Source organism: Musicola paradisiaca NCPPB 2511 (assembly GCF_000400505.1).
In the GTDB taxonomy this organism is placed as follows: Bacteria; Pseudomonadota; Gammaproteobacteria; order Enterobacterales; family Enterobacteriaceae; genus Musicola; species Musicola paradisiaca.
Genome location: NZ_CM001857.1, coordinates 3,699,076 through 3,916,088, shown reverse-complemented (window position 1 = coordinate 3,916,088; position 217,013 = coordinate 3,699,076). Strand labels below are relative to the sequence as shown.

The following is a 217,013-nucleotide window of genomic DNA, read 5'->3' as shown; positions in this document are numbered from 1 at the left end:
CAGTGCCTTGGCTTCAATCTGACGGATACGTTCACGGGTAACGTCAAACTGCTTGCCCACTTCTTCCAGCGTGTGGTCGGTGTTCATATCGATACCGAAACGCATGCGTAACACCTTCGCTTCGCGAGCCGTCAAACCGGCCAGCACGTCATGGGTGGCAGAACGCAGGCTTTCCGAGGTTGCGGAATCCAGCGGCAGCTCCAGCGTGGTGTCCTCAATGAAATCGCCCAAATGCGAGTCTTCATCGTCGCCAATCGGCGTTTCCATGGAGATCGGCTCTTTGGCGATTTTCAGCACCTTGCGGATCTTGTCTTCCGGCATCAGCATGCGTTCGGCCAGTTCTTCCGGGGTAGGCTCACGGCCCATTTCCTGCAGCATCTGACGGGAAATACGGTTGAGTTTGTTGATGGTCTCAATCATATGCACCGGAATACGTATGGTGCGCGCCTGATCCGCAATGGAACGAGTGATTGCCTGCCGAATCCACCAGGTGGCGTAAGTGGAGAACTTGTAGCCACGACGGTATTCGAACTTATCTACCGCTTTCATCAGGCCAATGTTGCCTTCCTGAATCAAATCCAGGAACTGAAGGCCGCGGTTGGTGTATTTCTTGGCAATCGAAATAACCAGACGCAGGTTGGCTTCCACCATCTCTTTCTTGGCGCGACGCGCTTTGGCTTCACCAATCGACATACGGCGGTTGATGTCTTTCACTTGTTCGATAGTCAGGCCGGTTTCTTCCTCGATCTGTTGCAGTTTCAGCAGGCTGCGTTCAACGTCGTCGGTGACTTCACGCAGTTTTTCAGACCAGGGTTTACCCATCGCCAGCGCAGCTTCGAACCACTTGATGCTAGTTTCGTTGCCGGTGAACATCGTCATGAAGTTTTTCTTCGGCATTTTGCATTGCTCAACGCACAGCTTCATGATCAAACGTTCTTGCGTGCGGACACGATCCATCATGGAGCGCATGCTGTTGACCAGCAGATCGAACTGTTTCGGTACCAGACGGAACTGTTTGAAGACTTCGGACAACTTGTTGATCTCGTCGATCGCGGACTGATGGCTGCGGCCATGCGCCTTAATGCTCAGACGAGTCGCTTCGTATTGTTCACGCAATTCGGTGAATTTTTGGCGGGCCAGCTCCGGATCGATGCTGTTATCGTCATCGCTATCGGAATTGTCGCCGTCTTCTTCTTCGTCTTCTTCTTCGTCTTCAATCTCTTCGCCTTCCAGTTCAGTGCTTTCAGGCGCTGCGGCGGCCAGATCCTCTTCCGCATTGGGATCGACAAAGCCGGTGATGAGATCGGATAGACGGCTTTCGCCGGCTTCAACGCGATCGTACTGATCAAGCAGGTAGGTGATCGCTTCCGGATATTCGGCTACGGAGCACTGTACCTGATTGATGCCGTCTTCGATGCGTTTGGCGATATCGATTTCTCCTTCACGAGTCAGGAGTTCGACGGTCCCCATTTCACGCATATACATACGTACCGGGTCGGTGGTGCGCCCGATTTCAGATTCTACGCTGGATAGCACCTGCGCTGCTGCTTCTGCGGCATCTTCATCGGCGGTGTTCTCAGCCAGCATAAGATCATCGGCATCCGGCGCTTCCTCCATTACCTGGATGCCCATGTCATTAATCATCTGGATGATGTCTTCGATCTGATCGGAGTCGATGATATCTTCCGGCAGATGGTCATTGACCTCAGCATAGGTCAGATAGCCTTGCTCCTTACCACGAGTGACAAGTAGCTTGAGCTGTGACTGCGGGTTTTGCTCCATAAGACGATATCCACACTTCAGAATATTGAGGTTGGTGTTGGTTAGCGTAAAGCACTAACAATAACATTAGGGGTAATTTTCTTATCGCCGTTGCCCCTGAACGGCACTCTGTAGGGCTCGACCCTACTATTTATCGGCAGTTAAGCCTCGGGTAATCAGTTTTTCCTGGTCAGCGCCAACTGCAGTGACCAAAGTTCTTTGCGCTCTTGGGCATTCAGCCCGTGGGTTCTGTCGCGGGCGATCAGCGCTTCCAGCCGTTGTTGCAACAATTGATCGTAAAGCTCTGCCAGACTGATTCTGAATTTTTCTTCGAGCTCTTCTTCTTCGATCATATGGTTCCAAGACGCCAGAGTTTCAAGCTGTCTGCGGTATGGGCTGTCACGATATTTTTCCAGTAACAATCCCATACTCATTCCTGGGCTTTCGCTGCAGGTTTTCACCACATCCAGAAACAGGCTCAGCCCGGGCATTCGGTTTTCTTCAATGCCTTCCAGAGAAAGATCCGGCACTTCTGCCGACAGTCTCGGATGCTGCACTAAAAGTCCTATCAGTATACGCATAGTTGTGACTTTTAGCCGGGGAGGCTGGTAGGACGACGCCTGCTCGGAGATCCTGGGCATCAGTCGATCAAGTTGGCTGTCATCCAACAACCCCAGCTTTTGCCCCAGTTGCTGACGCAGATACAGACGCAGCGTTTCGCCGGGAACCTGACTTATCAACGGCAGCGCCAGCGTACTGAGCTTGGCCCGACCGTCGGGCGTGCTCATATCGACTTGCTGCAACAATGTATCGAACAGAAACGCCGATAGCGGCATAGCCTGTTCGATACGCTGTTCAAATGCCGCTTTTCCCTCTTTACGTACTAGCGTATCCGGATCTTCGCCATCCGGCAGGAACATAAAACGCAACTGCCGACCGTCATCCAGATAGGGAAGCGCCGTCTCCAGCGCACGCCATGCCGCATCGCGACCGGCTCTGTCTCCGTCATAACAACAAACGACCTGGTCTGTGGCGCGGAAGAGTAACTGAATGTGATCAGCCGTGGTCGATGTTCCCAACGATGCCACCGCATAGTCGACGCCAAACTGAGCCAGCGCCACAACATCCATATAGCCTTCTACAACCAGAAGCTTTTTCAGATCCGGATGTTTCTGCTGTGATTCATAAAGGCCGTACAACTGCCGCCCTTTATGGAAAACCTCTGTTTCCGGCGAGTTAAGGTATTTGGGCGTGCCGTCTCCCATAACCCGGCCGCCAAACGCAATGACTCGACCGCGTTTATCACGAATAGGGAACATGACCCGATCGCGGAAACGATCATAGCTGCGACCTTGTTCGTTCGTTACCAGCATGCCTGCATCTGTCAACGTACTGCGGTCTTCACTGCTTCTACCGAAGCGTTTTAGTACGTTGTCCCAACCCGATGGCGTACAGCCAATAGCGAACTGTTTGATGACATCATCGCTCAGACCGCGTTTGTTCAGGTATTCTCTGGCAGCGCGCCCGGCCGGTTGGTCAAGAGTCTGCTGGTAAAACACGCTCAATTGCGCCATGAGTTCATAAAGGCTTTGTCGCTGATGGCGCTCCAGTTGACTTGGCCCGGTTCCCGCTTCGTAAGGCACTTCGAGGCCATGCATGGCCGCCAGTTCTTCAATGCTTTCAACAAATTCCAGACGATCATAATTCATCAGGAAATCAATGGCATTGCCGTGAGCGCCACAGCCAAAGCAGTGATAGAACTGTTTGTCACCATTAACAGTGAATGACGGTGTTTTTTCATGGTGGAACGGACAACACGCATGATAATTCTTGCCCTGCTTTTTCAGCTTCACACGTGCATCGATCAGATCGATGATATCGGTGCGAGCCAGCAGGTCATTAATGAATACGCGCGGAATACGTCCAGCCATAAGCCCCTGTCATAGCTTATAAACGACAATAAGCCGCGCATTCCTTTCGGAAAGCACGGCCTTCGTATGCAACTGCTAAGTCTGCGGATTAATCACGCGGAGGGGAAAACCCCAGAAAATTAATACAGACGAGTGCGGCGTGCGTTTTCTCGAGCCAGCTTCTTGGCATGACGCTTAACAGCAGAAGCTTTTGCGCGTTTACGTTCAGTAGTCGGTTTTTCATAGAACTCACGACGACGAACTTCAGCCAATACACCTGCTTTTTCACAGGAACGCTTGAAGCGACGCAGAGCTACGTCGAACGGCTCGTTTTCACGTACTTTAATTACCGGCATGTGCCTCTCACCTCAATAAATCGGTATGTTGCTGGCCTGTGCCAGCCTTTTCAAAATGGTGCGGAATTCTACTGCAATCGCGTCGCGTTTGTAAAGCCCGTGAACAAACATAAACCATTTTACGGCCTTCCGTGCCTATAATTCACAGGGGGTATGGTAGACTACCCGCCGCCCGACGCAACCGGCGCCAGGCGTACAGCCAGTCAAGAAATGAGAGTAATTACAGTAATGCGCGTATTGGGTATAGAGACTTCCTGCGACGAAACCGGCGTAGCGATTTATGACACGCGGGCAGGCCTGTTGGCTAACCAGCTTTACAGCCAGGTTAAGCTGCATGCGGATTATGGCGGCGTAGTGCCGGAATTGGCGTCACGTGATCATGTTCGTAAGACCGTTCCCCTCATTCAGGCCGCGTTGCGAGACGCCGGTTTAAATAAAGGCGATATTGATGGCGTTGCCTATACTGCCGGGCCCGGTTTGGTTGGGGCTTTGCTGGTTGGTGCTACGGTTGGCCGAGCGCTGGCATTTGCCTGGAATGTGCCGGCCGTGGCCGTTCATCATATGGAAGGCCATCTGTTGGCACCTATGTTGGAAGACAATCCCCCTTATTTCCCTTTTGTCGCGTTGTTGGTTTCCGGCGGGCATACCCAGTTGATTAGCGTAACAGGGGTCGGTAAGTATCTACTGCTGGGGGAGTCTATTGACGACGCGGCAGGCGAAGCATTTGATAAAACGGCCAAACTGTTAGGGTTGGATTATCCCGGCGGGCCCTTGTTATCGAAGATGGCGCAGGCCGGCCAGCATGGACGGTTTGTTTTTCCCCGCCCAATGACGGATCGTCCGGGGTTGGATTTCAGTTTTTCAGGTTTGAAAACGTTTGCCGCCAATACCATTCGTGAAAATGGGAATGACCCGCAAACCCAGGCGGATATCGCGCGAGCGTTTGAAGATGCTGTCGTCGATACGCTGGCGATTAAATGTCGTCGGGCACTGGATGAAACCGGGTTTCGTCGTCTGGTGATCGCCGGAGGCGTCAGCGCTAACCAAACATTACGCCAGAAACTGGCAGAGATGATGAATAAGCGTGGTGGCGAGGTGTTTTATGCTCGTCCTGCGTTTTGTACCGATAACGGTGCAATGATTGCTTATGCTGGCGCAGTACGCCTTCAACAGGGGACGATGAGCGATTTAGGGATAAGCGTCAGGCCTCGTTGGCCGCTGGCTGATTTACCCCCGGTGTGAGAAGCAACATTGTCCATAAATAAGGAAATACTGTGCGGCCCGATGCCGATTTGGCTAAAGGGGAAATTTCCGCTGAGAGCTCGCCGCTGGGAACTTCCCTTGAATTTTCTGCCGGGCCGGCTTGAATGGTACAACACGGATGTTTTTTCAGAGCTCTTGCTCAAACAAAACCAGAATGGCCTCGTAGAGCTGTTTGACACTGAAGCCCTTTGCCGGCGTGGTAAATATAGTATCGTCGCCGGCAATGGTGCCGAGGATCCCTTCAGATTTGCCTAGCGAATCCAGTAAACGAGCAATAAGCTGAGCGGCGCCGGGGCTGGTATGAATAACGACTACCGCATCGTTGTGATCGACATCCAGTACCAGATTTTTCAATGGACTGGTTGTCGTCGGTACCCCCAGCTCTGCGGGCAAGCAATAAACCATTTCCATCTTGGCATTGCGGGTTCTGACCGCACCGAACTTTGTCAGCATGCGGGAAACCTTCGATTGGTTGATATTTTCAAACCCATCGTCCTGCAGCGCTTGCACAATTTCACTTTGAGAACTGAATTTTTCTTCTTTTAGTAACGCTTTGAACGCTTTTACCAAATCTTCTTGTTTTGTTGAATTTCGCATTCGGCACCGGGGTAATTGGATTAATCATTCTCCGCATTATGCATATAAATGAATTTTTATGCAATATTTTTGCCTGTGGAGTCGTATTGCTATGGAACGCCTTTTCATTTTTAAGAGACAAAACATCACGCGATTTGAAGTATTTGGTTCTGTGCTCTCTCTCACAAAAAAGTAAATGAAATGTTATCAAAATGATGTTGTTTAGAGAGTGGTGCATGTTGTAATGCAACAAAATGGTTAACCTGTCGTGGGCTCATGTCGGTGTTCGGCGCCATTACCTGTAACTTTACTTACCTTTCAGTTTTTATACGTATTATTAGTTTATTATTAATTACATAGCGCCCGATCACCGTATGCGTGTTTATCCTCGCCAAAAACAGTTCCACCTGCTTGTCAATTAAATACGCATGGTTATAACTAAATGAATCCACGGTACTTTTAATTAATAAGATAATAAGGAGTTTAGGATGAAAGTTGCAGTTCTAGGAGCCGCAGGCGGTATTGGTCAAGCCCTTGCTCTTCTCCTCAAAACCCAGCTTCCTTCAGGTTCAGAATTGTCGCTCTATGACATTGCTCCCGTGACTCCAGGTGTTGCTGTTGATTTGAGTCATATTCCAACAGCAGTCAACATCAAAGGGTTTTGCGGTGAAGACGCCACCCCGGCGTTGGTAGGCGCGGATATCGTACTGATTTCTGCGGGAGTGGCTCGTAAACCTGGCATGGATCGTTCCGATCTTTTTAATGTAAATGCCGGAATTGTGCGTAACCTGGTAGAGCAGATTGCCCGCACTTGTCCTAAAGCCTGTATCTGTGTCATTACCAACCCTGTTAATTCGACGGTAGCTATTGCCGCTGAGACGCTTAAAAAAGCGGGAGTTTATGACAGAAATAAACTCTTCGGCGTCACGACGCTCGATATTATTCGTTCAAATACTTTTGTTGCTGAGTTGAAGGGAAAGCATCCCCAGGAAATCGATGTGCCTGTTATTGGTGGGCATTCTGGGGTCACTATATTGCCTTTGCTTTCCCAGATTCCCGGCGTCGACCTCTCTGAGCAGGAAGTGGTTGCTTTGACCAAGCGTATTCAGAATGCTGGGACTGAAGTCGTTGAAGCTAAAGCCGGCGGCGGCTCTGCAACATTGTCAATGGGCCAAGCCGCTGCTCGCTTTGGGTTGTCACTGGTTCGCGCTTTGCAAGGCGAAAGCGGTGTTGTCGAATGCGCTTATGTGGAAAGTGACGGCAAGTTTGCTCGTTTCTTTGCTCAGCCATTGTTGCTGGGAAAAGAAGGGATCATGGAGCGTAGAGAGATAGGGGCACTCAGCGCTTATGAACAACAATCTCTGGTCAGCATGCTCGATACATTGAAGCAAGATATCGTGCAGGGTGAAGTGTTCGTCAATAAATAACCTGCCTGTTTGTTTTAAAAAGGCCGGAGATCAACAGTATCTCCGGCCTTTTTATGGGTTTACTGTATCCAGCCGTTAGTGGGGACGAATCAGTTTTTTACGATCGAGTAATTCATTGGTTATATGATCATAGTAACGGCTTGGCCAGATCTCAGCAGGATGGATGCCTAGTGCATCCGCGATCAACCATTCTCCTTTTGGCCACGGTCGGGATAATGCGTTAGCTAATGTTGATGAACTCAACCCGGCCGCCCGAGAAACCGCTGCAAGTGTTGTTCCTTTTTTTCTTAGCGCCGCAATAATATCGGCAGGATGCCAATCATTTTTCCTTGAATTCATAATCCTTCCCTTATTGCTATAAGACGACAGCGTATTAATGGTATAACTAACGTTTCATGGTGAATGGTTTCGTTAACCAGGAATCATTATTTGGAAATAATATAGCATCAATTTCCTGAATATTTCCAATTAATTTCCAAATGGAACTGCGTGTGTAACGAATGGCACTATCGGGATGAAAAGGACATGAAAAAAGAGTGGTTTGCGACCAGCGAATTGGTTGGTGTTGGCGGACTGCCTAAATCAAGGCAAGGATTGAACAAGCGGGCCCGAGAAGATGGTTGGGAAAAACGTCGACGCAAAGGTGTGCAAGGGCGCGGTGTGGAATATTCGATCCACAGTTTGCCACAAACTGTTCAGCAGACGCTGCTTATACAGGAAACATCAGGAGAATATTCGGTGAAATCGTCGGATATGCTATCTGTCTGGATTCAAATTTATCAGCAGCTATCGGTGCCGGAACGTGAAAAACTGATTGCATTTATCATGCGGGAAGGTGTCTCCGCGACGCTAAAACAGCTTGGATTGACCAATTCAAGTGTTGCTTCTTTAATAAAAGATTTTTCTGAATAATACCGCTACCGGACCATTCCGCACACGTTGAGTATGGAGTGGTTCCGCTCCCCCTTACGTAGCTTTACACCCTTTTATTCCATCTGGCGCTGTCGATTAGCCTTGTTCTAACGTGAACTCATTAGATGTTTGGATAAAATTAGTCTATTATGTGGAAACTTAACTCCTATTGTGGTTTGTTTGTTTCTTAATAAATGGAAGGGTATCAAAGGGAGTATTTAGATGAAGAAAGAATGGTTCGCAACGAAGGAATTATTGGGTGTAGCGGGCCTGCCGACAACCCGGCAGGGGGTGAATAAGCAGGCCAATGTGAAAGGATGGGCAAGGCGGAAACTCAAAGGTGTTCAGGGAAAAGGCGTTGAGTATTCACTCTGGAGCTTGCCTGATAACGTCAGACATACTTTGCAGGAAAGCTACCCGGCTTATTCTGTCATGAACGATTCGGAACAATTATCAATTTGGATGGAGACTTTCAATCAGCTGTCAGCCGCTGAGCGTGAGCACCTCATTGACTTGATTCTAAGAGAAGGTGCGATACCTCTACTGGCCTGCCTCAACAGCAGACCGAAGGGAATGATAGAGTAGTAGACACGGCAGAATTAGTAATCACGCTGGACCGCCAGATGTGCCAGGCTTTCCAGCGCGGTTTTGAAATCACTGCGCGGCAGGCATTGTAATGCGGCAATCGCTTTGTCTGCTTCTTCTTCCGCACGTTGACGGGTGTATTCCAACGAACCGCATTCCTGCATGGCTGCCAGCACAGGAATCAATAGGTGACGCCCATTACCTTGTTCGATCGCTTGACGGATCATACGGCGTTGTTCCGGATTGCCGTGATGCATGGCGTGCAGTAGCGGTAGGGTGGGTTTCCCTTCATTCAGATCATCGCCGGTGTTTTTGCCGAGCGTTTTGCCGTCCGCATTATAATCCAGTAAGTCATCAATCAATTGGAATGCGGTTCCCAGATAGCGGCCATAATCCCGTAAAGCGTTTTCGCATGTGGTATCAGCATCAGCCAGAATGGCGGAAGACTGGGCGGCAGCCTCAAATAAGCGCGCGGTTTTACTGTAAATTACGCGCATATAGCTCTCTTCAGTGATGTCTGGATCGTTGCAGTTCATTAATTGCAGCACTTCACCTTCGGCTATGACGTTAACCGCGTCGGACATAACGGCCAGTACGCGCAGAGAAGACAGGCTCGTCATCATTTGAAATGCACGAGTGTAGATAAAATCACCGACCAACACGCTGGCGGCGTTTCCGAATGCGGCGTTAGCGGTAGCTTTACCCCGGCGCATGTCTGACTCATCGACAACGTCATCATGTAAAAGTGTTGCTGTATGGATAAACTCGATCAGCGCTGCGACTGTTATATGTTTATTTCCTTGATAATTCAGTGCTCTGGCTGCAAGTACCGCAATCATGGGGCGGATACGTTTTCCTCCGCCGCTGATAATGTAATGTCCTAATTGATTAATCAGCGCGACATCGGAATTGAGCTGTTCCAGAATGATTTGATTGACGGCGGCCATATCCTGTGCGCTTAACGCTGTAATTTGCTCTAGGTTCATCGTTTTTGCCAGCTAAAGAGTTCAATGTTGCCGTAAATTTGTAGTTTATATCGGCACTAAATAGGGGGTGGTAGCCTTGATTGTACTTGAAAAATGGAGCAGATAAACGGCAGTTAATGGGTTGTATTCTTTTTCTTCACGTTGATGGATTCAAGGCTTGTCATCAGCTGGTTTTTTGCGTAGAATTCGCGCCCTATTGTGAATATTTATAGCGTGCTCTGAATACTGAATAATTCATGTGGGCATGCAGAGAGCGGAGTTTTTTATGTACGCAGTTTTCCAAAGTGGTGGTAAACAACACCGAGTAAGCGAAGGCCAGACTGTTCGCTTGGAAAAGCTGGACATCGCAACTGGTGAAGCTGTTGAGTTTGACCAGGTTCTGATGGTTGCTAATGGTGATGACGTCAAAATCGGTGTTCCCTTCGTGGACGGCGGGAAGATCAAGGCTGAAGTTATTGCTCATGGTCGTGGCGAAAAAGTGAAGATCGTTAAGTTCCGTCGCCGTAAGCATTACCGTAAGCAGGCTGGTCACCGTCAGTGGTTTACTGACGTGAAAATCACCGGCATCAGCGCTTAAGTTTTAGGAGAGCGGATTAATGGCACACAAAAAAGCTGGCGGTTCAACTCGTAACGGCCGTGATTCAGAAAGTAAACGTCTTGGTGTAAAGCGCTTTGGCGGAGAAGCAGTGTTGGCTGGTAGCATTATCATTCGCCAGCGCGGTACTAAGTTCCACGCAGGTAGCAATGTAGGTTGTGGCAAAGACCATACTCTGTTTGCGCTGTCTGACGGTAAAGTTAAGTTCGAAGTTAAAGGCCCTAAAAATCGTAAATATGTCAGCATTGTTGCTGAATAATTGACGATACAGGCTAGAGCTTTAAGCCCTGCAACTTGTTGCAGGGCTTTTTCTATTTCGGGGCATAACAGTAGAACAACTTGGATAAGCCATCATAATGAAACAGAATGCTGGCATCGGATTGAGCCTGGCATTGACCACTGCTGTATGCTGGGGCGCATTGCCAATAGCGATGAAGCAAGTTTTGGCCAACATGGAGCCCTATACCGTAGTTTGGTATCGTTTCGTGATTGCGTCCGTTGGTCTGTGGCTGTTTCTTCGTGCCAAAGGTAATTTGCCGACTGTTAGGTTGTTTAATCATCAGCGTTGGTGGATTTTGCTGTTTATCGCTACTGGAGGACTGTTGGGAAACTTCATGCTGTTCAGCTCATCGCTGCGCTACTTGAGCCCAACAACTTCACAGGTTATCGGTCAGTTATCTCCTGTCGGAATGATGATTGCCAGTGTTTTTATTCTGAAAGAGAGGATGCGTCTAAATCAGGTCATCGGTGTAATCATCTTAATTTCTGGCCTGGTGATGTTTTTTAACTCCAGTTTGGTTGAAATACTTACTCGGCTTACTGATTATACTTTGGGCGTATTACTGGGTATGGCGGCTGCCACAGTCTGGGTATCTTATGGTGTGGCTCAAAAAGTGTTGCTTCGACGGTTATCGTCGCAACAATTGTTGTTTCTGTTATATGCGCTATGCGCTCTCTGTATTACTCCGCTGGCAAAGCCGTGGGCAATTTTTCAATTAAGCAACTGGCAACTGGTTTGTTTGTTGTTTTGCGGAATCAATACGCTGGTCGGATATGGTGCGCTGGCTGAAGCTATGGCACGTTGGCAGGCTGCTCAGGTAAGTGCCATTATTACCCTTACCCCACTATTTACCTTATTTTTCTCAGATATTCTGGCGCTTGTCTGGCCTTCTGTTTTTGCGTCACTTGAGCTGAATCCGCTTGGTTATATAGGGGCGTTTGTTGTTGTAGCTGGGGCCATGTTTTCGGCTATTGGGCACCGTATTATCGGGCGGTAATCGTTTATATATCCAATCGCCCATTTATTTCTGCTGTTTATTTTTAATACAGGTGAAATTTTTACTCCGAGCAGGTACAATCTGCCCCCCTTTATCAGAACAATTCTGATGCATCGGTTTTTTATTGGTCACGTTTTCATTGATGTTGCCAGAAATCAAATAGTTATACCAAAGAGAACCAATAACCATCAGGCAAATCGATCATTCTCTATTGGTTTTTTTCGGAGACAGTTCATGAAGTTTGTAGATGAGGCCACCATTCTTGTCGTGGCTGGTGACGGTGGCAACGGCTGCGTCAGTTTCCGCCGTGAGAAATATATCCCTAATGGCGGGCCGGACGGCGGCGACGGCGGCGACGGCGGCGACGTGTACCTGCTGGCTGATGAGAACCTCAATACCCTGATTGATTACCGTTTCGAGAAATCGTTTCGCGCTGAACGTGGGCAGAATGGTCAGAGCCGTGACTGTACCGGTAAACGTGGCAAGGATATTGTCATCAAAGTTCCGGTAGGCACACGAATTCGTGATAAAGGCACGGACGAGATCCTTGGCGATATGACACGTCATCAGCAGCGTTTGCTAGTCGCCAAGGGGGGCTGGCATGGATTAGGGAATACTCGCTTCAAGTCATCGGTGAATCGTGCTCCGCGTCAAAAGACTAGTGGTACGCCAGGAGAAGAACGAGAGTTATTGCTGGAATTGCTGTTGTTGGCGGATGTCGGCATGCTGGGGTTGCCAAATGCCGGTAAATCTACATTTATCCGGGCTGTCTCCGCTGCCAAGCCGAAAGTGGCTGATTATCCGTTTACGACGCTGGTTCCTAGTCTGGGCGTGGTTCGTATGGATAGCGAGCAAAGTTTTGTTATTGCCGATATTCCCGGATTAATCGAAGGTGCATCCGAAGGCGCCGGTCTGGGGATCCGTTTTCTCCGTCATCTGGAGCGTTGTCGTGTTTTGTTGCACCTGATCGATCTGGCGCCTATGGATGAATCTGATCCGATCCAGAATGCCAAGGTGATCGTGAATGAGTTGCATAGTTATAGCGCAACATTGGCTGAGAAACCTCGCTGGTTGGTATTCAACAAGGTGGATCTACTGGATCACGCTGAAGGCGAAAAGCGGGCTAAAGAGATTGCCAATGCTTTGGGGTGGGAAGGTAAATATTACCTGGTGTCCGCGGCCAATCGCGCAGGCGTGAATGCGCTATGCTGGGATGTCATGAGTTTCCTCAACGCCAATCCCAAAATCATGGAAACGGAAGAGGGAGCTGCAGCATCCCAAAAGGTCGAGTTCATGTGGGATGATTATCATCGTGAGCAACTGGAATCTGCTGACGAGGATATGGAAGAGGATTTGGATGATGACTGGGATGAAGACGATGACGAAGGCGTTGAAATTATCTATCAGCGTTAATACATCGGTTTGACTTCCACATCACCTGCATAGTAGAGATTTGCTTGTTAGTGGTATTCGATCCCCTTATCTAATTGATGGATAAGGGGATTTTTATTTAATAATCAATTGCTCTGGTAAATATCCTTATAGAGATGGGTCTCAAATCTCACCAGAGGGATTCTGCGCTCTTTCTGATCCTCTGGTGGCACGGCATAGCCAGAAAGATATTGTACGAAAGCCAGACGCTGACCGCTTGCGGTTGTAATAAAACCGGCCAGGTTATAGACCCCTTGAAGTGCGCCTGTCTTCGCCGAGACTTTGCCGTCCAAACCTGCTTCATGCAATCCTCCGCGGTAGCGCAGGGTGCCGTCGTAGCCTGCCAGTGGCAGCATTTTGATATAGTTTAGTTCGCTGTCGTGTTGGGCAATATATTGTAGTACCTGCATCATGGTGGCTGGCGCAATCAGGTTGTGACGTGATAAGCCGGAACCGTCTACGATGATGCTGTTATCCAAATTTACTCCAGCCTTTTGTCTCAGTATTTGGCGGACAGCGTCGGCGCCAGCTCGCCATGTACCTGGCACCTTAAACCTTTCGTGTCCTATCGTACGAAAAACAGTATCGGCAATCATGTTGTCTGACTTTTTCAACATAGTTGTCAGTAGGTCATGCAGCGGCTCGGACTGTGTTTGGGTTAATACGGTTCCCACTGTTCCTGGAAGGGTTTGTCGGCGTAGATTACCTGTTACATTTATACCCGCCTGTGCCAGCTCATCTTTGACGATGGCTCCCGCATAGCTGGCGCCATCTTGAATAGCAAATGCCAAAGGTAAAGGATCTGGGCGTTGGGTCAGACAGCCGGTGAGTGTGAAGCGGTTGAGTTCGCCAGGGACGACATCGAGCTCGCAATACTGCGCATCAGGAGAGCCTTTAGCCAGCGTGCGGACTTCGCTGAACATCTGAACCGGATAATAGGACGCCACTCGTATAAAAGCGGTTTCGCCTGCTTTAGGGGCGCTGTAAAGTGAAACAGAGAAGCAGTTTCTGTCGACGATGGCTGCGGCGGGCGGAGCGCTAAAGCATTGCGTCATATCATTCCAGGGCCATCCGGGAGCTTTATCGTGACTGGCAAAAACGGATGTGTCGATGAGGACATCACCCGCGATCTCGCGAAGACCGCGTTTTTTGAGATCCTGGATCATACTGCGGATCTGTTGACGTTTCAGCGTTGGGTCGCCGCTGAAACGAACGATCAGATTACCGCGTAGAACGCTGTTGGTGATCGTGCCGTGGCTTTCCATGGTCGTAATAAAGCGATAGTCTGGCCCCAGTTGCAGCAAGGCCGCCAGAGCGGTAATCACTTTTTGTGTACTGGCCGGCAATGCCATCTGATTGCTGTGATAATCAATGGTCGGTGTAGTTGCCCCGATTTTCTGCACTATCATTGCCAGGTTTGCGCCGTCTGGTAAGTATTTTATATGGTCTTCAACCGTGGCCGCATGGGCGCTTGTATACAGAAGAAAAGAACTGGCAATGCCGATAAGAATCGATGAAAAACGCATAATCTCAGTCAAGTACAGGGTAACGTGTGGTCATACTACGGCGCATCATGGTCTAAAGTAAACGATGACCCCCAGTGAACTCTGGGGTAAAATGCGTATCAAAATGCAAAACAGCCTCTGGCCTGGAAGAAACATTCCGGGCCGGGTTGTTTTTGTTTAAATTGTCAGCAAGCACTGGCATGGAAACACTCTATCGCGGAGGTTGAGTGCGTGAGAGTAACGGTTATTGGGCCGTTCGGATTTTTTTAGAGGTAGTGACGATATGAAGCAATTTCCGATGACATTGCGTGGTGCTGAAAAGTTACGTCAGGAACTTGAGCATTTGAAGACGGTCCGTCGGCCGGAAATCATTGCAGCAATTGCCGAAGCCCGCGAACACGGTGATTTGAAAGAAAATGCGGAATACCACGCTGCTCGTGAGCAGCAAGGATTCTGTGAAGGGCGCATTCAGGAGATTGAGGCCAAACTTTCTAATGCACAGGTCATTGATGTCACCAAAATGTCGGCGACAGGTCGCGTCATTTTTGGTGCGACGGTTACCGTGTTGAACGTGGATAGCGACGAAGAGCAGACTTATCGAATCGTTGGTGACGATGAGGCCGACATCAAGCAGAATCTGATTTCTGTCAATTCCCCCATAGCCCGCGGCTTGATTGGTAAGGAGACGGATGATGTCGTCACCATCTCAACTCCGGGTGGGGCTGTCGAATATGAGATTTTGAAGGTGGAATATCTTTGATGCAAGACGTTGGACTTTGCGCCGGCGGTTTTGTAAAGAATAGAAAAAGGCCGCATGCGGCCTTTTCTCTCGTCCTCAGTCATGGCACTTTGCGACGAAAATGAAACGGGTAGCCCCGGCTGAAAAATGTTATCGTGGCAACACGATTTTTCGGTCGGTTGACGCACGGTAAAGTACCAGCGTGTGGCCGATAACTTGAACATTACTGGCGCCAGTTTCGCGCAGAATGGCATCAATGATAAGCCCTTTGGTTTCGCGGTCTTCAGCAGCAATCTTGACTTTAATCAGCTCATGATGCTCCAGCGCCTGTTCTATTTCGGCCAGTACGCCTTCGGTCAGGCCGTTGTTGCCAAGCATGACAACCGGTTTTAGCGGGTGAGCCAAGCCTTTCAGGTGCTGTTTTTGTTTGTTACTCAGGTTCATTGTCTTTTTTGCTTAGGTTAGGATTGAAAACGGATCATTCTACCGCCATCTGGTAATTATCACCAATCTGACGGTGGTAATTGGTGGTGATCGAGACGTTTCATGTACCGAAAGCGCCTTATTTAAGAATAGTTGGGAAATCGATGGCTAACAAAAAGCGTTCTGCAAGTTCCACCCGCTGGTTGCAGGAACACTTTAGTGACAAATATGTGCAACAGGCGCAGAAAAAAGGGCTTCGCTCTCGCGCATGGTTTAAACTTGATGAATTACAACAGTCTGACAAGCTATTCAAACTTGGGATGACAGTTGTCGACCTAGGGGCTGCTCCCGGCGGATGGTCTCAATATGTGGTCAGTCAGATTGGCGGAAACGGGCGCATTATCGCGTGTGATCTCCTCCCTATGGATCCGATTGTTGGTGTCGATTTCCTTCAGGGAGATTTTCGTGATGAATTGGTGCTGAAAACTCTGCTGGAACGTGTTGGCGATGAAAAGGTTCAGGTTGTGATGTCTGATATGGCGCCCAACATGAGTGGTACTCCTGCAGTAGACATTCCCAGGGCCATGTATTTGGTGGAACTGGCGTTGGGAATGTGCCGGGATGTATTAGCGCCGGGAGGCAGTTTTGTAGTGAAAGTATTTCAGGGTGAAGGTTTCGATGAGTATCTCAGAGAGATTCGCACCCTGTTTACGACAGTGAAGATTCGTAAGCCAGAAGCCTCACGCGCCCGTTCTCGTGAGGTGTACATTGTAGCGACAGGTCGCAAACTGTAGTAACCTGACGCTATTTTTTAACACAGATGTAATATGAGGTTCATCCCTTGAGTGACATGGCGAAAAACCTGATTCTCTGGTTGGTCATTGCGGTGGTGCTGATGTCCGTATTCCAGAGCTTTGGGCCCAGCGAGTCGAATGGCCGTAGGGTGGATTATTCAACCTTTTTAACGGAAGTGAATCAGGATCAGGTCCGTGAAGCACGCATTAACGGACGCGAGATTAATGTTGTCAAAAAAGACAGCAGCCGATACACCACATATATCCCTGTCCAAGATCCCAAGTTGCTGGATAACCTCCTGACCAAAAGTGTGAAAGTGGTTGGTGAACCTCCTGAGGAGCAAAGCTTCCTGGCGACCATCTTCATTTCGTGGTTCCCGATGCTGTTGTTGATTGGCGTTTGGATTTTCTTCATGCGTCAGATGCAGGGCGGTGGTGGTAAAGGGGCTATGTCTTTTGGTAAAAGCAAGGCACGCATGCTTACTGAAGATCAGATAAAGACGACTTTTGCCGATGTTGCTGGATGTGACGAAGCAAAAGAAGAGGTCGCTGAACTGGTTGAGTATTTGCGTGAACCCAGCCGTTTTCAGAAATTAGGCGGTAAGATTCCTAAAGGCATTTTAATGGTTGGTCCTCCTGGGACTGGTAAAACCTTATTGGCTAAGGCCATAGCTGGCGAAGCTAAAGTACCTTTCTTTACTATTTCTGGTTCTGATTTTGTCGAGATGTTCGTTGGTGTCGGTGCTTCCCGTGTTCGAGATATGTTCGAGCAGGCCAAGAAAGCGGCACCCTGCATCATCTTTATCGATGAAATCGATGCTGTCGGTCGTCAACGTGGTGCTGGTCTTGGCGGCGGTCATGATGAACGCGAACAGACGCTGAATCAGATGCTGGTGGAAATGGACGGTTTTGAAGGTAATGAAGGCATTATTGTAATTGCTGCTACTAACCGCCCTGATGTTCTTGACCCGGCGTTGCTCCGGCCGGGCCGATTTGACCGGCAGGTTGTTGTCGGGCTGCCGGATGTACGTGGGCGTGAACAGATTCTTAAAGTCCATATGCGCCGGGTTCCTTTGTCTCCTGACATTGATGCCTCTGTGATTGCACGAGGTACCCCAGGCTTTTCTGGTGCTGATTTGGCGAATCTGGTGAATGAGGCTGCATTGTTTGCTGCACGTGGAAACAAGCGTGTGGTCTCTATGGTTGAGTTCGAAAAGGCGAAAGACAAAATTATGATGGGGGCTGAGCGTCGTTCCATGGTGATGACGGAAGCTCAAAAAGAGTCAACGGCCTACCACGAAGCTGGCCATGCCATCATTGGTCGCCTTGTTCCTGAACATGATCCGGTTCATAAGGTTACAATTATTCCTCGTGGTCGAGCTCTGGGGGTTACGTTCTTCCTGCCGGAAGGCGATGCGATTAGTGCAAGTCGTCAGAAGTTAGAAAGCCAGATTTCCACCTTGTATGGTGGTCGTCTGGCCGAAGAGATCATTTATGGTGTTGAACACGTATCTACCGGCGCATCAAATGATATTAAAGTCGCGACTTCGATTGCACGTAACATGGTGACTCAATGGGGGTTCTCCGAAAAATTGGGGCCGTTATTGTATGCTGAAGAAGAGGGCGAAGTTTTCCTCGGGCGCTCTGTGGCTAAAGCCAAGCATATGTCCGATGAGACAGCTAGGATTATCGATCAGGAAGTTAAATCTTTGATCGATAGAAACTATAGACGGGCTCGTGAGTTGCTGATGGCCAACATGGATATTTTGCATTCCATGAAAGATGCGTTGATGAAATATGAAACCATTGATGCACCTCAGATTGACGACCTCATGGCACGTAAGGATGTTCGTCCGCCTGCTGGTTGGGAAGAACCCGGCTCTACAACTGGTGGCAGCAATTCCTCTGATAACAGCGGAAGCGCCCCGAAAGCATCTTCGTCAGGCGATGAACAACGTCCCTCTGATACGGGAACGGACAACACAATGTCTGGTCCGATTAATGATAAATAAAGTTTCATGACTGCTGAAAAAGAATGAAATTTATGTTGAACCCCGGCTTGCCGGGGTTTTTTACTACCAGGACTGAGTCTTTGTGGTTTTGAGGTAGTGCAGGAGTGTGAGAATGCAACTAAAAGCTCGTGGTGCCGTGCTGGATTTATCTCGTCCCCAGGTCATGGGGATATTGAATGTTACGCCGGATTCTTTTTCCGATGGCGGTAAGCACAATACATTGGATGCAGCCATTCGGCATGCGAACGACATGATTACGGCCGGTGCAGCAATCATTGATATTGGCGGTGAATCTACTCGCCCTGGGGCAGGCGAAGTCAGCGTTGACGATGAACTGGAACGGGTGATCCCGGTAGTTGATGCCTTGTCTCGTCGTTTTGATGTGTGGATTTCGGTTGATACATCGAAGCCCGAAATTATTACTGCCGCTGCCGACGTGGGGGCTCATTTGATCAACGATATCCGGTCACTTCAACTTCCCGGTGCGATAAGTGCAGCGGCTGCGACAGGGCTTCCGATCTGTCTGATGCATATGCAAGGTTTGCCGCAAACCATGCAGCATTCCCCCCAATATGATGATGTGCTTAGCGACGTAGAGGTATTTTTCGAGCATCATATCGCCCAATGCGTAGATGCAGGCATCAAACGGGAACGATTGCTGCTGGATCCTGGATTCGGCTTTGGTAAAGATTTGCAGCATAATTATCGGTTGCTGGCATGCCTGGAACAGTTACATCATTTTGGGTTGCCTTTACTGGTTGGTATGTCCCGCAAATCCATGATTGGACAAGTATTGAATGTTCCTCCAGGGGAGCGGGTTTATGGAAGTATTGCGTGTGCAGTGATTGCCGCGATGAAAGGTGCTCAGATTATTCGCGTCCATGATGTCAAAGCGACCGTAGATGCATTACGTATTGTTGAAGCAACACTATCAGCGAAGGAATAGAAGATAACATTATGAGCTGCCGTAAATATTTTGGTACCGACGGTATTCGTGGCAAAGTCGGCGATACGCCAATTACGCCTGATTTCGTTTTGAAACTTGGTTGGGCGGCAGGGAAAGTGCTGGCTCGTCACGGCTCAAGAAAGATCATTATCGGCAAAGATACCCGCATTTCTGGATATATGCTGGAGTCTGCACTGGAGGCCGGGTTGGCTGCTGCTGGGCTTTCTGCTTCCTTTACTGGTCCTATGCCGACTCCCGCAGTAGCCTATCTGACCCGAACCTTTCGAGCTGAGGCTGGGATTGTGATTTCCGCTTCGCACAATCCGTATTATGACAACGGCATCAAATTTTTTTCTATCGATGGCACTAAATTGCCTGATGAAGTGGAAGAAGCCATTGAAGCTGAAATGGAAAAACCGTTGACTTGCGTTGAGTCGGCTGAGTTGGGGCGAGCCAGCCGTATTGTCGATGCCGCCGGGCGTTATATCGAGTTCTGCAAGAGCACTTTTCCCAACGAGCTGAGTCTGAACAATCTTAAGATTGTCGTCGATTGCGCAAATGGCGCTACTTATCATATTGCTCCCAGCGTATTACGCGAGCTTGGCGCTAAAGTAACAGTCATTGGTTGCGAACCTGATGGTATGAATATCAATCAGCAATGTGGTGCCACGGATGTGGAAAGTCTTCAGGAACGTGTGCTGAGAGATAAAGCCGATGTAGGTCTGGCTTTTGATGGTGATGGTGATCGACTGATCATGGTCGATCATCTGGGGAATAAGGTTGATGGCGACCAGATCCTCTATATCATCGCCCGAGAGGCTTTGCGTCAAGGACAATTGCGTGGCGGTGCGGTTGGAACCTTGATGAGTAATATGGGCCTGGAAGTGGCATTGAAACAGCTGGGAATACCTTTTGCTCGAGCGAAGGTCGGAGACCGATATGTACTTGAACTGATGCAAGAAAAGGGTTGGCGTATGGGGGCGGAGAACTCCGGTCATGTCATTTTGCTGGATAAAACTACTACTGGAGACGGCATTATAGCCGGTCTGCAAGTGCTTACCGCGATGGCCCGTAATCATATGAATCTTCACGATCTATGTAGTGGAATGAAGCTGTTTCCTCAGATCTTGGTCAACATAAGATTTTCTGGCGAGCATGATCCGCTGGAACATGAGTCGGTAAAACGTATTACTCAGGATGTTGAAACCCAACTAGGTAATAAAGGGCGTGTACTATTGCGCAAGTCGGGTACGGAGCCGTTGATTAGAGTCATGGTGGAAGGTGAGGATGAAGTCCAGGTAACTGAAATGGCCCATCGTATAGCCGAGGCTGTCAAATCGGCGGGATAGCAAGTTTCACGCCGGCGGGGATGTTCGACCTTTCCTCGCCGAAAAGGGTGTGCTGGGGAATTAAGACAATATAATCATGTGGATAAGTTGAAATATCCCTAGAACAAGGGAGAGGCGATGTTTTTTTCCTCAATCGGAGTGATGTTCCCAAATTACCCTTGCTAACCACGAATGCTTTGGTTAGTATTCAGACCCGATTTGTAAGGGATGTGACACATCCTGTATGGATGGCCGGCGGTTATTCCGCAAGAATTTGAACCAGTTCGCTTTTACTGCGAAAGATAATACGGGTACAGCTATGTACGAAGCTCTTTTAGTCATTTTCCTTCTGGTGGCAATCAGCCTGATTGGTTTGATTATGTTGCAGCAAGGTAAAGGTGCTGACATGGGGGCGTCTTTCGGAGCTGGGGCGTCTGCGACGTTATTTGGTTCGAGCGGCTCCGGTAATTTCATGACCCGAATGACTGCACTGCTTGCGACACTGTTTTTTGTTATCAGCCTTATCTTGGGGAATCTCAGTTCTGGGCATAGTAAAAAAAGCAGCGAATGGGAAAATCTCAGCCAACCTGCAAAGGTTGAGCAGGTAGTTCCCGAAAAACCGGCAACGCCGTCAAGTGATATTCCCAAATAAAAGCGAGTGATTTTTACCGGGTGGTTTTGTTAACCATCGGTTTATGAAAAGAAGTTGTGATGCCGAGGTGGTGGAATTGGTAGACACGCTACCTTGAGGTGGTAGTGCCCGATTGGGCTTACGGGTTCAAGTCCCGTCCTCGGTACCAATCCTATTGATAACTTGCAATTTCGTAGTTGTCAGCGTAGTATTTGCCACGTTTTCGGACGCGGGGTGGAGCAGCCTGGTAGCTCGTCGGGCTCATAACCCGAAGGTCGTCGGTTCAAATCCGGCCCCCGCAACCAACTAACTTTCCAAAAGCCTTTTTTCAAACAGATGTTCTGACGGTAACGTTGAATTCACAGTAAGTTTTGAAAAGATGCTTTATGGTGAGTTATGCCGCGACAGTATGCGGTAACAGGGTCCAGTTGCATAAAGCCCCGATATATCGGGGTTTTTTGTTATTTGACAACAGAATTACTGGGCTATAAGGCCCTTTTTTTATGTCTTGGGGGTGGGCTTGTCCACATTAGAGCAAAAATTGACAGAAATGATTTCAGCACCTGTTGAGGCTCTGGGCTATGAATTAGTCGGTATAGAGTTCATTCGAGGTCGCCAGTCAACACTGCGTATCTATATTGATAGTGAAGATGGGATCACTGTTGATGATTGTGCTGATGTCAGCCACCAGGTCAGTGCGGTGATGGACGTTGAGGATCCCATCTCGGTCGCCTATAACCTGGAAGTATCGTCTCCTGGTGTGGATCGGCCGCTTTTCACCGCAGAGCACTATGAGCGTTTTACCGGTGAGGAAGTCAGTTTGGTATTGCGTATGGCCGTCCAGAATCGCCGCAAGTGGCAGGGGATAATCAAATCCGTAGAAGGTGAGATGATCACTGTAACCGTGGAAGGCAAAGATGAGGTGTTCGCGCTGAGCAATATCCAGAAGGCGAACCTGGTACCCCACTTTTAAGGTTTGGATGAGGCAACTAGGATGAATAAAGAGATTCTGGCTGTTGTTGAAGCGGTTTCTAATGAGAAAGCCGTTCCGCGTGAGAAAATTTTCGAGGCGCTGGAAACTGCGTTGGCGACCGCAACCAAGAAAAAATACGAGCAGGATATCGATGTGAGAGTATGCATCGATCGCAAAACAGGCGATTTTGATACATTCCGTCGTTGGCTGGTCGTCAATGAAGTCACCCAACCGACACGTGAAATCACGCTTGAAGCGGCTCAGTTTGAAGAGCCAGAAGTAGATTTGGGCGGCTATATCGAAGATCAAATAGAGTCGGTCACTTTTGACCGAATCACAACGCAAACCGCCAAACAGGTTATTGTACAAAAAGTACGCGAGGCGGAGCGTGCTATGGTGGTTGATCAGTTCCGTGAGCAGGAAGGCGAGATAGTTACCGGCGTGGTCAAGAAAGTGAACCGCGATAACATAACGTTGGATCTGGGCAGTAATGCCGAAGCCGTTATTGGCCGTGAAGACATGTTGCCGCGTGAAAACTTCCGCCCAGGCGACCGCATTCGTGGCGTGTTGTACGCAGTTCGCCCAGAAGCGCGTGGTGCACAACTGTTTGTCAGCCGCTCTCGCCCGGAAATGTTGATTGAGCTTTTCCGAATCGAAGTGCCAGAAATTGGTGAAGAGGTCATCGAAATTAAGGCTGCTGCCCGCGATCCTGGGTCTCGCGCCAAGATTGCAGTGAAAACTAATGACAAACGTATCGATCCTGTTGGCGCTTGCGTAGGTATGCGCGGTGCTCGCGTTCAGGCTGTATCTAGCGAGCTCGGGGGCGAGCGTATTGATATTGTTTTGTGGGATGACAACCCGGCGCAGTTTGTGATTAATGCAATGGCTCCTGCTGATGTGGCTTCCATTGTTGTGGATGAAGACAAACATACGATGGATATTGCCGTCGAGGCGGGAAATCTGGCGCAGGCTATTGGTCGTAATGGTCAAAACGTTCGTTTAGCGTCCCAACTGAGCGGATGGGAACTGAATGTGATGACTATTGAAGATCTTCAAGCGAAACATCAGGCTGAAGCGCATGCAGCTATCGACGTATTCACGCGCTATCTGGATATTGATGAAGAGTTCGCTACCGCACTGGTGGAAGAAGGATTTTCGTCGCTGGAAGAACTGGCCTATGTACCTATCACCGAACTGCAGGAAATCGATGGTTTGGATGAAGAAACCATCGAAGCATTGCGTGAACGCGCTAAAGCCGCGTTGACAACACTCGCTCTGGCGCGGGAAGAGAATCGTGGTGCCGGCCAGCCTGCAGAAGATTTGCTCAATTTAGCTGGTCTGCCGCGTGAAATGGCGTTTACACTGGCCGCACGCGGAGTTTGTACGCTGGAAGATCTTGCTGAGCAGGGCGTCGACGACCTGACAGATATTGATGGGCTGAACGAAGAGAGAGCCGGTGAGCTGATTATGGCCGCACGTAATATCTGTTGGTTTGGTGATAGTAACGAATAACGAACTGTAGCAGGAAAGGAACAGCATGACAGATGTAACCGTAAAATCGCTGGCCGAAGAGATTCAGACTCCGGTTGACCGCCTGATACAGCAGTTTGCTGATGCGGGGATCACCAAGTCTGCCGCTGATTCTGTAACCGAGTCTGAGAAAGAAACTCTGCTGGCTCATTTGAATCGTGAACGTGGCAGTGCTTCCGGGAAACTGACGTTGCAGCGTAAAACCCGTAGCACATTAAGCATTCCCAGCACTGGTGGAAAGAGCAAGTCAGTGCAGATTGAAGTCCGCAAGAAACGCACTTATGTAAAACGCGATCCTCTTGAAGATCAACAGATTACAGAGGAAGAGCTGGCGCAGCGTGAAGCGGAAGAACAGGCACGACGTGCTGCCGAAGAACAGGCTAAACGCGACGCTGAAGAAAAAGCGAAGCGTGAAGTGGAAGAGAAGGCAAAACGCGCTGCTGAAGAGCAAGCCAAACGCGAGGCCGCTGACAAAGCGAAGCGTGACGTAGCGGAAAAAGAAAAAGTGAGCAATCAACAAAACGAGAGTATGACCAAGGCGACCCATGCTGAGAAAGTGCGTCGTGAAGCTGAAGCAGCTGAGTTAAAACGCAAAGCTGAAGAAGCGGCTCGTCATAAGGTCGAAGAGGAAGCGCGTCGTATCGCTGAGGAAGCTCGTCGGATGGCGGAAGAGAATGCCGGACGTTGGGAAAACGAACGCGAGGATCTCGAAGACGTCGATTACCATGTGACGACATCGCATCACGCTCGCGAAGCGGAAGATGAGAACGATCGTCAGGTTGAAGGTGATCGTCGGGGACGCGGTCGCAGTGGCAAAGTTACCAAGCAGAAGAAAGGCAATCGTCTTTCTGAATCCAAGGCTGATCGTGAAGAAGCACGAGCAGCAACCCGCGGTGGTAAGGGTAAACGCAAAATCAGTCTGTTGCAGCAGAGCTTCAACAAGCCTGCCCAGGCAGTTAACCGCGATGTGATGATCGGCGAAACCATCACTGTTGCCGAACTGGCGAACAAGATGGCGGTGAAAGGTTCTCAGGTTATCAAAGCCATGATGAAGCTGGGCGCGATGGCAACCATCAACCAGGTTATCGATCAAGAAACCGCCCAGCTGGTTGCGGAAGAAATGGGTCACAAAGTGATTCTGCGCCGCGAAAACGAGCTGGAAGAAGCGGTAATGAGCGATCGTGATACCGGCGTCGCTGCTGAATCGCGTGCTCCGGTTGTAACTATCATGGGTCACGTCGACCATGGTAAGACCTCACTGCTGGACTACATCCGTTCTACCAAGGTTGCAGCGGGTGAAGCAGGCGGGATTACCCAGCATATCGGTGCGTACCATGTCGAAACGGACAACGGTATGATCACTTTCCTCGATACCCCGGGGCATGCGGCATTTACTGCTATGCGTGCGCGTGGCGCCCAGGCGACGGATATCGTAGTGCTGGTCGTTGCTGCCGATGACGGTGTGATGCCCCAGACTATTGAAGCTATCCAACATGCCAAAGCGGCCAAAGTGCCGGTGGTTGTCGCGGTGAACAAGATCGACAAACCTGAAGCGGATCCGGATCGCGTCAAGAATGAACTGTCCCAGCATGGCGTTATTCCAGAGGAGTGGGGGGGTGAATCCCAGTTCGTGCATGTTTCTGCGAAAACCGGTATCGGTATTGACGAATTGCTGGAAGCCATTTTGTTGCAGGCTGAGGTTCTGGAACTGAAGGCTATTCGCAGTGGTATGGCGAGCGGCGTGGTGATCGAGTCCTTCCTGGATAAAGGCCGTGGCCCCGTTGCGACGGTTCTGGTTCGTGAGGGAACGTTGAACAAAGGCGACATCGTGCTGTGTGGTTTTGAATATGGCCGTGTACGTGCGATGCGTGATGAGTTGGGACGTGAAATCACCGAAGCGGGTCCGTCCATTCCGGTGGAAATTCTTGGGTTGTCGGGTGTTCCGGCGGCAGGTGATGAAGCCACTGTTGTGCGTGACGAGAAAAAAGCGCGTGAGGTTGCCCTTTATCGCCAAGGCAAATTCCGTGAAGTGAAGCTGGCGCGTCAGCAGAAGTCCAAGCTGGAAAATATGTTTGCCAACATGACCGATGGCGAAGTTTCCGAGCTGAATATCGTGCTGAAGGCGGATGTACAAGGGTCGGCGGAGGCTATCTCCGATTCTCTGCAGAAACTGTCCACCGATGAAGTCAAGGTCAAGATTGTGGGCTCCGGTGTGGGCGGCATCACAGAAACCGACGCTACGCTGGCAGCTGCATCCAATGCGATTATCCTTGGATTTAACGTGCGTGCCGATGCGTCTGCTCGTCGTGTGGTGGAAGCGGAAAGTCTGGATCTGCGCTACTACTCCGTGATTTATGACCTGATCGACGAAGTTAAACAGGCGATGAGCGGTATGCTGGCTCCTGAATATAAGCAGGAGATCATCGGTTTGGCCGAGGTTCGCGATGTGTTCAAATCGCCGAAGTTTGGCGCTATCGCCGGTTGTATGGTGACGGAAGGCATTGTCAAACGTCACAGTCCAATCCGTGTGCTGCGTGACAATGTGGTGATCTATGAAGGCGAACTGGAGTCCTTGCGTCGCTTCAAAGATGACGTGAACGAAGTTCGTAACGGGATGGAATGTGGTATCGGCGTGAAGAACTACAACGATGTCCGCACTGGTGATGTTATCGAGGTGTTTGAGACTATCGAGATCAAACGCACGATCGATTGATCCCAAAGATAGTTCATCCATGTATTCACTCCGGGGGGCCTAGTGCCCCCCGGTTTTTCCCTGAGGTTTTATTATGGCCAGAGAATTCAGCCGCACGCAGCGTGTGGCTCAGGAGATGCAGAAGGAAATTGCTATCATCATTCAGCGCGAGATTAAGGATCCGCGTGTGGGGATGGCTACGGTATCAAGCGTTGATGTATCGCGCGATCTGGCTTATGCCAAAGTGTTCGTTACGTTCCTGAATGACAACGAACCCGAACAGATCAAACTCGGGATCAAAGCGTTGCAGGATGCATCCGGTTTTATTCGTATGTTGCTGGGTAAAGCGATGCGCCTGCGGATTGTGCCGGAGTTGACGTTCGCGTATGACAACTCATTGGTTGAAGGGATGCGTATGTCTAATCTGGTGAGCAATGTTGTTAAGCGCGATGCAGAACGCCGTTCTTCCTCTGATGACCATCAGGAGGAGTGATGGGGCGTCCTCGTCGTCGTGGTCGAGATATTCATGGGGTGTTGCTGCTTGATAAACAGCAGGGGGCTTCATCCAATGATGTACTGCAGAAAGTAAAACGGATTTTTAACGCCAACAAAGCGGGACATACCGGCGCACTGGATCCGTTAGCGACCGGGATGCTGCCTATTTGTCTGGGGGAAGCGACCAAATTTTCCCAGTACCTATTAGATTCCGACAAACGTTATCGGGTAATTGCTCGTTTGGGGCAACGTACTGATACGTCTGACGCGGATGGCAACTTGATTGAGACTCGCCCGATCGCGTTTTCCGCCGATGCACTGAACCAGGCGTTGGATAGTTTTCGGGGAACGACGCTGCAGGTGCCTTCCATGTATTCGGCGTTGAAATATCAGGGACGACCGCTGTATGAGTATGCCCGGCAAGGCGTGGTTGTACCGCGTGAAGCGCGTGAAATCACGGTGTATGAATTGCAGTTTATCCGCTGGGAAGCCGAAGAGCTTGAGCTGGAAATTCACTGTTCCAAAGGAACTTATATTCGTACCATTATTGACGATTTGGGCGAAAAACTGGGTTGTGGCGCGCATGTGAGTTTTCTGCGCCGTTTGCAAGTAGCCACTTATCCGGTTGAACAGATGGTAACGTTGGAACGTTTACAACAGTTGCAGGCTCAGGCTGAGGAAGCGGGTCGGCCGATCGGTGAAGTGCTGGATAGCCTATTATTGCCGATGGACAGTCCCGCACAGGCATTTCCCGTCGTCAACTTGTCCGCTGTTGCCGCCGGGTACTTAAAGCTGGGGCAACCCGTTCGCGCGCCGGGCGTACCTTCTTCCGGGCTGGTTCGTATCACTGAAGGCGATGCGCATAAATTTATTGGTATGGGTGAAATAGATGCTGAAGGTCGCGTCGCTCCGCGCAGGCTGGTTGTTGAAATGCCAGCAGTCATTGACGTGTGAGCGCCTTGCGATCGATTGGCCCGGCAGGTAGAATAATGCGGCTTAAATACTGGGTAGCTGAATTAGAGATCGGCACCCTTCTTTAAATTTACTGTGTTTTGGAGTTGATTATGTCTCTAAGCGTTGAAGCTAAGGCAAAAATTGTTGCGGAATTCGGCCGTGGTACTAATGACAGCGGTTCTACCGAGGTTCAGGTTGCTCTGTTGACTGCTCAGATTAACCATCTGCAGGGTCACTTTGCTGAGCACAAAAAGGATCACCACAGTCGTCGCGGTCTGCTGCGTATGGTTTCTCAGCGTCGTAAGCTGTTGGACTATCTGAAGCGTAAAGATCCGGCACGCTACACCACCCTGATTGAACGTCTGGGTCTGCGTCGCTAATTCGACGAGTTTCGGTGGAAAGGGGCCTTAGTGGCCCCTTTCTTCTAGGAAGTGCCGGCAAAACAGAGTAATGTATCGCTGTTTGCGGCAATGAGGATTCGGAATTACAAAGATTCGCGCGGCTAATGAGAAGCTTTACCTGCAGTTATTCGCATATTTGCAGGATGAAGATTGTCATTAGTCGCGAGGGTGTAATGGCCGGATCGGGTATTAACTGGTCGCCATGCAAGATGAAGAAAGACATGGCGTACCTCTGGTGAAGGATATTATTTTGCTTAATCCGATCGTGCGTAAGTTCCAGTATGGTCAGCATACTGTAACACTAGAAACCGGTATGATGGCTCGTCAGGCCACTGCCGCTGTAATGGTCAGCATGGACGATACGGCGGTATTTGTGACCGTCGTCGGCGCTAAACATGTTAAACCAGGTCAGGATTTTTTCCCGCTGACTGTCAACTATCAGGAACGTACCTATGCTGCGGGCCGTATCCCAGGCGGGTTCTTCCGTCGTGAAGGGCGTCCGAGCGAAGGCGAGACACTGATCTCCCGTCTTATCGACCGTCCGATCCGTCCGTTATTCCCGGATGGTTTTTTCAATGAAGTTCAGGTGATCGCGACTGTTGTGTCCGTGAATCCGCAGATTAGCCCTGATATCGTTGCTATGATCGGCGCCTCTGCCGCCCTGAGTTTGTCCGGTATTCCGTTCAATGGTCCGATCGGTGCCGCTCGTGTGGGTTATATCAACGATCAGTATGTGCTGAACCCGACTCAGGACGAGCTGAAGCAAAGCCGTCTGGATCTGGTCGTTGCCGGTACTGAAGGCGCTGTGCTGATGGTTGAATCTGAAGCTGATTTGCTGACGGAAGACCAGATGCTGGGTGCAGTGGTTTTCGGTCACGAGCAACAGCAAGTGGTTATCGAAAACATCAAGTCCTTGGTTGCTGAAGCCGGTAAATCCAAGTGGGACTGGCAGCCGCCGGAAGTCAACGTTGAGCTGCAAAACCGCGTTAAAGTGTTATCTGAAGCTCGTCTTGGCGATGCGTATCGCATTACCGAAAAACAGGAGCGTTATGCTCAGGTTGATGCTATCAAGTCTGACGTCGTCACAGGTTTGCTGGCGGAAGATGACACACTGGACGACAACGAAATCCGCGATATTCTCGGCAGCATTGAAAAGAATGTGGTTCGTAGTCGTGTCCTGCGTGGGGAACCGCGGATTGATGGCCGAGAAAAAGACATGATTCGCGGCTTGGACGTTCGTACCGGTGTTCTGCCTCGTACCCATGGATCCGCGCTGTTCACCCGTGGTGAGACTCAGGCGCTAGTGACTGCAACGCTGGGTACCGAACGCGATGCTCAGATCATCGATGAACTGATGGGTGAACGTACTGATCGTTTTCTGCTGCACTACAACTTCCCTCCGTATTCTGTCGGTGAAACCGGTATGGTGGGATCGCCCAAACGCCGTGAGATTGGTCATGGCCGTTTGGCCAAACGTGGCGTGTTGGCTGTGATGCCGAAGCCTGAAGCATTCCCGTATACAGTCCGCGTGGTTTCTGAAATTACTGAATCCAATGGCTCCTCCTCCATGGCTTCCGTATGTGGCGCCTCTCTGGCATTGATGGATGCTGGCGTGCCGATCAAAGCTGCTGTTGCTGGTATAGCCATGGGGCTGGTGAAGGAAGGCGACAGTTATGTCGTATTGTCCGATATCCTGGGTGATGAAGACCACTTGGGTGATATGGACTTTAAAGTTGCTGGCAGCCGCGAGGGTGTCACCGCTCTGCAAATGGATATCAAGATTGAAGGTATCACACGTGAAATCATGCAGGTTGCCTTGAATCAGGCCAAGGGTGCGCGTTTGCATATCCTGGGTGTGATGGAGCAGGCTATCAGCACACCGCGTGGCGAGATTTCCGAATTTGCTCCACGTATCCATACCATCAAGATCAGTACCGATAAGATCAAAGATGTTATTGGGAAAGGTGGTTCCGTCATTCGCGCGTTGACCGAAGAAACCGGCACGACCATCGAGATCGAAGATGACGGTACAGTGAAGATCGCCTCCAGTGATGGCGACAAGGCTCGCGAAGCTATTCGTCGTATCGAAGAGATCACTGCTGAAATCGAAGTGGGTCGCATTTATCAGGGTAAAGTGACGCGCATCGTAGACTTTGGCGCTTTTGTCGCTATCGGCGGTGGTAAAGAAGGTCTGGTGCATATTTCTCAGATTGCTGACAAGCGCATCGAGAAAGTCGCCGATTATCTGCAATTGGGTCAGGAAGTCCCGGTTAAGGTACTGGAAGTTGATCGTCAAGGGCGTGTCCGCCTGAGCATTAAAGAAGCTACTGTTCAATCTCAGGAAATAACTCCGGTTTCTGAAGCGGAATAATAGCGAATAATCGATTGGCAGCTCCTTACGATGTGAAGGAGCTGCGTGTATTATAAGGGACGGATATCCTTATTTTTAGCAGTCGGGGACAGGATGTTCATCAAATGTTTGTCTTCGGGAGTGGGAAATGAAGCCTTTCTTACGCTGGTGTTATGTTGCGACAGCGATCATGCTGGCAGGATGCAGCAACACGGATTGGCGTAAAGATGCACTATTGGCTGTTCCGTTACAGCCGACACTGCAACAGGAAGTCATTCTGGCACGCATGGAACAGATTCTGGCAAGCCGGGCTCTCACTCCTGATGAACGAGCACAGCTATTATATGAGCGTGGAGTGCTGTATGATAGCTTGGGGTTGCGGGCATTAGCGCGAAATGATTTTTCACAAGCGCTCTCTATCCGCCCTGATATGCCGGAGGTATTTAATTATCTCGGCATTTATTTGACGCAGGCAGGCAATTTTGATGCTGCCTATGAAGCGTTTGATTCTGTACTAGAGCTTGATCCAACTTACAATTATGCGCGTTTGAATCGGGGCATCGCATTGTATTACGGCGGTCGCTACCAGTTGGCGCAGGATGATTTGCTAGCGTTTTATCGCGACGATCCTAACGATCCTTTCCGTTCTCTGTGGCTGTATCTTGCAGAGAGAGAAATCAATCCCCAGCAGGCTAAAGCTGCGTTGAGAACGCGCTATGATGGGGCAAAGAAAGGCATATGGGGATGGACAATAGTCGAATTCTACCTGGGCGACATCAACGAGAAGACGTTGATGAAGCATGTGCAGGAAGAAGCTAAGGATAACACTTCGCTCGCCGAGCATCTCAGTGAAACTGACTTCTATTTAGGTAAGCACTACCTAAGTCTGGGGGACAAGAACACCGCCGAGGCGTTGTTCAAGCTGACGGTCTCTAACAATGTCCATAACTTTGTTGAGCACCGCTATGCATTGTTGGAATTGGCGCAGTTAGGCCAAGAGCAAGACGACCTATCAGGATCGGACCAGCAATAGCTGACGAACACCTTTCAGCCTGAAATCATGACGATTTCTATCGCCTTAGCGGGCGAGGCTTTTTTGTTCGCTTTTTAATCCAATTTGAGCCGGTTCACACTTTTCAATGAAAATGATTGAGTATTTTCTCGACAAGTTATGTAGACTGGCCGCCATTTTGAAGTGAGGCACGTTTACATGGCAGAGTTTGAAACCTCTTTTGCTGATCTGGGGCTTTCCGCTCCTATTCTTAACGCCCTGTCGGATATGGGATACGAAAAACCATCCCCTATCCAGGCAGAATGTATTCCCCATCTGCTCAACGGTCGCGATGTGCTGGGTATGGCACAGACCGGGAGTGGTAAAACAGCGGCATTTTCTCTGCCGTTGTTGAACAATGTTAATCCAGAACTGAAGGCCCCTCAGATTCTGGTGCTAGCGCCTACCCGCGAACTCGCAGTACAAGTAGCCGAAGCGTGTGGCGAATTTTCCAAGCATATGCATGGCGTCAACGTAGTCGCTTTGTATGGCGGCCAGCGTTATGACGTACAATTGCGTGCGTTGCGTCAGGGCCCACAAGTTGTGGTGGGTACGCCCGGACGTCTGTTAGATCACCTGAAACGCGGTACGTTGGATCTGTCCAATCTGAGCGGCCTGGTTCTGGATGAGGCCGATGAAATGCTGCGCATGGGGTTCATTGAAGATGTAGAAAACATCATGGCGCAGATTCCGGATGGCCACCAGACCGCTCTGTTCTCCGCCACCATGCCGGAAGCGATTCGCCGCATTACTCGTCGGTTCATGAACGATCCGCAGGAAGTCCGTATTCAGTCCAGCGTGACCACCCGCCCGGACATCAGCCAGAGCTACTGGACGGTGTACGGCATGCGCAAAAATGAAGCGCTGATCCGTTTCCTGGAAGCGGAAGATTTCGACGCGGCGATTATTTTTGTGCGTACTAAGAATGCCACGCTGGAAGTGGCCGAAGCGCTGGAGCGCAGCGGTTATAACAGCGCTGCATTGAACGGCGACATGAATCAGGCGCTGCGTGAGCAGACGCTGGAACGCCTGAAAGATGGTCGTCTGGATATCCTGATCGCGACCGACGTCGCCGCGCGTGGTTTGGATGTAGATCGTATTAGCCTGGTGGTTAACTACGATATCCCGATGGACGCCGAATCCTATGTGCATCGTATCGGCCGTACTGGTCGCGCGGGTCGCGCGGGTCGTGCGTTGCTGTTCGTGGAAAATCGTGAGCGTCGTTTGTTGCGCAACGTTGAACGCACCATGAAGTTGACTATTCCGGAAGTGGAACTGCCGAATGCGGAACTGCTGGGGCAGCGCCGTCTGGCCAAGTTCGCCGCCAAGGTACAGCAACAGTTGGAAAGCAGCGATCTGGATCAGTATCGTGCGCTGTTGGCGAAGTTGCAGCCGTCTGCAGAACTGGATGTGGAAACACTGGCTGCCGCTCTGCTGAAAATGGCGCAAGGCGAGCGTCCACTGATTCTGCCGCCGGATGCGCCAGCGCGTCCGCGCCGTGAATTCCGTGAGCGCGACGATCGTTTCGAACGTCGTGGCGACCGTAATGATCGGGGCCCGCGTAGTGATGAACGCCCGGCTCGTCGTGAGCGCCGTGATGTCGGTGAAATGGAACTGTATCGTATTGAAGTGGGACGTGATGACGGTGTAGAAGTTCGTCATATCGTTGGCGCGATTGCCAACGAAGGGGATATCAGCAGTCGTTATATCGGTAACATCAAGCTGTTTGCTTCCCATTCCACCATTGAGCTGCCGAAAGGTATGCCGGGTGAACTGCTGTCGCACTTCACTCGCACACGCATCCTGAACAAGCCGATGAACATGCAATTGGTGGGCGATGCACAACCGCATGAACGTCGTGAGCGTCGTGAGGGCGGCGAACGTATCGGCGGTCGTGGTTTCAACAGCGAACGCGCCGGTAACGGTCGTGGCCGTCCGTTTGGCGGTGAGCGTCGTGAAGGTGGCGAGCGTCGCAGTGGCAATCGTGACGGTCAGCGTGCTCCGCGCCGTTTCAATAATGCCTGATACGTGATTTGAGCATAAAGAACCAACCCGCCGTCAGGCGGGTTTTTTATGGCTCATCGCGCCTTACTGGTTAACGTTCCGGGATTAACGCGAATGGGTTGACCGCGTTTGGCATCTGTTCTGCCAGGGCCAAATCAGAGCCGCTTTCTTTTAAGGGAATGCCGTTCGGCGAAGTGTGATCGCGCTGGCAACCCGTTGGGAAGCTTCTCTGCGGGATGTCTCACCCTGACGGTCGCCCCGCTGGCGCAACGGGTTAACTGCAAGCATGACGGCTATTGATTATTCGTCTGTTTATAGGGATATCCGGGCGCTGCAATGCGCAGAAAACCCTTCCATCTTGCTTAAACGAATAACTTCCCTGTTTTTGAAGATGATTTTCCTGCCGGCTTACATTCTTTCCAGCCGGCGATCGCTGCGGTATGGCGTGACCGGCGCCGATTTACCGCATTCTGGCTTCTTTCGCCAGTTCTTCCCGCAACTCTGCCACGATACGAAATGAGTGCAGGCGGGCCTGATGGTCGAAAATCTGGCCGTTGATCATCAATTCGTCGGCTTGTGTTTCCCGGAGCAATAATTGCAAACCATGGCGGACTTTTTGTCGGTCGCCTACCACCGACAGCCGCAACGTCTGCTCAACGGCGAATTTTTCGCCGGGCGTCCAGATGTAGGACATATTGTCCACCGGCGCGGGGAGCGGCCCGGGGGTGCCCCGCCTCAGGTTGATGAACTGCTGTTGCAGCGATGTATACAGGACTTGAGCCTCCTGCTCGCTATCGGCGGCGACCACATTGACGCACACCATGCTGTAAGGTGCCGACAGGCTATCGGAGGCTTTAAAGTTATCGCGATACAGCTGTAATGCCTGCAACAACATGTCCGGCGCGAAGTGGGCGGCGAAAGCGAAAGGCAGGCCCCGCGCAGCGGCAAGCTGGGCGCTGTATAGACTAGAACCCAGCAACCAGACGGGAATATTGAGGCCCTGGCCGGGAACCGCACGTACCGCCCGATCCGGTTGTTCCGGTCCCAGGTAGTCGAGCAGTTCCTGCACATCCCGCGGAAAGTCATCGAGATTGGCGTCAAGGTGGCGGCGCAGAGCGCGCATGGTGGTTGGATCCGTGCCCGGTGCTCGCCCCAGCCCCAGTTCAATACGATTGGGATAAAGAGACGCCAGCGTGCCGAACTGTTCGGCAATCACCAGTGGTGCATGGTTGGGTAGCATAACGCCGCCGGAACCGACACGAATATGCTGGGTTCCGCTGGCGATGAATCCCATCAGTACCGCAGTCGCGGAGCTGGCGATACCGGGCATATTGTGGTGTTCGGCCAGCCAATAACGTTGATATCCCCATTGTTCCACATGTTGGGCCAGCGCGAGTGAACGCTGGAACGCATCATGAGGCGTATTACCCTGTGGAATGGGCGCTAGATCGAGAACGGAAAAAGGTATGGCGGCGGTCATAAGCGTCTCTCATGGATGAAAAGCGGAATACAGACGAAATGATAGGTGAGATTGAATGCCGGAGACGAACTCTGCGTGCGCCTGTCAGGGCGATAACGAAGGGGCTGTGGCAGAAAGGTTAGGCCAGTACGGGAGATCCCAGGCCGGACAACCATGGGCGATGGCGGCAACTGAATGCGGGCAACGAATAAGCCGTTGCCCGAAGAACGTCAGGGCACCAGTTCCAGCCCGGCAAGGCGTTTCCAGTAGCCATTGCATTCGGCCTGATTTTCCAACGTGAGCGGATGTTCGCCCTGTTCATTGGCGCGGAACCTGTCGAGCATCTGCAGCGTGTCGAGGCCTTGCGGCGAAAGCCGGACAATATCCACCAGACCCTGCATTGAGGTTAATTCATTACCGAGGTTGTAACAGTAACCGCTCTGTGTCTGGATGCCGTTGAGCACGAAGACTTGCTGATTCTCCTGCGACAGAACCTGACGCCCCAGCGGATAGTTGATGCAGCAGGTTTCGCACTCGTCTTTGGCGCGGTTTTCCGAACGAGCGGTGAAGCAGCGAGCGGAGTAGGCCAGCGGCAGGTGGCCGTAGCTCAACACTTCTACGTCGAACTGATGGCGGAAGCCCAGCTCGTCGCACTGATTAAGCAGACACTGTAGCCAGTCGCGGGACAGTTCCACCGGCATGCACCAGCGCACCATCCCCTGGCGGTGCAGCAAGCGCAGCGTATAGGCGTTGTAACAGTTCAATGCGTGGCCGGCGACGAACGGTAAATGGCGTTCAGCCGCCATGTTGACTGCGCCTAAATCGTTGGCCTCCAGCAAAAATTCACCGTTTTCCACATAACGTTTCAGCTCGTTCAGTTCAGAAGGTGCTTGCAGTAAAGCTAACGTCGATATCACCACCTGTTTGCCGGCGGCGGTAATGTCACGCGCCAGTGCGAGCCAATCGTTCACTTTCATGCCGCGGCGTTTACTGCAGACAGTCTCGCCCAGATAAATGATATCGGCGTTGCTGGCGATTGCAGCCTGATAAAAGGTCTCAATCTCGGCTTTGGGCCAGTAGTAGAGAATGGCGCCCAGTGAGTATTTCATTGCGTATCCCGCGTTTACTGCCATTGACGATGATAAGCGCCCAGTGTGGTCTGGGTGCCTTCCGATACTGCGCCGAGCGCGTCCATCCAGGCCTGGGTCGGCACAAACTGTTCCGGCGCCGCACGGCAGCGATCGATGGCCTGACGCCACACCTGCGTAACCTGGCTGACGTATGCCGGGCTGCGTTGGCGTCCTTCGATTTTCACCGAAGCGATCCCCGCCGCCATCAGCTCCGGCAGCAGCGCCAGCGTGTTGAGGCTGGTGGGCTCTTCCAGCGCATGGTAGCGTTGACCGCCCACCAGATAGCGTCCTTTACACAACGTCGGGTAGCCCGCGTTTTCATTTTCCTGGTACCGGTCGATCAGTACATCGTTGAGACGGGATTCCATACCCTGCGCGGTCTGTTGCCAGCGTACAAAGCGGGCAGGCGAGCAGGCGCCTACGGTATTGGGTGATTCGCCGGTCAGGTAGGAAGAGAGGTAACAGCGGCCTTCGGACATGATGCACAGGCTGCCGAAGGCGAACACTTCCAGCGGCACCGGGCTGGTGCGCGCCAATTGTTTAACCTGATGGATGGAAAGCACGCGCGGCAGCACGATGCGGGACACCGCAAAATTGCGTTGATAGAAGCGGGCCGCTTCCTCATTGGTGGCGGACGCTTGTACCGAGACGTGGCGTTCGATATGCGGATAGCGCTGCGCTGCATAATCCAGCATCGCCAGATCCGCCAGAATCAGCGCGTCCGCGCCGGACTGCGCCGCCATATCCACCGCGCGTTCCCAGCGGAGATAACCATCCGGATGCGCGAAGGTATTAATGGCGATGTGCAGTTTGCGCCGGTGGCGATGCACATAGTCGCTGGCTTCCTGTAATTTTTTATCCGTGAAGTTGAGGCCGGCGAAATGTCGGGCGTTGGTATCGTCTTTTAGCCCGATGTACACCGCGTCAGCACCGTTTTCGATAGCGGCTTTCAATGCCGGCAGATTACCGGCGGGGCAAAGCAATTCCATACTGGCTTCCTTCCGCCACGCCCGCAAAGCGGGGGGCTGATGATGCAGGCAGACTGATCCACATTGTTATCAGTCGATGCAGGTTTTTAACGAATAGGGGATCTTAGTTAACCTGTCATGGCGGGACTTTGATTTAAACCAGCATATCGTGAGATGAAACGGCAATTGGCGCGGCGGCGGGTCGTGATTTTGCCAGGAACAGGCTAAAGTATTGACGTAGACCCCAGCCCAATTCCTGCCGTGTGGCAGAATAGTGGCGGTATCAGGTTGTATTCGTTAATGATGCATGGTCTGCATTATTCAGGGATTCAGCCGAGTTCAGCATCGCATTAGAGGAGCATGCCAGTGTTGGAAAAACTACGGGCGCAGATTGTGCGTCGGGCACCCGGTTTACTGGGCAAACCGTTAATGTTAACGCCATTCTCTTTGCAGCGGCGGGTGTTGGAGCAGTTGCTGGGGTGGCAGTTCCGCCAGGCGCTGGAAGACGGTGAACTGGACTTTCTGGACAACCGCTGGCTGAAGATTGACGTGCGGGATGTCGGGTTGACGTGGTTTATGTCATTGCAGGATCAAAAATTGATCGTCAGCCAAAACGCGCTGGCGGATGTGAGCTTCAGCGCTGATGCCAATGATCTGATCCTGATCGCCGCACGTCGGGAAGACCCCGATACGCTGTTTTTCCAGCGCCGGTTGCGGATTGAAGGTGATACGGAGCTCGGGTTGTATGTCAAAAACTTGATGGACGCTATCGAACTTGAGGCGATGCCAAAGCCATTGCGCGTGACGTTAGAGCAATTGGCGGCGTTTGTGGCGGCTGGTTTACAGGAGGGCGCGGAGCAGTCAACGTCTCACGCGCCGGCATCATGTTGATTCGTGTTGAAATTCCGGTGGATGCACCGGGGATCGACAACCTGTTGCGGGGAGCCTTCCCTGATGGCAAAGAAGCGGATCTGGTACAGCAACTACGAGAGGATGGGTTGCTGACGCTAGGGGTTGTGGCCAGCGACGATGAAGGTGTGGTCGTGGGATACGCCGCCTTTAGCCCGGTGACGCTGGACGGCGAAGACCGGCAATGGGTCGGGTTGGGGCCGCTGGCGGTGGAGGCGTCCTATCGTCGACAGGGATTGGGCGAAAAGCTGGTATATGAAGGGCTGGATGCGCTTAACGAATTTGGTTATACCGCCGTGGTGGTGCTGGGCAACCCGGCTTACTACTCGCGTTTCGGTTTCGTTCCCGCCATTGAACGGCAATTGCGCTGCCGCTGGCCGAAGACTGAACGGGCCTTCCAGATTTACCCGCTGGTGGACAATCATTTCGAAGGCGTGAGCGGTATGGTGGAGTACGCGGCGCCGTTTAATCTGCTCTGAGTCTGGAAAAAAAATCTGCCACATGGAGAGGCTGTGTTTGCACCAGCCTCTCTTTTTGTTTTTTCGTCAGCTGTTTGACGCGATATTCCCACTTCAGCGCGGCGGATCGATCATTGACGACGCAGTGATAGACCAGCGCCAGTGCTCCTTTTCCCCGCAATGAACGCGCCCCTTTTCCTGCCTGATGCTGCGCCAACCTGCGTGTGACGTCGGTGGTGATGCCGGTGTAAAGCTGGCCGCCGGTCGTGCGTAAAATATAGAGAAACCATAGGGTTGTCGATGTCGTCACAGGAATGCCCGCAGAGTGTGTTATCGGCACTATCTTACGGCCCCGACGTCTGAAGAAAAGCGGATTTCCGATGGGCTACGATAGCCTTGCCGTGGTAGCCGTAATGAGCGGCTCGCTACCGGTGCGTGGTGCGACGGACAATATTCGCGGTGCCGTATGACAGACGCTATAGTTATCAAAGCGTTACCGTTCTTTATCAGCCTGGAAAAATCGGTGAATTTTTGTGAGTATAAAAATAGATTTGAAAACAATAGGATATATTTAGCGTGTTCCCCACACCCGTGGGGATAAACCGCGCGCAGCTGGACATTGAGCGTCACAAACTGAGTGTTCCCCACACCCGTGGGGATAAACCGCGATACGGTAATCATATTTGATCCCCATTCTCGTGTTCCCCACACCCGTGGGGATAAACCGGTTTTCGGCGTAACCGGGATCGTGAATGTGACGTGTTCCCCACATCCGGTGGGGATAAACCACGCTGTCCGTGCTCAATTTCCCTTTACCTGGATGCGGGTGTTTCCCCTATCCAGACGGTGGTCTTTTGAATGTGATAAAAATAACATTATTAATTCATTTTTGTTATTTTATAATCGATCTGTGTGATTATGAGAACATTGCTCACTGGGGCCGCCAGATAAGCTTTATCTGCGGGCGGCCATTGGGTTTGGCTGAATGGGTGGGAGTATTGCTGTATGACTGAATTAACTACCGTGGCGCAGCGTGCGCTGGGGCTGATGGACTTGACCACACTGAATGACGACGATACCGATGAAAAGGTGATTGCTCTGTGTCGTCAGGCCAGCAGCCCGGCGGGAAAAACCGCCGCCGTCTGCATTTATCCGCGTTTTGTGCCGCTGGCGCGTAAGACGCTGTGCGAGCAGGGAACGCCGGAGGTGCGTATTGCCACCGTCACTAATTTTCCGCACGGTAATGACGACATCGACGTCGCGCTGGCTGAAACCCGCGCCGCTATTGCTTATGGGGCGGACGAGGTGGATGTGGTGTTCCCGTATCGGGCGCTGATGGCGGGCAACCGTCAGGTCGGTTTCGAACTGGTGACAGCCTGTAAAGAAGCGTGTGCGGCGGCGGGCGTATTACTCAAGGTGATTATCGAAACCGGCGAATTGAAGACCGAAGCGCTGATTCGTCAGGCCAGTGAAATCGCTATCGATGCCGGAGCGGATTTTATCAAAACCTCTACCGGCAAGGTGGCGGTCAACGCGACGCTGCAATCAGCGGAAATCATGCTGAAAGTGATTCGTGACAAAGGCGTGGGCGAGAACGTCGGGTTCAAACCGGCCGGCGGCGTGCGTACTGCGGAGGATGCCGCCCAGTACCTGCAACTTGCCGACGCTATCATGGGCGCCGGGTGGGCTGATGCCCGTCATTTCCGGTTCGGCGCGTCGGGCCTGTTGGGCAGCCTGTTGACGGTACTGGGCCATAGCGCTTCCGCCAGCCGCAGCAACTATTAAACCTATCGTTAAGCTGCGCGGGGTATTGGCGTCTGCGTCGCTTTGTTGACTTCGGGGAGAACGCCGCCGTGTTTTTGACTCAGGAAATCATCCGTAAAAAACGGGATGGGCATCCGCTCAGTGCGGAAGAGATTCGCTTTTTCATCAATGGAATACGTGACAACAGTGTGTCGGAGGGGCAGATCGCGGCGCTGGCGATGACCATCTTTTTCCACGACATGAACATGGACGAGCGCGTGGCGCTGACGCTGGCGATGCGTGATTCCGGCACCGTGCTGGACTGGAAAGGGCTGGATCTGCACGGCCCGCTGGTGGACAAGCATTCCACCGGCGGCGTCGGCGACGTCACTTCCCTGATGCTGGGGCCGATGGTGGCGGCCTGTGGTGGTTACGTACCGATGATTTCTGGCCGTGGGCTGGGCCACACCGGCGGTACGCTGGACAAGCTGGAGTCGATTCCGGGCCTGGATATTCTCCCCACCGACGCGCGTTTCCGCCAGATTATCCAAGATGTCGGCGTGGCGATTATCGGGCAAACCAACTCGCTGGCGCCGGCAGACAAACGGTTTTATGCCACGCGGGATATTACCGCCACGGTGGATTCCATTGCGCTGATTACCGCCTCGATTCTGGCGAAAAAGCTGGCGGAAGGGCTGGACGCGCTGGTGATGGACGTCAAAGTCGGTTCCGGTGCGTTTATGCCGACTTATGAACAATCGGAGCAACTGGCGCAGGCGATCGTCGGCGTGGCGAATCAGGCGGGGTGCCGCACCAGTGCGTTGTTGACCGACATGAGCCAGGTGCTGGCTTCCAGCGCGGGTAATGCGCTGGAGGTACGCGAAGCGGTGCGTTTTTTGACCGGTGAACAGCGTAATCCGCGCTTGTTCGAGGTCACGATGGCGCTCTGTGAAGACATGCTGCTGGCGGGAGGGTTGGCCAACAGCACCGCCGACGCGCGGGCCCGGTTGCAGGCCGTGTTGGACAACGGTCGGGCGGCGGAGGTGTTCGGACGGATGGTCGCAGCGCAGCGCGGGCCGGCGGATTTCGTCGAGCATTATGATCGTTATCTGCAAGCCGCGACGCTCAGCAAGCCGGTGTTCGCCGAGCAAAACGGGTTTGTCAACGCCATGGATGCCCGAGGGCTGGGGATGGCGGTGGTGGCTCTGGGTGGTGGACGTCGTCAGGCGAGTGATACTATTGATCACAGTGTCGGGCTGAGCGACATGGTCAGCTTAGGCGAGTATGTCGATACACAGCGTCCGCTGGCGGTGATCCACGCCAATACGGAGGCTGACTGGCAACAGGCGGCGCAGGCAATCAGAGACGCCATCACCATCAGCGGGCAGCCACCGGCGCCTTGCCCGCTGATTTATCGTCGCCTCAGCGCCGCCGATGCGCAATAACACGGCGACATTCAGCCCGACCTTACGCACAACGCAGGAGATAACGATATGAAACGTGCATTTATTATGGTTCTTGACTCGTTCGGTATTGGCGCAGCCGCAGATGCCGAACGGTTTGGCGACGCGGGTTCAGATACGCTGGGCCATATCGCACAAGCCTGCGCGGAAGGGAAGGCTAACGTTGGACGTCAGGGGGCGCTGCACCTGCCGAACCTGTCCCGTCTGGGGCTGGGCAAGGCGGCGGCGGAGTCCACCGGCCATTTCCCGGCGGGGCTGGATGCGCAGGCGGAGATCGTCGGCGCCTATGCTTACGCCAGTGAAATTTCTTCCGGCAAGGATACGCCGTCGGGCCACTGGGAAATCGCGGGTGTGCCGGTGTTGTTCGATTGGGGCTATTTTCTTGATCACGACAACAGCTTCCCGCAGGCATTGCTGGACCGGCTGGTTGAACGGGCCGGGCTGCCGGGGTATCTCGGTAACTGCCATTCTTCCGGCACCGTGATTCTCGACCAGCTCGGCGAGGAGCATATGAGAACCGGCAAGCCGATTTTCTACACCTCTGCTGATTCCGTCTTCCAGATCGCCTGCCACGAGGAGACCTTCGGGCTGGAGAAACTGTACGAACTGTGTGAAATCGCACGCGAAGAACTCACCGCAGGCGGCTACAATATCGGCCGGGTGATCGCCCGTCCGTTTATCGGCGATCGCGTCGGGCAGTTCCAGCGTACCGGCAACCGCCACGATCTGGCCGTCGAGCCGCCGGCGCCGACCATGCTGAAAAAGCTGGTGGGCGAGAAAAACGGCACCGTGGTGTCGGTGGGGAAAATCGCGGATATCTACGCCAACGTCGGCATTACCAAAAAGGTGAAGGCCACCGGCATCGATGCGCTGTTTGACGCCACGCTGAAAGAGATGGAGCAGGCGGGCGATGACACCATCGTGTTCACCAACTTTGTGGATTTCGATTCGTCATACGGCCATCGTCGCGACATCGCCGGGTATGCCGCTGCGCTGGAACTGTTCGATCGCCGTTTGCCGGAAATGCTCGCTCGCGTGACCGGCGACGATATTCTGATCCTGACCGCCGATCACGGCTGCGACCCGAGCTGGCCGGGTACCGATCACACCCGCGAACATGTGCCGGTGCTGATCTATGGGCCGACCGTGACGCCGGGGTCGCGCGGGCACCGTACCACGTTCGCCGACATCGGCCAGACGGTAGCGGGTTATTTCGGCCTGTCGCCGATGGAATACGGGCAACCGATGCTGTGATGCCCCGGTTAGCAACGTGATTATTTAATTCAATGGCGATGTGACGCCATATCAAGAAGGAAGAAAAACGATGGCTACGCCACATATCAATGCAGAAATGGGTGACTTCGCGGACGTAGTGCTGATGCCGGGCGACCCGTTGCGCGCTAAGTACATCGCCGAAACTTTTCTGGAAAATGCGGTGGAAGTGAACAATGTGCGCGGCATGTTGGGTTTCACCGGCACCTACAAAGGCCGCCGTATTTCCGTGATGGGCCACGGCATGGGCATTCCGTCCTGCTCCATTTACACCAAAGAGCTGATCACCGAATACGGCGTGAAGAAAATTATCCGGGTCGGTTCCTGCGGCGCGGTGCGTGCCGACGTGAAACTGCGTGACGTGGTGATCGGCATGGGCGCCTGCACCGATTCCAAAGTGAACCGGATGCGCTTTAAAGATCACGACTTCTCGGCGATTGCCGATTTCGACCTGCTGCGCCATGCGGTCGATGCCGCCAAAGCACGCGGCATCGACGCTCGCGTTGGCAACCTGTTCTCCGCCGATCTGTTCTACACGCCGGATCCGCAGATGTTCGACGTGATGGAAAAATACGGCATTCTGGGCGTGGAAATGGAAGCGGCCGGTATCTACGGCGTGGCGGCGGAGTTTGGCGCCAAAGCGTTGGCGATCTGCACCGTGTCCGACCATATCCGCACCCACGAGCAGACCACGGCGGCCGAGCGCCAGACCACCTTCAACGAGATGATCGACATCGCGCTCGAGTCGGTGCTGTTGGGCGACGCCGCCGAGGCGTAATCCCCTTTCTTTACGGCCCGCGATTCCGCGGGCCGCTTTCTTTGGCTTCTTTCCTGACGGTATTTTTCCCTGTCGCTCAGGCTGCGTTCGCCCGCCCGGCTGTCGTCGTGGCCAGCGTGGTATCGAACAGCGCTGTCAGCACCGTTTGATGCGTCACCGCCAGTACAATGGTGTGGGGTAACTGGCGGCGCAATTCCCGCATTAGCCAATGCGCGCTGTCATCGTCTAACTGGCTGGTGGCCTCATCCAGACACAATAACGCCGGTTTTTGTAACAACGCGCGTGCCAGCGACAACCGCTGCTGCTCGCCGCCGGACAGACGCATCGACCAAGGGTGCTCGCAGTCCAGCAACGGGACGAGATGAGGCAACTGCACCTGTTGCAGTACGGCCTGCAACTGATCATCGTGCGGCGTGTGCGGCGACGGATAGCTCAACAGCTGACGCAACGTTCCCTGCGGCAGATAGGGTTTTTTGCGGCAAGAACAGCACTTCGCCGGCAGGGTGGATCACCGATCCGGCGCTGAACGGCCATAACCCGGCCAGCGCCCGTAGCAGCGTGGTTTTGCCGCTGCCGCTCGCGCCCTGCAACTGGCACCAGTTGGCCGGTTGTAGGCATAGCGACACCGGCTCCAGTAAGGCATGCCCTTGTGGAGAGCGCAGTTGCAGGCGATCGGCGATAAGCGCTTCGCCCCGGCGTTGCGGCGTCGGGCAGGGCGGCAGTTGTTGTAACTGTTGTTGCAGTTCCCACAACCGGCCGACGGTGGCCGACCAGCGCGCCAGCTCCCGGTAGCTGTCGATGAACCAGCCAAACGCATCCAGCACATACCCAAAGGCGGCGCGTGCTTGCATGATGGCGCCCAGCGAAACCTGTTGCAGCAGGTAGAGCGGCAGCACCGCGAACACCGGAATAATCAGGCTCAGGCGGAAGTAGCTGGTGGTGAAGCTTTCCAGACGACACTCGCGCCCCATCAGTTGAAAGGCACTGGCGACGATCGCGCTGAAGTGCCGTTGCATCCGCTGGCGTTCCGCCTTCTGCCCCTGATAAAACGCGATTTGCTCGCTATGGTCGTGGATACGCAACAGCGTGCCGCGATAGCCGGCTTCCACCTGTTGTAGCCGGGCATTGACGTGATGCAACGGCGCGCCGAGCCAGTGCGTGACCGCACTGCCGACAAGCGCATACCCCAGCGCAATCCAGACCAGATACCCCGGCACGGTCAGTTGCCAGTCGCCCAGCGTGATGGTCTGCACACCGGAGAGGTGCCACAGGATGGCCAGGAAAGAGAGCAGTCGGGCGGTGTTTTTCAGTAACGATAACAACAGCGTCAGACTCTGTTCCGTCAACAGGCGGATATCCTCGGCGATGCGCTGATCGGGGTGATCCGGCGCACCGCCGGGCATCAGTTGTAGCCGATAATGCGCATGGTGCTGCAACCATTGCTGTTCGAACTGCTGCGTCATTTGTTCGCGCCAGCGCAGCATCAACAGTTTTTTCAGCCAGTTACCGCACACTACCACCAGAACAAACAGCGCCGTGTAGCCGAGATAACTCAACGCCAGGGCGCGGATCGATGCGTGGCGGAAGTAGTCCGCCAACGCATCATAGAAGGCTTTGCTCCAGTTGTTGTACTGCACGCTGATCCATACCACTGACAGCGTTAGACTGATCGTCGCGAATAACAGTAGCCATAGCCATAATGCGCCGCGGCTTAGCCACAGCGGCGCGACTAACTGACAGAAACGCCGCAGGCTATTCATGGCGTTTCAATGCGCCAACCGTTCGTTGTCACCATCAGAACGTCCATTTGGCGGTTAACATCATATTACGCGGGTCGCCATAGAAGTTGTTGCCGCCACGATGACGATTCGACACGTTCACGTAGTACACCTTATCGGTCAGGTTATATCCGGCCAGGTTGAAACTGAGGTGAGCGTTGTACTGGTAGTTCACGTTGGCGTTGAACAGCGTATAGCCCCCTTGTGTGATCCCTCTGCTGGTGGTGGTGTCGGTTTGCGCGGTCAATCCTGCGCCCACGGTCCATTGGTTCAGGTTGCCGGGTAATTGATAGCGGGTGTAGAGCTTGAACTGATGTTGCGGCGTATTGAGGCTGTAACGGCGACCCTGTGTGCTCTCATCAGATTTCAGGTACTTGCTGTTGGTCAGCGTATAACCGGCGGATACCTGCCAGCCCATCGCCAGTTTGCCTGCGGCTTCCAATTCCAGCCCCTGGCTTTCTACCTTGCCGTCAGCGCGGTAGCAGGTGGTGGAGACCCGGCAATCGGTATCTTCAACTGCCCGGTTTTCCTGCACGATACGGAATAATGCCGCCGAGGTGTTCAATGCACCGTCGAGGAATTCACTTTTCACCCCGGTTTCGTAGTTTTTCCCGGTGACGGCGGGCAATAGATTGCCGCGGCTATCGATATTTTCTTGTGGTTTGTAAATATCGGCGTAACTCAGATACCAGGTGTAGTGATCGGCAAAATCCCACAGCAGGCCGCTGTAAGGCGTCCATTGTTCGTTGGCCTTAAAATGCGTCTGGCTGGAGGTACCGCTGTTGAGATTGCGTAATGTATTGGCGTAGCTGAAGTTGCTATAGCGAGTACCGACTATCCACTTCCAGTTATCTGCCAGAGTAAAGCGGGCGGTGGTGAACAGGCCGCGCTGGTAGAGATCGTAAGTGTAATTGTTGCTGTAGCTGGGCCATGTCGGTTCCGCCAGCGAGCTGGGATCCCAGCTATACACATTGACGACGCTGGTATTGCTCACCCGGCCAAATAGGTTGTCGAAGTTTTCCTTCTGGTAATCCCCACCCACCACTAACTCATGGTGTTGCCCAAACAGTTTGAACGGCCCATTCAGCGTCAGGTTATAGTTCCATTGCTCGGCCTGATTATCGCGCGCCAGCAGGTTGTTGAGCCGCCCGGTGCCGCTGCTGCCGACGCCGCCGGTGCCGTTGCCGAAAATACCGGTAAAGCGACCAACAGCCGTAGAGTGGGTGTAATTGAGTGCGCTTTTCAGCGCCCAGTCGTTGCTGAAATGATGCTCCAGTTCTGCGAACGTGTTGATTTTTTCGAAGGTGATCCGGTTCCAACTGGCGCCCAAAAAGGTGGAGCGCGGCAGATTGAGGCTGGCGTAATCGGTGGACATCGGGACGCCATACAGATCCGGTACGGTACGGGTTTTCTGCCAGTTGACGCCGGTGGTGACGGTCGTGTCGCTGGTGAGGTCATAGGCTAATGTACCGTACATGACATGGCGTTCACTTTGTACATCATTGACAAAACTGTCTTTTTTCTGTGTGACGCCGACAAAACGGCCGCGTAACGAACCGTCGTTATTGAGCGGGCCGGACACATCCGCTTCCTGACGGTAATTATCCCAACTGCCTGCACTGGTGCTGAGTGTGCTGCGAAAATCGTAGGTGGGTTTCTTGCGCACCAGATTGACGGTACCGCCTGGCTCACCATTGCCTTGTAATAGCCCGGACGCGCCGCGCAGAATTTCCAGTCGATCGTAGATCGCCAAATCGGGCGACTCGCTGGAGGATTCCGCCGAGCCCATGCCCGATACGCTGTTCTGGAACGAACTGCCGGAACCATTCTCCAGTACGTTGTCCATCATGAAACCGCGGGACTGGAAACGGGTCTGATAGGAGCTCTCTTTCACCACGGTAACGCCGGGGGATACGGCCATCGCGTCTTCCAGTGACGTCATGTTCTGGTCATCCATTTGCTGGCGGGTCACGACACTGACAGATTGCGGCGTTTCACGCGGCGAAAGCGTCATCCGGGTGGCCGTGCTCAGATTGCGGGTGGTGTAGGCGCCCGTGTCTTCCGTCGGGCCATTCAGGCCAGGCTGCCGAATAACATATATTTCCTCACCGTCCGCCAGTTTTCTCAGTACATAACTGCCGTCAGTCTGGCGTGATGCGGTGAGTCCGCTGCCGCTCAACAGACGTCGCAGCGCCTCATCCACCGTATAATCGCCCTGTAACGCCGGGCCGCTCAGGCCCTGCGTCAGGCTGGCGTCGGCGGCGAGATAGATGCCGGATTGTGCGGCGAATTGGTTCAACAAGCCGCCAAGCGGGCCAGCAACGAGGGTGTAGTGGCGGGTCGTCGTACTTTCCTGGGCCGCGTTGGCTGACGCGGCGTATGGCAACGACAGGCTGACGAACGCGAAGTGTAGCGCCATCGTCAGCGGTTTTTGCGAAGGGAGAATTTGGCGCAGGCCAGTGCGAGCAGGTGTAGTCAATGTCATGATGAATGCCTTGTATCCCAGAGTAAAAGAGCGTGCTTTGAGTAGGAATCGAATGAGCGGCGCAAAAAGGGAACCGGCGGGCGAGAATTTTTTCAGACAGGTTCGACGGTGATCCACCAGTCGAAGCGGCGGTGAATGCGCACGGGTAACGCCCGGCTCAGCATGGCAAGCGCCCGATCGGTGTCCATCAGCGGAAAAGTGCCGACCACGCGCAGCGCGGCGACATTCGGCGCGCAGGCCAGATAGCCATGGCGGTAGCGAGCCAGCCGCGCGACCACATCGCCCAGCGGGGTGTCGCTGGCATGCAGCATTCCCTGACGCCAGTCGGCATCCTGCGCTCCCATGGGGGTTTCGAACCCGGCGCCGTTGGCGTCAAATCGCCACTGTCGGCCGGCATCAATCTGGCGCAGAGGGCCTGCTTGCCGCGGCGTGACTGCCACGCTGCCGGTGTATACGGTCAGTTGGGTGCTGTCTGCCAACTGGCGTAGGCTGAAACGAGAGCCGAGCGCCTGCATGTCGCCTTCGCGGCTGGCGACAAACAGCGGTCGCAACGTGTCGGGCGCGGTGTCGAGCAATATTTCCCCGGCAATCAGGTGCAACTGACGACGGACATCGGTGTATCTGACATCGAGTGCGGATGCTGTATCGAGCCAGAGTTGGGTGCCGTCGCTAAGTGAAACATGACGGATTTCGCCGGTACCGGTGCGGTAGTCGGCGGCCAGCGCCAGCAGGCTTTCGCGCACCGGCGTATGGCGCCAGGTCAGCCAGGATAACAATGAGCCGGTCGCGAGTAGTGCACCAAGGCGCAAGGTATAGCGGCGGGTGAGCGGCGTAGACGGTTGCAGCAGCGTCTGCGACGCTAATGGCGTGACGTCGCCGCGCAACGGCTGAAAGCGCTGGCTGATGGTTTCCACATATTGCCAGGCTTGCCGGTGCGCATCGCTTGCCGATAGCCACTGTAGCCAGCGGGCGTGCAGTTCGCTGTCGTGGTCGGCTTCCAGCAGTTGGGCATACCAGTCGGCCGCCTGTTGCAACGCCTGATAATCCGGTGGCGAGGCGGACGCCTGTCGGTTCACGGCTGCACGACCTCGTGGCCATGATGCTCCGCTTCCAGCAAGATGCAGTGCAGCATCGCCTGCGCCATATATTTTTTCACCATCCGCTCACTGACGCCGAGTGTGATAGCGATCTGCGCGTAAGTCTGCCCCTGAATCTGTGACAGGATAAAGGCAACGCGCACATTGTCCGGCAATTGGCGCAACATGGCGTCGACCTGATACAGGGTTTCCAGAATGATGGTGTGTTGCTCGGCAGATAGCGCATGCACCTGTTCGCAGTCGTTCAACGACTGCCGCCAGGCCTGTTCCAGCGACCGGCGGCGCCACAGATCGACGCACAGGCCCTGCGCCATCACGCTGAGGTAGGCGCGTGCGCCTTCATGGCTGTCGAAGTGACGCGGACGAGTCAGCAACTGTACAAAAATATCGTGCGCCAGATCGGCGGCGTCGCACAGATTGCCCAGCCGTTTGCATAGCAGCCCTTGCAGCCAGCCGTGATGCTGCTGATAAAGCTGCTGAAGGTCAGAAGGGCTGGCAGTATTGACGGCGGACATAACGGGTTCCTGAAAACGGAAAGCGCAAAATATCGCCGCATTCTAGTTGAGAATGATTTCCATTTCAAATTATTGGCAACTGAAAGGAACCGGTCGATTGCGCGGTCATGTACGCCGTCAACCCAGCGGCAGCGCCATAATGATCGCATCCTCGCGCCCGTTGGCGGTGGGGTAGTAATCCCGTCGCACCGAAACTTCGTTAAATCCGAGATGTTGGTAGAGCGCGATGGCGCCCTGGTTGGAGGCCCGCACTTCCAGCCATAGGGTGACGATCCCCCTTTCTTCCAGCTCGCCAATCAGGTGCTCCAGCAACTGCAGGCCGTAACCCTGGCGTTGATGCGCTGGGTGAACGGCGATGTTGAACAACGTGGCTTCATCCAGCACCACCTGGGTGATGGCGTAGGCCACCAGTTGCTGTTCATGGCTCAGCTTCAGGTTGAGGTAACGCTCGCCCTGGTTGCCGAGAAAGGTTTTTTCCGTCCACGGGAACGCGTGGCTCAGGCATTCAATCCGGTAGGCTGCCGTCAGATCGGCGTCGGTCAGAGTGGAAATTGTGTTCATGGTGATAAATCTGTTGCCACAGGGCGCGTTTCGCCCCGGCGTTATAGGAAAGCTCGGCAAGCGCCGGGCTGGTCAACTGCACGCCGTCGGGTTCACGGCTGGGGGCCACGCCCTGCCACCAGCAGTGGCAGTGAATAGGTTCGGGCAGCATCGCCGCCTGCTGCGGTGTCAGGCTGTAGGATTGTTCCGGCGCGAGGGCCAGACTGCGCAGCACGTCCAGCAGCAGCGGGTCATCATTGGCCGGCAGCGGGTCGGCGACGATCAGCAAGCGCACCGCCGACGGCAGGTTGACGGCGATTTCGCCCCGCAACGCGGCCGGACGACGCAATACCCACTGCGTCATCCCCAATTGCTGTAGCAGCCAGTCCCGTCGTGATGCCATGCCTTACCCCGGTGCGCGATTGTGCGGCGCTATGCTAACAAACTCGCTGAACATGCGCCAACAAACCTCTATAATCGCCGCTCTGTTTATCGAGGAGCCTGAATGTGATGTCCGCCTATACCCCCGCCAGTGAAGTGATCCTGCGCCATAGTGATGAATTTATTGCCCGCCGCGTGCTGTTTGCCGGCGATTTGCAGGACACGTTGCCTGCCCGGTTCGAGGCGGCATCGGTTTGCGCGCACACCTCTCAGTATCATCATTGGCAGCAGTTGCGCCCGGCGCTGGGGGACAAGGCCCACTTTTCCCTGCTGGCCGACGCCGGGATGACGGCGGATTGCGATACCTTGATTTACTACTGGCCGAAGAGCAAACAGGAAGCTCAGTTTCAGCTGTATAACCTGTTGTCGCTGCTGCCGGTCGGGTGCGACATCTTCGTCGTCGGGGAAAACCGTAGCGGCGTTCGTAGCGCGGAAGGCATGTTGGACGGCATCGCCAGTGTGAACAAAATCGACAGCGCGCGCCGCTGCGGCTTGTATTTCGGCCGTCTGGAGCAGCAACCGGCGTTTTCGCCGGATGCGTGGTGGCAGGATTACGAGGTAGATGGGGTGTCGGTTCGCACGTTACCGGGGGTATTTAGCCGTGATGGGCTGGATGCAGGCAGCCAGCTGTTGCTGTCCACGTTGGAGGCGCACCGCAAGGGCAAAGTGCTGGATATCGCCTGCGGCGCCGGGGTGTTGGCGTCGGTATTCGCCCAACGCTCACCCAAAATCCGCCTGACGTTGAGCGATGTCAGCGCCGCCGCGCTGGAAGCCAGCCAGGCTACGCTGGCGAGCAATCAGTTGGAAGGACAGGTGCTGGCCAGCAACGTCTATTCGGATATCGTCGGCCGCTTCGACCTGATTATCTCCAACCCGCCGTTTCATGACGGGATGCAGACCAGCCTGCATGCGGCGGAAATGTTGATTCGCGGCGCGGCATCCCACCTGAATCAGGATGGCGAACTGCGGATTGTCGCCAATGCATTCCTGCCTTACCCAGCGCTGCTGGATGAGACCTTCGGCAGTCATGAAGTTATCGCCCATAATGGCCGTTTCCGCGTATACCGCGCGGTGCTGCGGCGCGGTAAAGCGGGCAAGGCCTGATGCCTGCGCGTGCCGCAACATCAGGACGGCACGCGGGGTTATCGATTGACGGAACCCATACTTTCCGCACCGTAGCGGTCGCCGGCGGCAGCCTGGGGCGGGAAGGCGGTTGTCAGTTCATGCAGATCCTGCGCAGTCAGCGTGATATTCAGCGCGTCTACGTTCTGTTCCAGATAGCGCCGCCGCTTGGTGCCGGGAATCGGTACGATGTGTTCATCCTGCGCCAGCACCCAGGCTAATGCCAGTTGGGCCGGCGCGACGCCTTTCTCTTCCGCCAGGCGTTTGATGCCCTCGACCAGTTGCAGATTACGGGCGAAATTATCGCCGCTAAAGCGTGGATTGCTGCGCCGGAAGTCGTTCTCCGCCAGATCGTCTGTCCGGGTGAGTGCGCCGGTGAGAAAGCCGCGCCCCAGTGGGCTGTAAGGTACGAAACCAATCCCCAGACGGCGGCAGACGGGCAGTATCTCTGCCTCTACGTCGCGTGTCCACAGCGAGTATTCGCTTTGCAGCGCAGTAATGGGATGCACGCGATGCGCGCGTTCCAGCGTGGCTGCTGAGGCTTCGCTCAGCCCGAGATAGCGAACTTTCCCCGCTGTGACCAGCTCGGCCATGGCGCCGACGGTCTCTTCAATCGGTACGTTCGGATCCACACGATGTTGGTAATAGAGATCAATAACCTCTACCCCCAGTCGTTTCAGGCTGCCTTCTACCGCCTGACGAACATATTCCGGACGACCACAGATACCACGGGCATTCGGGTTGGCCGGATCGCGCAGAATGCCGAACTTGGTGGCCAGGAATACCTGATCCCGCTTGCCTTTAATCGCTTTTCCTACCAGTTCTTCATTGGTGTGGGGGCCGTACATATCTGCGGTATCCAGCAGCGTGACGCCCAGTTCCAATGCGCGGTGCAGCGTGGCGACCGCCTCTTTTTCATCCTGACCGGTGGAATAGAAATCGCTCATGCCCATGCAGCCAAGACCCAATGCGGATACCGTCGGCCCATGAGAACCCAATTTACGCTGTTGCATGTTGTCGTCTCCACGTATTGAACAGGGTGTTCAGTGTGATTGTTGGAAAGAGAAAGATAAATTACGCATTTGGTGCAACACTGTTTGTAAAAACCAAACAATCGGGGCGTATATGGATCTGGTTCAGGCGATGCGGGTTTTCGTGCGTATTGTGGAAACGGAGAGTTTCAGCCGGGCGGCGGAAAATATGGGGTTGCCCAGAGCGACGGTCAGCCAGGTATTGAAGCGGTTGGAGGTTCGACTCGGCGCACGGTTGCTGTTGCGTACTACGCGCCAGGTACGCATGACTGATGAAGGGCGGCTTTATTATCAGCGTTGCGTACAATTGCTGGCGGAAATCGAAGAAACCGACGCGCTGTTTTCGCACCAGCGACAGCGGCCGAGCGGCCGCGTGCGTATTGATATGCCGCATTCGCTGGCGCGTCTGGTGGTGATCCCCCAATTGCCGGCTTTCTATCAGCGTTATCCCGATATTTCGCTGGCGCTGAGCGCTAACGACACGCCGATTAACGTCATACGGGAAGGCGTAGACTGCGTATTACGCGCCTGGATCATAGATGATGATTCGCTGGCGGCGCGCCAACTTGCGTCATTGCCGCAGATAACCTGCGCATCCGCAGAGTATTGCGCACGTTACGGCGAGCCGGACTCGCTGGAGTCGCTATCGTCTCATCGTATGGTCGGGTATTTTTCACCGCGTATGGCGCAGGGATATCCGCTGGAGTTTATGCGGCAGGGGCAGCGTTTGCCTTACATGCTGCCGACGTGGATTGATGTCAATGGCGCCGATGCCTATGTGGCGGCCTGTCTGGCCGGCATGGGGATTATGCAAGCGCCGTGCTATGGTCTGCGGCCGTATCTGGATAGCGGCGAGTTGGTGACGCTCCTGCCGCAGATGCCGCCGCCGGATATGCCGTTGTACGTGATGTATCCCCCCGGTCGTTTTCTGGCTCCCCGGGTTCGGGTAGTGATTGAATGGCTACAGGAATGTTTCGGGAAATTACTGGAAAATCAGTCTGAAAAGGCGCATTGACGGCGGTTGCCGAAGGGAGTGCTGATTTTTACAGCAAACCTATTCAAGGGACGGAAATAATGATTGACCTTGGCGGTAAAACCTCTAGAATGCGCCTCCGTGGTGACATTATGTAACGTAATGTCGCTGGATATGCGAAGGTGGCGGAATTGGTAGACGCGCTAGCTTCAGGTGTTAGTGTCCTCCGGACGTGAGGGTTCAAGTCCCTCTCTTCGCACCATCCTAACCACAATGATTTGTCTCACAGTACCTGCGAAGGTGGCGGAATTGGTAGACGCGCTAGCTTCAGGTGTTAGTGTCCTTCGGACGTGAGGGTTCAAGTCCCTCTCTTCGCACCACTGAGATACAAATCAAGCAGTCAACATGTGCGAAGGTGGCGGAATTGGTAGACGCGCTAGCTTCAGGTGTTAGTGTCCTTCGGACGTGAGGGTTCAAGTCCCTCTCTTCGCACCACTCTCCTTATTTTTTTGTGCTCACCCAGCAATACTCACCCAGCAGTTTCTCTCACAAAAAATCACATATTGCAGCAATGGCGTGGTTCGTCACCGTGTCGTCATCGATAACGCCGCCAGTCCGCCGGCCAGTGCGATGCATGACGGCAACAGTAGGTAATGCCGCATCCGATGGTGGAATAACATGCCGAGCGTCGCCAGCATGGCGAGGGCGCAGATGTACTTCAACGAGGTCAGGTTCAGTTCCGACATCAGTAGCAACGGGACGAGCGACGATGGCAGCAGTACGCCCCAGGCGCTGGAAAGCCGTTTGCCGCAAAGCCAGCTAATTCCCCATAGCCCGCAGGCGGCAATCATGGTCGTCAGCATCGTGGATATCTCAGTGTGATAATGATAACTAATATCATATAGAAATTTGCATGACTGGCAACGTGTCGTGGCAATGAACTCATTTCAGTGGTGTGGATTCAGGATGAGTCGCAGAACTCGGTCTGGTTGCCCTGTCCGGCCGTGAGGGATTGTTGCTGGTGTAATAGCTGGATCATATGCATCAGAGTGACGGAACGATCATGGCGACGCCAGATCACGGCAATTTGTGTGGTGAGATGCGGCGTTGTGGTGTCGTGGTAACTGACGCTGCTGTTCTGGATACAAGACATTGACTGCGGAACAAACGTCACTCCGAAGCCGGTGGCCACCATATTGATGGTGGCGGTGAGGTGAGGCGCCAGCGGATTAAGCTTCGGCTGATAGCCGGACAGATAGCAGGTTCTGACGATCAGATCATAAAGACCGGGGCAAAGCTCTCGTGGAAAGATGATGAGCGGTTCCTGCTTTAATTGGTCCAGAGCGATGCACGTTTGCGCGCTTAATGGATGGCCAGCCGGTAAGACGAGCTGGAAGGCTTCGTTGGTTAAAATTTCCCCATCAAACTCATCGTTGAGATCGCAAGGTAAACGAATGAAAGCTATGTCGATGGTACGGTTGCGCAGGCTGTCCAGGATGTCCTGGATATGCTCTTCTCGCGGGTTGAGCCGCACATTGGGGAAGTGTTGGCGATAGCGCTGTAGCAGCGACAGCACCATAGGGTGAAAGGTGACGGCACAGGAGAAACCGATATTGATCGCGCCGGCCTCACCCCGGGCAATGCTATGCACTCGTTCGATAGCGGAATCAGTTAACGCCAAAATATGACAAGCGTCCTGATAAAAGGCCGCACCCGCTTCCGTCATTTCCACGCCGCGCGCCATGCGTTTGAACAATGGCGTACCTATCTCTCTCTCAAGCTTTTGTATCTGCTGGCTTAGCGGCGGCTGAGAGATACCAAGATTCTCCGCTGCACGAGTGAAATGTCGGGCCGAAGCCACCGCGACGAAGTAGCGCAAGTAACGTAACTCCATATGTTTTAGATCTCCAAATGACCACCTTTCGGTATTGGAACTTTGAAGGTTGAGGCGCCAATATTCAATTAAAACATTAATTAAATTTAAGTTGAGAGTTATCGAAAGGGAATGGATATGAACGATATCAATAGCATTGACCCTTGTTTCGACGATCTGGCCTGTCTTGTTATCCATCACCAGGAGCACCACCCTGAAAGGGTTATTTATCAAACTGCATTAATGAGCAGCCTGATAAACGGTGTTTATGAAGGAACTTGCACCATGACGGAGTTGTTGAAACATGGTGATTTCGGATTAGGAACGTTTAACAATCTGGATGGTGAACTGGTGGCGCTGAACAGCCGTATCTTTCAACTGCGTGAAGATGGCAGCGCCCGGGCGGCGCGGGCATGGCAAAAAACTCCTTTTGCCGTCATGACCTTTTTCCATCCGACAGAAACCCTACGTTTCGACGAGGCCGTCAGCCGGGATAGGCTGCATCGACATATCGATACGCTCATCGCCACCGACAATCTTTTTTGCGCCATGCGGATAGATGGCCGTTTCAGTCATGTTGAAACCCGCACGGTACCGCGCCAGGAACGCCCGTATAAGCCGATGCTGGAAGCGGTCGCCAATCAACCTACGTTTCATTTTGAACAGCGTCAGGGCACGGTGATTGGTTTCCGTAGCCCGGCTTATGTTCAGGGAATCAATGTTGCCGGTTATCACGAACATTTCATTACTGATGACCGCCAGGGCGGTGGACATATTCTGGATTATCACCTGGAGGAGGGGGTGTTGACCTTTGGCACGATCGCCAAACTGGTTATCGACCTTCCTCAGGATCAGGATTTTCTGCAAGCCAATCTTTCCCCTAACAATCTCGATAGCGTCATTCACTCCGTGGAAAGCTAGCGCCGAGCATGAGCCCCGGTAGAACGGTCTGATGCGCCGATCAGGCACTGAAAGCAGGCACATTGCGTGCAGAGGATGGAGTTATGAAAAATATGGATGGTGAACAGCACTGGTCCAGCGGTGCGGAGCTGGTGGTGAAGCACCTTGAGCAACAGGGCGTGAAATATGTCTTTGGCATTCCTGGTGCGAAAATAGATCGTGTGTTTGATGCGCTGGAGGACTCTTCCGTGCAGACCATTCCGGTGCGGCACGAAGCCAACGGCGCTTTTATGGCGGCGGCGCTGGGACGGTTAACCGGCAAGGCGGGCGTCACCGTGGTGACTTCCGGCCCTGGTTGTTCCAATCTGGTGACGGGGCTGGCGACAGCAACGTCAGAAGGCGACCCGGTGGTGGCTATTGGTGGGGCGGTGAAACGGGCCGATCGACTCAAGTTGACACACCAGAGCCTGGATACTGTCAGCCTGTTCCAGCCGGTGACGAAGTACAGTGCTGAGGTGACGGTGCCGTCCGCACTGTCCGAGGTGATGGCCAATGCGTTTCGCGCCGCCGAGATCGGGCGTCCAGGGGCATCGTTTATTAGCTTGCCGGAGGATGTGATCAATGAACCGGTGACGAGCCCGGTGCTGGCCAATAGCGTGCTGCCGACGCTTAGCAATGCGCCGACTGCGGATGTTTGCCGTGTCGGTAGACTGATTCAACAGGCAAAAAATCCCATACTGTTACTTGGGCTGATGGCCAGCCAAAGCAAAAACGCCGCAGCGCTACGCCGTTTGCTGCATCACAGCCAACTGCCGGTTACGAGTACCTATCAGGCGGCCGGCGTCATTGATCAACAACATTTCGATCATTTTGCGGGGCGCGTCGGGCTGTTCAACAATCAGGCCGGCGACAAACTGTTACAACAGGCTGATTTGATTATCACGGTCGGCTACAGCCCGGTGGAGTACGCGCCGGTGCTGTGGAATAGCGGCCGCGCCACGCTGGTGCATATCGACGTTCTACCTGCGGAAGTAGAAAGCGCGTACCGGCCGGATGTGGAGCTGGTGGGAGATATCAGCATTACCATCGATATGCTGAACGACCAATTGCGCTCGCCGATCCGGCTGTCCGAGGCCGCGACGGCAATCCTGGAGGAGCGCCGCCAACTGCGCCACCAGTTGGCGACCCGAGCCATCAATATGAACGGTTTCGCCATCCACCCGCTGCGGCTGGTGCGGGCGATGCAGGATCTGGTGAATCAGGATGTCACCCTGTGCGTGGATATGGGCAGTTTTCATATCTGGCTGGCGCGCTATCTCTACAGCTTCCGGGCGCGTCAGGTGTTGATGACGAACGGGCAGCAGACGATGGGCGTCGCGCTGCCGTGGGCGATTGCGGCCTCGCTGGCGAATCCGGGTCAAAAAGTGGTTTCGGTGTCGGGAGACGGCGGTTTTATGCAGTCCAGCATGGAGCTGGAAACCGCTGTACGGCTTAACTGCAATCTACTGCATATCGTCTGGGTGGATGACGCCTACAACATGGTGGCGATCCAGGAGGAAAAAAAATACCGGCGGCTTTCCGGCGTAAAATTAGGGCCGATTGATTTCAAAGCCTATGCGCAAGCATTTGGCGCCAAAGGGTTTGCCGTGGAGTCTGCCGACGAACTGGTGCCCAAACTCTGGCAGGCGATGGAGGTGGACGGCCCGGCGGTGATTGCGATTCCGGTGGACTACTCCGACAACCATTACCTGATGGAAAACGTCAATATCAGCCAGTTGATCTGAACCCTACCAGCTGCATCTTTGCAGCCTTGAGCATCCGGTGTGCGGCGGTGAATGTCGTCATGATTCCGATTGCTCCCCGCGTCCTGAGACCAGCGGGACGGCACCCAGCCCTGCCCGGTAAGCACAGGCTGGAGCGCCGGGGGTATCGCTCGGTTTGGGAACGTCCGGTGAGAAGGCTCCAGGGGGACGCCTTGCTCACCGGACGTTCGGATTACCGCACCGAGCGAGCCTGTCGTTGGTCGTAGGCGATGCCTTTTGCAGGGCGCGTATTTTTTCTCAATGCCTTTCTGCCCGGCGCCAACTGGCCGGCGCGCCCGGCATGTTTCACGGTGATCAAAAAATGGCGTGATACAACGCTTCAATCTCTTTCACGCTGGCGGCACGCGGGTTGCCGCCGGTGCAGACATCATCAAACGCGGCCTGCGCCAGCGCCGGAATATCCTCTTCTTTCACGCCGACCTGCCGCAGCCGCGCCGGGATATCCACATCCTGGGAAAGCTGACTGACGGCCTGAATCGCCGCAGTTCTGGCCTGCGCCAGCGTCATGCTTTCCACGCCTTTCACTCCCATGGCGACGGCGATGGCGCGGTATTTTTCACCGGTGTAGTCGGCGTTCCAGGCCATGATATGCGGCAGCAAAATGGCGTTGGCCACACCGTGCGGCGTGTTGTAGAAGGCGCCCAGCGGGTGCGCCATGCCGTGTACCAATCCCAGACCGACATTCGAGAACCCCATCCCGGCGATATATTGGCCGAGCGCCATGTCTTCCACGCCCTGTGCTTTCCCCGCGACCGAGTCGCGCAGTGAACGGCTGATGATTTCGATGGCCTTCAGGTGCAGCATGTCGGTCAACTCCCAGGCACCTTTGGTGGTGAAGCCCTCAATGGCGTGGGTCAGCGCGTCGATGCCGGTGGCGGCTTTCAACGACGCCGGCATGCTGCTCATCATGTCGGCATCGATAAAGGCGACGATCGGAATATCGTGCGGGTCGACGCAGACGAATTTGCGGCGTTTTTCCTCATCGGTGATGACGTAGTTGATGGTCACTTCCGCGGCGGTGCCGGATGTGGTGGGGATGGCTAAAATCGGTACGCTGGCGCGCCGGGTGGCGGCCACGCCTTCCAGGCTGCGCACATCGGCGAACTCAGGGTTATTGATGATAATGCCGATGGCTTTGCAGGTATCCTGCGGTGAGCCGCCGCCGATAGCGATCAGGTAGTCGGCATCCGCGTGTTTGAAATGGGCGACGCCGTTTTGCACCACGCGGATGGTGGGGTTGGGGATCACTTCGTCATAGATTTCATACGGTAGCGCCGCACCATCCAGCAAACGGGTGACTTTGGCGGCCATGCCATGTTCGATCAACGCCTTATCCGTGACCACCAGCGCTTTTTTGAAGCCTCTGCGTCGGATCTCCTCCGCCAGATGGGCAATGGCGCCGCTGCCAAAGTAGGCGGTTTCGTTCAGTATCATTCTCTGTGTCATGGTCTATCTCCTTAACGCTTTGATTTTTTTAATTTCTTTGATTCAAAAAATTCTGTTTCTCGCCAACCGGCATATGCGCCACCGCGCAGCGTGAGGCCATTTCGCGGTGATCGGGGCACGTATTCGTTCACTGGCGCGGGGAGCGGTGTATTTTTCTGATGGCGTCGTCAGCGGTTGGTGATGCGGGCTTATCCGGCTCGTCGTTATGGACAGCCTAGTCCCGTCCCCGTGCGGCTAAATCAGCAACCTTGTTCAGTGTTGATGCAAATCAACCCCTGGGCTCGGCAATATCCCGCAGTGTGATCGCGGTATACCAATGTGTTCAGCCTGCTGGACATGCAGGCAATCTGTTAGACGACGGAACCTGACGCCGATTGCGGATACCTGCGCCGGAACTAATCCAATAAGGGGGTTGTTATGAGTGTGGGCTGTGCGGGCGGATACCGCCTTCCGGCAATTGCCACGGTCGGCAATCTGGTGGCAATGAGAAGAAGACGGGCTGAGGCAAGAGGCCGCCGCCCGGTCAGGCGGCGGAAAAACGAGGACGAATTACCAGCTGACCGGTTTCAACTGCAGACCGTGGTTGCCGCGATAGCGCGGAGATACCGGTTGCGACCAACCCCGCAGCAGCGTGGCGTCCGGTTGGTAAATCTCGATGCCCAGTGGGCGGCATACCGACAGGGTATCCTGTGCTTCGTCGCCCCACATCGGCAGCGACAGATCGCCGCCTGGGCAGGTGGAAATGGCGCACAGCAGGTCGATTTCCGCGAAGAACTCCAGATAGTCGCCTTTGCGTGCCGGGCAGGCCTTCATGAAGTACTGGTCGTCGTCATTCAGCCCGGTGCATTGAAATACGTTCATGACATCGTGCACGTCGAATTCGGTCAGGCCGTAGGGCTGCACCGCGCGGGTCAGATTGGAATGGCAATGAAAATCGAAGTCTTCGCCGGTCAGCAGATGGTTGACATAGGGATCGCAACGGGTACCTAGCAGGTCGTGTACCCGTCCGCCGTCGCTGTCGATGCCGTAATCCGCCAGCGAGTCGGCGGTGATGGTGGCGATAGGGCGCAGGAACGGCAGTGTCGACCAGATGCGATCGAAGGTGGAGAGGTGGGCGCGCTGCAACTGACGCGTTCTGGCTACCCACATGCGTTCACGCGGGTCGTGGCGATTCCAGATGTTCAGATCGCCGACCTGTGGACCTTCCGGGGTAGTGATGCGGAAAATGTGTCCGGCCGGCACTTCCCAGGCGAATCCGGTACGGATGGGGACCCGGTGCGAGGTGATATGTTCACGCTGACCTTGGGCGATGGCCTGATAGAAGTCGCGGTCGACATCCAGTGCCGAGCCCTTGGTGCTTTGATACGCGGCGGGATAGGAAGACATGGTTACTCCGTTTCAAAAGAGGTGTGATTAACTGTTTGCATGAGCTGCTGTTCCGAGTGCTCAAGGTAGTCGCGCAGCGCAGCGCAGGCCTGCTCATGACGCTGTTCGGCGAGCAGTTCCCACAGTTCGCGATCGCGGGCTATCCAGGGTTGTTGGAAGTCGCGCTCCCCGGCGCCGCTGGCAAACAGCAAACGCAGCTGGGCCAGCAATACGCTGAAAAATCGTTAAAGCGGCGGCAGCCCAGCATATGAACGATAGCCTGATGGAAGCGCAGGCTCTGGGTGCCGACAGTGCGCCACGTTTCCTCGCGCGCCGCCTGTTCGGCAAGTACGATGTGGTTTTGCATCCGGTGCAGATGAAAATCGCTGATCGTAGCGGCGGTCATTGCCAGAATTTCCAGATGGCGGCGGGCCTTGTAGATATCCCGGATATCGCGTTTATCCAGCTGGCGGACAAAGACGCCGCGGTTCTGGTGATAATTCACTAACCCTTCGCCATGCAGAAAACGCAGTGCTTCCCGCAGTGTGTTTCTCGATGTTTGGCACAGCGCCGCCAGTTCGATCTCCGGCAGCGGCTGCCCGGCGCGCAGGTTGCCGTTGATGATGTTTTCGCGCAGTAGGATGGATACGCGTTCAAAAGCGGGCAGCGTGCCGTCCAGATCGTCCGGCGTGTCGATAATCAATAGCGTGTTCTCGCCAGATAGCTGTTTCATGCGGTGGCCTTAATCAAGATTGATATCGTTGAGAAACTGATTGATACGGGCGTCGTTTAGGCGGCGGATCTCCGCGGGCGGTGCGTCGATCGCCACGCGCCCGTTTTCCATAAATACCACCCGATCGGAAACCGAAAACGCAAAGCGCATTTCGTGCGTGACGATCAGCATGGTGATGCCTTCGTGCGCCAGTTTCTCAATAACGTTCAGCACCTCGGACACCCGCTCGGGGTCGAGCGCCGATGTGGGTTCGTCAAACAGTATCACACTCGGTTTCATCACCAGCGTGCGCGCGATGGCCACCCGCTGCTGCTGGCCGCCGGAGAGTTGGTGTGGATATTTGGTAGCGTGCTCCAGCATGCCGACCTTATCTAGCATGGCGATGCTGCGCTGGCGGATGTCCGCCGGGGTATCCAGATTATGCAGACGCGGCGCCAGCATTAGATTCTCCAGCACGGTTTTATGCGGAAACAGGTTGAAGCCCTGAAATACCATACCTAGTCGGGTGATCAGCGAGCGGTATTCCAGCGCGTTCTCTTTCTGCCCGGCCTGAATAAAATCGTGTCCCAGCAGACGGACGACGCCGCTATCCAGCGTTTCCAGCCCGTTGACGGTTCTGATCAATGTGGTTTTCCCCGAGCCTGACGGCCCGATGATCGAGACGACTTCGCCCGGTTTGACCGCCAGACTGATATCGTGCAACACCGGCTTGCCGTTGAAGCTTTTGCTGATGCGCTGCAGTTCCAGAATGGGTTTGGCCGAAGGGCTGGCGGCGTGTTTGGTGTCGGCGGTAATGGGCGGCAGGGCCCGGCGTTCGGCAGCGGCATCGAACGGTTGTGGCGTACGCTGCTGGACGTCCATGCGTTTTTCCAGCCACCCGATCAGCCGCTCGAACAGGGTAACGATCAGTACGTAATAGCAGGCCACCGCCAGCAGCGTTTCCAGTACCTTGAAGTTTTCGGTGTAAAGCCGCTGGCCGACCATCAGAATTTCGGACAGGGATATCACCGATACTAGCGAGGTCAGTTTGACAATGGTAATAAACTCATTCACCAGCGTGGGCAGCGAGATGCGCAGCGCTTGCGGAATAACGATATAGAAGCGTATCTGGGCCGCGCGCAATCCCAGTGCACGCCCCGCTTCGAACTGGCCTTTTTGTACTGATAGCAGGCCGCCACGGTGAATTTCCGCGATGTAGGCCGTTTCGCTGACGATAAGCGCAATCAGCCCAGCGCTGAATGGATCTGACAACAGTCCTGCGGTCAGCGGAAATATCTGAGGCAGGTTAAAGATGAAAATCAGCAGCACCAGCAGCGGTAAGCTGCGGAACAGCCAGATATACACGGACGCCAGCCGCCGGACGCCGGACAAGCGCGATTGTTTGCCCAGCGCCACCAGTAGGCCGAGCACAATCCCTGCGCACCAGGTCAGTACGCTGAGCTGTACCACCAGCCAGCTTGCCTGCCAGAAATCGGCGTAGGCGAACAGCTCGAGCAGATAAGGCCAGTCAAAATTCATAACATCTCCACTTTCGGGGGGATACCGATCGGTTAAGCGTTGCCATCGGCAAAGCGCTTGCAGGGCGGGGTATTGACGGTCCCCCCGCACTGCGCGTTTCTTTGGGTTGGCTTAACGAAACGGCGTCACGCCGACAAAGCGCCGTTACAGCGTGCCTGCCAGCGCTTTTTCCACTTCCTGGTCGTCTGGCATCTGTACGTTGTATTTCTTCAGCAGTTGTTCATAACTGCCGTCGCTGATCTTTTGTTCGAACGCCTTTTTCAGATCGGCCAGCAGTTCCGGGTTGTCTTTGCTGACCGCCAACCCCACTACGACGGGATAAACGATGCTGGTGGTAGATATTTTCAGTTTGCCGCCGGTCTTCTCCACGCTGGATTTGGCGACCGCAGCGTCTTCATATTGCACGTCCACCGCGCCGGACATCAGCGCCTGGGTTGCCTCCGGCGAGGTTGGGAACTCCTGAACGGTGATGGGCCCCTGTCCGTGGGGTTTACAGTAATCGGTGGACACTTTGTTCAAGCGGGCGATCCAGGCGCCGCCCTTGATGGAGCTGACGCGCTTGCCGCATAACTCTTCCGGCGTTTTCGGTGTAAAGGCGCTGTGGGTCAGCACCAGGAAGGCGCCGCCGGTTTTCATATACGGCAGGAATGAAACCTGTGCAGCTCGCTCCGGCGTAACGTAAAGCGTGGAGGCAACGACATCGAATTTACTGGCTTTGATGCCGAGAATCAGGCTGGCGAAGCGGGTATCTTTCACTTCGGGTTTGAGTTTCAGCGGTGCGCCGATCAGTGCCATTAGCTCGGCGTCGAAACCGGCGGGTTGGTTATTTTGCAGGTAGTTGTACGGTGGATAGGTCAGATCCGATCCGATGGTCAATACGCCGGGTTGCAGCGTACGGGCTTGCCCGGTCAACGGCAGCAATAACAGGGGCAATGAACAGATCAGGCCTTTCAGTATGGTTTTCATGGCGCTCTCCTGGTGTCGGTATGGTTTAAATTGTTCAACAATAAATAAGCATTATTAGTGCCATTTTTTATTTTTTTTAATGAAAGCGCTGAATTTATCGATGGTTGGCTAATGATTAACACCGTTAGCTGCGTGGTTGACACCTGTTGTCGCAGAGCACGGGGGCGGGAAATGCACCGTTTTTGTGCTCTGCAGTGGTGCAAGTCTTGGCATGACCATCGCGGGCAGCCATGTCCCCGCTGACCTGAAATAATCTAATTTTGCCGGTTTTTCGCATTATTTTATCTAATCCATTGTGGGTTGTTTGGATAATATCCCTCTCTGTTATTTTCCTATTTTTGTTTTTATTTTTACAAATTGGTTATTTATTGGATTTTATTTTTATATTTTTTATTTTTATTGGTTTTTTATGTTTATACGGCGGAGGGGACGTTTAATGTGCTGCTTTGAGTTTATATAGATAAACTTATGGATAAGGGAGTGGTGAAGCATAGGTAACGGTGGTAAGTTCAGTGCCAAGATAAACGTTTGCGCAGTGAAAGAAGCACTGTCTTGCACCGTTGACCGAGAGGGAAAAGATGGCAAAGCAAACCCCGTTGTATGAGCAGCACCTGGCCGATGGCGCCAAAATGGTGGATTTTCACGGCTGGATGATGCCGCTGCATTACGGTTCTCAACTGGAAGAACACCACACGGTGCGCAGTAGCGCCGGCATGTTTGATGTTTCACACATGACGATCGTGGATCTGCATGGCGCGCGCACCCGCGAGTTTTTGCGTTATCTGCTGGCAAACGATGTCGCCAGATTGACGCAACCGGGCAAGGCGTTGTACAGCGCCATGCTGACGCCGTCCGCCGGTGTGATTGATGACCTGATCGTCTACTTTTTGCGGGAAGATTATTTCCGCCTGGTGGTCAATTCCGCCACGCGCGAAAAAGATCTGGCCTGGATCCGCGAGCAGGCGGCGCCTTTCTCGGTGGAGATCCGCGAGCGTGACGATCTGTCGCTGATCGCCGTACAGGGGCCGCTGGCGCAGGAGAAAACCCGCAGTTTGTTCAGCGATGCCCAGCGTGAGCAGGTAGCGGGCATGAAACCGTTTTTTGGCGTACAGGCTGATAACCTGTTCGTCGCCACCACTGGCTATACTGGCGAAGCGGGCTATGAAATCGCGCTGCCGCGGGAGCTGGCGGTCAGTTTCTGGCAGCAACTGCTGGCGGCCGGTGTGAAGCCCTGCGGGCTCGGCGCTCGTGATACCTTGCGCCTGGAAGCGGGCATGAATCTCTATGGTCAGGATATGGACGAAACGGTTTCGCCGCTGGCCGCCAACATGGGATGGACTATCGTCTGGCAGCCGGACGATCGCCGGTTTATCGGGCGTGATGCGCTGGAGCGTCAGCGTGATGCGGGCACCGAACAATTGGTGGGTCTGGTGATGACGGAGAAAGGGGTATTGCGTCATGGCCAGACGGTGCAGTTTACTGATGATCAGGGCGTGGTGCGCGAAGGGGTGATCACCAGCGGGTCGTTCTCGCCCACACTGGGTGTCAGCATCGCGTTGGCCCGTGTTCCGCAGGGGATTGGCGAGCAGGCAATCGTTCTGATTCGCAACCGTGAGATGCCGGTGCGCGTGACCAAACCGAATTTTGTTCGCGCGGGCAAAGCGGTTGTTCAGTTTTAATTTTGGCTTGAATGGAAGGAGAAGGTAGCAATGAGCAGCAATGTTCCGGCAGAACTAAAATATACCTCGTCTCATGAATGGGTGATGGCGGAGGGTAACGGTGTTTATAGCATCGGTATCACTGAACATGCCCAGGAGCTGTTGGGTGATATGGTCTTCATCGATCTGCCGGAAATCGGCAGCGTGGTGAACGCGGGTGATGACTGCGCCGTGGCGGAGTCCGTGAAGGCGGCGTCGGATGTGTACGCGCCGATCAGCGGTGAAATCGTGGCTGTCAACGATGAGCTGGAAGGCGCTCCTGAGCTGGTCAACAGCGCGCCTTACGCGGAGGGTTGGTTGTTCCGTATCAAAGCGTCTGACGAATCCGAACTGAACGAACTGCTGGATGCCGCAGGCTACCAGGCGCTGTTGGAAGAAGAAGACGGCGACGAAGACGAGTAATTGAGATGCCCCGTTCACCCTTGCCGTGGCGGGGCATTTTGTTGTCCGCTTGATTTTGTGTGATGCAGGAAACTCCCCTAATGACCCAGACTCTCAGTCAACTTGAACAGAACAGCGCTTTTGTGGAGCGTCATCTCGGCCCGTCCGTTGAACAACAGCAGCAGATGCTGGCCACGATTGGCGCGGATTCTCTGGATGCGCTGATCCGCCAGATTGTTCCCGCCGATATCCAACTGGCCGCGCCGCCGGCAGTGGGCGAGGCGACGACGGAACATCAGGCGCTGGCCGAACTGAAGGCGATCGCCAGCCGTAACCAGCGTTTCAAAAGCTATATCGGCATGGGGTACCACGCGGTACTGACACCGCCGGTGATTCTACGCAACGTGCTGGAGAATCCGGGTTGGTATACCGCGTACACGCCGTATCAGCCGGAAGTGTCTCAGGGGCGACTGGAAGCGCTATTGAATTTTCAACAGTTGACGCAGGATCTGACGGGGCTTGATCTGGCTTCCGCCTCGTTGCTGGATGAAGCGACCGCCGCGGCGGAAGCGATGGCGATGGCCCGGCGCGTCAGCAAACTCAAGCAGGCAAACCGTTTCTTTGTCGCGGATGACGTGCATCCGCAAACGCTGGATGTGGTGCGCACCCGCGCGCAAACCTTCGGTTTTGACGTGATTGTCGGCAAGGCCGATGAAGTGTTGAACCATGACGATATCTTCGGCGTATTGTTGCAACAGGCCGGCACCACCGGCGAACTGCACGACTACGGCGCGTTGATGGCGGCGCTCAAGGCGCGCAAGGTCATTTGCAGCGTGGTGGCGGATATCATGGCGCTGGTGCTGCTGACTTCGCCGGGCGCGCAGGGCGCGGATATCGTGCTGGGGTCGGCGCAGCGTTTCGGCGTGCCGATGGGTTATGGCGGCCCGCACGCCGCGTTTTTTGCCTGTCGCGATGAATATAAGCGCGCCATGCCCGGACGTATCATCGGGGTATCGCGCGACGCCGCAGGCAACATCGCGTTGCGTATGGCGATGCAGACGCGCGAGCAGCATATCCGCCGTGAAAAAGCCAACTCCAATATTTGTACCTCGCAGGTACTGCTGGCCAATATCGCCGGAATGTACGCTGTTTATCACGGCCCGCAGGGCTTGAAGCGCATTGCGCAGCGAATCCACCGGCTGGCCGATATTCTGGCGGCGGGGCTGCGACAGGCCGGGCTGACACTGCGTCATGACACCTGGTTCGACACGCTGACCGTCAACGTGGTGGACAACGCGGCGATACTGAGCCGGGCTCGGAACCTCGGCATCAATTTACGTGCTGATCTGGACGGTGCGGTGGGTATCGCGCTGGATGAAACCACCACCCGTTTTGATGTGCTGGCGTTGTTCGCCGTGCTGTTGGGCGACGATCACGGCCTGGATATCGATACGCTGGATGCGGCGGTAAGCGCCGGCACAGCGTCTGTTCCGGCAGCGTTGCTGCGCGACGACGCCATTCTGGCGCACCCGGTGTTCAACCGCTATCACAGCGAAACCGAAATGATGCGTTATCTGCATCGGCTGGAGAGTAAGGATCTGGCGCTGAATCAGGCCATGATCCCGCTGGGTTCCTGCACCATGAAACTTAACGCCGTGGCCGAAATGCTGCCGATCACTTGGCCGGAATTCGCCGAACTGCATCCGTTCTGTCCGCCGGAGCAGGCGCAGGGCTACCGTGTGCTGATCGAGCAACTCTCTTCCTGGCTGGTGCAACTGACCGGTTACGACGCTGTGTGCATGCAACCCAACTCCGGCGCGCAGGGCGAATACGCCGGTCTGCTGGCGATCCGCCGCTATCATGAAAGCCGCAACGAGGGCGAGCGCAGCCTCTGTTTGATCCCGAGTTCCGCCCACGGCACCAACCCGGCGTCCGCGCAGATGGCGGGTATGCAGGTGGTGGTGGTGGCCTGCGATAAGCAGGGTAATATCGACTTGCACGATCTGCGCGACAAAGCGCAGCAGGCGGGCAACCAGCTTTCCTGCATCATGGTCACTTACCCGTCGACGCATGGTGTGTACGAGGAAACCATTCGCGAAGTGTGTCAGATCGTCCATCAGTTCGGCGGGCAGGTGTATCTGGACGGCGCCAACATGAACGCGCAGGTGGGCATCACCTCGCCGGGGTATATCGGCGCTGATGTATCGCACCTCAATCTGCATAAAACCTTCTGCATCCCGCACGGCGGCGGCGGCCCCGGTATGGGGCCGATTGGCGTGAAAGCGCATCTGGCGCCGTTTGTTCCCGGGCATCAGGTGGTGCAGATCGACGAATTGCTGACCCGACAAGGGGCGGTATCCGCCGCGCCATTCGGCAGCGCCTCCATTCTGCCCATTAGCTGGATGTATATCCGTATGATGGGGGCGGAAGGGTTGAAGCAGGCCAGCCAGGTGGCGATCCTGAACGCCAACTATGTTGCGACCCGTTTGAAAGACGCCTATCCGGTGTTGTATACCGGCCGGAATGGCCTGGTGGCGCACGAGTGCATTCTGGATATCCGGCCGCTGAAAGAGCGTACCGGCATCAGTGAGATGGATGTCGCCAAACGCCTGATCGATTACGGTTTCCATGCGCCGACCATGTCGTTCCCGGTGGCGGGAACGTTAATGATTGAGCCGACCGAATCGGAAAGCAAAGTCGAGTTGGATCGCTTTATCGACGCAATGTTGTCGATTCACGCCGAGATCGAGCGAGTCGTCGCGGGCGAATGGCCGCAGGACGATAACCCGCTGGTGAATGCGCCGCACACGCAGACCGAGCTGGCCGGTGAATGGCCGCATGCCTACAGCCGTGAACTGGCCGCGTTCCCGGCCGGGCAGTCGCACAAATACTGGCCTGCGGTGAAGCGTCTGGATGATGTGTACGGCGACCGTAACCTGTTCTGCTCCTGCGTACCGATGAGCGAATATCAGTAAGCGCAACCATCGGAAAAGAACATTCGGGAGACACGTCTCCCGAATAAGCACGCGGGGGGTTGGCGGTAAAAATTAAGCGGTGAGTGTATTGATAAGCGGCGCGTTGTGCCGCTTCAGCGTGCTATTTCAACCACCCGTTTCGGTGCGCCTCTCGCAGGTGCTGTTGCAGATAACGCCATAGTTCCGGGTTGACGGATTCGATAAAGGCGTTGCGATTAATCACCTGTTCCAGACGGATACCGTTTTCCACCCAGCTTTGCCCCTGGTTGTGCAGGTTGATCAGGATCGGGATGACGCGATCCACCAGCTGGGCAAAACGCGCGCTGGGCGTTTCGCCCATTTCATATTCCTGCCACAGTTGCAAAAAGTGGCTGCTTTGTGGCTCCGGCAGTAAGCCGAAAATGCGTCGGGCCGCCGCCTGTTCCTGCTCTTCGACCGCGGCACGCGCCTGCAGGTCATACACCAGTACGTCGCCGACATCGATCTCGACGATGTCGTGCAGTAACGCCATCTGAATGACACGCTGAATATCTACGCCCGGTCCGGCGAACGGCGCCAGGCTCATCACCGATACCGCAAAATGCCAACTGTGCTCGGCAGAGTCTTCCTGACGCGACGTGCCGATGATTTTAGTGCGGCGCTGCACCGTTTTAAGTTTATCGATCTCTATCAGAAACCGGACTACGTCGGTCATTGAACCGAAGTCCAGCACGGGGGTTGCTTGCGACATTCGACTTATCTCTTGTCATGAAATTGTGGCAATTGTAGGGGATGTGAAGGAGAAAAACACAAGGAATGACACTCTTAGACAGGTAGCGTTGCTGCGTTTTTATTTTAGCGTACAGGTGTACACTGGAATTGTTCTCAGTTAAGCTGCGCAAAGCGTGTTCAACAGGGTAGGGATGCCTCTTGGTCGCGGGCTGAGCAAAAAAGTAAGAGGTTGGCAATGACAAAGAATGTGCGGGACTCGGGTTATACGCTGGCAGAGGAAATTGCTAATAGCGTTAGTCATGGGATCGGTTTTATTTTCGGTATTGTCGGGTTGGTGCTGTTGTTGGTGCAGGCGGTCAATAACGGCGCAGGTACCATGGCGATTACCAGTTACAGTCTTTATGGCGGCAGCCTGATTCTGCTGTTTCTTGCCTCCACGCTGTATCACGCTATTCCTCATCAGCGCGCTAAGCGTTGGCTGAAAAAATTTGATCACTGTGCGATATATCTGCTGATTGCCGGCACCTACACGCCGTTCCTGTTGGTGGGGCTGAATTCTCCGCTGGCGGACGGTTTGATGATGACTATCTGGAGCCTGGCGCTGCTGGGCGTGATCTTCAAACTGGCGTTTGCCCACCGTTTTGAAGTGCTGTCGCTTATCACCTATTTGACGATGGGCTGGTTGTCGCTGATCGTGATTTATCAGTTGGCCGTGACGCTTTCAGCGGCGGGCATCACTCTGCTGGCCATCGGCGGCGCGATTTATACGCTGGGGGTGGTGTTTTACGTTGCCAAGCGGATTCCGTTCAATCATGCCATCTGGCACGGGTTTGTGCTGGGGGGGAGCATCTGCCATTTTCTGGCGATTTATCTGTACGTGTAATCTCAGTCCTTGCTCGAATAAAGAAGCCCGCATTGCGGGCTTCTGTGTGGCTGGATGGAAGCATTATTCCGCCAGAGAGTAAGGCAACGGTTGAATCGCCAGGTTGCTGCTCTCGTCTTCCCGCACGCGCAGTGTGCTGTCGGGCTCCAGATCGTTGTTCAGAACCGCTTGCACCCAGACCGTGTCATCCTGCAATCGGCTGGCCGCCAGCACCGTCCCGGTGCGTCGCCAGTTATCCCCTAATTGCCATTCCAGTTCATCGCCGGCGGACGGTAATGACGTCGCCGTGCCCGACAACCAGTAGAGCGCGCGCTTGTTGGCGCCACGATATTTGGCGCGTGCCACCATCTCCTGACCGGTATAGCACCCCTTGGTAAAGCTAATCGCCTGTAACGCCTGCAAATTGGTGGCTTGAGGAATGAACTGCGCGCTGTTAGCGCTGTCAATAATGGGTTGGCCGGCGGCGATGTCCAGCGCCAGCCACTGACGGCTGTCATTGAAGGCGATGCGGTGCTCAAACGCGGCAACCAGCGAGTGCGCTGTTTCCGGCGTGAGCACCAGCAGGAAACGTTCGGTAGGCTGCGGCAGATACAACAGCGTGGCGCCGTCTTGCTGTACTACCGGGGTGTCTGCATCGGGAAGAGAGGAAAACTGAGTGGCTAATTGTGTGCGGATTTCATGACCAGCCGCCCCGAGCAGGACAGCGTTGTCATCCGTGCTCAACGTGATTTTGGAGAAAACCGCGTATTTCTTCAGTTCGCTGAGTTGGTTTTCCCGCACGCTGCGACGCTCGATATAGGCCAGTCCGTCGCCGTAGTGGAACAGTCTCAGGTCGCTCCACATTTTCCCTTTGGCGTCACAATGCGCGCTGAGGGTGTGCTGGTGAGGCTGTAACGCAGTGATGTCGGCGGTGAGCTGCCCTTGCAGATATTTGACGGTGTCCGGCCCCGTCAGCGTGACCAGCGCCCAGTCTTCCAGCGAAATGAGCGTGGCGTCGAGCTGCGATGCGGCAAACAGCGGTTTTGGGGTAAACGGAAAATGAATAGCCATAGTAGGATCCTGCCTGCAAGTGCTTTTAGCGAATGGCTTAATGGTAAAAGAGCGGGGATGCTTTGCAAGCGCTTATTGGCGGAGAAGACGAACCTGGCTTATGCGAATTGGCTCGCGAAATGCCGGTTGTAATGAATAAAACGGGCTAAAATATGTCAAAGTGTTACTATTAGACGACGTCAATCGGGTAGAATAACCGGGTACTGCGGTATGAACCGTCAACTGTGGGTTAGAGAACATGGATATTGATAATAAGGCACGTATTCATTGGGCTTGCCGGCGCGGAATGCGCGAACTGGATATCTCCATCATGCCGTTTTTCGAGCATGAATATGACACCCTGAACGATGACGATAAGCATCATTTCGTTCGTCTACTGCAGTGTGACGATCCCGATCTGTTCAACTGGTTGATGAATCATGGCGAGCCGGCGGATCCTGACCTGAAACGCATGGTTTCCCTCATTCAAGCGCGAAATAAACATCGTGGCCCTGTGGCGATGTGATTTGCGTGTATCCTGGCGGATGCAGTTGTTTTCACTGCTGATGCATGGGCTATTGCTGCTGCTGGTGTTGCTGGCCCCCTGGCCGGAAGGGTATGCGCTGGTCTGGCTGGGGTTGGTGACGCTGGTGGTGTTCGGTTTTGTGCGCAGCCAGCGCAATATCAAGTCTCGCCATGGGGAAATCTCGTTGCGCGACGATCGCCATTTGCGCTGGCAGCATCGGGACTGGGATATCATCCGGAGTCCCTGTATGTTGAAGAGCGGCATACTGCTGTCGCTACGGGCGGTGGATGGTAAAGGGCGGCAGCGGCTGTGGCTGGCGTCGGACAGTATGGGGAATGATGAATGGCGGAACCTGTGCCAGTTGCTCGGGCAGTATCATTCCCACTCTACGGAATCCTCCCGTCGCTGACGCTCCGGTGTCAGCGAATCATCAGTCTTACAACATTGCCGCCATTTCCAACAGAATTTGCTCACACCACTGCTCGATACGTTCGTCGCTCAGATCGTATTGATTGACCTCGTCCAGCGCCAACCCGACAAAATGTTTGCCATCCTCGGTCAACGGTTTGGCGCTGGTAAAATCGTAGCCGGCCACCGGCCAATAACCAATAAAGCGGACACCCAGTGGTTTGAGCTGTTGATGCAGCATACCGAGCGCATCCAAAAACCATTCACTGTATTCCACCTGGTCGCCCATGCCGAACAGCGCCACGATTTTTCCTGTCAGATCTAGGCGGGGCAGTTGAGCCCAGATGTTTTCCCAGTCTTCCTGAATTTCGCCGAAATCCCAGGTGGGAATGCCAAGGATCAGCACGTCGTACTGCTCCATTCGATGGGGATCGACATCCCTGACGTTATTCATCTCTACCAGTTCGGTTCCCAGAACATCGCGGATTTTCTCTGCCGCCATTTCGGTATAACAGGTGCTGGAACCGTAAAAAAGTCCGATCTTCATAAGCGTATAAATGTGATTGCATCAGTGGGGGCGATGTGTGCGATATGTGCAGCAGCTCGCCAAACGGTGGCTGTTAGCCTAACGAAATATCGCGGAGCCGTACAGGGACGCAGAGGGAAGAATAAGGGATGAAGGGCGACCCTCCATCCCTTTGGGTATCAACTCAGCGACTGATGACGTGTTTCTTTCGTCAAAATCAGCGCCAGCAGCGTCAGCGAAGCCATCGCCGCCAGATACAAACCGACATAGAACAGGCCGTAGTGGCTGGTGAGCCAGGCGGCAATGTAAGGCGCTACGGAGGCGCCCAGAATGGAAGAGACGTTATAGGAGAAAGAGGCTCCGGTATAACGGACTTCCGTCGGGAACAGTTCGGGCAGCAGTGCGCCCATCGGGCCAAAGGTCAGTCCCATCATACTCAGACCGATCACCAGAAACGCCATGATCAGCGCCTGATCACCGGAGCCCAGCAGCGATGGGAACAGCATCGCAAATACCAGCATGCTCACAGTCACCAGTATCATGGTTTTGCGGCGACCGAGGGTGTCGGCGAGATAGCCGGCAATCGGAATGGTCAATCCGAAACCGATTACGGCCATCATCAACATCCACAGGAAGTTGTTACGCGGGATCCCCAGACCGGCCGGCGCGGGCGTGGTGCCGTAAGTCATGGAGTAGACCGTCATGATGTAGAACAGCGTATAAGTGGCGAGCATGATGAATGTGCCAAGGATGGTGGCTTTCATATGACGGGTCAGCAGCGTACCCAAAGGAACGCGGACTTGCTTGCCAGCTTTGATCGCTTTTGAAAACACCGGTGATTCATGCAGGGATACGCGCACGTAAAGGCCGATAATGACCAGTATGGCGGAAGCGATGAAAGGAACGCGCCATCCCCAGTTCATGAACTGTTCGTTGCTCAACGCCCAGGAGAGCAGCAGGAACGTACCGTTGGCGAAGAAAAAGCCGATAGGTGCGCCCAACTGCGGGAAAGAGCCGTACAGCGCGCGTTTGTGCGCCGGCGCGTTTTCGGTGGCCAACAGCGCCGCGCCGCCCCATTCGCCGCCGAGCCCCAGCCCCTGGCCGAAACGGGCCAACGCCAACAGCAGCGGCGCCAGAATGCCGATGGTTTCGTAGCTTGGCAGCAAGCCGATCAATACGGTGGAGATCCCCATGGTCAACAACGAGGCGACCAGGGTGACTTTGCGTCCGACGCGATCGCCAAAGTGGCCAAACAGCGCAGAACCGATTGGACGGGCGACGAACGCGATGGCGAAGGTTGCCAGCGATTGCAGGGTGGCTGCGGTTTCATCGCCTTTCGGGAAGAAAATGTGCGGGAAAATCAACACGGCCGCAGTGGCATAAATATAAAAATCAAAGAACTCGATAGCGGTGCCGACCAGTGAGGCGACCACTACTTTGTTGCGTGAGTTTACCGGCGCCTCTGGCGCTTCATTGTCAATGGTTGAGATGGATGCTTGCATAAGTTTTTTCATTTTTTAACACGTGGATCACCATTCTACGCATATAAAAAAGTTCTTTTCAAACCGATGCCGCCTTGGGCGCCAGCTATTGCTGCAAGGGCATTCCGCCATACTTCACAATCAGAAAATATAATGCCTTTGGCCTGAGTTTTTGCCACAGGATGTTATGAAGTTGAGAATGATTGCCGCATAGAACCCCAAACATGCAAAGGGAACGATCACGCGGGGAAATTACCGACTGCAAACGGTTAAGCAGAGCAACATGTGGCTATTTTGCCGTTCGTCGTGGTGGCACCGCCGTCCCTGGCGGTGCCCGGCGTTTAGTAGCTGGTTTTGGCGGGTGCCGCATCCGTCAGGCCGGTTTTAAAGATCGCCAGACGCGCATCCAGCGCCTGGGTGTAGAGCATGGTATCGACGCCGACGGCGACAAAGTTAGCGCCCCAGGCAATGCATTTTTTCGCCATGTCCGGATCCACGGCGAGGAAACCGGCGGCCTTACCCGCTGCGCGGATGCGGCGGATGCTCTGTTCGATGATCCGTTGCACCTCTGGATGCCCGGGGTTGTCGGGGTAGCCCAGCGACGCGGAGAGGTCGGCGGGGCCGATGAATACGCCGTCGATACCGTCCACCTGCAACAGTTCGTCCAGGTTATCCAGCGCGGTTTTGCTTTCCGCCTGAATCAATACGCATAGCTCATCATTGGCCTTCGCCATGTAGTGTTCCACCCGTCCCCAACGGGCGGCACGGGCGACGCTGGCGCCGACGCCGCGGGTGCCGTGGGGCGGATAACGGGTGGCCGACACCACCTCTCTGGCCTGTTCGGCGGTATCCACCATCGGAATCAGCAGTGTGCGGGCGCCGATATCCAGCACTTGCTTGATAATGCTGCGTTGCCCTTCCACCGGCCGGATGACCGGCTGGCTGGCATATGATGCGATAGCCTGCAACTGGTGGTGGAGATCCTGCATGGTATTGGGTGCGTGCTCGCCGTCGATCAGCAGCCAGTCATAGCAGGATGTCGCCGCAATTTCCGCCAGGTAGGAAGACGTGCTGCTCAGCCAAAGGCCGATCTGTACTTCTCCGGTTTGCAGTCCTCGTTTGAATGGGTTGACCAATACCCGCTCGCTCAAGGTATTTTTCTCTAACTCACTGTTCATGATAGTCGTCCTTACTTCCAGGGGGGTCAGCGATTGACCTGAGTGGTCAGCGCCGGCACTTTGCTTGATTCCAACATATTGGACTCCTGTCTTTCTTGTTGGAATCAGTATTGATTGGGCGTGGTTGGTCATTTTGTGATGGAAGTCATGCAACCAGGCAGGTTACGGGAAAATGCGAAATATCGAGGTGAAAATGTGAATTTATTCACGGATTTTTTTGTTTCGAGTACAACAGGTTGTACTCATCAGCGGTATTTTCGATGATAGGGCGTTAATGCCGGGGGCGACCGCGTCGGCGGGGGCTATTTAGCGCCGCTCCCCATCGCGCCTTAGGCCACGACGGCGTGGGTGAGGCATAATACGAGCCCGGCAACGGCATACAGGAGGAAAAGCGGATGAACGAACAAGACCAGATGCGAATTGAACAGTTCCTGGATGCCGTTTGGCTGGAGCGCAATCTGGCGGAGAATACGCTGCAGTCCTACCGCCGCGATCTGCGCACGCTGGCGGCGTGGCTGGCCCATCACCACGCCAGCCTGTCTGACGCCCGTCCCGATGATCTGCAATCCTTTTTAGCCGAACGGGTGGACGGCGGCTATAAGGCGACCAGCTCCGCCCGTCTGCTGAGCGCTATGCGGCGCCTGTTTCAGTATCTCTATCGGGAAAAAGTCCGCCCGGATGACCCGAGCGCCGTGCTCTCTTCGCCCAAATTGCCCCAGCGTCTACCCAAGGATCTGACGGAAGCGCAGGTCGAATCGCTGCTGGCCGCACCGGCCACCGATCAGCCGCTGGAACTGCGCGACAAAGCGATGCTGGAGGTGTTGTACGCCACCGGGTTGCGCGTCTCTGAGCTGGTGGGGTTGACGATGAGCGACGTCAGCCTGCGCCAGGGTGTGGTGCGCGTGATCGGCAAAGGTAACAAGGAGCGGCTGGTGCCGCTGGGGGAAGAGGCGGTGTATTGGGTGGAACAGTATCTGGAGTACGGCCGCCCCTGGTTGCTGGACGGGCAAACGCTCGACGTGATGTTCCCCAGCACCCGCGGCCGACAAATGACGCGCCAGACTTTCTGGCATCGGATAAAGCACTATGCGGTGCTCGCCAGTATTGACAGCGCCAGACTTTCTCCGCATGTTTTGCGTCATGCTTTTGCCACTCACCTGCTAAATCACGGTGCGGATTTGCGGGTCGTGCAGATGTTGTTGGGGCATAGCGATCTTTCTACTACGCAGATTTATACCCATGTCGCCACAGAGCGTCTGAAACAGCTGCATCAGCAGCATCATCCACGAGCGTGAGGCTGGTGGCGTGCAGGATTATGGCGACAGGGCCGTTCGTGATGGATGGCCATGGGCAGTCGCCCTCAAAACAGGATTTTATCGATGAAGAAACAGGTATTACTGCTGGCGGTACTGACGGCGATGATGAGCGGCGGCGTTGCTCAGGCGGATGACGCAGCCATCAAACAAACGCTGAGCCGTCTCGGCTTGCAAAACGCCGAGATCCAGCCGGCGCCGGTCGCGGGGATGAAAACGCTGTTGACGGAAAGCGGCGTGCTGTACATCACCGAGGACGGCAAGCATCTGTTGCAGGGGCCGTTGTACGATGTCGGCGGTAAAACACCGGTTAACGTCACCAACGGTATCCTGATGAACAAGATGGAAGCACTCAAAGATCAGATGATCGTGTACAAAGCCGCGAAGGAGAAACATGTGATCACGGTATTTACCGATATCATCTGCGGCTACTGTCACAAGCTGCATGAGCAGATGAAAGACTATAACGCGCTGGGCATTACCGTGCGTTATCTGGCGTTTCCGCGTCAGGGGCTGAACTCGCAGGCGGAGAAAGACATGCAGTCCATCTGGTGCGTGGCGGATCGCAACAAGGCGTTCGACGCGGCGATGAAAGGCGATGAGATTTCGCCGGCCACCTGTAAAACTGCCATCGCGCCCCATTATCAGTTGGGTATTCTGTTCGGCGTCCAGGGCACGCCGGCGATCGTGCTGGATGACGGTACGGTGGTGCCGGGGTATCAGGATCCGAAAGAGATGATGGCTATGCTGGAGGCGCATCGGGCGTCGCAGAAATCGGGTGGTTAAGTCTCAGTGAATGTAGTAACTCAACTTCGCCGCCGTCCGGCGGTGGAACACGGCGATTTGCCGGACACGCTGCCGCCGCTGTTGCGGCGTCTTTATGCGTTACGCGGGGTGAAAGACCCGCAGGAACTGGATCGCAGCCTGCGCGGGTTGCTGGATTATCGCCAACTGACCGGTATCGGGACGGCGGTAGATTTATTGTGCCAGGCGTTGGCCGAGCGGCTGCGCGTTGTCGTGGTGGGCGATTTTGACGCTGACGGCGCCACCAGTACCGCGTTGACGGTGCTGGCGCTGCGGGCGATGGGGTGCGATCAGGTACAGTATCTGGTGCCGAACCGCTTCGAAGACGGCTACGGTCTGAGCCCGGAGGTGGTGGTGCAGGCGGCGGCCAAAGGCGCAGATCTGATCGTGACTGTCGATAACGGTATCTCTTCCCACGCCGGGGTCGACGACGCGCACCAGCGCGGCATCCGGGTGCTGGTGACTGACCACCATCTGCCGGGGGAAACCCTGCCGTCGGCGGACGCGATGATTAACCCGAATCTGGCGGATTGCGCCTTTCCTTCCAAGTCGCTGGCGGGCGTCGGCGTCGCGTTCTATCTGATGATGGCGTTGTTTGTGCGTCTGCGCGACAGCGGCTGGTTTGCGCAACGCAATCTTGCTGTTCCTAATCTAACGGAACTGCTGGATCTGGTGGCGCTGGGCACGGTGGCGGATGTGGTGCCGCTGGATGCCAACAACCGTATTCTGGTGGCGCAGGGGTTAAGCCGTATCCGGGCCGGTAAGTGTCGCGCGGGGATTCGCGCGTTGCTGGAGGTCTCCAACCGCGACGCTGCGCAACTGGCGGCGAGCGATCTCGGTTTTGCGCTGGGGCCGCGCCTTAATGCCGCCGGGCGACTGGATGATATGTCGGTCGGCGTGGCGCTGCTGCTGTGTGATGACATCGTACAGGCGCGCATGCTGGCCAGCGAACTGGATGCGTTAAACCAGACGCGGCGGGAAATCGAGCAGGGCATGCAGGTGGAAGCGTTGCAGCTGTGCGAACAGTTGGAGCGCAGCCAGACGACATTGCCGTCAGGGGTGGCGATGTACCACCCGGAATGGCATCAGGGCGTGGTGGGTATTCTGGCTTCGCGCCTCAAGGAGCGTTTTCATCGCCCGGTGATTGCGTTCGCGCCGGCGGGCGACGGTGTTCTGAAAGGATCCGGTCGCTCGATTCCCGGTTTGCATTTGCGGGATGCGCTGGAGCGCCTGGACACCCTTCATCCGGGGATGATGCTGAAATTCGGCGGGCATGCCATGGCTGCCGGGTTGTCGCTGGAAGCGCACCAGTTTGACCGGTTTCGCGCGCGGTTCGGCGAACTGGTGAGCGAGTGGCTGGATGCCTCGCATCTTGAAGGGGTTATCTGGTCTGATGGCGAGTTGGCCGCGCCGGAATTGACGCTGGGAACGGCGGAAATGCTGCGGGAAGCCGGGCCGTGGGGGCAGTCGTTTCCGGAACCGGCCTTTGACGGCCGCTTTCGTATTCTGAAGCCCCGTTTGTTAAAAGAGCGCCATTTGAAAGCGCTGTTTGAACCCATCGGCGGAACCGGACAGGTGCCGTTGTTAGATGGCATCGCGTTTAATGTCGATACCGCCACCTGGCCTGATCCGAGTATTAAAGAAGTGGAAATGGTGTACCGGCTGGAGATCAATGAGTATCGCGGCAAGCGTTCGGTGCAACTGTTGATCGAGCATCTTTGGCCGCTGTAACGGCGGCCAACCTGAATCGGGGCGCCTTCGGCCGAATTAGCGGCAAACGGCTATAAACCACGGTGTTAATCCGCTACAATGCGCGGTTTGAATCTGTTTTGCCATCTATGACCAACCATAAAGAACGAAAATCATGTTTGAAATTAACCCGGTAAAAAACCGCATTCAGGACCTGTCTGACCGGACAGCTGTTCTGAGGGGGTATCTTTGACTACGACGCTAAGAAAGAGCGTCTGGAAGAGGTCAACGCCGAGCTGGAACAGCCCGACGTCTGGAACGAACCCGATCGCGCGCAGGCGCTGGGCAAAGAGCGTTCCTCGCTTGAAATGATCGTCGATACTATCGAGCAGATGAATCAGGGGCTGGAGGATGTCACCGGTCTGCTGGATCTGGCGGTAGAGGAAGACGACGAAGAGACTTTCAACGAAACCATCATCGAGCTGGATCAGCTGGAGAATAAACTCGGCCAGCTGGAATTCCGCCGCATGTTTTCCGGCGAATACGACAGCGCCGATTGCTACATCGACTTGCAGGCCGGCTCCGGCGGCACCGAGGCGCAAGACTGGGCCAGCATGCTGCTGCGCATGTATTTGCGCTGGGCCGAAAGCAAAGGCTTCAAGACCGAAGTTATCGAAGAGTCGGAAGGCGAAGTGGCCGGCATCAAATCCGCTACTATCAAAGTGGTCGGCGAATATGCCTACGGCTGGCTGCGTACCGAAACCGGCGTACATCGGTTGGTGCGTAAAAGCCCGTTCGATTCCGGCGGTCGCCGCCATACCTCGTTCAGTTCCGCGTTTGTTTACCCGGAAGTGGATGACGATATCGATATCGAGATTAACCCCGCCGATCTGCGCATCGACGTGTACCGCGCATCGGGCGCCGGTGGCCAGCACGTTAACCGTACCGAATCCGCAGTGCGTATTACCCATATTCCGACCAATATCGTGACCCAGTGTCAGAATGACCGCTCTCAGCATAAGAACAAAGATCAGGCGATGAGACAGTTGAAAGCCAAACTGTACGAGTTTGAACTGCAAAAGAAAAATGCCGAGAAACAGGCGATGGAAGACAACAAGTCCGATATCGGCTGGGGGAGCCAGATCCGTTCCTACGTGCTGGATGACTCCCGCATCAAGGATCTGCGTACCGGGGTGGAAACACGCAACACCCAGTCGGTGCTGGATGGCGATCTGGACAAATTCATTGAAGCAAGCTTGAAAGCGGGTTTATAAGGAATCCACATGTCTGAACCACAAAATCAGGGTGCCGAACAGGCGCAGGATCTTAATAACGAACTCAGAACGCGGCGCGAAAAACTGGCGGCGTTGCGTGAACACGGTGTGGCGTTCCCGAACGATTTCCGCCGCGACAGTACGTCCGATCGGCTGCACGCCGGCTACGACGCTAAAGACAACGACGAGCTGGAAGCGCTGGGTCTGGAAGTGACCGTGGCTGGCCGTATGATGACCCGCCGTATCATGGGCAAAGCCTCTTTCGTTACCCTGCAGGACGTGGGCGGTCGCATTCAGCTTTACGTTTCCCGCGATGATCTGCCGGAAGGCGTCTACAACGAACAGTTCAAAAAGTGGGATCTGGGGGATATCCTCGGCGCGCGCGGCAAGCTGTTCAAAACCAAGACCGGCGAGCTTTCCATCCACTGCACCGAGCTGCGTCTGCTGACCAAAGCGCTGCGTCCGCTGCCGGATAAATTCCATGGCCTGGCAGATCAGGAAACCCGCTATCGTCAGCGTTATCTGGATTTGATCGCCAACGACGACTCTCGCCAGACATTCCGCGTGCGTTCGCAGATTTTGGCCGGTATTCGCCAGTTCATGGTGGGTCGCGACTTCATGGAAGTGGAAACCCCGATGATGCAGGTGATCCCCGGCGGGGCCTCGGCCCGTCCGTTCATCACGCACCACAATGCGCTGGATATTGATATGTATCTGCGTATCGCGCCGGAGCTGTACCTGAAGCGTTTGGTGGTGGGCGGTTTTGAGCGCGTGTTCGAGATCAACCGTAACTTCCGTAACGAAGGCGTATCCCCGCGTCACAACCCTGAGTTCACCATGATGGAACTCTATATGGCGTATGCGGACTACAAAGATCTGATCGAGCTGACCGAGTCGCTGTTCCGCACGCTGGCGCAGGACGTGCTGGGGACTACCGAAGTGCCGTATGGCGACCAGACGTTTGACTTCGGCAAACCGTTCGAGAAGCTGACCATGCGCGAGGCGATCAAGAAATACCGCCCGGAAACCAACCTGGCGGATCTGGACAGCTTCGACGCGGCGAAAGCCATCGCCGAATCCATCGGCGTCAAGGTGGAGAAGAGCTGGGGTCTGGGCCGTATCGTGACCGAGATCTTCGAAGACGTGGCGGAAGCGCACTTGATTCAGCCGACCTTCATCACCGAATACCCGGCGGAAGTCTCTCCGCTGGCGCGTCGCAATGACATTAACCCGGAAATCACCGACCGCTTTGAATTCTTCATCGGCGGACGTGAAATCGGCAACGGTTTCTCCGAGCTGAACGATGCGGAAGATCAGGCGCAACGCTTCCAGGATCAGGTGGCGGCGAAAGACGCCGGCGATGACGAAGCGATGTTCTACGACGAAGACTACGTCACTGCGCTGGAGCACGGCCTGCCGCCGACGGCCGGTCTGGGTATCGGTATTGACCGTCTGGTGATGTTGTTCACCAACAGCCACACCATCCGTGATGTGATTCTGTTCCCGGCCATGCGTCCGCAGAAATAAACCTTTCCCACTTCACCCGCCGCCCGGCGGGTGAATTTTTTCCTGTCCTGCTGTTTTTTCGAACGGCGCTGGTTGCGTGCTGTGGTTATTCCGTGCGGCGCGACCAGTACGCCAAAATCACCCGTTGCGACTGATCGAGATAGCTTTCCAGCGTGTCGGCGGCTTCTTGTGTATCGCCTGCTTCCAGCAACGACAAAATATGGGCGTTCATGTCGATATAGGGCACATACAGGTGCTCGGGATCGTCCAGCAGGCCGAACGCCAGCCGCAGTTCGGCGGAGACATGGCGATAAAAAGTGCTGAGGCGTTTGCTATCCGCCAGTTCGACGATTGCGGTGTGGAACGCCATGTTGGCGGTGCCGACGCCCATCCAGTCGCGCTGTTCGCAACACTGACGCGCCCGCTCGATGGCAGCCCGCATGGTTTTGACCGCCGGGTGCATCGGATAAGCCTTAGCCAACGCCTGGCATTCGATAATGCGTCGCACGCGATAGATATCGATGATGGAGGACATGTCCGGCGTTGCGACAAAGACGCCCCGATTGGGTTCATAGCGGAGCAGCCCTTCCTGCGTCAGCAGGCGGAACACTTCCCGCAGCGTGTTGCGGGAGATGGCCAGGCTTTCGCTGAGCGCCGCTTCTGACAAGCGCTGCCCAGGGTGAAATTCGCCAAGGGTTATACGGTTACGGAGGGTTTCGGCGACGCTGTCGTTCAGGGTACGGGGTGACTCGGCGGTCTCTTTTTTTGTCGTCATGGGGTCAGGCTGGGTCCCTTGGATATGCATAAGCGCTGCTGGCGGTCATCTTCACACAGAACAACCTGCACCAGCAAGCTGAGGGCGGAGGGGATGTCCGGGTTGCCTGGTTTTGGTGCGCATCATGCCTTGTTGTGGTGCATTTGCCGTCGTTCCTAGCCATGCGTTCAGTGCATGACATGGCGCGTGGGAAGGGCTGTTGCATATTGTTCAACAATTTGTAATTAATAAATCAACAAAAAATACATTTTGCAGAGCAATGGCATTGATTTTGCTTAGCATACGCATGAATGAGGACAGGACAGCGCAATGAAACAGATCGATCTGAACAGTGATTTAGGTGAAAGCTTCGGCGCCTGGAAGATGGGTGATGACGCCGCCATGCTGGATATCGTCTCCAGCGCCAATATCGCCTGCGGTTTTCACGCCGGCGATCCGGCCGGTATCCGCGCAACGTTACGGGCAGCGGTGGCGCGTGGCGTCGCTATCGGCGCGCATGTCGCTTATCCGGATTTGAGCGGGTTTGGGCGCCGTAACATGGAGGTGGCCAGCGATGAACTGACGGCTGACGTTATCTATCAGATCGGCGCGCTGCAAGGGCTGGCGGCGTCGGTGGGCGGACGGGTGAGTTATGTAAAACCGCACGGCGCGCTGTACAACACCATCGCCGCCGATCGCCGTCAAGGGCTGGCGGTGATTGAGGCGCTTAACGCGATTGACCCCACGTTGACGCTGGTCGGGTTGGCGGGTTCGCCGCTGTTGACGTTGGCCCGCGAACACGGGTTGCACACGGTCGCCGAAGCCTTCGCCGACCGTGCCTACCATGCGGATGGCTCGTTGGTATCCCGTTCGTTGGCCGGCTCGGTGCTGCATGATCCGCAACTGGTCGCCGAGCGCATGCTGCAACTGGTGACTACCGGCACGGTGGCAGCGATCGACGGCTCGATAGTGCGCATTGAGGCGCAGTCGTTGTGCGTGCACGGCGATAGTCCCGGTGCGGTGGCGATGGCGCGCCAAATCCGCCAGACGCTGACGCAGGCGGGCGTTGTCATCGCGCCTTGCCGTTTGGGGCGATGATGATGCGCTTTCTTCCGGTCAACCTGAATGCGCTGCTGGTGGAGCTGCGCGATCTGAATGAAACCCTGTCGCTGTTTGACGCGCTGCGCTACACGACGCCCGATGGGGTCGAAGAGATGATCCCGGCGGCGCGCACGTTGCTGGTGCGCTTCAATCCCCACACCACCTCTTTTGCCCGGCTGGCGCAGGCGATCGCCGGTTGCGATCTCGGCCGTAGCGACACACGTCAGGGGGAAAGGGTGATGATCCCGGTGGATTATCAAGGCGAAGATTTGCCGCAGGTGGCGGAGTTGCTGGGTATCAGCGTCAGTGAGGTGATCGCGCGCCATACCGGTAACGATTATATGGTGGCGTTTACCGGTTTCGCGCCCGGTTTTGCCTACCTGTCCGGCGGGGAAAACCTGAACGTACCGCGTCGCAGCAGCCCGCGTCCGCGTATTCCCGCCGGCGCGGTGGCGCTGGCCGGTCTGTTCAGCGGCGTCTACCCGCAGGAGAGCCCCGGCGGCTGGCAGCTAATTGGTACTACGCCGCTGAAAATGTGGGATCTGGCGCGCGATGTTCCGGCGCTGCTGCAACCGGGATCGCGGGTGGCGTTTTGTGATAACCGCCGTCGTCCGGTGTCCGTGAGGCGTCCGGATGCGCTGCCGGCAGCAGCGGATAATCCGCCACTTGATACCGGTTGTGCGTTAGTGGTGAAAACCGCCGGTTTACAAACGCTGTTGCAGGATGCCGGCCGCCCCGGTTTGGCCGGGCAGGGGATTTCGGCATCCGGCGCTATGGATAAAGGCGCGATGCGCCGCGCCAACCGTTTGGTGGGAAACGCGCCGGGCACCGCCGTGTTGGAAATCGTACAGGGCGGGCTGGTTTTCCGGGTGGAAGGCCATACGGTGATGGCGCTGGCGGGGGCGCCTTGCCCCGTGACCATCACTCGCGCTGATGGTGCGGTATGGCAGGCCCGTCCGTTTACGCCAATTGCGCTGGATGACGGCGATACCGTGACGCTCGGGATTCCCTCCAGCGGTGTACGCAGTTATCTGGCGGTGCGCGGCGGTTTTGCCGTGACGCCAGTCATGGGTAGCCTGGCGACCGACACGCTGGCGCGGCTGGGGCCTGAACCGCTGCGGGCCGGAACCCGTTTGCCGGTGTCGGCGCCTGAGCGGTTGACGGCGGTCGAACTATCGGCCGAGGGCGACGTGACGCTGCCGGTAGCGGGGGAGACGGTCACGCTGGATGTGGTGGCCGGCCCGCGTACCGACTGGTTCACCGATGAGGCCTGGCAGGCGCTGACCGAACAGGAATGGCTGGTGACGTTGTTGTCGGATCGCATTGGGTTGCGTTTGCAGGCCGATACGCCGCTGGCGCGAACGGTACTGCACGAACTGCCCAGCGAAGGCACCTGCGCCGGGTCGATTCAGGTGCCGCCCAACGGGCAGCCGGTGCTGTTCGCGGTCGACCATCCGTTGACCGGCGGCTATCCGGTGATTGGCTGCGTCGCCGCTTATCATCTTGATCTGTTGGGGCAATTGCCGGTCAACGCCCGCATCCGCTTCCGGGCGGTCACGTCTTTTTCTGCATTAACGTTGCCGGCCGACGCCGGTGCCGCCTGACACAGGACACTGAGAACAACGATGAAAAAAGTATTGATTGCCAATCGCGGAGAAATCGCAGTACGCATCATCCGCGCTTGTCGCGACTATGGTTTGCAATCGGTGGCGGTATACGCCGACAGCGACAGCCAGGCCCTGCATGTGTCGCTGGCGGACGAGGCCTGGGTATTACCGGGGCAGCGCCCGGATGAAACCTATCTGAACATCGAACGGCTCATCGCGGTGGCGCAGCGTAGCGGCGCAGACGCAGTGCATCCTGGGTATGGTTTCCTGTCGGAGCGGGCTGAATTTGCCCGTGCGGTACAGGACGCGGGGCTGGTGTGGATCGGCCCGGATCCGGCAAGCATCGATATGCTCGGCGATAAAGTAAAAGCGCGCCAGCTGGCGCATCGGGTGGGGGCGCCGCTGGTAGCGGGTACGACTGATCCGGTCGGCAGCGCGGACGAGGTGGTGGCGTTTGCCCGCGAGTACGGTTTGCCGATCGCCATCAAAGCGGCCTACGGCGGCGGCGGTCGCGGTATGAAAGTGGCCTGGCGTCTGGATGAAGTGGCGGAGCTGTATGATTCGGCGGTGCGTGAGGCGATTACCGCTTTTGGCCGCGGTGAATGCTTTGTTGAGCAGTTTCTGGATAAGCCGCGCCATATCGAGGCGCAGGTGCTGGCGGATCGGCACGGCAACGTGGTGGTGCTGGGCACCCGCGACTGTTCGCTGCAGCGCCGTAACCAGAAGCTGGTGGAAGAGGCCCCGGCGCCGTTCCTGAATGGCAGCCTGCGCGAGCAGATCGAACTGGCGGCGCGGAATATCTGCGCGGCGGCGGGCTACATCGGCGCCGGAACGGTGGAGTTCCTGTTGAGCCGCGACGGGCGTCTGTCTTTCCTCGAAGTGAATACCCGCTTACAGGTGGAGCACACCGTCACTGAAGAGACTACCGGGATCGATTTGGTGCTGGAACAGTTCCGCATCGCCGAAGGACACGCATTGACGCTGAGTGCGATGCCTGAACCGCTCGGGCATGCGTTTGAGTTTCGTCTCAACGCGGAAGATGCCGGGCGCGGCTTTTTGCCGACGCCAGGTACGGTCACGCGGTTCGATCCGCCCGCCGGGCCGGGTATTCGCCTTGATAGCGGCGTGAAATCCGGTTCGACCATCCCCGGCGCGTTTGACTCGCTGATGGCCAAGCTTATCGTCAGCGGCCCGACGCGGGCGATTGCACTGGCGCGCGCCCGGCGTGCCTTGGCGGAGTTCAGCATCGATGGCGTGGCGTCGGTGCTGCCGTTTCATCAGGCGGTGGTCGATCACCCTGATTTTACGGGGGCCGAGGGGTTTAAGGTGCATACCCGCTGGATTGAAACCGATTTCGCCGCCGACATCGCCATCGCGCCGCGTCCGCTGCCGGGCAGCGAACCGGAGATGGTGCGCACCTTTATCGAGCTGGACGGACGGCGTCATCAGTTGGGCATTCCCGCCGGGCTGCTCTCAGGGGGGGATCTGCGTTCCGGCGCGGCGATCTCTGCCGCGGTTACTGACGTCGCAACGGATACGCACGCTTGCCTGGCGCCTATTTCCGGGTTGTTACAGTGCTGGCAACGTCAGGCCGGGGAACAAGTTCAGGAAGGGGAGGTTATCGCCGTGATGGAAGCGATGAAAATGGAAACGTCGGTAACGGCGCACCGTAGCGGCAAGCTGGAGCCGCTGGCGGCGCAAGGCGAGATGGTGCAGGCGGGCGCAGTGCTGGCCCGCATCACCGCCGGGTAAGGACGTATTCCGGCTCCGTGTTCGCTGGTGCGAGTGCGGAGCCGCAGCAAACAACATGATAACAACACAACATCACACAACACGTCATCACAACAGGCTCAACCCTTACCGTATCGGTGCAATCCGCCGAACCGGTAGGGCGCGACACAATCGGGAGCGACTATGCAAACTGCAGTGAATCTTTGGCCGCTGATGGGCATTGCGGCCATCGTTATTGGTTTTCTCTTGCGTTTCAATCCGGTGCTGGTGGTTATCGTCTCCGGGCTTATCACCGGCCTGGCGGCGAATATGCCGTTGGCGGACATCCTCGATAAGCTGGGCACCGGCTTTCTCAATACCCGCAATCTGGCGCTGATCCTGCTGTTGCCGCTGGTGGTGATTGGGCTGCTGGAGCGTTATGGACTGAAAGAGCGTTCTCAGTCCTGGATCGCCAGTATTCGTAGCGCCACGGCGGGACGTTTGCTGATCGTCTACCTGTTCGCCCGTGAAATTGCAGCGGCGCTCGGGTTGACCAGCCTCGGCGGTCATCCGCAAATGGTGCGCCCGCTGTTGGCGCCGATGGCGGAAGGTGCGACGGAAAACCGCCACGGCACGTTGCCGGATGCGGTGCGTCACCGGTTGCGCGCGATGTCGGCGGCAACCGATAACGTCGGGTTGTTTTTCGGGGAAGATATTTTCGTGGCGTTCGGCGCCATCCTGTTTATGCATAACTTTATGCAGCAGGCCGGCGGTATCCAGACCGAACCGCTGCACATTGCGTTGTGGGGGTTGCCCACCGCCATTTGCGCATTTCTGATCCACGCCTGGCGGCTGCGCCGGATGGATCGGAAATTGGACGCCGAACTGGCGGTTTACCGTGAACTGAGCGCGCAGGAGAAATAAGCCATGTTTCAACAACAGTATCTGTTTACGCTGGCCGGCATCCTGCTGCTGGTGGTGGCGGCGATGTCCTGCGGCGATCGGGGCAACCCGCGTCGCTGGACCACCGGGGTGTTCTGGGGGCTGTACGGCGTGATGTTTCTGCTGGGGGACTGGGCGACGGCGTTGATGTCGCCGCGTGCGCTGCATATCGCCGTCGGGCTGATGGTGGTGGTGATGGCGTTGATCGCCGGTTGCGGCGGCGTCAGGCTGGGCCGCTATCACCAGCGCAGCGACGAGGAGCGCCAGGAAAGCGCCGCCCGTCTCGGCAACCGTCTGTTTCTGCCTGCGCTGGCCATCCCGGTGGTGACGGCGGTGGGCGTGCTGGCGTTTACCTATATCGGCGGTTTGCAGCAGGCGCTGTTCGGCAATGGCAATAATTCCACGCTGATCACGCTGTTTTCCATGGCGCTGGGCTGCATTATCGGCTGGCTGATCGCGCTGCGCCTGACCGGTGAAAAGCCGGTACGTTCGGTGCAGGAGGCGCGTCGTCTGCTGGATTCCATCGGGTGGGCGTTTATTCTGCCGCAGATCCTCGCCACGTTGGGGTTGCTGTTCACCTCCGCCGGGGTGGGATCCGCCATTTCTTACCTGACCCAGCATTATCTGGCGGTGGATCACCGTTTTATCGCGGTGCTGACCTATGTGGTGTCGATGGCGCTGCTGACCATGGTGATGGGGAATGCGTTTGCGGCGTTTCCGATCGTGACCGCCGGCATCGGTATTCCGATTCTGATCCTGCAGCACGGCGGCAACCCGGCGGTGATGGCGGCTATCGGTATGTTTTCCGGCTACTGCGGTACGCTGATGACGCCGATGGCGGCCAACTTCAACCTGGTGCCCGCGGCACTGCTGGAATTGCCGGATCGTTACGGCGTCATCCGCGCTCAGTTCCCTACGGGGTTGGCGCTGCTGACGGTCAACGTGTTCTTGATGTATTTCCTGCTGTTCCTGTAATTTCCGGCGTTTGATGCCCGGTTGCCGCTGTGGGGGCTTGGTGATACTGTCAGCCTGCCAGCGGTTCCCGGGGGTTCCATGATCACATATCGCGATAGGGGTTGCGCTGATGCTGCGCCTGGACAGCGTTTTCCGCGGCGGATGCCGTAAGTTCGGCGCCATAATAACTTCGGTGTCACAATAACTTCGGCGCCACAATAACTTCGGCGCCACAATAACTACAGAGGGATGAAGATGTTGCTGGTGATACTGAGCGGGTTGTTGCTGTCGCTGTCGTTGTGTTTGGATCTGGGGATCGTCAATACCGCCATTATTAACCGCGGCCTGCGGGATGGCGCGGGTTCAGCGTTTTTTATCGGACTGGGTTCCTGCTTCGGCGATTTGATTTATGCATCGCTATCGGCGTTGGGCATGGTGGCGATCTTCAGCTATACGCCGATTCGCTGGCTGCTGTGGATTGGCGGTGGCGCGGTGTTGATGTGGCTGTCCTGGTCGATGGCGCGTAGCGCCTGGCGGGATTATCGCCAACAGCGGGGGCTGAATGTGGCGGGTGAGCGAAGCGGGGCGGCGACGGTGATTGTTCCGGCGCACCGGGATTTCTTCAGCGGCGTCGGCATGGCGTTGGCATCCCCCAGCGCGTTGCTGTGGTTTGCCGCCGTCGGCGGTACGCTGATCGCCCAGTCGACCGATGGTTCCGTCGGGCAGGTGTCGCTGTTTCTGGCCGGTTTTTTTAGCGGCGGCGTACTCTGGACGTTGTTTATGGCGCTGTTGGTGAAATACGGCCGCGGTGCGCTAAAAGGACGGCTCTCTTTTTATTGCAGCGCGCTGTCGGCGGTGCTGTTCGCCGGGTTTGCCGCCCAGGTGATCGTCAATGGATATCAGACGTTATTACTGCCTTTGCGCTGATGGCTGTTCAAAACACGCGCAGTCAGCCGATATTGTCTTGCCCGCCAGACAGATAGCGCTATAATGCGATGCACTTTCTACGCGGGCGTAGTTCAATGGTAGAACGAGAGCTTCCCAAGCTCTATACGAGGGTTCGATTCCCTTCGCCCGCTCCAGACACCCTTCTTGCAACGTCTCGCACAGCCTATTCAATCCAGTCATCACAATGTGTCTTCCCTCTGTGCTAAATGTTCTCTGGCTGGTTCAATAAAATCTAATAATTCATTGATATATCGAATAATGTGCATTGAAGGTCATCAACGGAGTCGCCACGGTGTTGAGTGACGCCTCTGTCATTGCAGCGTGCTGAAATGGGAGATATTGATGCCCGGTAAATGTCATTCTGAAACGTTCAATATCAATATCCTCCGGTAAGCGATCGCTCCGAGCTATTTCACCGCATTCGTAAATGCAGTGTTGTTCGTAAATACAGTGTTGTCCGTAAATACAGTGTCGTGCGTAAAGAGGGTGTCGCTCCGGCCGCATGCCAGGTAGTTCGGTGCCAAAATAACGAGATAGGCGTCGTCTTCTCTGGGAAGGCATCTGATGATGGTGGAAATAGATTCGGGAATATGCTCACCGCTTCGCGTGTTCCAAAGCGGTGATCTCAAGAGGTATGCTGGCTTACATCAAGTTTTGTGGCGGAATATCCTGGAATTTTTTGCCCTGCTCATCTTTGGCGGAAAGTATGACCATCTCGTTTTCTATTGGCCAATCGATATTGAGCGATTCATCATTCCAGATAATGCAGTGTTCAGCATTGGGATTGTAATAATCGGTACATTTATAAACGAATTCAGCCTCATCGCTGGTGACGTAAAAACCGTGAGCGAACCCGGCTGGAATCCATAATTGACGTTTATTTTGCGCGGACAGGTAGACGCCGACCGATTGGCCGAACGTTGGGGAGTTCTTGCGGATATCTACGGCCACATCAAACACTTCACCGGCAATAACGCGAACGAGTTTTCCCTGTGGGTTTTCTGTCTGGTAGTGTAACCCGCGTAGAATTCCTTTCCTGGATTTTGAGTGGTTATCCTGGACAAAACGGCATGGTCGTTGCGTGACAAGATCTTCAAATCTTTTTTGATGCCACGTTTCCATGAAAAAACCCCGCTCGTCACCAAATACCGTTGGTTCAATGATCTTGATATCGGGGATTTGCGTATCGAATATATTCATAAAGTTAAATCACTTATATTTTTCAATATCATTTATTGCTGACAGCCATTGACTGGGCGCCAATCCAAATTGTTTTGTTATTCTATCGCAATTGAGGACGGAGTTGGCAGGGCGTTTAGCCTTGGTCGGATAATCTACAGACGGAATGCCTGAGAGTTTTGGATAGGCTTCCAACAAATTATGCGCTTTGGCCTGCTCGAGAATGGCGCCGGCAAATTCAAACCAGCTTACAGCGGGCGTGCCGGAATAATGATAAATTCCCCATGCTGGCGTATTTCCCTGCTCAATATAGTGAATTAATTCTATTAATGTATTGGCGATATCACCTGAATAAGTGGGGCCGCCAAACTGATCATTAACAATATTCAGCATGTTGCGGGTCGCTGCCAGCCGTAATATCGCTTTGACAAAATTATTGCCGTATTCACCGAATACCCATGATGTCCTGATGATGAGGAATTTACGGGCTATTTCCGCTACCGCTTGTTCACCCGCCAGCTTGCTGGCGCCGTAGACATTTAGCGGATGAGTCGGCATATCTTCGGTGTAAGGCTGTTCAGCGCGGCCGTCGAAGACGTAATCAGTGGAAATATGCAAAAGTACCGCATTGGCAATATTGGCGGCTTCCGCCAGATGGGCTGGCCCATCACGATTGATGGCGTAACAACGCTCGCTATCATCTTCCGCATTATCCACAGCAGTGTAAGCTGCTGCGTTAATAATATAATCAGGGTTAAATGTTTTAACTTTATCGATGACCTGATTTTTGTTCGTAATATCCAGACTGTCACGGCCGGTAGCTAGCAACTCGGCTTTTCCATTCAGATATGACACCAGGTGTTGCCCTAATTGCCCTTGACTGCCTGTTATTAAAATTCGCATATTCGCTATCCAGAAAGTCTGTTACTGCCGAAGTAAATTCATCAAATATTGGCCGTATTCGTTTTTTAACATGGGGTGGGCCAGTGTCGTGAGTTCCTGCTTGGTCAGCCATCCATTACGCCAGGCAATTTCCTCAAGGCAGGCCACTTTCATGCCTTGCACATGTTCTATTGTTTGTACAAATGAGGAGGCCTGATGCAGGCTTTCATGGGTTCCCGTGTCGAGCCAAGCGAACCCGCGGCCGAGTAATTCGACGCTGAGTAAACCATCCTCCAGGTACATTTGGTTAATGGTGGTGATTTCGAGTTCGCCGCGATGTGAGGGTTTTACCTGCTTGGCCAAGTCGATGACTCTGTTGTCATAGAAATAAAGGCCTGTTACCGCATAGTTCGATTTGGGTGATGCGGGTTTTTCTTCAATGGATACGGCATTCATGTTCGCATCGAATTCGACCACGCCGAAACGTTCAGGGTCTTTAACCTGATAACCAAAGATTGTGGCGCCAGCTGTCTTTTGCGCTGTTTTCCTTAATGTATTACCAAAGGATTGCCCATAAAAAATATTGTCTCCCAACACCAGGCAGCAACTGTCGTTGCCGATGAATTCTTCACCAATGATAAACGCCTGGGCCAGGCCATCGGGGCTGGGTTGGATGGCATAGTCGATATGAATGCCAAATTGGCTACCGTCGCCCAGCAGGCGGCGGAAGTTTTGGTTGTCTTCGGGCGTTGTAATGATCAGTATTTCGCGAATACCCGCCAGCATCAGCGTAGACAGCGGGTAATAAATCATGGGTTTGTTATAGATCGGTATCAGCTGTTTTGAGATAGCCAGAGTTATGGGATACAGGCGGGTGCCGGAGCCTCCGGCCAGGATAATGCCTTTCATGAGCGATTTCCTTCTACGACGTGATAAGCACCGCTGAGTACGCGATTCCACCATGACTTATTGTTTAAATACCATAGGACTGTCTTTCGAATTCCGGTGTCGAAACTTTCATGAGGCTTCCAGTTCAGTTCGCGAGAAATCTTACTGGCATCAATAGCATAACGCACGTCATGACCGGGGCGATCTTTGACATAGGTAATTAAATCTTTATAAAAAACAACGTGCTGTGGTTTTTGGGGAACGAGTTCTTCAAGCAACTGACAAATGGTTTCCACCACCTCGATATTGGTTTTTTCGTTATGCCCGCCAATATTGTATGTCTCGCCGATTTTCCCTTCGGTGACGACGTTGTATAGCGCCCTTGCATGATCCTCCACAAACAACCAGTCGCGAATTTGTTGACCATCGCCGTAGACCGGCAACGGTTTTCCCGCCAGGGCATTCAATATTATCAGTGGAATTAATTTTTCCGGAAAATGATAGGGGCCATAGTTGTTGGAACAGTTGGTCACTAGCGTGGGCAATCCGTAGGTGCGATACCAGGCGCGAACCAGATGGTCGCTGGATGCCTTGGACGCCGAATACGGGCTGCTGGGGGCATAAGGCGTCGATTCGGTAAACAGATCATCGGTTTTCTCCAGATCGCCGTAGACCTCATCGGTAGAGATATGGTGGAAACGAAATGCGCTTTTGCGTGACTCTGGCAGTGCGCTCCAGTAAGCGCGCGTTGCCTCCAGCAGGGTATAGGTACCGACAATATTGGTCTGAATAAAAGCGGCTGGGCCGTCGATGGAGCGATCAACATGCGATTCCGCCGCCAGATGCATAACCATATCAGGCTGGTGTTGCTGAAACACGCTGTCTAACGCCGTTCTGTTGCAAATATCCACTCGTTCAAAAGTATAACGTTCGCTTTTATCGATGGTTGTGAGTGATTCAAGGTTGCCAGCGTAGGTTAGCTTGTCGAGGTTGACTACCGCGTCTGCCGTATTATTAATGATGTGGCGCACTACAGCGGAACCGATGAAGCCCGCACCGCCCGTAACCAATATTTTCATAAGTCAGATTCCAACGTTAAATGACAAGCCCTGCCGGACAACGGAAAGGCATAACTGTAAATGATATTGCTGATTCAGGATGCGTGTCTGGCGCTTTCCATCCATTGTCGGGTGCTCATTAAACCGATTATCGAGCGTGAAATCCATGTTCTGGCGAGTTTTTCATCAAGGGAACAGCGCGGTATTTTATACAGTAATTCATAAGATATACCCCAAATAATTCGAGTTGCAGGACAACACGCTCGCGTGTTGAACAACGCCACGCGTTGGCCCGTTAGGGCAAGGCTCGTAAGAGCCTTGTAACGCGGCAAGAGAGCGAATCCCGATGCGCTTACTCAGGTAAGTGATTCGGGTGAGCAAACGCCGCCAACACACCGGCAACGTGAAGTATGTCGGGTATAACAGTGGAACTGCTGACGAATGACGATGCATTGAAAGGGAATGAATGTCCGGGGGCGTGCCGCTGTGCAGACTGCCGCCTGATGTGACATTGTGCCGGCGTAACACGCCGGCATAGACGTTTATTGGCGGATCGCGCTGTTATTTATGCTTATGCGGGCCACACTTCGTCGGCGATTTCTGTGACCAGGGCGATTTTCGCCCACTGCTGTTCCTCAGTCAGGGCGTTGCCTTCCTCGGTGGATGCGAAGCCGCATTGCGTGCTCAGGCAGAGGCGTTCAAGTGGAATGTAACGGGTCGCTTCCCGAATACGTTCAATGACGGTCTGCTTGTCTTCCAGTTCGCCGGTTTTGGATGAAACTAACCCCAGCACCACCTTTTTATCGCCGGATACCGCCGCCAGCGGAGAGAAATCGCCAGCGCGCTCGGTGTCGAATTCCAGATAGTACGCCGAGACGTTTTCCCGTCCGAACAGCACATCCGCAATGGGCTGATAGCCGCCGCTTGCCGCCCAGGTGGAGCGATAATTGCCACGACATACATGAGTGGCGATAACCAGGTCGGACGGTGCGCCTGCGATGGCCGTATTGTTGGCTTGCAATAACAGTTCCGCCAATTCCTGAACATTATTGCTGATAACGGTGTGAGCATCGTGAGCGCAGTGGCAGTCGTTCTGGATTGGCGATGTTTGAGCCGCCACGCCGGCGTTATTGTAGCGGGCATCGACCATCATGCCCCAGGTGCAGTCATCCAACTGCAAGTTACGGCACCCCGCCGCGTAGAGTTCCTGGATGAACGTCTGGTATGCCGCAGCGATATCCGCGATTAACGCATCCTGGGACGGGTAGAATCTTTGGGTGCTGTCCCGATTTTCGGGGCGATACAGTTCTTTGAAAAATTGGGCCGGCGCCGGGATGGTCAGGCGCGGGACGATGTCTTTTTCAGAAAATTGCATCAGGAAGCGGAAATGTTCGATGAACGGATGGTTTTCACCACTGATTCTCCCAGTCAGACGTGCGGTTTCCGGCCGGGTTTCAATACCTGAAAACACATATCCCTGCGATAACGCTGCTTTTTCTACGCCGTTCAGGCCCCACATAAAATCCAGATGCCACCAACTGCGGCGAAATTCTCCGTCGGTGATGACATGAAGCCCGGCAGCTTTCTGCCTGACGACCAGCTCGGTAATGGCCCTGTCTTCGACGGCTTTCAGCGCATCAGCAGCGATTTTCCCTTGTGCGAATTGTGCCCGCGCTTCGTGTAGATAGGTGGGCCTCAGATAACTGCCGACCACGTCGGCGCGAAACGGTGGGGTGTAGGTCTCTTGGGTTGCCATGATTGATCTCTTTCATAGGATTCTGTTGTAACCGCAAAACATATCATTGATATGCAAGACTTTGTGGTGAAAGAAATTCACATAAATTGAATTTTTATCATATCTGGATGCGGTTTTTTCATCATGGGCGCTATTCTATGGGCCGCATTACTGTGCTCGCATAGCGGTGCTTATCGTTGTGTACTGAGATTTTTCAGATAATGCGTTGTGCGGTTGTGTTTGTCTTTTACCTGGTGTTAAAAAGAAACCAACTCTCTTGAGGATACAGTCTGACGTGTCTTACGCGGCGTTATAGCGACCGCCTATTTGTGTGTGAAGAGGAGTATCCAGGGTGTCCGAATTCAATGTCTATCATAAAACGTGTCCGGCACGGTTGGTGCTGGACCGATTATCCAACAAGTGGTCGCTGCTGATTCTCGATCGTTTATCCGATGAATCGATGAGATTTAACCAGTTAAGACGAGATATCGAAGGTGTATCGCAGAAGGTGCTTTCCCAGACCTTGAAAAATTTGGAACGAGACGGGCTGGTACACCGCCAGGCATTCGCGACAGTCCCCGTAACAGTTGAGTATTCCATCACCTCTCTAGGCCAAACACTGGTAAAAACCATTCATGACCTGACGCATTGGGCGGAGGATAATATCGGTGAAATCACGCGGGCTCAGCAGCGGTATGACAATACGGAACCAGCCGGTTCATCGATTTGAGCGACATCATTGACTTCTAATCAACCTGTTATTTGAAGGCAGTCTAAAATTTTTTATTCGCATCTTAACGAATTTGTTTTTGCGATAACTGAAGGTTAATAAAGATAATTTCCAGATAAATCTTTATTTTTTTAGGCTGTTTATGGATTAGGCTATGCATATTTAAATGAGCGGTTGTGTGGAATTTGTCCATTGAGGGACACCGCCACAAGTTAGCACTAAATGTACATGTCAGCTTGTAGTATCATGATGCGCGATACGGTTTTCAGCATTTGAGCCCTATGTATCAGGTCAGGGCTCGCATTTATGTATTAGGTTGGAACAGTGAGACATGATCTTTAATGATTAATAAAAGTTATTATTTTTCATTTTGTTGTTGTCACTGGTAGCGCTGTGTCTCGAAAAAATGTGGTGGTAGTGATGAGCGGGAGTGAAAACTCCCGGGCGGTAGCTTTTTTTTAAAACACGTTTTTAATAAATTGCTTGGTCAGCTGGTACGTTTAGATAGTTAAATCCACCAAGGTTCAAGCAAGGGCCGTGGTTCAGGAGGTTAGTTTGTCAACAATAATTATTCCCGTGATCATGTGTGGTGGCAGTGGATCGCGTCTTTGGCCTGTATCACGGGAGCAACACCCGAAGCCGTTCATTCGTTTATCGGATGGGGAAAGTCTGATTCAGAAAGCGTTATTGAGAGCGCTATCGTTCGACGGTGTCAAAGAGATCGTCACTGTGACGAACAAGGATTTGCTTTTTAAGGCTGTGGATGCATTTTCAGAAGTCTATAAAGGTGTTACTCCGATTTCGTACATCCTGGAACCGGTCGGGCGCAATACCGCTGCAGCGATTGCATCCGCAGCCTTACTGACTCATAAAAAATATGGTGATGATGCGGTTTTGATGATTCTGGCTGCGGATCATCTGATCAAGAATAGCGACGCTTTTGTTTGCGCCGTGTCTCAGGCCGCGTCGCTGGCTGCACAGTCGAAACTGGTCACTTTCGGGATTAAACCTGAAAAACCTGAAACCGGTTATGGTTACATCAAATACCAGGGGAGTCAGGTTGAGCGATTTGTTGAAAAGCCGTCCTTCAATAAAGCCCTGGAATATATCGAAGCGGGTGACTACTTGTGGAACTCCGGCATGTTCTGTTTCTCCTGCGGAACGATCTTGAGAGAAATGCAGACGCTTTGCCCCCAGGTTCTGGCTGATGTTGAACACAGCATGAGTGTTTCCCGACAACTGGAGGGTAATGGCGCAACGCAGCTTGAATTGGATATGGAGACTTTTGCTCAGGTTAAAGACATCTCCATCGACTATGCAGTAATGGAGAAATCTAAACAGGTTTCCGTCGTTCCCTGCGATATCGGCTGGTGTGATATCGGTTCTTGGACCGCGTTGGGCGAATTAGGCAAAACCGATAGCAGTGGTAATACGGTGGAGGGGGACGCCGACGTTCTCACCCATAACGCGAGCAACTGTTATATCAAAGCTGATGAGCGGGTTATCGGCGCTGTTGGCGTAGAAAATCTGGTTATTGTTGATACTCCAGATGCTTTGTTGGTGGCGAGCAAAGATAATGGTCAGGATGTTAAATCCATATACAATCAGCTCAAAGCCAAAGGCCACCAGGCTTATAAAATTCACCGTACTGTTCACCGTCCCTGGGGGACGTCAACGATTTTGGAAGAAGGCAGCAATTTCAAGATTAATCGAATTGTTGTTAAACCTGGCGCCAAACTGAGCATGCAATTACATCACCACAGAAGTGAGCACTGGATAGTGATGTCTGGAGCTGCCAAGATCGTGAACGGTAATAAGAATATTTTTCTTTCGACCAATCAGTCTACCTATATTCCAGCTGGCGAGCAGCATCGGGTTGAAAACCCCGGCGTTATAGATCTCATTATGATCGAAGTACAGAGCGGAGAATATCTTGGTGATGATGATATTATTCGGTTTGATGATGATGGGAGTTTAGTTCAATGAGTTTAGCGTGCTTTAAGGCTTATGATATTAGGGGCCGCTTGGGGAATGAATTAAATGCAGATATTGCATATCGTGTCGGTCGTGCATTTGGCCAATATCTGAATGCCCGAACAGTTGCTGTCGGCGGTGATATTCGTTTAAGCAGTGAAGAGTTGAAGTCCGCATTGTCTGATGGTTTAAGGGATGCTGGGGTCGATGTTATCGATCTTGGCATGACAGGGACAGAAGAAATCTATTTTGCTGCTTTTCATTTGGATGTGGATGGTGCTATTGAGGTTACTGCCAGCCATAACCCAATGGATTATAACGGTATGAAATTGGTAGGACGCGGCGCTAAACCAATTAGCGGTGATTCGGGATTAAATGATATTCGCGATCTGGCTGCATCTGGACAATTTAATACTTCTGAGCGCAAAGGAAACTATATAAAACGTTCCTTGCTGAATGAATATGTTGATCACCTAATGTCTTATATTGATGCGGGAAAACTGAAACCGCTGAAATTAGTGGTCAATGCCGGAAATGGTGCTGCTGGGCATGTTATTGATGAAATTGAATCACGATTTCAGAAACAACATATCCCTATCGAGTTTATTAAGATCCATCATGAACCTGATGGACGTTTCCCTAACGGTATCCCTAATCCCTTGTTGCCTGAAAATCGTTCTGTGACATCAGATGCGGTCAAATTACATCAGGCAGATATAGGGATTGCATGGGATGGTGATTTTGATCGCTGTTTTCTGTTCGATGAAAACGGGGAGTTCATCGAAGGTTACTATATTGTTGGCTTTTTGGCTGAAGCTTTTCTTGCTAAGAATCCCGGTGCCAAGATTATCCATGATCCACGTTTGACCTGGAATACGATTGAGGTAGTCAATAAAGCGGGAGGTATTCCGGTTCAGAGTAAAACTGGCCATGCTTTTATCAAGGAGCGCATGCGTGCGGAAAATGCCATTTATGGCGGGGAAATGAGCGCCCATCATTATTTCCGTGATTTTGCTTATTGCGATAGCGGTATGATCCCTTGGTTATTGGTCGCTGAATTGTTGTCTTCCAAAGGGGTAACATTATCTGCGCTGATTGGTACCCGCGTTAATGCTTATCCGTGCAGCGGTGAAATCAACTATAAAGTCAGTGATGCCAAAGATGTTATTATCCAGATTGAAAATGCCTTTAAAGCAGAGGCTATCAATATTGACCGTACCGATGGATTGGGTATGGATATGCCGGAATGGCGTTTTAATGTACGCACATCTAATACTGAGCCGCTTCTTCGTCTGAATATTGAAACTCGGGCTTTGACCGATCTGGTATGGCAGAAGGTAGCAGAAGTCGAGAATTTAATTAAGAGTGAGTAACATTCGAGGGTTGTGATGTTACTCTGGCATCATTAGGATTAATTCCTAATGATGCCAAGTTGTATATCGTTATTATTCTACATTAATTATATATCGTCTGTTCAATGTTTTATGTTTTTCTTTCATCTGTTTTTTGATTATAAATAAAACCGGCTCGTATTTTCGAAGTCTGTGATTTTAAAACTATTACTGGCTTCTGAGTATTCAGATATATATGGTTACTTTAGTTATTATTATTGAGTGCTATTCTTTATAAGAATAGTAACTTGGCTCATTTAATCAAAAAGCTGGAAATATGCATCCTGAGAAAATGAATATACAAGAGAAAGAAAGCCTTACTATTGGCAGTCTAGAAGATAAAACTCTGCAACTGAAAGAAAGCAGAAAGTTGAATGTTATATATAAACAGAGAATTGATGCCTATCATAAGCAGTTGTGTGAACTGCAAGATGAGAATAAAAAAACTCTTTTCAAATTAGAACAATGCGAACAGCATTTATATGCTGTCACTCATAGTAAATCGTGGAAGATAACCGCACCTATTCGTATAATAAATTATTTTATTAGGTCAGTGCTTCCCATTAGTTTTATTAAGTCTTTGGTAAAGAAAATATTAAAATACGGTATACCTTTTGTTTCAAAAATCCCTTTTCTAAAGCGAATCGCCCTTCGTATATTAAATAAATTCCCAAGTATCAAACAGCGGGTTAGGAAATTCGCAATAAGCCCTGCTTATCAATATTCTAAAAATTCTTATTACTCACCGATAAATGAATATGATAATGTGGATTTTTCATGTTTAAGTCCATTTGCGTTAGATATTTACTATAACATGAAGAGACAGATAAAAAATAAGGAAAATTCCTGATGAGAATTATTATCGATATGCAAGGAGCTCAAACTCCTTTTTCTTCTCATCGTGGTGTTGGGCGTTATACATTTGATCTTGTAAAAGCGTTTATTAATAATTCAAAGGAGCATGAGGTCTTTCTTGCTCTTAACGGTGCATTTCCTGAATCTATCAGAGGGATCAGGGATTATTTTCAGGAAGTATTACCCCAATCAAATATTGTTGTTTGGCAACAATTTCTAGAGTTTTCTGGGCAACAACGTGATACTTATTTAAAAATGCATTCGGCAGAAATATTACGTGAAGCTTTTCTGAGTTCATTTTCTCCAGATGTTATTTTTTCGACTAACTTGCAGGAAGGTTTTTTTGATTCAGCACCCACGTCGGTGCGAAAGCATTATGTCGGTGATGCAGTATATGTGACAACTTTGCATGATGTCATTCCATTATCACAACCTGATGTCTACCTTGCTAATGCGATAACAAAATCTTGGTATCAGGAGAAAATTGACGCAGCTGTTAGCTCTGATGCTCTGGTGACAGTTTCAAATCATTCAAAAAATGAAATATTAAAATACTGCGATGTTAGATCAGAAAAAGTTTATTCTATCCATAACGCAGTAGATAAAGATAAATTCAAACCCCTCGTCTTGTCTGAAAATGAAAAAGCGAATTTTTTGGGCCGGGTGGGAATAGTAAAACCATTCATTCTGTATTCGGGTGGCGGGGACGCACATAAGAATCTGGATAGTTTATATAAGGCTTTCTCTTTACTTCCCAATGAGATAAAAGAAAATTATCAACTTGTGATGGTAGGTAAAGAATTAGGTAGTGAGCAACAGGTACATCGAGCAATGCTAACGAAACTCGGTATTAATGATAACGTTGTATTTACCGGATTTGTTAGTGATGATGAGCTGATCTCTCTTTATAATTTATGTTATCTTTTTGTATTTCCTTCTTATCGGGAAGGCTTCGGCTTACCGGTACTTGAAGCGATGTCCTGCGGTGCCGCGGTTCTGAGCTCTGGAACTTCTAGTATCATAGAAATTAATAGTTTGGAAGGCGCATATTTTGATCCCTACAGTGTTGATGATATCGCTAAAAAAATTGAATCCGCTATTGTCGATGGCGATTTTTATTCCCGATTGAAAAAATATGCAGTTGAACAATCCAGCCGTTTCTCTTGGGATGCAAGCGCCTGCGAGTTATTAGCGATTATGCAGAATCTGGTCAACCAACGGGATGGCTGCTCTCTTTCCTCTAACTCGGATTTTAATGTGGAGAATACAGTTGGCGAGATTATTAAGAAGATAATCTCGCTAAAAGGTGTTGAAGAATTAAGTCATTCAACTCTGGCTTGTATCTCTCAATCAATTGCAGAGACATATCCGGCTATAGCAAATAGAAAAAATAGACTTTACCTAGATGTTAGCGCGGTTATGGTTAATGGGGATCGCACGGGCATCCAGCGTGTGGTAAGGGCTATTTCTTTTGAGTTAATTCGTGGTGGATTGGATCGATTGGATGTTTATCCTATCTATAAAACACCAGAAGATAATTTTTTTAAAATAGCTAAAGAGCTGTTAGATGAAATCATGGGTGAACAGTATTATGATGCATCAATGATGATTGATATCGATTTTATTTCCGGTGATACCTTGTTGTTCCTGGATTTGCACCCATCGCTTGCCATTTCACACGAACTAAGAACCGACTACTTAATTAGCAAAGGCGTCAATGTCTATCATGTGGTATATGACCTTTTACCATTGAATCTCCCTCAATATTTCTGGCCGGAACTGTGTCAGGAGTTTAAAGTCTGGTTTGAGTCTGTATTAAAATCACAAGGCGTCGTGTGTATATCAAAAGCTGTTGCCGATCAAGTGGAACACTATATAGAAAAAAATGATATAAAAGTTAGGAAGAACTTTATCGTAAGGTCGTTCCACCTTGGTGCTAATATGGAATCATCGTTACCAACTAAAGGGATATCTGATATTGAGAAGAAAATGATATCCCATTTAAAACAAAATCCCACTTTTTTAATGGTTGGTACCATAGAACCAAGAAAGCAGCAACAGCAAATTTTGGATGTATTCAATATATTGTGGTCTCAGGATATAAACGTCAATCTTGTCTTTGTCGGGAAGAAAGGGTGGGGCGTTGATAAGCTAGTTACTCAGATCGGTGTACACCCGGAGTTAAATAACCGTTTCTTTTGGTGCAACGGCATTTCTGATGAATGTCTAGATTCGCTGTATTCAATATCATCAGGGTTAGTTATAGCCAGCGAAGATGAAGGTTTTGGCTTGCCGTTGATTGAAGCTGCTCAGCATGGTATTCCGATTATTGCACGAGATATTCCTGTATTTCGTGAAATCGCCGGCGAGCATGCTTATTATTTTGTTAACAAATCAGCGAAGGATATTGCTCAGGAGTTTGTTGATTGGTTAGCACTCTTTAAAGCGGATAAACACCCCAAATCGATTACTATGCCTTGGTTGACATGGAAACAAAGCGCTCGACAACTTTTAACCTCGTTAGATATTAATGCTGAATTAAAATAAAGCAGCGTTCTTTTGGGGTTACGTTTTTATATTATTGTGTGATGTGTTTGAAATAGAGTTTGGTTGGTGTCAGTTTTAGCTGGCTTTTAAATTGTCATGTTGAGATTGTTTTAATGCCGACATGATTATAAAATAGCTCAGATAATTTTGACTTTTTATTAAAAAATCCCCGAGGCATTCTCTAAGAACTTTAAGGAAAGAACCTAAGGTTATTGTTTTTTTACAGAGGATGTCGGGTATGTAATATCTGTCATACTACTTTTTACTTTATATGAAAGTATAAGCTGATGCAGATGATTGCATTTTGTTTATTATTATGAAATTCATATTTTAACTTGGAGCATTATCTATGAAATCCGCAGTCGTTACTGGAATTACTGGTCAAGACGGTGCTTACCTGGCTGAATTATTGTTAGATAAAGGTTATACGGTATACGGTACCTATCGTCGTACTAGTTCCGTTAACTTCTGGCGAATTGAAGAGCTGGGTATTGATAAGCATCCCAATATGCATTTGGTTGAATATGATTTGACAGACCTTTCCGCCAGTATTCGTCTTCTGCAAACGACTCAGGCCACGGAAGTGTATAACCTCGCTGCGCAAAGTTTTGTCGGTGTTTCTTTTGAACAGCCGGTGACAACTGCGGAAATTACAGGGATTGGTCCTTTGAATCTGTTAGAGGCTATCCGTATTGTAAATCCGAAAATCCGCTTTTATCAGGCATCCACATCAGAAATGTTTGGTAAGGTTCAGGCTATCCCACAGGTTGAAAGTACACCGTTTTATCCTCGCAGCCCTTATGGTGTTGCGAAATTATATGCTCATTGGATGACTATCAACTACCGCGAAAGTTATGACATTTTTGCTTGTAGCGGCATTCTGTTCAACCACGAGTCTCCGTTGCGCGGTCGCGAATTCGTAACACGCAAAATCACCGACTCAGTAGCCAAAATCAAGCTGGGCAAACTGGATGTGTTGGAGTTGGGGAACCTTGATGCAAAGCGCGACTGGGGTTTTGCCAAGGAATATGTTGAAGGTATGTGGCGTATGCTGCAAGCAGACACACCGGATACGTATGTGCTGGCGACCAATAGAACTGAAACCGTGCGTGACTTCGTCTCTATGGCATTTAAGGCTGCTGGTTTCACATTGAAATTTGAAGGCTCTGCAGAAGGTGAAGTAGGTATCGATGTGGACGCCGGTAAGGCTCTGGTTCGCGTGAACCCGAAATTCTACCGTCCGGCGGAAGTCGAACTGCTGATTGGTAATCCGGCCTATGCCAAGGAAAAACTGGGATGGGCGCCTAAAACTACACTGGAAGAACTCTGTCAGATGATGGTGACAGAAGATATCCGTCGTAATGAAGCAGGATTCTCTTTCTGATGACCGAAAAACGTGTCTTGATAACTGGAATTCAGGGCTTCACCGGCCGCTATATGGCGGCCGAAATGTTAGCCTCTGGCTATAGGGTTTTTGGTTTGGGAACCCAACCTTCGTCGGAAAAAGATTTTTATCAGGTCGATCTGGCGGATCGGGCTGCGCTTGGGCAGGCGATTGAGCAGATTCAGCCTCACGTTGTTATTCATCTTGCCGCGCTAGCATTTGTTGGTCATGGTAATCCGAATGATTTTTACCAGGTGAACGTCGTCGGTACTCGCAATCTGCTCGAATGTTTGGCGCAGATGCCGCAAGCCCCAGAGGCGATCCTGATTGCCAGCAGTGCGAATGTGTATGGCAATCGTTCTGCAGGTGTGCTGTCTGAAAATACTTTGCCGGATCCGGCGAATGATTATGCTGTTAGCAAACTATCCATGGAGTTTATGGCTCGTTTGTGGATGGATCGTTTGCCGATTATTATCACCCGCCCTTTCAATTATACGGGTGTTGGTCAAGCCGAAAATTTCCTTTTGCCCAAGATTGTCGCCCACTTCAAGCGCAAGGCGAATGTCATTGAGCTCGGTAATCTGGATGTTTGGCGTGATTTCAGCGATGTCCGTTCTTTAGTTCAGGCCTATGCCCGGCTTATTGCGGCGAAAGCCTCAGGTCATGTGGTTAACGTCTGTTCCGGCGAAACGCATAGTCTGCGCGAAGTGGTCGCGTTGTGTGAATCGATCTCCGGCCATAAAATCGAAATGCGGGTTAATCCTGCTTTTGTCAGGGCGAACGAAGTCACGACGTTATGCGGCGATGCCAGCTTATTGCGTTCTCTGATTGGCGAGTGGCAGACGCTGAAGCTTGAAGACACGCTCCATTGGATGCTGGAGTCAAAGTGAAGGTTATATTATCTGTCGAGCCGATTCGGTTTCCGCTAACCGGCATTGGTCGTTATACTTGGGAGCTTGCATCAGCCTTGATGCAGGCATCCCAGCTTTCAGATCTCAAGTTTTTCTCCGGCAGACAATTTCTCCGCGAATTACCTCAGGTTAATGAGTGTTCGGATATTCAGTATGGCCTGAAACAATGGGTGCAAAAAAGCTATTTGGCGACTGAGATTTATCGGTTGTTGGTACCTCTATTGAAAAAAGCCGCACTGAAAAATCATGATGATTATCTTTATCATGGACCTAATTTCTTTTTGCCGCCTTTCCCTGGAAAAAAGATAGCTACCTTCCACGATCTGTCGCCATTTACTTGGGCTCAATGTAATACCCCGCAACGGAACCGGTTCCGGCAAAAAGAGATCCTTAAAACGCTTGCCAGTGCCGATGCATTAATCACCGACTCAATGTATACACGGCAGGAAGTCGCTAATTATTTCAACTGGCCGATTGAGCGTATTTACTCTGTTCCTTTAGCCTGTTCCCCCGATTTTCATCAACGAGATCCGGAAGAGTGCCGGGAGATATTGTCGCAGTACCAATTGACGTATCAACACTACTCTTTATATGTCGGTACGATTGAGCCTCGTAAGAATCTGGTTGCGCTATTGGATGCATACTCCCGGCTTCCGCTTGACTGTCGCCGCAGAATTCCTTTGATTTTAACGGGATACCAAGGGTGGCATAACGAATCCATCATGCTACGCCTTGAAACGGCGCAGCGTGAGGGATGGGCACGCTATCTTGGTTATTTGCCTGCCAAGGCGCTGCCGATCCTGTTTTCCGGCGCAAGGGTATTTTGTTTCCCTTCGTTATATGAAGGGTTTGGGCTGCCAGTTCTCGAAGCCATCGCATCGGGTGTTCCGGTTGTGTGTTCTGATTCTTCTTCCTTACCGGAAGTAGTGGGAGAGGCGGGGCTTATGTGTAAACCAGATGATATAGAATGTATGACGGCCCTGCTTATTCAGGCTATTGACGACGGTGTCTGGAGAGGTGCTGCTATCAGTAAAGGATTACAACGAGCCAGTGAGTTCTCCTGGCAACAATGTGCAGAGCAGACTATTGAAGTTTATCAAAAAGTTATTAATAACTGATGAGAATATTACATTTTTTAAAACGTATTATCCAGTGGCTTATGGTGGTGTTCAGCAAGTTATTTATCAACTAGCAGAAGGTGCATCCAGACAAGGGGCGATGGTTGATGTACTTTCATTGAGCCCAGATGGTTCATCTAAAAATGGAGTTATTGGACACCATCAGGTTCATACATCTCGGCAGGATCTCTATCTGGCTTCAACAGGTTTCTCTCTATCTGTCATAAGGGATTTCCAAGAGTTAGCGAGACAGGCAGATATAATACATTATCATTTTCCATGGCCTTATATGGACTTGGTACATTTTATTGCCAAGGCAAATAAACCAGCAGTAGTCAGTTATCATTCTGATATTGTGAAACAGAAGTATCTGCTTAAACTTTATCAGCCGTTGATGAAACGCTTTCTGAATAGTGTTGATAGCGTTGTAGCATCGTCGCCAAATTATGTTGCTACCAGCCCAGTCTTACAATCGCTAATAAAGCCGGTGGAAATTATTCCTTTTGGTTTGGATCCTGATTCATATCAGCCGTCAACACAACCTCTCCTTGATAAATGGAAAAATCAGTTTGGTGAGCGTTTTTTCCTTTTTGTTGGGTTCTTGCGTTATTACAAGGGACTATCTTTTTTGCTTGAAGCCATGAGAGATATTGATTATCCATTGGTTATTGTAGGAGAGGGGCCTTGTGAGAGTGAATTGAAGTCGCAGGCTATCTCATTAGGTTTAAAAAATACTCATTTTCTTGGCGCATTATCTGATGAAGATAAATGTGCGTTACTCGAATTATGTAGCGGCGTCGTATTTCCATCTCACCTTCGTTCAGAAGCGTATGGTATGACATTACTTGAAGCTGCAATGTATGGTAAACCAATGATTTCCTGTGAAATAGGGACTGGAACAACCTATATTAACCAGGATCAGGTAACAGGGATCGCCGTCCCGCCTGCAGATCCTGTCGCATTGAAAAATGCATTAATGACCCTGTGGCTCGATGTTGAAAAGTCTCGGAATATGGGAAGGCTTGCAAAGCAGCGGTTCAGCGAGAATTTTACTGCCGCCCATATGGTGGACAGCTATATGAGTCTCTATAAGAGAGTCATTGCAAACAATGCTAAAGATAAGCATATATAGTTAATAGGGTGCATAGCACCCTTGCATCTGAAATGTAAGTGTCTGTGGCAAGCGTTATCCTCAATGAGGATCTCTATAACACTCGATGTTATAACCTGTTGGTGCCTGTAGCAGAATCTCTTTAATTTTATTAACGTCGAAGTCGTGGCAATACATATCAAGATCTTTCAGTAATGACTCCATGTCCTGCCAGCTCAATTTTTCTTCTTGTGCGGTCATGATTTTGGGATGGCTAGTTCCTTCCACATTTTCACCGATCAATAACTCCTCATAGAGTTTTTCCCCAGGGCGTAATCCCGTGAATTTAATCGCTATATCGCCTTCTTCAACGTGCCCCTGTCCTTCTATATACCCTTTCATGCCCATTAGGTTAATCATTCTGCGGGCCAGGTCGAGTATTTTGACTGGCTCTCCCATATCTAATACAAATACCTGTCCATTAATCCCCATGGCGCCCGCTTGTATTACCAGTTGTGCCGCTTCAGGAATTAACATGAAGTAACGGATAATATCTGGGTGGGTGACTGTTACCGGGCCACCTTGTCGGATCTGTTTTTTAAACAGCGGGACGACGGAACCTGATGAGCCTAATACATTGCCGAAACGCACCATGGTGAATGTTGTCGGGTTTTGCCGTTCAGCCAGTGCTTGCAAAATTAATTCTGCCATCCGTTTACTGGCACCCATAATATTGGTCGGGCGCACAGCTTTGTCGGTAGAGATCAGCGTGAAGTTTTTGACTCCTTCCGCTATTGCGGCTTCGGCGCAGGCTAAGGTACCGAAAACATTATTGCGAATCCCTTCGATCACATTGTCTTCAACCAGCGGTACGTGTTTATAGGCTGCAGCATGATAGATGGTCTCGATTTGGTTGGCATGGATTAGCTTTTGAATCCGGTTCTGCTTTTGTACCGACCCGAGTGCCGTAACAATTTTTGTTGCCAGCATCAGGCGTTTTTTAATCCCTTGCAGTTCCTGATCGATGGTATATAGGTTGTACTCATTCAGCTCAAACAGCACCAAGATTCGTGGCCGTTGCGTCAAAATCTGTCGGCACAGTTCGGAACCAATTGAACCGCCGGCACCTGTCACCATCACTGATTTATTGGTAATGTTTTTCGCCATTAGCTGTCTATCGGGATCAACAGCTTCTCTTCCAAGTAAATCAGCGACATCCAGATCGCGTATTTCTGTGGCGGTAGCCTTACCGGCTGCGATGTCTTCAACCGCAGGGACAGATTGTACTTCGATCGGCCAATGAGAGAGTTTCTCCAGCAATCTCAGACGTTGACCTTTTTGTATATTGTTGATGGCTAATAATAATTTAACCGGGTGATACAACGGTTTCAATTTCTCAAATTCACTGCTGTGATGCACTTTTATGCCGCAAATAATTTGACCAATCTTTTTCTCGTCATCATCCAGGATAATGACGGGATGATACTCATCTCCCTGAATCAGAGCGTAGAGCAAGTCTCGCCCGGTAGCGCCGGCGCCATAGATAAAAACGTTTGGTTTCTGACGCTTATAGTAGTGGTAATAAAATGTTCGGATAAGTACGCGAGGGCTACCCAGCGCAAGCGTCGCTAAACCTGCATAAATAAACGGGACGCTGCGCGGAACAAAAGACTGAAAAAAGAAGCTACTTAGCGCCAGACTGATGGCGGATAGGAAGACAGACAAAAACACATATCCTATAGCGGGTAGCATCATGTAGCGCAGTACGGCACGGTACATACCGCAGCGTATGAAAACGAAGATAGTGATGGATAACGTGACGACGAAGCTGGCTATCTCAGCATAACCGATGGGGAAATCGGTGGTGCCTAAACGGACGGCAACGGCCAGATAGAGCGAAATAGTAATTGCGACAACATCATAGAGTACAGTTACGATGCGTTTGGTGGCGCGTTCTGCATTAAGCAAAAGCGGAATAAGTTTAAACATCAGAGCCTGGATGTCCGTGTGAGACAATGGAATGAGATTAGCAGATCATTTTAGTGACCTAATAGAGTATTGACCAGATGTGCTTATCTTAATTTTAGTTATGTTTCAATGCCGGGTATCATGCACTGAGCCATTCGGGAAGGTAATAGTATTGAATATTTTAGTAACGGGAAGTGGCGGTTTCATCGGGCGCCGAGTGGTCGCTCTGGCAAACGAGCGAGGTATAACTTGTGTGCTGCATGGCAGCGAGCGCGTAGACCCAAGCGGTAGTGCGATGATTCGCGCCAATCTGACGGCCACGACGGACTGGACGCCAGCATTAATCGGTGTGGACGCAGTAGTGCATTGCGCTGCCAGAGTGCACCAGATGCAGGATGGTGTTGATGCGCTGGCACTGTATCGAGAAACCAATGTCGCAGGAACATTACGGTTAGCGCAGCAGGCCGCAGAAACTGGCGTTAAACGGTTTGTCTTTATCAGTTCAATCAAAGTGAACGGTGAGACCACTCAACCTGGTCAACCTTTTCAGCCGGATGTAGCCGTACCGCCGGCTGATCCTTACGGCTTGAGCAAGTATGAAGCTGAACAGGGGTTGATGCGTCTGGCACAGGAAACCGGTCTCGAAGTGGTCATTATTCGCCCGCCATTGGTGTATGGGCCGGGCGTGAAAGCCAATTTCCGCTCGATGATGAATTGGGTACGTAAAGGCGTGCCGTTACCGTTGGCGGCGGTTCATAACCAACGCAGCCTGGTGTTTGTGGATAATCTGGCTGATTTGATTTTGCTGGTTCTGCATCATCCGAAAGCGCCGGGGCATGTGTGGCTGGTGTCGGATGACCATGACGTTTCCACCTCTGGGCTATTGGCGGATATGGCCACGGCGTTGGGGGTGAAAAACCGGTGCTGGCCGCTGCCAGCATGGATACTAAAAAGTGCGGCGGCTTCGCTTGGTAAATCTGCTGTAGCGGAGCGTTTGCTTGGGTCGCTGCAAGTGGATGTGCGTGAAACCCGGCAGCAACTTGGCTGGCAGCCTGCGTTCTCCTACCATCAGGCAATTTCCATCACAGCGCAGGCATTTCTGGCGGAAATGTCTGGTGTTTCCACATCTCTATCCAAAGAAGGTTGACCGATTATTATGTTGCGTGTCTTGGATGTATTACTGGCGCTGGTTGGGGTGTTATGCCTGTGGCCGGTGATGTTGATCGTTTATGTGTTGGGATTATTTGATACCGGTTCGCCGGTGTTTATCCAACAGCGTGTCGGGCGGCATCAGCGGCCATTTAATCTGATCAAGTTTCGCACGATGGCGGTGGCGACAGAGTCGGTGGCGACGCACCTTGCCAGCCGTAGCTCGGTGACGCCGTTAGGTGCATTTTTGCGTAAAACCAAACTTGATGAGTTGCCCCAGCTGATTAATGTGCTCAGGGGGGAAATGAGTCTGGTGGGGCCGCGCCCGTGTCTGTTTAATCAACAAGAGCTGATAGCCGAGCGTCAGGCGCGCGGTGTATTTGATGTATTGCCGGGGATTACCGGTCTGGCACAGGTGAATGCTATCGACATGTCTACGCCTCAGAAACTGGCGGAGTGGGATCAACGCATGATCCAGACCTTGTCGGTGAAACATTATTTTAGCTACCTGGTTCAAACGGTCGTCGGTAAAGGCGCTGGCGATCGGGTACGTTGATAAACGACTGTTGATAAACGACTGTCGATAAACGACTGTCGATAAACCACGATGCCGGTTATGCCGGCATCGTGACGTTTTATTGTCAGCTGTAAACCACCTCCTCGGGAGGTGGTGATTGGTTGATGCGTTATTTCACCGGGGCCAACGCCGTCTGGTCGGTATACGGCTTCATGATGGTATCGGCTTCCTGTTGCGCCGTTTGGGCAGCGGCTTCCGGCGTAACCTTTTCGTCGTTCACGAGGGCGGCTAACTGATTTTCCATCGCCTTGCGCACCGCTACCGTTTCATAGGTGGAGTACCACGGATGCGCGTACTTGAGCTGTTGCAGCGCGATGGTCGCACGCGGATCTTTCTCCAGATAGGACTTCATTTCCGGCGTATCGTAAGCGGCTTTTCGTGGTGAGAAATAGCCGGTGAAGCGGCTCCAACTGCCGTTGACCTGCGGGCTGACCAGATAAGTCAGGAACTGATAGGCCGCCTTCTTCTGCTCTTCGGAAATCCCCTTGAAGCTGACCAGGCTGGCGCCGCCAATCGGTACCGCGCGCTGCTCTTTGGCCGGCAGCATGGCCACGCCGAGTTCGAAATCTTTGGTGTTTTCGCGCATAAAGCCCAGTGCGCCCGTGCTTAGCATCGCCATCCCCAGTTTGCCCGAGAAAAACGTAGCGCTGATCTGTTTGGAATCCAGCACGCCGGACGGCATGACTTTGTCCTTGTAGACCAAATTCTGCCAGAAGCGCAGCGCACCGATGGTGGTCGGAACGTTGTAATAGACTTCGCCCGGATAGCTACTGTTGAAGTAATTCCCGCCATTAGCGCGTACCAGCGCCGAGAGGATCCAACCGCCGTAGTCGTCGTTGGTGGACGGCAACATGATGCCCCACTGGCCTTTGCTCTGATCAGTCAGTTTTTTGGCATCGGCGAGTAGTTCCTGCCAGGTTTGCGGCGCTTGCTTGATCCCCGCCTGATCGAACATTGTCTTGTTGTAATACAGGATTGGCGTCGAGTTGTGGAATGGAATCGCGTAGGTGACGCCCATCACCTGTGCATTCTGGTGCATGGCGGGCCAGAACTCGTTCATCAGGAACGGCCCTGCTTTTTCGCTGCCGTACTTAAACAACTCATCCATCGGCAGAATTTCGTTTTTCAACGCCAGATCGGTGGTGAAGTTAGCGGACATGATCACCAAAGCGGGCGGTTGGCCAGCCTTTTGAGCGGCTTCGGCCTTCATTTTGGTGGTGTCGTAGTTGCCGGTGAAGATACCGCGAACTTCCACATCCTGTTGTGAGTTGTTGAATTCTTTGATAACGCGGGTCATTTCCATGGTCAGCTTGCCGTCCACCGGCGCTGGGAACATGAAATCAATGTTTTGCTTTGCCAACGCCGTGCCCGTGAAGGCGAGCGTGACGCCGAGCGTCAACGCCTTGAACTTACTCATGTGCGGTCTCCTGGTATAAATTCTGCCGGGTATCGGCATTGAAAAGGTGAATATCCAAAGGGGAAAAACCAATCGTGACGGTGTCGCCCACCGCCGGCGCTTCGCCGCGATTTTTGCGGCAATAACGCAAGTTGCCGATCGGGGTGCTGACATGCAGTAGATACTCAGCCCCCATCAGTTCTCGTTGTCGTACCGTCGCGGTCAGGCAATATGTTTGCTGACCCGCCTCGGTGATATCAGTGATGTGTTCGGGGCGAATGCCGAAGAAGACCTCTTTGGCCTGGTTGGCGTGAAGCGGCAACGTTAATGCCTGCTCGCCAATCAATACCGTCCCATTGGCGCAAGGCAGAGTCACAATGTTCATCGCGGGAGAACCGATAAAACCCGCCACGAACAGGTTGGCCGGATAAGCATAGAGTTGCTCCGGCGTGCCTACCTGCTGCAATTCCCCGCTGTCCATGACCACGATGCGATCCGCCATCGACATGGCTTCGGTCTGATCGTGGGTAACGTATACGGTGCTGGTGCGCAACTGCTGATGCAGCGCCATGATGCCATCGCGTACTTCGGTGCGCAGGCGGGCATCGAGATTAGATAAGGGTTCGTCCATTAAAAACAGCCGGGGGTTGCGCACAATGGCGCGAGCCATAGCAACACGTTGACGTTGCCCGCCGGAGAGTTTGCCGGGCTTGCGATCCAGCAGCGTGTCTAATTGCAGCAGTTGCGCCACTTTCTCCAGTCTCGGTTGCCAGGTCGATTTGGGCTCTCGCCGGATTTGCATGCCGAACGTGATGTTTTCTCTGACGGTCAGGTGTGGGAACAACGCATAATTTTGAAAGATCATCGCGAAGTTGCGCTCGCGAGGTGAACGTTCGGTGATATTGTCGTTGTCCAGCCAGATTTCGCCGCTACTGACGTTTTCCAGCCCCGCCAACAGGCGCAGCAGGGTGCTTTTGCCACAGCCAGACGGGCCGACCAGCACCAGAAACTCACCGTCGGCGATATCCAACGATAAGGATTTCAGCGCCGGTTTGTCGTCAAAGCGCTTACAGATGTTTTGCAGTCGTAGCATGGACATCAGTGTTCATCCACCGGGCAACTGATGTTTTGGTCATACAACCAGGGGCCCGCGTAATGCGACAGGGCATGCTGGTAGCTGACCAGATGGCGCCCGACCAGCCGGTGCATCAGGCAGGACGGCGGCGACATATCGTAATAGGGACGTGTATCTTCATGATAATAGGGGACTTGATGCACGGTTCCCGGGACGGTGGCGATAATGGCCTGGCGATACTGCGTGACGATCAGGCAGTGATTATGTCCGCAGAAGATGCGCACCAGCGAAGGGAAACGTTCCACCAGTTCCAGCAGCCGGTGGCCGTTTTCGCAGGCGATACGATCCATCTGCGCTGAACCCAGCGCCATAGGGGGATGGTGCATGAATACTGCGGTGGGTTTGTCTCCACCGGCCGTCAGTTCCGCTTCCAGCCAGGCCAGCGTTTCCTCCGTCAACCAGCCTTTGGACGTGCCTGCTTTGCTGGAGTCGATAAACAGCAGGCGCATGGCGAAGTCATCAACGGCATAACGCATGTTCTGCGGATCGTGACCCAGTTGCGGACACAACGGCTGCAGGTATTCAAGAAAGTGGGTTTTATCATCGTGATTACCGGGGATGATATACAGCGGGTACTTCAGATTACCCAGCGTCTGGCGGGCAACCAGATATTCCGCTGGCTGACCGCAGTTGACGATATCGCCGCTGATGACCACTGCATCCGGTTGTTCGCTCAGCGCATTGAGCTGCGACACCACATCGGCGTTACCGGCGTTGATATCGATGAATCCGTAAAGTTTTTGCCCTGAACTTCTAAAATGTGTATCTGAAATATGCGCTAACAGCATGGGGAACTCCTTATTTTATTCCTGAGAAACCAAAGCTTTTCAGGAACTGTTTTTGGAAAATCATGAATGCCGCCATCAGCGGCAGGCAAACCATCAACGTGCCGGCGCTGACGACGCCCCACTGGCCGCCGGATTCGGCCGCCATGGCGAACGACACCAGCCCGACGGTCAGTACCTGTTTGTCGGGATCGTTGAGCATCATCAGTGGCCACAAGTACTCGTTCCAGTGATAGGTAATGCTGACGGTGGCGAATGCCAGAATGGAAGGCCAGGACATGGGCAGCAGAACGCGGAATATCACCTGCCACCAGCGGCACCCTTCCATCAGCGCCGCCTCTTCAATCTCTTTGGGAACATTCATGAACGCCTGACGCATCAGAAACACGCCAAATGCCGACGTGAAGTAGGGCATCATCACGCCGGTCAGCGTATTGAGCAGGCCGAGGGTCTTCAGCGTCATCATATTCGGCACCATCATGACGACGGGCATGATCATCAATTGCACCAGAAACAGCAGGAACAGTGTCTGTTTGCCGCGAAACTCGTGGCAGGCGAAGACATAGCCGGCGGTGGTGATAGTCATCAGTTGTACGCAAAAGGTACCGAAGGTAAAAAACAGCGTATTGGCATACAGCGAGAGCCAGTCGGCGCTTTGCCAGGCGTCCCGAAAATTGTCCAGCGTCAGCGGCCAGCGCGGCCACAGCGACGCCATGCCGTTGCCGAATGAGATTGGGCTGAAGGCGGAAGACAGCATCCAGATAAATGGGCTTACCCACAACAACGCCGCGCAGATCATCAACAGGCTCAGCGTCGTGCGGCGGGAATGGCGTAGACGCAACCAGACGGGAAGCGTCGTGCTGCTGGGTGAGGCAAGGGTGGGGGTGATATCAACGCTCATAATGTGCCCCTTTCTCAAGCACTTTTAGGTTAATCAGGGAAAAGATGAACAGCCCCGCCAACGTCAGGAACGTCGCGGCTGAAGCCTTGCCCAGATCGTGGGTATCCCAGGCGAGATTCTGGATGTAATAGAGCAGCACCGTGGTGGCGTTGTCCGGGCCGCCATGCGTCATCACCGCGACGTGATCAATCTGGGTGACGGAGTAAATCAGCGCGGTCGTCAGCACAAAGCTGAGGGTAGGGCGCAGTAAGGGCAGCGTGACGCGAAAAAAGATCTGTACCGATGTCGCGCCTTCCATCACTGCGGCCTCGCGGGTGGATGGGGGGATGCCCTGTAACCCGGCGAGGAAGAACAGCATGTAATAACCGGCAAATTTCCACACGCCGATAATGGCCAGAGCGAACAGTGCGCTGTTGCTGTGGCCGAGGTAATTGTTGTTCATCGGGCCGAAGAGTTTGGCCAGGTAATAGTCCAGCAGCCCGATGCCCGGCATAAAGATGAATAGCCACAACGCGGCAGCGCTGACCATCGGAATGATCATGGGAAAGAAAAAGGCGGTTCGCAGCCAGCGGTTTACTGCGTGGTTTTCCCATAGCGCCACGGCGAGCAGCAACGACAGTACGATGCCGGGGATGACCGTCAGTAGGATGTAGGCCAGATTGTTGAACAGCGCGCGCCAGAATACCTGGTCATCAAATAGGCGGATAAAGTTACCTGCGCCGACAAACAGGGCGGTATCGCCCGCCATACGAGTGTCGAACAGGCTGTCGTATACCGAACGGAATAACGGAAAGTAGGTAAACAACACCAAGAACAAGAGGGAGGGCGCCAGGATCAGCCAGGGTAGCCAGTGTTTTCGCATGATATGTCATCAGATTCAGTAAAAATCGAAGACATATGCTGAGCAGGGAATAATGCACTGACATGGCAGATGAATGACAATTTTGTGACCGCCACCATCCATATAGGAATGCAATGGTCTGACCGCTTGTTTTGTCGATAGAAAAAGGGTTCTATTAATAATGACAAGTTTTGTAGGGTTAAATGGGTATTTTTCTATTGAGGAGGTGATATGTCTGTTTCTGCTCGTAATCAACTGAATGGGGTGGTTGACAGCGTCGCTGAAGGCGCGGTTAACAGTGAAGTCGTATTGACGCTGGCAAGTGGAGAGCAACTCACTACGGTGATTACCCGCAGCAGTGTGGCTAATTTGGGGTTGGTGCCGGGTAAGTCCGTTCTGGCGTTGGTCAAGGCGCCTTGGGTCATTTTGGCCTCGGCGGATTGCGGGCTGCTTTTTTCCGCCCGTAACCAGTTCAATGGCACGATAGATGCGTTGTCGCGCGGTGCGGTTCATTCCACCGTTCATCTGACGACTGTCAAGGGGTTAACACTGACGGCCAGTATCACCAATGAAAGTGTGGATGAGATGGGGCTGAAAGTCGGGGCTTCTGTTATCGCGCTGATTAAGGCTTCCAGTGTGATTCTGGCGACCAAGGCTTGATATTGGTGATATTTCAAGGGCAATGGCACTGCTGTTGCCTTTGTTTTTACAAGTGTTTTTACCTAGCGGCAATGAATAAAAAATGGCCACCATAAGGTAGCCAGATATTAAAAGAAGGAGAGAGTGATTGATGATTAACGAAATATGGCGTATGGGCTAACACCGCGATAGGCTTTGCCCAACGCTTTTAGTACTTGAGTGATTTTGCGGACAGTCTTCATAGGGCACCCCACACGCTATAACAGAAATTAATGATTGAAAGTACCAAAGCTAACAGCGAATTTTTCGAAAGCAGCGATGATTTTGTTCAGCAGTTTCATGTTCATCTTCCTCAGCTTGATTAAAATTGTGTGACGTTGTTCACGGTTTTAAAGATACACCCCAGTTCATGGGGGGTCAACTTTTTTGTGAGGTTAATCACAAAAAAATGAACATGGCGTCCGTCTGAAGTGAACCTCCATTTTATTTCCTGTCAGTGCCCGCGTTTGTAAGCAGTGTTGGGGCAAGAATTGATGTGTTGCGTCATAGTTCCTGCTTGTTTGCGCAAATTAAACGCAAGTAGCGCCCTCTCTTCCGGGAATGGCGGTTGAAACAGGCGTCCGGAAAGCACGATAATCCCCCGCTTCGAGAACTGGCTGGATTCGGCAGCCCCGCAGCACGGTGGTTAATCGTTTGCGTAGCAGGGGCTGGGCGTGGTTGCGTATTGTTTTCCCGGTTGGCAAGGGCTGAAAGAAAAGGTGCGCAACTGCCTGTGAATACTGGCTCGGCGCTGTCTACGCGCTGTATGAATCATGATGACATTTTCAGGGGATACACCATGTCCAAGACGACTCGTCAGGCAGGCGATGCGGTTCATCCGCAAGGCGCGCTTGATGCCTTTTTCTATATCACTCAGCGCGGCAGTAGCGTTCGTCAGGAAGTGCTGGCCGGATTGACCACCTTTCTGGCGATGGTCTATTCGGTGATTGTGGTGCCGGGCATGCTGGGTAAAGCCGGTTTTCCGCCGGCGGCGGTGTTTGTCGCGACCTGTCTGGTCGCCGGTTTTGGCTCCTTGTTAATGGGGTTGTGGGCCAACCTGCCGATGGCTATCGGGTGCGCTATTTCGTTGACGGCATTTACCGCGTTCAGTCTGGTTCTGGGCCAGCACATCAGCGTACCGGTCGCACTGGGCGCTATTTTTATGATGGGCGTACTGTTTACGCTGATATCCGCGACAGGTATCCGCTCCTGGATTTTGCGCAACTTGCCGTTGGGCGTGGCACATGGCGCGGGCATCGGGATTGGTTTGTTTCTGTTAATTATTGCAGCCAACGGAATCGGCCTGGTTATCAAGAATCCGATTGATGGTTTGCCGGTCGCGCTCGGCCATTTCACCGCGTTTCCGGTGGTGATGTCGCTGATTGGTCTGGCGGCGACTATCGGCCTTGAAAAGCGCAAGGTGCCGGGCGGTATTCTGATTGTGATCGTCGCTATTTCTGTTATCGGTTTGATTTTTGACCCGAATGTGAAATATCAGGGGCTGTTTGCCCTGCCGAGCCTGACTGACGCCAATGGGCAATCGTTGATTTTTGCGCTGGATATCAAAGGTGCGCTGCAGCCGGTGGTATTGCCGAGCGTTCTGGCGCTGGTGATGACGGCGGTATTTGATGCGACCGGCACGATTCGTGCGGTTGCCGGGCAGGCTAATCTGCTGGATAAGGACGGTCAGATTATCAATGGCGGGCGGGCGCTGACCGCTGACTCCGTAAGCAGTATTTTCTCCAGCCTGGTGGGAACATCTCCGGCTGCGGTGTATATCGAATCCGCCGCCGGGACTGCCGCAGGCGGCAAAACCGGCCTGACGGCAACGGTGGTCGGGGTTCTGTTCTTGCTGATCCTGTTTTTGTCGCCGCTCTCTTATCTGGTGCCGGCTTATGCCACCGCGCCGGCATTGATGTATGTCGGTCTGCTGATGTTGAGCAACGTTTCCAAACTGAATTTTGATGATTTTGTCGATGCCATGTCTGGTCTGGTTTGCGCGGTATTTATCGTTCTGACCTGTAACATTGTAACCGGTATCATGTTGGGTTTCGGTACGCTGGTTTTGGGCCGTATCTTCTCCGGTGAATGGCGCAAATTGAATATCGGTACGGTCATTATTGCCATTGCGTTGGTGGTTTTCTACGCGGGTGGTTGGGCTTTGTAAGCGCTGTTCTGTGGATGTTTTCGAAAAAGGGGGAACGTCGTTTCCCCTTTTTTGCTGCTGTACCGTGTTTTTCCCCCACGTTTCGTTCGTATCTTGTTATATTGAAAGGGTCATTTTCTGGTGTGGGCAGTCTCGGTGTCCGCCGGAACGACATCTGTAGTGTGTAATACCGTTCACTGAAGCCCGCTGTCGGGGGACGCCGCAGGAAGGACGCCTCACTCGTGGTGAACCCTGGTATTTTGCTGCCTGAGTTGTGCCGTATTACGCATGATGCGCACTTTCATGTAACGGCAAATAACCAGGGAACGCATGGAAATATTCTTTACCATTCTAATGATGACGCTGGTGGTATCTCTGTCTGGGGTGATAACTCGCCTTATGCCTTTTCAGATGCCGCTTCCTCTTATGCAAATCGGGCTCGGCGCCATGTTGGCGTGGCCGCAATTCGGCCTGCATGTGGATTTTAATCCCGAGCTGTTTATGGTGTTGTTCATCCCACCGTTGTTGTTCGCGGATGGCTGGAAAACGTCGACCCGCGAATTTCTGTATCACACTCGGGAAATACTGGGGCTGGCGCTGGTGCTGGTCATTATTACCGTGGTGGGAATGGGGTATCTGATTCACTGGATGATCCCGCAAATGCCACTGGTCGCGGCGTTTGCGCTGGCCGCTGTACTCTCGCCGACCGATGCCGTTGCGCTCTCGGGGATTGTAGGGGAAGAGCGCATTCCCAAAAAATTGATGGGGATCCTGCAGGGCGAAGCGCTGATGAACGACGCTTCCGCGCTGGTGTCGCTGAAATTTGCCGTCGCCATTGCGTTGGGTGCCATGGTGTTTAGCGTTTCCGGCGTGACGCTGGCATTCCTGCATGTGGCGTTGGGCGGTTTGTTGGCGGGGATTGCCATCACCTGGTTGTACAGTAAATCGTTGGCGGCAATGGGGCGCTGGAGTGACGATGAAGCCGCGACTCAGATCGTCCTGCTGTTACTGTTGCCGTTTGCCTCTTATCTGGTGGCTGAACATTTCGGGGTGTCCGGGATCCTGGCGTCGGTTGCTGCGGGTATGACGATCAGCAGAACCCAGTTGATGCGTCTTGCTCCATTGAATATGCGGCTGCGAGCCAATGGGGTGTGGGGCATGCTGGAGTTTGTGTTCAACGGCATGGTGTTTCTGATGCTTGGGTTGCAATTGCCCGGCGTGCTGGAAGAGTCGCTCGCGCAGGCTGATCGCGATCCCACCATTGAAAACTGGGTACTGTTCGCTGATATTGGGTTGATTTATCTGGCATTGTTGGTGTTGCGGTTTGTCTGGCTATGGATGATGAAAATATATAGTCGTCATATCCAGAGCAAACGGCCGATGTTGTTTGCCGAATATTCCACGCGCGAGCTGCTGATATCGACATTTGCCGGCGTGCGCGGCGCTATTACCCTCGCGGGCGTGCTCTCGATTCCTTTATTGCTTAACAACGGTGAGGATTTTCCATCCCGTTACCAGTTGGTATTTATCGCCACCGGTGTGATTTTGCTATCGCTGTTCTGTGGCGTTGCTGCGTTGCCGGTGTTACTGCGGGGCATTACGGTGACGGATCACAGCGTGCGTAAAAAAGAAGAACGCATGGCACGGGTCGTGATGGCGCAGGTGGCGATAGACAGTTTGACGAAAATGCATGAGCGTCTGGCGTCGGATTGTGAAGAGAATCTGGACGACCAAATGTTGGCGGAGGTCAGCGCTCGCGTCATCGGTATGCTGCATCGTCGCGTCGCGGGGATCGATGAGATGGAAAACAGTATGGCGGTGGAGAATCTGGAGCGCCGTTTTCGTCTGGCGGCTGTGAATTCGGAGCGCGCTGAGCTTTATCACTTGCGTGCGACGCAGCGCATCAGTAATGAAACGCTGCAAAAAATCTTGCGGGAACTGGATTTACTCGAAGCGGTGCTGAGTGAGCGTGTGTAGCTGATGTTGCGTGGTCGGGACATCGCCTGAGAGGGGAACCTGCCGGATGCAGGCTCCCCGATGGCAGTTAGTTATTTTAGTGGGACGAACCGCGCGACGCGCCGACGCCAGTTTGTGAACGGATAAATTGCGCTTTGAATTTGCCGCGTTCTTCGATGGCGTTCGGCGAATTATCGGTGATCGAGAATAACCAGATGCCGACAAAAGCCACTAGCATGGAGAACAACGCCGGATATTCGTATGGGTAAATAGGGGTGGCGTGTCCCAAAATTTTCACCCAGATGGTCGGCCCAAGGATCATCAGAATAACGGCGGTGAGCAAGCCGGCCCAGCCGCCAATCATCGCGCCTCGGGTCGTCAGTTTCGACCAGTACATCGAAATGATGATGATGGGGAAGTTACAACTGGCGGCAATAGAGAAGGCCAGCCCGACCATGAACGCAATGTTCTGGTTTTCGAACAAAACCCCCAGAGCGATAGCCACCACGCCCAACACCAGTACGGTGATCTTCGAAACATGCAGTTCCTCACGTTCTGTCGCGGTGCCTTTGCGTATCACATTTGCGTACAGATCATGCGAGACCGCAGAGGCGCCAGCCAGCGTCAACCCCGCGACTACTGCCAGGATGGTAGCGAAAGCGACTGCGGAGATGAACCCGAGGAAGAAATTGCCGCCAATCGCATTGGAGAGGTGGATTGCCGCCATGTTGTTACCCCCGATCAGGGCGCCGGTAGCGTCCTTGAATGTCGGGTTGGCGCTGACCAGCAGTATGGCGCCGAAGCCGATGATAAAGGTCAGGAAATAGAAGTACCCCATGAAACCGGTCGCATAGAACACGCTCTTGCGCGCTTCTTTGGCATTGCTGACGGTGAAGAAACGCATCAGGATATGCGGCAGGCCGGCAGTACCGAACATCAGTCCAAGACCGAGAGACAACGCTGAGACCGGGTCGGACACTAAACCGCCGGGTCGCATGATGGCGTCATGTTTTGGGTGTACCGCCATCGCCTGAGTGAACAGTGCGTCGAAACTGAAATTGACCGATTTCAACACCATGATCGCCATAAACGTTGCACCACACAGCAGCAGCACGGCCTTGATAATTTGTACCCAGGTGGTGGCCAGCATGCCGCCGAACAATACATACATCACCATCAGGATGCCTACCAGTACGACTGCGACATGGTAGTTCAGCCCAAATAGCAGTTGGATCAGTTTTCCTGCCCCGACCATTTGCGCAATCAGATACAGCGCTACCACGACCAGCGAACCACAGGCGGACAACGTGCGAATCGGTTTTTGTTGCAGCCGGTAGGACGCAACATCAGCGAAGGTGTAACGGCCAAGGTTGCGCAACCGTTCGGCAATCAGGAACAGGATAATCGGCCATCCCACCAGAAAGCCCAGCGAATAAATCAGACCGTCAAAACCGGAGGTGTATACCAGCGCGGAAATCCCCAGAAAGGATGCGGCGGACATATAATCTCCGGCAATCGCCAGGCCGTTTTGTAAGCCGGTGATATTTCCGCCAGCTGTATAGTAGTCGCTACGAGAACGGGTTCGTTTGGAAGCCCAGTAGGTAATACCGAGTGTGGCTGCGACAAACAGCACGAACAGCACGATGGCCTGAATATTGAGCGGCTGCTTCTGAACATTACCGGTGACGGCATCAGCCGCGTGCCCCCACCAGGGGAGCATTAACAGCCCTAACAGCAGAAAAATGCGGTTTTTCATTTTTGTACCTCATCCAGCAGCTGTTTGGTCAGGCGATCGAACTCGCCATTAGCCCGGTAAACATAAATACCGGTGAGCACGAAAGAAATAATGATCAACCCGATTCCCAACGGGATCCCTCGGGTTGTGCCCGCACCGGGCGAAACTGGCGTGCCCAGCCAGCCTGGTGCAAAAGCAATCAATAGAATGAAACCGACATACAGCACCAGCATGATGATTGAAAGTAACAGAGCAAAACGTTGCCGTTTATGTACCAGTTCTTTAAACAGCGGGTTACTTTCAATCCGTTGATAAATGAGGTCATTCATCATCAATCTCCAATCAAAAGTGGATTATCGCCAGAAAAATTGCTGTTCCGTCACCGTCTCACGCCCGCCTGAACTGCTGGCGTGGACGGTACGTTTTTTATCGGATGACAGTTAAGACGGCGTATCCATCGCTTGTTTTTCTTCCAACAATTTCTCCACGACGCCCGGATCGGCAAGCGTGGAAATATCACCAAGATTGCTGGTGTCGCCAGCAGCGATCTTGCGAAGGATCCGTCGCATGATCTTGCCGGATCGCGTTTTGGGCAGGGCATCGGTCCAGTGCAAAATATCCGGCGTGGCAATGGCGCCAATCTCTTTGCGAACCCAGTTGCGAACTTCGGTATAAAGCTCGCTGGTGGGTTCCTCGCCATGATTGAGCGTGACATAAGCGTAAATCGCCTGACCTTTGATGCTGTGCGGAATGCCGACGACTGCCGCTTCAGCGATCTTGGGATGGGAGACCAGTGCGGATTCGATCTCCGCGGTTCCCAGACGGTGGCCGGACACATTAAGCACATCGTCGACACGGCCTGTGATCCAGTAGTAGCCGTCTTCATCCCGACGTGCGCCGTCACCGCTGAAATACATGCCTTTGAAGGTAGAAAAGTAAGTTTGTTCGAATCGATCGTGATCGCCAAACAATGTACGCGCCTGGCCTGGCCAGGAATCGGTGATGACCAGATTACCTTCGCAGGCGCCTTCTTGCGGGTTGCCCATGTTATCTACCAGAGCAGGTTGTATGCCGAAGAAGGGTAAGGTGGCGGATCCCGCTTTGGTTTCGATGGCGCCAGGGAGCGGGGTGATCATGAATCCCCCGGTCTCGGTTTGCCACCAGGTATCTACAATCGGACAGTGGCTGTTGCCGATTTTCTGGAAGTACCACTCCCAGGCTTCCGGGTTGATAGGTTCGCCTACCGATCCCATGATCCTCAGCGAATGACGTGACGTGCCCAAAATGGCTTTATCACCGTCCGCCATCAAGGCACGGATTGCGGTTGGCGCGGTGTACAGAATATTGACCTGATGTTTGTCGACGACCTGGGCCATGCGGCTGGCATCGGGCCAGTTGGGAACGCCCTCGAACATCAATGTCGTCGCGCCGCAAGCAAGCGGACCGTAAACAAGATAGCTGTGTCCGGTGATCCAACCAACATCGGCAGTACACCAGTAGATATCGCCAGGATGGTAGTCGAAGACATATTTGAAGGTCGTAGACGCATAGACCAGATAACCACCACTGGTATGCAGAACCCCTTTGGGCTTGCCGGTAGAACCCGAGGTATAGAGGATAAACAGTGGATCTTCTGCATCCATAGCTTCTGGCGGGCAGTGATCGTCGGCTTGCGCTATCAGATCGTGCCACCATAAGTCGCGCCCATCATGCCAATTACCGGGAGTACCACCGGTACGCTGGAATACGATCACGCTGGTTACAGTGGTAACGGCGGGGTTGGCCAGTGCCTCATCGATGTTTTTCTTCAATGGGATGACCCGACCTGCACGTATCCCTTCATCTGCAGTGACGACCAGTTTGGCGCTGGAGTCGACGATTCGGCCGGCAATCGATTCCGGCGAAAACCCGCCGAAGATAACGGAATGAACCGCGCCGATACGGGCGCAGGCCAGCATGGCTACCGCAGCTTCAGGCACCATCGGCATGTAGATGGCCACGACGTCGCCTTTAGTTATACCTTGTGATTTTAGAACGTTAGCAAAGCGGCATACTGACTGATGCAGTTCCCGGTAGGTGAGTGTTTTACTCTCTTTGGCATTATCGCCTTCCCAGATGATCGCAGTTTGATCGCCCAGGCTATCCAAATGGCGGTCGAGGCAGTTGGCCGCGATGTTCAATGTACCGTCCTCGAACCAGCGGATACGGATATGTCCTGGATCAAAAGAGGTATTTTTGACTTGGGTGTACGGTGTAATCCAATCGATGATCTTGCCTTGTTCTCGCCAAAATGATTCAGGATCCTGTACGGATGCCTGATACATAGATTTGTATTGTTCGGCGGTGATTAAGGCGTTTTCAGCGATGTTGGTGGGGATCGGGTGTTTGTTATTTTGGCTCATAGCGCTTCTCCTTAAACATTGTTAATACTATGTCAATCAAACGTTAATAGAAGTAGCGCGTTGACATTTGTTTCTTTTTTGCGCCGTGGATCACGCATTGCAGGAAAAGCAGGGGGATTTCGTCTATTAAGAATAGTATCGGATTCTCAAGTTGGGCCGGGGTTTCCCTGGAGAGGGGGGGGAGATTAAGCGATCGCAGTCACAGTTTGGCGATCAAGATAGCCGCTAACGCGATCGTAAAATAGATCATTAGATAAATAGCTGATTTAATAGCCAATCACTATTAATTGTCTGGAATTGATCGAAATTGATGATCAAAAGGCCCAAAGATAGTGCTTATTTGGACGATCGCCGACTGGTCAAAGCAGATATAGTGCTAACGATCGAGAAGAAGATCATATTGCTTCCCCTCATTGTACTGCGCGGCCTGTCAGTGAAGGAGGAAGTGCAGCATCGTTTAATAAATAAACTGACTTACTGTAATAGCTATTTTCGATTTCAATTTTGACGTTACGGTAAGGATAGTTGTTAAATAATAATCGGATGTAAATTTATTTTTTATTCATAATAACGGACGAAATTACTTTATGCCCTGCGGCTACTCTGTCTATGTGTGTTTGTTGATTTGTCCGGCTTTACTTTTGACGGTTTGATTGCTCTGTATTCACCGGATTTGTATGTCTGGTGTCTTTTAAAGCTATTGTCGTAACACGTTGTAATTTTATTCAGGTGGTTGCTACGTGGCGACGAATAGATTTCACATAGCATTGAGCAGAGGACAGGATGAGTCTGATATTTGGACGGAATGAAATCATTGGCGTGTTGAGTACGCCGGTTCATAACGATAGACGCGCCATTGCCGTTATTGATGAGAAATGTAAGATTCTTTGCGCCAATTCGGCGTTTAATGCGCACTTTGGTTTGCCCGCTGATTCCGAAGTACCCTCGTCAATTGATGAGATGTTACCGGTAAACGTGAAGTTTGCTTATCAGGATTTTATGACGAATGCGGATCTCCTGAGCACTGATGTTGTCTGGGATCTACTATCGGATGGGTTTGCCAAAAAGCCAATGAGTACGCTCTCTTTCTCCAAACTGAATGTGGAAAACAGGGTGTTGTCGCTGCTTATCCTGAATGCTGAGGATGGCGACCAGCCGACGAATTTGGCTTCCTGATACCCCAGTCCATAAGAGGTTATGATGTAATTCTGCCTGTCATCCATACAGATGCGGTGATTGCATGTGCCTGTATGACTTTCTCCACAGACAATAGTCTTAATCCCCCTTGTCTCTTTGCCGATAGTTTTATATCGATACGTTTCGATAATCACTGACTGTTATATGACGTGTTAGGCATTAATAATTATGTACATTTTTCATTTGAAAATGTGCTTTTCATGTATTACCTATTTTTTAAACAGCATGGAATATAAAATGATGTTGTCAGAATATTTATTCTCTGTAGCTATATCGGCGGCAGCATAATTGGAAAATTGTGTTTATTAGTCACGTCACTTATACAGTAAAGAATAAATTCTTTTTCTGAATAAACGAGAATGCCGCTCTGAATAAATATTCAGAAAATACCCATGGGCGTTAATTGTCGTCATGATTATCGGGCTGAAAATGTCATTCGTGTGCAGCATGTCGAAAATGATCTGCATGTTGAGCTAAGCACGCAGTAATGATCCCCGCAGCCCTATCAGAGTAGGGTAAGCGCCATATAGCTGGACGTTATGGCGGTAAAGTAGAGCCCTTATTTGGTGCAGCGATGTTGCGTCGCCGGATGAAATGTCACTGGTGTTTCCCGTCTAAAATGCTAACAATGATTCGCTGAAATAGCATTTCAATGTCAGAGCATTGCCCCGTTGATAGCGAAGTCCGGTCGGTGAGGGGATGCGATTATTCCCTGACGTAGTAATACGTAAACAGGATGTCATTATGCAGTTGTTGAATTTGAAACAGGCAAGACTATTAAGCTTCATCTTTATCATGGGGGGGCTGCTGCTGCTGATTGAACTGCGTTTGCTGGCCTGCTTTATCGCCGGTTTTCTGGTCTATGAAATCGTCAATCTGCTGACCCCCTATTTCCAGAAAGTCATTAGCGGCAAGCGTGCGCGCCTGGCCGTCGTCGCGGTTATCAGCACGATCGTAGTCAGCCTGCTGAGCCTGATATTCGGCGCTCTGGTCGGGTTACTGATGCAGGAAATGAAAGATACCAGCGTGTTTAACGCCCGTATCGCCTTTATTCTGGATGATGTACAAACGCAACTTATGACCTACCTACCCGGTTATCTGCCTGTCAGCGTTGAAGAACTGCAACATGAATTCGTCATGTGGTTGCAAAAGCACGTCGCCATGCTGCAGAACATGGGGAAAGACTTTCTGCATGGTTTTGTCACCATGTTGATAGGAATGATCCTCGGCGCGATCATTTCGCTGTACAGCATTGAGCCCAGCGTAGATAAACCCTTGTTGAAAACAGAATTGATGCGCCGGGTTGCACTGCTTTCCGCGTCGTTTCGCAATATCGTGTTCGCCCAGGTAAAAATATCGCTGGTGAATACCATTCTATCGTCGCTGTTTATCCTCGGTATTCTGCCTACGTTTGAGATTCACCTGCCATTCGCCAAAACGCTGGTGATACTGACCTTTATCTTTGGCCTGTTGCCGGTTATCGGGAACCTGATTTCTAATTCGGTGGTATTCATTGCCGCGTTGTCAATCTCGTTGCCGATGGCGTTGATCGCGTTGGTTTACCTGATGTTGATCCACAAGCTGGAGTATTTCCTGAACGCACAAATTGTGGGAACGCGCATTAAGGCTCATGCCTGGGAGATTCTGCTGGCGATGCTGGTGTTTGAAGCGGCGTTCGGCATATCCGGCGTTATCGCTGCTCCTATCTACTACGCCTATCTTAAAAGCGAACTGCGAGACGCCGCGCTAATTTGAGGATGGGGGTTAAACAAAAAAACCACCTCTGCGAAGAGGTGGTTTTTTACTGCCGATAGCGATATCAGCGGGGAGACGTGGCGATCACCGGCTCAGGTTGTTCCGCCGAGCGGCCCAGCGGGTTGTTGCCCCAGCATTGTTCATATTTCCAACCAGTGAGTTCTTCTGCTACCGCACGGGCCTCGGCCGGTACATCGGCAATGGCGCCGCCAGCTTTGATGCGGGCGATTTCCTGCAGCAGAATCATGTGGTTTTTACGATCCAGCTTCATTTGGGAACTGAAGTAAATCGCGACAACGGCCAGACCAATCACACCCAGAGAGAAGACGCCGATAATCGCCAGCACCGCGCTTTCCGGCTGTGCAGCTTTACCGGAAATAAACCCGAACTGGCTCAGGATCCAACCCATGGCAAACACGATGACCGAACGCACCATTTTCCCGGCGAAGGTCATAGCGCCGGCGTAGATCCCTTCACGGCGGCGGCCGGTCAAGACTTCGTCCACATCAGCCAGGAAGGTGTACACCGTCCAGGGGATGTAGTAGATGCCGCCGGTGCTCAGGCCGAATACGGCGGTGATGGCAAACAGTACGATGATTTCAACTGCCGGCGACCAGTGAGTGAAATAGAGCGCGGCGTAGGCCAGTACGCTCACGATAACGACTGTCAGCGCCAGACGATAAGGACGCCCGAAACCCATCTTCACGCAAATGCCGATGAAGAGAAACGTCGAGATGAACTGCATGATAGAGCTGAAACTGTTGAGCTGAGAAACCAGCGCCGTGCTCTGTTGCAGGCCGAACACGATGAAATAGGTAAATGCGGAAGCGAACAGCCACTCAGCACCGAAACCGAACAGGTACATGCCCAGATGTTTGCGGAAAATACGCAAACGGAATGTGGAGGTCATGTCGATGCTGAGTTTCTTCAACGCCTGGAAAAGGTTCTGTGTGTTTTCGCGCATCACCTCGTTGGGAGAGCGCTCCCAGGAAGTCATATACAGCGCGATCATCGCCGCACACATGATGGCGCCATAGGCCAGACCGGTGTAGAAAAACGGCGTAGCGGAATCCTTACCGTAAATGCCGATGAACTGACCTGGAATAAAGGCAGCCAGGAAATTGGCGACCTTACCGAAAATGGCTTTGGAACCGGTCAGTTTGGAGCGCATTTTAAAATCGGTGGTCATTTCGGTCGCGAGCGTTTCATAAGGCACCATGATGGAGGTGTAAATCAGCTCGAACAGAATGTAGGTCGCCATGTAGTACCAGAAGCCGAAACCTTCCATCCACAGCATCGGGTAGACCAGCACCAAAGGAACACCCAATAGAATGAAGAAGCGACGGCGCCCAAATGTACGCCCGATACGGGTGTTGTAGAAGTTGTCGCTGATGTAACCCATGATCGGGTTACTGATTGCGTCAAGGATACTGGCGACGGAGAAAATAGAAGCCGCCTGAACCAACGTCAATCCGCAAAATGTGGTGTAGAAATACATAAGCCAGGCGCCGCTAATGGCCAAGGCGCCACTGCCTAGCAAGTTCGCGCTGCCGTAGCAGAACGTGTGTTTAAAAGAGATTTGTTTACTCATGATCAATTCGCCTAACAATATTAAAACATTATTTCATTTGAAATGAACTTATGTTCTTATCATTTGCCGGTTCACATCGAAAGTAAACTAGCGTCACGGGTTTTACCGGCTTTTAGTCATGTTCTGTCATAGAGATCATGAAATAAGTTTTTTAATTTGATCTGACTAAAACCGAGAAAAATACATTGATTAATGCATGGAGGTGAGATTTTATCGTTTAACGATAAAACATAATCCCGAGGGGAAATAATCTGTCGCAGATGATGATTTTGTGACGTTGATATACCCGATGGCTGTCGTCGTCATCGACATCATTATTGTTAGTTAAAACAATCAATTGTAATGAAAATGTTGCCATGGCTGCGTCGTTTTCGACGCTCGTGGATGTCAGCCCGTATGCGTGGGCGAAAGTGACTAATTTTGTGATTTGACCAAACTATGCCAATCGTTATCAGACTGGATGTGCTGCTGGCGCAGCGGAAAATGAAATCGCGTGAGTTGGCGCGTTTGATTGGAATTACCGAACAGAACCTATCATTGCTGAAATCAGGAAAAGTGAAAGGCATACGTTTCGATACCCTGGCGAAAATTTGTGAGATCCTTACCTGTCAGCCGGGCGATTTACTGGAATATCATCCTGATGAGTAAGCCATCGCGATAGCTCCATGCTGTTACTCCGTTTGTTGCAGCGCTGATTCACGGGATCAGTGCCGCACCAGGAAAAAATAAACATACCCCCATGACATCCCATTAGGGCTATTCGACTTGCCATGTTGGCCCTGGGCCGTGCGCGACATCCTCACGCACGCCGTGCACGCACCGGTTTACTCGCTGCGCTTGCCCGTTGGGCCGGGCATATTGCGTTGTCCGTTCACTCTGCGTTGCATCTTGTCTGCGCGCAATCCGTGTCCAGACTGGCTGTGTCAATAATGCCTACTGGGATCGGCTCTTAATACCGTTCGATTCAGCGTGAATGGGTCGGGCGCGTTGCGCTAGCCGCCGCAGGTCGGGGGCGAACGAACCAGGCGGGCAGCAGTGCGATGAAAAACCCTATCGCGACGATCAGAAAACCGTCCTGATACGCCAGCATCTGCGCTTTGGCGGATACCATAGATTGCAGATAGGTGAGAATGCCGGGATTGATCTGGCTGCTCAGCGGCTCGCCCAGCGGGTTGCCGCCATGGCCGAACAACAGACTGAGTTGCCGAATGGCGTCGGTACTGCGCGGGTTGCCGACGTTCAGCGCCTGTGCCAGCGCCTGCCCGTGGAATGTGGTGCGACGCTCAATGAAGACCGACAGCAGGTTAACCCCCATCGCTCCGCCGAGCTGACGGATGAAGTTGATGCTACCTGCGCCCTGCGCCAATTGATCTGGTGGTAGCGCCCGCAATGAACCGGCGTTCATGGCGGGTAGCATCAGGCCAAGGCCGACGCGGCCGATGATGGTCCACCACACCATGGTCCAGAACGGCGTATCGGTATCGGCGTCGCCGGAAAGCCAGCAGGAGATACCGAACAACAGCAACCCCGCCGCGACCAGCATGTGGGGTTTCAGCCGGTCGCTGAACGCGCCGGCGAACGGAAACACCATCCCCAGCGCCAACCCGGCAGGCATCAGCAACAAGCCGGAACGGGTGGGGGTATACCCCTGAATTCCCTGAAGAAATAATGGGATGATATAGGTGGAGCCATACAGCCCGGCCCCCAGCACGAACGCGACGATACAGCCGGAGGTAAAGGCCGGATTAGCGAACACCCGCAGGCTGAGCAGCGGGTGAGCGGTCGTGAGCTCCCGCACGATAAATCCCGCCATGCAGAGAACGGAAAACGCCAGCATGCCGATGATGAAAAGCGAGTCCCAACCTTCGCGTTGGCCGTTGGAAAGCCCGGTCAGCAGCGTGGTGAGGGAGAGCGCCATCAGCAGGAAACCGAGCGCATCGAAGCGACGCCGCGCCGGGCTGTCGCCACGGCCTTTGGGCGGCAGGATCACGGACGCGGCGGCGATCCCGGCCAGGCAGAACGGTATGATCAACATGAACACTGCGCGCCAGTTCAGTTGATCCACCATCAGCCCGCCGACGGCCGGGCCCAACGCCGGAGCCAATATCACGCCGACGCCGTAAATGCCCATCGCCTTGCCGCGCTCCGAAACCGGAAATACCTGGGAAATGACGATCATCGCCAGCGGCTGGATAATGCCGGATGCGCAACCTTGCAGGATCCTCGCCAGGATCACTTCCGCGCTGTTCTGGCTGAAGGTGCCGAGCAGGCTGCCGAGGGTGAAGATGGCTAACGAACCGACATAGGTGGCCCGGTAGCCAACGCGATCCAGCATCCAGGCGGTCATCAGCATGGTGGCGGTCATAGAGGCGAGAAAGGCGGTGGAAAGCCACTGTACCTGATCCTGCCCCATGCCGAACGCGCCCATAATGTCGCGCATCGCCACGTTGACGATGGTCGCCGTCGCGGTGGTGGCGATGGTGCCGAGCATGATGGTGACGGTCGCCAGCCAGCGGTAGGAACTACCGAATCGCGCCGCCTGGGCTTCAATGGGTGACATCGATGCTGACTTCTGCCATCAGTCCGGGTTTCAGCGCGGCGTCCGGCTGATCCAGCGCGATACGAACCGGCACCCGTTGGGTGATCTTGGTGAAGTTGCCGGACGGGTTCGGGCTGGGCAACAGGGCGAACTGGCTGGTGGCGGTATTGCCGACTCGCATGACATGCCCCTGAAAATGGCGGTCGGGATAGGCATCCACCTGAATATTCACCGGTTGCCCGACCTTGATCCGATCGATGGCGGTTTCCTTGACGTTGGCTTCCACCCACAGGTTGCGCGGATCGTGCACCATCATTAGCCACTGGCCGGCCTGTGCATAATCGCCCTGATGGGTAATGGTGCGATCCACCATGCCGTCCACCGGCGAACGCAGCGCCCGGTCGGCGATCTCTTGCCGGATCTGATCGACCTGGGCCTGAATGGCGGTGCGCTGTTGGCGTTGCATATCGATCTGGCGATCCAGCACCTGCAGCGTGCTGCGCTCGGCTTCGGCGGTATGCAGCGCCGCCAGCTGCGCGTTGTGTTGCGCTTGCGCTTCGCGTAATTCGCTCTGGCGTTGCAGCAAGGCGGTGTGGGTTTCATCCCAGTTTTTACGGGCGGTGAGGTTGCTCTTCAGCAACTGATCGTCGCGCTGGAAATTGTTCTGGGCGAGGCTGAGCTGGTAGCCGACATTATTGATGGCGGATTCCGTCGCGGCCAGCTTGGCGCGCGCTTCCTCCAGCGCTGATTGCGTAGTCAGATCCGTCACCTGACGCTGGGTTTCGCTATAGCGAATCTGAGCGTCGGCGGCGGCCAGGTTGCCCTCCTGCTGTGCCAGACGCAGCTGGGCGTCGCGATCGTCAATCTGAACCAGCAGTTGCCCCTGGCGGATGACATCGCCGTCGATGACCGGACGCGCCATGACCCAGCCGCTTTCACGACTGGCCAGTGAAATCACTTCGCCGACCACGCGCGCGTCGGTTTCGGTGACGTGGTTGAAACGCTGATGCAGCCAGACGGCGACGGCGAGTAACGCCAGCAGCAACGTGCCGACCCCTCCCAACAAAAAGATTCTGTGGCGATGATCCAGACGTTGGTACCCCGCCAGAAACACGACGATTTTTTTCATGACGGCTGTTGTTCGGCTCGGGTGAGGTTTTCGATGACCTGATTGATGACACGGCTGACCTGGACAATCTCCTGATCGGTCAACCCGGTAAGTGCCTGCACACGTACTTTTTCGGCGCAGAGTTCTACTTTTTGCACCAGTTCCTGGCCTGATCCGGTCAGGAAAATCTCGCGAAAACGTCGGTCGCTACCTTCGCGACGTTCGATGAATCCTTGCTTTTGCAGGCAGTCCAGCACTCTGACGATGCCCGATGCATCAAGACTGAGGGCATCTGCCAGCGCTTTCTGATGAATAGGGCCCGCGGTACGGGCGATATAGAGCAGCGGCAGCCAACTGGACTGCGTCAGCCCGTAGGGTTGCAATTCACGGTCGATGACGCGGCGCCAGAGGCGGGTCGTCTGCCCCAGCATAATGGCGAAACGGCGTCTGGCGGTGGCTTCGTGTTGAGTCATGGTCGGCGATATCGGGTGAGATGTGGTGGGTGATTAATTAACAACTCAATAGATGATATGTCAATTAATATTGTGAGCCAATGCGAAAAAAACCAATGCAACAAACACTGAGGGTTTCATCCGAGCAGGCAGTGATGGGGAGGGCTCGGTGAGTAAGGGAAACGTGCGCGGCGGGGAGGAAAAAAACAGGGCCGCCCGGTGGCAGCCCTGGTCATCCTGCTATCAGGATTTACTGGCGTCGGTTGCCGGAGCGACGGGCTCTGCATTCGGCGCGACCGGTTGAACCGAAGGAGTCGGCTGCACGTTATCCTGCGGCGCTGGCGAACTGGCCTGCTGGATCTCTGGAGCCTGAGCCGCCGGGGCCGTTTCTTCCGCCGGGCCATTGACCTTGACGGGCATGCCCAAACGGGTTTGCAGCGCCTGATTGACTTCGCTTTCGTTCACGCTGGCATCCGCCAACGCCTTGGCCACCACCTGAGTGAGCTTGATCGGCACCTGGGTATCGGAGTTGAATTCCTCTTCGGTACGGGACAGCGGATTATGAACTTCCACGTAACGGGAACCATCCGGCTCGACGGTAGCTTTTACCGGCTCATTAATGAACTGAACCCGGGTACCGACCGGAACATTGCTGAACAGGAACTTGATGTCTTTGTCGCGTAGACGGACACAGCCGTGGCTGACGCGCAGGCCGATACCGAAATTGGCGTTGGTGCCGTGGATGGCGTACAGATTGCCGATGTAGAGCGCGTACAGGCCCATCGGGTTATCTGGGCCGGCCGGATAGATTTTCGGCAGGAACTCGCCGCGGGCTGCATATTCGGCATGCATGGCGGCGGTCGGCGTCCAGGTCGGGCGCTCTTTCTTGCGCTGTACGGATGTGACCCAGTTGATCGGCGTATCTTTGCCAAGCTGGCCGATACCGATCGGCAGCACGACTACGGTCTTGGAACCTTTCGGGTAGTAGTACAGGCGCATTTCAGCGCTGTTGATAACGATGCCTTCGCGCGGCGCATCGGGCAGGATGAGTTGCTGAGGAACGGTCATGGTGCTGCCGGGTTTGGGCAGGTAGACGTCAATACCCGGATTAGCTTCCAGCAGGTTGCTGAGCCCCATTTGGTACTGGGCGGCAAAATGCTCCAGCGCAGCGGTGCTGTCGGTGGGGATGGTGACTTGGATATTTTCGCCCACCAGACGGCTGTTCGGTGCAGGCAAGGGATAAACCACGGCTTGGGCTGTCTGGCTAAAGGCAGCGGCCGCCGTCACTAACGTCAAGATCGCGCGAATGCTCATTTTCATATCTTTGTTGAGTGTTAAAGCCATTCCGGCATAAGGGAACGTTTATTTATAGGCGGTCGGGCCGGAGAGTCCGAACTGCCGACGACCGGTGCGCATTATATGTTCAGAATGGCGTCGGAGAAAACCAGATGTGTAATGAATCACATTTTTTGTTGCTGATCACGGAAACAACCGGCCTTTTCGCGCAGAAAACAGTGCGGCCCTCAGTCGAGGGCCGCTTTCATCGGGCATGACGCACGTTCGAAACCGTATTATTCCTGACTGCTCTTCTCCGCCTTGCCTGCCAGAAGCGTCAGGAAGTCGTAACGACGGCGCAGATCCGCTTCGGCCTCCTCGTAAAGCTGGGCGGCGGCTTCCGGCATCTGGTTGTTGAGGCGACGGAAGCGCTGTTCGTTCAGCAGCGTCTCGCTCAGGCTGGCGGACGGCGGACGGGAGTCAGTCACCAGCGCGGGTTTGCCTTCCTCGGCGCGTTTCGGATCGAAGCGGTACAGCGGCCAGAAACCGGTGGCGGTCAGCTGACGCATCTGATCGTGGCTGAAGGCCAGATCGTAACCGTGTTCTTCACACGGGCTGTAAGCGATGATCAGCGACGGGCCCGGCCAGGCTTCCGCTTCCTGGATGGCTTTCACCGTCTGATTAAGCTGTGCGCCCAGCGAAATCTGCGCCACATAGACGTGGCCGTACATCATCACGTTGATGCCCAGATCCTTGCGCGCTTTGCGTTTGCCTTTCTCGCCGAATTTGGTGACGGCGCCGAGCGGCGTCGCTTTGGACTGCTGGCCGCCGGTATTGGAGTAGCACTGGGTGTCCAGCACCAGCACATTGACGTTCTCCGTCAGGCTCATGACGTGGTCAAGCCCGCCGTAGCCGATATCGTAGGCCCAGCCGTCGCCGCCGATCAGCCAAACCGATTTGTCGACCAGATGGTCGGCTTCCACCGACAACTGACGGGCGGCGGCGTTCTCCAGTGATGCCAACGACTGACGCAAACTGGCGATCTGCTCGCGGCGCAGATCGGTGGCGATGCCGTCTTCTTGCAACCCGACGACCAGTTCTGCCGGGAGCTGCGGCGTCAGTTCGCGCAGCAGTCGCAGGGCGCGCTGGCGATGGTGGTCGACGCTCAGGCGGAAGCCCAGCCCGAACTCGGCGTTGTCCTCAAATAACGAGTTGGCCCACGCCGGGCCGCGACCGTTGGCATCGGTGGTCCAGGGCGTGGTCGGCAGATTGCCGCCGTAAATGGAGGAGCACCCGGTGGCATTGGCCACCAGCAGGCGATCGCCGTACAACTGGGTCAGCAGCTTGATATACGGCGTTTCGCCGCAGCCGGAACAGGCGCCTGAATATTCGAACAGCGGCGTAATCAACTGCGAGGTGCGGATATCGATACGCTCCAGCTTATTGCGATCGATTTCCGGCAGTTGGAGGAAGAAATCATAGTGGTTTTTTTCGGTCGCGACATGCTCCAGCCGGGGCTCCATATTGATAGCCTTGATGTCCGGATTCTGGCGATCCTTGGCCGGGCACACTTCCACGCACAGGTTGCAGCCGGTGCAGTCTTCCGGCGCGACTTGCAGGACGTATTTCTGGCCGCGCATATCGCGGGCTTTCACCTCCAGCGATTGCAGCGACGCGGGTGCACCGGCCATCGCGTCGGCGGGCACCACCTTGGCGCGGATGGCGGAGTGCGGACAAGCGGCCACGCAGTGGTTGCACTGGGTGCAAAGCGCTGGTTTCCACAATGGGATCTCCTCGGCGATATTGCGTTTTTCCCAGCGGGTGGTGCCGACCGGCCAAGTGCCGTCCGGCGGCAGCGCGGATACCGGCAGGCTATCCCCCAGCCCGGCCAGCATGGCGGCGGTCACGGTCTTGACGAAATCCGGCGCGGCGTCGGATACCACTGGCGGGCGTTGGGGGCTGTCCGGATTCACCGCCGCCAGCGTCACCTCGGTCAACGCTTCCAGCGTGGCGTCCAGCGCGCGCCAGTTACGTTCTACCAGTTCCTGGCCTTTGCTGCCGTAGCTGGTGGCGATGGCGTGGCGCAGTTTTTCCCGTGCATCGCCGCCGGGCAGAATATCGGTGAGATGGAAGAATGCCATCTGCATGACGGTATTGATACGCGCGCCCAGTTGGCATTCACGGGCGATTTTGGCCGCGTTGATGCAATACACGCGCGCCTGGAGCCGGTTCAGCCCGGCCTGTACTTCCTGCGGCAGACGGTGCCACAGGTCATCGCTGCCATACGGGGAATTGATTAAGAAAATACCGCCGGGCTTCAGCCGCTCCACCATGCTGTATTTGTCGATGAACTGCCATTGATGGCAGGCGACGAAATCCGCCTGTTCGATCAGATAAGCGGAGTTGATGGGATGCGGCCCTACGCGCATGTGGGAAACGGTCAGGCTGCCCGCTTTTTTGGAGTCGTAGACAAAGTAGCCCTGCACGAACAGCGGCGTGGCGTTCCCCACGATTTTGATGGAGTTTTTGGCGGCGGAGACGGTGCCGTCGCTGCCGAGCCCGTAGAACAACGCTTCCAGTGAGGTATGCAGCGGCATCGGCTGAGCGGACAGCGGCAACGACAAGTGGGTGACGTCATCATAAATACCCACGGTAAAGCGCGCTCTAGGGTTGGCAAGCGCTAACTCGCTGAAGACGGCAGCCACACACTGCGGCGTGAATTCTTTGGATGAAAGACCGTAACGGCCGCCGATGACTTTCGGCATAAGTGGGCGCTCACCTCGGGAGAACGCCTCCGCCAGCGCGGTCATGACATCCAGATACAGCGGTTCCGCTTGTGCGCCGGGTTCTTTGGTGCGATCCAGTACGGCGATGGTCTGCACGCTGTGTGGCATGGCCGCCAGCAGGTGTTGCGCGGAGAACGGCCGGTACAGGCGCACTTTTACTATCCCGACCTTTTCGCCGCGGGTCAGTAGCGTATCGATCACGTCTTCGCTGGTGCCCGCGCCGGAGCCCATCATCACGATGACGCGGGTAGCCTCCGGATGGCCGTAATATTCAAACGGCCGATACTGACGCCCGGTGACGGCGGCAAAACCGTCCATCGCCTGTTCGACATGGGCGAAGGCCGCGTTATACCAGGGGTTGGTCGCTTCCCGCGCCTGGAAGAACGTATCCGGGTTGGAGGCGGTGCCGCGAATCACCGGACGCTCAGGGGTGAGCGCTCGCTCACGGTGCGCGTCAATCGCCGCCTGCGGCAGCAACTGGCGGATCTGATCATCGCTCAACGGCTCAATCTTGTTGATTTCGTGCGAGGTTCGGAATCCGTCGAAAAAGTGGATAAACGGCAGACGGCTGTTCAGGCTGGCGATTTGGGATATGAGCGCGAAGTCCTGCGCTTCCTGTACGTTGCTGGCGCACAGCATGGCGCAGCCGGTCTGGCGTACCGCCATGACATCCGAATGGTCGCAAAAAAATGGAGAGCGCATGAGTCGCCACGGTACGGGCGGCAACGTGCAGCACAAACGGCGTCAGTTGGCCGGCCAGTTTGTACAGCGTGGGTATCATCAGCAACAACCCCTGGGAAGAGGTAAAGGAGGTGGCCAGCGCACCGGTCTGCAAGGCACCGTGAACGGTAGCGATCGCCCCGGCTTCCGATTGCATCTCGATCACCCGAGGTGTATCGCCCCATACGTTGTGTCGATCGTCGCTCGACCAGGCCGCCGCGTGTTCCGCCATGGTGGAACTGGGGGTAATCGGATAGATAGCGATAACTTCATTGGATCGCCAGGCTACGGAGGCGACCGCGTTATTACCGTCGGTGGTGATCATGACTGAATAACCTTATGTTACTGAATAGAAAATATTAAGGACGGGTATTATCACCGTCCTGCGGCAAAATTTATCGATGACGACCGGAAGAGTTGTTTCAATGTGTGTTTGCGGAACATCCAATCAGGCTGCGTCTCGGTACGGCATGGGCGGCATGGCCGTTATCGGCCGGAATTTATTCATGATAGCAGCCATCGCCTAAAATTAACCGCCCAACATCGCGAAAATCGGTACAGGCCGCACGCGCGCTCTGGGTTTGTTGCCGGTCATCACACTCAGACGGCCCATGGCGGGTTATTATGGCTGTATGTAACAATATTGTTAATTTTAACGGCGACGTTGCCTGGATTTTTTATCGCAAATCGGATCGGCGCAGTGGAAGGATAATGACTGACGCCTATGCTGATAAAGAGAGAGTATCTCTTGATGGAACAATGTGATGAGTGTCGGGCAGAACCAAAGAGCGGGCTGCCCGGGCACCCAGATGGATCTGGAGTCAGGTACAGGTTCAAAGAACCGTTGGGCAGTTGCAATGCGGGCGCGATATACAGGGACGTCGGTTTACATTTCAGGAATGCCTTCGCGCTTTACGGGCGAGATCGCCATTTTGACGAAGGAACAGCATTATGTTTATCGATCTGAAAGAGAAGATGGTGTCCGTGTTGTCTCGTATTCGCGAACGGGGCTATGGGCCCAGCGAGGCCGTTGAGCATATCATCCAGTCGCTGGGAAGCCGCTATAACGATGTTTCTAAAGTGAATGTGCTTACTCCCAGCTTACTGGCGGATGTGATTTATACGGTATATCAGGAGGAGACGTCGCCGCTGGAGATTGCATCGATTTTGCGCGCTCTGGGCTATGCCGCTCGTGATGTTGCCACTGGTTTGCACCAGCAGTTTCCTCAACTGGCGCCAGATGAAGTGGGCAGCTTTATTATGGATGACGACGTTTATCCCGGCATAGATAGGAAAATCCTCATGGATGCATTGTCTTATGCGGGATTCACCCGGCAGGAATGCGATCAGGCGGCAGGTATTTTGTATTCCTGATCGTCGTGGAACGCGGGGGATTTAGGCTGCGTCACGCATAGCGGCGGGCGCAGCCTAATACTGTGCGCTTCGCCTTGCAGGCCGGGTCGGGCGTCTTAAAGGAGATTCGGCATGCAGCAACCTTCGCTGACCACCACACACCTGCAATTGCGTCCGTTGCGCCTGTCGGATGCCCTCGTGTTGACCCAACTGCTCAATAGCGACCCGCGCATCGCCGCCATGACGGTGCAAATTCCGTATCCGTGCCCCCGTGAATTGATTGAACGCTGGATTACCGGTCTGGAGGACAGCTGGACGCTGGGGCAAAGCGCGGCTTTCGCCATTTGCCTGCAGCACAGTCGGCAGCTGATCGGTGTGATTGCGTTGAGTGCAATGGATGGCGATAAGCCGGAAATCGGCTATTGGCTGACGGCGGCGCACTGGCATCAAGGGTTGGGCACACAAGCCTGCCAGGCGATGTGCCAGTTTGCTTTCAGCCAGGGCGTGCGGCGGATTTATGCCTGTCACCTGCCGCAGAATGTGGCATCCGGCAGGGTGCTGCTGAAAAGCGGGTTTCACGCGCTGGGTTTCCATCGCGTCACGATGGTGACGCTGCGTCAGCGGATGAGAGTAGCGGTTTATCGCATTGAGGCGCCTGTAACGTCCCGGTTTCCCGCCTGACTGCTTATCGGTTTGGCGTCATGTATGTGCCCGTCGCAGTGGAACATCGTTACAGAAGCGCTACCCTCCGTTTTCGAACCGCGGCCGTGTCTGTTTATCTTCTTTTTTGCCCTCAGAGAATTGGCGTACACTGGCGTCTACTTCACGTCGATTGCATTGGATAAGGATATGAATAAACGCACAATAGCGCTGACCGCCGCCATGTTGGCGGTGGCCGGATGTGACGATAAACAACGTCTTGAGCCGGTCAGCCCGATGATGGCGGGTTTTTCCAATATTTTCGGTTTTGATGCCTTACGGGGAAAAATAAAGCGTTTCACACAGACCCAGACTGATGAACAGGGGAAAGTGGTGGCGTATGTGGCCGTCACGCTGAATCAGAACGGTTGCGTCGATACGCTGAAAAGCTACCAGCCGACGATGAATCTGGATCTTGACCTGGTGCGCGAAGGGCAGTTGTTGGTGGATCGCAATGATCGCAAACCCGCGTTCCAACTGGGGAAAGACTGCCTGCTGGAAAAATCCGTCGATGGGCGTCTGATCTACCGGCATGATGATAAAGGGTTTATCACCGACGTATTTTATAACGGCCATACGACGCCATTCGCCACCTACCAGTACGATGATGACGGTTTCCCCAGCGATATGACTTTTACCTCGCCGGAGAGCGGCAAAGTGACGTTGGTTTCTCTGCGTAATGATGCTGCGCCGGGGAAACGCCTCGACTCCACCATGAGCGTGACGGAAAACGGCGAGCAGACCAGTATCACCCGCACTACCTGTCGTTACGATGTGCGTTTTAATCCGGTGGTGTGTCGGGTGTTGATGACCAACGGCAAAGGCGCCGGTCAGACGTTATCGACGCTGACGAATACCACGAAGGTTGAGTATCGATAACGTTCCTGACCATCGGTGATGTGTTAAGCCGCGTAGTTGTGTTAAGCCGCGTAGTATTGAAGCGCCGTGGTATTCGCCCGGCGTATAGACATGCAAAAGGGCATTGGCGGAGAAGCGTCGGGCGTTTTTTCTGATCAGTCGCTGACCAGCCATTCGTCGGCTTCATTGAACATTTCTTCGATAATCCGGTTGATAGCGGATTTATCCTGCTTGCTGGCATTGGAATTGATGGCGTTGGTTTGCATCGGCTTCACTTTAACTTCCGCATCCGGAAATGTGCGCTGGATGCGTTTGGTCAATTCCGCCCGGATCAATGCTTCGGCGTTGGGTAATCCGCTCACGTTTCTTCTATCGTAAACCAGCTCTACGTACATTGTTCCATCTCCATACAAAATACTGTATTAAAATACAGTATTTTGTGCTGCGTGTGCAATCAGGATTTTCCGTGAGGGGTAAATTTGTCATGCCGATCGCGACAGTAAAACAACAGGATGGGAAGCGCCGTTCACATATCCGGGGCGCATAATGACGGCGCGGCCCGTCACGGATTTGCCGCGTAGCCTAAGGCGGTAGCAGCTCGGATTGGGGCTGAATGTGCTGGCGGCGTTTTCACTACATAATGGATTCAGCGGTGTTATGCTGGGGCGCAAGGGGGTGGCCTGGCATCTGGCGTTTACGTGCTGCCATACGCACCCGGTACGCCGTCTCCGACGGAGGACGACGTGCCGGTGCTGTACATCCCTGAACCCGAAGACTGGCGGCAGGTTTGCGAACGCATGATCTGCGCCGGGTTTCGCGTCGTGATGTCATTCAATCCTTACTGGGAACGACAGAGGAAAACCTTCTGCGATCCTGATGGCTACCGGGTTGTGCTGCAGAACGGCAGCTGGCCGGTAACTCCCTGATAAATAGAGATAAGCCTATGTATATTATTAGTTTGACATACAAAGCGCCGCTAGATGAAGTGGAGAATCTGCTGGAGTCGCATGTTACCTGGTTGAAACAGGGATATGCGCAGGGCGTCTTCATCGCTTCCGGGCGCAAGAATCCGCGTACCGGGGGCGTGATTCTGGCAACAAGCATTGAGCGGGCGGAATTGGATGATTTCCTGAAACAGGATCCGTTCCAGGCGGTAGCCGACTATGAGGTCATTGATTTTCAACCCTCAATGACGACGGATAACTTTACTTCGCTGGCTCGGCTCTGAGCCTGGTGGGAAACGGCCCCGGGCGGTTTCCGGGGCCGATAGGATTTAGCGTTGCACGGAGCTTTGCAGGTTGCTGTCTTGCGCGTGGCGCTCCTGAGCCAGTTCAATCAGCCGGGTAATCAGGGCGGTATAACCGATGCCGGTGGCTTCCCAGAGTTTGGGATACATACTGATGTTGGTGAAGCCCGGCAACGTATTCACTTCGTTGACAATCACGTCTTCCTGCGGGGTCAGAAACACGTCTACCCGCGCCATTCCCTGACAATCCAGCGCCTGAAACGCCTGAACGGCGATCTCGCGGATACGCTGATGGGTGCTGTCCGGCATCGGCGCGGGGATTGCCACCGCCGCGCCGTCTTCACTGATGTATTTGGTATCGTAGGAATAGAATTCGTCATGCACCACGATTTCGCCGCAGACGCTGGCTTCAGGGTGGTCGTTGCCCAGCACCGCGCACTCGATTTCACGGCCGACAATCGCGGATTCCACCAATACCTTGTGGTCATAACTGAACGCCAGTTCGACCGCTTGCTGGTATTGCGCTTCGTTGCGCACTTTGCTGACGCCGACGGAAGAACCCTGGTTGGCCGGTTTGATGAACAGCGGCAGCCCGAGGCGGGCGGTGATGTCGGCGAAGTGATGGCGTTCGCGGTTGGCGCGGGTCAGCGTGACGAACGGCGCGACCATCAGGCCGGTATCGCGCAGCAGGCGTTTGGTGACATCTTTATCCATACTGACCGCAGAACCGAGCACGCTGCTGCCGACAAACGGAATATTGGCCATACGCAGCAGCCCCTGTAGCGAACCGTCTTCGCCCAGCGTGCCGTGTACGATCGGGAAGATCACGTCAATCTGTGACAGGGCGCTGGCGTTGCTGGTTTCAATCAACTGATTATGGGATTGACCGGGCACCAAAGCTATATTGCGGCTGGAGCGGTTGAGCGCGATCAGCGACGGATTATTGGCGTTGAGCAGATAATTGGACGCATCGTTGAGATGCCATGCTCCTTGTTTATCGATACCCAGCAGTACGACGTCAAATCGCGTTTTATCAATCGCGTCCACAATATTTTTTGCGGACTGCAGTGACACTTCGTGCTCAGAGGATTTACCACCAAAAACCACGCCAACCCGAATTTTGCTCATATCACTCTTTCCGTTATGGATTCTTTCTACTTTACAACCTGCTACCGCCGTTGATTCGTACAAGACGCCGGCCCGGAAAGAGTACCACTTAAGACCGCCAATGGAGCGATAAAAGGGGACTTTTTTGCCAAACCGGTCAGCATTTATCCCGCCATGACGCGGGCCGCCCCGTTTTTATACCACGCTCTGGCCGCATTGCTATCCGCATGCCGGCGTTGGCGTAAAAATTGCTCTGTTGTCATGACTACCACGGAAAATTGCCATCACGGTGAATTGTCACTACGGCAAGGAGAAGGGCAAATGCATCATTGTTCAATGTCGTTAAGCGTGCGGCCGTTGCAGCCCTGGTTCGTTATCAATGCGGCTGAAGAGTATCTGAAAAAGAATCTCGATAATTCGCCGATTGCCCATTTCTACAGCTTTTCCGTTGCGCGTGAGCAGCCGGTAACGCTGGCGGTGCCGGATGGCAGTGTCGACCTGCTGTTTCATTGCAATCAGGACGAGCCGGGCGGCCGGGTGTGCGGCAGCACGGTGTCGGCTCAGGCCACCCGGCTGTTGCCGGGGGAGCGCTATTTCGGCGTGCGCTTTATGCCGGGTGTGATGCCGGCGTTTCTGGATCTGTCGCCGGGAGAATTGGCCGGTCAGGAGATCCCGTTTCAGGATGTGGCGCCCGGTGCGGCGCGATTACTGGCCCGGCTGGTGCGCAGCCGAGATTTCAGTGAGCAGATCACGCTGTTCCTGCATTATTTCGCCCACTGGACCAACCGCGCCTCGTCGCCGCTGCTGTTGCAGATTATCGATCTGATCATGGCCCACGACGGCATGATCCGGGTGGAGGATCTGGAACGAAAGACGCTTTATTCCGCCCGCTATATTCACCGCTTGTTTCACGACCACTGCGGCATGTCGCCGAAAGCCTTCTGCCGCACCATTCGTTTTCAGCGTGCATTATCACTGCTCAATCATGGCGACGTGGAGAGTCTGGCGCAGTTGGCCCAACGTCTCGGCTACGCTGATCAGTCCCATTTTCTTCGTGAATTCAAACAGTTTGCGTCCTGCTCGCCGAAACGTTATCTCGCCGGGCTGCAGGCGGTACGTTACCAACATCGCATTCGGCAGTGCTGATGCCGCCGCATAGTGGCAGTTCACGCTAACGGGTTGTTATCCGAGCCTTTTCAATATCTCCCGGTCTAGGGCGAGCGGTTGATGGTGGGTCGAAACGGCCGCCTTTTTTTAGTGCAAAAATGCACCAAAATAACGCCGGTTCTGCACCATGTCCGGTGCCGATTTATTCTATTTTCTCCCTGCCGCCTCCCGCTATAAACAACTCACAGACACCGTTGATACATGGTTCGCATTTCCCCTGAATCCTATTTGAGTGAGGTTGTTTATGGCACAGGCAAAAGACGTGGTACCGGGTTTTTACACCATTGACGAAGCGATTGCGCTGGACGGTGACACCACCCGGGCGTTGCAGCTGACCCACCTGAACCGCATGCGTTCGCTGGATGGGCATGCCAAATATTTTGTGCGGGCGGAAGGTTGTTCCTTCATTGATGACAATGGCGACAAGCACCTGGACATGATTGGTGCCGTCGGCGTAGTGACCGTCGGCAACAACAACGAGTTTGTTTGGTCCTGTTTGCAGAAGTGTTTCGACAACCGCCTGTTCATGATGGGAGCGATTTCCTACCACAGCGTCACCGCCGCGCTGGCGCACAACATGGCGCTGCTTTCACCGCAGGGCAAGCTGACCAAGATGGGAACCGCCACCGGTGGCGCCGAAGCCATCGAAGGCATGATCAAACTGGTCAAGCTCGGCACTCGCCACAAACCCGGCAAGACGCACCTGCTGGCGACGCTCGGCGCGTTTCACGGCAAAACGTCCGGCGCGGTATCGCTGGGCGGCAAGGATAAATGGCGCTTCGGCCAGCAGCCGACCCTGGGCAATATCGACCATGTCGCCTACGGCTCGGTATCCGAGCTGGAAGCGGCGCTGTCCACCGGCAAATACAAGGCGTTTGTGGTCGAGCCGATTCAGGGAGAAGGCGGCATTATCGTCCCGCCCGCCGGTTATCTGAAAACGGTACGCGCGCTGTGCGATCGCTACGACACGCTATTGGTGTTGGACGAAATCCAGTGCGGCGCGGCGCGCACCGGCAAATTCTGGTGCTGCGAACATGAAGACGTGGTGCCGGATTGCATCGTGTTCGCCAAGGGGCTGTCCGGCGGTCTGGTGCCGTTCGGCGGCTATCTGTGCACCGAAGCGTTGTATGAGGCCGCTTACGGCACCATCGAAACCTGTTATCACCACACCGCCACCTACCAGGAAAACACGCTCAGTGCGGCGGCGGCGCTGGGGGCGTTGCAGTTTATCGTTGAAAACGATCTCTGCGGGATGGCGCAGCGTAAAGGCGAACGGATGATGCAGCGCTTGCGTGAAATCCAGGCGCGCTATCCTGGTGTCATCAAAGAAGTCCGCGGCAAAGGGCTGATGATCGGTATGGAGTTCTGTCCATTACCGGCGGCGCTGCATGCCGAGATGGGGGAATTCTACTCGGCGCCCATCGCCGGCCTGATGGTGGAGCAGTGGCGCATCCAGGTGAATTTCACCATCAACAACCTGGCGGTATTTCGCTTCCTGCCGCCACTCACCATTACGGATGACGAGTTGGAGTACGCGCTCAGTGCCTTTGAGTCATCGGTCGCGGCGGTGGTCGATCGGGTGCAGACCGCCACACTTTCCGCCACGGCGTGAGGATGACGACGATGAAATTTACTTACGTACAGCCGGTCAGGCTGTGTTTTGGCCGCGGGGAGGCGCAGCGCGTCGGGCAAGAGGTGGCGGCGTTGGGGAAACGTGTATTGCTGGTGACGGGAAAAACCAGCTGCCGCAAAACCGGCCTGCTCGATCGCCTGACTGGCTGGCTGGCGCAAAGCGGCGTCGGCTGGACGCTGTTCGACCGGATCGAATCCAACCCGTTGACCACGACGGTGGATGAAGGCGCGCGGTTGGCGCGCGTACAGCAGTGCGATGTGGTGCTGGGCGTCGGTGGCGGCAGCGTGATGGACGCCGCCAAAGGTATCGCGTTTATGGCCTGCAACGGCGGTTCGATCCTGGACTATCTGGCGCAGCCGGAGCCGCAAGGCGGAGCGTTACCGCTGGTGCTGATGACCACGACCGCCGGCACCGGCAGCGAGGGCAACTGCGTGGCGGTGTTCACCAATCCGGACACCCACGACAAGCCGGTATTCTTCACGCCGGCGCTGTTCGCCCGCACGTCGATTATCGATCCGGAATTGATGGTGACGCAGTCGCCCGCCATGGTGGCGTCCACCGGCTTTGACGCGCTGAGCCACAACATCGAGGCGCGGGTCGGCAACTTTTGCCAGCCGATGACGGAAATCATGACCGAACGCGCCATCGGATTGTTGGCGACCTTCCTGCCGCGCGTTTGTCGCGATGTGACCGACCTCGACGCCTGGGATCGGGTGTGTTGGGCCAACACACTGGGCGGCATGTCCATCGGGTTGTCGGCCTGCGGCCTGCCGCACGCGATGGAGCACCCGCTGAGCGGGTTGTACAACATCACCCACGGCGAAGGGCTGGCGGCACTGTATCCGGAACTGATGCGTTTTTCCTGGCGTGACAACATTCCCGGCTTTGCCGCGGTGGCGCGCGCCATGAGCAGCGAAGCGAGCGGTCTTGGCGAAACGGAACAGGCTTGTCACAGCATCGATCTGGTGCGGCGTTTGCTGCACAACATTGGGCTGACCTTCACGCTGCGGGATCTCGGCGTGAAAGAACAGGATATTCCCTGGATGGCGGATAACTGCGTGCAGACCATGGGGGTGAGCCTGGCGCAGAACCCCCGTGCCGCCACCCGTGATGATATCGACATGCTGTATCGCACCTGCCTGTAACGGCGGCGGTTGCCGCGGGTTATCGAAGGGGCCTCGTGTTGCCGTGCGCTGTCCGTCTTACGCCGGCCCGATAGACGAGGGATGGCTGGCGCGCGTTGTCTGCGCACGGTTTGCACGATGGCACGGGCTATCGGATGGGTTGTGGGTACGGGGGTACAGGATGAATAGCAGTCAGTTGAAAAAGAACAGTCTGGGGTTGTGGTCGCTGGTGTTTTTCGTGGTAGCCGCCGCCTCTCCGCTGACCGGAGTGGTCGGCGGACTGCCGGTAGCGATCTCCGCCGGCAATGGTGCGGGCATTCCGGCGGTCTACATCATGGCCGGCGCGATCCTGCTGGTGTTTTCCTTCGGCTATATCGCCATGAGCCGCTATGTCACCAATGCCGGCGCGTTTTACAGCTATATCACGCTGGGGCTGGGACGGCGTACCGGCATCAGCGCGCTGGCGGTGGCGCTGCTGGCCTATTTCGCCATCCAGATCGCGGTGGTGGCGATGTTTGGTTTCTTCAGCAGTATGTATCTGCACGAGCACTTTGGCGTGGATCTGCCGTGGTGGCTGTACAGCCTGGTGATGCTGCTGGTGGTGTGCCTGCTGGGGATTGAGAGTGTGGAGATCGGTGGGCGGGTGCTGGGTATTCTGATGCTGATGGAGGTCGGCATCGTGTTGCTGACCGATGCGGCGGTGGTCTGGTCGCACGGTACGACGCCGCTGACGCTAACCGCGTTCACACCGACGGTGATCTATCAGGGCAGCATCGGCATTGCGCTGGTGTTCAGCATCGCCGCTTTTATCGGTTTCGAATCCACCGCGATTTACGGCGAAGAGTGCCGCGATCCGGCAAAAACCGTGCCGCGCGCCACCTTGATGGCGGTGGTGCTGATCATGCTGTTTTTCGCCGTAACCAGTTGGGCGATGGTGCAGGTATACGGCGTCGAACAGGTGCGCGAACAGGCGGTGAACAACCCTGGACGCTTTATCTTCGATGTGGCGACTCGGTTGTTGGGCGGCTGGTCTGAACAGGTGATGTCGCTGCTGCTGATCACTAGCCTGTTCGCCGCCACGCAGGCGTTCCACAACACTATTTCCCGCTATCTGTTCAGCATCAGCCGCGATGGTTTTCTGTGGTCGAAACTGGCGCGGGTGCGCGGCGGCAAAGGGACGCCCTATATCGCCAGCCTGGTGCAAACCGGATTGATGGCGGCGCTGCTGCTGGCGATGGTGGCCGCCGATCTCGACCCGATGATGCACATCTTCGCGCTGGGGTCGGCGATGGCGACCATGGCGATCCTGTTGCTGCAAGTGGGCGTATCGCTGGCGGTGATTCGATTCTTCCGGCGGGAGGTTCAGTTACCGGTCTCCGCCTGGAGCCGGTTGTGGGCGCCGGCGATCTCCTCGGTAGCGATGCTGGCGGCGCTGATCATGGTGACTAGCAATCTGGATATTCTGAGCGGCTCTTCGTCCGGTTCGGTGGCGCTGATCCCTTGGCTGGTTTTCGGTATGGCGGCGGTCGGTTATCTCTCCGCCTGCCGTGTCGGCGCGACGCCTGCGAAGGGCTGACGCAGGCGCTTGAGGATCACGGTTATCGCAGCGGTTGGGGGATGAGATAGCGCAGGCGCGTACCGGCTCGTTTAACCGGCCGGTATTACGCAATACTGGTGACGAGAATCAACCCGAAGTATGGCGGGGATAATATTAAAAACCGGCGGCGAACCTGACGCCGGATCATATTTATATGAGCACTTCAATAATAAGCATGAAATTATTGACTAACGGTCTGTAAAAATACACGGCCGCAACCGTATCTGAATTACACATTTAATTTATGTATGACATCGACAAATGCGGAAACGCCGCGGTTAATTTCGCTAAAACCGCGTGACAGATCGTGAATTTTTTCCCGTTCATTACTCAGGAACTGATTAATCTGCTCCATTTGTTGATACATCTGCTCAATCAACTGGGAATTATCCTCAACCATATGGGTAATTTTTTGCGTCGCCGTTGAGGTGGACAGCGCCAGTTTGCGCACCTCTTCCGCCACGACGGAAAATCCGCGTCCTGATTCGCCGGCCCGGGCGGCTTCGATCGCCGCATTCAGCGCCAGTAGGTTGGTCTGGGCGGCGATGGCGTCGATGGTGCCGATCATCGTGTTGATGTTTTTAGCATGCTCATGCAGACGGGTGCCGATTTCCGATGCCGACTTGACCTGCGCCGTAATCCGCTCGGCATTGTGGACGGTTTCCTCCAGCACGTCGCTGGCGTTGTGGGTAATCTGCGAGGTTTGTTCCGACGTCGTCACCGCGATATCGGCGATGCGTTTGGCATTTTCGACGCGGGTCGTGATATTGGAAGCAAATTTTATGATCTTGTACACATGGCCATTGGTATCCAGGATCGGGTTATAGCTGGCTTCCAACCAAACCCGTTCACCCTGTGCGGTTTTACGTTCGAAACGGCCGACAAACGACTCGCCATTGTTGAGTTCTTCCCAAAAGCGCGGGTGTTCCCGGTAAAACATGTCGTAACAGAATATCCGGTGGTGCTGCCCCTGAATCTCTTCCTGGCTGTATCCCATGGTGTTCAGGAAATTATCGTTGGCCCAGATGATTGTCCCCTCTGGAGTGAACTCAATCACTGCCAGCGAGCGGTGCAGGGCGGAAATAATGGCGTCTTTATCTTCCAGCGCCTGGTGATTCTGGGTAATGTCGGACGCCAGTTTAATGACTTTAACCACCTTGCCGTGGCGGTTTTTCACCGGGAAATAGGTGGCTCTCAGGAACAGTTGTGTTTGCTGGCTGTTATAGCGTTCAAATACCCCGGAGAAGGACTCCCCGTTTGCTAATCCCAGCCAGAATGTGCGGTATGCCTCCGAGGAGACATAGTATGGGTTGCAAAATAAACGGTGATGTTCTCCCTGAATCTGATCCAGGGAATATCCCATGAGGTCGAGAAATAATGGATTGGCATACAAAATCGTACCGTCGGGTTGAAATTCGATATACGCAATACTGTGTTTTATCGCAGATATATCGTATTCCGGAGTGCTAACGTTTGACGCCGTAATATTTTTCCCTTTCACACTCAGCGCTTTTGATAATCCAAACATTGACATCCCCTATACCGAAAATATGCCAGTGATTTTTTTATGGCCAAAACAATTGAATTGCAGGCAGGGCAACATGCTTGCAATATCGATCGCGGATCGCGATGGATCAATGAATTGGCGCTGATAAGAAAGTAATAGTGCAGATTTGGATTTATAACAGCCCAGACGATGTATTTTTAATATCCCCGTAATACTTCAAGCAGCAAGGATGTTGGCTGTATGACCTGGCCCATCCCTGGGGCTCGCCCTGCGGGCCAGCGTAAACGCTGTTCAAAAACGCTCCCGGCGTTTTTGTCCGGAGCGCACGGGCTTTCGCCGCGTCCATGCGGCTCACCCGGCGAAGTCGTCCACCTCAGCACAGTTCTTGACGCCGTGTACTTAAAGGGTTTGTCAGCAGTTGGACTCAGGTTTAGTACCCCTGCCGTGCTTTTCTGACTTCTTCCCCTAGCTGCCATACCGCCATCGCGTAGTGCACGCTGTGGTTGTAGCGGGTGATGGCGTAGAAGTTCGGCAGGCCGTACCAGAACTGGTAGTAGCTGCCCATGTCGAGGCGCAGCAGGCTGGCTTCCTGATAGCCGCCCAGCGATGCGGTGGGGCGTAGCCCGGCCGCCGCCAGCGTCGACAGGGAGTAGCGGGTTTTAAAGCCGGTATCCAGTGAGAAGGTCTGGCCGCTGGCGGGCACCGCTATCTGTTCGTTCGGCTGCCAGCCGTTCGATTTGAAGTAGTTGGCGACGCTGCCGATGGCATCCACCGGATCCCACAGGTTGGGAATGCCGTCGCCGTTGAAATCCACCGCGTATTTTTTGAAGGCCGACGGCATGAACTGACCGTAGCCCATCGCGCCGGCAAACGAGCCGCGCAGCGATAGCGGATCAAAGCCGTCTTCCCGCGCCATCAACAGGAAGTATTCCAGTTCGCTTTGGAAATACTCCGCCCGACGCGGGTAGGCGAAGGCCAGTGTCGCCAGTGCGTCCAGAATGCGGGTTTTGCCCATCACCCGGCCCCAGCGGGTTTCCACCCCGATGATGCCGACAATGATCTCCGGCGGCACGCCGTAGATTTGCCGCGCGCGCTCCAGCGCATCGGCGTATTGATTCCAGAAGGCGACGCCGTTTTGCAGATTATCCGGGGTGATGAACTGCTTGCGGTAACGCAGCCAGGCGCCGTTGGGAATGTTGGACGGCACCGCCGTAGACGGCGCCGGCGCCTGTTTATCCATCAGCCGGATCACCCAGTCCAGCCGTTGCGCCTGGCCCAGAATAGTGTGCAGTTGCTGACGGTCGAAACCGTACTGCTGTGCCATTTTGCCGATAAAGCGATCGACATCCGGGCTGTTGGCGAAATCGCCGTTTGCCAACATGCCGCTCTGGGCGCCTGGGTTGAAGAATCCGCCGGTCGGCGTGGGGGACGTGGAGGAAGGCGTGCCGGTTATCATTGCGTCCGGCTGCGATTCGGACGGGGTATTGCTACAAGCGGACAACATAACCAACAGGGGAACAACTGCAATCAGGCGACGCATCAGATATCCATATAACTCTGCCAGAAACAACGTGGCGGCCATGTTAGCGCAACGTCCATAGGGAAAAAACCGAATTATACGCCCGGCTGGCGGCATCGGCGGTTAGGCGTCAGGTTCCTGCTCTTGTTCCATGATCCGGATCAGATGTTCGGTAAACGCGGAGACCGCTTTGGGCAGTGTGCGCCCCGCCAGCGTGTTCAATTCGATATTGAGCCCATTCAGATCCTGGCCGGTAATCGGCACCGCTACCATGTCGTGATCTTTCAGGTATTGGCGCACCACCAGTTCGGTGGAAATCACCACGCCGTCGCAATAGCGGGAAAACGCCAGCAGGGCGCTGATGGAGGTGGTTTCGAATGCCGGGTCGATCAATAACCCCTGACGGCTACAGCAGGCATCGAACAGCCGCCGGGTCAGGATATGTCGCACGGGCACGCCGAGTGGATAACCCGCCAGTTGCGACAACCGCAGATTCGTTTTCTCCGCCAGCGGGTGGTGGCGTTGCATCACCGCCACCAGCGGCGAATGCAGCCGGTAAGCGACGTGAATATTGGCGGTGGGGATCTGGCTGAACGTCAGCCCGATATCGCTTTCGCCTTCATTCAACCGACGCGCCACTTCTTCGGCGGTCGCCACCAACAGTTGAAAACGGATATAGGGATAACGTTGGCGGAACGAAGAGATCGCCATCGGAATAAAATCCAGGCTGAATCCCGCAGTGGAGACAATACGCACGTCGCCGCGTCGCAATCCCTGCAATTCCCGAATTTCCTGCGTGACCTGCTCGGTTTCCAACTGATTACGAAAGGCGTAGGCCGCCAGTAACTCTCCGGCGGCGGTGGGTGTCATGCCGCTTTTTCGCCGTTCGAACAGCGTGGTGTTGAGCCGGTCTTCCAGCCCGCTGATTTGGCGGCTGATGGCGGAACCCGCTACGTTCAGGCGCTGGGCGGCTTCGCTGATGGAGCCGGAACGCACCACCTCCAGAAAGTAACGGATGGCGGTGTCCTGCAGATAACGGGCGGTCATGGCGTTTTCTCGATGGTTAAAGTTTGCCGTTTCGGCAATAGGGCGGTGAAAAAGTTGAAATAGCAGTATGGATGGCGGGTGTCTAGTATGCAATCAGGAGGGGAGTATCGGCAGGGAAGAATGCGTCGCAGAACGCACTGGCCGCAGACAACGCAAACATCACACAGGGGAATCAGGACAGATGGGTCATTACACGAGAAAAAAATCATATTGGGTGCTGTTCCTGCTGTATATCGGCTGGTGCGTGGCGTTTATCGATCGCGTGGTGCTGAGTATGGGGTCGACGCAGATGGCGAAAGAGCTGTCGCTGTCGCCCAGCGAGATCGGGCTGGTGCTGAGCGCGTTTTATTTCGGCTTCTGGTTGATGCAACTGCCCGGCGGCTGGCTGGCGGATCGCTTCGGCGCCAAAGTGGTGGTGGCGATGGCGATCGCCATGTGGTCGCTGTTTACGTTTCTGACCGGCATCGCCTGGTCGTTGACGGCGCTGCTGGTGATTCGCTTTTTGTTCGGGTTGGGAGAAGGCGCTTATCCCTCCGCTTCCGTCAAGAATGCGGCGGAGCAGTTCCCTCCGAGTGATAAGCCGCGCATGACCTCGTTGCTGATGTCTTCCAACTATGTGGGCAGCATGATTGCGCCGTTGCTGATCGCGCCGTTGATTCTGGCGTTGGGCTGGCGCCATGCGTTTATGGTGATTGGCCTGTTCGGCATCGCCTTCGTGCTGGTATATACCCTGACCGTCAGCGCTAAGCCGGCATGGGTGTCGAATGAGCCGGAGCGCCTGAGCGGCGCCGATTGGCGCGAGGTGATGAAAAACCCACTGTTATGGCGGTTGGCGGCGGTGTGGTTCGGCCTGAGCCTGATCAACAAGGGGCTGGATTCCTGGATGCCGATTTACCTGATGACCGAACGTCATCTGGATCTGAAAGCGGTGGGGGTGCTGTTGCCGATCCCTTACGTGATGGCCGGGGTGGCGACCGCCTCCGGCGGCTGGGTGATGACCCGGTTCTTTGACGGCCGTGAGCGCGTAATGCTGATGGGCTGCGCCTTGTTGACCGCGCTGTTCCTGTATCTGATGTACAGTGCGTCGAGTATCACCGCGGTGGTGGTTGCCCAGTCTTGCGCTTATTTTTTCAAATCGTTTGTGTTGGCAATTGCCGTGGCGCTGCCGACCAAGGTATTGGCGTCGCGCATGGTGGGATCCGGCATCGGGGTGATCAACGTCGGCGGGCAGGCGGCCGGGTTTATCGCACCGCTGGTGATCGGCGCGATGGTCGAACACTTCGGCTATCCCTCGGCGTTCCTGTTTTTGATGGCCGCCGCCGCGTTCTCGGCGGTGGTGAGCCTGACTATCCACACGCGCCCGTCGGCACAGCCCGGCGTCGCGGCGCAGGTTTGACGTTAACTGTGTTGTGAAGGACAAAGATGAAAATAGACAAAATTGTATTGCGTCAGATGAAGATGACGCTGAAAACCCCGTTTACCACCAGCTTCGCCACCCAGACGGAGAAATATTTCACCGTGGTGGAAGCGCATTGCGGCGATGTGGTGGGTTACGGCGATTGTTCGGCGATTTCGCTGCCGTTTTACAACGAGGAAACCAACGTTACCGCCTGGCACATCATGCGTGATTTTCTGGTGCCGATGCTGCGCCAGGCCGGCGAGATTCGTCATCCTTCCGAAGTGCGCGATATTTTTGCGCCGGTACGCCGCAACAACTGCGCCAAGGCGGCGGTAGAAGGCGCGGTATGGGACGCTTATACCAAACAGAAACAGACGCCGCTGTGGCGCGAGCTGGGCGGCGTGCGCGACCGGGTCGAGGCGGGCGTCAGCATCGGTATTCAGCCGACGCCGGCGGATTTGGTGCGCGTGGTGGCAGGCTACCGAGAAGAAGGCTATCGCCGTATCAAGATTAAGATCAAGCCGGGCAAGGATCTGGCCTACATTCAGGCGCTGCGCAGCGAATTCGGCGATATCACGCTGATGGTGGACGCCAACTCCGCCTATTCGCTGGACGATATTCCGCTGTTCCGGGAATTCGACAAGTACAACTTGTTGATGATCGAACAACCGCTGGCACACGACGATATCGTCGATCACCGCAAGTTGCAGGCGGCGATCGAAACGCCGATCTGTCTGGATGAGAGCATTGCCTCGGTGGAGGATGCCCGCAAAGCCATTGAACTGGGCAGCGGCCGCATCATCAATATCAAGGTGGCGCGGGTGGGCGGCATCACCGAAACCAAGCTGATCCACGATTTCTGCCAAGACGCCGGGATCCCGGTATGGTGCGGCGGCATGCTGGATACCGCCGTCGGCAAGGCGCACAACATCGCGGTGGCGACGCTGCCCAACTTCCTGCTGGCGCATGACATTCCGCCGTCGTCACGCTATTGGGCGCAGGATTTCATGCTGCCGGAAGTGACGCTGGATCAGGACAGTATGGTGGCGGTGCCGGACAAGCCGGGTATCGGTTTTGATATCAACCCGGAACTGTACGCCCGCTACTGTTACGGCGAAGAGACGTTCCGTTTCTGATCGTTATGATGAGGCGGCGTTTATGCCGCCTCCAGCCGCCAGCCTTGCAACAGGCGCACCGCCACGTTTTGCTGTTCCGCCAGCGGTGCGGGGTGATAGGCGGTCAGCGTCTGGCCATCGGGCAACCGCAGTTCCAGAAGATAGCGTTCGCCCTGATAGATACAGCTGGCGACCTGCGCCGTCAGTGGGCTGTGCCCGGCGAGGACGACGTGTTCGGGACGAATCAGCACCGGCTGGTGCGGCAGCGAGGTATCGTGGCGTTCCAGACTCTGGTGCAGGCTGGCGCTGTCCAGCAAATCGCTGGTCGCAACGAGCGGCAGTTGCAGAATGCTGCCCTTGCCGATGAAGCCGGCGATCCAGGCGCTACGCGGCGCATGATAAAGCTGCTGCGGCGTTCCCCACTGCATCAGTTCGCCCTGATGCATCACCGCGATATGGCTGGCGAGCGCCATCGCCTCCGCCTGATCATGGGTGACGTAGACAAAGGTGGCGCCGGTTCGGCGGTGAAAATCGCGGAAGGTCTGTTCCAGCGTGGCGCGCAGGTGCCGGTCGAGGTTGGCCAGCGGTTCGTCCAACAGCATGACCTTTGGTTCCGAGACCAGGCAGCGCGCCAGCGCCACGCGCTGACGCTGACCGCCGCTTAATTCCTGCGGTGAACGCCGGGCGCAGGCGGCCAGCTCCACCACCTCCAGGGCGTCCATCACCTGTTTTTCACGGGCTGCGCCGCCGATCTTTTTCAGCTTCAGCGGGTAGCCGACGTTTTCCGCCACCGTCATATGCGGCCACAGGGCGTAGGATTGAAACACCATCCCCATCTGGCGCGCTTCCGGCGGCAGGTGGTTGTGTTGATCCGCCAGCAGGCGATCGCCAAGCCACAGGCGCCCGCGGCTCAGTGTTTCCAACCCGGCCAGCATGCGTAATGTGGTGGTTTTCCCGCAGCCGCTGGGGCCGAGCAGCGCGGTAAAGGCGCCCGGCGGTATGGTCAGCGTCAGATCGCGTACTACCGTTTGCTCGCCAAACAGTTTGCCGACCTGTTCCAGTTTCAGTTCCGCCATGGGATCACGCCTTTCGGAAGAGAGCGGCCGAGGCCGTTCAGCAGCAGCATCGTCAGCGCCACCAGCGCCACCACCATGACGGAGATAGCCGCTGCCAGCACTTTGTTGCCGCTTTCATCAAGATTGAAAATCACCACGCCCAGCGTTTCGCTGCCTGCGCTCCACAGCAGCGCGGAGACCGTCAGTTCGTGTACTGCGGTTAGAAAGACCAGCAGTGCGCCGGCAAAGGCCGCGGGCGCCAGCAGCGGCAGGACGATATGGCGCAGGCGCTGGGTGCTATCGGCGCCGGCCAGGCTGGCCGCCTCTTCCAATGCCGGATCCAACTGCAACATGCCGCTGTGTACCGGTTTGAGACTCACCGTCAGAAAGCGGGCCAGGTAGGCCAGAAAGATGATCGCCAGCGTGCCCTGCAAACTGATGTCCAGTAACGGCAGCGGGCGGGCGAACAGCAGAATAAATGCGATAGCCAGCACCACGCCCGGCAGGGTGTAGGGGATGTCGATGGCTTGATGCAGCCAGCGCAGCAAACGGCTGGGGAATCGTACCAGCAGATAAGCCAACGGCAGACTCAGCGCCGTCAGCGTGAGCGCTGCAAACGACGACAGCAGCACGCTGTTGGTGAGCGCACGCCAGGTGGCGCTGTGGGGTTGCAGCAGGGTGTGGTAGGCGGCGAAAGTCAGCGTGGCGGTATTGAGCGGTACGCCGAGCGTCGGCACCAGCGAGGTAACGATCAGCGCCAGTAGCGGTGCGACCAGGATCAGAAACAGTACCGTCGCCAGCAGCAGTTCGACCGGAAGACGCCAGACGCCGAGCCGAAACGCCAGCGCCCGTCCCGCCATACCGATCAGCGGTAGCGCATGACGTCGCTGCCAGCGGCTTTGCAGCGCCACGATCCCCACCGCCAGCGCCCCCATCACCACCGACAACGCCGCGACCTGGTTGAGCATCGCCGGGCCGTAACCGGACATCAGTTGATAAATGCGGGTGGGCAGCACGAAGTAGGACACCGGAATACCCAGCATCGCCGGGATGCCGAAGTTCCCCAGCGCCGAGACAAAGGCAATGGCGCCGCCCGCCCAGAGCGCGGTGCGGCATAGCGGCAGCACGATATCGTACAGCACTCGCCATAACGGCGCGCCGTGCAGGCGGGCGGCTTCAATCTGTTCTTTGGGCAGGCACAGCAGTTGGGTGCGTAGTGTGAGAAACACCAGCGGCGCGTGCTGGATGCCGAGCAGCAAGGCGATGCCTTCGGCGGAGTAGAGCGGGTTGGGGCTGCCGAACGTCGGCGCCACACCCAGTGTGGTCAGCAAAATGCTGTTGGAGCCGAACAGTTGTAGCCAACTGAGCGCCGTGACTTGCGGCGGGATCATCATCGGCAGCATGAAAAGATAGACCCACAGCGCTTTGGCGCGGATATCGGTCAGCGCCAGAGCGCAGGCGAACAAACTGCCCAGCAGTAACGACAACAGGGTGCCGAGTGCGCTGGTATAGAGGCTGTGATACAGCGCGCGCCAGGTGGCGCCGCTAGACAGGACGCGCCATAGGCTGCCATCGCCGCCCTGATGCCAGTCAAACAACGCCGACAGCAGCAGACGCAGGCTGGGCAACAGGCTGAGCAACGCCACCAGCGCCAGCAACAGCCACCATCCTCCTCGGGGCGGGTTGCCGACGACGACAGGGCGCAGGGTTAGCCCATCCATGTTTATTGGTTTCCAAAAAGTTCGCCAAAGCGCTGCTTGTTCTGTTCTGATTCCGCCAGCGCTTTGCCTGCGTCAAACGCCATCAATTTGATGCTATCTCTTGGTGGAAAGCCTTCCGGAACCGGCAGCGTCGGATCGGCGGTGAGATAGCCTTGCTTCAGTACCAGTCTCTGTCCGGTTTCCGAAAGAATGAAGTCGATAAATGCTTTGGCTGCCTCTGGGTGGTTGGCTTTCTTCGTCATCGCGACCGGTTCGGTAACGATGCTGACGCCTTCTTTGGGAAACAGAAATTCAATCGGCGCGCCTTTGGCCTTCTCGCGGATCGCCATAAAGTCCACCAACACGCCGTAGGCTTTGGCGCCGGAGGTAATGGCGCTCAGCACGCCGCCGTTGCCGCTTTGCGGCATCGCGCCGTCGTCTTTTAACTGCTGATAGTAATGCCAGCCTAGCTGTGGGTTGCCGGTGAGCGTGGCGAGGTGGATCAGTGCCGCACCGGAGTATAGCGGGCTGGGTAGCGTGGCCATGTTTTTCAGCTCTGGCTTGACTAAATCCTGCCATGAGGTGGGTTTGACCGGCGCCTGACGGTGATAGGCGATGCCGGTGGTGATCAATTTGGTGCCGTAGTAGTAACCCTGGGCGTCGTACAGCGCGGGATCGTAGCGTTTGGCCTCCGGCGACTGATATGCCGCCAGCAGGTTCTGTTGTTTAAGGGCTTCCATGGTGACGCTGTCGGCGATCAGCAGGACGTCCGGCATGGCGCCGCCCGCGGCGGCTTCTGCCTGCAAACGAGCGGTCAGCTTGGTGGTTCCGTCGCGGATCCAGTTTACTTTGATGTCCGGGTGCGCTTGTTCGAAGGCGGCGACGGTCATTTGCGCATCTTCGCTGGGCTGGCTGGTGTAGAGGGTCAATGTGGTGTCGGCCAGAGCAGGGGCGGCCAGCGCCGCCATCGTCAGTACGGCGAGAGTGATACCTTTATGCATGTCTCGTTCTCCTTTTTTCGTTGCGACGATTACAGCAACCGAATCTGACAGAAAGATGATCCGCTGAGAAAAGCAACGTCCGCGCCGGATCGCCGCTGCTCGCGGGCCGTGCGTGAAGGTAAATCGAAAGCGGGGGAACGCAGAGACGACGGAGGAGGCGGGTACCCTTGGGGCCCCGCCAAGCCGGTGTTGATACGGTAACGGGCGTTACCTGACAGCGCCGGTATTAGGTATTGGGGCACGTATCCGGTACGCCGTTCAGGCCTTCCGTTTCCCGGCTGAAGGCGATGAACTTGCCGGCGTCGTCCAGCTTGATGACATAAATGCCGTCGAAATCAGAGCCTGCCCAGGGGAGAACCACGCTGTCATCGCCGCCGGCCATGTTGATGATTTTTTTGGCGGCCACGACCAGGTTCTTGTGTTCCCAGGAGAGAAAGACCAACGGGTGAGGTTTCCCGGTCAGCAGTGTTTTGGCAAGCTCGGTGGTATCGTCTGCGCGGAAGCGAAGATCGACTGGCTGTGATATCCGGATCGCGGTGGGGGTGATGGTGGTGAGTGGCCGCAAGGAACTGCCGATTTTTTTGGTTTTGGGCGCCGAGGCGAAAATGGCATCGGGCGTGCCGTACCGGCCGAGTAATACCTGCGGAATACTCAGCGCCCGATTCAATCCTTTACAGGTGAGTTGGCCGCTGTCGTTGTCCGGTTTTTCACCGTGACGGATAAAGACAAAGGTCTGATTTGCCTCTGCAATCCCACCATATCCCATCATGACTGCCAGTAGGGCGGATGTTAAAAATACCTTCATTGCCACCTCCTTATCGTTGTAGTTCGAACGGCGCCCGACGTGATCTGTAGATACCGGGCTGCGGTTACGTGTTGCCACTGCGCCTTTTTATGCAATCAGCATCGGCGATGAGCGCAAGATGTACTGGCATATCGTGATTAAGATCACGAAAATAGCCCAGTGAACATTCCGGATCGGTTCCGCATAGGCGGAGAGATGTCCGGGCTTGGGGCGGGCGTATGTTCCCGCACGATAATGACAATAGCAAATTACCGGGACAGTACGGGTAATGTGCCGGGATTCAGGCGTATGACCGGCCAGGGATATTCAATGGACATTATTGGAATCATTATGTCGGCGGGGAAATCCTCCGTCGACGTCGCGCTCTATACGTTGTTGCCGATCATGGTCGTGATGCTGGTCATCATGCGGTTTCTGGAAGTCAAAGGGATTGTCGATCTATTGGTTCGCTGGATGGCGCCGCTTCTGCGCCCGTTTGGGCTAAGCGGAATGAGCACGTTTGCGCTGATTCAGCTTAACTTCGTCAGCTTTGCCGCGCCGTTGGCGACGCTGTCTATTATGGAAAAACGCGGCGTTTCTGATCGTCATATGGCAGCGACCATGGCCATGGTGTTCGCCATGGGGCAAGGCAATGTGTTTTATCCCCTGACGCCGTTTGGGCTGCATTGGGCGGCGGCTATCGTGATTTCGATTATCGGCGGGCTGGCGGCGGCGGCCCTGACCTACCATGTGCTGGGGCGCAGGTTGTCTTCGGCAGAAGGCCGTCGTTCCAACGAGGTTCCTGCTGAGGAAACGGGCGGTAAAGGGCTGATCGGCATTATCAACAGTGCGGGATCGGATGCTATCCGGCTGGCGTTGGGATCGGTGCCGATGCTGATTTTGTCGATGGTGATTGTCGGTATGCTGGAAGCCGCCGGTGCGGTGACGGCGCTGGATCACGTTTTATCGCCGTTGCTGACATCGGCCGGTATTTCCCCGGTCTTTGTGCTGCCGACGCTGGTGAAATGCCTGGCCGGCGGCACGGCGTACTTCGGCGTGGTATCGGATTTGGTTCATCAGGGAAAAATGACCGCCAGCCAAATCAATGCATCCGCCGGATTGTTGGTTCAGACGTTTGATTTGCCGGGTATCGGCATATTTCTCGGCGTTGGCTCACGGTTAACGCGACTGTTCCGCTATGCCGCATTGGGAGCGCTGTTTGGGATTGTGGTTAGAACCGTGCTGCATGTGGTGCTGTTTTGAATCCGCTTTCGGAGATTAGTGTTGTAAAGCGGTGCTGTATGTCGGATTCCGAAAAGGGTGCCATCGAACACCAATGGGTGTCAGTTGACGCAAAAAGGCCCGCAGGGCTTGAGGTTGCTGACAACGTATAATGGCTGGATCGTACAGGCGCTGCCAGTACGTCTTTGTCAGCGCGAACCTCGCATCCCTGGCGCGGACGCTTACTCTTCCATGCCATTATCACTGTTTGATGAAGACAGCCAGGTTTGTCAGCAGTCTGAAGCCCGGAGGGTTTGCGCCGTGCGGGCTTTAAGGACTTCATCGGATGGTTCTGGGAGTCACCGATGGAGAATGTGGGTTGGTGGACGTTAAACCCGCAACCGAAACTCCTTCAGTGGATTATCTGCCGCCATTTTGTCGCCACAGGTAATAAAAAAGGGGTTCCGTTTTCACGTAACCCCTTGATTTAATTGGTGGGCTGGGGGAAGTTGAATTTGATGTTTATGTTATTGATATTAAATATTTTGTTTTAAATTAATTTTTATCTGCGTACCTAAGTGTGTACCAATTATGTCAACTTAGTCTCATTTCGTGAGGATCATTTAAGCCGATTTTGCGGCTGAGTATCATCATGGCCGATAATGTAAAACTCCGCGCCCGATGCCCTAATGGCCGACTCGGCGCTAACAAGCAAGACATCTAGTTGCTTCCTGATATTTGATTGAATATTTCTATTATAATAACTTTTCATGGTATGAGGCTGCACTATTACCACCCTAAATTTAATCTTGCTGTTTTTTTCAAGTGATTCGATGGCATCTAAGAATGAATTATGATCACTTAATTTATTGTCATTCCAGCAATATTTGGTAACTGCGTTTTCAGCTCGTTCTCTAAGATCTGTAACTAATGTTTTTCTACTAATATATCGAAGGTTTTTTATTGCTTGGTTCAACACTATGTCATGAGCACCGACTGATATTCGTCGATCACTGCTAATGGAATTTGCAGCTTTAATATGAATTAAAGAAATGTAAGTTTTATCTTTATGTTCAACAATATGTATAAAATCTGCTTTTTCTCCTGCACCATCGTCGCAGAGGAGCCAGCCAGATGGTCTATCAGTAGTCAAAAAATTTTCATGTGAATCCCAAAGCCCACACCAATTATGCTTCATCCAGCAGAAAAGTGACTTTTGATATCCTATTTTATTAAGAGCAACTTTTCCATCTAGTTCAGGTTTCTCCTTGGATATATCGAATCCCTCGAAGTTTGTCCAAATGAAATTATTGTAAGAAACATCACGGTACTCTGTTTTAAATACTCGACTGTTAACAATCGCATGACCGGATTCATACCAACATTTAATTAGCTCGGGATATTTAAATGTGTTTGAAAAATATTCTATTTCTTGTTTCTTTCCTTTCTTTGGATGTTTTTCAGTTACTTCAAATTCGACGTCGTAATCTATAATTTTTGGTGATATTTTTATATCTCCAATACTTGATTGGTATTTGAATACCTCTAGGTTTATTTCAGATGAGTTTAATGTGTCTAATATCTTACAGGAATATTCATTATGGATTATACGTAGTCGATCAATTTTGCTTTCACTCAAACCATTGCTATTGAACTCAGGGTCAAGAAACGATAGATCATAAACGTTATTCACACCTTTAATTTCAGCGACGGGTATAGATAGAATACTTATTGGATTCTCAAGTTTACCTGTATTTTTATCTATCGTATCAATTATCTCAATCACTCTGTTTTCAAATGTTTTCCAGTCTTTGCATGGTCCCCGCCATAATGATGATTTATATGGGTTCAAGCCAATAGTTGTATTTGTTCCGTCTAGAGATGTACGAACTGCTGACATTGTAAAAGATTGGTCTTCTAGAGGGTTCAGAGTCTCTGCGACACTTTCTCCGCCTAATACTTTTGAGTCAGCTTTAAAGCTTTCTCTATCATGTATCCCAGAAAGCCATAACATTTTAATTTTATCTTCATTTATAAAAAGATAATTGAGTTGGCTAATGTTTATTACTTTTAGGTTAGGAAGTAGAGGAGTGAAAAAATACGTCCTTATTTCATCCTTCATGCCTTTTTCAGACATATAGAATGCAAATGTATTGTTAAGACTGAAAGTGATAAATATATGGTTTTCTACATCGGTGAGTGTATTTCCTGCGAACCAACTTGGATTTTTCAAAACTTCATAATGAGTATAGAAAATGAGAGCCTCACCAGCTGAATCCTGTTTAACAGGTTGCATTTCAACTTCCTGTCCTTTTCGACCTTCTTTCTGAATTACATCTGTGATGATTTCGTGTATTTCTGCAGGATCGGAATTGATTTGGCTCGAACCCAAAAGTATTGAAAGAAACGGTTTAATCTGCAGTTTATCAACTCCATTCATAATAATTTTCCTGTTTTATCTCATTAAATTTTTTAATTTATAAATAGTTAATTCATTTAACCGTGATCAATGTCACTTTGTGCACATGATTTTGTAAGGCTTCCAGCGAAACTAACTATCCACTTTTCGATATTTTTTCTACCGATGAGAATCTCACCAATCCTGATATAGACCAATCAGCCGTAAATTTTCCGCACATACCGTATCGACTACATTAATCTCCATGTCCTAAATTCATCGACACCGGAGTACTCGCTTCCTGATTTTTGAAATTCTGTCACCAGTAATAACTCATCGGATACTGCGACCAAACATAATGTAGTATATGTGGTGAATATTGCCCCCTTAGCTGCCCAGTGTCGTTTGTGAATATCTGAGATTTAGCGTGTTTTTCTGATAATACTAATAACTATAGATTGTTTTCCTACCTCTCGCCTCATCACGTCGCCCCATGTTCTCGCCCCATGGTATAGGGCGAACGGATGAGGCGAGAACATGGGGCGAAAGAGCGTAGTCGCTTTACGACCATGTGCCGGAAAGTATACTTTCCGGCACGAACGACATGAGCCAGTTCATGCGGGCTGAATGCCCTTATTGCCTGGCTCATGGGGGTAATGTCGCGGCTGGACGCCACGCCAAAACCCCCAAGGTCAACGGCGGCACACCGTCACGCGCTACGCGCGACCAACCCCTTTAAGACGCGCGTTTTAGCCTGTTATTTCTCTTCCTCGCAGGCTCGGTGCGAAATAACGGGAAACGCAGCTTTAAATGGGTTGGTCGCGCCACGCTACCGGCTTATGGCCGGAGACTTAGCTGCGACGGTGTGCGGGGCTAACGCCCCCCAAATAAACCGACGCGTGGGCGCGTCTTTTTGCTCGCTGGGGCGGCAAAATTTATTCGGCTCCCCCCGATCAGCTCGGTTCACTTGGGGTGAACGCTCGCCAGTGGGTTCGGGCGACGCAAATTAACAATTTCTGCGAAATTGAATTTACTCGCCTTACGCCACTTTTTAATCCATGCTGGATGCATGAATTAAAAAGCCTAAAGTCGTTACGTTCTGTGCGATCCTACCCAGATACTACTCAACTTTTTCGTGTGGGATGATTGTATTTACTATGCGGGGAGTTCTTTTATTACATACAACAAAGAGCCTGCCGTTATATGCAGCAGAACGGCAGGGTAATCTTCGCGATTATTATCATCCTCTAATCTGAAATTCCATTTCTGTATTTCCTGTGCTGCCCATTGTTATACCGCGAAGGCCAGATCTCTTCAGGACGTCTATGCAAGGCTTCGGCGATTAAGCGTTCTCCTTTAGGCCTATGGCGCGTCAGTGTATTTGCCAAAGTGGAAGAGGCGAGTCCCGCTTCTCTGGAAACCGCAGCCAACGTTGTGCCTTTCTTTCTTAAACCAGCAATGATATCTGCCGGATGCCAGTCTTGTTCGGTCATCGGAAGTTACCCTCGTTAGTAGTCATAAGACAGAGTCAGCGAAGTTGCCTTCTTCCGACTCAGGCATGTTTTTATGTTTCTTCTTTAGGAAGTCTAAAGATAATGAATCTTAAGGAATGCTAAAGATTCTGTCAATACAGTTATTGATGGCAGATCCTTATGATCCCTGAACGTCTTAAAAATGCGAGGTTACGGGCTAATCTGACGCAAGAGCAGCTTGGCGTATTAGCCGGGATTGGCGAAGAGACGGCCTATTCTCGTCTCTCGCAGTATGAGAGCGGAACGCATACGCCATCGTTCAAAACGGTTTGCGCCTTTGCACACGCATTGAACGTGCCAGAGAGCTATTTTTACACCGTGGACGATAGCTTTGCAGAAGCGATCCTGACACTGTATGCCGGTGAAACCGTACGGTGGCAACGCACGCCAGAGGGCAAATAAGGGCTGGGTGCATACTAAGCGCGTCGCCATCTTTATAAACTCTAAAGAAAATCCATATTGAGGAATGCTAAAGATTACCGCAATACATTAACTGCCGGTAATAACTGAATGATTCCTAAGCGTTTGAAAGCGGCCAGATTAAGAGCGAATCTTACGCAGGAGAAGCTCGGCGTACTGGCTGGTATCGAAGAGGCTACCGCCTATTCGCGTCTGTCTCATTATGAAAATGGCACGCATAAACCCACGTTTGAATTGGCCTGCGAATTTGCCCGCGTACTCAATGTGCCGGAGTGCTACTTTTACATTGTTGACGATGAATTCGCAGAAGATGTGCTGAATTTGTATCTTGAACGTTCCCGCCGCAAAGAAAAATAACGCGTCTCCCGCCTCACACCATCACTTGCTTATGGTGTGAGGCGGGAGAGAAAACACGGCCTAATATAATCACCCAATCGCTTTGAGTCCTCGGATCCCGCCTTCCAGCACGCTGCCGTTGTCCGCCGCTTTCACAAAGTCAGCCCACCATTGCATCATGGGGCGACGTTGTTCCAGATAGTCGCTGCGGTTATAGGCCCGGCGTACTTCATTTTTATCTACGTGGGCGAGGGCGGCTTCGATGACATCGGGCGGAAAGCCTTGCTCATTGAGCGCGGTGCTGGCGATTGAGCGCATGCCGTGTGATACCAGAATGCCGCCTAATCCAGCGCGTTTCAGCGCGGCGTTGACCGTCTGGCTATTCATTGGCTGTAACGGCTTAATGCGGCTGGGGAAAACATATTCCCGATGGCTGCTTAAAGGCCGCATAAGTTCCAGAATAGCCAGTGCTTGTTCTGACAGCGGAACGATATGTACCCGCTTCATTTTCATGCGTTCGGCCGGAATGCGCCATTCTTTAGCATCCAGATCGATCTCTTGCCAGCGCGTCTCAGCGGCTTCGACAGGGCGGGTGAGGGTGAGAAGCTGCCACATAAACAGACAGCAGGTCGGTAACTCGATATTTGCCAGCCGCATCGTTTGCATCAGTTGCGGTAGTTGATCCGGGCGGATACTGGGCATGTGCTTTTTCTGCGGTTTCTCGAACGCCTTGCTGATATTGACGCTGGGAGCCGCATCGATCAGGCCAACGTTCATGGCATAGATCATCACTTCGTTAATCCGCTGGCATAACCGCCTTACCGTTTCCAGCGCGCCTCTGGCCTGTACCGGCTGAATAGCCTGCACCAGCGTGCGCGCTTTGATATCCGTGATGCTGATATCGCCGATGGCGGGAAAGATATCCTTTTCGAGGGAGCGCCGGATATCGGAGGCGTAGTCGGCGGTGACGCTGCTCTTTTTTAACTGTAGCCAGCGTTCGGCAACGACCTTAAAGGTGTTGGATTGGGTTTCCAGCGCTTGCTTGCGCAATGAAAGCTGGTGTTCATAAGGGTCAATATCTTTTACCAGCAGGGCGCGGGCCGCTGTCCGGCGTTGCCGTGCGTCGGCCAGAGTGACTTCGGGATAAGGGCCAAAAGTCAGTTTTACGCGCTTTTTGGTTAAAGGCCGGTAGTAGCGCATTTGCCAGACTTTCCTGCCGCTGCTTTTGATTAGCAGTTGCAGACCGTCGCCGTCATGCAGTGTGTAATCCGCTTCCTGTGGTTTGGCGGCTTTGATCTCCGTATCGGTGAGGGGTTTTGTTAACCGTGCCATAGGTACCTCCATCATTTAGGTACCCGCTGGATGGGTACCTGCCTTTCGGGTACCTAAGAAGGTACCTAAAAGTTGTGGAAGCCACAAGATCACCACAGCGCCTAATAGACGTAAAAAAGCCCGCAGGGCTTGTGCCATGCGGGCTTAGTGGACTTCATTGGCGTTCTATAGAACAAAAAGTGGTGGAGCTGGCGGGAGTTGAACCCGCGTCCGAAATTCCTACACCGTCGGTACTACATGCTTAGTCTGGTCTTTACATTCGCTTGCCAGCTGCGGACAGACACGCCACTAACAAACTAGCCTGATTAGATTTAACGCTTCAACCCCAGGCAAGGCATCCACGCGATCTCTTTTAGGTTTGACCTCTCTTGATCCCCGTCCTAAGAGCGGAGGCTAGGGAGAGAGGGCTGTAAGCAGGTTATTAAGCTGCTACTGCGTAAGTTTCGTCGTTTGCGACTATTTTTTTGCGGCTTTTTACGAGGCCAACCGCCCCTCGGCATGCACCTTGGGTTTCGCGAATCCCGTCGAATCCAGAATCAGCCCCAAGATATTTCGCTATTATAACAGAGATATGGATCGCTAATCTACCGTTAGCGGGCGGCGTTTTTCATTATGCGCGCTTTATCCAACTTCCATTCACGTTCTTTGATATCGTCCCGTTTGTCGTGTTCTTTCTTCCCTTTGGCTACGCCAATCTTGACCTTGCACCAGGCGTTTTTCCAATACAGTGATAATGCGACGACTGTATAACCTTCACGGTTGACTCTACCGTACAGTGAGTCTAATTCACGCTGGTTTAGCAGGAGCTTACGTGTACGTGTTGGATCACAGATTACGTGGCTGGAGGCTACATGCAACGGTGTGAATGTTGCACCAAATAGATAGGCTTCGCCATCGCGCAGCATGACATAACTGTCACTGATATTGGCTTTGCCTGCTCGCAGGGATTTGACTTCCCACCCCTGTAGGGACAAGCCCGCCTCAAATTCTTCTTCTATGAAGTATTCGTGGCGGGCACGCTTATTGAGTGCAATGGTGGCAGAGCCGGGTTTATATGCTTTTTTCTTTGTCATAGTGCCGTCATTATACTGGTTGCTGCGGTGAATGAAATCCCTGTCATGATACGGCCGCATTCTGAATGAATCGATGCGATGTTCTTCGCAGAATTTTTGTCTGGCTACTCAATAGTGCTATTATTTTGCGCGATTTATGACTCACGGAAAATGGTATGCCCAAAATAAGTCGTTCAGCATTGGTCCCCTTCAGTGCGGAGCAGATGTATAAATTAGTCAATGACGTTCCCTCTTATCCGAAGTTCTTGCCAGGATGTGTCGGTAGTCGCGTTCTTTCTTCTTCTTCAGAAGAAATGACAGCCGCAGTTGATGTTTCCAAAGCTGGGATCAGCAAGACGTTTACGACTCGTAATGCATTGACTAATAACCAGTGTATTTCTATGCAATTGGTTGATGGTCCGTTTCGTCAGTTGACGGGAGACTGGCGTTTTATTCCTCTTGGAGACCAGGCCTGCAAGGTTGAATTGCATCTTGATTTCGAATTCAAGAGCGTCCTGATTGAGCTTGCATTTGGTAAAGTATTCAAGGAATTAGCCAACAATATGGTTCAGGCGTTCACTCAGAGAGCTAAAGAGGTTTATAGTGTCTGAAATCCATGTTGAAGTGGTTTATGCTCTGCCGGAACGTCAGTATTTGCGATCCCTGACTTTGGAAGAGGGAAGTTCGGTAGAATTAGCTATCAGAAATTCTGGGGTGTTGGCGCTGTGGCCTGAAATTGATCTTAATATCAATAAGATCGGTATTTTCAGTCGGCCAGCCAAATTGGGCGATGTATTGCGCGATGGTGATCGTGTTGAGATTTATCGACCATTATTGGCTGACCCGAAAGAACTACGTCGTCAACGAGCGGAGCGTTCAAAAAATAAGGCACGGTAATGTGCCTTATTTTTTGTCCATCAGCCGGGACGAAAGTGCTATTTCATTCAGTCTTATTGTAATGCTGGCTTGTTATCAATATTGGTCAAAACGCCCTGACTGTTGAAGGTCAGAGTCAGCGTTTGCTGTTTGACGGCATCGTGGCCTGGTTGTTGACGGAAAACATAGAACCAGGTGTCAGTCCCGAATGGATCCTGCAACATCGGGGTGCCCAGTGTGTAGGCAACCTGTTGTTTAGTCATTCCATTATGAATTTTGGCAACGTCAGCTGACGCCAGGTAGTTCCCCTGATTGATGTCCGGCCGATAAACTATACGTTCGAACATAGAGCAGCCAGCGGTTAACATAACAACTACTACCGTGGCGACGGCAGTCAGCGTTTTACAGCGCATAGTGATTACATTCCTTAAGGGCATAGGTTGCAGATGATAATAGACCTTGCCTGACTTGAAAACCTGCAAGATATCCGTAAGACCCCGTGAACCCGAAAAAGTTGAATCCTGATTATGCGGCTAGTAATTCTTTCGCGTTGGCCAGCGTGTTTTTGGTTACAGCAGAACCTCCCAGTAGTCTGGCTAATTCTTGCAAACGCGCCTTTTTATCCAGAGATTGCATGAGTGTCTCAGTCATCGCGCCGTCTGTATGTTTGCTGACGAAATAGTGGTGATGGCCGCAACCGGCAACCTGCGGTAAATGAGTTACACACATTACCTGGGTTGATTGACCTAATTGACGCAGCATCCTACCCACAATCGCCGCAGTTGGTCCGCTGATGCCTACATCTACTTCGTCGAAGATCAGTGCGGGTGTATCCATTTTTTGGGCAGTAATAACCTGGATAATTAATGCAATACGTGACAGCTCGCCACCAGAGGCAACTTTGGCAAGGGACTGATGCGGTTGGCCTGGGTTGGTCGTTACACAAAATTCGATCTGATCGGCGCCATTGGCGGTAAGCGATTCCGGAGTAAAGACCACTTCAATGGCGAATTGACCATGCGGCATGGCCAGTTCATGCATATTTTCCGTAATCTGCTGCGCCAGCTCGTTGGCGCATTGGCTGCGGCGCTGGTGGAGCTGCTCAGCCATATGCAGTGCCTGTTGGTAATATTCCTGTACGGTCTGACTTAATGATTCGTGATCATTTTCCTGTTGTTCCAGCAGCTCCTGTTCCTGTAACAGTTGTTGATGGAATGAGGGCAATTCTTCCGGCTGGACGTGATGTTTCCGTGCCAGCGACATCTGGCGGGACAGGCGTTGTTCAAGTTCATAAAGCCGATTGGGATCGAGATCCATTCTATCGCAGTAATGTCTCAATTCGTCGCTGGCTTCGCTGATCTGGATGCTGGCCTCTTCAAGAAGGGAGAACACGCCTGAAAGTTGGTTATCCATACTGATCAACTCAGATAGCTGATGGCTTGCACTATGCAACATGCCGAGTATGTTCTGGTCTTCATTTCCACTCAGTATCTGCAGGGCTTGTTGGCTGAGCGACATCAGTTGCCCGCTATTGGCTAACCGCTTGTACTCGATATCAATTTGTTCGTATTCGCCGATTTGTGGAGCAAATTCATTGAGTTCTTTTAGCTGATATTGCAGCAGTTCCCGGCGGGCTTCGCGTTCGAACATGGATTGTTGATGCTGGGCCAGCTCCCGGCAGCTCTGGTGCCATTGCTGCCAGATTTGACGCATAGCGGACAGCAATTGAGGATCGTCGGCATAGGCGTCGAGCAGTTGACGCTGATGATCGGGTTTGAGCAACTGTTGGTGGGCGTGTTGGCCGTGCACCTGGATCAGGTGTTGCCCCAATTCCCGCAATTGCGAAAGCGGGACGGCGGTGCCGTTGATGAATGCGCGGGAACGTCCATCGGCGCTGATGACTCTTCTGAGCAGGCATTCGTTGTTGTCATCCAACTGATTGTGCTCCAGCCATTTCAGTGCGGCAGGTGTGTCCGAAAGAGCAAAGCGGGCACAGATGTCCGCTCTGGCAGCGCCTGGGCGAATCATGCTGGCGTCGGATCGGTTTCCGAGGCAAAGCCCCAGTGCGTCGATAGCGATAGATTTCCCTGCACCGGTCTCGCCGGTAATTACGCTCATACCTGTCTGAAAATCGATTTCCAGTTCGCGAACGATCGCGAAGTTACTGATAGTGAGTTGCGCCAGCATGATTGTATCCTGTATGTAACAACACCTGTTGTTGCATACAGTATAAACTGGTTTTTTATACAGTAAAGTAGGATGAACCGTTTTCAGAATAATTTTTTCGACCAGCCCAGTTTGCTACTCAATGTATTGAAATAATTATAATTTTCTGGGTGTATCAAGTTCAAATGATGTTCGCTGCGACGGATCAGAACCTCTTCACCTTCCTGAATCGGCAGGGCGATCTGGCTATCGCAACTGAGTTCAAGATCTTGGGTGATATGAGAGAATTTGAGACGAATGGTACTGCTGCTGTTAATCACCAAGGGTCTGGATGACAACGTATGGGGAAACATCGGAACCAGCGCGATGGCATCCAGCGATGGAGTCAGAATCGGGCCGCCACCGGATAGCGAGTAGGCGGTGGAACCCGTTGGCGTCGAAATGATCAGCCCGTCGGATCGCTGAGAAAAAGCGAATCGATCGTCTATATAGACTTCGAATTCAATCATGTGCGCCACTTTACCAGGATGCAAAACCACCTCGTTAATGGCGGTACTGCTACTGTTGGGGTGGTTTGATCGGCAGATTTCAGCTTCCAGCATGAATCGGCTCTCACAGAGATAGCGGCCGTCCAGCACGTCGCTAAGTTGCTGTTGAGTATGGTCGGGGTCAAGATCGGTAAGAAAACCGAGGTTGCCGCGATTGACACCGATGACGCTGATATTGTGGCGGGAAAGCACGCGCGCTGCGCCCAGCATATTGCCGTCTCCGCCAACGACCACAGCAAGATCGGCCTGCTGGCCTATCTCGGACAGATTTCCGGTCATGGCCCCCTGAAGCTTAAGCTCCTGTGCGACCTGTTCGTCAACAATAACGTCGTAACCTTTGGCGCTCAGCCAGTGGTACAGCATTTCGTGAGTAGTCAGTGCTGTGGGATGGCGCGGATGGCCGACGATACCGATGCAGTTAAACGCTCTGTTCATTGGGATGGTTCATCCTTTACGGGAACGCCTGCCGCTCCCTGTTTTCGGGCCAACAATATGTGAGTAGTTCCCTTGAAACCCCGGTTTTGATCCCCATAATAAGCGAACTAGCGAGATGAATGCGAAAACCGCGGAGAATTTCATGAGTAGTAAAGAACAGAAGTCGCCTGACGAGCAAGTCTTGGATCAGAAGGATACGGCACAAAGCCAGCAAACGGATACGATGCCAGAGACGACGGAAGTGGCTGACTCGCGTGATGAGCGTATCGCCGAACTGGAAGCGCAACTGGATGAAGTTCAGCAACGTGAGCGTGAAACCGTACTGCGTGTTCGTGCTGAAATGGAAAACGTTCGTCGCCGTTCTGAACTGGATGTTGAGAAGGCGCATAAGTTTGCGTTGGAGAAATTTGCCGGAGAAATGTTGCCGGTGATTGATAATCTGGAACGTGCGTTGGAAATGGCCGACAAATCCAGCGAGGCGCAGGCATCCACGATCGAAGGCGTGGAGCTGACATTGAAGTCGATGCTGTCTGCTGTTCGCAAATTTGGCATTGAGGTTGTCGCCGATGTAAACGTACCGTTTAATCCGGAAGTGCATCAGGCGATGACCATGATGGAATCGGCTGAACATCAGCCGAACCATGTCATGTTGGTGATGCAAAAAGGGTATACGCTGAACGGTCGGCTGCTACGCCCGGCGATGGTCGCCGTTTCAAAAGCTAAAGAATAATCTCATCTGACTTTCTCTCCGGAACTCGTTTGACCAGTTCCGGAGGTCTTTTCCCCCTCATGTTGTTTCTTTTTCTTGCATTGTTTCTTCCCTTCAAGCGTTTTCTGGCCCCACTGCAGGTTTCTAATATTTTTATTTCATTGATATATAATGAAAAATATCATTTTGGTAACATATTGAATGTTTCGTTAACGTCATCAGGGATTGGTTGCTTTTTTTGTTTATATTTTGTTAATGTCTGAGCAATAAAAGTTATACATTTATTGGATACGTGCTTCATCGTCTTTGCCTATCGAAATAATCATTTTTACCACTCTAAATGCACTTGATAATCATTATCATTTTTGTGAGAGTAGCAAAATATCAGTGTTAGAAGGGTTACTTATATGCCGGGGAGTCGTGTAGTGGAATCAGTCAGCCGTACATCGAGAAAGCTTAAGCTTTCATTGATGGGGCCGGCCTTTATCGCGGCGATCGGTTATATCGATCCCGGTAATTTCGCCACCAATATTCAATCTGGTGCTGCTTATGGCTACCAGTTGCTGTGGGTTGTCGTTTGGGCGAATTTAATGGCTATGCTCATTCAGTTGCTTTCCGCCAAGCTCGGTATCGCTACCGGGAAAAACCTGGCGGAACACATCCGAGATCGTTTTCCTCGCCCTGCAGTCTGGTTTTACTGGGTTCAGGCAGAGATCATCGCCATGGCGACCGATCTGGCGGAGTTTATCGGCGCTGCGGTGGGGTTCAAATTATTGCTGGGTATTTCGCTGCTGGAAGGCGCGATTCTGACCGGTATTGCAACCTTTCTCATCCTCACGCTGCAACAACGCGGCCAGAAGCCTCTCGAGATGGTGATCGGCGGGTTGCTGATGTTTGTCGCGGCGGCGTATATCGTCGAACTGATTTTCTCCAGCCCGCAATTGGCGCCGTTAGCGAAAGGAATGGCGATCCCCAATCTGCCGTCGTCCGATGCTGTAATGCTGGCGGCGGGGGTGTTGGGGGCAACTATTATGCCTCACGTTATCTACCTGCATTCGTCGTTAACACAGCAAAAAAGCAGCGATACGCATGCGGAGCGTTATGCAGCCACTAAAGTCGATGTGGCTGTGGCGATGACAATCGCCGGCTTTGTCAACCTGGCGATGATGGCGACCGCCGCCGCGGCGTTCCATTTTAGCGGTAATGCTTCTGTTGCCGAGCTTGAACAAGCCTATCTGACGTTGAAACCTCTGCTTGGCCAGGCTGCCGCTACTATGTTCGGATTGAGCCTGGTTGTCGCCGGTCTTTCCTCCACCGTGGTAGGAACGTTGGCCGGCCAGGTAGTGATGCAGGGATTTGTCCGGTTCAGCATTCCGTTATGGGTACGTCGCATTGTCACTATGCTGCCTTCATTCATCGTGATTATGTTTGGAATGGATCCGACGCGAGTTCTGGTACTGAGTCAGGTTCTTCTGAGCTTCGGTATTGCGCTGGCGCTAATCCCGTTGTTAGCGTTTACCGGCAATCGTGAACTGATGGGGGGGCTGGTGAACAGCCGTTTGGTGCAGAATATTGGCAGAATCATTGTCTGCGTAGTTATCGCCCTCAATCTTTATCTGTTGGTGGATACTCTGCTGGGAAGGTAGTGCCTTCCCGGCTTTTGCCGCATATCTATCCGCTATTTCGTGCATTCCCTTCGACCCCACCCTATTATTTGACGTTGTTTATTCATCACGCAGGGTTCGATCATGTTGTCACCTATCAAAATTATTGAAAAGAAGCTGTTATCGGATCACTGGTTTGTTCTTCATAAATATGTATTTGATCTAAAAAGAAAAACGGGTGGAACTGTACGCCAGATGCGTGAAGTTTATGATCGGGGAAATGGTGCGACCATTCTGTTATACAACCGAGCCCGGGGAACAGTGGTGTTGACTCGCCAATTCCGTATGCCGACTTATCTGAATGGTAATGAAAGCGGTATGTTGCTGGAGGCGTGCGCGGGGTTGTTGGATAACCAGAGTCCGGAACAGTGTATTCGCAATGAAGCTATTGAGGAAACCGGCTATACGATCGGTAAAGTGGAAAAGCTGTTTGAGGCCTATATGTCCCCCGGTGGTGTGACGGAGTTGATCCATTTCTTTGCGGCGGAGTATGACGATTTGCAGCGGGAAAATGATGGTGGCGGCATAGAGGACGAGGATATTGAAGTGCTGGAGATACCCTTTATCGAAGCCATGAGGATGGTTGGCGACGGTCGGATTCGCGATGGGAAAACCATTATGCTGTTGCAGCATGCCAGGATACAAGGATGGTTTGAGTAATTGATTGATATATTTGGTAAAAATAATGAATGAGCAACAGTGACAGGTTGCTCGTTTTTTATAAATATCGTTGGGGTACGGGGCGGGGCATCGGTTTATTTGCTAATATAAGGCTCAGAGCCTAGAAAGAGGCTTAGCCGTGCCAGCAGCATATTTGCCATGGACTTTAACTCAAGTGTTACTGCTATTTTTTTGCGAACCATATTCTCTCTGGTCATTATTCATTTTTTATTATCTTTTATAATTCATTAAGTTAAGAGTTACTGGCTGTTTTAAGACTTGTTACGTAACGATATTAAACAGTTTTCGGCTTAAGATTCTGTAATTCTCCCTAAATCAACAAAAAGCAAACATTTGAGTTGAGTCCGCCATGGTTCATCGTGCAGGCAAATCATGGCGGGCCCGGCCTGAATGAGCGGTCTACCCTACACAACAAAACAGAGACAAGGTAATACGCGATGGATGAACAACTGAAACAAAGCGCGCTGGATTTTCATCAATATCCGGTGCCGGGAAAGATCCAGGTATCTCCAACCAAACCGCTGGCAACGCAGCGTGATCTCGCGCTGGCATATTCTCCAGGCGTAGCGGCGCCTTGTTTGGAAATCGCCGAGGATCCGCTGGCGGCGTATAAATATACCGCCCGGGGAAATCTGGTAGCGGTCATTTCCAACGGTACGGCGGTACTTGGGCTGGGGAATATCGGCGCGCTGGCCGGTAAACCGGTAATGGAAGGCAAAGGCGTACTGTTCAAGAAATTTTCCGGCGTCGATGTATTCGACATTGAGGTTGATGAGCAGGATCCGGACAAGCTGATTGATGTGATCGCCGCGCTGGAGCCGACTTTCGGTGGGATCAATCTGGAGGATATCAAGGCGCCGGAGTGCTTTTATATCGAACAGAAATTGCGTGAACGCATGAAAATTCCGGTGTTCCACGATGACCAGCACGGTACCGCCATTATTTGTACCGCTGCGGTGTTGAATGGTTTGCGCGTGGTGGAAAAACAGATTGGCGATGTGCGCCTGGTGGTGTCTGGTGCTGGTGCGGCGTCGATCGCCTGTCTGAATTTGTTGGTGGCTTTGGGCCTGAAACGGGAAAACATCGTGGTGTGCGATTCCCGCGGCGTCATTTATAAAGGCCGTGAGGCCAATATGGCGGAAACCAAGGCGGTCTACGCCATTGACGATGATGGTCGTCGCTCGCTGGCGGAAGTGATTCCTGACGCGGATATTTTTCTGGGCTGTTCCGGGCCGGGCGTACTGACTCAGGAGATGGTGAAAACCATGGCGCCGCATCCGCTGATTATGGCGCTAGCCAACCCGGAGCCTGAAATTCTGCCGCCATTGGTGAAAGCGGTGCGTCCGGATGCGATTGTGTGCACCGGTCGTTCCGATTATCCGAATCAGGTCAACAACGTATTGTGTTTCCCCTTCATTTTCCGCGGCGCGCTGGATGTGGGCGCCACCACCATCAACGAAGAGATGAAACTGGCTTGCGTGCACGCCATTGCCGATTTGGCGCTAGCGGAACAAAGCGACGTCGTGGCATCCGCCTATGGCGATCAGGATCTCTCTTTCGGGCCGGAGTATCTGATCCCTAAACCGTTTGATCCTCGGTTGATCATCAAGATTGCGCCTGCGGTGGCCAAAGCGGCGATGGATTCTGGCGTTGCGACGCGCCCAATCGAAAATTTAGATGATTACACCGAGAAGCTGACGCAGTTTGTTTATAAAACCAATCTGTTCATGAAGCCGGTTTTCTCCCAGGCACGTACCGAGCCGAAACGTGTGGTGCTGGCGGAAGGGGAAGATCCGCGCGTGCTGCATGCCACACAGGAGTTGGTATCGCTGGGGCTGGCATTCCCGGTGTTGATTGGCCGGCCGAGCGTGATTGAGAAGCGCATTCAAAAATTGGGATTGCAGATCAGCATCGGTAAAGATTTCGAGGTGGTTAATAACGAATCGGATCCGCGTTTTAAAGCCTACTGGACGGAATATTTCGAGATCATGAAACGTCGCGGCGTATCTCAGGAACAGGCGCAGCGCGAAATGCGCGCCAATCTGACGTTGATAGGCGCAATCATGGTTCACCGCGGTGAGGCGGATGCGCTGATTTGCGGCACTGTCGGCAACTATGAAGAACATTTCGGCGTGGTGGAAAAAGTCTTCGGTTATCGTGATGGTGTGCAGGTCGCCGGCGCTATGAACGCGCTGTTGTTGCCAAGCGGTAATACCTTTATTGCCGATACTTACGTCAATGCGGATCCGACGCCGGAGCAACTGGCCGAGATCGTGCTGATGGCGGCGCATACCGTGCGTCGTTTTGGTATTGAACCGAAAGTGGCGCTGTTGTCCCACTCCAGTTTTGGTACGTCAGACTCGCCGAGCGCACAAAAAATGCGCGCCACGCTGACGCTGGTGAACCAGTCGGCGCCGGAATTACAAATAGACGGCGAAATGCATGGCGATGCCGCGCTGGTGGAAGCGATTCGTCGCGAACAGATGCCGGATAGCCCGCTGAAAGGCGCCGCCAATATTCTGATTATGCCGAACATGGAATCGGCGCGTATCAGCTACAACCTGTTGCGCGTATCCTCTGCTGAAGGCGTCACTGTCGGGCCGGTACTGATGGGAATTGCCAAGCCGGTTCATATCCTGACGCCGATTGCCTCGGTACGGCGTATTGTCAACATGGTGGCGCTGGCGGTGGTCGAGGCGCAGACCGAACCGCTGTAATCCGGCATGTATGGCCGGTTGAAACCTTTTTAGTTGCAGGTCGTGGGAGGGGGGATGGCGTCGATACCCCCTGTCAGCGCGAACCGCGCCGCCCCTGGCGCGAACGCTTTACTCTCCCATGGCATTATCACTGTTTGATGAAGGCTGACAGGTGTGTCGGTCGTCAGAACCGGCAGAGTGATCTGCCGGTTTTTTTTACGCTTGTTGTTGCAGCCATTTATCCAGTTGATTGGCGAACTGCTGACGGTCGCGCTGGTTTAACGCGGCCGGGCCGCCAGTCTGAATTCCGCTGGCGCGCAATGTATCCATAAAATCGCGCATCGTCAGCCGTTCACGAATGGTATCCGGCGTATAGCGTTCGCCGCGCGGATTAAGCGCCACGGCGTGCTTTTCGATGACCGCGGCGGCCAGAGGAATGTCGGCGGTAATCACCAGATCGCCGGGTTCTGCACGGCGGACGATTTCGTTGTCGGCCACATCGAAACCGGCCGCAACCTGCAAGGTAGCGATAAATCTGGAGGGCGGTACCTTCAGGGGTTGGTTGGCGACCAACGTCAACTGGGTGGATGTCCGTTCCGCTGCGCGGAACAGCACTTCCTTGATAACGTTGGGGCATGCATCAGCGTCGACCCAGATACTCGGCATCACTCTTCTCCCTCAGTGGATAGCCAGTCGCGCGCGGGTAAAAAGTCGCGGTATAGCGCTGCTTCCGGGCTGTCGGCTTCCGGCTGGTATTGGTACTCCCAGCGCACCAACGGCGGCATAGACATCAAAATCGACTCGGTGCGTCCCCCGCTTTGCAGGCCGAACAGCGTGCCGCGATCCCAGACCAGGTTGAATTCCACATAGCGGCCGCGACGATAGAGCTGAAACTGGCGCTCGCGATCGCCCCATGCCAGCGGCTTACGACGGTTGACGATGGGCAGGTAAGCGTGCAGAAAACCTTCGCCCACGGCGCGCATGAAGGCGAAACTGGTGTCGAAGTCCGGCGCGTTCAGGTCGTCAAAAAATAACCCGCCGATGCCGCGCGCCTCGCCCCGATGCTTCAGGAAAAAGTAGTCGTCGCACCATTTTTTATAACGGGGATAAACATCGTCGCCGAAAGGACGGCACAGCGCGAACGCAGTCTGATGCCAGTGAATGGCGTCTTCTTTAAATCCATAGAATGGCGTGAGATCAAAACCGCCGCCAAACCACCACACCGGCGGCTCGCCATCTTTCTCGGCAATAAAAAAACGCACATTGGCGTGGCTGGTCGGCACATATGGATTCAGGGGGTGGATAACCAACGAAACGCCCATGGCCTGAAAACGACGCCCCGCCAATTCAGGGCGATGCATACTGGCCGAGGGCGGTAGTGCGGCGCCCGAGACGTGAGAAAAATTGACGCCGGCCTGTTCAAACACCGTTCCTTGCCGCAGAACCCGGCTGCGTCCGCCGCCGCCGGAGGCGTGCTGCCAGGCATCTTCCTGGAAAACGGCATTGCCGTCGACCTGTTCTAACTGCCGGCAAATGCTGTCCTGCAACGTCAGTAGAAAATGTTTGATCGCGTCGATGTCAGGTGAATTCATGGTAGTCATTGTTTATGTGCTGAATGGAGGCATCAGTATAACGAAATTTATCCGTTGGGGATGTCAACGGTGTTACCTGACATTGCGGTGGAAACCGGTGAATTTGAGATTGCGTCTGCAACGAATCACGCGATAATCAGGAATAACCTTATTTACTCAACATGGCGATCGGCGATGGAAATCCGCGTATTCAGGCAAGATGACTTTGAAGAAGTGATCACCCTTTGGGATCGTTGCGATTTGTTGCGTCCCTGGAACGACCCAGAAATGGATATTGAGCGCAAACTCAATCACGATCCGGATCTGTTTTTGGTAGCGGAAGTCGGTGGGGAGATCGTCGGCTCGGTGATGGGGGGGTACGACGGCCACCGGGGATCGGCCTACTATCTGGGCGTACACCCAGATTTTCGCGGTCGAGGCATTGCCAATGCGCTGATCAGCCGGCTGGAAAAGAAGCTGATTGCGCGCGGTTGCCCGAAAATTCACCTGATGGTGCGTCAGAGCAATACGGCAGTGATCGGCATGTATGAGAAATTGAATTACGACGTGGTGGACAGCATCACGCTGGGTAAACGCCTGATTGAAGATCAGGAATATTAGGCCGGCTTTTCATGATGATATTTTCATGATGAGTGAGGGCACTTTCTGCTGGCTGGGCTGCCCTGAACAAGATGAGTTGGCAGGCGATAAAGAAACCTAAGGCATGCCCGACAGACGATTCGCTACGGAAAGTGATTTATTCGGCGATATCGTCGGTTCAGTTGCTTGCCGTCATCACATCACCGTAATACCACACCGGCCGGTTAATGCGTCACACCCCAACGTCATGGGCTCAATTAGTCGCTTATCGCAATATTCTTCTCTTTGCGATAGCGCTGGGTGAAGGTGGTTATCACACCCGGCAGGCACATGCCCAGCAGGATCAGGCCCCCGCCCAGCAAAATATTCGCCGATAACGTTTCACGCAATAGCCAAACGGCAAACAGCGCCGAGAATACGGGTTCAAGGTTGTAAATCAGAATCGCACGAGTCGGTGTGGTATAACGCTGATAACGGGTCTGCACCCAGAAGGCCATCACCGTCGAGAAGATCGCCGTAACCAAGACAGCAAGCACCAGACTACTGTCCCACATCGCCGGTAATACGGCGTCCCCCTTGGAAGACTGAATAACCATGATAACGATTGCGATGGTAGCGATCTGTAAAAACGCCAGAGTCATATTGTCATGGTGCGCACTTAACTTATCGAGAGCCATGATATGTATGGCAGTGAACACCGAACCAATCACCACTAAGGTGTCGCCCCACTGTAGTTGCCAGCCGTGAATATCCGACATTAAATACAGGCCAACGAGGCCAAATAGCGTGGCAAGCGCCGCTTCAAACGAGGGTAATTTACCTGCCAACGGCCCGGAAAGCAGCAGTACCCATATCACACTCAGCCCAGCAAGGAACCCCGTGTTTGAAGCTGTGGTGAGCTGTAACCCAAAAATAAGAAAAACAAACGCCGCGCCAAGCAACAGGCCCAGCACGATACCTGCCGACAGTGTTTTCATTGACATATTGCGCAGCCTTCTGGCGCTGAACGGCAGTAGCAGAAATGCGGAGAGCACAAAGCGCAGCCCCAATACCATCAACACCGAATGCTCATTAACCGCCTGCTTCATTGCAGGAAAACCGATGCCCCAACCCGCGGCCACACCGGCCAACCACAACTCGGCAACCCGGCGTTGGCGTAGTATTTCTCCCATACTATCCTCTCAATCTCTGTGCACAGGAGATCAGTTGTTCCAATGCGGAGTCCAACGCCGCGATCTCAGTGGTATAACTCAGGCTTAACCGGATAGCGCCCTGAAGTGCCGCATCGTCGAGCCCCATGGCACCCAGAACGTGGCTTGGTTTTTGCTCTGCTGAATGACACGCTGAAGCACTACTGAGTGCGACCTTCATTTTGAGTTTTTTCAATAACGTGCTGGCTTTGATTCCTGGTAAAGAAAAGTTCACCGTATTAGGCAAACTTTGCTGGCGACAGCCATTAATTCTGGCGTCGGGAATATGCGTCAGTAAGCGATCAATAAAATACTGCTTCATCTTTTGCTGGCTAGCCACTCGCTGCTGATGAGAGGCAATAAACAGTTCGGCAGCCTTAGCCATTCCGGCAACGCCAGGCAGATTGACTGTACCACTGCGCAGCCCCGACTCTTGACCACCACCGTGGATGAGCGGTGAGTGACGTATCATTTCCGGGCAGGCGCAATACAATGCGCCAATACCTTTTGGCCCATGAAATTTATGCGCTGAGATGCTAACGAAATCTGGCCTGAACCGTGTCACCGAAAATGGCAGTTTGCCTACCCATTGCGCCGCATCGGTATGGAACAAAATATTATGCTGATGTGCAATAGCGCTAATTTCATCCAATGGTTGCAAAACACCGGTTTCGTTATTCGCGGCCATAATTGAAATCAAACGGGTATCAGGGCGTATCGCGGCCTGCAACGATGTCAGACAGACCTTCCCCAGATAATCGACAGGAAGATAAGTAATATCAATACCGTACCGGCTGAGGTACTGACAGACATTCAGTAAGCATTTATGCTCAATAGCGCTGGTAATAATATGAACGCTACCCTGGGATGAATAGTAGTCAGCAACCGCTTTGATCACCGTATTATTAGCTTCAGAAGCGCCGGAATTAAAAGAAATATGCTGTACATCTGCATCAATTAATTGCGCCACAACAGCCCGACACTCTTCCAGATAGTCATTAGCGCGTATACCTTCATAATGACTGATAGAAGACGAATTCGCGAAATATTCATCAAAACAATGAATAACGGTTTCACGGACTTCTGGTGCCATGACCGTGGTGGCATTATTGTCCAGGTAAATCATGTTCGTTGATCCTATATTATTATAATCTTTAATTCATCACAGTCTCTGCGCAATGATGATTCTGTGGGAGAGTGCATTTAACATCGACTATCTGCCCCTCATCATCACCAAAGAACACGTTAACAATAGTCAGATTAACTAAATCATCATCCTGAATAATGGGCAGCGCAGATTTTCCTTGAATGACTTTAGTTCGATCTGAAATCTCAGACCAGTCGATAATAATAAAGTTATTTGATTCAAAGAAGCGCTGCTTTAACTTCATCACAACGTCTTTATAATGTTGTGATATTATTGCTGGACACTTCGCCGTGAATACTTCACCTTGACGCCTTGCAAACAAAAAAGGCGTCTCTTTACCCAGCGCTATTTTTATTTCACTTCCTGCTTCGTCGTCATTAATCATTAAGCCTTCTGAACCCTGTTTTATTTTTTTCTTAATACTCTCAATTGCACGATTTTTACTGGTGCGTTCAGAAAAAATCATTAATTTATCGCGTTTTATAAGTGGGTTAGCGGCAATAAATATGTCGATTTCATCAGGAAGATCGGCACCTCCCTTTTCCTGTGAAGGTTCAGATGCAGGTGTTAAGGTACAACTGTGGTCAGAACAAGCCATACCGAGATCATCAATGAGAATGCCATAAACCAGTTTGACATTTTTCTGATATTTTTTGATAAGTTGATAACCAAACTCAACCGCATCATTAAGCGTATTTAACGAAAAATCATCGACACCGAATCGATGGTTATAATGACCAGCCTCAAGATAAACAACTAACTTTCCGTCATCATGCTGAAAACAAGAATCGACAAATAGCATTACTTCATCGAAATAAACTCGAGGGGAATTAACTCCATTGAGAGAAGACATGATACACCTTAACCTAATATCACCATTTTATATCCGTAATACATCAAGTTGCATGTGCGTTGGCTTCACTCAATCACCCGAATCGCTGACCGTAGTCAGCCTGTTGGGATGATTTCCCTTATCGCTTTCCTGAAACTCGAATTATTTCGGGTATATTGATAAAACAGTATATGAGTAACACAAAAGAGTAAGTGAAACAGAAAATACTCTCTTAAGTCGATAACGTGGTAATAATAAAAAACAGGCTAATAAAATTTATCAACCACTCAAGTGAACACTTCAAAGTAAAGCATGGATATGAAAACCACACAACAAAAATCAACGCAATCAGTTGATTTAAATCATTTATCACCAGGCATATAAAGATATCAAAAATTAAATATTAAAAACCATGAGGAAAGAAGAAATATATATATTGAATATCAATAAAATAATAACCTTAGTTTATTTATAGTTCCTAGACGACCTACACAATATGGATTTTGTCCTAATTCATTCGAGGTTAAAGACAAAATGTATTTGTTTTGAACAATACAGAACGTTACTCCTCTAAAGCAATGCTCAGTAATGAACATTATAACGCGCCAAGGAAGGCGCAATATTATCGGCATGATTTTGTCCAACCGGCGATAGGTTTGGACAGCGCTTACCGTTCCACAGGGTTGAAATACACGGAATACAAAATAAATCATCAGAGAATAGATGAAAAATAAGGTTATATGTAACCAGAAAATGACTTTCATATAACATCTAAACTCAATGAAAAGGTTGAATAATTTTATTGATACAGAAGTGAGATTTAACATTAACCGGCTTTTAATCAATGCCAACTATCTTGCCACTTACCGATCATGCGAACGACGGTGTTTAATTATATCGAATGCGATTACAATCGCTGTCGTCGTCACCGTGGCTGTGGTGGTCTTCGCCCTGAATAGTTTGCAGACCAGAGCCTCGCTTGGGACTGTGTCCACGTTCCGTGGGTAGGATCAGTTTTCGCTTGTTCGGCGCAAGCGTGGTTTTATGTTGAGGAGTTGATTGTGAGAATGATTCGCCCATTGCTGATGGCCGCGCCGTTATTGCTGGCCGGCTGTAGCACGTTTTCCGGTTTTTCCTGGTCCAGCCTGTCGCCGTTCAATTGGTTTGGCGGCCATTTATCCGTTTCCGACAGCGGCGTTGGCGGTATCACATCGACGACAATCCTGTTGGAGCCTGAATTGAGTAAGGCGTTAAATAATGATTATCGCCTGCGCAGCGGTATGGAATCGCATGGCGGCAAGCTGGTAGCGTTTTATGAAGCGTTGAAAGACAACAGCGTTAAGTTGGTTATCAGCGGTAGCCCCAAAGGCCAGGTTAACACCGTTGAAGTGATGGATAAGGATATCGCCAGCGCCTGGGGGGTAAGAATCGGCGATGCGTTCTCTACACTTTATACGAAGGCGTTTGAATCTTGCCGTCCTGGCGAAGGGAATGATGCGCACAGCGTGGAATGCGTCGCCCCCCAGGGTAAGAATGTCAGCTATCTGTTTTCCGGTAATTGGAATGGCCCTGAAGGGTTGATGCCATCTGACGACATTCTGAAAAGCTGGCGCGTCAGCAAAATTATCTGGCACGCGCAGGCGCGTAGTTAATTGGTGTTATGAGGAATATATCGTCGGGAAAGATTATTTACTGACGATGTACACTTTAACTCACTCGAATTGCAGGGCAACCGGCTGGCGTGTTGAACAACGCCAGGCGTTAACCCTTTAGGACAAAACGCATTCAGCGCCTTGTGCCGTGCGACGTCAGCGGATTACCAGGCGTTGACTCAAGTAAGCGATTAGGGTGAGCGAGCAAATCCAGCACATCTGTAACCTGAGGTATGACGGGTATAAATAGAGTGGCGAAACGATATTTATATACAGCCGATATCATCCTTGCGTGTAAAAAATAGCGTTGATGTGCGGCGCGAGCGATAGCGTTTATTCTGTGTCAACGTTACTCGGTCACTGTGGATCTCATTAATTTCTGTCGATCAATGACTGTATTGGTTTTCGGATCATAATAACGGCTCGGCCATATTTCCGCCGGATTAACACCTAACGCCTGAGCTATCAACCATTCTCCTTTGGGCCATGGCCGATAGAGTGCATTCGCTAATGTCGATGAGCTCAACCCGGCCTCCCTCGATACTGCGGAAAGCGACGTCCCTTTCTTTTTTAATGCGGCGATAATATCGGCCGAATGCCAATCGACTTTCCCTGAATACATAGTGAATATCTCCATTTTTACGATTGTAGTAGTGATTGTTTCTATTTAAATTAGTATGCACACCCTGTGTAATTATTAATACAATAATATTTTTAATTCAATGAAATATCCAATCTGATTGTTATGATGCTAATTATTTTTAATGATATTGCATGAAATAAATACGTGTGGTATTTATCTTTGAATTAATTCCCTAGTGTTGCTATTTTATCGAAATTAGAGATGTAAACTGCGTTTTTACGTTAAGAATAAACAAAGAATTTGTTACTTCAATGAGTGATTAATACTCTTGAAATTTTATTTCATTTGTGTATTTGGATTTATATCAGAGGTTTTCATGAGGGATGTAAATATGTCGATTAGATGCAATATTACTGATAAGCCAAGTAGCTTGGATGAAGAGTATGTAATTGATAGTCTATGGAAACATAATGAACAGTATGAACATGTAGATATTCATCCTTTGTTTGTCACTATAAAGGATGACGATAAAATCGTAGCAGGACTTGTTGCAAGAACTTGGTGGGGTGGGCTTGAGATTCAATATCTATGGGTTAATGAACAATACCGAAAAAGAGGGCTTGGCTCTAGCTTGATGAAACAGGCTGAAGAAGAAGCGGTGGCCCGTAATTGTCATATGGCCTATGTTGATACGTTTAGCTTTCAAGCTAAAACATTCTATGAGCAATTAGGCTATGCGGAGTATGGTGCTTTAGCTGATTATGCTCATAAATACACAAGGCATTATTTATCTAAACATCTTTAATATCATGGATAAGTAAGGGATGACGAGATGGAATTAACATCGGGTATTGTAAGTGACTATATTGATAGCCTTATTACTTTCTTGTCTGGTTTGGATGAACCATGGGGGATAAAAGATGTTTACTCTCGTCATATTTACATGAATGAAGCTGCTCGTCTTTATACTAATACTCCGAAGAGTTTTAATATCGTACATAGGCTTGATGAAGAATTTCCTGCTGAGTGGTCTGAGCTATCTGATGATTTTGTTGAACATGACAAAAGAACGGAGTGTAGTGAGCAACGTATTAGTGTTATAGAAACTCATTATTGGTATGGAAAAAAAGAACTTACCCCTTTTATTAGTGAGAAAATTCCTGTTTTTGATAAAAATAAAAAATGTATCGGTGTTATTTGGAATGCTAAACCATTGAGTACATTATCACCATTAATTTATGTGGATAGAAAGAAACCTACAGTGCTTAAAACTACTGGAGAGACGGATGTTTTTACTAGATCTGAATTAGATACTATGTTTTTGATGCTTCGACGGTTTTCTAGTAAGGAGATCGCTCGTCAATTTAATATATCATATAAGACCATAGAGAATAGAATATTTAATATATACCAAAAGTCTGGCGTTCATTCTATTAGTCAGTTTGAAGAGTATTGTAGAACTAATCATTTAGATAATTATATTCCTCATTCTTTAATTACAAAGGGTGTTTTTTTCTATAAAACTATAGGAGTGCTTCGAAATGGAAAATATCAGTGATTACCCGGTCAGCCGTGTACCGCTGAGCGTTCGTTTGCCTTTTTTCAACGTTGCGCTGGTGCATATCGGCATGCTGACCGCATTGGATCAATTTATGCTCGGGGCGGTGCTGGGGCATTCCATGTCGTTAGGTGATGCCATGCTGGCGATTATTATCGGCAGCGCCATCTTTGGCGTCGTCACGGTAGGGCTGGGCTACGCCGGGATGCAGGAGGGATTATCCGGTAGTTTGCTGGCCCGATGGTGTGGGTTCGGCCGTTTGGGATCTGTTTTCATCGGCGCGATTATCGCGGTCAGTTTATTGGGCTGGTTCGGCGTGCAGAATGCCGTATTCGCTCGATCGCTCAATTTTGCCTTGAACGATCGATTAGGGTTCGGCTGGTCGGCGGCAATTTCCGGGACGGCGCTAACGCTGTTGGTGGCTTTTGGTTTTCGTGCGTTGAAGTACACGGCGAAAATTGCGGTGCCGCTGTTTATCTGCATCGTGGGTTATATTTCCGTCATGACCCTGATGGGGCACGATATCCGCGAGCTGATAAACGCAGGCAGCTCTGGCGAGCCGGTGACGATCAGCGCCGGCGCGACCATGGTTGTCGGCGGTTGCATCGTCGCCAGCCTGATTACCCCGGATATGACGCGCTACTCCAGAACAGGAAAGCATGTGTTCTGGATGACGCTGATGTCGATCGTTGTCGGTGAATTTATCGTCAACGGGTTGGCGATAGTGATTGCCAGAGCGTTAAACACGGCGGATGTGGTGACTATCATGGCGCAGAGTGCGGGCGGCGTCGGGCTGGCGGTCGTCATTTTCTCCACATTGCGCATCAACGACATCAATCTTTACTCTTCCGCGCTCGGTATCGCCAATGCGGTCGAAGGCATTACCGGCAGAAAATTGAATTATCGTTCGATAACCCTGTTGATTGGATTATTGGGGACACTGCTGTCCGTCATCGGCATTCTGGATCGTTTCGTGGATTTTTTGACGCTGCTCGGCGTGTTGTTCCCTCCCATCATCGGCGTCATGCTGGTGGATTACTATGTGTTGAAAACGCATCGGGTCGTGCTGTTTCTGAGCCGGAAACGCGGCGAGTTGCCGAATAACGCGCAGACACCGTACATCGGATGGCCGGCGATAGCGGCGAGCCTGGTCGGCAGCACCGTCGGCGCCACCATGTCATGGGGCGTGCCGGCGTTCACTTCGCTGCTGGTCGCCAGCCTGCTCTACTGGTTGATCAATACGATTTATAAGCCTTGATAGGCCTAGTAGCCAGACACAGTTACATTTTCCAGTGGGACATTTTGCGTTTAAGCAAAGTAAAATTTGCTGTAGATTCGCTATGATAGCTGCACCGGGCATATCAGATGCCGGAAAAGCACCGGATAACGTGAGGACGCAAGAGATGACACAAATTCAAAGCGGTATTTTGCTGGAGCATCGCCGTTTTGCCATTTTTATGGAGGCGATGGTACAGGGTGAATTTGATGCCATCCGCCAGGGGTGCCGGAAATTCTGTCAGGCGCTGACCGAACTGCAACAGCGCTTTCCCGATGCCGGTCTGGGCGCGGTCATTGCCTTTGGCTACGACGTGTGGCGCGAGCTGGATTGCGATAACAGCGCGGTCGAACTGAAACCGTTTATGCCGCTCGGCAATGGGCTGGCCCCGTCGACTCAGCGCGATATGCTGATTCATATCCAGTCACTGCGGCATGATGTGAACTTTTCACTGGCGCAGGCGTTGCTGGCCGCTTTCGGCAATACCATCAACATCGAAGAGGAAACCCACGGTTTCCGTTGGGTGGAAGATCGTGACCTGAGCGGTTTCGTCGACGGCACGGAAAACCCGCAGGGCGACGCCCGTCGCGACGTCGCGATAATTCCGGATTCCCAGCCGGGCGCGGGCGGCAGCTACGTATTCGTGCAGCGTTGGGAACATAACCTGCGTCAGCTGCAACGTATGAGCGTGGAACAGCAGGAACAGATGATTGGTCGAACCAAGCAGGATAATGAAGAGTTGTCGCCCGAGCAGCGCCCGGTGACATCGCATTTAAGCCGGGTCGATCTGAAGGAAGACGGCAAAGGGCTGAAGATTTTGCGCCAGAGCCTGCCGTATGGCACCGCCAGCGGTAAACACGGGTTGTATTTCGTCGCCTACTGCGCCCGCCTGCATAATATCGAGCAGCAACTGATGAGTATGTTCGGCGATCGCGACGGCAAGCGCGACGACATGTTGCGTTTTACCCGCGCGGTGAGCGGCAGTTACTTCTTTGCCCCTTCTCTTGACCGCTTATTGTCGCTATAACATCACCTTACTTTGATGAGTTTCTACAGGCACTGCTTTGGCGGTGCCTGTTTTTTGGCGTCAGGCGCGTTTGCCGTCGGTGCCGGGGAGGTTGAGTGACCACGCTTGAACAATGTGTCGGCAATACGCCGCTGGTGAAATTACAGCGGCTGACGACGGCGAACGGCGGCGAAGTCTGGCTGAAGCTGGAAGGAAACAACCCGGCGGGGTCAGTGAAAGATCGCGCCGCGTTGTCCATGATTCAGCAGGCGGAACGACGCGGGGAGATTGCACCGGGCGATACGCTGATCGAAGCAACCAGCGGCAATACCGGAATTGCGCTGGCTATGGTGGCGGCCATGAAAGGGTATCGCCTGCGGCTGCTGATGCCGGAAAACATGAGCATGGAGCGCCAGGCCGCCATGCGTGCCTACGGCGCCGATCTGATACTGGTCAGCCGGCAGCTCGGTATGGAGGGGGCGCGTGACCTGGCCCGGCACATGGCGGAGGCGGGCGAGGGCAAGCTGCTGGATCAGTTCAATAATCCCGATAATCCGCTGGCGCATTTTACCTCTACCGGCCCGGAAATCTGGCGTCAGACCGCAGGGCGCATCACCCATTTCGTCTCTAGCATGGGGACGACGGGTACCATTACCGGTGTCAGCCGTTATCTGAAAAGCCAGCGGGAAAGTATCTGTACCGTTGGGTTGCAGCCTCAGGAGGGCAGCCATATTCCGGGGATTCGTCGCTGGTCGCCGGCGTACATGCCCGGTATTTTCCAGCCGCAGCTGGTGGACTGCATTCTGGATATCTCCCAACAGGAAGCGGAAGACACCATGCGGAAACTGGCGACGGTCGAGGGCATTTTCTGCGGCGTCAGCTCCGGCGGCGCGGTGGCGGGCGCGTTGCGCGTTGCGGCGCAGGCGCCTGACAGCCTGGTGGTAACGGTGATTTGCGATCGCGGCGACCGTTATCTTTCCACCGGTGTTTTCGGCTGATATCAGGACGGGCGCCGCATCACGGCGGGCCTGTTCTTCAGATTATTCCCGCTCCAGCGCGTGGATCGGTTGCAACTGCGCGGCGCGGCGCGCCGGGAAAAAGCCGAATATCACGCCAATCAGGCTGGAACACACAAACGCCACCACCATCGACGTGGCTGAATAGATCATGGTGACACTGCTCAGATGGCTGGCGACGGTGCCGGCCAGTAACGCCAGGATCACGCCGATCACCCCGCCGCACAGGCATACCAGCACCGCCTCAATCAGAAACTGTTGCATGATATCGCCGGTTCTGGCCCCGACCGCCATCCGCACGCCAATCTCTCGGGTACGCTCCGTCACCGATACCAGCATGATGTTCATGACGCCAATACCGCCGACAATCAACGAAATCAGCGCGATGGCGGAAACCAATAGCGTCATGGTGGCGGTCGTCTTCTGGATGGTTTGCCGGATACTGTCGGTGTTCATGACGAAGAAGTCCTGGCTACCGTGTTGACGGGTCAGCACCTGGGTAATGCCCTGTTCCGCCACGCTCAGATCGACGTTGTCCTTGACCCGCACGGTAATACTACGCAGGTACGATTGGCCGACCATCCTGCGCATTACCGTGGTGTAAGGCAGCCAGATGTTGAGATTCTCATCGCTGCCGAACCCCGATTGGGTCTTGGTGGCTACGCCGATGATGCGGCAGGGCAACGTGCCGAGGAAGATCACCTGTCCCAGCGGGTTTTCGCCATGCGGGAACAGCTTGTCGCGCGTGTTTTGATCGATGACCGCTTCCTGCGCCAGACGCTCGACGCTAAGCGCAGTAAAACGGTTGCCGGTCGTCAGTGTGTAACCGCGCACGGTAAAAAACTGTTCGCCGACGCCGTTGACGCTGGCGGATACCGCTTTGTTGGCGTAGCGCAGCGTGATCGAGGTCGACACCGTCGGGGTCACGCTGTGGATATAGGGTTGCTGTTCCAGTGGGCGCAGATCGTTGATGCGCAAGGTCTGGATTGCGCCGGAACGCATATCGCCGAACCCTTTGCCGGGGAAGATCTCCAGCGTACTGGTTCCCATGGCGTTGATATGCTCCAACACTTGTTGCTGGGAGCCTTTGCCCAGTGCCACGACCGATACCACCGAAGCGATGCCGATAATGATCCCCAGCATGGTGAGGAAGGTGCGCATCCGTTGGGCATTCATGGCCCGCAACGCCATCTTGAAGGCGTTTTGCAGGCGATCGTACCAACCGGTGAGCGGCCTGTTGGTGGCGGCGGATGAGGAACGTAATGTGGCGTGAGAATCGCCGTCCAGCCGGCGATCGGCGATGATTTCTCCATCGCAGATTTCGATAATGCGCTCGGCCATCTGAGCGATACGCATATCGTGGGTCACGATAATGATGGTGTGGCCTTGCTGGTGCAGTTCCCGGAGGATCGACAACACTTCCTGGCCGCTGGCGCTGTCCAGCGCGCCGGTGGGCTCGTCCGCCAGGATCACCTGCCCGCCGTTCATCAGTGCACGAGCGATGCTGACCCGTTGTTGTTGGCCGCCGGAAAGTTGGTTGGGCGAGTTGCCAAGCTTATCCGCCAGCCCCAGGCGAGTGAGCAGAGCGCCGGCGCGTTGTTGTCGTTCATGACGCGCTACGCCGGCGTAAATGGCCGGGATCTCGACGTTGTCGCGCACGCTCAGGTCGTTAAGCAGATGGTAACGCTGAAAAATGAAGCCGAAGTGCTCGCGCCGTAATGCCGCCAGCCGATCGCTGTCCAGCGTCAGCACCGAGGTGCCCGCCACCTGATAATCGCCGGCGGTCGGTTTGTCGAGACAACCGAGGATGTTCATCAGGGTGGATTTACCCGAACCGGACGCCCCAACGATAGCCACCATCTCGCCGTGCCGGATCGTCAGGTTGATGTCTTTCAGTACATCAACCCGTTGTTCGCCATTCTGGAAGCTGCGATGCAGCTGGCGTAGTTGCAGCAGAGGTTCACTCATGGGTCAGAATCCCATTGGCGGTGCCGGTGGATGGGAGGATGTGGTGGCCGAGCCGCTTTGCTGGCTGATGATGACCTGTTCGCCAGCCTTCGCGCCAGAGAGAATTTGGATGTAGGCATTGTCGTTGATGCCGGTGACGACTTCCCGCTGTTCCACCCGCTGCTGCGGGGTGACGACTTGCACGAAGGTTTTGCCCTGACGGTTAATCAGCGCGCTGACGGGAACCACGGCGGCCTGCCTGGCGGACGATAACAGAATATAGACCTGCGCCGTCATGGAGATGCGCAGTGTCTCGTCGGGGTTCTCCACGTCGAACAGGCCGTTATAGTAAATCGCGGTGCTGGATGAACTGCTGGAGCCGGATCCGGAACTGCTGGCGCTGCTGGATGAGCTGCTGCTGCTTGAACTTTCGCTGCTGATGGATTCGGGGGCCGGTTCGATAGCGCGCAGCGTCGCCTGATAACGTTTATGCGGGTTGCCCAAAATGGTAAACCAGACCGGCATACCGGGCCGAACGTTGATGACGTCGGCTTCTGAAATCTTGGCTTCGATGGTCATGGTGCTCAGATTGGCCACCTTGGCGATGGTGGGCGCGCTCTGTACTGCATTGACCGTCTGGCCTTGTTCTACCGGCAGCGCCACGATAGTGCCGTCTATCGGTGAGACAATTTTGGTGTAACCCAGATTGACCTGCGCGGTATTCACCGCGATTTTCGCCTGGATGATTTGTGCATCCAGCGCCGCAATCTCTGCCTGCGTGGTATCCAGCGTCGCTTTGGCGCTATCGTAATCCGCCTGTGCACCTACGCCTTTTTGCATCAACATTTGCTGACGTTGCCAACCGAGCTGATTGTTGCGCTGGGTGGCGAGTTTGGCTATCCGCTGTGCCTGAATGTTTTGTAGCGCGGCCTCGCTGTCCTTGAGGGTATTCTGTTGGGTCAGATCATCGATTTCAGCCAGCAGCTGCCCTTTTTGGACGCGATCCCCTAACGATACCGGCAATACTTTGATCTGGCCGGACACCTGCGCGCCGACGCTGACCAGCTTTTTGGCGTTGACGGTACCGTCCGCCAGCACGGTTTGCTCCAGATCGCGGAGTTCAATCGGGGTGGTGATATAGTTCACTGGCGGCGCAGGGCGAAACAGGAAAAAGGCTACAGCCAGCATCAAGAGTAAAAGGCAGGCCGATAGCCACAGTTTTCGGCTGGAGTGTAAGCGGGATATGCTCAAAACTGACGTGTCCTTACTGGTGAAATCCGGAAACAGCTTACTGTACCCGCCGTGCTGCACAGAAGAGGTAATCTTTTTTTCAGTGAAAGGTAAGGATTCCGTAAATGGGGCTGCGCGTAAAAAGCGTTGCCTTGAGAATAGACTCGGTGAAAAACGCACGGGAATAGGGTATGAAAATTTTACTGGTAGATGATGATGCTGAACTGGGCAATATGCTGTGTGAATACCTGACGGCGGAAGGGTTCAGTACGTCGCAGGTGATGACCGGCAGGGAAGGGGTGGACGGCGCCATGTCCGATCAGTATACCGCCATGATTCTGGATATCATGCTGCCGGATATGAGTGGTATCGATGTCCTGCGGCAGGTTCGTCGCGACCGGCAGATACCCGTCATTATGCTGACGGCGAAAGGCGACAATATCGACCGGGTTATCGGGCTGGAGATGGGGGCGGATGATTATGTGCCTAAGCCTTGCTATCCCCGCGAGCTGGTCGCCCGTTTGCGGGCCGTGCTACGTCGCTACGAAGATCGCTCGGAGGCGTCGGCGGACGTGAGTACCGTCAGTTATGGCGATCTGGTCATCAACCCATCTACCCGCAGCAGCGAATGGTGCGGCAAGGCGTTTGATCTGACTGCATCCGAGTTTAACTTGCTGGAGCTGTTGATGCGTTCTTCCGAGCGAGTAGTGACCAAGGATGAGTTGTCCGAGAAATGTCTTGGTCGCCGCCGTGAGGCCTACGATCGCAGCGTGGATGTCCACATCAGTAATATCCGTCAGAAACTCGCGCTTTTGGATGGGTGCACTTTGACCATTGAAACCGTGCGCAGCGTCGGCTATCGGATTCGTTGATCATGCATGGCAGGTTGTTCTGGAAAATTTTACTGGGGTTATGGCTGACCTTTTTCCTGATTTCCCAATTGCTGTGGGTCGGATTCTCGTTTTACGGTGAACGCGACGGCAACCAGCCGCCGGAAGTGCGGCTGGGACGCCAGGTTATTGCGTTGCAGCTTTCGCTGGCTGTTCAGGCGCTGCATAGCGGTGGGATGGCGGCGTTGTCTGAAGAGATGTCGTCCTGGCCGGAAGCGTCCCGGCGTTATATCAGCATCTTTCCGATTGATGAGGATGAGGATTTTTATGCCCCGGAGGCGCCGGAACACGATCTGCTGATGGCGCCGATGCCGCCACCGGGCGGCGAGCCGGGCGCGATGGGCCAGCGACCGCCGCCGGATAATGCGCCCGCCAGGAACGATGGCTTGTCGGATACCACAACTACGCAGGTAGTGCAGCTTGCGGATGGCCAGCGCTATCTGGTGCGTTTTAATGTCGATCGCTGGCGTCACGATTTGATGCCTGATCGCGGTACTGCGCCGGTGCCGTTTTTTCTGCATCTTCCACCGCCGATGATCTGGCTTGGCGGGCTTGGCGGCTTGCTGTTCAGCTGGCTGATGGCCTGGAACCTGACTCGACCGCTTAGCCAGTTGCGCGGCGGGTTCGATCGTGTTTCTCAGGGGGACTTGTCGGTACGGTTGTTTCCCGCCATGCGGCGCCGCCATGATGAAATCAGCGACGTTGCCCGGGATTTCGACGCTATGGCCGGGCGGTTGGCGGTATTGGTTGATGCCAGAGAGCAATTGTTGCATGACGTATCGCACGAATTACGCTCGCCGCTGGCGCGCTTGCAATTGGCTATCGGGCTGGCGCGCCAGAATCAGGACAACGTAGAAAATTCGCTGCAACGCATCGAACGGGAAGCCGAGCGGATGGATAAGATGATCGGCGAATTGTTGACGTTGTCGCGGGCGGAAAATGCCGCAGGGAATAACGAAGAGTATTTCGATTTGCTTGGACTGGTGAATGCGGTGGTGAACGATGCGCGGTATGAAGCGCAGGTTCCCGGCGTGCACATCGTGCTGAGCACCGGCGAATATGACGATTATACCGTTAAAGGTGCGGCCGAGCTGATACGGCGGGCATTGGACAATATCGTCAGAAACGCGCTGCGGTTTTCCGGACAAGGGATGCAGGTGTCGGTTATGTTGTCCCGCAGTGAGCATGAATGGACGATTGGCGTGGCGGATCAAGGACCCGGCGTCGAGGAAAGCAAGCTCTCCAGCATTTTCGACCCCTTCATGCGCATTGATTCGCCTCAGTCCGGCAAAGGCTACGGTTTAGGGTTAGCGATCGCCCGCAAGGCAGTGCTGGCCCATGGCGGCAGGATTGAGGCTGAGAATCGTGAATCAGGCGGTTTGCTGATTCGCATCTGCCTACCCATTTGGCAATCCCTTGATAATTGATGGGTTATGATTGAGAGTTCGCTATCCGTAGGCGAACCGAAGTCCGTTGCGGCGGGCCACGGTGTTTGGGGGATGGCGGCATCTTGAACTGATCCGTGTATGACGCCAGAGCATGCTGCCTGGCGTTAGCCTCCGCAGGCGGTAATCACGCTCTGTTGATTGTCAGCACAATGGATGAACATCCCTACACTGAGAACTGAGATAGTTTTCCGAGAACTGAGATAGTTTTCCGTTCGCCAAAAAAACGCCGCCCCGGCATGAGCAAGGGCGGCGTCTGCAAACGTATTTCGCGGCGCTAACCGTTATTTCTTGATGCGGATAACCGGTGTTTCACCGACTACAACAGTACCGCTCAGCTTGGTCAACTCCTTGATTTCATCCATATTGGAAATGACCACAGGAGTCAGAGTCGATTTGGCTTTTTCTTCCAACAACGGCAAATCAAATTCAATCACGACGTCGCCTGTTTTGACGCGCTGGCCTTCTTCCGCAATGCGTTTGAAACCTTCGCCTTTCAATTCAACCGTATCAATACCGAAGTGAACGAAAAGTTCGATACCACTGTCTGATTCGATGGAAAAAGCATGATTGGTTTCGAAAATTTTACCGATAGTGCCGTCTACCGGCGCCACCATTTTGTTACCGGTCGGTTTGATGGCAATGCCATCCCCCACGATTTTCTCGGCAAAAACTACGTCAGGCACATCTTCAATATTGACGATTTCACCTGACAACGGTGCAATGATTTCAATGCTGCCGGTGCTTTTTTTGTCATCAGAAACCAGAGATTTCAGCTTATCGAACAAACCCATGATTCTCTCCTAAGCATTAATATTGGGCCAGCATAGCGGTATCAGCAAAGTGTCTTTTCTTTAATGAACCGGCTTACCAGACTGCTCAACTCTTCTGCTGTCGGCTGAGCTAACGCCTGTTCCGCCAGCGCTTTCGCATCTTCGTAATTGGCATTACGGATAATTTTCTTGATGCGAGGAATCGAGATCGCACTCATGCTGAATTCATCCAGCCCCATCCCCAACAGCAGTAGTGTAGCACGTTCGTCGCCAGCAAGCTCACCGCACATACCGGTCCACTTACCTTCCGCGTGAGAAGCGTCGATTACCTGCTTGATCAGGGTCAATACCGCCGGGGACATCGGGTTGTAGAGATGGGAAATCAGCTCGTTACCGCGATCCACCGCCAGAGTATACTGGGTCAGGTCGTTTGTCCCAATACTAAAGAAATCAACTTCCTTCGCCAAATGATGAGCGATAGCCGCGGCCGCCGGCGTTTCCACCATGACGCCCACTTCGATCGTCTCATCAAATGTTTTGTTTTCCGCACGCAACTGGGCTTTGAGCATCTCCAATTCCGCTTTCAGAGTACGCACTTCTTCCACGGAGATGATCATCGGGAACATGATGCGTAATTTGCCAAACGCAGACGCACGCAGGATAGCGCGCAGCTGAGAATGAAGAATTTCTTTACGATCCAAACAAATGCGGATTGCACGCCAGCCAAGGAATGGGTTCTCTTCCTTCGGCAGATCCATGTACGGCAGATCTTTGTCACCACCGATATCCATGGTACGAACAATGACAGCCTGCGCGCCCATGGCTTCGGCTACGGCTTTGTAGGCATGGAACTGCTCTTCTTCCGTCGGCAGCGCATCGCGATCCATAAACAGGAATTCGGTGCGGTACAGACCGACACCCTCGGCGCCGTTACGTTCGGCGCCAGCGATATCGCGCACGGTGCCGATATTGGCGCAAACCTCAACCTGATGGCCGTCCAGCGTGATGGCCGGCAGATCTTTCAGTTTGGCGAGTTCATACTTCTCGGTGTTGTACTGTTCCTGAATCGCCTTGAGCTTTTCGATAACGTCCTGTTCAGGATTTTGGTAAATCTGATTGTTTACCCCGTCAATGATCAGAAAATCGCCGTTTTTGATCTTTTGGGTGGCATCGGTGGTGCCCACAATGGCCGGCAGTTCAAGCGAGCGGGCCATGATGGAGGTATGGGAAGTACGGCCGCCGATGTCAGTAATAAAACCCAGCACCTTGTTCAGGTTTAACTGCGCGGTTTCGGACGGGGTCAGATCCTTGGCGATCAGAATCACTTCATCCTGGATGTCGCCCAGATCGACAATGTTCATGCCGAGAATGTTTTTCAGTAAACGTTTACCGATATCGCGCATGTCGGCGGCGCGTTCTTTCAGGTACTCGTCATCCAACTCTTCCAGCGCTTTGGCCTGGCTTTCGATGACGGAAAACGCTGCGGAGTCGGCAGACGCATGATCGTCTTTAATCAGGGTTATGATTTCCTGCTCGAACTCTTCATCTTCCAACAGCATGATGTGCCCTTCGAAGATGGCTTCTTTTTCCGGGCCAAGCGTTTCCGCCGCTTTCTTCTTGATGGCTTCCAGCTGAAGTGATGCCTTGGCACGACCGCTCAGGAAACGTTCGATTTCCTGTTCAACCTGATCGGCAGCGATCTTTTTACGGTTAAGGATGATTTCTTCATCCTTCAGCAGCAGTGCCGTACCAAAAGCGATACCCGGTGATACTAATATGCCTGAAATCATAACCCTACCTTACTGTATTCTGATGTTCACCAAAGAAAACAGGCTGTATTACTCAAGCTCAGCCATCAGTTTGACCAGATGCTCAACGGCATTTTTTTCATCTTCGCCCTCGGCGGAGATGGTTACTACGGTACCTTGTGTCAGCCCGAGGGTCTGCAATTTAAACAGGCTTTTAGCGCTGGCACTTTTGCCGTTGGACGTAACGTTGATTTCAGAGGCGAAAGCTTTGGCTTCTTTCACGAACTGGGCAGCGGGACGGGTGTGCAGACCATTTGGAGCGGTGATAGTCACTTCTTGCTGGAACATTCTGTTTTCCCCAACTTGTTGCATAAGATTTATATAACGGCACTAAAGTTTAGTGTATGTACCGAACTTTAGCCTGACTGTTAGCCCTGAACGGAGTCAGAGCCGGCCGGGATGCGTGGTTAAGGAAACGTTGCTGCGTCGCCCTGGTCGAATATCGGCAAGAAACACCCGAGTGATTACGGTTCGCCTTGTGGCGGATGGATTCGACCCGGCCGTGTCGAATCATCCTGGTAAGACGAGTGCCGCATTTGAGGGCATCGGCTGATATTAATTTTACGCATCAAAATAATTGACCGGTTAAATACTAAACCTGCCCCGGAAAAGCAATGGAGAAGTGATATAAAGTTTGAAGTCCGCCACAAAAAAGCACCCCGGAGGGTGCTTTTTTAACCGTGAATTAACTATTCGTCGGGGGTTACTGCTGTAATTCCTGTTCGGTAAACAGATCGGCAAACAGCGCGGTACTCAGGTAGCGCTCACCGGAAGACGGCAGAATAACCACGATGGTTTTGTCGGCGAACGCCTCTTCCTTCAACAGATTTAGGGCTGCAGCGACCGCCGCGCCAGAAGAGATCCCGGCTAGAATGCCTTCTTCTTCCATCAGACGACGCGCGGTATTAATCGCGTCGTCATTGCTGATTTTTTCTACGCGGTCAATCAGTGTCAGATCCAAGTTCGCCGGGATGAAACCTGCGCCGATGCCCTGAATCTTATGTGGGCCCGGTTTGATTTCTTCGCCTGCCAATGCCTGGCTGATAACCGGGGAGTCGGCAGGCTCCACCGCAACCGCCGTAATGGCTTTCCCCTGAGTGTTCTTGATATAGCGACTGACGCCGGTCAAGGTACCGCCGGTACCGACGCCGGCAATAAATACGTCAATCTGGCCGTCGGTATCTTCCCAGATTTCCGGGCCGGTGGTTTTCTCGTGGATTTCAGGGTTGGCGGGATTGCTGAACTGCTGCAGTATCAAATAACGCTGCGGGTCGCTGGCGACGATTTCCTCGGCTTTGGCGATAGCGCCTTTCATTCCCTTGGCGCCTTCGGTCAGCACCAAATTGGCACCCAAGGCTTTCAGCAGCTTACGGCGTTCCAGACTCATGGTTTCCGGCATGGTCAGCGTCAGTTTGTAACCACGCGCGGCGGCAACATAGGCCAGCGCGATGCCGGTATTTCCACTGGTGGGCTCTACGAGCTCAATGCCCGGTTTCAGTAGGCCGCGTTTTTCGGCGTCCCAAATCATGTTGGCGCCGATACGGCATTTTACGCTGAAACTCGGATTGCGAGATTCCACCTTGGCCAGGATACGTCCGTTACCGATACGATTGAGGCGAACCAGCGGCGTATGGCCGATTGTGAAAGAGTTGTCTTCGTAGATCTTGCTCATAGCCCGTCCTTAATAACTGTATGAAATTTTTGCGAACGCTAGAGAGAATACTCGTTCGAGACAGCCAGTGAAGTAAAGAATCGCTATATCGTTATGTTCTGAGGAAATATGTTTTCATCATTTTCCTGCATAGTTCGCTCCGATTAGCGTCTATTCGCCGTGGCGGAAAGATGACGATAACGATCAACCCACATGGAGGTTGCAGCGCATACAGCGACCGGCATGATGAGCAAATTGAGCAGCGGCACCATGGTGCACAGGCTGATCAGCGAACCCAACTGTAGATTGGCGATTTTATGCTGACGCAGCGCTTGCCGCATGACCGGGAAACTGATCTTGTGGTTATCAAAAGGGTAGTCGCAATATTGCACCGCCAGCATCCAGGCGCTGAACAGGAACCAGATTACGGGAATCAGCGTCTGGCCTATGCCGGGAATAAAGTAGAGCAGAACGAGCACCAACGCCCTGGGTAAATAATAGGCCAATTTCTGCATTTCGCGTCGCATGATGCGAGGAACGTCTTTAAGGATATCCAGTAATCCGCTTGAGGGCGGCGTATGGCCGGTCAGACGTGCTTCCAGCTGTTCTGCCAATAAGCCGTTAAACGGCGCTGCGATCAAGTTGGTGATGGTGCTGAAAAAGTAGCTGAATACCAGCAGGATAGAAACCGTCACCAGAGGCCAGATCAGATAGCTGAGCCATTGCAGCCAGTCGGGGATGTGGCTCATCAACAGAGGAATCCAGGTTCCCAATTGGTGGAACAGCCACCAGAACGCCGCGCCCATCAACAGGATGTTGACCAGCAAGGGAAGGATGACAAAGCGGCGGATACCGGGAAGAGCAAGTAATTCCCAGCCTTTCATGAAGTAATGGAAACCACTGCGTGAATTATCAACTTGTTGTTTGTGCGTCATTGTACCGTTCTTACCGTGAAAATGCGGGTTACGGCATCATATAGGGATGATTTTCAACAAGCCAGATAGGATTTGTGTGAAAAGTCAGCAAAAAAATGCGCCACGTCTATCTTTATTGTCATAAACTATCGGCCGCGCTTGCACTTGGGTACACAGGCAAATACAGTTAGAGATATGTGTATTTGCCGTAGTGGCAATGTTTGGAATAACCGGGATAGCAATGATGCAGGACCTGCGTCTGATCTTAATCGTTGTTGGCGCGATCGCAATTATAGCACTGTTACTGCATGGTCTATGGACAAGCCGTAAGGAACGCTCGTCCCTCTTCCGCGATCGCCCTGTGAAACGTCTGAAGTCGAAGCGTGAAGAAACGCCGGCTGATGAACCTGATGAAGGCGTCGGAGAAGTGCGAGTGCGCAGCGCGCGTACCCATGGCGAACCTTCACTGGGCAGTTATCATCCTCAATCTCCGAGCTCGCAGGACGAGCGTCCGTCGTCTCGTTCGCAAGGGGCATCCCCTTCTTCGTCAGGTTACGATCCGTTGCTGGATGCTCCTGAGCCCATCGTCGGCCAACGTGCGACGACGGAACAGGATTCTCGCGTCATACCGCATTCTGAACCGTCCTATCAGCCGCCGGTTTCGACTCCGCAGGAAACCTTTGCACCTGCCTCTGAGCAGGATGAGCATGAGCAACCAAATCCGATTGCCTATGATGAGGCGCCAACTTCGGCGACCGACGCGCTGGAGTCAGTGCAAGAGACCGTGCTGGTGTTGCATGTGGCCGCACATCAGGGCGGCGTCATCGGCGGTGAGTTATTGCTGCAGAGCATTCTTCAGGCGGGTTTCCAGTTTGGCGAAATGAATATTTTCCATCGTCATGTGAATCCATCCGGCAGCGGGCCGGTGCTGTTTAGCTTGGCGAACATGGTTAAGCCTGGGTCGTTCAATATTGACGCGATGTCCGAGTTCACCACGCCGGGCATATCCATCTTCATGATGGTGCCGTCCTATGGCGACGCCAGCCAGAATTTCAAATTGATGCTGCAGTCAGCCCAGCGCATTGCCGACGATATTGGTGGCATTGTGCTGGATGAGGAGCGTCGCCTGCTGACTCCACAGAAGGTGGAGGTCTACAAATCCCGCATCCGCGAAGTGTTGCGGGTTCGAAATAGCTGATGTTGTCAGCGTTTTCCGTAAACCCCCGGCTTTGGGGGTTTTTTTATGGGCCAACCGAAAATGGTTTAGCCGCCAACGGTTTGGGTTCTGCCCGATTGGTGTTTGAATTTTAAGATTTCTGGAGCGGCTGAGTTTTTCTAGTGCGACGCTATGGGGTGAGCTCAACGCTGCCTTTTATAAAAGCGGGTTTTACTGAATGTGATTGATGCGTCGGCAGAGGATTCAACCGTTGGCGGTCATGGTGAATGACAGGGTGTGGTGTGGCAGGAAAAGAGACATTAAAACAAGAACTGGGGTTGATTCAGGGGATTGGGCTGTTATCCACCTCATTGTTGGGAACCGGTGTTTTTGCCGTACCGGCGTTGGTTGCCGGTCAGGCCCAGGGCGAAAGCCTGTGGGCGTGGCCATTGTTGATTACGTTGGTATTCCCGGTGGCGATCGCTTTCGCTGCGCTGGGACGGCACTTTCCTAATGCAGGCGGTGCCGCTCATTTCGTGCACCTGGCGTTTGGCCCGCGGTTAGCCCGAGTTACCGGGTGGCTGTTTCTGTCAGTCATTCCCGTCGGGTTGCCTGCCGCCATGCAGATCGCATCAGGATTCTGGCAGGCGGCGTTCGGTTTTTCCTCCTCTGGGTTGCTGGCGATACAGTTGCTGACGCTAGGCGTCATCTGGCTATTGGGATTACGCAGCGCCGGTTCCAGCGCAATGGTTCAGACATTGATTGCGTTGTTGGTGGTAATGCTGGTCGTCGCCATCTGGTGGAAGGGGGGCATCCAATTCTCGCAGATCCCATGGATTGCCGTAGCGGATATCGATATGGGAAAGATGCTGGGCGCGTTGTCGATCATGTTCTGGTGTTTCGTCGGGCTGGAGGCGTTTGCGCATCTGGCGACCGAATTCAAATCACCGCAGCGTGATTTTCCACGCGCATTGTTGATCGGCATGCTACTGGCCGGTGCAGTTTACTGGGGCTGCACGGTGGCTGTGCTTCACTTCGATGCTTATGGCCCGCAGCAAGCGGCGACGGCGTCTTTGCCCGGCATTGTCGTCAGTCTGTTCGGTGAACAGGCGCTTTGGGTAGCCTGTATCGTTGGTTATCTGGCTTGTTTTGCCAGCGTGAACATATACACGCAAGGATTTGCTCGATTGGTATGGTCACAGGCGCCGGAGAATAGCGCGTTGGCTCGGCTTTCTCGCGGTCGGGCACCGGTCAATGCGTTATCGGCTGTCGTCTGCTGCTGCCTGTTGTGTTGTCTGATTATTTACTGGGTTGGTCTGCCGTTGTCTGAGCTTATCGTCTATGCCAACGGCATTTTTATTCTTATCTATCTGCTGTGCATGATGGCGGGATATAAGTTGCTGAAAGGGCGATCCAGAATAATGGCTGGAGTGGGAAGCCTGCTCTGCGTGCTGTTGCTGCTAACGGTGGGAGGAAAATCGCTGTATGCAGTCGGCATGTTGGCGGCGTTATGGTGCCTGCTACCGTCGGGGAAACACGCCCTGGTGGCGAAATAACCGGACTTCGGGCAGAGCCCATCGCTCTGCCCAGTTGTATATCACTGCTGTTCCGGCATGTGCTGGGGAGCGGTGTCGCTGTTGGCTGCTTTGGCTTCAAGTGCGGCCATACGTTGTTCCAGCAGCGCCAGTTTTTCGCGCGTGCGCAACAGAACCTGCGTTTGTACGTCAAACTCTTCGCGACCTACCAGATCCAGCTTGGTTAACTGCGATTGCAGTATCTGGCGGATTTTTTTCTCCACATCTTCACCAAATTCCCGAATGCCCTTCGGCATGGCCTCCTGCATCTGGCGCGCGATTTGCTCTATTTTCTTGGGGTCAATCATGACACTTTCCTGCACTGTTTGACGGAGTCGTTCGTGGCGTAAGTGTAATGCCTGCCCTGTATCCTATAAACAAAAAGTGATGGCTTTTCTTGATATTTTGCGATCCAGAGCGCTGCTTGTTGATTGCCCGGTCAGGTTATTAGCGCTATAGTGGACACGTTTATTCTCAGGGCGGGGCGTAATTCCCCACCGGCGGTAAACCAGTTCTTGATACAAGGCTGGAAGCCCGCGAGCGCTCAGATTGCTTCGGCAGTTTAGAGGTCAGCAGATCCGGTGAAATTCCGGGGCCGACGGTTATAGTCCGGATGGGAGAGAGTAGCGGTATCTGTCAGGCTTCGGCCTGCCTGCGTTATTTATTTTGTTTCTGCATTTTTGGTGCAAGAGCAACTCCTCAAGTCCGCCCTGATTCTGGTAATCCATATTAACAGTGAGGTTTTTTTACCATGAATCAGACATTACTTTCCGAATTTGGTACTCCTTCCGAACGTGTTGAACGTGCGTTGGACGCATTGCGCAACGGTCAGGGTGTGCTGGTGCTGGATAATGAAGATCGTGAGAATGAAGGCGACATGATCTTCTCCGCCGAGCATATGACAGTTGAACAAATGGCGTTAACCATCCGTCACGGGAGCGGTATCGTCTGCCTGTGTATTACAGAGGAACGCCGTCAGAAACTCGAGTTGCCGATGATGGTGGAGAATAACTCCAGCCACTATCAGACCGCATTCACCGTAACGATTGAGGCGGCCGAGGGCGTTACTACCGGCGTGTCTGCGGCGGATCGTTTGACGACTATTCGAACCGCTATTGCGGATGATGCGCGTGCCAGCGACCTGAACCGCCCTGGTCATGTGTTCCCGCTGCGGGCACAGCCTGGCGGTGTATTGGTGCGCGGCGGCCATACCGAAGCGACTGTGGATCTGATGCGTCTGGCTGGTCTCAAACCGTTCGGTGTGTTGTGCGAACTGACCAATGACGACGGTTCTATGGCCCATGCGCCTGAAGTCGTCACTTTTGCTAAACAGCATAATATGCATGTGCTGACTATTGAGGATCTGGTGCAGTATCGTCTGGATATCGAGCGTAAAGCCAGCTGATTGAGGCTGCTACCAAAATACCAAAGGGCCGTTTAACGGCCCTTTGTCGTTTCTGGCATTGCGTTGATGAGGCTGTTTTTATACCTGCAGGATGGTAAGTCACAACGTATGTTTTATACCGAGAGGGCAAAATACGGGTTGGTTTGGGTAGAACGTGATGTTGCGGCAGGATGGCGTGGGGCAATGAGAGCGGTCAAACAAGGGGCGGCAGCCAAATGTTTTTCAGCTAAATTCCGATGTCGGCGAAGGAACGGCAATACTCTCCTTTGCGTTTCTCCGCCTGACCGGATTTAACGGTTTTACATTCGACCGCGACCCCTTATCCGTCAATCATGATGATGCATCAATTTCAGTGCCCTGTGCAGCTGGCGCACTTCTGAGACTGAATCACCTGGAAGAAATCGTTGCCCTTATCATCGACCAGGATAAAGGCCGGGAAGTTTTCCACTTCGATTTTCCAAATCGCTTCCATACCCAGTTCCGGGTATTCCACGCAGGTCAGGCTCTTGATGCTGTTCTGCGCCAGAATCGCTGCCGGGCCGCCGATGCTGCCGAGGTAGAAACCGCCGTGCTTATGGCAGGCGTCAGTCACCTGCTGGCTGCGGTTGCCTTTCGCCAGCATGATCATGCTACCGCCATGCGACTGCAACAGATCTACATAAGAGTCCATACGGCCGGCGGTTGTCGGGCCAAGGGAACCGGAGGCGTAACCTGTTGGTGTTTTGGCCGGGCCTGCGTAGTAGATCGGATGATCCTTCACGTATTGCGGCAGCTCGCCGCCGTTGTCCAGAATCTCCTTCAGCTTGGCATGAGCAATATCGCGAGCCACGATGATAGTACCGTTCAGCGACAGACGGGTTGATACCGGGTATTGCGACAGCTGTTTGAGGATCTCCGCCATCGGCTTGTTGAGATCGATGCGAACGGCTTCGCCTTCGCCTGCCTGACGCAGATGTTCCGGGATGAATTTGCCAGGGTTAGCTTCCAGCCGTTCCAGCCAGATACCATCACGGTTGATTTTCGCCTTGATGTTGCGGTCGGCGGAGCAGGAAACGCCCATGCCCACCGGGCAGGATGCGCCATGGCGCGGCAGGCGGATCACCCGGATATCGTGAGCGAAGTATTTGCCGCCGAATTGAGCGCCCAGCCCCAGATTGCGGGCTTCTGCCAGTAGTTCCTGTTCCAGCGCCACATCGCGGAAGGCCTGACCGTGCTCATTGCCTTCGGTCGGCAGCTCATCGTAATAATGGGTCGAGGCCAGTTTGACGGTTTTCAGCGTAGTTTCCGCAGAAGTACCGCCGATAACGAACGCGATATGGTACGGCGGGCAGGCCGCAGTGCCCAGCGTGCGCATCTTGTCGACCAGATAATGGGTCAGCTTACCCGGGCTCAACAGCGCCTTGGTTTCTTGATACAAATAGGTTTTGTTGGCGGAGCCGCCGCCTTTAGCGACGAACAGGAACTTATACTCGTCGCCTTCGGTGCTGTAGAGGTCGATCTGCGCCGGCAGGTTGGTACCGGTGTTCACTTCTTTATACATATCCAGCGCTGCGTTCTGGGAATAGCGCAGGTTGTCTTCAATAAAGGTGTTGTAAACGCCGTGGGACAAGGCTTCGGCATCATCGCCGCCGGTCCAGACGCGCTGGCCTTTCTTGCCGACGATGATGGCGGTGCCGGTGTCCTGGCAGGTCGGCAGTACGCCTTTGGCGGCGATGTCCGAGTTGCGCAGGAACTGCAGCGCGACATACTTGTCGTTTTCACTGGCTTCGGGGTCGTTCAGAATATCAGCCACTTGCTGCTGGTGGGCTGGCCGCAGTAGAAAAGAGGCATCGTGGAATGCCTGCTGAGCCAGCAGAGTCAGCGCTTCCGGCTGAATTTTCAGGATATCCTGACCTTCAAACTGGGTGACGGAGACAAAGTCGCTGCTGATAAGACGATATTCGGTTTTGTCTTTGCCTAATGGGAAAGGCTCTTGGTAATAAAAGGGTTTATTCGACATTTTTTCTCTCACTTGCCCGCATAATTGAGTGATTAATCAGGTCTTATATTTCCCGGCTATGGCTTTTGCACAGGCATTATTTCCGAGTGCCGCCACTATAGCGCCGGTAGCAAAAGCAATAGACACCAACATAGTATGGCTTTATCACTATGATCACCATGTTGGCAGGTCACATTATTGTTAATCCTGGTCATGTTTTTATGGAAAATTTCCCTGAAAATGCTTGTCGTTACAGATAGCTGCGAAGGGCTTAACCAGTAATAAACATACTAAAATATTTATTTAATTTAATTAAGTAAAAATAAGAAACAAGCCAGAGTGAAATTAATAACCTTTAAATAATCAGGGGTTATTGCATGAGCATTCTTATTGTTATTTGAATTAAATAGCCCGGCTCGACGAGGTATATATCCCCGCCATACTTCAAATTGCAGGTGCATGGGTTTTATTACTTGGCCCATCTCTGGGCCCCGCCGATTTGGGGCTGTAGCCCGCAGCGTTCAAATTCGTTCCCGGCAGATTTGGCCTGTATCCGCATCACTTACCGCAGTCAGAGCATTGCGATTTACTCGTTCGCCGCGTGACAAGGCTCGGTATAAGCCTTGCCCTAAAAAAGCCCACGTCTGTGGTGTTCAACCCGCAGGGCGGGTGTCCTGCAACTCGAATGATGGTAGGTATAGGGGCCGATGCGCTTCGCTGCACTGCGCACTCAGGCGCCGCGCAGCGAAGCACGGAATTCCGCATAATCCGGCATGTGGGGAATGCGCCACAGATACCAGGCCGCCAGCGTGCGGTAGGGCTGACAGGGCGCGCTCAACGCCAGCATTTCCTTGCGGCTCGGGTCGCTCGGTAATTGGTAGAGATAGCGAAAACCCTGCCGGATACCGAGATCATCAACCGGCATGATATCCATCCGCTCCAATGTATTGATTAGCAGCATTTCCACGGTCCAACGCCCGATGCCGTGCAGAGTGCATAATTGTGTGATGAGCGTGTCATCCTCCATGAGGGCGGCGCTGGCGCGATCCGGCACCAGCCCGCTGATCGCACCGCGGGCGATAGCTTGTACCGTATCGATCTTGCGGCTGGAGAAACCGCACTGGCGCAAATGCTCCGGCGGGCACTCCGCCAATTGCGACGGCGAGGGGAAGCCGGTTTCCTCCATCGCGAACTGTTTTTGCAGTTTCGCGATGATGGCGGCGGCCGCCCGGTTGCTTAACTGCTGGCTGGCGACAGCCCGAATCAATGCTTCGTAGGGTTGCTGACCAGGGCGGCTGGCAAAACGAATATGGCCGACGCCGGCGATCAGCCGCTCCCAGCGATCGTCGATGGCGGCAAGATGAGAACGTGCAAGATTTTCGTCAAACGGAGCATGGCATGTCGTCATTGGCGGAGATCCTCGGAATTTAACGGCAATGGGCAAACAGCATCGCGCTGGAGTACACTGGATGGTACTGGTTATTTATTCAGGAGTCGCCATGAATTTGGATCTGTTTGCCGACGAGCCGCCTGAATGCGGTACCGAGAATTTGACGGACGGTGCGGCGATCCTGCGTGGATTCGCCTGGGCTGACGCGGGGATGTTACTGGCGGAGATCGACCGGGTCGTGCAGTTATCGCCGTTCCGTCACATGTCGACACCCGGCGGCTATACCATGTCAGTGGCGATGAGCGGCTGCGGCCGGTTCGGTTGGGCCAGTGACGCGCAGGGATACCGCTACACGCCGCAGGATCCGTTGACCGGGCGGCCGTGGCCGACGATGCCGGCGTGTTTTTCCGCGTTGGCTGGCGCTGCCGCTTCTGCGGCCGGTTTTACTGGTTTTGTGCCGGATGCGTGTCTGATCAATCGTTACGCGGTGGGCTCAAAGTTGTCGTTGCATCAGGATAAGGACGAGCAGGATCTGACCCAGCCCATCGTTTCCGTTTCGCTGGGGTTGAGCGCCGTATTCCTGTTTGGCGGGCTGACGCGCAGCGAACCCTGCCAGCGTAAGGTGCTGTCCCACGGCGATGTGGTGGTGTGGGGTGGCCCGGCGCGTCTTTGTTATCACGCGATTTTGCCGTTGAAACGCGGGCCGCTGCCGACCGGTATGTCGGATGACGTCCGCTTCAACCTAACGTTTCGCAAGGTGTAAAACGTCCCCCGGCGGGCGGGGGACGGCAGGCCGTTACTTCTTGGTGAAATGGATGTAATCGAGGGCGTTTTCCCCTGCCATGCGGCCTGAATTGAGCGCAAAGCCGAAGGTACCGCCGCCCAGCAGCAGGTCGTAGGTATCGCCGTACATACCGGCGGCATCGTTGCCGGTAACGTACAGGCCGGGAACCGGGTTGCCATTCGGGCTGACCGCTTCCATTTTCTCATTGATCTTCACGCCGCCGAGCGTACCGAGCGCCGCCGGCATCATCTTCACGGCATAGAACGGGCCTGTTTTAACCGGGCGCAAATAGTCCATGCTCTTATTGAAGATTTCATCGCGTTTCTGGGCGGCATAGCGGTTGTTGTCCTCAACGGTGCGTTTCAGCACGGCCGGGTCAACCCCCATCTGTTTGGCCAGATCGTCAATGGTGTTGGCTTTGAAAACAAAGCCGCGGTTTTTCTGGCTTTCTTTGGCGAACTCGTCGTCAAATTTCACCAGTTTGGTATTGGCGATAACCCATTCGCCGATCGGTACGTCGATACCGTCGTTGACCACATGTTTACGGGTTTCATCGTCAAAGACCGAGTACATCACGCCGCCGGCTTGGGACAGCGCGTTACCGGCGTGCGGCCAAATAATGACGATGGATTCATCGGTGAAGCGGCGGCCGGTCTTGTCTACCCACAGATAAGGCTGACGAGCGGCGGCCAGCATCTGGGAGTTGGGCGCGTAGTCCGGCAGGCCGGGGCGATAAGCCTGTACGACGCCCATACCTTCTTCCTTGGCGCCGGCTTTCCACGACATTTTGATGCCGTCGCCGTCTTTACCGACGTTGCCCACCATAATGGTGTCCGGTACCGCAACGTATTTCTGCAACATCTCTTTGTTATTGGCATAGCCGCCGGTGGCGATAATCACCGCTTTGGTATCGATCTGGAACGGTTTGCCGTCACTGCCTTCCGCGATGACGCCGGTAATTTTGCCGTCCTTCATCACCAGGTCTTTACCCGCGGTTTTTACCAGCGTAGTGACCTTCATGTTTTTGAACTGTTCATGGAACGTCTTGATCAGGTGGCGGCCGTGGCCGGGGCCGTCGATAACGTGCCAAGTCAGCATCCCGCCCGGCCCGCCGGGGCCGATGTATTCAAATTTAATGCCTTTGGATTTCACCCACTCGATGGTATCGGCGGAGCGGTTCACGAAGGTGCGCACCACATAAGGGTTGGCCATCCAGTGGCTGTATTCCATGATGGTCTTGAACGCCATATCGGGCGTAACCACGATCCCCTGGCGTTTCTGCATCGAACTGTTGGCGGCGAAGATACCTTCCGCGAAATTGCCGGTGCCCCCGACGGCGGGCTGTTTTTCCAACAGCACGACGCTGGCGCCTTTCTCTGCGGCCGCCATGGTTGCAGCGGTGCCGGCGGCACCCGCGCCGATAATGACGACATCAGCGCTTTTAGGGATGTCGACCGGTTTGGCCGCCTCGGCGTTTTTCGCCGGCTCAGCCGCAGATTCGGCTTGCCCTGCGGCCTGGGCGGACGTGATTCCCAGAACGGAAAGGCACAGAGCCGCAAGGAGTTTTTTTCGGTATTGAACCATATTATTTTCCTTTTATTTTATGCGTGGAATGACGCCCCGAAGACCGGCGCGTCGCCCGGTATTTATTGCGCTTTGGCTTGTGCGTAGGCTGCCTGGGAAGCCTCATGCACCGCGCCGCTGGTCATGGTGGCGCCGGAGACGCCATCGACGTTGATGGTCTTCTTCTCCGTCATGGTTTTCGCCAGCTCTTTGGCGGCTTCGCCTCCCACTTCGGGGGTTTCGTCAGGCGCATTGATCGTGGCCTTCTGCACAACGCCTTTCGCGTCGATTTCCAGAGTAACCGTCACGTCGCCGCCGATGCCTTGTCCGGTGGCCGAGTAGGTGCCGGCTTTGAACTGGCCAGCGTCTTCCGCGACTGCCGCACCGGCGATCAGCAACAGGCAACCCAATAATTTCATGGAACTTTTCTTCATAACGCGCATTCACTCTGTTTAGTGGACATCATCAACAAACGGGAAAACGCACTGGCTAGGGCGACAACAGCGTTTTCCCTTCTTCGTGGCTGAGGTGGCGAAACAACAGACAACTCAGCGGTAATCCCATGCCAGGCAGCAGCAACAGCAGGCTGAAATGGTTGATATTCAGTACGGGTTCCAGCCGGGAAAACAGGCGTAGCGCCGGAAAGGTCAGCGCCATACTGAGCATGACGGCGATCAACTGGCTGAGAATCATGATGTTGTTGCCGCTGTTGTAGGTATCGTGGTTCAGATGGCTGCAAGCCAGCGTACTTTCCGCCGAGTGCAGCAACGCGGTCAGCACACCGATGCCGACGGCACAGCCGCCAATCATCGGCAGCCAACGCTGCTGGATGGCGATACCGAGGGTCAGAACCAGTAATGAAGCCAGTAATGTGCAGTAAATCAATAGGTTGCGGTATCCCAGCCACCGGATTAGCGGCTCGAACATCAGCTTGGCCGTCAACGCGCCGGCAGAAAACATCAGCATGATGAGCCCGGCGGTGGCAGGCGGCAGGCCCAGCGAGGTCTGGATCACCAGCGACATCACTACCGGCAGCGAGGCCAGCAACAGCCGGGTGAGCACGCCGCCCCAGACGCCGACGTAAAACGAGCGGATGCCGAACAGGGACACCGGCAGCAGGGCTTCGCGCCCCGGCAGATCGCTGCGCAGATAGAACAGGGTGCAAAGAATGCCGGCCAGCCCCAGCAGCGCGATAACCGGCATTGACAACAGGTGTCGCGGCGCCGCCACCAGCAACAGAGTCAGCGTCAGCAGGATGCCGACCAGCGGCAGCAGGCTGCGTATCGCAATCCGGCGTTCGGCGCCGCCGACGTCCGCCGGCAGCGTGCGCCACGCCAGCCACAAACACAGCAGCGCCAGCGGGACAGGGGCGATGAAGATAGCGCGCCACGACAGCCAGTCGGTCAGCAGGCTGCCCAGCAGCGGGCCGGTCAACGTGCCGAACATACCGAGCAGGGTCATGCGGTTGAGAAACGACAACCTGGCATCGGCAGGGGTATATCTCAGCACCTGCGTGCGGATCACCGGCAGCAGCAACGCGCCGCCGGTTCCCTGAATAAAGCGCCCCAGCCCAAGATGGAAGGCGGAGGCGGCGTGAAAGCACAGCAATGCGCCGCCGGTAAAGAGCGTTAACGCAGCCAGACAGGTGCGGCGCTCCCCCAGGTGCTGGCTCAGCCAACTGTTGATGGGCGTAAAAGCCACGACGGTGATGATGTAGGCCAACACGATCGGCTCCATGTGCAGCACCGGCTGATGCAGCGATCGCGCCATTGCCGGCACGGCGACATACAGCATGGTGGTATCCAGCGACTGCATGAAAAATGCAGTGGATGCCAGCCAGAAAAGTGCACGGGAGCCGTTCATGGTCAGGCCACCGTCATCTGCCCGGCGTACAGTACGAACAGGCGCAACAGGAACACGCCCAGCAACGTCAGGCCGGCGGCAATCCGCGGCAGGTGCGGACTACTACGACGTCGTGCCGGCAGGCTGCCCGCCGCCAATGGCGCCAGCATGCCGATGCCGATAATCCCGATCCAGAACACGCCGCCCCAGAAGCCGCTCAGCGCCACCTGCGCCGCTACCGTCTTCTGGCCGCCGCCCAGCAGCAAACCGATGAAGAAAGCGAACAGCAGGAACAGTTCGATCAGCGCGATCGGTTTTTCCAGCGCATGCAGTAGGTGCAACGTTTGCGGGCAGGCGCGGCGGCAACGCGCCGATGTGCCGACCATCATCAGCACCGCGACCCCGGAGGTGACGCCGGAGACCAAAAACAGCACCGGCAACACCGGGTTATTCAGTAGCGGAAAGGATTTCAACGCCGAGAGCAGGAAACCGGTATAACAGCCGAGCAGCAACGCCAGCACCAGCAGCAGATTTTCCACCGGCCGCATGCCGCGGGTCACTCGCGTAATGACGCCGTTCAGCAAACCGTGCAGGGCGCCCGGCAGATGGCGAGCGCTCCAGGCCAGCAGCGGTTGTTGGTACAGACTGGCCAGCCACAGGAACAGCACCAGCATGTACACCTGAAACAGCATCACTCCCAACGACATAATGGAACCGGGGTTATAGAAGACCATCAGGTACCAGAAGGTGACGGGGCGGGCGAGGTGGAATATCAGGATCACCAGCCCGACGACCACCGACAGCGGCGCGATGATCGCCGTGGCGGCAATCAACGGGTTGGCGTGCTGGTTCTCCGCGGGCAGATAGCGACGGAACAGCAGCGTCAGCACCAGCATGCCGGATGAGATCCCCACCAGCAGCAAGTAGACGGCAATCGGCCAGTCCCAGACCAGGGAACTGAAATGGAAGGCGTTATGCATGTTCGGTGTCTCCGTATTTACCGGGGATGCGATACAGGTTCGGGCCAGTGCCCAGATAGACTTTGGAGCGATAGATAGGGTTGCTCTTGATCATCTTTGAGATGTCGCTTTCCGGGTCGTTGAGATCGCCGAATACCAGCGCCTTGGTCGGGCAGATTTCCACGCAGGCCGGTCTTTTTCCGGCGGCCAGATTGGTTTCCCGGCAAAAATTGCATTTGTCGGCGGTGTTCGTGACCGGGTTGATGAAGCGCACATGGTAAGGACAGGCGGCGATGCAATAGCGGCAGCCGACGCAGCGCTTATCATTAACGTCTACAATGCCGGTCAACGCATCCTTAAATGAGGCGCCGGTCGGGCAGACCGAAACGCAGGGCGGGTTATCGCAATGCTGGCAGGATTTGCGGAAAAACTGTTTGATGGGCTTGCTGTTGTCGGTGGCGGGGATATCCACCGTTTGCAGAATTTCCAGCCGGGTGACGCCATCGGGAACCTGATTGGTTTTTTTGCAGGCCGTCACGCAAGCCTTGCAACCGATACAGCGCAATTCATTATGCAACATGCCGTACCTGACGGGGCGCGGGCCGGTCGGGGCTTCGGGTGTCACCGGTGCGGTGGGATCCGCCACGGCCAGGGGGCTGTTGCCGGAAACCATCATCGCACTGCCCATAATGGCAATAAAACGGCGGCGGGTATAATTCTCCATAAAATAACCTTCCAGATAATAATGTAGCTTTAAGCAGTATCTCTGAATATTTGTGCCGTTAATGCGCCACGAATAAAACGCAATCGAAACGAGTTAAAAGCACGTATAACGAATCTGTAGGAGACAGCCAATTATTTTATTGGTGTGAAAATAGCTTGGTTGAAATGTCACATTCTTCCGGAATAAATAATTATTTTAATAGGGTGCGTTAATTGGGTTTATTGGAACATGTGGCGGTGTCGATAATATGTGTTTTAAGTCACATTTAATTTTTTGTAATTCCGGATAAAAATAATTGCAAAAAACGATAATTGTTTTCGATCATATAATGAATGTTTCTGAATAATAAAATGTGACATCTTGGTGTAAATAATCGTGGCGGGTTAACGTCGTTGTTTTGATGCAGCGGCAAGATCACATAAATATTAAAATAATGAGTTATGACTTATCTCAATTTCCCTGCGGGAAAATATAAATAAAAATCGGATTAAGCCGGGAGATGCTGTTTTTTTGTTATCGCAATGATAGCAATCATGACTGTCGGGTTGCGCGCAGATCGACGCAACCCGAAAAAACGTGCCGATTAGTGTTTCAAATGGCGATTCAGAAAGGCGATCGTCGTTTGCA

189 protein-coding genes, 6 tRNA genes, 1 other RNA gene, 5 pseudogenes and 1 riboswitch (1 of these 202 running past the window's edge) are annotated in these 217,013 nt (G+C 53.4%); of the genes and pseudogenes, 108 read left to right on the top strand and 93 right to left on the bottom strand.

Features of this window, described 5'->3' with window-relative positions; all coding sequences use genetic code 11:
* From rpoD to rpsU, 3 genes are all read right to left on the bottom strand, one after another.
* A partial coding sequence (gene rpoD, locus DPA2511_RS17280) for an RNA polymerase sigma factor RpoD (protein ID WP_023638470.1) occupies nucleotides 1-1,782 on the bottom strand: 1,782 nt, incomplete at its 3' end.
* A 155-nt stretch (nucleotides 1,783-1,937) separates the two neighbouring features.
* Nucleotides 1,938-3,692 (bottom strand): DNA primase, encoded by a 1,755-nt coding sequence (dnaG, locus tag DPA2511_RS17275; RefSeq protein ID WP_015855030.1) that lies wholly within the window; start codon nucleotides 3,690-3,692, stop codon nucleotides 1,938-1,940.
* Nucleotides 3,693-3,811: 119 nt separating this feature from the next.
* The gene (gene rpsU, locus DPA2511_RS17270; RefSeq protein WP_001144069.1) at nucleotides 3,812-4,027 is read right to left on the bottom strand and encodes a 30S ribosomal protein S21; all 216 of its coding nucleotides are present in this window, start codon (nucleotides 4,025-4,027) and stop codon (nucleotides 3,812-3,814) included.
* Nucleotides 4,028-4,255: 228 nt separating this feature from the next.
* Between rpsU and tsaD the strand changes: the two genes are divergently transcribed.
* On the top strand, nucleotides 4,256-5,269 hold the full coding sequence (gene tsaD / locus DPA2511_RS17260; protein ID WP_015855029.1) for a tRNA (adenosine(37)-N6)-threonylcarbamoyltransferase complex transferase subunit TsaD: 1,014 nt from the start codon (nucleotides 4,256-4,258) through the stop codon (nucleotides 5,267-5,269).
* Between the two features lie 147 nt (nucleotides 5,270-5,416).
* Here tsaD and argR read toward each other — a convergent pair whose 3' ends face one another.
* Nucleotides 5,417-5,887, bottom strand: coding sequence for a transcriptional regulator ArgR (argR, locus tag DPA2511_RS17255; RefSeq protein ID WP_015855028.1), 471 nt, complete (start codon nucleotides 5,885-5,887; stop codon nucleotides 5,417-5,419).
* 467 nt (nucleotides 5,888-6,354) lie between these two features.
* On the opposite strand from argR, the gene mdh reads away from it, so the two are divergent.
* Nucleotides 6,355-7,293 carry a malate dehydrogenase gene (gene mdh / locus DPA2511_RS17250; protein ID WP_015855027.1) on the top strand — a complete coding sequence of 313 codons (939 nt, stop codon included), beginning with the start codon at nucleotides 6,355-6,357 and terminating at the stop codon, nucleotides 7,291-7,293.
* A gap of 75 nt (nucleotides 7,294-7,368) precedes the next feature.
* Here mdh and DPA2511_RS23020 read toward each other — a convergent pair whose 3' ends face one another.
* On the bottom strand, nucleotides 7,369-7,632 hold the full coding sequence (locus DPA2511_RS23020) for a helix-turn-helix domain-containing protein (RefSeq protein WP_015855026.1): 264 nt from the start codon (nucleotides 7,630-7,632) through the stop codon (nucleotides 7,369-7,371).
* A 186-nt stretch (nucleotides 7,633-7,818) separates the two neighbouring features.
* On the opposite strand from DPA2511_RS23020, the gene DPA2511_RS17245 reads away from it, so the two are divergent.
* Nucleotides 7,819-8,205, top strand: a complete 387-nt coding sequence (locus DPA2511_RS17245) for a DNA-binding protein (RefSeq protein WP_015855025.1) — start codon at nucleotides 7,819-7,821, stop codon at nucleotides 8,203-8,205.
* A 222-nt stretch (nucleotides 8,206-8,427) separates the two neighbouring features.
* Nucleotides 8,428-8,790, top strand: a complete 363-nt coding sequence (locus tag DPA2511_RS17240; protein ID WP_015855024.1) for a DNA-binding protein — start codon at nucleotides 8,428-8,430, stop codon at nucleotides 8,788-8,790.
* A 14-nt stretch (nucleotides 8,791-8,804) separates the two neighbouring features.
* Here DPA2511_RS17240 and ispB read toward each other — a convergent pair whose 3' ends face one another.
* Entirely contained in the window at nucleotides 8,805-9,776 is a 972-nt protein-coding gene (gene ispB / locus DPA2511_RS17235) for an octaprenyl diphosphate synthase (RefSeq protein WP_015855023.1), read from the bottom strand.
* Between the two features lie 265 nt (nucleotides 9,777-10,041).
* On the opposite strand from ispB, the gene rplU reads away from it, so the two are divergent.
* The 4 genes from rplU (at nucleotide 10,042) to cgtA (ending at nucleotide 13,061) form a co-directional block, all read left to right on the top strand.
* A complete protein-coding gene (rplU, locus tag DPA2511_RS17230; protein ID WP_015855022.1) occupies nucleotides 10,042-10,353 on the top strand; it encodes a 50S ribosomal protein L21 in 312 nt (103 codons plus the stop codon).
* 19 nt (nucleotides 10,354-10,372) lie between these two features.
* Entirely contained in the window at nucleotides 10,373-10,630 is a 258-nt protein-coding gene (gene rpmA / locus DPA2511_RS17225) for a 50S ribosomal protein L27 (protein WP_015855021.1), read from the top strand.
* 97 nt (nucleotides 10,631-10,727) lie between these two features.
* A complete protein-coding gene (locus DPA2511_RS17220; RefSeq protein ID WP_015855020.1) occupies nucleotides 10,728-11,648 on the top strand; it encodes a DMT family transporter in 921 nt (306 codons plus the stop codon).
* Nucleotides 11,649-11,882: 234 nt separating this feature from the next.
* Nucleotides 11,883-13,061: an Obg family GTPase CgtA gene (cgtA, locus tag DPA2511_RS17210; RefSeq protein WP_015855019.1), complete on the top strand. Its 1,179-nt coding sequence runs from the start codon at nucleotides 11,883-11,885 to the stop codon at nucleotides 13,059-13,061.
* Nucleotides 13,062-13,165: 104 nt separating this feature from the next.
* Here the strand turns inward: cgtA and dacB are convergent, their stop codons facing one another.
* On the bottom strand, nucleotides 13,166-14,605 hold the full coding sequence (dacB, locus tag DPA2511_RS17205; protein ID WP_015855018.1) for a serine-type D-Ala-D-Ala carboxypeptidase: 1,440 nt from the start codon (nucleotides 14,603-14,605) through the stop codon (nucleotides 13,166-13,168).
* Between the two features lie 262 nt (nucleotides 14,606-14,867).
* Here dacB and greA point away from each other — a divergent pair, with 262 nt between their 5' ends.
* Nucleotides 14,868-15,344 carry a transcription elongation factor GreA gene (gene greA, locus DPA2511_RS17200; protein ID WP_015855017.1) on the top strand — a complete coding sequence of 159 codons (477 nt, stop codon included), beginning with the start codon at nucleotides 14,868-14,870 and terminating at the stop codon, nucleotides 15,342-15,344.
* Between the two features lie 129 nt (nucleotides 15,345-15,473).
* On the opposite strand, the gene yhbY is transcribed toward greA, so the two are convergent.
* Complete coding sequence (gene yhbY / locus DPA2511_RS17195; protein WP_015855016.1) at nucleotides 15,474-15,767, bottom strand: ribosome assembly RNA-binding protein YhbY; 294 nt, start codon at nucleotides 15,765-15,767, stop codon at nucleotides 15,474-15,476.
* A gap of 143 nt (nucleotides 15,768-15,910) precedes the next feature.
* Here yhbY and rlmE point away from each other — a divergent pair, with 143 nt between their 5' ends.
* The 17 genes from rlmE (at nucleotide 15,911) to DPA2511_RS17115 (ending at nucleotide 33,928) form a co-directional block, all read left to right on the top strand.
* Complete coding sequence (gene rlmE, locus DPA2511_RS17190) at nucleotides 15,911-16,540, top strand: 23S rRNA (uridine(2552)-2'-O)-methyltransferase RlmE (protein WP_015855015.1); 630 nt, start codon at nucleotides 15,911-15,913, stop codon at nucleotides 16,538-16,540.
* A gap of 47 nt (nucleotides 16,541-16,587) precedes the next feature.
* Nucleotides 16,588-18,552: an ATP-dependent zinc metalloprotease FtsH gene (gene ftsH, locus DPA2511_RS17185; RefSeq protein ID WP_015855014.1), complete on the top strand. Its 1,965-nt coding sequence runs from the start codon at nucleotides 16,588-16,590 to the stop codon at nucleotides 18,550-18,552.
* 112 nt (nucleotides 18,553-18,664) lie between these two features.
* Nucleotides 18,665-19,498, top strand: coding sequence for a dihydropteroate synthase (folP, locus tag DPA2511_RS17180; protein ID WP_015855013.1), 834 nt, complete (start codon nucleotides 18,665-18,667; stop codon nucleotides 19,496-19,498).
* Nucleotides 19,499-19,509: 11 nt separating this feature from the next.
* Complete coding sequence (gene glmM, locus DPA2511_RS17175; RefSeq protein WP_015855012.1) at nucleotides 19,510-20,847, top strand: phosphoglucosamine mutase; 1,338 nt, start codon at nucleotides 19,510-19,512, stop codon at nucleotides 20,845-20,847.
* Between the two features lie 298 nt (nucleotides 20,848-21,145).
* Nucleotides 21,146-21,478, top strand: a complete 333-nt coding sequence (gene secG / locus DPA2511_RS17170) for a preprotein translocase subunit SecG (protein ID WP_023638467.1) — start codon at nucleotides 21,146-21,148, stop codon at nucleotides 21,476-21,478.
* A gap of 61 nt (nucleotides 21,479-21,539) precedes the next feature.
* A tRNA-Leu gene (locus DPA2511_RS17165) sits at nucleotides 21,540-21,626 on the top strand.
* Nucleotides 21,627-21,685: 59 nt separating this feature from the next.
* Nucleotides 21,686-21,762, top strand: a tRNA-Met gene (locus tag DPA2511_RS17160).
* Between the two features lie 215 nt (nucleotides 21,763-21,977).
* A complete protein-coding gene (gene rimP, locus DPA2511_RS17155) occupies nucleotides 21,978-22,430 on the top strand; it encodes a ribosome maturation factor RimP (protein ID WP_026595235.1) in 453 nt (150 codons plus the stop codon).
* Nucleotides 22,431-22,451: 21 nt separating this feature from the next.
* Nucleotides 22,452-23,942 carry a transcription termination factor NusA gene (gene nusA / locus DPA2511_RS17150; RefSeq protein WP_015855009.1) on the top strand — a complete coding sequence of 497 codons (1,491 nt, stop codon included), beginning with the start codon at nucleotides 22,452-22,454 and terminating at the stop codon, nucleotides 23,940-23,942.
* A 25-nt stretch (nucleotides 23,943-23,967) separates the two neighbouring features.
* The gene (gene infB / locus DPA2511_RS17145) at nucleotides 23,968-26,673 is read left to right on the top strand and encodes a translation initiation factor IF-2 (protein WP_015855008.1); all 2,706 of its coding nucleotides are present in this window, start codon (nucleotides 23,968-23,970) and stop codon (nucleotides 26,671-26,673) included.
* Nucleotides 26,674-26,746: 73 nt separating this feature from the next.
* Nucleotides 26,747-27,145 (top strand): 30S ribosome-binding factor RbfA, encoded by a 399-nt coding sequence (gene rbfA, locus DPA2511_RS17140; RefSeq protein ID WP_015855007.1) that lies wholly within the window; start codon nucleotides 26,747-26,749, stop codon nucleotides 27,143-27,145.
* Nucleotides 27,145-28,101: a tRNA pseudouridine(55) synthase TruB gene (gene truB, locus DPA2511_RS17135; protein ID WP_015855006.1), complete on the top strand. Its 957-nt coding sequence runs from the start codon at nucleotides 27,145-27,147 to the stop codon at nucleotides 28,099-28,101. Before rbfA ends, truB begins: the two co-directional genes overlap by 1 nt.
* A gap of 110 nt (nucleotides 28,102-28,211) precedes the next feature.
* Nucleotides 28,212-28,481, top strand: coding sequence for a 30S ribosomal protein S15 (gene rpsO / locus DPA2511_RS17130; protein ID WP_015855005.1), 270 nt, complete (start codon nucleotides 28,212-28,214; stop codon nucleotides 28,479-28,481).
* Between the two features lie 271 nt (nucleotides 28,482-28,752).
* Nucleotides 28,753-30,873, top strand: coding sequence for a polyribonucleotide nucleotidyltransferase (pnp, locus tag DPA2511_RS17125; protein ID WP_023638466.1), 2,121 nt, complete (start codon nucleotides 28,753-28,755; stop codon nucleotides 30,871-30,873).
* A 127-nt stretch (nucleotides 30,874-31,000) separates the two neighbouring features.
* A complete protein-coding gene (gene nlpI, locus DPA2511_RS17120) occupies nucleotides 31,001-31,885 on the top strand; it encodes a lipoprotein NlpI (protein ID WP_015855003.1) in 885 nt (294 codons plus the stop codon).
* A gap of 106 nt (nucleotides 31,886-31,991) precedes the next feature.
* Entirely contained in the window at nucleotides 31,992-32,051 is a 60-nt protein-coding gene (gene yrbN, locus DPA2511_RS24305) for a protein YrbN (RefSeq protein ID WP_107760761.1), read from the top strand.
* Between the two features lie 11 nt (nucleotides 32,052-32,062).
* A complete protein-coding gene (locus DPA2511_RS17115) occupies nucleotides 32,063-33,928 on the top strand; it encodes a DEAD/DEAH family ATP-dependent RNA helicase (RefSeq protein ID WP_015855002.1) in 1,866 nt (621 codons plus the stop codon).
* A 439-nt stretch (nucleotides 33,929-34,367) separates the two neighbouring features.
* Here DPA2511_RS17115 and DPA2511_RS17110 read toward each other — a convergent pair whose 3' ends face one another.
* The 3 genes from DPA2511_RS17110 to ubiU all read right to left on the bottom strand — a co-directional run bounded on the left by DPA2511_RS17110 (nucleotide 34,368) and on the right by ubiU (nucleotide 37,485).
* Nucleotides 34,368-35,387 (bottom strand): luciferase-like monooxygenase, encoded by a 1,020-nt coding sequence (locus tag DPA2511_RS17110; RefSeq protein WP_015855001.1) that lies wholly within the window; start codon nucleotides 35,385-35,387, stop codon nucleotides 34,368-34,370.
* A 209-nt stretch (nucleotides 35,388-35,596) separates the two neighbouring features.
* Nucleotides 35,597-36,475, bottom strand: coding sequence for a U32 family peptidase (locus DPA2511_RS17105; RefSeq protein ID WP_015855000.1), 879 nt, complete (start codon nucleotides 36,473-36,475; stop codon nucleotides 35,597-35,599).
* 14 nt (nucleotides 36,476-36,489) lie between these two features.
* Nucleotides 36,490-37,485: a ubiquinone anaerobic biosynthesis protein UbiU gene (ubiU, locus tag DPA2511_RS17100; RefSeq protein WP_015854999.1), complete on the bottom strand. Its 996-nt coding sequence runs from the start codon at nucleotides 37,483-37,485 to the stop codon at nucleotides 36,490-36,492.
* 345 nt (nucleotides 37,486-37,830) lie between these two features.
* Here ubiU and ubiT point away from each other — a divergent pair, with 345 nt between their 5' ends.
* Nucleotides 37,831-38,355 carry a ubiquinone anaerobic biosynthesis accessory factor UbiT gene (gene ubiT / locus DPA2511_RS17095; RefSeq protein WP_015854998.1) on the top strand — a complete coding sequence of 175 codons (525 nt, stop codon included), beginning with the start codon at nucleotides 37,831-37,833 and terminating at the stop codon, nucleotides 38,353-38,355.
* Complete coding sequence (locus DPA2511_RS17090) at nucleotides 38,349-38,852, top strand: GNAT family N-acetyltransferase (protein ID WP_015854997.1); 504 nt, start codon at nucleotides 38,349-38,351, stop codon at nucleotides 38,850-38,852. Before ubiT ends, DPA2511_RS17090 begins: the two co-directional genes overlap by 7 nt.
* On the opposite strand, the gene DPA2511_RS17085 is transcribed toward DPA2511_RS17090, so the two are convergent.
* Entirely contained in the window at nucleotides 38,839-39,141 is a 303-nt protein-coding gene (locus DPA2511_RS17085) for a GIY-YIG nuclease family protein (RefSeq protein ID WP_015854996.1), read from the bottom strand. The genes DPA2511_RS17090 and DPA2511_RS17085 overlap by 14 nt on opposite strands.
* Nucleotides 39,142-39,836: 695 nt before the next feature.
* On the opposite strand from DPA2511_RS17085, the gene deoC reads away from it, so the two are divergent.
* From deoC to deoD, 4 genes are all read left to right on the top strand, one after another.
* Nucleotides 39,837-40,616: a deoxyribose-phosphate aldolase gene (deoC, locus tag DPA2511_RS17080; RefSeq protein WP_015854995.1), complete on the top strand. Its 780-nt coding sequence runs from the start codon at nucleotides 39,837-39,839 to the stop codon at nucleotides 40,614-40,616.
* Between the two features lie 68 nt (nucleotides 40,617-40,684).
* Nucleotides 40,685-42,019: a thymidine phosphorylase gene (gene deoA, locus DPA2511_RS17075; RefSeq protein WP_015854994.1), complete on the top strand. Its 1,335-nt coding sequence runs from the start codon at nucleotides 40,685-40,687 to the stop codon at nucleotides 42,017-42,019.
* A gap of 48 nt (nucleotides 42,020-42,067) precedes the next feature.
* Nucleotides 42,068-43,291, top strand: coding sequence for a phosphopentomutase (deoB, locus tag DPA2511_RS17070; RefSeq protein WP_015854993.1), 1,224 nt, complete (start codon nucleotides 42,068-42,070; stop codon nucleotides 43,289-43,291).
* Between the two features lie 70 nt (nucleotides 43,292-43,361).
* Entirely contained in the window at nucleotides 43,362-44,087 is a 726-nt protein-coding gene (gene deoD / locus DPA2511_RS17065) for a purine-nucleoside phosphorylase (RefSeq protein ID WP_015854992.1), read from the top strand.
* Between the two features lie 76 nt (nucleotides 44,088-44,163).
* Here the strand turns inward: deoD and DPA2511_RS24025 are convergent, their stop codons facing one another.
* The 7 genes and pseudogenes from DPA2511_RS24025 to DPA2511_RS17035 form a co-directional block, all read right to left on the bottom strand.
* The gene (locus DPA2511_RS24025) at nucleotides 44,164-44,535 is read right to left on the bottom strand and encodes an ATP-binding cassette domain-containing protein (RefSeq protein WP_264176038.1); all 372 of its coding nucleotides are present in this window, start codon (nucleotides 44,533-44,535) and stop codon (nucleotides 44,164-44,166) included.
* Nucleotides 44,489-45,847 carry an ABC transporter ATP-binding protein/permease gene (locus tag DPA2511_RS22045; protein ID WP_051122259.1) on the bottom strand — a complete coding sequence of 453 codons (1,359 nt, stop codon included), beginning with the start codon at nucleotides 45,845-45,847 and terminating at the stop codon, nucleotides 44,489-44,491. Before DPA2511_RS22045 ends, DPA2511_RS24025 begins: the two co-directional genes overlap by 47 nt.
* Before the next feature lie 34 nt (nucleotides 45,848-45,881).
* Nucleotides 45,882-48,350, bottom strand: coding sequence for a TonB-dependent siderophore receptor (locus tag DPA2511_RS17055; RefSeq protein WP_015854990.1), 2,469 nt, complete (start codon nucleotides 48,348-48,350; stop codon nucleotides 45,882-45,884).
* Between the two features lie 449 nt (nucleotides 48,351-48,799).
* Nucleotides 48,800-49,426 (bottom strand): annotated as a pseudogene (locus tag DPA2511_RS24300) (FecR domain-containing protein); the annotation flags it as partial.
* Nucleotides 49,423-49,962 carry a sigma-70 family RNA polymerase sigma factor gene (locus DPA2511_RS17045; protein WP_015854988.1) on the bottom strand — a complete coding sequence of 180 codons (540 nt, stop codon included), beginning with the start codon at nucleotides 49,960-49,962 and terminating at the stop codon, nucleotides 49,423-49,425. The gene DPA2511_RS17045 and the pseudogene DPA2511_RS24300, both read right to left, overlap by 4 nt.
* A 117-nt stretch (nucleotides 49,963-50,079) precedes the next feature.
* Nucleotides 50,080-50,523 (bottom strand): ribosomal protein S18-alanine N-acetyltransferase, encoded by a 444-nt coding sequence (rimI, locus tag DPA2511_RS17040; protein WP_015854987.1) that lies wholly within the window; start codon nucleotides 50,521-50,523, stop codon nucleotides 50,080-50,082.
* Nucleotides 50,468-50,905, bottom strand: a complete 438-nt coding sequence (locus tag DPA2511_RS17035; protein ID WP_015854986.1) for a DNA polymerase III subunit psi — start codon at nucleotides 50,903-50,905, stop codon at nucleotides 50,468-50,470. The genes rimI and DPA2511_RS17035 overlap by 56 nt, the downstream gene beginning before the upstream one ends.
* 107 nt (nucleotides 50,906-51,012) lie before the next feature.
* Between DPA2511_RS17035 and rsmC the strand changes: the two genes are divergently transcribed.
* Nucleotides 51,013-52,047, top strand: coding sequence for a 16S rRNA (guanine(1207)-N(2))-methyltransferase RsmC (gene rsmC, locus DPA2511_RS17030; protein ID WP_015854985.1), 1,035 nt, complete (start codon nucleotides 51,013-51,015; stop codon nucleotides 52,045-52,047).
* Between the two features lie 38 nt (nucleotides 52,048-52,085).
* Here rsmC and DPA2511_RS17025 read toward each other — a convergent pair whose 3' ends face one another.
* Nucleotides 52,086-53,078 carry an aldo/keto reductase gene (locus tag DPA2511_RS17025; RefSeq protein WP_015854984.1) on the bottom strand — a complete coding sequence of 331 codons (993 nt, stop codon included), beginning with the start codon at nucleotides 53,076-53,078 and terminating at the stop codon, nucleotides 52,086-52,088.
* Between the two features lie 112 nt (nucleotides 53,079-53,190).
* On the opposite strand from DPA2511_RS17025, the gene DPA2511_RS17020 reads away from it, so the two are divergent.
* The 4 genes from DPA2511_RS17020 to DPA2511_RS17005 all read left to right on the top strand — a co-directional run bounded on the left by DPA2511_RS17020 (nucleotide 53,191) and on the right by DPA2511_RS17005 (nucleotide 54,564).
* Nucleotides 53,191-54,111, top strand: coding sequence for a LysR family transcriptional regulator (locus tag DPA2511_RS17020; protein ID WP_015854983.1), 921 nt, complete (start codon nucleotides 53,191-53,193; stop codon nucleotides 54,109-54,111).
* A 134-nt stretch (nucleotides 54,112-54,245) separates the two neighbouring features.
* Nucleotides 54,246-54,331: transfer RNA gene (locus tag DPA2511_RS17015), tRNA-Leu, on the top strand.
* Nucleotides 54,332-54,363: 32 nt separating this feature from the next.
* A tRNA-Leu gene (locus DPA2511_RS17010) sits at nucleotides 54,364-54,449 on the top strand.
* Between the two features lie 29 nt (nucleotides 54,450-54,478).
* Nucleotides 54,479-54,564 (top strand) — tRNA-Leu (locus DPA2511_RS17005).
* A gap of 89 nt (nucleotides 54,565-54,653) precedes the next feature.
* Here DPA2511_RS17005 and DPA2511_RS17000 read toward each other — a convergent pair.
* The gene (locus DPA2511_RS17000) at nucleotides 54,654-54,932 is read right to left on the bottom strand and encodes a DUF1435 domain-containing protein (RefSeq protein ID WP_015854982.1); all 279 of its coding nucleotides are present in this window, start codon (nucleotides 54,930-54,932) and stop codon (nucleotides 54,654-54,656) included.
* A 98-nt stretch (nucleotides 54,933-55,030) separates the two neighbouring features.
* Entirely contained in the window at nucleotides 55,031-55,963 is a 933-nt protein-coding gene (locus DPA2511_RS22040; RefSeq protein WP_015854981.1) for a LysR family transcriptional regulator, read from the bottom strand.
* Between the two features lie 111 nt (nucleotides 55,964-56,074).
* Here DPA2511_RS22040 and budA point away from each other — a divergent pair, with 111 nt between their 5' ends.
* Both budA and alsS read left to right on the top strand, forming a co-directional pair.
* The gene (gene budA, locus DPA2511_RS16990; RefSeq protein ID WP_081636765.1) at nucleotides 56,075-56,863 is read left to right on the top strand and encodes an acetolactate decarboxylase; all 789 of its coding nucleotides are present in this window, start codon (nucleotides 56,075-56,077) and stop codon (nucleotides 56,861-56,863) included.
* A gap of 83 nt (nucleotides 56,864-56,946) precedes the next feature.
* Nucleotides 56,947-58,626 carry an acetolactate synthase AlsS gene (alsS, locus tag DPA2511_RS16985; protein ID WP_015854979.1) on the top strand — a complete coding sequence of 560 codons (1,680 nt, stop codon included), beginning with the start codon at nucleotides 56,947-56,949 and terminating at the stop codon, nucleotides 58,624-58,626.
* Nucleotides 58,627-58,959: 333 nt separating this feature from the next.
* On the opposite strand, the gene fucO is transcribed toward alsS, so the two are convergent.
* The 5 genes from fucO to DPA2511_RS16960 form a co-directional block, all read right to left on the bottom strand.
* The gene (gene fucO, locus DPA2511_RS16980) at nucleotides 58,960-60,111 is read right to left on the bottom strand and encodes a lactaldehyde reductase (RefSeq protein WP_015854978.1); all 1,152 of its coding nucleotides are present in this window, start codon (nucleotides 60,109-60,111) and stop codon (nucleotides 58,960-58,962) included.
* 549 nt (nucleotides 60,112-60,660) lie between these two features.
* A complete protein-coding gene (locus DPA2511_RS16975; protein ID WP_015854977.1) occupies nucleotides 60,661-61,497 on the bottom strand; it encodes an urea carboxylase-associated family protein in 837 nt (278 codons plus the stop codon).
* A 139-nt stretch (nucleotides 61,498-61,636) separates the two neighbouring features.
* A complete protein-coding gene (locus tag DPA2511_RS22035; protein ID WP_226376612.1) occupies nucleotides 61,637-62,209 on the bottom strand; it encodes a GntR family transcriptional regulator in 573 nt (190 codons plus the stop codon).
* Nucleotides 62,210-62,218: 9 nt separating this feature from the next.
* A complete protein-coding gene (locus tag DPA2511_RS16965) occupies nucleotides 62,219-63,727 on the bottom strand; it encodes an amino acid ABC transporter permease/ATP-binding protein (protein WP_015854975.1) in 1,509 nt (502 codons plus the stop codon).
* Nucleotides 63,728-63,871: 144 nt separating this feature from the next.
* Entirely contained in the window at nucleotides 63,872-64,693 is an 822-nt protein-coding gene (locus DPA2511_RS16960) for an ABC transporter substrate-binding protein (RefSeq protein ID WP_015854974.1), read from the bottom strand.
* 578 nt (nucleotides 64,694-65,271) lie between these two features.
* Here DPA2511_RS16960 and gcvT point away from each other — a divergent pair.
* The 3 genes from gcvT to gcvP all read left to right on the top strand — a co-directional run bounded on the left by gcvT (nucleotide 65,272) and on the right by gcvP (nucleotide 69,767).
* Nucleotides 65,272-66,372 carry a glycine cleavage system aminomethyltransferase GcvT gene (gene gcvT / locus DPA2511_RS16955; RefSeq protein ID WP_015854973.1) on the top strand — a complete coding sequence of 367 codons (1,101 nt, stop codon included), beginning with the start codon at nucleotides 65,272-65,274 and terminating at the stop codon, nucleotides 66,370-66,372.
* Between the two features lie 30 nt (nucleotides 66,373-66,402).
* Nucleotides 66,403-66,813 carry a glycine cleavage system protein GcvH gene (gene gcvH / locus DPA2511_RS16950; protein ID WP_015854972.1) on the top strand — a complete coding sequence of 137 codons (411 nt, stop codon included), beginning with the start codon at nucleotides 66,403-66,405 and terminating at the stop codon, nucleotides 66,811-66,813.
* Between the two features lie 80 nt (nucleotides 66,814-66,893).
* The gene (gene gcvP, locus DPA2511_RS16945; RefSeq protein WP_015854971.1) at nucleotides 66,894-69,767 is read left to right on the top strand and encodes an aminomethyl-transferring glycine dehydrogenase; all 2,874 of its coding nucleotides are present in this window, start codon (nucleotides 66,894-66,896) and stop codon (nucleotides 69,765-69,767) included.
* A gap of 121 nt (nucleotides 69,768-69,888) precedes the next feature.
* Here the strand turns inward: gcvP and DPA2511_RS16940 are convergent, their stop codons facing one another.
* Nucleotides 69,889-70,497: an HD domain-containing protein gene (locus tag DPA2511_RS16940; RefSeq protein ID WP_015854970.1), complete on the bottom strand. Its 609-nt coding sequence runs from the start codon at nucleotides 70,495-70,497 to the stop codon at nucleotides 69,889-69,891.
* A 216-nt stretch (nucleotides 70,498-70,713) separates the two neighbouring features.
* Between DPA2511_RS16940 and trhA the strand changes: the two genes are divergently transcribed.
* Nucleotides 70,714-71,361: a PAQR family membrane homeostasis protein TrhA gene (gene trhA, locus DPA2511_RS16935; RefSeq protein WP_015854969.1), complete on the top strand. Its 648-nt coding sequence runs from the start codon at nucleotides 70,714-70,716 to the stop codon at nucleotides 71,359-71,361.
* Between the two features lie 63 nt (nucleotides 71,362-71,424).
* Here the strand turns inward: trhA and ygfZ are convergent, their stop codons facing one another.
* On the bottom strand, nucleotides 71,425-72,411 hold the full coding sequence (gene ygfZ, locus DPA2511_RS16930) for a tRNA-modifying protein YgfZ (RefSeq protein WP_015854968.1): 987 nt from the start codon (nucleotides 72,409-72,411) through the stop codon (nucleotides 71,425-71,427).
* Nucleotides 72,412-72,649: 238 nt separating this feature from the next.
* Here ygfZ and sdhE point away from each other — a divergent pair, with 238 nt between their 5' ends.
* Complete coding sequence (gene sdhE / locus DPA2511_RS16925) at nucleotides 72,650-72,916, top strand: FAD assembly factor SdhE (RefSeq protein WP_015854967.1); 267 nt, start codon at nucleotides 72,650-72,652, stop codon at nucleotides 72,914-72,916.
* Nucleotides 72,897-73,325 carry a protein YgfX gene (locus DPA2511_RS16920; RefSeq protein ID WP_015854966.1) on the top strand — a complete coding sequence of 143 codons (429 nt, stop codon included), beginning with the start codon at nucleotides 72,897-72,899 and terminating at the stop codon, nucleotides 73,323-73,325. Before sdhE ends, DPA2511_RS16920 begins: the two co-directional genes overlap by 20 nt.
* Before the next feature lie 27 nt (nucleotides 73,326-73,352).
* Here DPA2511_RS16920 and fldB read toward each other — a convergent pair whose 3' ends face one another.
* From fldB to yfaU, 3 genes are all read right to left on the bottom strand, one after another.
* Nucleotides 73,353-73,871, bottom strand: coding sequence for a flavodoxin FldB (gene fldB / locus DPA2511_RS16915; protein WP_015854965.1), 519 nt, complete (start codon nucleotides 73,869-73,871; stop codon nucleotides 73,353-73,355).
* 158 nt (nucleotides 73,872-74,029) lie between these two features.
* Nucleotides 74,030-75,352 carry an MFS transporter gene (locus DPA2511_RS16910; RefSeq protein ID WP_023638465.1) on the bottom strand — a complete coding sequence of 441 codons (1,323 nt, stop codon included), beginning with the start codon at nucleotides 75,350-75,352 and terminating at the stop codon, nucleotides 74,030-74,032.
* Between the two features lie 320 nt (nucleotides 75,353-75,672).
* The gene (gene yfaU, locus DPA2511_RS16905) at nucleotides 75,673-76,509 is read right to left on the bottom strand and encodes a 2-keto-3-deoxy-L-rhamnonate aldolase (protein ID WP_015854963.1); all 837 of its coding nucleotides are present in this window, start codon (nucleotides 76,507-76,509) and stop codon (nucleotides 75,673-75,675) included.
* Nucleotides 76,510-76,904: 395 nt separating this feature from the next.
* Here yfaU and xerD point away from each other — a divergent pair, with 395 nt between their 5' ends.
* The 5 genes from xerD (at nucleotide 76,905) to lysS (ending at nucleotide 83,116) form a co-directional block, all read left to right on the top strand.
* Nucleotides 76,905-77,804, top strand: a complete 900-nt coding sequence (xerD, locus tag DPA2511_RS16900; protein WP_015854962.1) for a site-specific tyrosine recombinase XerD — start codon at nucleotides 76,905-76,907, stop codon at nucleotides 77,802-77,804.
* Nucleotides 77,805-77,888: 84 nt separating this feature from the next.
* Entirely contained in the window at nucleotides 77,889-78,608 is a 720-nt protein-coding gene (gene dsbC, locus DPA2511_RS16895; RefSeq protein ID WP_015854961.1) for a bifunctional protein-disulfide isomerase/oxidoreductase DsbC, read from the top strand.
* Nucleotides 78,609-78,614: 6 nt separating this feature from the next.
* A complete protein-coding gene (gene recJ, locus DPA2511_RS16890; protein WP_015854960.1) occupies nucleotides 78,615-80,357 on the top strand; it encodes a single-stranded-DNA-specific exonuclease RecJ in 1,743 nt (580 codons plus the stop codon).
* A gap of 133 nt (nucleotides 80,358-80,490) precedes the next feature.
* Nucleotides 80,491-81,589 (top strand): peptide chain release factor 2 gene (prfB, locus tag DPA2511_RS16885; protein WP_015854959.1). Its coding sequence is split into 2 segments (ribosomal slippage): nucleotides 80,491-80,565 and nucleotides 80,567-81,589, totalling 1,098 coding nucleotides; the frame shifts between segments, so codons are not numbered across the junction.
* Nucleotides 81,590-81,598: 9 nt separating this feature from the next.
* The gene (gene lysS / locus DPA2511_RS16880; RefSeq protein ID WP_015854958.1) at nucleotides 81,599-83,116 is read left to right on the top strand and encodes a lysine--tRNA ligase; all 1,518 of its coding nucleotides are present in this window, start codon (nucleotides 81,599-81,601) and stop codon (nucleotides 83,114-83,116) included.
* A gap of 85 nt (nucleotides 83,117-83,201) precedes the next feature.
* Here lysS and DPA2511_RS16875 read toward each other — a convergent pair whose 3' ends face one another.
* Nucleotides 83,202-83,870 (bottom strand): GntR family transcriptional regulator, encoded by a 669-nt coding sequence (locus DPA2511_RS16875; protein ID WP_023638462.1) that lies wholly within the window; start codon nucleotides 83,868-83,870, stop codon nucleotides 83,202-83,204.
* A gap of 309 nt (nucleotides 83,871-84,179) precedes the next feature.
* Between DPA2511_RS16875 and DPA2511_RS16870 the strand changes: the two genes are divergently transcribed.
* The 7 genes from DPA2511_RS16870 to DPA2511_RS16840 all read left to right on the top strand — a co-directional run bounded on the left by DPA2511_RS16870 (nucleotide 84,180) and on the right by DPA2511_RS16840 (nucleotide 91,245).
* Nucleotides 84,180-84,947: a LamB/YcsF family protein gene (locus tag DPA2511_RS16870; protein WP_015854956.1), complete on the top strand. Its 768-nt coding sequence runs from the start codon at nucleotides 84,180-84,182 to the stop codon at nucleotides 84,945-84,947.
* 2 nt (nucleotides 84,948-84,949) lie between these two features.
* Nucleotides 84,950-86,554 carry a 5-oxoprolinase subunit B/C family protein gene (locus DPA2511_RS16865; protein ID WP_023638461.1) on the top strand — a complete coding sequence of 535 codons (1,605 nt, stop codon included), beginning with the start codon at nucleotides 84,950-84,952 and terminating at the stop codon, nucleotides 86,552-86,554.
* Between the two features lie 21 nt (nucleotides 86,555-86,575).
* Complete coding sequence (locus DPA2511_RS16860) at nucleotides 86,576-88,309, top strand: acetyl/propionyl/methylcrotonyl-CoA carboxylase subunit alpha (RefSeq protein WP_015854954.1); 1,734 nt, start codon at nucleotides 86,576-86,578, stop codon at nucleotides 88,307-88,309.
* Between the two features lie 162 nt (nucleotides 88,310-88,471).
* Nucleotides 88,472-89,191 carry a DUF969 domain-containing protein gene (locus DPA2511_RS16855; RefSeq protein ID WP_015854953.1) on the top strand — a complete coding sequence of 240 codons (720 nt, stop codon included), beginning with the start codon at nucleotides 88,472-88,474 and terminating at the stop codon, nucleotides 89,189-89,191.
* Nucleotides 89,192-89,194: 3 nt separating this feature from the next.
* Nucleotides 89,195-90,184, top strand: coding sequence for a DUF979 domain-containing protein (locus DPA2511_RS16850; RefSeq protein ID WP_015854952.1), 990 nt, complete (start codon nucleotides 89,195-89,197; stop codon nucleotides 90,182-90,184).
* A gap of 234 nt (nucleotides 90,185-90,418) precedes the next feature.
* Nucleotides 90,419-91,090: a LysE family translocator gene (locus DPA2511_RS16845; RefSeq protein ID WP_015854951.1), complete on the top strand. Its 672-nt coding sequence runs from the start codon at nucleotides 90,419-90,421 to the stop codon at nucleotides 91,088-91,090.
* 81 nt (nucleotides 91,091-91,171) lie between these two features.
* A tRNA-Gly gene (locus DPA2511_RS16840) sits at nucleotides 91,172-91,245 on the top strand.
* 508 nt (nucleotides 91,246-91,753) lie between these two features.
* Here the strand turns inward: DPA2511_RS16840 and rfbC are convergent.
* The 4 genes from rfbC to rfbB are packed head-to-tail and all read right to left on the bottom strand — an operon-like array spanning nucleotide 91,754 to nucleotide 95,139.
* Nucleotides 91,754-92,311 (bottom strand): dTDP-4-dehydrorhamnose 3,5-epimerase, encoded by a 558-nt coding sequence (gene rfbC / locus DPA2511_RS16835; protein WP_015854950.1) that lies wholly within the window; start codon nucleotides 92,309-92,311, stop codon nucleotides 91,754-91,756.
* Nucleotides 92,312-92,320: 9 nt separating this feature from the next.
* Complete coding sequence (gene rfbD, locus DPA2511_RS16830) at nucleotides 92,321-93,193, bottom strand: dTDP-4-dehydrorhamnose reductase (protein WP_015854949.1); 873 nt, start codon at nucleotides 93,191-93,193, stop codon at nucleotides 92,321-92,323.
* A 21-nt stretch (nucleotides 93,194-93,214) separates the two neighbouring features.
* Entirely contained in the window at nucleotides 93,215-94,081 is an 867-nt protein-coding gene (gene rfbA, locus DPA2511_RS16825; RefSeq protein WP_015854948.1) for a glucose-1-phosphate thymidylyltransferase RfbA, read from the bottom strand.
* A complete protein-coding gene (gene rfbB / locus DPA2511_RS16820; RefSeq protein WP_015854947.1) occupies nucleotides 94,078-95,139 on the bottom strand; it encodes a dTDP-glucose 4,6-dehydratase in 1,062 nt (353 codons plus the stop codon). The genes rfbA and rfbB overlap by 4 nt, the downstream gene beginning before the upstream one ends.
* A gap of 60 nt (nucleotides 95,140-95,199) precedes the next feature.
* On the opposite strand from rfbB, the gene DPA2511_RS23555 reads away from it, so the two are divergent.
* Nucleotides 95,200-95,343: a hypothetical protein gene (locus tag DPA2511_RS23555; RefSeq protein WP_015854946.1), complete on the top strand. Its 144-nt coding sequence runs from the start codon at nucleotides 95,200-95,202 to the stop codon at nucleotides 95,341-95,343.
* A 346-nt stretch (nucleotides 95,344-95,689) separates the two neighbouring features.
* Here DPA2511_RS23555 and DPA2511_RS16810 read toward each other — a convergent pair whose 3' ends face one another.
* Complete coding sequence (locus DPA2511_RS16810) at nucleotides 95,690-96,874, bottom strand: 5-methyltetrahydropteroyltriglutamate--homocysteine S-methyltransferase (RefSeq protein ID WP_015854945.1); 1,185 nt, start codon at nucleotides 96,872-96,874, stop codon at nucleotides 95,690-95,692.
* Between the two features lie 331 nt (nucleotides 96,875-97,205).
* Here DPA2511_RS16810 and DPA2511_RS16805 point away from each other — a divergent pair, with 331 nt between their 5' ends.
* The 9 genes from DPA2511_RS16805 (at nucleotide 97,206) to DPA2511_RS16765 (ending at nucleotide 108,895) form a co-directional block, all read left to right on the top strand.
* On the top strand, nucleotides 97,206-97,583 hold the full coding sequence (locus tag DPA2511_RS16805; RefSeq protein ID WP_015854944.1) for a winged helix-turn-helix transcriptional regulator: 378 nt from the start codon (nucleotides 97,206-97,208) through the stop codon (nucleotides 97,581-97,583).
* Between the two features lie 555 nt (nucleotides 97,584-98,138).
* Complete coding sequence (locus DPA2511_RS16800; RefSeq protein WP_015854943.1) at nucleotides 98,139-99,569, top strand: mannose-1-phosphate guanylyltransferase/mannose-6-phosphate isomerase; 1,431 nt, start codon at nucleotides 98,139-98,141, stop codon at nucleotides 99,567-99,569.
* Complete coding sequence (locus DPA2511_RS16795; RefSeq protein WP_015854942.1) at nucleotides 99,566-100,930, top strand: phosphohexomutase domain-containing protein; 1,365 nt, start codon at nucleotides 99,566-99,568, stop codon at nucleotides 100,928-100,930. Before DPA2511_RS16800 ends, DPA2511_RS16795 begins: the two co-directional genes overlap by 4 nt.
* Nucleotides 100,931-101,225: 295 nt before the next feature.
* Nucleotides 101,226-101,798, top strand: a complete 573-nt coding sequence (locus DPA2511_RS23760) for a hypothetical protein (RefSeq protein ID WP_015854941.1) — start codon at nucleotides 101,226-101,228, stop codon at nucleotides 101,796-101,798.
* Nucleotides 101,798-104,350 carry a glycosyltransferase family 4 protein gene (locus tag DPA2511_RS16785; RefSeq protein ID WP_015854940.1) on the top strand — a complete coding sequence of 851 codons (2,553 nt, stop codon included), beginning with the start codon at nucleotides 101,798-101,800 and terminating at the stop codon, nucleotides 104,348-104,350. The genes DPA2511_RS23760 and DPA2511_RS16785 overlap by 1 nt, the downstream gene beginning before the upstream one ends.
* A 349-nt stretch (nucleotides 104,351-104,699) precedes the next feature.
* The gene (gene gmd, locus DPA2511_RS16780) at nucleotides 104,700-105,734 is read left to right on the top strand and encodes a GDP-mannose 4,6-dehydratase (protein WP_015854939.1); all 1,035 of its coding nucleotides are present in this window, start codon (nucleotides 104,700-104,702) and stop codon (nucleotides 105,732-105,734) included.
* Nucleotides 105,734-106,624 (top strand): GDP-mannose 4,6-dehydratase, encoded by an 891-nt coding sequence (locus DPA2511_RS16775; protein ID WP_015854938.1) that lies wholly within the window; start codon nucleotides 105,734-105,736, stop codon nucleotides 106,622-106,624. Before gmd ends, DPA2511_RS16775 begins: the two co-directional genes overlap by 1 nt.
* Complete coding sequence (locus DPA2511_RS16770; protein ID WP_015854937.1) at nucleotides 106,621-107,763, top strand: glycosyltransferase family 4 protein; 1,143 nt, start codon at nucleotides 106,621-106,623, stop codon at nucleotides 107,761-107,763. The genes DPA2511_RS16775 and DPA2511_RS16770 overlap by 4 nt, the downstream gene beginning before the upstream one ends.
* The gene (locus tag DPA2511_RS16765; protein ID WP_226376611.1) at nucleotides 107,732-108,895 is read left to right on the top strand and encodes a glycosyltransferase family 4 protein; all 1,164 of its coding nucleotides are present in this window, start codon (nucleotides 107,732-107,734) and stop codon (nucleotides 108,893-108,895) included. Before DPA2511_RS16770 ends, DPA2511_RS16765 begins: the two co-directional genes overlap by 32 nt.
* Before the next feature lie 60 nt (nucleotides 108,896-108,955).
* On the opposite strand, the gene DPA2511_RS16760 is transcribed toward DPA2511_RS16765, so the two are convergent.
* A complete protein-coding gene (locus DPA2511_RS16760; RefSeq protein WP_015854935.1) occupies nucleotides 108,956-110,842 on the bottom strand; it encodes a polysaccharide biosynthesis protein in 1,887 nt (628 codons plus the stop codon).
* A gap of 151 nt (nucleotides 110,843-110,993) precedes the next feature.
* On the opposite strand from DPA2511_RS16760, the gene DPA2511_RS16755 reads away from it, so the two are divergent.
* Both DPA2511_RS16755 and DPA2511_RS16750 read left to right on the top strand, forming a co-directional pair.
* Complete coding sequence (locus DPA2511_RS16755; RefSeq protein WP_023638458.1) at nucleotides 110,994-111,968, top strand: UDP-glucose 4-epimerase family protein; 975 nt, start codon at nucleotides 110,994-110,996, stop codon at nucleotides 111,966-111,968.
* Between the two features lie 9 nt (nucleotides 111,969-111,977).
* Nucleotides 111,978-112,526 (top strand): sugar transferase, encoded by a 549-nt coding sequence (locus tag DPA2511_RS16750; protein WP_015854933.1) that lies wholly within the window; start codon nucleotides 111,978-111,980, stop codon nucleotides 112,524-112,526.
* A 130-nt stretch (nucleotides 112,527-112,656) separates the two neighbouring features.
* Here the strand turns inward: DPA2511_RS16750 and DPA2511_RS16745 are convergent, their stop codons facing one another.
* The 5 genes from DPA2511_RS16745 to DPA2511_RS16725 are packed head-to-tail and all read right to left on the bottom strand — an operon-like array spanning nucleotide 112,657 to nucleotide 117,626.
* Nucleotides 112,657-113,964, bottom strand: a complete 1,308-nt coding sequence (locus tag DPA2511_RS16745; RefSeq protein ID WP_015854932.1) for an ABC transporter substrate-binding protein — start codon at nucleotides 113,962-113,964, stop codon at nucleotides 112,657-112,659.
* Nucleotides 113,957-115,036 (bottom strand): ABC transporter ATP-binding protein, encoded by a 1,080-nt coding sequence (locus DPA2511_RS16740; protein ID WP_023638457.1) that lies wholly within the window; start codon nucleotides 115,034-115,036, stop codon nucleotides 113,957-113,959. Before DPA2511_RS16740 ends, DPA2511_RS16745 begins: the two co-directional genes overlap by 8 nt.
* Nucleotides 115,037-115,041: 5 nt before the next feature.
* Nucleotides 115,042-115,866, bottom strand: a complete 825-nt coding sequence (locus DPA2511_RS16735; protein WP_015854930.1) for a phosphodiesterase — start codon at nucleotides 115,864-115,866, stop codon at nucleotides 115,042-115,044.
* A 10-nt stretch (nucleotides 115,867-115,876) separates the two neighbouring features.
* Nucleotides 115,877-116,764 (bottom strand): carbohydrate ABC transporter permease, encoded by an 888-nt coding sequence (locus DPA2511_RS16730; RefSeq protein ID WP_015854929.1) that lies wholly within the window; start codon nucleotides 116,762-116,764, stop codon nucleotides 115,877-115,879.
* Nucleotides 116,754-117,626 carry a carbohydrate ABC transporter permease gene (locus DPA2511_RS16725; RefSeq protein WP_015854928.1) on the bottom strand — a complete coding sequence of 291 codons (873 nt, stop codon included), beginning with the start codon at nucleotides 117,624-117,626 and terminating at the stop codon, nucleotides 116,754-116,756. The genes DPA2511_RS16730 and DPA2511_RS16725 overlap by 11 nt, the downstream gene beginning before the upstream one ends.
* Before the next feature lie 210 nt (nucleotides 117,627-117,836).
* On the opposite strand from DPA2511_RS16725, the gene DPA2511_RS16720 reads away from it, so the two are divergent.
* The 3 genes from DPA2511_RS16720 to DPA2511_RS16705 all read left to right on the top strand — a co-directional run bounded on the left by DPA2511_RS16720 (nucleotide 117,837) and on the right by DPA2511_RS16705 (nucleotide 122,406).
* Nucleotides 117,837-118,265 (top strand): TOBE domain-containing protein, encoded by a 429-nt coding sequence (locus DPA2511_RS16720; RefSeq protein ID WP_015854927.1) that lies wholly within the window; start codon nucleotides 117,837-117,839, stop codon nucleotides 118,263-118,265.
* A gap of 817 nt (nucleotides 118,266-119,082) precedes the next feature.
* The gene (locus DPA2511_RS16710) at nucleotides 119,083-120,450 is read left to right on the top strand and encodes an NCS2 family permease (RefSeq protein WP_015854926.1); all 1,368 of its coding nucleotides are present in this window, start codon (nucleotides 119,083-119,085) and stop codon (nucleotides 120,448-120,450) included.
* Between the two features lie 309 nt (nucleotides 120,451-120,759).
* The gene (locus DPA2511_RS16705) at nucleotides 120,760-122,406 is read left to right on the top strand and encodes a Na+/H+ antiporter (protein WP_015854925.1); all 1,647 of its coding nucleotides are present in this window, start codon (nucleotides 120,760-120,762) and stop codon (nucleotides 122,404-122,406) included.
* A 76-nt stretch (nucleotides 122,407-122,482) separates the two neighbouring features.
* Here DPA2511_RS16705 and actP read toward each other — a convergent pair whose 3' ends face one another.
* The 3 genes from actP to acs form a co-directional block, all read right to left on the bottom strand.
* Nucleotides 122,483-124,141, bottom strand: a complete 1,659-nt coding sequence (gene actP / locus DPA2511_RS16700) for a cation/acetate symporter ActP (protein ID WP_015854924.1) — start codon at nucleotides 124,139-124,141, stop codon at nucleotides 122,483-122,485.
* Nucleotides 124,138-124,449, bottom strand: a complete 312-nt coding sequence (locus DPA2511_RS16695) for a DUF485 domain-containing protein (protein ID WP_015854923.1) — start codon at nucleotides 124,447-124,449, stop codon at nucleotides 124,138-124,140. The genes actP and DPA2511_RS16695 overlap by 4 nt, the downstream gene beginning before the upstream one ends.
* 111 nt (nucleotides 124,450-124,560) lie before the next feature.
* Nucleotides 124,561-126,522, bottom strand: a complete 1,962-nt coding sequence (acs, locus tag DPA2511_RS16690; protein ID WP_015854922.1) for an acetate--CoA ligase — start codon at nucleotides 126,520-126,522, stop codon at nucleotides 124,561-124,563.
* A 783-nt stretch (nucleotides 126,523-127,305) separates the two neighbouring features.
* Between acs and DPA2511_RS16680 the strand changes: the two genes are divergently transcribed.
* Both DPA2511_RS16680 and DPA2511_RS16675 read left to right on the top strand, forming a co-directional pair.
* Entirely contained in the window at nucleotides 127,306-127,698 is a 393-nt protein-coding gene (locus tag DPA2511_RS16680; RefSeq protein WP_015854920.1) for a hypothetical protein, read from the top strand.
* Nucleotides 127,699-128,463: 765 nt separating this feature from the next.
* Nucleotides 128,464-129,474 carry an AI-2E family transporter gene (locus tag DPA2511_RS16675; RefSeq protein ID WP_015854919.1) on the top strand — a complete coding sequence of 337 codons (1,011 nt, stop codon included), beginning with the start codon at nucleotides 128,464-128,466 and terminating at the stop codon, nucleotides 129,472-129,474.
* Nucleotides 129,475-129,538: 64 nt separating this feature from the next.
* Here the strand turns inward: DPA2511_RS16675 and DPA2511_RS16670 are convergent, their stop codons facing one another.
* The gene (locus DPA2511_RS16670) at nucleotides 129,539-131,065 is read right to left on the bottom strand and encodes an MFS transporter (protein WP_015854918.1); all 1,527 of its coding nucleotides are present in this window, start codon (nucleotides 131,063-131,065) and stop codon (nucleotides 129,539-129,541) included.
* 438 nt (nucleotides 131,066-131,503) lie between these two features.
* Between DPA2511_RS16670 and DPA2511_RS16665 the strand changes: the two genes are divergently transcribed.
* Nucleotides 131,504-131,713 carry a helix-turn-helix domain-containing protein gene (locus DPA2511_RS16665; protein ID WP_015854917.1) on the top strand — a complete coding sequence of 70 codons (210 nt, stop codon included), beginning with the start codon at nucleotides 131,504-131,506 and terminating at the stop codon, nucleotides 131,711-131,713.
* A gap of 316 nt (nucleotides 131,714-132,029) precedes the next feature.
* On the opposite strand, the gene DPA2511_RS16660 is transcribed toward DPA2511_RS16665, so the two are convergent.
* From DPA2511_RS16660 to nifJ, 5 genes and pseudogenes are all read right to left on the bottom strand, one after another.
* Nucleotides 132,030-133,625, bottom strand: a complete 1,596-nt coding sequence (locus DPA2511_RS16660; RefSeq protein ID WP_015854916.1) for a DHA2 family efflux MFS transporter permease subunit — start codon at nucleotides 133,623-133,625, stop codon at nucleotides 132,030-132,032.
* The gene (locus DPA2511_RS16655) at nucleotides 133,612-134,733 is read right to left on the bottom strand and encodes an HlyD family secretion protein (RefSeq protein WP_015854915.1); all 1,122 of its coding nucleotides are present in this window, start codon (nucleotides 134,731-134,733) and stop codon (nucleotides 133,612-133,614) included. The genes DPA2511_RS16660 and DPA2511_RS16655 overlap by 14 nt, the downstream gene beginning before the upstream one ends.
* Nucleotides 134,730-135,185: a MarR family winged helix-turn-helix transcriptional regulator gene (locus DPA2511_RS16650; RefSeq protein ID WP_015854914.1), complete on the bottom strand. Its 456-nt coding sequence runs from the start codon at nucleotides 135,183-135,185 to the stop codon at nucleotides 134,730-134,732. Before DPA2511_RS16650 ends, DPA2511_RS16655 begins: the two co-directional genes overlap by 4 nt.
* Before the next feature lie 222 nt (nucleotides 135,186-135,407).
* Complete coding sequence (locus DPA2511_RS16645) at nucleotides 135,408-136,478, bottom strand: L,D-transpeptidase family protein (RefSeq protein WP_026595229.1); 1,071 nt, start codon at nucleotides 136,476-136,478, stop codon at nucleotides 135,408-135,410.
* Between the two features lie 257 nt (nucleotides 136,479-136,735).
* Nucleotides 136,736-140,270 (bottom strand): annotated as a pseudogene (nifJ, locus tag DPA2511_RS22030) (pyruvate:ferredoxin (flavodoxin) oxidoreductase).
* Nucleotides 140,271-140,896: 626 nt separating this feature from the next.
* Between nifJ and DPA2511_RS16635 the strand changes: the two are divergent.
* The 3 genes from DPA2511_RS16635 to DPA2511_RS16625 all read left to right on the top strand — a co-directional run bounded on the left by DPA2511_RS16635 (nucleotide 140,897) and on the right by DPA2511_RS16625 (nucleotide 142,876).
* The gene (locus tag DPA2511_RS16635) at nucleotides 140,897-141,319 is read left to right on the top strand and encodes a hypothetical protein (RefSeq protein ID WP_015854911.1); all 423 of its coding nucleotides are present in this window, start codon (nucleotides 140,897-140,899) and stop codon (nucleotides 141,317-141,319) included.
* A gap of 111 nt (nucleotides 141,320-141,430) precedes the next feature.
* Nucleotides 141,431-141,979: a GNAT family N-acetyltransferase gene (locus DPA2511_RS16630; RefSeq protein WP_015854910.1), complete on the top strand. Its 549-nt coding sequence runs from the start codon at nucleotides 141,431-141,433 to the stop codon at nucleotides 141,977-141,979.
* Nucleotides 141,980-142,147: 168 nt separating this feature from the next.
* The gene (locus tag DPA2511_RS16625; RefSeq protein WP_015854909.1) at nucleotides 142,148-142,876 is read left to right on the top strand and encodes a YnfC family lipoprotein; all 729 of its coding nucleotides are present in this window, start codon (nucleotides 142,148-142,150) and stop codon (nucleotides 142,874-142,876) included.
* 134 nt (nucleotides 142,877-143,010) lie between these two features.
* Here the strand turns inward: DPA2511_RS16625 and DPA2511_RS16620 are convergent, their stop codons facing one another.
* Nucleotides 143,011-143,250 (bottom strand): DinI family protein, encoded by a 240-nt coding sequence (locus DPA2511_RS16620; RefSeq protein ID WP_015854908.1) that lies wholly within the window; start codon nucleotides 143,248-143,250, stop codon nucleotides 143,011-143,013.
* Nucleotides 143,251-143,401: 151 nt separating this feature from the next.
* Here DPA2511_RS16620 and DPA2511_RS22025 point away from each other — a divergent pair.
* Nucleotides 143,402-143,781, top strand: a pseudogene (locus DPA2511_RS22025) (VOC family protein).
* Between the two features lie 17 nt (nucleotides 143,782-143,798).
* Nucleotides 143,799-144,083 (top strand): YciI family protein, encoded by a 285-nt coding sequence (locus tag DPA2511_RS16610; RefSeq protein WP_015854907.1) that lies wholly within the window; start codon nucleotides 143,799-143,801, stop codon nucleotides 144,081-144,083.
* A gap of 45 nt (nucleotides 144,084-144,128) precedes the next feature.
* Here the strand turns inward: DPA2511_RS16610 and ddlA are convergent, their stop codons facing one another.
* The gene (gene ddlA / locus DPA2511_RS16605; RefSeq protein WP_015854906.1) at nucleotides 144,129-145,229 is read right to left on the bottom strand and encodes a D-alanine--D-alanine ligase; all 1,101 of its coding nucleotides are present in this window, start codon (nucleotides 145,227-145,229) and stop codon (nucleotides 144,129-144,131) included.
* Nucleotides 145,230-145,529: 300 nt separating this feature from the next.
* On the opposite strand from ddlA, the gene DPA2511_RS16600 reads away from it, so the two are divergent.
* The 4 genes from DPA2511_RS16600 (at nucleotide 145,530) to DPA2511_RS16585 (ending at nucleotide 150,708) form a co-directional block, all read left to right on the top strand.
* Nucleotides 145,530-146,354 carry a helix-turn-helix domain-containing protein gene (locus DPA2511_RS16600; RefSeq protein ID WP_015854905.1) on the top strand — a complete coding sequence of 275 codons (825 nt, stop codon included), beginning with the start codon at nucleotides 145,530-145,532 and terminating at the stop codon, nucleotides 146,352-146,354.
* Nucleotides 146,355-146,619: 265 nt separating this feature from the next.
* Complete coding sequence (locus DPA2511_RS16595; RefSeq protein WP_015854904.1) at nucleotides 146,620-147,987, top strand: aspartate aminotransferase family protein; 1,368 nt, start codon at nucleotides 146,620-146,622, stop codon at nucleotides 147,985-147,987.
* Between the two features lie 11 nt (nucleotides 147,988-147,998).
* Nucleotides 147,999-149,153: an iron-containing alcohol dehydrogenase gene (locus tag DPA2511_RS16590; protein WP_015854903.1), complete on the top strand. Its 1,155-nt coding sequence runs from the start codon at nucleotides 147,999-148,001 to the stop codon at nucleotides 149,151-149,153.
* Between the two features lie 160 nt (nucleotides 149,154-149,313).
* Nucleotides 149,314-150,708, top strand: coding sequence for an APC family permease (locus DPA2511_RS16585; RefSeq protein WP_015854902.1), 1,395 nt, complete (start codon nucleotides 149,314-149,316; stop codon nucleotides 150,706-150,708).
* 250 nt (nucleotides 150,709-150,958) lie between these two features.
* Here the strand turns inward: DPA2511_RS16585 and DPA2511_RS24295 are convergent.
* The 4 genes and pseudogenes from DPA2511_RS24295 to DPA2511_RS16570 form a co-directional block, all read right to left on the bottom strand.
* Nucleotides 150,959-151,345 (bottom strand): annotated as a pseudogene (locus tag DPA2511_RS24295) (methyl-accepting chemotaxis protein); the annotation flags it as partial.
* A gap of 135 nt (nucleotides 151,346-151,480) precedes the next feature.
* Nucleotides 151,481-152,257, bottom strand: a pseudogene (locus DPA2511_RS24290) (PAS domain-containing protein); the annotation flags it as partial.
* A 409-nt stretch (nucleotides 152,258-152,666) separates the two neighbouring features.
* Nucleotides 152,667-153,776 (bottom strand): lytic murein transglycosylase B, encoded by a 1,110-nt coding sequence (mltB, locus tag DPA2511_RS16575; protein ID WP_023638454.1) that lies wholly within the window; start codon nucleotides 153,774-153,776, stop codon nucleotides 152,667-152,669.
* Between the two features lie 102 nt (nucleotides 153,777-153,878).
* On the bottom strand, nucleotides 153,879-154,802 hold the full coding sequence (locus DPA2511_RS16570; RefSeq protein ID WP_015854899.1) for a LysR family transcriptional regulator: 924 nt from the start codon (nucleotides 154,800-154,802) through the stop codon (nucleotides 153,879-153,881).
* A gap of 181 nt (nucleotides 154,803-154,983) precedes the next feature.
* Between DPA2511_RS16570 and DPA2511_RS16565 the strand changes: the two genes are divergently transcribed.
* A complete protein-coding gene (locus DPA2511_RS16565) occupies nucleotides 154,984-156,198 on the top strand; it encodes an MFS transporter (protein WP_015854898.1) in 1,215 nt (404 codons plus the stop codon).
* A 26-nt stretch (nucleotides 156,199-156,224) separates the two neighbouring features.
* Nucleotides 156,225-157,337, top strand: coding sequence for an o-succinylbenzoate synthase (menC, locus tag DPA2511_RS16560; RefSeq protein ID WP_015854897.1), 1,113 nt, complete (start codon nucleotides 156,225-156,227; stop codon nucleotides 157,335-157,337).
* A 20-nt stretch (nucleotides 157,338-157,357) separates the two neighbouring features.
* Here the strand turns inward: menC and DPA2511_RS16555 are convergent, their stop codons facing one another.
* The 4 genes from DPA2511_RS16555 to DPA2511_RS16540 form a co-directional block, all read right to left on the bottom strand.
* On the bottom strand, nucleotides 157,358-158,392 hold the full coding sequence (locus DPA2511_RS16555; RefSeq protein ID WP_015854896.1) for an ABC transporter ATP-binding protein: 1,035 nt from the start codon (nucleotides 158,390-158,392) through the stop codon (nucleotides 157,358-157,360).
* Entirely contained in the window at nucleotides 158,380-160,092 is a 1,713-nt protein-coding gene (locus DPA2511_RS16550; protein WP_015854895.1) for an ABC transporter permease, read from the bottom strand. The genes DPA2511_RS16555 and DPA2511_RS16550 overlap by 13 nt, the downstream gene beginning before the upstream one ends.
* Nucleotides 160,093-160,094: 2 nt before the next feature.
* Entirely contained in the window at nucleotides 160,095-161,072 is a 978-nt protein-coding gene (locus tag DPA2511_RS16545; RefSeq protein WP_015854894.1) for an ABC transporter substrate-binding protein, read from the bottom strand.
* A 226-nt stretch (nucleotides 161,073-161,298) separates the two neighbouring features.
* Nucleotides 161,299-161,877 carry a histidine phosphatase family protein gene (locus DPA2511_RS16540; RefSeq protein ID WP_015854893.1) on the bottom strand — a complete coding sequence of 193 codons (579 nt, stop codon included), beginning with the start codon at nucleotides 161,875-161,877 and terminating at the stop codon, nucleotides 161,299-161,301.
* 309 nt (nucleotides 161,878-162,186) lie between these two features.
* Between DPA2511_RS16540 and DPA2511_RS16535 the strand changes: the two genes are divergently transcribed.
* The gene (locus DPA2511_RS16535; protein WP_015854892.1) at nucleotides 162,187-163,119 is read left to right on the top strand and encodes a nucleoside recognition domain-containing protein; all 933 of its coding nucleotides are present in this window, start codon (nucleotides 162,187-162,189) and stop codon (nucleotides 163,117-163,119) included.
* 577 nt (nucleotides 163,120-163,696) lie between these two features.
* Here DPA2511_RS16535 and DPA2511_RS16530 read toward each other — a convergent pair.
* Complete coding sequence (locus tag DPA2511_RS16530; protein ID WP_015854890.1) at nucleotides 163,697-165,517, bottom strand: hypothetical protein; 1,821 nt, start codon at nucleotides 165,515-165,517, stop codon at nucleotides 163,697-163,699.
* Nucleotides 165,518-166,722: 1,205 nt separating this feature from the next.
* Nucleotides 166,723-166,968, bottom strand: a complete 246-nt coding sequence (locus DPA2511_RS23000) for a helix-turn-helix domain-containing protein (protein ID WP_015854889.1) — start codon at nucleotides 166,966-166,968, stop codon at nucleotides 166,723-166,725.
* Between the two features lie 159 nt (nucleotides 166,969-167,127).
* Between DPA2511_RS23000 and DPA2511_RS16525 the strand changes: the two genes are divergently transcribed.
* Together DPA2511_RS16525 and DPA2511_RS16520 are read left to right on the top strand one after the other, a co-directional pair.
* A complete protein-coding gene (locus DPA2511_RS16525) occupies nucleotides 167,128-167,409 on the top strand; it encodes a helix-turn-helix domain-containing protein (protein ID WP_015854888.1) in 282 nt (93 codons plus the stop codon).
* 108 nt (nucleotides 167,410-167,517) lie between these two features.
* Nucleotides 167,518-167,784: a helix-turn-helix transcriptional regulator gene (locus DPA2511_RS16520; protein ID WP_015854887.1), complete on the top strand. Its 267-nt coding sequence runs from the start codon at nucleotides 167,518-167,520 to the stop codon at nucleotides 167,782-167,784.
* 69 nt (nucleotides 167,785-167,853) lie between these two features.
* Here the strand turns inward: DPA2511_RS16520 and DPA2511_RS16515 are convergent, their stop codons facing one another.
* The 3 genes from DPA2511_RS16515 to smpB all read right to left on the bottom strand — a co-directional run bounded on the left by DPA2511_RS16515 (nucleotide 167,854) and on the right by smpB (nucleotide 170,168).
* The gene (locus DPA2511_RS16515; RefSeq protein WP_015854886.1) at nucleotides 167,854-169,095 is read right to left on the bottom strand and encodes an integrase; all 1,242 of its coding nucleotides are present in this window, start codon (nucleotides 169,093-169,095) and stop codon (nucleotides 167,854-167,856) included.
* Between the two features lie 180 nt (nucleotides 169,096-169,275).
* Nucleotides 169,276-169,639, bottom strand: a transfer-messenger RNA (tmRNA) gene (gene ssrA / locus DPA2511_RS22995).
* Nucleotides 169,640-169,685: 46 nt separating this feature from the next.
* Nucleotides 169,686-170,168: an SsrA-binding protein SmpB gene (smpB, locus tag DPA2511_RS16510; protein WP_015854885.1), complete on the bottom strand. Its 483-nt coding sequence runs from the start codon at nucleotides 170,166-170,168 to the stop codon at nucleotides 169,686-169,688.
* A gap of 155 nt (nucleotides 170,169-170,323) precedes the next feature.
* On the opposite strand from smpB, the gene DPA2511_RS16505 reads away from it, so the two are divergent.
* Together DPA2511_RS16505 and DPA2511_RS16500 are read left to right on the top strand one after the other, a co-directional pair.
* Entirely contained in the window at nucleotides 170,324-170,758 is a 435-nt protein-coding gene (locus tag DPA2511_RS16505; protein ID WP_015854884.1) for a type II toxin-antitoxin system RatA family toxin, read from the top strand.
* On the top strand, nucleotides 170,751-171,044 hold the full coding sequence (locus DPA2511_RS16500; RefSeq protein ID WP_015854883.1) for an RnfH family protein: 294 nt from the start codon (nucleotides 170,751-170,753) through the stop codon (nucleotides 171,042-171,044). Before DPA2511_RS16505 ends, DPA2511_RS16500 begins: the two co-directional genes overlap by 8 nt.
* A 53-nt stretch (nucleotides 171,045-171,097) precedes the next feature.
* On the opposite strand, the gene bamE is transcribed toward DPA2511_RS16500, so the two are convergent.
* The 3 genes from bamE to nadK form a co-directional block, all read right to left on the bottom strand.
* Nucleotides 171,098-171,436, bottom strand: coding sequence for an outer membrane protein assembly factor BamE (gene bamE, locus DPA2511_RS16495; RefSeq protein ID WP_015854882.1), 339 nt, complete (start codon nucleotides 171,434-171,436; stop codon nucleotides 171,098-171,100).
* A gap of 112 nt (nucleotides 171,437-171,548) precedes the next feature.
* Nucleotides 171,549-173,210 (bottom strand): DNA repair protein RecN, encoded by a 1,662-nt coding sequence (gene recN, locus DPA2511_RS16490; protein WP_015854881.1) that lies wholly within the window; start codon nucleotides 173,208-173,210, stop codon nucleotides 171,549-171,551.
* An 83-nt stretch (nucleotides 173,211-173,293) separates the two neighbouring features.
* A complete protein-coding gene (nadK, locus tag DPA2511_RS16485) occupies nucleotides 173,294-174,172 on the bottom strand; it encodes an NAD(+) kinase (RefSeq protein WP_015854880.1) in 879 nt (292 codons plus the stop codon).
* A gap of 142 nt (nucleotides 174,173-174,314) precedes the next feature.
* On the opposite strand from nadK, the gene grpE reads away from it, so the two are divergent.
* The 4 genes from grpE (at nucleotide 174,315) to maeB (ending at nucleotide 179,943) form a co-directional block, all read left to right on the top strand.
* A complete protein-coding gene (gene grpE, locus DPA2511_RS16480) occupies nucleotides 174,315-174,902 on the top strand; it encodes a nucleotide exchange factor GrpE (RefSeq protein ID WP_015854879.1) in 588 nt (195 codons plus the stop codon).
* A gap of 386 nt (nucleotides 174,903-175,288) precedes the next feature.
* Nucleotides 175,289-176,527 carry an Nramp family divalent metal transporter gene (locus DPA2511_RS16475; protein WP_015854878.1) on the top strand — a complete coding sequence of 413 codons (1,239 nt, stop codon included), beginning with the start codon at nucleotides 175,289-175,291 and terminating at the stop codon, nucleotides 176,525-176,527.
* A 102-nt stretch (nucleotides 176,528-176,629) separates the two neighbouring features.
* Nucleotides 176,630-177,205 carry a GDP-mannose pyrophosphatase NudK gene (gene nudK, locus DPA2511_RS16470; RefSeq protein WP_015854877.1) on the top strand — a complete coding sequence of 192 codons (576 nt, stop codon included), beginning with the start codon at nucleotides 176,630-176,632 and terminating at the stop codon, nucleotides 177,203-177,205.
* Between the two features lie 458 nt (nucleotides 177,206-177,663).
* On the top strand, nucleotides 177,664-179,943 hold the full coding sequence (gene maeB / locus DPA2511_RS16465) for an NADP-dependent oxaloacetate-decarboxylating malate dehydrogenase (protein ID WP_015854876.1): 2,280 nt from the start codon (nucleotides 177,664-177,666) through the stop codon (nucleotides 179,941-179,943).
* A 195-nt stretch (nucleotides 179,944-180,138) separates the two neighbouring features.
* Here the strand turns inward: maeB and DPA2511_RS16460 are convergent, their stop codons facing one another.
* Both DPA2511_RS16460 and hemF read right to left on the bottom strand, forming a co-directional pair.
* Nucleotides 180,139-180,588 (bottom strand): YaiI/YqxD family protein, encoded by a 450-nt coding sequence (locus DPA2511_RS16460; RefSeq protein WP_015854875.1) that lies wholly within the window; start codon nucleotides 180,586-180,588, stop codon nucleotides 180,139-180,141.
* Nucleotides 180,588-181,514, bottom strand: a complete 927-nt coding sequence (gene hemF / locus DPA2511_RS16455; RefSeq protein ID WP_023638453.1) for an oxygen-dependent coproporphyrinogen oxidase — start codon at nucleotides 181,512-181,514, stop codon at nucleotides 180,588-180,590. The genes DPA2511_RS16460 and hemF overlap by 1 nt, the downstream gene beginning before the upstream one ends.
* A gap of 174 nt (nucleotides 181,515-181,688) precedes the next feature.
* Between hemF and DPA2511_RS16450 the strand changes: the two genes are divergently transcribed.
* Nucleotides 181,689-182,114, top strand: coding sequence for a GNAT family acetyltransferase (locus DPA2511_RS16450; RefSeq protein WP_015854873.1), 426 nt, complete (start codon nucleotides 181,689-181,691; stop codon nucleotides 182,112-182,114).
* A gap of 236 nt (nucleotides 182,115-182,350) precedes the next feature.
* Here the strand turns inward: DPA2511_RS16450 and DPA2511_RS16445 are convergent, their stop codons facing one another.
* Genes DPA2511_RS16445 through DPA2511_RS22475 form a run of 3 tightly spaced genes read right to left on the bottom strand, consistent with a single transcriptional unit; the run spans nucleotide 182,351 to nucleotide 185,283 of the window.
* Nucleotides 182,351-183,265, bottom strand: coding sequence for a DMT family transporter (locus DPA2511_RS16445; RefSeq protein WP_015854872.1), 915 nt, complete (start codon nucleotides 183,263-183,265; stop codon nucleotides 182,351-182,353).
* Between the two features lies 1 nt (nucleotide 183,266).
* Nucleotides 183,267-184,409 carry a cysteine desulfurase family protein gene (locus DPA2511_RS22020; RefSeq protein ID WP_015854871.1) on the bottom strand — a complete coding sequence of 381 codons (1,143 nt, stop codon included), beginning with the start codon at nucleotides 184,407-184,409 and terminating at the stop codon, nucleotides 183,267-183,269.
* Between the two features lie 28 nt (nucleotides 184,410-184,437).
* On the bottom strand, nucleotides 184,438-185,283 hold the full coding sequence (locus DPA2511_RS22475) for a hypothetical protein (RefSeq protein ID WP_015854870.1): 846 nt from the start codon (nucleotides 185,281-185,283) through the stop codon (nucleotides 184,438-184,440).
* Between the two features lie 1,046 nt (nucleotides 185,284-186,329).
* Here DPA2511_RS22475 and DPA2511_RS16430 point away from each other — a divergent pair.
* Nucleotides 186,330-186,914: an RpoE-regulated lipoprotein gene (locus DPA2511_RS16430; RefSeq protein WP_015854869.1), complete on the top strand. Its 585-nt coding sequence runs from the start codon at nucleotides 186,330-186,332 to the stop codon at nucleotides 186,912-186,914.
* 349 nt (nucleotides 186,915-187,263) lie between these two features.
* Here DPA2511_RS16430 and DPA2511_RS22985 read toward each other — a convergent pair whose 3' ends face one another.
* A complete protein-coding gene (locus DPA2511_RS22985) occupies nucleotides 187,264-187,536 on the bottom strand; it encodes a helix-turn-helix domain-containing protein (RefSeq protein WP_015854868.1) in 273 nt (90 codons plus the stop codon).
* 358 nt (nucleotides 187,537-187,894) lie between these two features.
* Between DPA2511_RS22985 and DPA2511_RS16425 the strand changes: the two genes are divergently transcribed.
* The 5 genes from DPA2511_RS16425 (at nucleotide 187,895) to cysM (ending at nucleotide 192,335) form a co-directional block, all read left to right on the top strand.
* Nucleotides 187,895-188,302, top strand: coding sequence for a GNAT family N-acetyltransferase (locus tag DPA2511_RS16425; RefSeq protein ID WP_023638451.1), 408 nt, complete (start codon nucleotides 187,895-187,897; stop codon nucleotides 188,300-188,302).
* A gap of 27 nt (nucleotides 188,303-188,329) precedes the next feature.
* Nucleotides 188,330-189,055, top strand: coding sequence for a helix-turn-helix transcriptional regulator (locus DPA2511_RS22010; protein ID WP_023638450.1), 726 nt, complete (start codon nucleotides 188,330-188,332; stop codon nucleotides 189,053-189,055).
* Nucleotides 189,039-190,313 carry a purine-cytosine permease family protein gene (locus DPA2511_RS16415; protein ID WP_015854865.1) on the top strand — a complete coding sequence of 425 codons (1,275 nt, stop codon included), beginning with the start codon at nucleotides 189,039-189,041 and terminating at the stop codon, nucleotides 190,311-190,313. Before DPA2511_RS22010 ends, DPA2511_RS16415 begins: the two co-directional genes overlap by 17 nt.
* A 145-nt stretch (nucleotides 190,314-190,458) precedes the next feature.
* Nucleotides 190,459-191,358: a Dyp-type peroxidase gene (locus DPA2511_RS16410; protein ID WP_015854864.1), complete on the top strand. Its 900-nt coding sequence runs from the start codon at nucleotides 190,459-190,461 to the stop codon at nucleotides 191,356-191,358.
* A gap of 95 nt (nucleotides 191,359-191,453) precedes the next feature.
* Nucleotides 191,454-192,335, top strand: a complete 882-nt coding sequence (gene cysM, locus DPA2511_RS16405; RefSeq protein WP_015854863.1) for a cysteine synthase CysM — start codon at nucleotides 191,454-191,456, stop codon at nucleotides 192,333-192,335.
* Nucleotides 192,336-192,377: 42 nt separating this feature from the next.
* Here cysM and DPA2511_RS16400 read toward each other — a convergent pair whose 3' ends face one another.
* Together DPA2511_RS16400 and DPA2511_RS16395 are read right to left on the bottom strand one after the other, a co-directional pair.
* On the bottom strand, nucleotides 192,378-194,321 hold the full coding sequence (locus DPA2511_RS16400) for a MacB family efflux pump subunit (protein WP_015854862.1): 1,944 nt from the start codon (nucleotides 194,319-194,321) through the stop codon (nucleotides 192,378-192,380).
* A gap of 3 nt (nucleotides 194,322-194,324) precedes the next feature.
* Entirely contained in the window at nucleotides 194,325-195,488 is a 1,164-nt protein-coding gene (locus DPA2511_RS16395; protein ID WP_015854861.1) for an efflux RND transporter periplasmic adaptor subunit, read from the bottom strand.
* Nucleotides 195,489-195,721: 233 nt separating this feature from the next.
* On the opposite strand from DPA2511_RS16395, the gene DPA2511_RS16390 reads away from it, so the two are divergent.
* Both DPA2511_RS16390 and DPA2511_RS16385 read left to right on the top strand, forming a co-directional pair.
* Nucleotides 195,722-196,402 (top strand): response regulator transcription factor, encoded by a 681-nt coding sequence (locus DPA2511_RS16390; protein WP_015854859.1) that lies wholly within the window; start codon nucleotides 195,722-195,724, stop codon nucleotides 196,400-196,402.
* Between the two features lie 2 nt (nucleotides 196,403-196,404).
* Complete coding sequence (locus DPA2511_RS16385; RefSeq protein WP_015854858.1) at nucleotides 196,405-197,847, top strand: ATP-binding protein; 1,443 nt, start codon at nucleotides 196,405-196,407, stop codon at nucleotides 197,845-197,847.
* Between the two features lie 302 nt (nucleotides 197,848-198,149).
* On the opposite strand, the gene crr is transcribed toward DPA2511_RS16385, so the two are convergent.
* The 5 genes from crr to cysZ form a co-directional block, all read right to left on the bottom strand.
* Nucleotides 198,150-198,659 carry a PTS glucose transporter subunit IIA gene (crr, locus tag DPA2511_RS16380; RefSeq protein WP_015854857.1) on the bottom strand — a complete coding sequence of 170 codons (510 nt, stop codon included), beginning with the start codon at nucleotides 198,657-198,659 and terminating at the stop codon, nucleotides 198,150-198,152.
* 41 nt (nucleotides 198,660-198,700) lie between these two features.
* Entirely contained in the window at nucleotides 198,701-200,428 is a 1,728-nt protein-coding gene (gene ptsI, locus DPA2511_RS16375) for a phosphoenolpyruvate-protein phosphotransferase PtsI (RefSeq protein WP_015854856.1), read from the bottom strand.
* Nucleotides 200,429-200,476: 48 nt separating this feature from the next.
* Nucleotides 200,477-200,734: a phosphocarrier protein Hpr gene (gene ptsH / locus DPA2511_RS16370; RefSeq protein WP_015854855.1), complete on the bottom strand. Its 258-nt coding sequence runs from the start codon at nucleotides 200,732-200,734 to the stop codon at nucleotides 200,477-200,479.
* Nucleotides 200,735-201,149: 415 nt separating this feature from the next.
* The gene (gene cysK, locus DPA2511_RS16365; RefSeq protein WP_015854854.1) at nucleotides 201,150-202,118 is read right to left on the bottom strand and encodes a cysteine synthase A; all 969 of its coding nucleotides are present in this window, start codon (nucleotides 202,116-202,118) and stop codon (nucleotides 201,150-201,152) included.
* Between the two features lie 143 nt (nucleotides 202,119-202,261).
* Nucleotides 202,262-203,032, bottom strand: coding sequence for a sulfate transporter CysZ (gene cysZ, locus DPA2511_RS16360; RefSeq protein ID WP_015854853.1), 771 nt, complete (start codon nucleotides 203,030-203,032; stop codon nucleotides 202,262-202,264).
* Between the two features lie 220 nt (nucleotides 203,033-203,252).
* Between cysZ and zipA the strand changes: the two genes are divergently transcribed.
* Together zipA and yjeH are read left to right on the top strand one after the other, a co-directional pair.
* Nucleotides 203,253-204,209, top strand: a complete 957-nt coding sequence (zipA, locus tag DPA2511_RS16355; protein WP_015854852.1) for a cell division protein ZipA — start codon at nucleotides 203,253-203,255, stop codon at nucleotides 204,207-204,209.
* 245 nt (nucleotides 204,210-204,454) lie between these two features.
* Entirely contained in the window at nucleotides 204,455-205,723 is a 1,269-nt protein-coding gene (gene yjeH, locus DPA2511_RS16350; protein WP_015854851.1) for an L-methionine/branched-chain amino acid transporter, read from the top strand.
* Between the two features lie 41 nt (nucleotides 205,724-205,764).
* On the opposite strand, the gene ubiK is transcribed toward yjeH, so the two are convergent.
* Nucleotides 205,765-206,049 (bottom strand): ubiquinone biosynthesis accessory factor UbiK, encoded by a 285-nt coding sequence (gene ubiK, locus DPA2511_RS16345; RefSeq protein WP_015854850.1) that lies wholly within the window; start codon nucleotides 206,047-206,049, stop codon nucleotides 205,765-205,767.
* A gap of 158 nt (nucleotides 206,050-206,207) precedes the next feature.
* Nucleotides 206,208-206,370, top strand: a riboswitch (FMN riboswitch).
* Nucleotides 206,371-206,492: 122 nt separating this feature from the next.
* Here ubiK and ribB point away from each other — a divergent pair.
* Complete coding sequence (gene ribB / locus DPA2511_RS16340) at nucleotides 206,493-207,146, top strand: 3,4-dihydroxy-2-butanone-4-phosphate synthase (RefSeq protein ID WP_015854849.1); 654 nt, start codon at nucleotides 206,493-206,495, stop codon at nucleotides 207,144-207,146.
* 349 nt (nucleotides 207,147-207,495) lie between these two features.
* On the opposite strand, the gene fumA is transcribed toward ribB, so the two are convergent.
* Both fumA and DPA2511_RS16330 read right to left on the bottom strand, forming a co-directional pair.
* Nucleotides 207,496-209,145 carry a class I fumarate hydratase FumA gene (gene fumA / locus DPA2511_RS16335; RefSeq protein ID WP_015854848.1) on the bottom strand — a complete coding sequence of 550 codons (1,650 nt, stop codon included), beginning with the start codon at nucleotides 209,143-209,145 and terminating at the stop codon, nucleotides 207,496-207,498.
* Between the two features lie 709 nt (nucleotides 209,146-209,854).
* A complete protein-coding gene (locus DPA2511_RS16330) occupies nucleotides 209,855-210,532 on the bottom strand; it encodes a DNA-3-methyladenine glycosylase family protein (protein ID WP_015854847.1) in 678 nt (225 codons plus the stop codon).
* 91 nt (nucleotides 210,533-210,623) lie between these two features.
* On the opposite strand from DPA2511_RS16330, the gene alkB reads away from it, so the two are divergent.
* Nucleotides 210,624-211,277 (top strand): DNA oxidative demethylase AlkB, encoded by a 654-nt coding sequence (gene alkB / locus DPA2511_RS16325; RefSeq protein ID WP_015854846.1) that lies wholly within the window; start codon nucleotides 210,624-210,626, stop codon nucleotides 211,275-211,277.
* Nucleotides 211,278-211,310: 33 nt separating this feature from the next.
* Here the strand turns inward: alkB and DPA2511_RS16320 are convergent, their stop codons facing one another.
* The 6 genes from DPA2511_RS16320 to DPA2511_RS16295 all read right to left on the bottom strand — a co-directional run.
* Nucleotides 211,311-212,882 carry an FAD-dependent oxidoreductase gene (locus DPA2511_RS16320; RefSeq protein ID WP_015854845.1) on the bottom strand — a complete coding sequence of 524 codons (1,572 nt, stop codon included), beginning with the start codon at nucleotides 212,880-212,882 and terminating at the stop codon, nucleotides 211,311-211,313.
* A gap of 62 nt (nucleotides 212,883-212,944) precedes the next feature.
* Nucleotides 212,945-213,295, bottom strand: coding sequence for an FMN-binding protein (locus DPA2511_RS16315; protein ID WP_015854844.1), 351 nt, complete (start codon nucleotides 213,293-213,295; stop codon nucleotides 212,945-212,947).
* Nucleotides 213,296-213,350: 55 nt separating this feature from the next.
* Entirely contained in the window at nucleotides 213,351-214,724 is a 1,374-nt protein-coding gene (locus DPA2511_RS16310; protein ID WP_015854843.1) for an MFS transporter, read from the bottom strand.
* A 2-nt stretch (nucleotides 214,725-214,726) separates the two neighbouring features.
* Nucleotides 214,727-215,683: a cytochrome c nitrite reductase subunit NrfD gene (nrfD, locus tag DPA2511_RS16305; protein ID WP_015854842.1), complete on the bottom strand. Its 957-nt coding sequence runs from the start codon at nucleotides 215,681-215,683 to the stop codon at nucleotides 214,727-214,729.
* Entirely contained in the window at nucleotides 215,676-216,386 is a 711-nt protein-coding gene (locus DPA2511_RS16300; RefSeq protein WP_015854841.1) for a 4Fe-4S dicluster domain-containing protein, read from the bottom strand. Before DPA2511_RS16300 ends, nrfD begins: the two co-directional genes overlap by 8 nt.
* A 583-nt stretch (nucleotides 216,387-216,969) precedes the next feature.
* Nucleotides 216,970-217,013, bottom strand: partial view of an alpha/beta hydrolase gene (locus DPA2511_RS16295; RefSeq protein ID WP_015854840.1) — the 3' end only. It continues 928 nt past the right edge of the window; 44 of the gene's 972 nt are visible here — the last part of the coding sequence; the start codon falls outside the window, past its right edge; it ends in the stop codon at nucleotides 216,970-216,972.

What these genes read in the sequence shown, in the direction of transcription:
- DPA2511_RS16860 (WP_015854954.1), top strand. Translation starts at nt 86,576, where the DNA reads ATGAAAAAAGTATTGATTGCCAATCGCGGAGAAATCGCAGTACGCATC.
- ptsI (WP_015854856.1), bottom strand. Translation starts at nt 200,428, where the DNA reads ATGATTTCAGGCATATTAGTATCACCGGGTATCGCTTTTGGTACGGCA.
- DPA2511_RS22010 (WP_023638450.1), top strand. Translation starts at nt 188,330, where the DNA reads ATGGAATTAACATCGGGTATTGTAAGTGACTATATTGATAGCCTTATT.
- DPA2511_RS16645 (WP_026595229.1), bottom strand. Translation starts at nt 136,478, where the DNA reads ATGAGCATTCGCGCGATCTTGACGTTAGTGACGGCGGCCGCTGCCTTT.
- DPA2511_RS23760 (WP_015854941.1), top strand. Translation starts at nt 101,226, where the DNA reads ATGCATCCTGAGAAAATGAATATACAAGAGAAAGAAAGCCTTACTATT.
- DPA2511_RS16445 (WP_015854872.1), bottom strand. Translation starts at nt 183,265, where the DNA reads ATGGGAGAAATACTACGCCAACGCCGGGTTGCCGAGTTGTGGTTGGCC.
- DPA2511_RS16720 (WP_015854927.1), top strand. Translation starts at nt 117,837, where the DNA reads ATGTCTGTTTCTGCTCGTAATCAACTGAATGGGGTGGTTGACAGCGTC.
- DPA2511_RS16870 (WP_015854956.1), top strand. Translation starts at nt 84,180, where the DNA reads ATGAAACAGATCGATCTGAACAGTGATTTAGGTGAAAGCTTCGGCGCC.
- DPA2511_RS16600 (WP_015854905.1), top strand. Translation starts at nt 145,530, where the DNA reads ATGCATCATTGTTCAATGTCGTTAAGCGTGCGGCCGTTGCAGCCCTGG.
- DPA2511_RS16910 (WP_023638465.1), bottom strand. Translation starts at nt 75,352, where the DNA reads ATGCAAGCATCCATCTCAACCATTGACAATGAAGCGCCAGAGGCGCCG.
- DPA2511_RS16555 (WP_015854896.1), bottom strand. Translation starts at nt 158,392, where the DNA reads ATGGCGGAACTGAAACTGGAACAGGTCGGCAAACTGTTTGGCGAGCAA.
- DPA2511_RS16505 (WP_015854884.1), top strand. Translation starts at nt 170,324, where the DNA reads ATGCCCAAAATAAGTCGTTCAGCATTGGTCCCCTTCAGTGCGGAGCAG.
- DPA2511_RS16530 (WP_015854890.1), bottom strand. Translation starts at nt 165,517, where the DNA reads ATGAATGGAGTTGATAAACTGCAGATTAAACCGTTTCTTTCAATACTT.
- DPA2511_RS16310 (WP_015854843.1), bottom strand. Translation starts at nt 214,724, where the DNA reads ATGAACGGCTCCCGTGCACTTTTCTGGCTGGCATCCACTGCATTTTTC.
- DPA2511_RS16635 (WP_015854911.1), top strand. Translation starts at nt 140,897, where the DNA reads ATGTTTATCGATCTGAAAGAGAAGATGGTGTCCGTGTTGTCTCGTATT.
- deoD (WP_015854992.1), top strand. Translation starts at nt 43,362, where the DNA reads ATGGCTACGCCACATATCAATGCAGAAATGGGTGACTTCGCGGACGTA.
- tsaD (WP_015855029.1), top strand. Translation starts at nt 4,256, where the DNA reads ATGCGCGTATTGGGTATAGAGACTTCCTGCGACGAAACCGGCGTAGCG.
- DPA2511_RS16810 (WP_015854945.1), bottom strand. Translation starts at nt 96,874, where the DNA reads ATGGCAACCCAAGAGACCTACACCCCACCGTTTCGCGCCGACGTGGTC.
- ubiK (WP_015854850.1), bottom strand. Translation starts at nt 206,049, where the DNA reads ATGATTGACCCCAAGAAAATAGAGCAAATCGCGCGCCAGATGCAGGAG.
- DPA2511_RS16655 (WP_015854915.1), bottom strand. Translation starts at nt 134,733, where the DNA reads ATGAAAAAAATCGTCGTGTTTCTGGCGGGGTACCAACGTCTGGATCAT.
- DPA2511_RS16630 (WP_015854910.1), top strand. Translation starts at nt 141,431, where the DNA reads ATGCAGCAACCTTCGCTGACCACCACACACCTGCAATTGCGTCCGTTG.
- actP (WP_015854924.1), bottom strand. Translation starts at nt 124,141, where the DNA reads ATGAAAAACCGCATTTTTCTGCTGTTAGGGCTGTTAATGCTCCCCTGG.
- cgtA (WP_015855019.1), top strand. Translation starts at nt 11,883, where the DNA reads ATGAAGTTTGTAGATGAGGCCACCATTCTTGTCGTGGCTGGTGACGGT.
- crr (WP_015854857.1), bottom strand. Translation starts at nt 198,659, where the DNA reads ATGGGTTTGTTCGATAAGCTGAAATCTCTGGTTTCTGATGACAAAAAA.
- argR (WP_015855028.1), bottom strand. Translation starts at nt 5,887, where the DNA reads ATGCGAAATTCAACAAAACAAGAAGATTTGGTAAAAGCGTTCAAAGCG.
- DPA2511_RS16565 (WP_015854898.1), top strand. Translation starts at nt 154,984, where the DNA reads ATGGGTCATTACACGAGAAAAAAATCATATTGGGTGCTGTTCCTGCTG.
- dsbC (WP_015854961.1), top strand. Translation starts at nt 77,889, where the DNA reads ATGAAGAAACAGGTATTACTGCTGGCGGTACTGACGGCGATGATGAGC.
- DPA2511_RS16740 (WP_023638457.1), bottom strand. Translation starts at nt 115,036, where the DNA reads ATGCTACGACTGCAAAACATCTGTAAGCGCTTTGACGACAAACCGGCG.
- recN (WP_015854881.1), bottom strand. Translation starts at nt 173,210, where the DNA reads ATGCTGGCGCAACTCACTATCAGTAACTTCGCGATCGTTCGCGAACTG.
- DPA2511_RS16795 (WP_015854942.1), top strand. Translation starts at nt 99,566, where the DNA reads ATGAGTTTAGCGTGCTTTAAGGCTTATGATATTAGGGGCCGCTTGGGG.
- DPA2511_RS17090 (WP_015854997.1), top strand. Translation starts at nt 38,349, where the DNA reads ATGTTGATTCGTGTTGAAATTCCGGTGGATGCACCGGGGATCGACAAC.
- DPA2511_RS17025 (WP_015854984.1), bottom strand. Translation starts at nt 53,078, where the DNA reads ATGCAACAGCGTAAATTGGGTTCTCATGGGCCGACGGTATCCGCATTG.
- rpsU (WP_001144069.1), bottom strand. Translation starts at nt 4,027, where the DNA reads ATGCCGGTAATTAAAGTACGTGAAAACGAGCCGTTCGACGTAGCTCTG.
- DPA2511_RS16775 (WP_015854938.1), top strand. Translation starts at nt 105,734, where the DNA reads ATGACCGAAAAACGTGTCTTGATAACTGGAATTCAGGGCTTCACCGGC.
- ddlA (WP_015854906.1), bottom strand. Translation starts at nt 145,229, where the DNA reads ATGAGCAAAATTCGGGTTGGCGTGGTTTTTGGTGGTAAATCCTCTGAG.
- DPA2511_RS16960 (WP_015854974.1), bottom strand. Translation starts at nt 64,693, where the DNA reads ATGAAAACCATACTGAAAGGCCTGATCTGTTCATTGCCCCTGTTATTG.
- ubiU (WP_015854999.1), bottom strand. Translation starts at nt 37,485, where the DNA reads ATGGAATTGCTTTGCCCCGCCGGTAATCTGCCGGCATTGAAAGCCGCT.
- sdhE (WP_015854967.1), top strand. Translation starts at nt 72,650, where the DNA reads ATGGATATTGATAATAAGGCACGTATTCATTGGGCTTGCCGGCGCGGA.
- rfbB (WP_015854947.1), bottom strand. Translation starts at nt 95,139, where the DNA reads ATGAAAATATTGGTTACGGGCGGTGCGGGCTTCATCGGTTCCGCTGTA.
- gcvP (WP_015854971.1), top strand. Translation starts at nt 66,894, where the DNA reads ATGACCCAGACTCTCAGTCAACTTGAACAGAACAGCGCTTTTGTGGAG.
- DPA2511_RS16515 (WP_015854886.1), bottom strand. Translation starts at nt 169,095, where the DNA reads ATGGCACGGTTAACAAAACCCCTCACCGATACGGAGATCAAAGCCGCC.
- DPA2511_RS16940 (WP_015854970.1), bottom strand. Translation starts at nt 70,497, where the DNA reads ATGTCGCAAGCAACCCCCGTGCTGGACTTCGGTTCAATGACCGACGTA.
- xerD (WP_015854962.1), top strand. Translation starts at nt 76,905, where the DNA reads ATGAACGAACAAGACCAGATGCGAATTGAACAGTTCCTGGATGCCGTT.
- DPA2511_RS22035 (WP_226376612.1), bottom strand. Translation starts at nt 62,209, where the DNA reads ATGAAACAGCTATCTGGCGAGAACACGCTATTGATTATCGACACGCCG.
- DPA2511_RS16410 (WP_015854864.1), top strand. Translation starts at nt 190,459, where the DNA reads ATGACACAAATTCAAAGCGGTATTTTGCTGGAGCATCGCCGTTTTGCC.
- nudK (WP_015854877.1), top strand. Translation starts at nt 176,630, where the DNA reads ATGTTGTCACCTATCAAAATTATTGAAAAGAAGCTGTTATCGGATCAC.
- DPA2511_RS17000 (WP_015854982.1), bottom strand. Translation starts at nt 54,932, where the DNA reads ATGCTGACGACCATGATTGCCGCCTGCGGGCTATGGGGAATTAGCTGG.
- secG (WP_023638467.1), top strand. Translation starts at nt 21,146, where the DNA reads ATGTACGAAGCTCTTTTAGTCATTTTCCTTCTGGTGGCAATCAGCCTG.
- DPA2511_RS16875 (WP_023638462.1), bottom strand. Translation starts at nt 83,870, where the DNA reads ATGACGACAAAAAAAGAGACCGCCGAGTCACCCCGTACCCTGAACGAC.
- DPA2511_RS17045 (WP_015854988.1), bottom strand. Translation starts at nt 49,962, where the DNA reads ATGTCCGCCGTCAATACTGCCAGCCCTTCTGACCTTCAGCAGCTTTAT.
- DPA2511_RS16390 (WP_015854859.1), top strand. Translation starts at nt 195,722, where the DNA reads ATGAAAATTTTACTGGTAGATGATGATGCTGAACTGGGCAATATGCTG.
- DPA2511_RS16520 (WP_015854887.1), top strand. Translation starts at nt 167,518, where the DNA reads ATGATTCCTAAGCGTTTGAAAGCGGCCAGATTAAGAGCGAATCTTACG.
- DPA2511_RS16430 (WP_015854869.1), top strand. Translation starts at nt 186,330, where the DNA reads ATGATTCGCCCATTGCTGATGGCCGCGCCGTTATTGCTGGCCGGCTGT.
- DPA2511_RS17220 (WP_015855020.1), top strand. Translation starts at nt 10,728, where the DNA reads ATGAAACAGAATGCTGGCATCGGATTGAGCCTGGCATTGACCACTGCT.
- DPA2511_RS23555 (WP_015854946.1), top strand. Translation starts at nt 95,200, where the DNA reads ATGATATTGCTGATTCAGGATGCGTGTCTGGCGCTTTCCATCCATTGT.
- menC (WP_015854897.1), top strand. Translation starts at nt 156,225, where the DNA reads ATGAAAATAGACAAAATTGTATTGCGTCAGATGAAGATGACGCTGAAA.
- zipA (WP_015854852.1), top strand. Translation starts at nt 203,253, where the DNA reads ATGATGCAGGACCTGCGTCTGATCTTAATCGTTGTTGGCGCGATCGCA.
- alsS (WP_015854979.1), top strand. Translation starts at nt 56,947, where the DNA reads ATGAAAAATATGGATGGTGAACAGCACTGGTCCAGCGGTGCGGAGCTG.
- DPA2511_RS23020 (WP_015855026.1), bottom strand. Translation starts at nt 7,632, where the DNA reads ATGAATTCAAGGAAAAATGATTGGCATCCTGCCGATATTATTGCGGCG.
- DPA2511_RS16845 (WP_015854951.1), top strand. Translation starts at nt 90,419, where the DNA reads ATGTTGCTGGTGATACTGAGCGGGTTGTTGCTGTCGCTGTCGTTGTGT.
- dnaG (WP_015855030.1), bottom strand. Translation starts at nt 3,692, where the DNA reads ATGGCTGGACGTATTCCGCGCGTATTCATTAATGACCTGCTGGCTCGC.
- DPA2511_RS16320 (WP_015854845.1), bottom strand. Translation starts at nt 212,882, where the DNA reads ATGGTTCAATACCGAAAAAAACTCCTTGCGGCTCTGTGCCTTTCCGTT.
- DPA2511_RS16665 (WP_015854917.1), top strand. Translation starts at nt 131,504, where the DNA reads ATGCCAATCGTTATCAGACTGGATGTGCTGCTGGCGCAGCGGAAAATG.
- DPA2511_RS16675 (WP_015854919.1), top strand. Translation starts at nt 128,464, where the DNA reads ATGCAGTTGTTGAATTTGAAACAGGCAAGACTATTAAGCTTCATCTTT.
- DPA2511_RS16695 (WP_015854923.1), bottom strand. Translation starts at nt 124,449, where the DNA reads ATGAATGACCTCATTTATCAACGGATTGAAAGTAACCCGCTGTTTAAA.
- DPA2511_RS16660 (WP_015854916.1), bottom strand. Translation starts at nt 133,625, where the DNA reads ATGTCACCCATTGAAGCCCAGGCGGCGCGATTCGGTAGTTCCTACCGC.
- DPA2511_RS16400 (WP_015854862.1), bottom strand. Translation starts at nt 194,321, where the DNA reads ATGAGTGAACCTCTGCTGCAACTACGCCAGCTGCATCGCAGCTTCCAG.
- DPA2511_RS16525 (WP_015854888.1), top strand. Translation starts at nt 167,128, where the DNA reads ATGATCCCTGAACGTCTTAAAAATGCGAGGTTACGGGCTAATCTGACG.
- rimI (WP_015854987.1), bottom strand. Translation starts at nt 50,523, where the DNA reads ATGAACACAATTTCCACTCTGACCGACGCCGATCTGACGGCAGCCTAC.
- DPA2511_RS16625 (WP_015854909.1), top strand. Translation starts at nt 142,148, where the DNA reads ATGAATAAACGCACAATAGCGCTGACCGCCGCCATGTTGGCGGTGGCC.
- DPA2511_RS17115 (WP_015855002.1), top strand. Translation starts at nt 32,063, where the DNA reads ATGGCAGAGTTTGAAACCTCTTTTGCTGATCTGGGGCTTTCCGCTCCT.
- glmM (WP_015855012.1), top strand. Translation starts at nt 19,510, where the DNA reads ATGAGCTGCCGTAAATATTTTGGTACCGACGGTATTCGTGGCAAAGTC.
- DPA2511_RS17110 (WP_015855001.1), bottom strand. Translation starts at nt 35,387, where the DNA reads ATGACCGCCGCCATACCTTTTTCCGTTCTCGATCTAGCGCCCATTCCA.
- yfaU (WP_015854963.1), bottom strand. Translation starts at nt 76,509, where the DNA reads ATGAACAGTGAGTTAGAGAAAAATACCTTGAGCGAGCGGGTATTGGTC.
- DPA2511_RS16785 (WP_015854940.1), top strand. Translation starts at nt 101,798, where the DNA reads ATGAGAATTATTATCGATATGCAAGGAGCTCAAACTCCTTTTTCTTCT.
- DPA2511_RS17020 (WP_015854983.1), top strand. Translation starts at nt 53,191, where the DNA reads ATGGATCTGGTTCAGGCGATGCGGGTTTTCGTGCGTATTGTGGAAACG.
- nrfD (WP_015854842.1), bottom strand. Translation starts at nt 215,683, where the DNA reads ATGCATAACGCCTTCCATTTCAGTTCCCTGGTCTGGGACTGGCCGATT.
- trhA (WP_015854969.1), top strand. Translation starts at nt 70,714, where the DNA reads ATGACAAAGAATGTGCGGGACTCGGGTTATACGCTGGCAGAGGAAATT.
- truB (WP_015855006.1), top strand. Translation starts at nt 27,145, where the DNA reads ATGGGGCGTCCTCGTCGTCGTGGTCGAGATATTCATGGGGTGTTGCTG.
- DPA2511_RS16680 (WP_015854920.1), top strand. Translation starts at nt 127,306, where the DNA reads ATGAGTCTGATATTTGGACGGAATGAAATCATTGGCGTGTTGAGTACG.
- gcvT (WP_015854973.1), top strand. Translation starts at nt 65,272, where the DNA reads ATGGCAAAGCAAACCCCGTTGTATGAGCAGCACCTGGCCGATGGCGCC.
- DPA2511_RS16570 (WP_015854899.1), bottom strand. Translation starts at nt 154,802, where the DNA reads ATGACCGCCCGTTATCTGCAGGACACCGCCATCCGTTACTTTCTGGAG.
- grpE (WP_015854879.1), top strand. Translation starts at nt 174,315, where the DNA reads ATGAGTAGTAAAGAACAGAAGTCGCCTGACGAGCAAGTCTTGGATCAG.
- DPA2511_RS16590 (WP_015854903.1), top strand. Translation starts at nt 147,999, where the DNA reads ATGAAATTTACTTACGTACAGCCGGTCAGGCTGTGTTTTGGCCGCGGG.
- DPA2511_RS16300 (WP_015854841.1), bottom strand. Translation starts at nt 216,386, where the DNA reads ATGGAGAATTATACCCGCCGCCGTTTTATTGCCATTATGGGCAGTGCG.
- DPA2511_RS17245 (WP_015855025.1), top strand. Translation starts at nt 7,819, where the DNA reads ATGAAAAAAGAGTGGTTTGCGACCAGCGAATTGGTTGGTGTTGGCGGA.
- DPA2511_RS16315 (WP_015854844.1), bottom strand. Translation starts at nt 213,295, where the DNA reads ATGAAGAAAAGTTCCATGAAATTATTGGGTTGCCTGTTGCTGATCGCC.
- DPA2511_RS16865 (WP_023638461.1), top strand. Translation starts at nt 84,950, where the DNA reads ATGCGCTTTCTTCCGGTCAACCTGAATGCGCTGCTGGTGGAGCTGCGC.
- acs (WP_015854922.1), bottom strand. Translation starts at nt 126,522, where the DNA reads ATGAGCCAAAATAACAAACACCCGATCCCCACCAACATCGCTGAAAAC.
- DPA2511_RS17055 (WP_015854990.1), bottom strand. Translation starts at nt 48,350, where the DNA reads ATGACATTGACTACACCTGCTCGCACTGGCCTGCGCCAAATTCTCCCT.
- nadK (WP_015854880.1), bottom strand. Translation starts at nt 174,172, where the DNA reads ATGAACAGAGCGTTTAACTGCATCGGTATCGTCGGCCATCCGCGCCAT.
- greA (WP_015855017.1), top strand. Translation starts at nt 14,868, where the DNA reads ATGAAGCAATTTCCGATGACATTGCGTGGTGCTGAAAAGTTACGTCAG.
- DPA2511_RS16965 (WP_015854975.1), bottom strand. Translation starts at nt 63,727, where the DNA reads ATGAATTTTGACTGGCCTTATCTGCTCGAGCTGTTCGCCTACGCCGAT.
- DPA2511_RS16745 (WP_015854932.1), bottom strand. Translation starts at nt 113,964, where the DNA reads ATGAGTAAGTTCAAGGCGTTGACGCTCGGCGTCACGCTCGCCTTCACG.
- gmd (WP_015854939.1), top strand. Translation starts at nt 104,700, where the DNA reads ATGAAATCCGCAGTCGTTACTGGAATTACTGGTCAAGACGGTGCTTAC.
- fldB (WP_015854965.1), bottom strand. Translation starts at nt 73,871, where the DNA reads ATGAAGATCGGACTTTTTTACGGTTCCAGCACCTGTTATACCGAAATG.
- ribB (WP_015854849.1), top strand. Translation starts at nt 206,493, where the DNA reads ATGAATCAGACATTACTTTCCGAATTTGGTACTCCTTCCGAACGTGTT.
- yhbY (WP_015855016.1), bottom strand. Translation starts at nt 15,767, where the DNA reads ATGAACCTGAGTAACAAACAAAAACAGCACCTGAAAGGCTTGGCTCAC.
- DPA2511_RS16620 (WP_015854908.1), bottom strand. Translation starts at nt 143,250, where the DNA reads ATGTACGTAGAGCTGGTTTACGATAGAAGAAACGTGAGCGGATTACCC.
- DPA2511_RS16850 (WP_015854952.1), top strand. Translation starts at nt 89,195, where the DNA reads ATGTTTCAACAACAGTATCTGTTTACGCTGGCCGGCATCCTGCTGCTG.
- folP (WP_015855013.1), top strand. Translation starts at nt 18,665, where the DNA reads ATGCAACTAAAAGCTCGTGGTGCCGTGCTGGATTTATCTCGTCCCCAG.
- DPA2511_RS17035 (WP_015854986.1), bottom strand. Translation starts at nt 50,905, where the DNA reads ATGGCATCACGACGGGACTGGCTGCTACAGCAATTGGGGATGACGCAG.
- DPA2511_RS16475 (WP_015854878.1), top strand. Translation starts at nt 175,289, where the DNA reads ATGCCGGGGAGTCGTGTAGTGGAATCAGTCAGCCGTACATCGAGAAAG.
- rplU (WP_015855022.1), top strand. Translation starts at nt 10,042, where the DNA reads ATGTACGCAGTTTTCCAAAGTGGTGGTAAACAACACCGAGTAAGCGAA.
- mltB (WP_023638454.1), bottom strand. Translation starts at nt 153,776, where the DNA reads ATGCGTCGCCTGATTGCAGTTGTTCCCCTGTTGGTTATGTTGTCCGCT.
- alkB (WP_015854846.1), top strand. Translation starts at nt 210,624, where the DNA reads ATGAATTTGGATCTGTTTGCCGACGAGCCGCCTGAATGCGGTACCGAG.
- DPA2511_RS16545 (WP_015854894.1), bottom strand. Translation starts at nt 161,072, where the DNA reads ATGCATAAAGGTATCACTCTCGCCGTACTGACGATGGCGGCGCTGGCC.
- DPA2511_RS16705 (WP_015854925.1), top strand. Translation starts at nt 120,760, where the DNA reads ATGGAAATATTCTTTACCATTCTAATGATGACGCTGGTGGTATCTCTG.
- DPA2511_RS16730 (WP_015854929.1), bottom strand. Translation starts at nt 116,764, where the DNA reads ATGAGCGTTGATATCACCCCCACCCTTGCCTCACCCAGCAGCACGACG.
- rpsO (WP_015855005.1), top strand. Translation starts at nt 28,212, where the DNA reads ATGTCTCTAAGCGTTGAAGCTAAGGCAAAAATTGTTGCGGAATTCGGC.
- mdh (WP_015855027.1), top strand. Translation starts at nt 6,355, where the DNA reads ATGAAAGTTGCAGTTCTAGGAGCCGCAGGCGGTATTGGTCAAGCCCTT.
- rbfA (WP_015855007.1), top strand. Translation starts at nt 26,747, where the DNA reads ATGGCCAGAGAATTCAGCCGCACGCAGCGTGTGGCTCAGGAGATGCAG.
- DPA2511_RS22985 (WP_015854868.1), bottom strand. Translation starts at nt 187,536, where the DNA reads ATGTATTCAGGGAAAGTCGATTGGCATTCGGCCGATATTATCGCCGCA.
- DPA2511_RS16610 (WP_015854907.1), top strand. Translation starts at nt 143,799, where the DNA reads ATGTATATTATTAGTTTGACATACAAAGCGCCGCTAGATGAAGTGGAG.
- rsmC (WP_015854985.1), top strand. Translation starts at nt 51,013, where the DNA reads ATGTCCGCCTATACCCCCGCCAGTGAAGTGATCCTGCGCCATAGTGAT.
- bamE (WP_015854882.1), bottom strand. Translation starts at nt 171,436, where the DNA reads ATGCGCTGTAAAACGCTGACTGCCGTCGCCACGGTAGTAGTTGTTATG.
- DPA2511_RS17105 (WP_015855000.1), bottom strand. Translation starts at nt 36,475, where the DNA reads ATGAAATACTCACTGGGCGCCATTCTCTACTACTGGCCCAAAGCCGAG.
- rlmE (WP_015855015.1), top strand. Translation starts at nt 15,911, where the DNA reads ATGGCTAACAAAAAGCGTTCTGCAAGTTCCACCCGCTGGTTGCAGGAA.
- hemF (WP_023638453.1), bottom strand. Translation starts at nt 181,514, where the DNA reads ATGAATTCACCTGACATCGACGCGATCAAACATTTTCTACTGACGTTG.
- budA (WP_081636765.1), top strand. Translation starts at nt 56,075, where the DNA reads ATGGATATGAACGATATCAATAGCATTGACCCTTGTTTCGACGATCTG.
- deoC (WP_015854995.1), top strand. Translation starts at nt 39,837, where the DNA reads ATGACTGAATTAACTACCGTGGCGCAGCGTGCGCTGGGGCTGATGGAC.
- DPA2511_RS22045 (WP_051122259.1), bottom strand. Translation starts at nt 45,847, where the DNA reads ATGAATAGCCTGCGGCGTTTCTGTCAGTTAGTCGCGCCGCTGTGGCTA.
- ptsH (WP_015854855.1), bottom strand. Translation starts at nt 200,734, where the DNA reads ATGTTCCAGCAAGAAGTGACTATCACCGCTCCAAATGGTCTGCACACC.
- DPA2511_RS16535 (WP_015854892.1), top strand. Translation starts at nt 162,187, where the DNA reads ATGGACATTATTGGAATCATTATGTCGGCGGGGAAATCCTCCGTCGAC.
- cysZ (WP_015854853.1), bottom strand. Translation starts at nt 203,032, where the DNA reads ATGACGCACAAACAACAAGTTGATAATTCACGCAGTGGTTTCCATTAC.
- DPA2511_RS16670 (WP_015854918.1), bottom strand. Translation starts at nt 131,065, where the DNA reads ATGAGTAAACAAATCTCTTTTAAACACACGTTCTGCTACGGCAGCGCG.
- DPA2511_RS16460 (WP_015854875.1), bottom strand. Translation starts at nt 180,588, where the DNA reads ATGCCGAGTATCTGGGTCGACGCTGATGCATGCCCCAACGTTATCAAG.
- lysS (WP_015854958.1), top strand. Translation starts at nt 81,599, where the DNA reads ATGTCTGAACCACAAAATCAGGGTGCCGAACAGGCGCAGGATCTTAAT.
- DPA2511_RS16395 (WP_015854861.1), bottom strand. Translation starts at nt 195,488, where the DNA reads ATGCTGGCTGTAGCCTTTTTCCTGTTTCGCCCTGCGCCGCCAGTGAAC.
- rpmA (WP_015855021.1), top strand. Translation starts at nt 10,373, where the DNA reads ATGGCACACAAAAAAGCTGGCGGTTCAACTCGTAACGGCCGTGATTCA.
- DPA2511_RS22475 (WP_015854870.1), bottom strand. Translation starts at nt 185,283, where the DNA reads ATGTCTTCTCTCAATGGAGTTAATTCCCCTCGAGTTTATTTCGATGAA.
- DPA2511_RS16595 (WP_015854904.1), top strand. Translation starts at nt 146,620, where the DNA reads ATGGCACAGGCAAAAGACGTGGTACCGGGTTTTTACACCATTGACGAA.
- DPA2511_RS22020 (WP_015854871.1), bottom strand. Translation starts at nt 184,409, where the DNA reads ATGATTTACCTGGACAATAATGCCACCACGGTCATGGCACCAGAAGTC.
- infB (WP_015855008.1), top strand. Translation starts at nt 23,968, where the DNA reads ATGACAGATGTAACCGTAAAATCGCTGGCCGAAGAGATTCAGACTCCG.
- ygfZ (WP_015854968.1), bottom strand. Translation starts at nt 72,411, where the DNA reads ATGGCTATTCATTTTCCGTTTACCCCAAAACCGCTGTTTGCCGCATCG.
- DPA2511_RS16585 (WP_015854902.1), top strand. Translation starts at nt 149,314, where the DNA reads ATGAATAGCAGTCAGTTGAAAAAGAACAGTCTGGGGTTGTGGTCGCTG.
- DPA2511_RS16725 (WP_015854928.1), bottom strand. Translation starts at nt 117,626, where the DNA reads ATGCGAAAACACTGGCTACCCTGGCTGATCCTGGCGCCCTCCCTCTTG.
- smpB (WP_015854885.1), bottom strand. Translation starts at nt 170,168, where the DNA reads ATGACAAAGAAAAAAGCATATAAACCCGGCTCTGCCACCATTGCACTC.
- fumA (WP_015854848.1), bottom strand. Translation starts at nt 209,145, where the DNA reads ATGTCGAATAAACCCTTTTATTACCAAGAGCCTTTCCCATTAGGCAAA.
- fucO (WP_015854978.1), bottom strand. Translation starts at nt 60,111, where the DNA reads ATGACACAGAGAATGATACTGAACGAAACCGCCTACTTTGGCAGCGGC.
- DPA2511_RS16735 (WP_015854930.1), bottom strand. Translation starts at nt 115,866, where the DNA reads ATGCTGTTAGCGCATATTTCAGATACACATTTTAGAAGTTCAGGGCAA.
- DPA2511_RS16450 (WP_015854873.1), top strand. Translation starts at nt 181,689, where the DNA reads ATGGAAATCCGCGTATTCAGGCAAGATGACTTTGAAGAAGTGATCACC.
- DPA2511_RS17240 (WP_015855024.1), top strand. Translation starts at nt 8,428, where the DNA reads ATGAAGAAAGAATGGTTCGCAACGAAGGAATTATTGGGTGTAGCGGGC.
- rfbD (WP_015854949.1), bottom strand. Translation starts at nt 93,193, where the DNA reads ATGCGAATTTTAATAACAGGCAGTCAAGGGCAATTAGGGCAACACCTG.
- DPA2511_RS23000 (WP_015854889.1), bottom strand. Translation starts at nt 166,968, where the DNA reads ATGACCGAACAAGACTGGCATCCGGCAGATATCATTGCTGGTTTAAGA.
- DPA2511_RS16330 (WP_015854847.1), bottom strand. Translation starts at nt 210,532, where the DNA reads ATGACGACATGCCATGCTCCGTTTGACGAAAATCTTGCACGTTCTCAT.
- DPA2511_RS16385 (WP_015854858.1), top strand. Translation starts at nt 196,405, where the DNA reads ATGCATGGCAGGTTGTTCTGGAAAATTTTACTGGGGTTATGGCTGACC.
- DPA2511_RS22040 (WP_015854981.1), bottom strand. Translation starts at nt 55,963, where the DNA reads ATGGAGTTACGTTACTTGCGCTACTTCGTCGCGGTGGCTTCGGCCCGA.
- DPA2511_RS16710 (WP_015854926.1), top strand. Translation starts at nt 119,083, where the DNA reads ATGTCCAAGACGACTCGTCAGGCAGGCGATGCGGTTCATCCGCAAGGC.
- cysK (WP_015854854.1), bottom strand. Translation starts at nt 202,118, where the DNA reads ATGAGCAAGATCTACGAAGACAACTCTTTCACAATCGGCCATACGCCG.
- dacB (WP_015855018.1), bottom strand. Translation starts at nt 14,605, where the DNA reads ATGCGTTTTTCATCGATTCTTATCGGCATTGCCAGTTCTTTTCTTCTG.
- nusA (WP_015855009.1), top strand. Translation starts at nt 22,452, where the DNA reads ATGAATAAAGAGATTCTGGCTGTTGTTGAAGCGGTTTCTAATGAGAAA.
- rfbA (WP_015854948.1), bottom strand. Translation starts at nt 94,081, where the DNA reads ATGAAAGGCATTATCCTGGCCGGAGGCTCCGGCACCCGCCTGTATCCC.
- maeB (WP_015854876.1), top strand. Translation starts at nt 177,664, where the DNA reads ATGGATGAACAACTGAAACAAAGCGCGCTGGATTTTCATCAATATCCG.
- ispB (WP_015855023.1), bottom strand. Translation starts at nt 9,776, where the DNA reads ATGAACCTAGAGCAAATTACAGCGTTAAGCGCACAGGATATGGCCGCC.
- DPA2511_RS16550 (WP_015854895.1), bottom strand. Translation starts at nt 160,092, where the DNA reads ATGGATGGGCTAACCCTGCGCCCTGTCGTCGTCGGCAACCCGCCCCGA.
- DPA2511_RS16415 (WP_015854865.1), top strand. Translation starts at nt 189,039, where the DNA reads ATGGAAAATATCAGTGATTACCCGGTCAGCCGTGTACCGCTGAGCGTT.
- nlpI (WP_015855003.1), top strand. Translation starts at nt 31,001, where the DNA reads ATGAAGCCTTTCTTACGCTGGTGTTATGTTGCGACAGCGATCATGCTG.
- gcvH (WP_015854972.1), top strand. Translation starts at nt 66,403, where the DNA reads ATGAGCAGCAATGTTCCGGCAGAACTAAAATATACCTCGTCTCATGAA.
- DPA2511_RS16650 (WP_015854914.1), bottom strand. Translation starts at nt 135,185, where the DNA reads ATGACTCAACACGAAGCCACCGCCAGACGCCGTTTCGCCATTATGCTG.
- DPA2511_RS16855 (WP_015854953.1), top strand. Translation starts at nt 88,472, where the DNA reads ATGCAAACTGCAGTGAATCTTTGGCCGCTGATGGGCATTGCGGCCATC.
- deoB (WP_015854993.1), top strand. Translation starts at nt 42,068, where the DNA reads ATGAAACGTGCATTTATTATGGTTCTTGACTCGTTCGGTATTGGCGCA.
- DPA2511_RS16540 (WP_015854893.1), bottom strand. Translation starts at nt 161,877, where the DNA reads ATGAAGGTATTTTTAACATCCGCCCTACTGGCAGTCATGATGGGATAT.
- rfbC (WP_015854950.1), bottom strand. Translation starts at nt 92,311, where the DNA reads ATGAATATATTCGATACGCAAATCCCCGATATCAAGATCATTGAACCA.
- DPA2511_RS16975 (WP_015854977.1), bottom strand. Translation starts at nt 61,497, where the DNA reads ATGTCTTCCTATCCCGCCGCGTATCAAAGCACCAAGGGCTCGGCACTG.
- yjeH (WP_015854851.1), top strand. Translation starts at nt 204,455, where the DNA reads ATGACAGGGTGTGGTGTGGCAGGAAAAGAGACATTAAAACAAGAACTG.
- DPA2511_RS16750 (WP_015854933.1), top strand. Translation starts at nt 111,978, where the DNA reads ATGTTGCGTGTCTTGGATGTATTACTGGCGCTGGTTGGGGTGTTATGC.
- DPA2511_RS16760 (WP_015854935.1), bottom strand. Translation starts at nt 110,842, where the DNA reads ATGTTTAAACTTATTCCGCTTTTGCTTAATGCAGAACGCGCCACCAAA.